This is a genomic window from Streptomyces sp. NBC_01296, from assembly GCF_035984415.1.
In the GTDB taxonomy this organism is placed as follows: Bacteria; Actinomycetota; Actinomycetes; order Streptomycetales; family Streptomycetaceae; genus Streptomyces.
This window is the reverse complement of sequence record NZ_CP130720.1, coordinates 5,575,349-5,803,771: the sequence shown is the minus strand read 5'-3', so window position 1 is coordinate 5,803,771 and position 228,423 is coordinate 5,575,349. Positions and strand designations below refer to the sequence as shown.

At 72.0% G+C, this 228,423-nt stretch carries 195 protein-coding genes, 5 tRNA genes and 3 pseudogenes (2 of these 203 only partly in view); 72 read left to right on the top strand and 131 right to left on the bottom strand.

Annotation, left to right across the window (positions count from 1 at the left end; translation table 11 throughout):
* Together OG299_RS26360 and OG299_RS26355 are read right to left on the bottom strand one after the other, a co-directional pair.
* Positions 1-712 carry the 5' portion of a sulfite exporter TauE/SafE family protein gene (locus tag OG299_RS26360; RefSeq protein WP_266629445.1) on the bottom strand. The gene continues 65 nt to the left of window position 1, outside the view, so 712 of the gene's 777 nt are visible here — the first part of the coding sequence; the start codon lies at positions 710-712; the stop codon falls past the left edge of the window.
* A gap of 37 nt (positions 713-749) precedes the next feature.
* Positions 750-2,378 (bottom strand): ferric reductase-like transmembrane domain-containing protein, encoded by a 1,629-nt coding sequence (locus OG299_RS26355; protein WP_327362819.1) that lies wholly within the window; start codon positions 2,376-2,378, stop codon positions 750-752.
* A 168-nt stretch (positions 2,379-2,546) separates the two neighbouring features.
* Here OG299_RS26355 and OG299_RS26350 point away from each other — a divergent pair, with 168 nt between their 5' ends.
* The 3 genes from OG299_RS26350 to nirD are packed head-to-tail and all read left to right on the top strand — an operon-like array spanning position 2,547 to position 6,738.
* Positions 2,547-3,842: an NAD(P)/FAD-dependent oxidoreductase gene (locus OG299_RS26350; RefSeq protein ID WP_327362818.1), complete on the top strand. Its 1,296-nt coding sequence runs from the start codon at positions 2,547-2,549 to the stop codon at positions 3,840-3,842.
* Between the two features lie 2 nt (positions 3,843-3,844).
* Positions 3,845-6,397 (top strand): nitrite reductase large subunit NirB, encoded by a 2,553-nt coding sequence (gene nirB / locus OG299_RS26345; RefSeq protein WP_266629436.1) that lies wholly within the window; start codon positions 3,845-3,847, stop codon positions 6,395-6,397.
* Positions 6,394-6,738 carry a nitrite reductase small subunit NirD gene (gene nirD, locus OG299_RS26340; RefSeq protein ID WP_266629434.1) on the top strand — a complete coding sequence of 115 codons (345 nt, stop codon included), beginning with the start codon at positions 6,394-6,396 and terminating at the stop codon, positions 6,736-6,738. The genes nirB and nirD overlap by 4 nt, the downstream gene beginning before the upstream one ends.
* A gap of 38 nt (positions 6,739-6,776) precedes the next feature.
* Here the strand turns inward: nirD and OG299_RS26335 are convergent, their stop codons facing one another.
* The 5 genes from OG299_RS26335 to dusB all read right to left on the bottom strand — a co-directional run bounded on the left by OG299_RS26335 (position 6,777) and on the right by dusB (position 13,582).
* Complete coding sequence (locus OG299_RS26335; RefSeq protein WP_266629432.1) at positions 6,777-7,181, bottom strand: VOC family protein; 405 nt, start codon at positions 7,179-7,181, stop codon at positions 6,777-6,779.
* A 130-nt stretch (positions 7,182-7,311) separates the two neighbouring features.
* A complete protein-coding gene (locus OG299_RS26330; RefSeq protein WP_327362817.1) occupies positions 7,312-7,776 on the bottom strand; it encodes a group III truncated hemoglobin in 465 nt (154 codons plus the stop codon).
* A 136-nt stretch (positions 7,777-7,912) separates the two neighbouring features.
* Positions 7,913-8,965, bottom strand: coding sequence for an ArsR/SmtB family transcription factor (locus OG299_RS26325; protein WP_266629428.1), 1,053 nt, complete (start codon positions 8,963-8,965; stop codon positions 7,913-7,915).
* Between the two features lie 389 nt (positions 8,966-9,354).
* Entirely contained in the window at positions 9,355-12,063 is a 2,709-nt protein-coding gene (gene ppdK, locus OG299_RS26320) for a pyruvate, phosphate dikinase (RefSeq protein WP_266629426.1), read from the bottom strand.
* A 376-nt stretch (positions 12,064-12,439) separates the two neighbouring features.
* A complete protein-coding gene (gene dusB, locus OG299_RS26315) occupies positions 12,440-13,582 on the bottom strand; it encodes a tRNA dihydrouridine synthase DusB (RefSeq protein ID WP_327362816.1) in 1,143 nt (380 codons plus the stop codon).
* Between the two features lie 64 nt (positions 13,583-13,646).
* Between dusB and OG299_RS26310 the strand changes: the two genes are divergently transcribed.
* Positions 13,647-15,101, top strand: coding sequence for an MFS transporter (locus OG299_RS26310; RefSeq protein ID WP_327362815.1), 1,455 nt, complete (start codon positions 13,647-13,649; stop codon positions 15,099-15,101).
* 54 nt (positions 15,102-15,155) lie between these two features.
* Here the strand turns inward: OG299_RS26310 and OG299_RS26305 are convergent, their stop codons facing one another.
* A complete protein-coding gene (locus OG299_RS26305; protein WP_327362814.1) occupies positions 15,156-15,611 on the bottom strand; it encodes a MarR family winged helix-turn-helix transcriptional regulator in 456 nt (151 codons plus the stop codon).
* A 91-nt stretch (positions 15,612-15,702) separates the two neighbouring features.
* Between OG299_RS26305 and OG299_RS26300 the strand changes: the two genes are divergently transcribed.
* The 4 genes from OG299_RS26300 to OG299_RS26285 all read left to right on the top strand — a co-directional run bounded on the left by OG299_RS26300 (position 15,703) and on the right by OG299_RS26285 (position 18,616).
* Complete coding sequence (locus OG299_RS26300; protein ID WP_266629419.1) at positions 15,703-16,047, top strand: DoxX family protein; 345 nt, start codon at positions 15,703-15,705, stop codon at positions 16,045-16,047.
* A gap of 57 nt (positions 16,048-16,104) precedes the next feature.
* Positions 16,105-17,133 carry an aldo/keto reductase gene (locus tag OG299_RS26295; protein WP_327362813.1) on the top strand — a complete coding sequence of 343 codons (1,029 nt, stop codon included), beginning with the start codon at positions 16,105-16,107 and terminating at the stop codon, positions 17,131-17,133.
* Positions 17,134-17,154: 21 nt separating this feature from the next.
* Positions 17,155-17,748 (top strand): TetR/AcrR family transcriptional regulator, encoded by a 594-nt coding sequence (locus tag OG299_RS26290; protein WP_327362812.1) that lies wholly within the window; start codon positions 17,155-17,157, stop codon positions 17,746-17,748.
* Between the two features lie 175 nt (positions 17,749-17,923).
* Complete coding sequence (locus tag OG299_RS26285) at positions 17,924-18,616, top strand: VC0807 family protein (RefSeq protein ID WP_266629413.1); 693 nt, start codon at positions 17,924-17,926, stop codon at positions 18,614-18,616.
* 99 nt (positions 18,617-18,715) lie between these two features.
* On the opposite strand, the gene OG299_RS26280 is transcribed toward OG299_RS26285, so the two are convergent.
* A complete protein-coding gene (locus OG299_RS26280; RefSeq protein WP_266629411.1) occupies positions 18,716-20,098 on the bottom strand; it encodes a glycine--tRNA ligase in 1,383 nt (460 codons plus the stop codon).
* A 155-nt stretch (positions 20,099-20,253) separates the two neighbouring features.
* Between OG299_RS26280 and OG299_RS26275 the strand changes: the two genes are divergently transcribed.
* The 4 genes from OG299_RS26275 to OG299_RS26260 are packed head-to-tail and all read left to right on the top strand — an operon-like array spanning position 20,254 to position 23,398.
* Positions 20,254-21,219, top strand: a complete 966-nt coding sequence (locus OG299_RS26275) for a metal ABC transporter substrate-binding protein (RefSeq protein WP_327362811.1) — start codon at positions 20,254-20,256, stop codon at positions 21,217-21,219.
* Positions 21,220-21,242: 23 nt separating this feature from the next.
* Entirely contained in the window at positions 21,243-22,034 is a 792-nt protein-coding gene (locus OG299_RS26270; protein ID WP_266667197.1) for a metal ABC transporter ATP-binding protein, read from the top strand.
* Positions 22,034-22,900, top strand: a complete 867-nt coding sequence (locus tag OG299_RS26265) for a metal ABC transporter permease (protein WP_266629405.1) — start codon at positions 22,034-22,036, stop codon at positions 22,898-22,900. Before OG299_RS26270 ends, OG299_RS26265 begins: the two co-directional genes overlap by 1 nt.
* A 51-nt stretch (positions 22,901-22,951) precedes the next feature.
* Positions 22,952-23,398 (top strand): Fur family transcriptional regulator, encoded by a 447-nt coding sequence (locus OG299_RS26260; RefSeq protein ID WP_323179073.1) that lies wholly within the window; start codon positions 22,952-22,954, stop codon positions 23,396-23,398.
* Here OG299_RS26260 and OG299_RS26255 read toward each other — a convergent pair.
* From OG299_RS26255 to OG299_RS26235, 5 genes are all read right to left on the bottom strand, one after another.
* Entirely contained in the window at positions 23,395-23,925 is a 531-nt protein-coding gene (locus OG299_RS26255) for a YcxB family protein (RefSeq protein ID WP_266629403.1), read from the bottom strand. The genes OG299_RS26260 and OG299_RS26255 overlap by 4 nt on opposite strands.
* 70 nt (positions 23,926-23,995) lie before the next feature.
* A complete protein-coding gene (locus tag OG299_RS26250; RefSeq protein ID WP_266629401.1) occupies positions 23,996-24,817 on the bottom strand; it encodes an isoprenyl transferase in 822 nt (273 codons plus the stop codon).
* 11 nt (positions 24,818-24,828) lie between these two features.
* Positions 24,829-25,575, bottom strand: a complete 747-nt coding sequence (recO, locus tag OG299_RS26245; protein WP_266629399.1) for a DNA repair protein RecO — start codon at positions 25,573-25,575, stop codon at positions 24,829-24,831.
* Between the two features lie 86 nt (positions 25,576-25,661).
* The gene (locus tag OG299_RS26240; RefSeq protein ID WP_327362810.1) at positions 25,662-27,206 is read right to left on the bottom strand and encodes a nucleobase:cation symporter-2 family protein; all 1,545 of its coding nucleotides are present in this window, start codon (positions 27,204-27,206) and stop codon (positions 25,662-25,664) included.
* A gap of 475 nt (positions 27,207-27,681) precedes the next feature.
* Positions 27,682-28,377: a TerB family tellurite resistance protein gene (locus OG299_RS26235; RefSeq protein WP_327362809.1), complete on the bottom strand. Its 696-nt coding sequence runs from the start codon at positions 28,375-28,377 to the stop codon at positions 27,682-27,684.
* Positions 28,378-28,580: 203 nt separating this feature from the next.
* Between OG299_RS26235 and OG299_RS26230 the strand changes: the two genes are divergently transcribed.
* Positions 28,581-29,339 carry an SDR family NAD(P)-dependent oxidoreductase gene (locus OG299_RS26230; protein WP_266629395.1) on the top strand — a complete coding sequence of 253 codons (759 nt, stop codon included), beginning with the start codon at positions 28,581-28,583 and terminating at the stop codon, positions 29,337-29,339.
* Positions 29,340-29,399: 60 nt separating this feature from the next.
* Here OG299_RS26230 and leuA read toward each other — a convergent pair whose 3' ends face one another.
* Positions 29,400-31,163, bottom strand: a complete 1,764-nt coding sequence (leuA, locus tag OG299_RS26225) for a 2-isopropylmalate synthase (protein ID WP_266629394.1) — start codon at positions 31,161-31,163, stop codon at positions 29,400-29,402.
* A gap of 365 nt (positions 31,164-31,528) precedes the next feature.
* On the opposite strand from leuA, the gene OG299_RS26220 reads away from it, so the two are divergent.
* The 3 genes from OG299_RS26220 to OG299_RS26210 all read left to right on the top strand — a co-directional run bounded on the left by OG299_RS26220 (position 31,529) and on the right by OG299_RS26210 (position 33,718).
* Positions 31,529-32,593, top strand: a complete 1,065-nt coding sequence (locus OG299_RS26220; protein WP_327362808.1) for a M4 family metallopeptidase — start codon at positions 31,529-31,531, stop codon at positions 32,591-32,593.
* A gap of 28 nt (positions 32,594-32,621) precedes the next feature.
* Positions 32,622-32,891, top strand: a complete 270-nt coding sequence (locus OG299_RS26215; RefSeq protein ID WP_266629392.1) for a protealysin inhibitor emfourin — start codon at positions 32,622-32,624, stop codon at positions 32,889-32,891.
* A gap of 155 nt (positions 32,892-33,046) precedes the next feature.
* Positions 33,047-33,718, top strand: coding sequence for a class I SAM-dependent methyltransferase (locus OG299_RS26210; RefSeq protein WP_327362807.1), 672 nt, complete (start codon positions 33,047-33,049; stop codon positions 33,716-33,718).
* 91 nt (positions 33,719-33,809) lie between these two features.
* Here OG299_RS26210 and era read toward each other — a convergent pair whose 3' ends face one another.
* From era to OG299_RS26195, 3 genes are all read right to left on the bottom strand, one after another.
* Entirely contained in the window at positions 33,810-34,760 is a 951-nt protein-coding gene (gene era / locus OG299_RS26205) for a GTPase Era (protein ID WP_266629388.1), read from the bottom strand.
* A 309-nt stretch (positions 34,761-35,069) separates the two neighbouring features.
* The gene (locus OG299_RS26200) at positions 35,070-36,347 is read right to left on the bottom strand and encodes a WxL domain-containing protein (RefSeq protein WP_327364596.1); all 1,278 of its coding nucleotides are present in this window, start codon (positions 36,345-36,347) and stop codon (positions 35,070-35,072) included.
* A 142-nt stretch (positions 36,348-36,489) separates the two neighbouring features.
* The gene (locus OG299_RS26195; RefSeq protein WP_327362806.1) at positions 36,490-37,482 is read right to left on the bottom strand and encodes a GlxA family transcriptional regulator; all 993 of its coding nucleotides are present in this window, start codon (positions 37,480-37,482) and stop codon (positions 36,490-36,492) included.
* A 71-nt stretch (positions 37,483-37,553) separates the two neighbouring features.
* Between OG299_RS26195 and OG299_RS26190 the strand changes: the two genes are divergently transcribed.
* A complete protein-coding gene (locus OG299_RS26190; protein WP_327362805.1) occupies positions 37,554-38,855 on the top strand; it encodes an MFS transporter in 1,302 nt (433 codons plus the stop codon).
* Positions 38,852-39,508: a class I SAM-dependent methyltransferase gene (locus OG299_RS26185; RefSeq protein WP_327362804.1), complete on the top strand. Its 657-nt coding sequence runs from the start codon at positions 38,852-38,854 to the stop codon at positions 39,506-39,508. The genes OG299_RS26190 and OG299_RS26185 overlap by 4 nt, the downstream gene beginning before the upstream one ends.
* 18 nt (positions 39,509-39,526) lie before the next feature.
* On the opposite strand, the gene OG299_RS26180 is transcribed toward OG299_RS26185, so the two are convergent.
* The 6 genes from OG299_RS26180 to OG299_RS26155 all read right to left on the bottom strand — a co-directional run bounded on the left by OG299_RS26180 (position 39,527) and on the right by OG299_RS26155 (position 44,485).
* The gene (locus tag OG299_RS26180) at positions 39,527-39,883 is read right to left on the bottom strand and encodes a cytidine deaminase-like protein (RefSeq protein WP_327362802.1); all 357 of its coding nucleotides are present in this window, start codon (positions 39,881-39,883) and stop codon (positions 39,527-39,529) included.
* A 102-nt stretch (positions 39,884-39,985) separates the two neighbouring features.
* Positions 39,986-40,339, bottom strand: coding sequence for an MmcQ/YjbR family DNA-binding protein (locus tag OG299_RS26175; RefSeq protein ID WP_266629378.1), 354 nt, complete (start codon positions 40,337-40,339; stop codon positions 39,986-39,988).
* The gene (locus OG299_RS26170) at positions 40,336-41,640 is read right to left on the bottom strand and encodes a hemolysin family protein (protein WP_266629376.1); all 1,305 of its coding nucleotides are present in this window, start codon (positions 41,638-41,640) and stop codon (positions 40,336-40,338) included. Before OG299_RS26170 ends, OG299_RS26175 begins: the two co-directional genes overlap by 4 nt.
* The gene (gene ybeY, locus OG299_RS26165) at positions 41,637-42,134 is read right to left on the bottom strand and encodes an rRNA maturation RNase YbeY (protein ID WP_327362801.1); all 498 of its coding nucleotides are present in this window, start codon (positions 42,132-42,134) and stop codon (positions 41,637-41,639) included. Before ybeY ends, OG299_RS26170 begins: the two co-directional genes overlap by 4 nt.
* A gap of 13 nt (positions 42,135-42,147) precedes the next feature.
* Complete coding sequence (locus tag OG299_RS26160; protein WP_266629372.1) at positions 42,148-43,194, bottom strand: PhoH family protein; 1,047 nt, start codon at positions 43,192-43,194, stop codon at positions 42,148-42,150.
* Positions 43,195-43,348: 154 nt separating this feature from the next.
* A complete protein-coding gene (locus OG299_RS26155) occupies positions 43,349-44,485 on the bottom strand; it encodes a carbohydrate kinase family protein (RefSeq protein WP_266629370.1) in 1,137 nt (378 codons plus the stop codon).
* Between the two features lie 172 nt (positions 44,486-44,657).
* Here OG299_RS26155 and OG299_RS26150 point away from each other — a divergent pair, with 172 nt between their 5' ends.
* The gene (locus tag OG299_RS26150) at positions 44,658-45,995 is read left to right on the top strand and encodes an MFS transporter (protein ID WP_327362800.1); all 1,338 of its coding nucleotides are present in this window, start codon (positions 44,658-44,660) and stop codon (positions 45,993-45,995) included.
* On the opposite strand, the gene OG299_RS26145 is transcribed toward OG299_RS26150, so the two are convergent.
* From OG299_RS26145 to hrcA, 6 genes are all read right to left on the bottom strand, one after another.
* The gene (locus OG299_RS26145) at positions 45,992-46,897 is read right to left on the bottom strand and encodes a ribonuclease Z (protein WP_327362799.1); all 906 of its coding nucleotides are present in this window, start codon (positions 46,895-46,897) and stop codon (positions 45,992-45,994) included. The two genes, OG299_RS26150 and OG299_RS26145, sit on opposite strands and share 4 nt — an antisense overlap.
* A 3-nt stretch (positions 46,898-46,900) precedes the next feature.
* Positions 46,901-47,260, bottom strand: coding sequence for a histidine triad nucleotide-binding protein (locus OG299_RS26140; protein WP_266629364.1), 360 nt, complete (start codon positions 47,258-47,260; stop codon positions 46,901-46,903).
* 100 nt (positions 47,261-47,360) lie between these two features.
* Positions 47,361-48,107: a 16S rRNA (uracil(1498)-N(3))-methyltransferase gene (locus OG299_RS26135; protein ID WP_266629362.1), complete on the bottom strand. Its 747-nt coding sequence runs from the start codon at positions 48,105-48,107 to the stop codon at positions 47,361-47,363.
* A complete protein-coding gene (locus OG299_RS26130) occupies positions 48,104-49,195 on the bottom strand; it encodes a nitronate monooxygenase (protein ID WP_266629360.1) in 1,092 nt (363 codons plus the stop codon). Before OG299_RS26130 ends, OG299_RS26135 begins: the two co-directional genes overlap by 4 nt.
* 157 nt (positions 49,196-49,352) lie before the next feature.
* Complete coding sequence (gene dnaJ, locus OG299_RS26125) at positions 49,353-50,489, bottom strand: molecular chaperone DnaJ (RefSeq protein ID WP_266629358.1); 1,137 nt, start codon at positions 50,487-50,489, stop codon at positions 49,353-49,355.
* On the bottom strand, positions 50,490-51,506 hold the full coding sequence (hrcA, locus tag OG299_RS26120; RefSeq protein WP_266633556.1) for a heat-inducible transcriptional repressor HrcA: 1,017 nt from the start codon (positions 51,504-51,506) through the stop codon (positions 50,490-50,492).
* Between the two features lie 155 nt (positions 51,507-51,661).
* On the opposite strand from hrcA, the gene OG299_RS26115 reads away from it, so the two are divergent.
* Positions 51,662-52,387 (top strand): MBL fold metallo-hydrolase, encoded by a 726-nt coding sequence (locus tag OG299_RS26115; protein ID WP_327362798.1) that lies wholly within the window; start codon positions 51,662-51,664, stop codon positions 52,385-52,387.
* A 28-nt stretch (positions 52,388-52,415) separates the two neighbouring features.
* Positions 52,416-53,219, top strand: a complete 804-nt coding sequence (locus OG299_RS26110; protein WP_327362797.1) for a DUF3097 domain-containing protein — start codon at positions 52,416-52,418, stop codon at positions 53,217-53,219.
* Between the two features lies 1 nt (position 53,220).
* On the opposite strand, the gene OG299_RS26105 is transcribed toward OG299_RS26110, so the two are convergent.
* From OG299_RS26105 to lepA, 4 genes are all read right to left on the bottom strand, one after another.
* Positions 53,221-53,751, bottom strand: a complete 531-nt coding sequence (locus OG299_RS26105; protein ID WP_327362796.1) for a Uma2 family endonuclease — start codon at positions 53,749-53,751, stop codon at positions 53,221-53,223.
* Positions 53,752-53,875: 124 nt separating this feature from the next.
* The gene (hemW, locus tag OG299_RS26100) at positions 53,876-55,108 is read right to left on the bottom strand and encodes a radical SAM family heme chaperone HemW (RefSeq protein ID WP_266629352.1); all 1,233 of its coding nucleotides are present in this window, start codon (positions 55,106-55,108) and stop codon (positions 53,876-53,878) included.
* 91 nt (positions 55,109-55,199) lie between these two features.
* A complete protein-coding gene (locus OG299_RS26095) occupies positions 55,200-57,089 on the bottom strand; it encodes an AMP-dependent synthetase/ligase (protein WP_266629350.1) in 1,890 nt (629 codons plus the stop codon).
* Between the two features lie 248 nt (positions 57,090-57,337).
* Positions 57,338-59,203, bottom strand: a complete 1,866-nt coding sequence (gene lepA / locus OG299_RS26090) for a translation elongation factor 4 (RefSeq protein ID WP_266629348.1) — start codon at positions 59,201-59,203, stop codon at positions 57,338-57,340.
* 211 nt (positions 59,204-59,414) lie between these two features.
* On the opposite strand from lepA, the gene rpsT reads away from it, so the two are divergent.
* On the top strand, positions 59,415-59,681 hold the full coding sequence (rpsT, locus tag OG299_RS26085) for a 30S ribosomal protein S20 (protein ID WP_030010251.1): 267 nt from the start codon (positions 59,415-59,417) through the stop codon (positions 59,679-59,681).
* A 376-nt stretch (positions 59,682-60,057) separates the two neighbouring features.
* Here rpsT and holA read toward each other — a convergent pair whose 3' ends face one another.
* Entirely contained in the window at positions 60,058-61,050 is a 993-nt protein-coding gene (gene holA, locus OG299_RS26080) for a DNA polymerase III subunit delta (protein ID WP_266629346.1), read from the bottom strand.
* 76 nt (positions 61,051-61,126) lie between these two features.
* Between holA and OG299_RS26075 the strand changes: the two genes are divergently transcribed.
* A complete protein-coding gene (locus tag OG299_RS26075; protein WP_266629344.1) occupies positions 61,127-61,369 on the top strand; it encodes a hypothetical protein in 243 nt (80 codons plus the stop codon).
* An 11-nt stretch (positions 61,370-61,380) separates the two neighbouring features.
* Here OG299_RS26075 and OG299_RS26070 read toward each other — a convergent pair whose 3' ends face one another.
* From OG299_RS26070 to OG299_RS26005, 14 genes and pseudogenes are all read right to left on the bottom strand, one after another.
* Entirely contained in the window at positions 61,381-62,262 is an 882-nt protein-coding gene (locus OG299_RS26070; protein ID WP_389865112.1) for a YceI family protein, read from the bottom strand.
* Positions 62,263-62,398: 136 nt separating this feature from the next.
* Positions 62,399-64,771, bottom strand: a pseudogene (locus tag OG299_RS26065) (ComEC/Rec2 family competence protein); the annotation flags it as partial.
* On the bottom strand, positions 64,768-65,763 hold the full coding sequence (locus tag OG299_RS26060; RefSeq protein WP_327362795.1) for a ComEA family DNA-binding protein: 996 nt from the start codon (positions 65,761-65,763) through the stop codon (positions 64,768-64,770). The pseudogene OG299_RS26065 and the gene OG299_RS26060, both read right to left, overlap by 4 nt.
* A 98-nt stretch (positions 65,764-65,861) precedes the next feature.
* Positions 65,862-66,707 (bottom strand): DegV family protein, encoded by an 846-nt coding sequence (locus tag OG299_RS26055; protein ID WP_266629340.1) that lies wholly within the window; start codon positions 66,705-66,707, stop codon positions 65,862-65,864.
* A 348-nt stretch (positions 66,708-67,055) separates the two neighbouring features.
* Positions 67,056-67,805, bottom strand: a complete 750-nt coding sequence (locus tag OG299_RS26050; protein WP_327362794.1) for a hypothetical protein — start codon at positions 67,803-67,805, stop codon at positions 67,056-67,058.
* A 159-nt stretch (positions 67,806-67,964) separates the two neighbouring features.
* Entirely contained in the window at positions 67,965-70,835 is a 2,871-nt protein-coding gene (gene leuS / locus OG299_RS26045) for a leucine--tRNA ligase (protein ID WP_327362793.1), read from the bottom strand.
* 248 nt (positions 70,836-71,083) lie between these two features.
* Positions 71,084-71,156 (bottom strand) — tRNA-Ala (locus OG299_RS26040).
* A gap of 185 nt (positions 71,157-71,341) precedes the next feature.
* Positions 71,342-71,575 carry a hypothetical protein gene (locus tag OG299_RS26035; RefSeq protein ID WP_008738908.1) on the bottom strand — a complete coding sequence of 78 codons (234 nt, stop codon included), beginning with the start codon at positions 71,573-71,575 and terminating at the stop codon, positions 71,342-71,344.
* A 144-nt stretch (positions 71,576-71,719) separates the two neighbouring features.
* Positions 71,720-71,792 (bottom strand) — tRNA-Ala (locus OG299_RS26030).
* A gap of 112 nt (positions 71,793-71,904) precedes the next feature.
* On the bottom strand, positions 71,905-72,561 hold the full coding sequence (locus tag OG299_RS26025) for a histidine phosphatase family protein (protein ID WP_266633552.1): 657 nt from the start codon (positions 72,559-72,561) through the stop codon (positions 71,905-71,907).
* The gene (gene rsfS / locus OG299_RS26020) at positions 72,558-73,004 is read right to left on the bottom strand and encodes a ribosome silencing factor (protein WP_053786810.1); all 447 of its coding nucleotides are present in this window, start codon (positions 73,002-73,004) and stop codon (positions 72,558-72,560) included. The genes OG299_RS26025 and rsfS overlap by 4 nt, the downstream gene beginning before the upstream one ends.
* 120 nt (positions 73,005-73,124) lie before the next feature.
* Entirely contained in the window at positions 73,125-74,798 is a 1,674-nt protein-coding gene (locus OG299_RS26015) for an LCP family protein (protein WP_327362792.1), read from the bottom strand.
* A 24-nt stretch (positions 74,799-74,822) separates the two neighbouring features.
* The gene (gene nadD, locus OG299_RS26010) at positions 74,823-75,440 is read right to left on the bottom strand and encodes a nicotinate-nucleotide adenylyltransferase (protein WP_030297205.1); all 618 of its coding nucleotides are present in this window, start codon (positions 75,438-75,440) and stop codon (positions 74,823-74,825) included.
* Positions 75,441-75,508: 68 nt separating this feature from the next.
* Positions 75,509-75,676, bottom strand: coding sequence for a hypothetical protein (locus tag OG299_RS26005; RefSeq protein ID WP_266629331.1), 168 nt, complete (start codon positions 75,674-75,676; stop codon positions 75,509-75,511).
* Between the two features lie 140 nt (positions 75,677-75,816).
* Between OG299_RS26005 and OG299_RS26000 the strand changes: the two genes are divergently transcribed.
* Positions 75,817-76,899 carry a M48 family metallopeptidase gene (locus OG299_RS26000; RefSeq protein WP_327362791.1) on the top strand — a complete coding sequence of 361 codons (1,083 nt, stop codon included), beginning with the start codon at positions 75,817-75,819 and terminating at the stop codon, positions 76,897-76,899.
* Here OG299_RS26000 and OG299_RS25995 read toward each other — a convergent pair.
* The 7 genes from OG299_RS25995 to OG299_RS25965 all read right to left on the bottom strand — a co-directional run bounded on the left by OG299_RS25995 (position 76,883) and on the right by OG299_RS25965 (position 83,741).
* A complete protein-coding gene (locus tag OG299_RS25995; protein ID WP_327362790.1) occupies positions 76,883-78,031 on the bottom strand; it encodes an SCO2583 family membrane protein in 1,149 nt (382 codons plus the stop codon). The two genes, OG299_RS26000 and OG299_RS25995, sit on opposite strands and share 17 nt — an antisense overlap.
* 68 nt (positions 78,032-78,099) lie before the next feature.
* Entirely contained in the window at positions 78,100-78,648 is a 549-nt protein-coding gene (locus tag OG299_RS25990) for an SCO2584 family spore wall biosynthesis protein (protein ID WP_327362789.1), read from the bottom strand.
* Positions 78,649-78,725: 77 nt separating this feature from the next.
* Positions 78,726-80,003, bottom strand: coding sequence for a glutamate-5-semialdehyde dehydrogenase (locus tag OG299_RS25985; RefSeq protein ID WP_266629323.1), 1,278 nt, complete (start codon positions 80,001-80,003; stop codon positions 78,726-78,728).
* Between the two features lie 585 nt (positions 80,004-80,588).
* Positions 80,589-81,008, bottom strand: coding sequence for a DUF8830 family protein (locus OG299_RS25980; RefSeq protein WP_078613336.1), 420 nt, complete (start codon positions 81,006-81,008; stop codon positions 80,589-80,591).
* Positions 81,009-81,069: 61 nt separating this feature from the next.
* Positions 81,070-82,197 (bottom strand): glutamate 5-kinase, encoded by a 1,128-nt coding sequence (gene proB / locus OG299_RS25975; protein WP_053786815.1) that lies wholly within the window; start codon positions 82,195-82,197, stop codon positions 81,070-81,072.
* Positions 82,198-82,286: 89 nt separating this feature from the next.
* Positions 82,287-82,709 (bottom strand): GtrA family protein, encoded by a 423-nt coding sequence (locus OG299_RS25970; RefSeq protein ID WP_266629317.1) that lies wholly within the window; start codon positions 82,707-82,709, stop codon positions 82,287-82,289.
* Between the two features lie 3 nt (positions 82,710-82,712).
* Positions 82,713-83,741, bottom strand: a complete 1,029-nt coding sequence (locus tag OG299_RS25965; RefSeq protein WP_266629315.1) for a glycosyltransferase family 2 protein — start codon at positions 83,739-83,741, stop codon at positions 82,713-82,715.
* Positions 83,742-83,899: 158 nt separating this feature from the next.
* Here OG299_RS25965 and OG299_RS25960 point away from each other — a divergent pair, with 158 nt between their 5' ends.
* Together OG299_RS25960 and OG299_RS25955 are read left to right on the top strand one after the other, a co-directional pair.
* Positions 83,900-86,788, top strand: coding sequence for a bifunctional glycosyltransferase/CDP-glycerol:glycerophosphate glycerophosphotransferase (locus OG299_RS25960; protein ID WP_266629313.1), 2,889 nt, complete (start codon positions 83,900-83,902; stop codon positions 86,786-86,788).
* The gene (locus OG299_RS25955; RefSeq protein WP_327362788.1) at positions 86,785-87,978 is read left to right on the top strand and encodes a glycosyltransferase; all 1,194 of its coding nucleotides are present in this window, start codon (positions 86,785-86,787) and stop codon (positions 87,976-87,978) included. Before OG299_RS25960 ends, OG299_RS25955 begins: the two co-directional genes overlap by 4 nt.
* A gap of 98 nt (positions 87,979-88,076) precedes the next feature.
* Here the strand turns inward: OG299_RS25955 and galE are convergent, their stop codons facing one another.
* The 18 genes from galE to folC form a co-directional block, all read right to left on the bottom strand.
* Positions 88,077-89,078 (bottom strand): UDP-glucose 4-epimerase GalE, encoded by a 1,002-nt coding sequence (galE, locus tag OG299_RS25950; protein ID WP_266629309.1) that lies wholly within the window; start codon positions 89,076-89,078, stop codon positions 88,077-88,079.
* Between the two features lie 79 nt (positions 89,079-89,157).
* Entirely contained in the window at positions 89,158-90,777 is a 1,620-nt protein-coding gene (locus OG299_RS25945) for a glycosyltransferase family 2 protein (RefSeq protein ID WP_327362787.1), read from the bottom strand.
* A gap of 77 nt (positions 90,778-90,854) precedes the next feature.
* Complete coding sequence (gene obgE / locus OG299_RS25940; protein WP_327362786.1) at positions 90,855-92,300, bottom strand: GTPase ObgE; 1,446 nt, start codon at positions 92,298-92,300, stop codon at positions 90,855-90,857.
* 177 nt (positions 92,301-92,477) lie between these two features.
* On the bottom strand, positions 92,478-92,732 hold the full coding sequence (gene rpmA / locus OG299_RS25935; protein WP_030027134.1) for a 50S ribosomal protein L27: 255 nt from the start codon (positions 92,730-92,732) through the stop codon (positions 92,478-92,480).
* A gap of 13 nt (positions 92,733-92,745) precedes the next feature.
* The gene (rplU, locus tag OG299_RS25930) at positions 92,746-93,066 is read right to left on the bottom strand and encodes a 50S ribosomal protein L21 (RefSeq protein WP_030159347.1); all 321 of its coding nucleotides are present in this window, start codon (positions 93,064-93,066) and stop codon (positions 92,746-92,748) included.
* 267 nt (positions 93,067-93,333) lie between these two features.
* Positions 93,334-97,335: an Rne/Rng family ribonuclease gene (locus OG299_RS25925; RefSeq protein WP_327362785.1), complete on the bottom strand. Its 4,002-nt coding sequence runs from the start codon at positions 97,333-97,335 to the stop codon at positions 93,334-93,336.
* 234 nt (positions 97,336-97,569) lie between these two features.
* Complete coding sequence (locus OG299_RS25920) at positions 97,570-98,349, bottom strand: TIGR03936 family radical SAM-associated protein (protein ID WP_266633550.1); 780 nt, start codon at positions 98,347-98,349, stop codon at positions 97,570-97,572.
* A 127-nt stretch (positions 98,350-98,476) separates the two neighbouring features.
* Positions 98,477-99,457: a hypothetical protein gene (locus OG299_RS25915; protein WP_327362784.1), complete on the bottom strand. Its 981-nt coding sequence runs from the start codon at positions 99,455-99,457 to the stop codon at positions 98,477-98,479.
* A 125-nt stretch (positions 99,458-99,582) separates the two neighbouring features.
* A complete protein-coding gene (locus OG299_RS25910; RefSeq protein WP_327362783.1) occupies positions 99,583-101,526 on the bottom strand; it encodes a TIGR03960 family B12-binding radical SAM protein in 1,944 nt (647 codons plus the stop codon).
* Positions 101,527-101,606: 80 nt separating this feature from the next.
* Positions 101,607-103,130, bottom strand: a complete 1,524-nt coding sequence (locus OG299_RS25905; RefSeq protein ID WP_327362782.1) for a CYTH and CHAD domain-containing protein — start codon at positions 103,128-103,130, stop codon at positions 101,607-101,609.
* Between the two features lie 83 nt (positions 103,131-103,213).
* A complete protein-coding gene (gene rodA, locus OG299_RS25900) occupies positions 103,214-104,413 on the bottom strand; it encodes a rod shape-determining protein RodA (RefSeq protein WP_266629299.1) in 1,200 nt (399 codons plus the stop codon).
* A gap of 6 nt (positions 104,414-104,419) precedes the next feature.
* On the bottom strand, positions 104,420-106,594 hold the full coding sequence (gene mrdA, locus OG299_RS25895; RefSeq protein WP_266629297.1) for a penicillin-binding protein 2: 2,175 nt from the start codon (positions 106,592-106,594) through the stop codon (positions 104,420-104,422).
* Between the two features lie 13 nt (positions 106,595-106,607).
* On the bottom strand, positions 106,608-107,312 hold the full coding sequence (gene mreD / locus OG299_RS25890; protein WP_327362781.1) for a rod shape-determining protein MreD: 705 nt from the start codon (positions 107,310-107,312) through the stop codon (positions 106,608-106,610).
* A 15-nt stretch (positions 107,313-107,327) separates the two neighbouring features.
* On the bottom strand, positions 107,328-108,272 hold the full coding sequence (mreC, locus tag OG299_RS25885) for a rod shape-determining protein MreC (RefSeq protein ID WP_266629293.1): 945 nt from the start codon (positions 108,270-108,272) through the stop codon (positions 107,328-107,330).
* A gap of 127 nt (positions 108,273-108,399) precedes the next feature.
* Positions 108,400-109,419, bottom strand: a complete 1,020-nt coding sequence (locus OG299_RS25880; protein WP_008738981.1) for a rod shape-determining protein — start codon at positions 109,417-109,419, stop codon at positions 108,400-108,402.
* A gap of 293 nt (positions 109,420-109,712) precedes the next feature.
* The gene (ndk, locus tag OG299_RS25875; RefSeq protein ID WP_327362780.1) at positions 109,713-110,126 is read right to left on the bottom strand and encodes a nucleoside-diphosphate kinase; all 414 of its coding nucleotides are present in this window, start codon (positions 110,124-110,126) and stop codon (positions 109,713-109,715) included.
* A gap of 75 nt (positions 110,127-110,201) precedes the next feature.
* A complete protein-coding gene (locus tag OG299_RS25870) occupies positions 110,202-110,546 on the bottom strand; it encodes a DUF4233 domain-containing protein (RefSeq protein WP_266629289.1) in 345 nt (114 codons plus the stop codon).
* A 3-nt stretch (positions 110,547-110,549) separates the two neighbouring features.
* Complete coding sequence (gene folC, locus OG299_RS25865) at positions 110,550-112,079, bottom strand: bifunctional tetrahydrofolate synthase/dihydrofolate synthase (protein WP_266629287.1); 1,530 nt, start codon at positions 112,077-112,079, stop codon at positions 110,550-110,552.
* A 117-nt stretch (positions 112,080-112,196) separates the two neighbouring features.
* On the opposite strand from folC, the gene OG299_RS25860 reads away from it, so the two are divergent.
* The gene (locus OG299_RS25860) at positions 112,197-113,246 is read left to right on the top strand and encodes a rod shape-determining protein (protein ID WP_327362779.1); all 1,050 of its coding nucleotides are present in this window, start codon (positions 112,197-112,199) and stop codon (positions 113,244-113,246) included.
* A gap of 16 nt (positions 113,247-113,262) precedes the next feature.
* Here OG299_RS25860 and OG299_RS25855 read toward each other — a convergent pair whose 3' ends face one another.
* From OG299_RS25855 to OG299_RS25830, 6 genes are all read right to left on the bottom strand, one after another.
* Positions 113,263-114,411, bottom strand: a complete 1,149-nt coding sequence (locus OG299_RS25855; RefSeq protein WP_327362778.1) for a sensor histidine kinase — start codon at positions 114,409-114,411, stop codon at positions 113,263-113,265.
* A gap of 96 nt (positions 114,412-114,507) precedes the next feature.
* On the bottom strand, positions 114,508-115,806 hold the full coding sequence (locus tag OG299_RS25850) for a glycoside hydrolase family 113 (protein WP_327362777.1): 1,299 nt from the start codon (positions 115,804-115,806) through the stop codon (positions 114,508-114,510).
* The gene (locus OG299_RS25845; RefSeq protein WP_327362776.1) at positions 115,803-117,251 is read right to left on the bottom strand and encodes a glycosyltransferase family 2 protein; all 1,449 of its coding nucleotides are present in this window, start codon (positions 117,249-117,251) and stop codon (positions 115,803-115,805) included. Before OG299_RS25845 ends, OG299_RS25850 begins: the two co-directional genes overlap by 4 nt.
* Before the next feature lie 24 nt (positions 117,252-117,275).
* The gene (locus OG299_RS25840) at positions 117,276-118,064 is read right to left on the bottom strand and encodes a hypothetical protein (protein WP_327362775.1); all 789 of its coding nucleotides are present in this window, start codon (positions 118,062-118,064) and stop codon (positions 117,276-117,278) included.
* An 8-nt stretch (positions 118,065-118,072) separates the two neighbouring features.
* Positions 118,073-119,482, bottom strand: coding sequence for a glycoside hydrolase family 26 protein (locus OG299_RS25835; RefSeq protein ID WP_327362774.1), 1,410 nt, complete (start codon positions 119,480-119,482; stop codon positions 118,073-118,075).
* A gap of 156 nt (positions 119,483-119,638) precedes the next feature.
* A complete protein-coding gene (locus OG299_RS25830; protein WP_266629273.1) occupies positions 119,639-122,260 on the bottom strand; it encodes a valine--tRNA ligase in 2,622 nt (873 codons plus the stop codon).
* Positions 122,261-122,388: 128 nt separating this feature from the next.
* Here OG299_RS25830 and OG299_RS25825 point away from each other — a divergent pair, with 128 nt between their 5' ends.
* Positions 122,389-123,318 (top strand): hypothetical protein, encoded by a 930-nt coding sequence (locus tag OG299_RS25825; RefSeq protein ID WP_266629271.1) that lies wholly within the window; start codon positions 122,389-122,391, stop codon positions 123,316-123,318.
* A 55-nt stretch (positions 123,319-123,373) separates the two neighbouring features.
* On the opposite strand, the gene OG299_RS25820 is transcribed toward OG299_RS25825, so the two are convergent.
* The 6 genes from OG299_RS25820 to OG299_RS25795 form a co-directional block, all read right to left on the bottom strand.
* Positions 123,374-123,586 (bottom strand): hypothetical protein, encoded by a 213-nt coding sequence (locus OG299_RS25820; protein WP_327362773.1) that lies wholly within the window; start codon positions 123,584-123,586, stop codon positions 123,374-123,376.
* Between the two features lie 113 nt (positions 123,587-123,699).
* Positions 123,700-124,986, bottom strand: coding sequence for an ATP-dependent Clp protease ATP-binding subunit ClpX (clpX, locus tag OG299_RS25815; RefSeq protein ID WP_030159377.1), 1,287 nt, complete (start codon positions 124,984-124,986; stop codon positions 123,700-123,702).
* 153 nt (positions 124,987-125,139) lie between these two features.
* Positions 125,140-125,811, bottom strand: a complete 672-nt coding sequence (locus OG299_RS25810) for an ATP-dependent Clp protease proteolytic subunit (RefSeq protein ID WP_323179072.1) — start codon at positions 125,809-125,811, stop codon at positions 125,140-125,142.
* Between the two features lie 86 nt (positions 125,812-125,897).
* Positions 125,898-126,515 (bottom strand): ATP-dependent Clp protease proteolytic subunit, encoded by a 618-nt coding sequence (locus OG299_RS25805; RefSeq protein ID WP_266629264.1) that lies wholly within the window; start codon positions 126,513-126,515, stop codon positions 125,898-125,900.
* A 323-nt stretch (positions 126,516-126,838) separates the two neighbouring features.
* On the bottom strand, positions 126,839-128,242 hold the full coding sequence (tig, locus tag OG299_RS25800) for a trigger factor (RefSeq protein ID WP_266629262.1): 1,404 nt from the start codon (positions 128,240-128,242) through the stop codon (positions 126,839-126,841).
* A gap of 163 nt (positions 128,243-128,405) precedes the next feature.
* Positions 128,406-128,482, bottom strand: a tRNA-Pro gene (locus tag OG299_RS25795).
* A 169-nt stretch (positions 128,483-128,651) separates the two neighbouring features.
* On the opposite strand from OG299_RS25795, the gene OG299_RS25790 reads away from it, so the two are divergent.
* A tRNA-Gly gene (locus OG299_RS25790) sits at positions 128,652-128,722 on the top strand.
* A 69-nt stretch (positions 128,723-128,791) separates the two neighbouring features.
* Here OG299_RS25790 and OG299_RS25785 read toward each other — a convergent pair.
* The 3 genes and pseudogenes from OG299_RS25785 to repSA form a co-directional block, all read right to left on the bottom strand.
* Entirely contained in the window at positions 128,792-129,796 is a 1,005-nt protein-coding gene (locus OG299_RS25785; RefSeq protein ID WP_327362772.1) for a tyrosine-type recombinase/integrase, read from the bottom strand.
* A 158-nt stretch (positions 129,797-129,954) separates the two neighbouring features.
* Positions 129,955-130,155, bottom strand: a complete 201-nt coding sequence (locus tag OG299_RS25780) for an excisionase family DNA-binding protein (RefSeq protein ID WP_327362771.1) — start codon at positions 130,153-130,155, stop codon at positions 129,955-129,957.
* A pseudogene (gene repSA / locus OG299_RS25775) lies at positions 130,148-131,370 on the bottom strand (replication initiator protein RepSA). Before repSA ends, OG299_RS25780 begins: the two are co-directional and overlap by 8 nt.
* Positions 131,371-131,544: 174 nt before the next feature.
* Here repSA and OG299_RS25770 point away from each other — a divergent pair.
* Positions 131,545-131,745, top strand: coding sequence for a dehydrogenase (locus OG299_RS25770; protein WP_327362770.1), 201 nt, complete (start codon positions 131,545-131,547; stop codon positions 131,743-131,745).
* Positions 131,746-132,023: 278 nt separating this feature from the next.
* Here the strand turns inward: OG299_RS25770 and OG299_RS25765 are convergent, their stop codons facing one another.
* The 3 genes from OG299_RS25765 to OG299_RS25755 are packed head-to-tail and all read right to left on the bottom strand — an operon-like array spanning position 132,024 to position 133,272.
* On the bottom strand, positions 132,024-132,344 hold the full coding sequence (locus tag OG299_RS25765) for a hypothetical protein (RefSeq protein WP_327362769.1): 321 nt from the start codon (positions 132,342-132,344) through the stop codon (positions 132,024-132,026).
* Positions 132,341-133,045 (bottom strand): GntR family transcriptional regulator, encoded by a 705-nt coding sequence (locus tag OG299_RS25760; RefSeq protein ID WP_327362768.1) that lies wholly within the window; start codon positions 133,043-133,045, stop codon positions 132,341-132,343. The genes OG299_RS25765 and OG299_RS25760 overlap by 4 nt, the downstream gene beginning before the upstream one ends.
* 8 nt (positions 133,046-133,053) lie before the next feature.
* Positions 133,054-133,272: a hypothetical protein gene (locus OG299_RS25755; RefSeq protein WP_327362767.1), complete on the bottom strand. Its 219-nt coding sequence runs from the start codon at positions 133,270-133,272 to the stop codon at positions 133,054-133,056.
* Positions 133,273-133,783: 511 nt separating this feature from the next.
* Between OG299_RS25755 and OG299_RS25750 the strand changes: the two genes are divergently transcribed.
* The 3 genes from OG299_RS25750 to OG299_RS25740 all read left to right on the top strand — a co-directional run bounded on the left by OG299_RS25750 (position 133,784) and on the right by OG299_RS25740 (position 136,139).
* Positions 133,784-134,539, top strand: coding sequence for a GntR family transcriptional regulator (locus tag OG299_RS25750; RefSeq protein ID WP_327362766.1), 756 nt, complete (start codon positions 133,784-133,786; stop codon positions 134,537-134,539).
* A gap of 32 nt (positions 134,540-134,571) precedes the next feature.
* On the top strand, positions 134,572-134,841 hold the full coding sequence (locus OG299_RS25745) for a hypothetical protein (protein ID WP_327362765.1): 270 nt from the start codon (positions 134,572-134,574) through the stop codon (positions 134,839-134,841).
* A 347-nt stretch (positions 134,842-135,188) separates the two neighbouring features.
* Positions 135,189-136,139, top strand: a complete 951-nt coding sequence (locus tag OG299_RS25740) for a right-handed parallel beta-helix repeat-containing protein (protein ID WP_266629258.1) — start codon at positions 135,189-135,191, stop codon at positions 136,137-136,139.
* Between the two features lie 350 nt (positions 136,140-136,489).
* Here OG299_RS25740 and OG299_RS25735 read toward each other — a convergent pair whose 3' ends face one another.
* A complete protein-coding gene (locus tag OG299_RS25735) occupies positions 136,490-136,771 on the bottom strand; it encodes a hypothetical protein (RefSeq protein ID WP_327362764.1) in 282 nt (93 codons plus the stop codon).
* A 241-nt stretch (positions 136,772-137,012) separates the two neighbouring features.
* On the opposite strand from OG299_RS25735, the gene OG299_RS25730 reads away from it, so the two are divergent.
* A complete protein-coding gene (locus tag OG299_RS25730) occupies positions 137,013-137,489 on the top strand; it encodes a DUF4231 domain-containing protein (protein ID WP_327362763.1) in 477 nt (158 codons plus the stop codon).
* Between the two features lie 7 nt (positions 137,490-137,496).
* Here OG299_RS25730 and OG299_RS25725 read toward each other — a convergent pair whose 3' ends face one another.
* The 3 genes from OG299_RS25725 to OG299_RS25715 form a co-directional block, all read right to left on the bottom strand.
* Positions 137,497-137,691, bottom strand: a complete 195-nt coding sequence (locus OG299_RS25725) for a hypothetical protein (protein ID WP_030297273.1) — start codon at positions 137,689-137,691, stop codon at positions 137,497-137,499.
* Between the two features lie 176 nt (positions 137,692-137,867).
* Positions 137,868-138,332 carry an HD domain-containing protein gene (locus OG299_RS25720; RefSeq protein WP_133898045.1) on the bottom strand — a complete coding sequence of 155 codons (465 nt, stop codon included), beginning with the start codon at positions 138,330-138,332 and terminating at the stop codon, positions 137,868-137,870.
* A complete protein-coding gene (locus tag OG299_RS25715) occupies positions 138,329-139,717 on the bottom strand; it encodes a pyridoxal phosphate-dependent decarboxylase family protein (RefSeq protein ID WP_327362762.1) in 1,389 nt (462 codons plus the stop codon). The genes OG299_RS25720 and OG299_RS25715 overlap by 4 nt, the downstream gene beginning before the upstream one ends.
* Before the next feature lie 219 nt (positions 139,718-139,936).
* Here OG299_RS25715 and OG299_RS25710 point away from each other — a divergent pair, with 219 nt between their 5' ends.
* Positions 139,937-140,542 (top strand): DUF4232 domain-containing protein, encoded by a 606-nt coding sequence (locus OG299_RS25710; RefSeq protein ID WP_327362761.1) that lies wholly within the window; start codon positions 139,937-139,939, stop codon positions 140,540-140,542.
* A 302-nt stretch (positions 140,543-140,844) separates the two neighbouring features.
* On the opposite strand, the gene OG299_RS25700 is transcribed toward OG299_RS25710, so the two are convergent.
* The 3 genes from OG299_RS25700 to OG299_RS25690 form a co-directional block, all read right to left on the bottom strand.
* Entirely contained in the window at positions 140,845-143,226 is a 2,382-nt protein-coding gene (locus OG299_RS25700) for an FtsX-like permease family protein (RefSeq protein ID WP_327362760.1), read from the bottom strand.
* Positions 143,226-144,104, bottom strand: a complete 879-nt coding sequence (locus OG299_RS25695; protein WP_327362759.1) for an ABC transporter ATP-binding protein — start codon at positions 144,102-144,104, stop codon at positions 143,226-143,228. The genes OG299_RS25700 and OG299_RS25695 overlap by 1 nt, the downstream gene beginning before the upstream one ends.
* Positions 144,105-144,229: 125 nt before the next feature.
* Positions 144,230-145,345, bottom strand: a complete 1,116-nt coding sequence (locus OG299_RS25690; protein ID WP_399849316.1) for a PP2C family protein-serine/threonine phosphatase — start codon at positions 145,343-145,345, stop codon at positions 144,230-144,232.
* A gap of 144 nt (positions 145,346-145,489) precedes the next feature.
* On the opposite strand from OG299_RS25690, the gene OG299_RS25685 reads away from it, so the two are divergent.
* Complete coding sequence (locus OG299_RS25685) at positions 145,490-146,725, top strand: GNAT family N-acetyltransferase (RefSeq protein WP_327362757.1); 1,236 nt, start codon at positions 145,490-145,492, stop codon at positions 146,723-146,725.
* On the opposite strand, the gene OG299_RS25680 is transcribed toward OG299_RS25685, so the two are convergent.
* Entirely contained in the window at positions 146,726-147,532 is an 807-nt protein-coding gene (locus tag OG299_RS25680) for an Fpg/Nei family DNA glycosylase (RefSeq protein ID WP_327362756.1), read from the bottom strand. It lies immediately after the preceding gene.
* Between the two features lie 87 nt (positions 147,533-147,619).
* Positions 147,620-148,105: a ribose-5-phosphate isomerase gene (locus tag OG299_RS25675; RefSeq protein WP_266629240.1), complete on the bottom strand. Its 486-nt coding sequence runs from the start codon at positions 148,103-148,105 to the stop codon at positions 147,620-147,622.
* A gap of 221 nt (positions 148,106-148,326) precedes the next feature.
* Here OG299_RS25675 and OG299_RS25670 point away from each other — a divergent pair, with 221 nt between their 5' ends.
* On the top strand, positions 148,327-149,760 hold the full coding sequence (locus OG299_RS25670; protein ID WP_266629238.1) for an amino acid permease: 1,434 nt from the start codon (positions 148,327-148,329) through the stop codon (positions 149,758-149,760).
* 84 nt (positions 149,761-149,844) lie between these two features.
* Here the strand turns inward: OG299_RS25670 and OG299_RS25665 are convergent, their stop codons facing one another.
* Positions 149,845-150,426, bottom strand: a complete 582-nt coding sequence (locus OG299_RS25665) for a biotin transporter BioY (RefSeq protein WP_266629236.1) — start codon at positions 150,424-150,426, stop codon at positions 149,845-149,847.
* Positions 150,427-150,710: 284 nt separating this feature from the next.
* Here OG299_RS25665 and OG299_RS25660 point away from each other — a divergent pair, with 284 nt between their 5' ends.
* Positions 150,711-152,144 carry an amino acid permease gene (locus OG299_RS25660; protein WP_327362755.1) on the top strand — a complete coding sequence of 478 codons (1,434 nt, stop codon included), beginning with the start codon at positions 150,711-150,713 and terminating at the stop codon, positions 152,142-152,144.
* A 99-nt stretch (positions 152,145-152,243) separates the two neighbouring features.
* Here OG299_RS25660 and OG299_RS25655 read toward each other — a convergent pair whose 3' ends face one another.
* Complete coding sequence (locus OG299_RS25655) at positions 152,244-153,026, bottom strand: SDR family NAD(P)-dependent oxidoreductase (RefSeq protein WP_327362754.1); 783 nt, start codon at positions 153,024-153,026, stop codon at positions 152,244-152,246.
* 167 nt (positions 153,027-153,193) lie between these two features.
* Between OG299_RS25655 and OG299_RS25650 the strand changes: the two genes are divergently transcribed.
* Positions 153,194-154,603, top strand: a complete 1,410-nt coding sequence (locus OG299_RS25650; RefSeq protein ID WP_327362753.1) for an amino acid permease — start codon at positions 153,194-153,196, stop codon at positions 154,601-154,603.
* 185 nt (positions 154,604-154,788) lie between these two features.
* A complete protein-coding gene (locus OG299_RS25645) occupies positions 154,789-155,445 on the top strand; it encodes a superoxide dismutase (protein ID WP_266629228.1) in 657 nt (218 codons plus the stop codon).
* 130 nt (positions 155,446-155,575) lie between these two features.
* Here OG299_RS25645 and OG299_RS25640 read toward each other — a convergent pair whose 3' ends face one another.
* Complete coding sequence (locus tag OG299_RS25640; RefSeq protein ID WP_266629226.1) at positions 155,576-156,223, bottom strand: mycothiol-dependent nitroreductase Rv2466c family protein; 648 nt, start codon at positions 156,221-156,223, stop codon at positions 155,576-155,578.
* Between the two features lie 124 nt (positions 156,224-156,347).
* Between OG299_RS25640 and pepN (OG299_RS25635) the strand changes: the two genes are divergently transcribed.
* From pepN (OG299_RS25635) to OG299_RS25620, 4 genes and pseudogenes are all read left to right on the top strand, one after another.
* Positions 156,348-158,906 (top strand): aminopeptidase N, encoded by a 2,559-nt coding sequence (pepN, locus tag OG299_RS25635; protein WP_327362752.1) that lies wholly within the window; start codon positions 156,348-156,350, stop codon positions 158,904-158,906.
* 158 nt (positions 158,907-159,064) lie between these two features.
* A complete protein-coding gene (locus OG299_RS25630) occupies positions 159,065-160,024 on the top strand; it encodes a hypothetical protein (RefSeq protein ID WP_327362751.1) in 960 nt (319 codons plus the stop codon).
* A 68-nt stretch (positions 160,025-160,092) separates the two neighbouring features.
* Positions 160,093-160,524 (top strand): annotated as a pseudogene (locus OG299_RS25625) (ABATE domain-containing protein); the annotation flags it as partial.
* Positions 160,525-160,827: 303 nt separating this feature from the next.
* Positions 160,828-164,157 (top strand): S8 family serine peptidase, encoded by a 3,330-nt coding sequence (locus tag OG299_RS25620; RefSeq protein ID WP_327362750.1) that lies wholly within the window; start codon positions 160,828-160,830, stop codon positions 164,155-164,157.
* Positions 164,158-164,247: 90 nt separating this feature from the next.
* Here OG299_RS25620 and OG299_RS25615 read toward each other — a convergent pair whose 3' ends face one another.
* Positions 164,248-165,729, bottom strand: coding sequence for a M28 family metallopeptidase (locus OG299_RS25615; protein ID WP_327362749.1), 1,482 nt, complete (start codon positions 165,727-165,729; stop codon positions 164,248-164,250).
* Between the two features lie 260 nt (positions 165,730-165,989).
* On the opposite strand from OG299_RS25615, the gene OG299_RS25610 reads away from it, so the two are divergent.
* Positions 165,990-167,018: an aspartate-semialdehyde dehydrogenase gene (locus OG299_RS25610; protein ID WP_266629216.1), complete on the top strand. Its 1,029-nt coding sequence runs from the start codon at positions 165,990-165,992 to the stop codon at positions 167,016-167,018.
* 64 nt (positions 167,019-167,082) lie between these two features.
* On the opposite strand, the gene OG299_RS25605 is transcribed toward OG299_RS25610, so the two are convergent.
* Entirely contained in the window at positions 167,083-167,604 is a 522-nt protein-coding gene (locus tag OG299_RS25605; protein ID WP_327362748.1) for a DUF1203 domain-containing protein, read from the bottom strand.
* Positions 167,605-167,745: 141 nt separating this feature from the next.
* On the opposite strand from OG299_RS25605, the gene pepN (OG299_RS25600) reads away from it, so the two are divergent.
* On the top strand, positions 167,746-170,325 hold the full coding sequence (pepN, locus tag OG299_RS25600; RefSeq protein WP_327362747.1) for an aminopeptidase N: 2,580 nt from the start codon (positions 167,746-167,748) through the stop codon (positions 170,323-170,325).
* A 106-nt stretch (positions 170,326-170,431) separates the two neighbouring features.
* On the opposite strand, the gene OG299_RS25595 is transcribed toward pepN (OG299_RS25600), so the two are convergent.
* The 4 genes from OG299_RS25595 to OG299_RS25580 all read right to left on the bottom strand — a co-directional run bounded on the left by OG299_RS25595 (position 170,432) and on the right by OG299_RS25580 (position 174,693).
* Positions 170,432-171,331 (bottom strand): LysR family transcriptional regulator, encoded by a 900-nt coding sequence (locus tag OG299_RS25595; protein ID WP_327362746.1) that lies wholly within the window; start codon positions 171,329-171,331, stop codon positions 170,432-170,434.
* Positions 171,332-171,341: 10 nt separating this feature from the next.
* Entirely contained in the window at positions 171,342-172,292 is a 951-nt protein-coding gene (locus OG299_RS25590; RefSeq protein WP_266633548.1) for a DMT family transporter, read from the bottom strand.
* Positions 172,293-172,354: 62 nt separating this feature from the next.
* On the bottom strand, positions 172,355-173,305 hold the full coding sequence (locus tag OG299_RS25585; protein ID WP_266629208.1) for an EamA family transporter: 951 nt from the start codon (positions 173,303-173,305) through the stop codon (positions 172,355-172,357).
* 92 nt (positions 173,306-173,397) lie between these two features.
* The gene (locus tag OG299_RS25580; protein WP_327362745.1) at positions 173,398-174,693 is read right to left on the bottom strand and encodes an MFS transporter; all 1,296 of its coding nucleotides are present in this window, start codon (positions 174,691-174,693) and stop codon (positions 173,398-173,400) included.
* 105 nt (positions 174,694-174,798) lie between these two features.
* Between OG299_RS25580 and OG299_RS25575 the strand changes: the two genes are divergently transcribed.
* Positions 174,799-175,302 (top strand): MarR family winged helix-turn-helix transcriptional regulator, encoded by a 504-nt coding sequence (locus OG299_RS25575; RefSeq protein WP_266629204.1) that lies wholly within the window; start codon positions 174,799-174,801, stop codon positions 175,300-175,302.
* 147 nt (positions 175,303-175,449) lie between these two features.
* Here the strand turns inward: OG299_RS25575 and OG299_RS25570 are convergent, their stop codons facing one another.
* From OG299_RS25570 to OG299_RS25560, 3 genes are read right to left on the bottom strand one after another with little or no spacing between them, the layout of a single operon-like run.
* A complete protein-coding gene (locus OG299_RS25570; protein ID WP_266629202.1) occupies positions 175,450-175,689 on the bottom strand; it encodes a hypothetical protein in 240 nt (79 codons plus the stop codon).
* A 20-nt stretch (positions 175,690-175,709) separates the two neighbouring features.
* Positions 175,710-177,704, bottom strand: a complete 1,995-nt coding sequence (locus OG299_RS25565; RefSeq protein WP_266629200.1) for a 4-alpha-glucanotransferase — start codon at positions 177,702-177,704, stop codon at positions 175,710-175,712.
* A 22-nt stretch (positions 177,705-177,726) separates the two neighbouring features.
* A complete protein-coding gene (locus OG299_RS25560) occupies positions 177,727-177,954 on the bottom strand; it encodes a hypothetical protein (protein ID WP_266629198.1) in 228 nt (75 codons plus the stop codon).
* Positions 177,955-178,165: 211 nt separating this feature from the next.
* On the opposite strand from OG299_RS25560, the gene OG299_RS25555 reads away from it, so the two are divergent.
* A complete protein-coding gene (locus OG299_RS25555) occupies positions 178,166-181,258 on the top strand; it encodes a beta-N-acetylglucosaminidase domain-containing protein (RefSeq protein ID WP_327362744.1) in 3,093 nt (1,030 codons plus the stop codon).
* 33 nt (positions 181,259-181,291) lie between these two features.
* Here OG299_RS25555 and OG299_RS25550 read toward each other — a convergent pair whose 3' ends face one another.
* Positions 181,292-181,828, bottom strand: a complete 537-nt coding sequence (locus OG299_RS25550; RefSeq protein ID WP_030297339.1) for an HNH endonuclease — start codon at positions 181,826-181,828, stop codon at positions 181,292-181,294.
* Positions 181,829-182,125: 297 nt separating this feature from the next.
* Between OG299_RS25550 and OG299_RS25545 the strand changes: the two genes are divergently transcribed.
* The 14 genes from OG299_RS25545 (at position 182,126) to OG299_RS25480 (ending at position 200,963) form a co-directional block, all read left to right on the top strand.
* Positions 182,126-183,217, top strand: coding sequence for a mechanosensitive ion channel family protein (locus OG299_RS25545; protein WP_266629192.1), 1,092 nt, complete (start codon positions 182,126-182,128; stop codon positions 183,215-183,217).
* 142 nt (positions 183,218-183,359) lie between these two features.
* On the top strand, positions 183,360-184,562 hold the full coding sequence (locus OG299_RS25540; protein ID WP_266629190.1) for an ROK family transcriptional regulator: 1,203 nt from the start codon (positions 183,360-183,362) through the stop codon (positions 184,560-184,562).
* Between the two features lie 147 nt (positions 184,563-184,709).
* Positions 184,710-186,044, top strand: a complete 1,335-nt coding sequence (locus OG299_RS25535; protein ID WP_327362743.1) for an ABC transporter substrate-binding protein — start codon at positions 184,710-184,712, stop codon at positions 186,042-186,044.
* A 6-nt stretch (positions 186,045-186,050) separates the two neighbouring features.
* Positions 186,051-187,025 (top strand): carbohydrate ABC transporter permease, encoded by a 975-nt coding sequence (locus OG299_RS25530; protein WP_266629186.1) that lies wholly within the window; start codon positions 186,051-186,053, stop codon positions 187,023-187,025.
* Between the two features lie 2 nt (positions 187,026-187,027).
* Entirely contained in the window at positions 187,028-187,864 is an 837-nt protein-coding gene (locus OG299_RS25525; RefSeq protein WP_266629184.1) for a carbohydrate ABC transporter permease, read from the top strand.
* Positions 187,865-187,869: 5 nt separating this feature from the next.
* Positions 187,870-189,144, top strand: coding sequence for a 6-phospho-beta-glucosidase (locus OG299_RS25520; protein ID WP_266629182.1), 1,275 nt, complete (start codon positions 187,870-187,872; stop codon positions 189,142-189,144).
* Positions 189,135-190,154 carry an N-acetylglucosamine kinase gene (locus OG299_RS25515; RefSeq protein ID WP_327362742.1) on the top strand — a complete coding sequence of 340 codons (1,020 nt, stop codon included), beginning with the start codon at positions 189,135-189,137 and terminating at the stop codon, positions 190,152-190,154. The genes OG299_RS25520 and OG299_RS25515 overlap by 10 nt, the downstream gene beginning before the upstream one ends.
* A 177-nt stretch (positions 190,155-190,331) precedes the next feature.
* A complete protein-coding gene (locus OG299_RS25510; protein WP_405702895.1) occupies positions 190,332-191,729 on the top strand; it encodes a GlnX family signal transduction membrane protein in 1,398 nt (465 codons plus the stop codon).
* Positions 191,730-191,857: 128 nt separating this feature from the next.
* Complete coding sequence (locus OG299_RS25505; RefSeq protein ID WP_266633544.1) at positions 191,858-192,802, top strand: glutamate ABC transporter substrate-binding protein; 945 nt, start codon at positions 191,858-191,860, stop codon at positions 192,800-192,802.
* Between the two features lie 71 nt (positions 192,803-192,873).
* Positions 192,874-194,139, top strand: coding sequence for a hypothetical protein (locus OG299_RS25500; RefSeq protein ID WP_266629178.1), 1,266 nt, complete (start codon positions 192,874-192,876; stop codon positions 194,137-194,139).
* Positions 194,136-196,907, top strand: coding sequence for a serine/threonine-protein kinase (locus OG299_RS25495; protein WP_327362741.1), 2,772 nt, complete (start codon positions 194,136-194,138; stop codon positions 196,905-196,907). Before OG299_RS25500 ends, OG299_RS25495 begins: the two co-directional genes overlap by 4 nt.
* 3 nt (positions 196,908-196,910) lie before the next feature.
* On the top strand, positions 196,911-198,524 hold the full coding sequence (locus tag OG299_RS25490; protein ID WP_327362740.1) for a protein phosphatase 2C domain-containing protein: 1,614 nt from the start codon (positions 196,911-196,913) through the stop codon (positions 198,522-198,524).
* Between the two features lie 43 nt (positions 198,525-198,567).
* Positions 198,568-199,893: a vWA domain-containing protein gene (locus OG299_RS25485; RefSeq protein WP_327362739.1), complete on the top strand. Its 1,326-nt coding sequence runs from the start codon at positions 198,568-198,570 to the stop codon at positions 199,891-199,893.
* Positions 199,894-199,946: 53 nt separating this feature from the next.
* Positions 199,947-200,963 carry an FHA domain-containing protein gene (locus OG299_RS25480; protein WP_327362738.1) on the top strand — a complete coding sequence of 339 codons (1,017 nt, stop codon included), beginning with the start codon at positions 199,947-199,949 and terminating at the stop codon, positions 200,961-200,963.
* Between the two features lie 15 nt (positions 200,964-200,978).
* Here the strand turns inward: OG299_RS25480 and OG299_RS25475 are convergent, their stop codons facing one another.
* Positions 200,979-201,986: a methyltransferase domain-containing protein gene (locus tag OG299_RS25475; protein ID WP_327362737.1), complete on the bottom strand. Its 1,008-nt coding sequence runs from the start codon at positions 201,984-201,986 to the stop codon at positions 200,979-200,981.
* A gap of 153 nt (positions 201,987-202,139) precedes the next feature.
* On the opposite strand from OG299_RS25475, the gene OG299_RS25470 reads away from it, so the two are divergent.
* Positions 202,140-202,544 (top strand): globin, encoded by a 405-nt coding sequence (locus OG299_RS25470; protein WP_266629170.1) that lies wholly within the window; start codon positions 202,140-202,142, stop codon positions 202,542-202,544.
* 69 nt (positions 202,545-202,613) lie between these two features.
* Here the strand turns inward: OG299_RS25470 and OG299_RS25465 are convergent, their stop codons facing one another.
* From OG299_RS25465 to OG299_RS25425, 9 genes are all read right to left on the bottom strand, one after another.
* Complete coding sequence (locus tag OG299_RS25465; protein ID WP_327362736.1) at positions 202,614-203,333, bottom strand: DUF8010 domain-containing protein; 720 nt, start codon at positions 203,331-203,333, stop codon at positions 202,614-202,616.
* Positions 203,330-203,809 carry an acyl-CoA thioesterase gene (locus OG299_RS25460; protein WP_266629167.1) on the bottom strand — a complete coding sequence of 160 codons (480 nt, stop codon included), beginning with the start codon at positions 203,807-203,809 and terminating at the stop codon, positions 203,330-203,332. The genes OG299_RS25465 and OG299_RS25460 overlap by 4 nt, the downstream gene beginning before the upstream one ends.
* A 10-nt stretch (positions 203,810-203,819) precedes the next feature.
* Positions 203,820-205,484 carry an energy-dependent translational throttle protein EttA gene (ettA, locus tag OG299_RS25455; RefSeq protein ID WP_266629165.1) on the bottom strand — a complete coding sequence of 555 codons (1,665 nt, stop codon included), beginning with the start codon at positions 205,482-205,484 and terminating at the stop codon, positions 203,820-203,822.
* A 130-nt stretch (positions 205,485-205,614) separates the two neighbouring features.
* Positions 205,615-206,001: a barstar family protein gene (locus OG299_RS25450; protein WP_327362735.1), complete on the bottom strand. Its 387-nt coding sequence runs from the start codon at positions 205,999-206,001 to the stop codon at positions 205,615-205,617.
* Between the two features lie 95 nt (positions 206,002-206,096).
* The gene (locus tag OG299_RS25445) at positions 206,097-207,581 is read right to left on the bottom strand and encodes a bifunctional phosphatase PAP2/diacylglycerol kinase family protein (RefSeq protein ID WP_327362734.1); all 1,485 of its coding nucleotides are present in this window, start codon (positions 207,579-207,581) and stop codon (positions 206,097-206,099) included.
* Positions 207,582-208,028: 447 nt separating this feature from the next.
* The gene (locus OG299_RS25440; protein ID WP_327362733.1) at positions 208,029-209,171 is read right to left on the bottom strand and encodes a thioester domain-containing protein; all 1,143 of its coding nucleotides are present in this window, start codon (positions 209,169-209,171) and stop codon (positions 208,029-208,031) included.
* Between the two features lie 218 nt (positions 209,172-209,389).
* The gene (locus OG299_RS25435; protein ID WP_053785592.1) at positions 209,390-209,797 is read right to left on the bottom strand and encodes a single-stranded DNA-binding protein; all 408 of its coding nucleotides are present in this window, start codon (positions 209,795-209,797) and stop codon (positions 209,390-209,392) included.
* Between the two features lie 186 nt (positions 209,798-209,983).
* On the bottom strand, positions 209,984-211,834 hold the full coding sequence (locus OG299_RS25430) for a GTPase (protein WP_327362732.1): 1,851 nt from the start codon (positions 211,832-211,834) through the stop codon (positions 209,984-209,986).
* A gap of 4 nt (positions 211,835-211,838) precedes the next feature.
* The gene (locus OG299_RS25425) at positions 211,839-213,452 is read right to left on the bottom strand and encodes a GTPase domain-containing protein (RefSeq protein WP_327362731.1); all 1,614 of its coding nucleotides are present in this window, start codon (positions 213,450-213,452) and stop codon (positions 211,839-211,841) included.
* Between the two features lie 332 nt (positions 213,453-213,784).
* Between OG299_RS25425 and OG299_RS25420 the strand changes: the two genes are divergently transcribed.
* Positions 213,785-213,857 (top strand) — tRNA-Arg (locus OG299_RS25420).
* Between the two features lie 428 nt (positions 213,858-214,285).
* On the opposite strand, the gene OG299_RS25415 is transcribed toward OG299_RS25420, so the two are convergent.
* Positions 214,286-214,519, bottom strand: coding sequence for a hypothetical protein (locus OG299_RS25415; protein ID WP_266629151.1), 234 nt, complete (start codon positions 214,517-214,519; stop codon positions 214,286-214,288).
* Between the two features lie 51 nt (positions 214,520-214,570).
* Here OG299_RS25415 and OG299_RS25410 point away from each other — a divergent pair, with 51 nt between their 5' ends.
* The gene (locus OG299_RS25410) at positions 214,571-215,332 is read left to right on the top strand and encodes a class I SAM-dependent methyltransferase (protein ID WP_327362730.1); all 762 of its coding nucleotides are present in this window, start codon (positions 214,571-214,573) and stop codon (positions 215,330-215,332) included.
* Here the strand turns inward: OG299_RS25410 and OG299_RS25405 are convergent.
* Together OG299_RS25405 and OG299_RS25400 are read right to left on the bottom strand one after the other, a co-directional pair.
* Positions 215,308-215,568: an ATP-binding cassette domain-containing protein gene (locus tag OG299_RS25405; RefSeq protein ID WP_405702869.1), complete on the bottom strand. Its 261-nt coding sequence runs from the start codon at positions 215,566-215,568 to the stop codon at positions 215,308-215,310. The two genes, OG299_RS25410 and OG299_RS25405, sit on opposite strands and share 25 nt — an antisense overlap.
* A 121-nt stretch (positions 215,569-215,689) precedes the next feature.
* Positions 215,690-216,175 carry a phospholipase gene (locus OG299_RS25400; protein WP_327362729.1) on the bottom strand — a complete coding sequence of 162 codons (486 nt, stop codon included), beginning with the start codon at positions 216,173-216,175 and terminating at the stop codon, positions 215,690-215,692.
* A 292-nt stretch (positions 216,176-216,467) separates the two neighbouring features.
* On the opposite strand from OG299_RS25400, the gene OG299_RS25395 reads away from it, so the two are divergent.
* On the top strand, positions 216,468-216,992 hold the full coding sequence (locus OG299_RS25395; protein ID WP_327362728.1) for a hypothetical protein: 525 nt from the start codon (positions 216,468-216,470) through the stop codon (positions 216,990-216,992).
* Here OG299_RS25395 and OG299_RS25390 read toward each other — a convergent pair.
* The gene (locus OG299_RS25390; RefSeq protein WP_327362727.1) at positions 216,989-217,783 is read right to left on the bottom strand and encodes an alpha/beta fold hydrolase; all 795 of its coding nucleotides are present in this window, start codon (positions 217,781-217,783) and stop codon (positions 216,989-216,991) included. The two genes, OG299_RS25395 and OG299_RS25390, sit on opposite strands and share 4 nt — an antisense overlap.
* A gap of 87 nt (positions 217,784-217,870) precedes the next feature.
* Here OG299_RS25390 and OG299_RS25385 point away from each other — a divergent pair, with 87 nt between their 5' ends.
* From OG299_RS25385 to OG299_RS25360, 6 genes are all read left to right on the top strand, one after another.
* On the top strand, positions 217,871-218,569 hold the full coding sequence (locus OG299_RS25385; RefSeq protein ID WP_327362726.1) for a 4'-phosphopantetheinyl transferase family protein: 699 nt from the start codon (positions 217,871-217,873) through the stop codon (positions 218,567-218,569).
* 231 nt (positions 218,570-218,800) lie between these two features.
* A complete protein-coding gene (locus tag OG299_RS25380) occupies positions 218,801-219,214 on the top strand; it encodes a GNAT family N-acetyltransferase (RefSeq protein WP_266629139.1) in 414 nt (137 codons plus the stop codon).
* 190 nt (positions 219,215-219,404) lie between these two features.
* Positions 219,405-220,595 carry a S8 family peptidase gene (locus OG299_RS25375; protein ID WP_266629137.1) on the top strand — a complete coding sequence of 397 codons (1,191 nt, stop codon included), beginning with the start codon at positions 219,405-219,407 and terminating at the stop codon, positions 220,593-220,595.
* A 299-nt stretch (positions 220,596-220,894) separates the two neighbouring features.
* Entirely contained in the window at positions 220,895-222,187 is a 1,293-nt protein-coding gene (locus OG299_RS25370; protein WP_266629136.1) for a hypothetical protein, read from the top strand.
* A gap of 118 nt (positions 222,188-222,305) precedes the next feature.
* Positions 222,306-223,340, top strand: a complete 1,035-nt coding sequence (locus OG299_RS25365) for a WxL protein peptidoglycan domain-containing protein (protein ID WP_327362725.1) — start codon at positions 222,306-222,308, stop codon at positions 223,338-223,340.
* 61 nt (positions 223,341-223,401) lie between these two features.
* The gene (locus tag OG299_RS25360) at positions 223,402-224,565 is read left to right on the top strand and encodes a hypothetical protein (protein ID WP_327362724.1); all 1,164 of its coding nucleotides are present in this window, start codon (positions 223,402-223,404) and stop codon (positions 224,563-224,565) included.
* Positions 224,566-224,637: 72 nt separating this feature from the next.
* Here the strand turns inward: OG299_RS25360 and OG299_RS25355 are convergent, their stop codons facing one another.
* The 3 genes in view from OG299_RS25355 to iolB are tightly spaced (at most 12 nt apart) and all read right to left on the bottom strand, a layout consistent with a single transcriptional unit that may run on beyond the window.
* Positions 224,638-226,137, bottom strand: coding sequence for a CoA-acylating methylmalonate-semialdehyde dehydrogenase (locus tag OG299_RS25355; RefSeq protein WP_327362723.1), 1,500 nt, complete (start codon positions 226,135-226,137; stop codon positions 224,638-224,640).
* 12 nt (positions 226,138-226,149) lie between these two features.
* On the bottom strand, positions 226,150-228,018 hold the full coding sequence (iolD, locus tag OG299_RS25350) for a 3D-(3,5/4)-trihydroxycyclohexane-1,2-dione acylhydrolase (decyclizing) (RefSeq protein WP_327362722.1): 1,869 nt from the start codon (positions 228,016-228,018) through the stop codon (positions 226,150-226,152).
* Positions 228,015-228,423, bottom strand: the final stretch of a protein-coding gene (gene iolB, locus OG299_RS25345; protein WP_266633542.1) for a 5-deoxy-glucuronate isomerase. Its footprint extends 425 nt past the window's final position; 409 of the gene's 834 nt are visible here — the last part of the coding sequence; the start codon falls outside the window, past its right edge; its stop codon occupies positions 228,015-228,017. Before iolB ends, iolD begins: the two co-directional genes overlap by 4 nt.

Genomic DNA, 228,423 nt, shown 5'->3' with positions numbered 1-228,423 from the left:
GGACGAACCCGCTCCCCTTCTTCAGCGCCATCCGGGCCCCGATCATGCCGCCGGCCAGGTTGAACACCGCCATCAGCGCGGCCAGCTGCCACAGCACCATGCCCTGGTACGCGAACATCGCGAGCGCCCCGGCGTTCGTACAGCAGTTGACGATCTTGGCGGTGGCGGAGGCGGTGACCAGGTCGAGGTGGAGCAGCGCGGTGAGGGCGAGCACCAGGAAGGTGCCGGTGCCGGGCCCGATGAGCCCGTCGTAGAAGCCGATGCCGAGGCCGGCGAGCCCGATGGCGAGGAGCACCCGCTGCCGGCTGACGGGCGCGGCCGAGGGTGCGGTTCCGAAGCCCGGCTTGAAGATCACGACGCCCGCGACGATCACGAGCACTCCCATGATCAGCGGGCGGAGGGCGTCCTTGCTGATCCCGCCGGCCAGCGCGGCGCCGCCCATGGAGCCGGCGAGCGCGGCCAGGCCGATCCGGACGGCGAGCTTCACGTCCACCGGGGCCTTGCGTACGTACGTCACCGCCGCGCCCGTGGTGCCGACGATGGCCACGGCCTTGTTGGTGCCGAGCACGGCGGCGGGGTGGGCGTTCGGCAGGCCGAGGAGCAGGGCGGGCAGGAGCAGCAGCCCGCCGCCGCCCACCACCGCGTCGATCCAGCCGGCCGCGGCTGCGGCCACGCACAGCACGATGATCATCGTCATTGATATGTCAGGCACGCCCACGACCCTATGAAGCCGATCGGTGCAGGACCCATCAATCCCCGGAAACTTGCGCAAAGGTTGAGCTTTCCCGGGCCGGTACCCGGTCCGGAGCCACCGGAGCCGCCGGGTCCACCGTCGCCGTCAGCACGGTCGCGGCCAGCACACCGGCCAGCCCCAGCCCGGCCGCGAGCCGGCGCGGCTTGCGGCGGCGGGCCTGCGCCCTGCGGGCCGGCGGAACGGGAGCGGGAACGAGAGCGGGAGCGGGAGCGGGAGCGGCGAATGCAACGGCCCCGACCGGTACGGACAGGGGAACGTGCAGCGGATGGCGCATGGCGCGGCGGCCTCTCGGATGCAGGTCGGGGTCAGAAGCTGAAGCACTCGGAATGGATGCGTGCGGCCGGCACCCCGGCCCGCAGCAGCGCGCTCTGCGTGACCTCGGCCATCCCCGGCGGCCCGCAGAGGTACACGTCGTGCCCGGCCAGGTCCGGCACCAGCGCGAGCAGCGCCTGCGGGGCCAGCGGATCTCCCCCAGCTTCCGCTGGGAGGTGCCCCAGGCGTCCGAGGGCCCGAGCAGGTAGTGCAGCCCGGCCTGCCGCTCGGCGGCGATGGCCTCCAGCTCGGACCGCAGTACGAGGTGCTCCTCGGCCCCGGCCCGGTAGAGCAGGGTGATCTCCCCCGGCCCGCCGGGCAGCGTCTCGAACAGCGCCCGCATCGGGGTGATGCCGACCCCGCCCGCGATCAGCAGCACCTTGGGCCGGGTCCGCCGGGCGGCTGTGAGCGCACCGAACGGCCCGGTGGCGATGACCCTGGTCCCGGGCCGCAGCCGGCGGATCCGGCGGGAGTGCCCGCCGAGCGCCTTCACGGTGATCCGCAGGGCGCGGCCCTGGACCGGCGCGGACAGCGAGAACGGCAGGGCGGTGTGCCACAGGCGGCGCTGCAGGAACCGCCAGCGCAGGAACTGGCCCGGCTCCGCGCGCAGTTCCGCCAGGTGCTCCCCGTACACGACGACGGAGACCACCCCGGGCCCCTCGACCCGCACCTCGCCCACCCGCAGCGCATGCCGCAGGGCCTGCCGTACGGGGACCACGGCCCGGTACCAGAGCAGCAGGACGGCGACGGTGGCGTGGGCGAGGGCCCAGAACCAGCCGGCCAGGGCGAGATCGGGCCCGGCGAGCTGGTGGCCGAAGGCCAGGGAGGCGGCGAGATGGACGAGGAGGTGGACCCCGCGCCAGGTTTCGTGGCTGACCCGGCGGCGTACGGCCCGGGCGGAGCTCACCCCGACGGCGGCCAGCAGGGCCGTCCCGGCGAAAGCGGCGGCCACCGCGGGGTAGCCGAACAGCTCCCGGACGGCGGAGACCACGTCGACGCCCTGGTGGGCGGCGTATCCGCACAGGGCGAAGAGCGCGTGCCCGAAGCAGAACAGCAACACGTGCCGGCCGCCCAGGGCGTGCCAGCGGGCGAGCCGGTCGGCGCCGACCCCGTGCTCGACGGCGGGCACCCGGGCCATCAGGAAGAGCAGCACCAGCACCCCGTACCCGGCGAGCAGGCCGGTCAGGTGGGCGGCGGTCGCGAACAGCGCGTCGAGCCGGGCGGAGGGACGCACCTGGGCCGCCCAGAGCAGCGCCACCACCCCCGCCCCGCCCAGCATCCCGCCCCTGACCCCCATCGCCGCATCTCGCATGCGGATCACGCTGAGGGCCGCCCGAGGGCCGCTGACCTGCCCGAACCGATCCTTAAACCGCCCTTGAGGGACGCCTCACCGACCCTTAACCCGGGCGCTGAGGTGCGCGTTCCGTCCGGGTAACAACGGCGATGCGGCGGGGAAACAGCGGCCGCGCACGCTCATGCCATGACATCGGAGCAGCAGCGTGTGGTGGTGATCGGCGGCGGCCTCGCGGGCCTGCGGCTCGCTGCGCGGCTGGGCGCGGGCGCAGGCACAAGCGCAGGTGCCGGTGGCGGTACGGATGTGACGGTCCTCGGCGAGGAGTCGCACGTCCCGTACAACCGGGTCCTGCTGGCGGACGTGCTCGCGGGCCGGTACGCACCGGAGGTGACCGCCCTCCCGGCTCCCGGGCGGGCGCTGCGGCGCGGTGTCCGGGCGGTTCGCATCGACCGCGCCGACCGGACGGTCCGCTGCGACGACGGCAGCACGGAGCGGTACGACACGCTGGTCCTGGCCACGGGCTCCAACGCGGTCCTCCCGCCGCTGCGCGGGCTGTTCGAACCGGAGGGCCGGGAACTGCCCGACGGGGTCCACGCGTTCCGCACCATGGACGACTGCCTGGCCCTGTCGGCCGCCGTGGCCGTACGGGAGGGCGTGCGCGCGGTGGTGATCGGCGGCGGCCTCCTCGGCGTCTCGGCGGCCCGCGCCCTGGCCGAACGCGGCGCCCAGGTGGTCCTGGCCCAGCAGGGCGAACGGCTGATGGAACGCCAGCTGGACGCGGACGCCTCGGCGCTGCTGCACACCCACCTGACCGCCCTCGGCATCGAGATCCACACGGAATGCCGGGTCCGCGGCCTGACGACCACGCAGGACACCGGCCGACGGCAGGTCACCGGGGTGGAGTTCGCCGACGGGTACCGGCTCGATGCCGATGTCGTCGTGCTCGCCTGCGGCGTGCGGCCCCGGACCGGGCTCGCGCTCGCCGCCGGGCTCGAGGTCCGCACCGGGATCGTCGTGGACGACCGGCTGCGGACCGGCGACCCCCGCATCCACGCCATCGGCGACTGCGCCGAGCACGCCGGCCGGGTGTACGGCCTCGCGGGCCCCGCGCTGGAGCAGGCCGACGCCCTCGCCGCGCAGCTCACCGGCGCCACGGGCACCACCGCCGCCGCCCCCGCTTACACCGGAACCCGCGCCCTCACCCGCCTCACCCTCACCACCCCCGGGGGCGCCGGAGCCGGCACCGGGCCCCTCGATCTCGCCGCCTTCGGCGAGACCACCCCGCTCCCCGGCGACGACGTGGTCCGCCTCGCCGACGCCACCCGCCGGACCTACCGGAAGGTCGTCGTCCGCGGCGACCGCCTCGTCGGCGGCGTCCTCCTCGGCGAACTCTCCAGTGTGGGCGCCCTCGCCCGCAGCTGGGAGGACGCGGAGGACCTGACCGACCTGTTCCACCTGCTCACCGACGACGGAGGCTCCTGATCATGGCCGCAGCCACGCCCACGCCCACTCCCGCCATCGTGCTCATCGGCCACGGCATGGTCGGCCAGCGCTACCTCGAGGCACTCGCCGAGCGCGGGGCCACGGCCACGCACCGGATCACCGTGCTCTGTGAGGAGCCCCGGCCGGCCTACGACCGGGTGCACCTCACCTCGTACTTCTCCGGAAGCACCCCCGAGGACCTCTCCCTCACCCCCGCCGGCTTCATGGAGCAGCACGGGATCGAGCTGCACCTCGGCGACCCCGCCGAGTCCATCGACCGCGACGCCCGTACCGTCACCTCCCGCTCCGGGCAGGTGTTCCCGTACGACGTACTCGTCCTGGCGACCGGCAGCTACCCCTTCGTGCCGCCCGTCCCCGGCAAGGACGCCCCCGGCTGCTTCGTCTACCGCACCATCGAGGACCTGTTCGCGATCGAGGAGTACGCGAAGACCCGGACCCGCGGCGCGGTCGTCGGCGGCGGGCTCCTCGGGCTGGAGGCGGCCGGCGCCCTCAAGGGTCTCGGCCTCGCCACCCGCGTCGTGGAGTTCGCCCCGCGCCTGATGCCTGTCCAGGTCGACGACGGCGGCGGCGCGGCGCTGCTGCGCACCATCGAGTCGATGGGGCTGACGGTCCACACCGGCGTCGGCACCCAGGAGGTCGTCATCGGCGAGGACGGCCACGTCAGCGGGATGCGGCTCTCCGACGGCTCCACCGTCGACACCGACCTCGTCGTCTTCTCCGCCGGGGTCCGCCCCCGCGACCAGCTCGCCCGCGACGCGGGCCTGACCGTCGGCGAGCGCGGCGGCATCGGCGTCGACGCCCGCTGCCGCACCTCCGACCCGCGCGTCTACGCCATCGGCGAGTGCGCGCTGGCCACCGACGGCCGCGTCTACGGACTGGTCGCCCCCGGCTACGAGATGGCCGAAACCGCCGCCGAGGACCTCCTGGGCCGCGACAAGGAGTTCACCGGCGCCGACCTCTCCACCAAGCTGAAGCTGCTCGGTGTGGACGTGGCCTCCTTCGGCGACGCCCACGGCGCCACCGAGGGCAGCCTCGACGTCGTCTACTCCGACTCCCGCTCCGGCGTCTACAAGAAGCTGGTCGTCTCCCCCGACGGGGTGCTGCTCGGCGGGGTCCTGGTCGGCGACGCCGACTCGTACGGCCTGCTGCGCCCGCTCACCGGCAGCGTCCCGCCCGTCAGCCCCGACCAGCTGGTCCTGCCCGCCGGCCTCGGCGCGCCCGTGGCGCTCGGCCCCTCCGCGCTCCCCGACTCCGCGGTGATCTGCTCCTGCCACAACGTCACCAAGAAGGCGATCACCGCCTGCGCCACGCTCCCCGAGGTCAAGCAGTGCACGAAGGCGGGCACCGGCTGCGGCAGCTGCCTCAAGGTGATCGGCCAGCTGCTGCCCGCGCCCACGGACAAAGGGCTGTGCGACTGCTTCCCCTTCACCCGCGCGGAGCTCTACGAGATCGTCCGTACCCGTCGGCTGACCTCGTACGAGCAGCTCCTCGACGGCCACGGCCGGGAGGCGGCCCGCGGCGGAGACGGCTGCGAGGTCTGCAAGCCGACCGTCGGCTCGATCATCGCCTCGCTCGCCCCCACCCTCGGCGCGAGCGGATACGTCCTCGACGGGGAGCAGGCCGCCCTCCAGGACACCAACGACCACTTCCTCGCGAACCTGCAGCGCAACGGCTCGTACTCGGTCGTCCCGCGCATCCCCGGCGGCGAGATCACCCCCGACAAGCTCATCGTGATCGGCGAGGTCGCCCGCGACTTCGGGCTCTACACGAAGATCACCGGCGGCCAGCGCATCGACCTCTTCGGCGCCAGCGTCGACCAGCTCCCGCGGATCTGGGCCCGGCTCGTCGAGGCCGGGTTCGAGTCCGGCCACGCGTACGGGAAGGCGCTGCGCACGGTGAAGTCCTGCGTCGGCCAGACCTGGTGCCGGTACGGGGTCCAGGACAGCGTGCGGATGGCCATCGACCTGGAGCTGCGCTACCGGGGCCTGCGCGCCCCGCACAAGCTCAAGTCGGCGGTGTCCGGCTGTGCGCGCGAGTGCGCGGAGGCTCAGAGCAAGGACTTCGGGGTGATCGCGACGGCTACCGGCTGGAACCTGTACGTCGGCGGGAACGGCGGGGCCACCCCGCGCCACGCGGACCTGCTGGCCCAGGACCTGTCCGACGCCGAACTGGTCCGGCTCATCGACCGGTTCCTGATGTTCTACATCCGCACGGCGGACCGGCTGGAGCGCACCTCGACCTGGCTGGACCGGCTGGAGGGCGGCCTGGACCACCTGCGGGACGTGGTCGTGCACGACTCCCTCGGGCTGTGCGCGGAGCTGGAGTCTCTGATGGCCGACCACGTGTCGCACTACCGCGACGAATGGGCCGAGACGCTGCAGGACCCGGAGCGGCTGCGCCGGTTCGTGTCCTTCGTCAACGCGCCGGGCGCCCCCGACCCGACGGTGAAGTTCGTCCCCGAACGCGACCAGGTCAAGCCCGACCTGACCATTCTCAACATCCGGCCGCTCGAGGCCGTGGGAGGCACGCGATGACCGTGGAACTGCACGTGGCCGAAGGCTGGCTGACGGTGTGCGAGCTGTCCGACCTGACCCCCGGGCGGGGGGTGGCGGTCCTGTTGCCCGACGGGAGCCAGGCCGCGGTGTTCATCGGCCGCTCGGGCGGGATGTACGCCATCGACAACCAGGACCCGTTCACCGGGGCGGCCGTGCTCTCGCGGGGGCTGGTCGGGTGCATCGACGGCAAGCCGTTCGTGGCCTCGCCGCTGCTGAAGCAGCGCTTCGACCTCGCCACGGGGCGCTGCCTGGACGACGAGGAGGCGGCGGTCCGGACCTATCCGGTGCGGACCGCCGTGACCTCCGCCGCGGTGGCGTAGCGAGGGAGCGACGGGCTCGGCGGGGGCGCGGCGGGGCGTCAGCCCTGGACGGCCGCCGGGTCCATCCAGACGTACTCCCAGACGTGGCCCTCCAGGTCCTCGAAGGCGCGGCCGTACATGAAGCCGAGGTCCTGGGCCGGGCGGGGCTCGGTGCCGCCCGCCGCGAGGGCGGCGTCGACCACCTCGTCGACCTTCTCCCGGCTGTCCGCGCTCAGGGCGAGCATGACCTCGGTGCTCTTGGTGGCGTCCGCCACCTCCTTGGTGGCGAAGTCCTTGAACCGGGCCTCGGTCATCAGCATCGCGAAGATCGTGTCGCTGATGACGAGGCAGCCGGTCGACTCGTCGCTGAACTGGGGGTTGAAGGAGTAGCCGAGCTTGCCCCAGAACGCCTTGGCGGCATCGATGTCCTTGACCGGCAGGTTGACGAAGATCATGGTGGGCATCTCGGTTCCTCTTCTCTCGTGCGGTGTGCTTTCGAGAGGTAGACCAGGGGTGCCGGGAAAACTCATCGCTCCCGCGAAAACTTTTCCGAAGATCTCCGCGGGGCCGCAGGGCGAGGCCCGTCGTAGCAGGTCAGGCCGTGGAGCGGAGCTCCAGCGCGGCCAGCGGTACGAACCCGCAGGCGTCCTGCCTCCGGAGCAGCGCGGGGTCCGGCCCGGCCAGCCGCCGGTGCAGGGCCAGCGCGATCCGCTCGCCGGTCTCCTTCGCCCGCTCCGCGGTCGGCCCCCGGTGCAGGCCGTCGACGGTGGCGTGCCACAGCTGCACCCAGCGCCCGAAGTCCTCGGCGGTCAGCGCCCGCGCCGCGTGCAGGGCGGCGTGCGGGGCGAAGGCGTCGCGCCGGTAGTCGGCCGTGCGGAACAGGGCCCGCTCCCAGAAGTCGGTGATCCGGGACAGGTGGACCTCGAGGTCCGTCCCGGCGATCTCGGTGAAGAACGGACCGATGCGCCGGTCGGCGAAGGCGGCGGTGTAGAAGCGGCGCAGCACGACGGCGAGGTCGGCGCGGCCGGAGATGTCGTTGTCCGCGGCGAACTGGTTCATTGCTTCACCATCCTCGCCGAAGCGGCGTCTCTCCAGGGCGGAAAGTCCCGCGGTTCGTCACTTCGTGCATGATCACCCCGACGGCGGCGCTCGCACGGGCCCCGGACCGCGATGCGCGGTCCGGGGCCCGTGCGGGCTACGAGGCCACCGCGCCGCCCTTGAGGAGCGCGGCCCCCAGCGGGGTGACCGTGTGCAGGACGGCGTTGCCCCGGCGCAGGGTGGTGACCAGGCCCGCCTCGCGCATCACGCAGGCGTGCTGGCTCGCGGAGGCCAGCGAGACCCCGGCCCGGCGGGCCAGCTCGCTGGTGGTGGCACCGTCGCCTATGGCCCGCAGCACCACCGAGCGGGTGTGCCCGACGAGCTTGCCCAGCGTGCGCTGGCGCTGCTCCTCCAGGGGCCGAATCGATTCGCCTCCGGTGGGCGCAGAGGCCAGCTGCGCGGCGGCCGGGTAGACCAGCACCGGGGGCAGCTCCGGGTCGTGCAGGGTCACGGCGGTCTTCCGGCAGAAGAACGACGGCTGGAGCAGCAGCCCGCGCCCCCGCAGCCGTACGTCGCGGTCCACGGGGTAGTCGCACTCCAGGACCGGAGCCCGCCAGCGCAGCATCGGCGGCAGCGAGGCCAGCAGCTCGTCGGCGCCGCCGTCGAGCAGGGCCCGGCCGCGCGCCGCCCGCTCGGCCTCGATCTGGGCCTGGATGTGCGTCCAGTACGGTTCCACGGCCGCCCGGTGGTAGCCGCGCAGCTCGCCCAGCAGCCGCGGCAGGTGCTTGGTGCCGCCGTCCATGAAGTCCCGCAGCCGCCGCGGGACCAAGGCGTCGGCGCCTCCGCTCACGGCCGAGGGCATGCCGAACGCGGCTCCCACGCCCGTGCCCGCGCCCAGCAGCGTCAGCTCGCGCCGCATCCGCTCGGGGCGGATCCCGCGCAGGGCGTCGAGTCCCACGTCCCACCCGTACTGCCCCTCCACAGGGGTCAGGAAATCGGGAAAATACCCGCGACTCGGTATGAGCGCACCGAGCAAACGTGTTTCACTATTCAACCTGCTCCGGGTTTCCGTACGCCATTCACCGAAGAGCCGGGCATCGCGCCGGTCTCTTAAGCGGTGAAAACTCAGAATCGTTTCCCACAACGCATCGGGACGCCCTGCCATCCGTACGCGTGCCAGGTCCACTCCAGTGAAATGGATACGCAGCACCGAACCCCCACCTGTGCAACCGCAATCCCCCCGCCCCATGAGTATGCATGCCGTCACACGACGTCACCACGCCCTTTCGGCCACAGTTGAAACCCCTTTCGGCGGGGGCGTGACAACCGAAATCCTGTACTCCGCCAGGCACACTCCGGTGCGACCGAAACGCTCCGTGAAGGCCGTGGGGGGCTTTGCGGGGCCTGGCGGTCGGTCGCACCGGGAAGCGCCGACGTGCCTGGCAGATTGCCGGCAGGCGGTGGACGGGTGGGGATCCGTCCACCGCCTGCTGGCGTAAAGATTTGTTGAACAACAAAAATGGGCGCGTCCGCCCTCGGGGGTCAGGGAACCCGGGGGCGGACGCGCAGTCAGCGGGCCCTGTCAGGGCCGTGGAGGGGTCAGCGGCTGTCGCTGCCCTTCGCCTCGGCGGCGGCGCGGCCGGCCTCCAGGCGCGCCACCGGAATCCGGAACGGCGAGCAGGAGACGTAGTCGAGACCGACCTCGTGGAAGAAGTGGACGGACTCCGGGTCGCCGCCGTGCTCGCCGCAGACGCCGAGCTTGAGGTCGGGGCGGGTCTCCCGGCCGGCCTGGACCGCGCTGCGGACCAGCGCGCCGACACCGTCCTTGTCGATGGTCTCGAACGGCGAGACCCCGAAGATGCCCTTCTCCAGGTACGCGGTGAAGAAGCTGGCCTCGACGTCGTCGCGGGAGAAGCCCCACACCGTCTGGGTCAGGTCGTTCGTGCCGAAGGAGAAGAACTGCGCGGCCTCGGCGATCTGCCCGGCCGTGAGGGCGGCACGGGGCAGCTCGATCATCGTGCCGATGGTCAGCTTGAGGCTGGTGCCGGTCGCGGCCTCGACCTCGGCGATGACCGCGTCGGCCTCCTCGCGGACGATCTCCAGCTCCTGGACGGTGCCCACGAGCGGGACCATGATCTCGGCGCGCGGGTCGCCCTTGGCGTTCTTGCGCTCGGCGGCGGCCTCGGCGATCGCCCGGACCTGCATGGCGAACAGACCGGGGATGACCAGGCCGAGGCGGACACCGCGCAGACCCAGCATCGGGTTCTGCTCGTGCAGCTTGTGCACGGCCTGGAGCAGGCGCAGGTCGTTCTCGTTGGCGTCCTTGCGGGCCTCGGCGAGGGCGACGCGCACCGACAGCTCGGTGATGTCGGGCAGGAACTCGTGCAGCGGCGGGTCGAGGAGGCGGACGGTGACGGGCAGGCCGTCCATCGCCTCGAACAGCTCGACGAAGTCCTTCTTCTGCAGCGGCAGGAGGGCACTCAGTGCCTCCTCGCGCTCCTTGTCGGTGTCCGCGAGGATCAGGTGCTCGACCAGCTCGCGGCGCTCACCGAGGAACATGTGCTCGGTGCGGCACAGGCCGATGCCCTGCGCGCCGAAGCGGCGGGCGCGCAGCGCGTCCTCGGCGTTGTCGGCGTTGGCACGCACCCGCAGCCGGCGGACGCGGTCCGCGTACGCCATGATCCGGTGCACGGCGGCGACCAGTTCGTCGGCGTCGTCGGCGCCGGCGTGCATGCGGCCCTCGAAGTACTCGACGACCGGGGAGGGTACGACGGGTACCTCGCCGAGGTAGACCTTGCCGGTGGAGCCGTCGATGGAGACGACGTCGCCCTCTTCGACGACCGTTCCGCCGACCGTCATCCGGCGGCGCTTGGTGTCGACCTCGAGGTCCTCGGCGCCGCAGACGCAGGTCTTGCCCATGCCGCGGGCGACAACGGCGGCGTGGGAGGTCTTGCCGCCGCGCGAGGTCAGGATGCCCTCGGAGGCGATCATGCCGTCCAGGTCGTCCGGGTTGGTCTCGCGGCGGATCAGGATGACCTTCTCGCCGGAGCGGGACCACTTGACGGCCGTGTACGAGTCGAAGACGGCCTTGCCGACGGCCGCGCCCGGGGAGGCGGCGATGCCGCGGCCGAGCAGGGTGGTCGTGGCGGTCTCGTCGAAGCGCGGGAACATCAGCTGCGCGAGCTGGGCGCCGTTGACGCGCTGCAGCGCCTCGGCCTCGTCGATCAGGCCCTGGTCGACGAGCTGGGTGGCGATGCGGAAGGCGGCGCCGGCGGTGCGCTTGCCGACGCGGGTCTGCAGCATCCACAGCTGGCCGCGCTCGATGGTGAACTCGATGTCGCAGAGATCCTTGTAGTGGGTCTCCAGCGTCGTCATGATCGTCATGAGCTGGTCGTACGAGGCCTTGTCGATCGCCTCGAGGTCCGCCAGCGGGACGGTGTTGCGGATGCCCGCGACGACGTCCTCGCCCTGGGCGTTCTGCAGGTAGTCGCCGTAGACGCCCGCGTGGCCGCTGGCCGGGTCGCGGGTGAAGGCGACGCCGGTGCCGGAGTCGGGGCCGAGGTTGCCGAAGACCATGGAGCAGATGTTGACCGCGGTGCCCAGGTCGCTCGGGATGCGCTCCTGGCGGCGGTAGAGCTTGGCGCGGTCGGTGTTCCACGAGTTGAAGACCGCCTCGACGGCGAGGTCCAGCTGCTCGCGGGCGTCCTGCGGGAACTCGCGGCCGGCCTGCTTGGCGACGATCTTCTTGAAGCGGGTGACCAGCTTCTTCAGGTCGGCGGCGTCGAGGTCGGTGTCGACGGTGACCTTCTTGGCGGCCTTGGCCTCGTCGAGGGCTTCCTCGAAGAGCTCGCCCTCGACCCCGAGGACGGTCTTGCCGAACATCTGGATGAGGCGGCGGTACGAGTCCCACGCGAAGCGCTCGTTGCCGGCCTGGGAGGCGAGGCCGACGACGGACTCGTCGGAGAGGCCGATGTTGAGGACCGTGTCCATCATGCCGGGCATGGAGAACTTGGCACCGGAGCGCACGGAGACCAGCAGCGGGTCGTCCGACTGGCCGAGCTTCTTGCCCATCTTCGCCTCGAGGGCGGCCAGGTGGGCGCTGACCTCGTCGCGCAGCGCGGCCGGGGCCTCACCGCTGGCGAGGTAGACCTTGCAGGCCTCGGTGGTGATGGTGAAGCCGGGAGGGACCGGCAGACCCAGGTTGGTCATCTCGGCGAGGTTGGCCCCCTTGCCGCCGAGAAGGTCCTTGAGGTCGCGGTTTCCCTCGGTGAAGTCGTAGACGAACTTCTGATCTTTGTTTTCCGACACGGGTCTCGACTCCTCGAGGACTCGGTGGCTGCCCTGACGGCCAGGAACATACCCAGATCGAAGGCTTCTGGGTACGTCCACTTGGTCGTCATACGGCCGTAACCACTCGTGCGCCAGCAGATCGAAAGTAACCGACGAGTAGCCAGAACCTACGAAGAGCGTTCACCTCCCGAAGGATCAAGGGCCTCCTGAGGCTTGTTTCCGCTCGGATGAGCGATCATCGATACATTTGCGTTCAAGTCTTGAACAAACAAAGGGTGGCACCCAGTGCCACCCTTTGGAAGTCTTACCCGTGATTTTCGCGCTCATGTGAGCGCAACCCCACCCATGCGTGGCGTATGTCACGCCGCTGGTGGCATAATTTGTCAGCTGTTTCTCAGCCTCCGGACGTGTCCAGTTCGGCGTCCTCACTGACCCCGGCACAGTCGTACGGATCCTTCAGCCAGCCGTCCGGCAGGACAACCCGGTTGTTTCCGGACGTCCGGCCGCGCGGGCCGTCCGCGCTGTCGGGCCACGGCTGGTCCAGGTCGAGCTCGCTCAGATGAGCATCCAGCTCGGCCAGGGACGAGGTGATCGCCAGCTTCTTCCGCATCTCGGAACCCACCGAGAAGCCCTTGAGGTACCAGGCCACGTGCTTACGGAAGTCGATCACCCCGCGCGCCTCGTCGCCGATCCATTCACCCAGCAGCTCGGCGTGCCGGTGCATGGTGGCCGCGACCTCGCGCAGCGTGGGCTTGTGGAAGTCTTCGGGGCGCCCCTCGAAGGCCGCCACCAGGTCGTTGAACAGCCACGGGCGGCCCAGGCAGCCGCGTCCGACGACCACGCCGTCGCAGCCGGTCTCGCGGACCATGCGCAGCGCGTCCTCGGCGCACCAGATGTCGCCGTTGCCGAGCACGGGGATCTCCGGCACGTGCTCCTTGAGCCGCGCGATGGCGTCCCAGTCGGCGGTGCCGCCGTAGTGCTGGGCCGTGGTGCGCCCGTGCAGGGCGATGGCGGTGACGCCCTCCTCGACGGCGATCCGGCCGGCGTCCAGGTAGGTGAGGTGGTCGTCGTTGATGCCCTTGCGCATCTTCATGGTGACCGGCAGGTCGCCGGCGCCCGCGACGGCCTCGCGCAGGATCGCGCGCAGCAGGTTCCGCTTGTACGGGAGCGCGGAGCCGCCGCCCTTGCGGGTCACCTTGGGGACCGGGCAGCCGAAGTTCAGGTCGATGTGGTCGGCCCGGTCCTCTTCGACGATCATGCGGACCGCCTTGCCGACCGTCGCCGGGTCGACTCCGTACAGCTGGATCGAACGAGGCTTCTCGGTCTCGTCGAAGTGGATCAGCTGCATGGTCTTCTCGTTGCGCTCGACCAGGGCGCGGGTCGTGATCATCTCGCTCACGAACAGCCCCTTGCCGCCGCTGAACTCGCGGCAGAGGGTACGGAACGGGGCATTGGTGATGCCGGCCATGGGGGCGAGCACCACGGGGGGCTGCACGGTGTGCGGGCCGATCGCGAGCGGCGGGGGGAGCGTGGTCATCCCCCCATTGTCGCCCAGCCGAACCGCAGCACGCATTTCTTTAGTTAGGCGTACTATCGTAAGCATGTCGGAGTCGAGTCACCGCCAGAGGCTGCTGGTCCTGGCGATCTGCTGCATGAGCCTGCTCATCGTCAGCCTCGACGTGACCGTCCTCAACGTCGCCCTGCCCTCGATGCGCCGCGAGCTGGACGCCTCCGTCGCCGGTATGCAGTGGACGATCGACGCGTACACGCTGGTCCTGGCCTCGCTGCTGATGCTGGCGGGCTCCACGGCGGATCGGATCGGGCGCCGCAAGGTCTTCGCCGCGGGCCTCGTCGTCTTCACGGCGGGTTCGCTGCTCTGCTCGCTCGCGCCGACCCTGGAGTGGCTGATCGCCTTCCGGATGGTCCAGGCCGTGGGTGGCTCGATGCTCAACCCGGTCGCCATGTCGATCATCACCAACACCTTCACCGCGCCGCGCGAACGGGCCCGCGCCATCGGCGTCTGGGGCGCGGTGGTCGGCATCTCCATGGCCGTGGGCCCGCTGATCGGCGGACTGCTCGTGGATTCGGTCGGCTGGCGCTCCATCTTCTGGATCAACCTCCCGGTCGGGCTGCTGGCCCTGGCACTGGCCCTGCGGTTCGTCCCGGAGTCGCGGGCCGGGCGTCCGCGCCGCCCGGACCCGGTGGGCCAGCTGCTGGTCATGGCCCTGCTGGGGTCCGTGACGTACGGGATCATCGAGGCGCCGGCCGCCGGCTGGAACTCGCCGGTCGTCCTCGGGTGCACGGCCCTGGCCGTCGCCTCGCTGGCGGGGCTGCTGTTCCACGAGCCGCGGCGGGCGGAGCCGCTGATCGACCCGCGGTTCTTCCGGAGCGCTCCGTTCAGCGGCGCGACGGTGATAGCGATCAGCGCCTTCGCCGCGCTGTCCGGGTTCCTCTTCCTGAACACCCTGTACCTGCAGGACGTACGGGGGCTCAGCGCGCTCGACGCCGGGCTCTACATGCTGCCGATGGCGCTGCTCACCTTCCTCTGCGCACCGCTGTCGGGCCGACTGGTCGGCAATCGGGGGCCGCGGCCGTCGCTGCTGATAGCGGGGACGGCGATGGCGGCGAGCGGGGTGCTGTTCGCGGCCTTCTCGGCGCAGACCTCGACGCCGCTGCTGTTCACCGCGTACGTGCTGTTCGGGCTGGGCTTCGGCATGGTGAACGCGCCCATCACCAACACCGCGGTCTCCGGGATGCCCCGGGCCCAGGCGGGGGTCGCGGCCGCGGTGGCCTCCACGAGCAGGCAGACCGGCGGGACGCTGGGCGTGGCCGTGATCGGCGCGGTCCTGGCGGCCGGGACGGCGAGCGGCGCCGATTTCATCGAGGCGACCCGGCCGGCCTGGTGGATCATCACGGGCTGCGGGCTGCTCGCACTCGTCGTGGGCGCCGTGACCAGTGGCCCGTGGGCCATGGGGACCGCGGCGCGGACCGCCCGGAAGCTGGAGCAGACGGCCACGGCATCCTCGCGGACGGCCGGAGCTCCGCCGCGCGGCTGACGGCCGGGCGGGCGCGCGGCCGACGACCGGGCGGCCGACGGCCGGGCGGGCCGCCTATTCGCCGCAGTTGAAGTCGTCGGCGTTCGAGTCGATGCGGGCCAGCAGGCCGCGCAGTGCGTCCCGGTCCTGCTGCGAGAGCGCGGCGAACAGGGAGAGCTCGACCTCGTCGAGGGCGGAGTTCGTCTTGGCGAGCGCGGCCGATCCGGCCTCGGTGATGGCCACGTTGTGGCGGCGGCGGTCGGCCGGATCCCGGCGGCGCAGGGCGAGCCCCTCGCCCTCCAGATCGTTGAGGATGCCGACCAGCACGCTCGGGTCCACCTCGAGCTGTTCGGCGAGTGTCCGCTGGCTGACGGGGCCGCCCTCCAGACGCATCAGCGTCATCGCGTGCCGCGGGGTGAGCCCGGCCGCGCTGAGCGCCTTCTTCATACGGGTCTCGGTGATCGAGCCGTGCCAGGCCAGCAGCAGGCCCAGCCGCTGCGGTGGGTGCGGAGACTCCTGAGCTGCCGTCATATCAGACATCGTAACAACCGGGGAATGGTTGCGGAGATTGGATCGTTGATGCTATTCAATGATTTAACACCCCCGATCGTTGGAGCACCTCATGTTCATTGCGTACGCCGTCACCGCCGGCCTGCTCGCACTCGTCCTGGTCGCGTCCGCCACGCTCACGCTCCAGCGCAACGACGCGATCGTGGCGAGCATGCAGAAGGTCCGGGTCCCGGACGCCTGGCTGCCCCGGCTGGCCACCCTGAAGGCGGCCGGGGCGATAGGCCTGGTCGCAGGCCTTTGGGTGACTCCGCTCGGCGTGGCCGCGGCCGTCGGCGTGACCCTCTACTTCATCGGTGCGGTCATCAGCCACCTGCGCGTGAAGGACTTCGAACTGGCCCCGGCGGCCACCCTCGCCCTGGTCGCGGCGGCGGCGCTCGCCCTGCGGGTGGCGGCGTAGCCACCCTGACGGGTGACAGATATTGAAATCTGTCACCCGTCATGCCATGGTTGTTCCATGACCAAGAACGAGAACACCCGCACCCTCGGCTCGACCGGCCCCTCCGTCTTCCCCCTGGGACTGGGCTGCATGGGCATGTCCGCCCTGTACGGGGAGGCCGACCGCACCGAGTCGATCGCGACCCTCCACGCCTACCTGGACTCCGTCCCCGACGGCGCGGGTGCGCTGCTCGACACCGGCGACTTCTACGGCATGGGGCACAACGAGATGCTCATCGGCGAGGCCCTGCGCGCCGCCCCCGCCGCGGCCCGCGAGCAGGCTCTGGTCAGCGTGAAGTTCGGCGCCCTGCGCACCGTCGAGGGCGGTTTCACCGGCTACGACGGCCGCCCCGAGGCCGTCAAGAACTTCCTGGCCTACTCGCTCCAGCGCCTCGGCCGGGACCACATCGACATCTACCGGATCGCCCGTGTCGACCCGGAGGTCCCGATCGAGGAGACCGTCAGCGCCATCGCCGAGGCCGTCGAAGCGGGGCACGTGCGGCACATCGGCCTCTCCGAGGTCGGCGCGGACACGCTGCGCAGAGCCGCGGCCGTGGCCCCGATCGCCGACCTCCAGATCGAGTACTCGCTGATCTCCCGCGGCATCGAGGAGGAGATCTTGCCGACCGCCCGCGAGCTGGGCATCGGTGTCACGGCGTACGGGGTGCTGAGCCGCGGTCTGATCAGCGGGCACTTCAGCCGCGACCGGGAGCTGGCGCCGGGCGACTTCCGCGGGATGAGCCCCCGCTTCCAGGGCGAGAACCTGCAGCGCAACCTCGACCTGGTCGACGCCCTGCGCAAGGTCGCGGAGGGCAAGGGGGTCAGCGTCGCCCAGACCGCCATCGCCTGGGTGCTCTCGCGCGGCGAGGACATCGTGCCGCTGGTGGGCGCCCGCCGCCGGGACCGGCTGTCCGAGGCACTGGGTGCCATGGACGTGGAGCTGACCCCTGAAGACCTGGCGGCCATCGAGGAGGCGGTCCCGGCGGGAGCCGCGGCCGGCGAGCGCTACCCGGCAGCGCAGATGGCCCACCTCGACAGCGAGCACTGAGCGGGCGGTACGGTCGTACTCATGCCCCCCGCTGCTGCCGCGCCCCTGACACCTGAGCGCATCCTCGAGACCACCGAGGAGGTGCTGCGCCGCTACGGCCCCACCAAGGCCACCGTGGTGGACGTGGCCCGCGCCCTGGGCGTCAGCCACGGCAGCGTGTACCGGCACTTCCCGTCGAAGGCGGCGCTGCGCGAGGCCGTCACGGACCGCTGGCTCGCCAAGAGCGTCGTCCGCCTGGAGGAGATCGCCTCCGCCCCCGGCGCGGCCGCGCCCTCCAAGCTGGAGACATGGCTGGAGGCGCTCTTCGAGGCCAAGCGGCACAAGGCGGGTGACGACCCGGAGCTGTTCGCGACGTACACGGTGCTGCTCTCCGAGAACAGCGGCGTCGTGGACCACCACCTGAGCCAGCTGATCGACCAGTTGGGCCGGATCATCTCCGAGGGCGTCGAGGCGGGCTCGCTCAGTGCGCCCGACGTGCCGGCCGCCGCCCGGGCGGTGTTCGACGCCACCGGCCGTTTCCACGATCCGCAGTACGCGGCCGACTGGCTCTCGCCCACGATCATCACGGAGTTCGAGGCCGTCACCGCCCTCGTGATCCGGGGCCTGCGCGCCTGATCGGGATCGGGGCGGCCACGCACGACACCGTCCGGAACCAGACACTCCGGACAGCTTGATGATCATTTTGGGCGAGGCGGCTTGTCCGTGCCCCGTCAAATTCCATACGGTCCCCTTACCGCACTTCATCAGGCACGTTTCAGGGGGAACCTTGTCCGCTCAACTTACTCAGGCAGTGCAGCCCGGACCTCCGGCCCGTTCGGGTGGCACCGCCGCCCTCGGCTGGATTCTGACCATCGGCCTCGACGTGGCCGCGCCGATCATCACGTACAACCAGCTGCGCGACCACGGCTGGAGCGAGTTCTCCGCGATGCTGGTCAGCGGCGCCTGGCCCGTGCTCGACACCGCCATCAGCGTGGCCTGGCGCCGCAAGGTCGACGAGTTCGCCATCATCACCCTGGTGTTCGTGGCGATCACTGCCACCGTCTCGCTGATCGGCGCCCACTCCGCCCGGGCCCTGCTGATCAAGGACTCCGGGGTGACCGGGCTGTTCGGGGCGCTCTGCCTGGCGACCCTGCTCGCCCCGCGTCCGCTGATGTTCTACTTCAGCCGGAAGTTCGCCACCGACGGCACGCCCGAGAGCACCGCCTGGTGGAACGGCCTGTGGCAGTACGAGGGCTTCCGCCGGACGATGACCGTCATGACCACGGTGTGGGGCGTGACGTACCTCGCCGAGGCCGGGCTGCGGATCGCCCTGGCGTACGCGCTGCCCACCGACACGATGGTGATCATCAGCCCGATCATGATCTACGCGGTGCTCGGCATGCTGGGCGCGTGGACCGCGTTCTACGGCAAGCGCTCGAAGGCCGAGGGTGAGCGGCGCGCCGCCGCAGCGGCCGAGGCCGAGGCCCAGACCCAGGCCGCCTGAGCGGAGGCGGAGAAAACGACGGTGGCCCGGTACGCATGATGCGCACCGGGCCACCGGCCGTTTCAGCCCGGCCGTTTCAGCCCGGCCGGGGCAGAAGGCCTAGCAGCCGAGCAGGCGGCTGCCGAGGTAGCTCTGGATCTGGTCCAGGGAGACGCGCTCCTGCTTCATCGTGTCGCGCTCGCGCACGGTCACCGCGTTGTCGTCCAGGGTGTCGAAGTCGACGGTGACGCAGAACGGCGTACCGATCTCGTCCTGGCGGCGGTAGCGGCGGCCGATGGCGCCCGCGTCGTCGAACTCGATGTTCCAGAACTTGCGCAGGTCGGCGGCGAGGCCCTTGGCCTTCGGCGACAGCTGCGCGTTGCGGGACAGCGGCAGCACGGCGACCTTGACCGGGGCCAGGCGCGGGTCGAAGCGCATCACGGTGCGCTTCTCCATGACGCCCTTGGCGTTCGGGGCCTCGTCCTCGTTGAACGCGTCGAGCATGAAGGCGAGCATGGCGCGGTTGACACCGGCCGCCGGCTCGATGACGTACGGGGTGTACTTCTCCTTGGTCTCCTGGTCGAAGTAGACCAGGTCCTGGCCGGAGGCGGCGGAGTGGGCCTTGAGGTCGAAGTCGGTGCGGTTGGCCACGCCTTCGAGCTCGGAGAACTCACTGCCACCGAAGTTGAAGCGGTACTCGATGTCGGCGGTGCGCTTCGAGTAGTGGGACAGCTTCTCCTTCGGGTGGTCGTACCAGCGGATGTTCTCCTCGCGGATGCCGAGGTCGCGGTACCAGTTCCACCGCTCCTGCATCCAGTACTCCTGCCACTGCTCGTCCTCGCCCGGCTTGACGAAGAACTCCATCTCCATCTGCTCGAACTCGCGGGTGCGGAAGATGAAGTTGCCGGGGGTGATCTCGTTGCGGAAGGACTTGCCCATCTGCGCGATGCCGAACGGGGGCTTCTTGCGCGAGGCGGTCTGCACCTGGGCGAAGTTGGTGAAGATGCCCTGGGCGGTCTCGGGGCGCAGGTACGCCTTGGAGCCGGTGTCCTGGGTCGGGCCGAGGTGGGTCTCCAGCATGCCGGAGAACTGCTTCGGCTCGGTGAACTGGCCCTTCACACCGCAGTTGGGGCAGTTGATGTCGGCGAGACCGTTGGCGGGCAGGCGGCCGTGCTTGGCCTCGTACGCCTCTTCCAGGTGGTCTGCGCGGTGGCGCTTGTGGCAGGAGGTGCACTCGGTCAGCGGGTCCGAGAAGGTCGCGACATGGCCGGAGGCCACCCAGACCTCGGGGGCCAGGATCACGGAGGAGTCGATGCCGACGATGTCCTCACGCCCGGTGACCATCGCCTTCCACCACTGGCGCTTGATGTTCTCCTTGAGCTCGACACCGAGCGGGCCGTAGTCCCAGGCGGCCTTGGTGCCGCCGTAGATCTCACTGCACGGGAAAACGAAGCCACGGCGCTTGCTCAGGCTGACGATGGTTTCGATCTTGTCGGCGGCCACGGTGCTCTCTTCATTACGAGGACGAACGGCGAAGACTCAAGGTTACCGGCGCCCGCACCCCCCCTTTCAAATCGGGACCCCTTCCGCGGCCCGGCCCCCGGGCTCCCCACCAGGGTTTTTGACAACCGTTTCCATTTTTGATGAAAATGGATGTCATGAACGTACGACGCCTCATACCCGCAGCCGCCCTCGCCGGAGCCGTCGCCCTCGGCGCCACGGCCCTCACCGCCTGCTCCGGAGCCTCGGCCGCCGGGGGCGGCAAGGACGGCAAGCTCGGCGTCATGGCGTCGTTCTACCCGATGCAGTTCCTGGCCGAACAGATCGGCAAGGACCACGTGAAGGCCGCCACCCTGACCAAGCCGGGCGTGGAACCGCACGACCTGGAGATCACCCCGAAGCAGACCGGGCAGCTCGGCGAGTCCGACGTGGTCCTCTACCTCAAGGGCCTGCAGCCCGCCGTCGACAAGGCCGTCGCCCAGTCCGGCGTGAAGCACATAGTCGACGCCGCCGCCCTCACGAAGCTCGAGGTCCACGGCTCCTCCGGCCACGACCACGCCCACGAGGGCGAGGGCGAGGAGGGCCACGGCCACGGCGAGGCCGGCGAGGACCCGCACATCTGGCTCGACCCGGTGAAGTACGCCGAGGTCGCCAAGGGCGTCGGCGCGGCCCTGGAGAAGGCCGACCCCGACCACGCGGCCGACTACCGCAAGAACACCGACGAGCTGGTCGGCAAGCTGACCGCGCTCGATGCGGAGTTCAAGGACGGCCTGAAGAACACCGCGTCCAAGACCTTCATCACCACGCACTCCGCCTTCGGCTACCTCGCCGAGCGCTACGGCCTCGACCAGGAGGGCATCTCCGGCGTCGACCCCGAGTCCGAGCCGAGCCCGGCCCGGATGAAGGAACTCCAGGCCGTCGCGAAGAAGGACAATGTCTCGACGGTGTTCTTCGAGAGCCTGGCCAGCGACAAGACGGCCAAGACGCTCGCCGCGGACACGGGCCTGAAGACCGACGTCCTCGACCCGCTCGAGGGAATCACCGACAAGTCCCAGGGCGCTGACTACCTCGAGGTCATGCGGTCCAATCTGAAGAACCTGCAGAAGGCGCTCGGTAGCAAGTAATGGCAGTAACGGAGGCGCGTGCCATGGAGTCCCAGCCCGCCGAGGCAGCGGACCAGCCCGTCATATCCCTGCGCGGGGCCACCGCCTCGCTCGGCTCGCGCCCCGTGCTGCGCGGGGTCGACCTCACCGTCCGGCGCGGCGAGGTCGTCGCCCTGCTCGGCGCCAACGGCTCCGGCAAGTCCACGGCCGTGCGCGCCGTCGTCGGCCAGGTCCCGCTGTCCGACGGCGAGCTGGCGTTGTTCGGCACCGACTTCAAGCGCTTCCGCGCCTGGTCGCGCATCGGGTACGTCCCGCAGCGCACCACCGCCGCCAGCGGCGTCCCGGCCACCGTCCGCGAGGTCGTCTCCTCCGGCCGGCTCGCCCGCTCCCGCTTCGGCATCCTCCGTAAAGCCGACAAGGCGGCCGTCGAGCGGGCCCTGGCCCTCGTCGACATGGGCCCGTACGCCGACGCCTCCGTCAACGCCCTCTCCGGCGGCCAGCACCAGCGCGTGCTGATCGCGCGGGCGCTCGCCGTGGAACCCGAACTGCTGATCATGGACGAGCCGATGGCCGGCGTGGACCTCGCCAACCAGGAGGTCCTCGCGAACGCCCTGCGCGAGCAGGTCGCCGCCGGCACGACCGTCCTGCTCGTCCTGCACGAGCTGGGCCCGCTGGAGCCGCTGATCGACCGCGCCGTCGTCCTGCGCGACGGCTGCGTCGTCCACGACGGCGCGCCCCCGGAGGCCGTGGGCCAGCACGCCCTGCCCGGCCACGACCACGTACACCCCCACGCGGCGCACGACGCCGAGCCGCTCCGGACGGGACTGCTGAGCTGATGGACCTCCTCACCTACGCCTTCATGCAGCGGGCCCTCCTCGCGGCCGTCCTGGTCGGCGTCACCGCCCCGGCGATCGGCACGTACCTCGTGCAGCGCCGCCAGGCCGTCATGGGCGACGGCATCGGACACGTGGCCATGACCGGTGTCGCGCTCGGCTTCCTGCTCAACACGAGCCCGGTGTGGATGGCGACCCTGGTCGCGGTCATCGGCGCGGTCGGCATGGAGCTGATCCGCTCCCGCGGCAAAACCAGCGGCGACATCGCGCTCGCCATGCTGTTCTACGGCGGCCTGGCCGGCGGCGTGATGATCATCAACCTGGCGCCGGGCGGTTCCACGGCCAATCTGACCAGCTACCTCTTCGGCTCGATCACCACGGTCTCCGCCGAGGACGTCACCGCGGTCGTGATCCTCGCGGCGTTCGTGATCGCCGTCACCCTCGGCCTGCGCCGCCAGCTGTTCGCCGTCTGCCAGGACGAGGAGTTCGCCCGGGTCACCGGCCTGCCGGTGCGCTTCCTGAACCTGCTGATCGCGGTCACCGCCGCCGTCACCGTCACCGTGGCCATGCGGATCGTCGGCCTGCTGCTGGTCAGCGCCATGATGGTGATCCCGGTCGCGGCGGCGCAGCGCGTCACCCGCGGGTTCACCGCCACCCTGTCGGTGGCCATGGTGATCGGCGTGCTGGTCTCGCTCTCCGGCACGGTCGCGACGTACTACATCGACGCCCCCTCCGGCGGCACCATCGTGCTGCTCGCCATCGGCGTCTTCATGGTGATGACCGCACTGTCCACCCCGCTGGCCCGGCGCCGGGCGAATGCGGCCCGCGCCGCCGAAGAGGTCTGCACGCGCGATGATGTGAAGGTCTGAGAGAGTCGGCCGCCTGGCACAATGGGCCGAGGCCGATACGAGGAGGAACCGGTGGCGACTGCGCCTGGCGAGATGAATACCGCGCCAGTACGAGGACGATCCACCCGGCAGCGGGCAGCCGTGGCGGCGGCGCTGGACCAGGTGGACGAGTTCCGCAGCGCCCAGGAGCTGCACGACATGCTCAAGCACCGCGGTGACTCCGTCGGCCTGACGACCGTGTACCGCACCCTCCAGTCGCTCGCCGACGCCGGCGAGGTCGACGTGCTGCGCACCAGCGACGGCGAGTCGGTCTACCGGCGCTGCTCCACCGGGGACCACCACCATCACCTGGTCTGCCGCAAGTGCGGCAAGGCCGTCGAGGTGGAGGGTCCTGCGGTGGAGAAGTGGGCGGAGTCGATCGCGGCGGAGCACGGCTTCGTGAACGTCGCCCACACCGTGGAGATCTTCGGCACCTGCGCCGACTGCGCAGCCGCGGCCGCCGGCCAGGCCCCCGCCTAGAGCCTCTGCAGGTTGCGGTCGAGGACCGCCCGGAGGCGGTCGATGTCCGCCGGGTCCGCGGCCCCGCGCTTGGGCAGGATCGTCATCGCCACCGCCCGCTTGGCGACGCTGAGCGTGACGAAGGTGTCGGCCGTCTCCGTGTACAGCGGCTGCGCGGCCCAGTTGATGCGCGTCTGCGTGTCGGCGGTGCTCACCTGCAGGCCGGTGGCGTCCACCACCGCCGTGGTCTCGCCCGCCTTCGCCAGCAGCCCCGCGAAGGCCCGCGCCGTGAGCTGCGGGCCGAGCAGCGCGAGTACGAGCATCAGGAGCCCGGCCCCGGCCGTGACCAGCGGCTTGACGAGGGGGCCGTCGCCCATCAGCGCCAGCCCCCCGAAGCCCAGCAGCAGCGCCCCGAAGCCGACCGTCAGCGTCCGCTTGCGGCGCCCCGCGGGCACCCGGGCGTCACGCGCCCGGAGCGCCTGCGCGACGTCCGCCGTGGTGATCCGGTAGACGAGCCGTACCGGCACCTGTTCCCCGTCCATGTCCATGACAGCGGACCCTATAGCCGCGGCACATCCCCCGCGACGGTCTTTCGCACGGGGCCGACCGCACCCGCGGTCAGGACCGGCCCGGCTCCGCCTGGTTCGGGACGGCGCCGCCGAAGCGGCGGTCGCGCTGGGCGTACTCCAGGCAGGCCGCCCACAGGTTGCGGCGGTCGAAGTCCGGCCACAGCACGTCCTGGAAGACCATCTCGGCGTACGCGCTCTGCCAGAGCAGGTAGTTGGAGGTGCGCTGCTCGCCGCTCGGCCGCAGGAACAGGTCCACGTCCGGCATGTCCGGGTAGTACATGTACTTCGCGAAGGTCTTCTCGTTGACCTTCGACGGGTCCAGCCGGCCCGCGGCCACGTCCCGCGCGATCGCCTGCGCCGCGTCCGCGATCTCCGCACGGCCGCCGTAGTTCACGCAGAAGTACAAGGTCATCGCGTCGTTGTCGACGGTCTGCTCCTGGGCGACCTGGAGCTCCTGGACGACCGACTTCCACATCTTCGGCATGCGGCCGACCCAGCGGATGCGGATGCCCAGCTCGTTCATCTCGTCGCGGCGGCGCCGGATGACGTCGCGGTTGAAGTTCATCAGGAAGCGGACCTCGTCGGGCGAGCGCTTCCAGTTCTCCGTCGAGAAGGCGTACAGGGAGAGGTTCTTGACGCCCATCTCCAGGCAGCCCTTGAGCACGTCGAGTACGACGCCCTCGCCGACCTTGTGGCCCTCGGTGCGCGGCAGGCCGCGCTCCTTGGCCCAGCGGCCGTTGCCGTCCATGACCACCGCGACGTGGTTCGGGACGAGCTCGCCGGGGATCTTCGGCGGGCGCTCACCGGACGGGTGCGGCTCGGGAACCTTGTACTCCCGGCGAGAGCGTCCCAGAATCCCGCGTCGTGCCATGTGCCCAGCTCCTATTTCTCGACGTATCGCAGGGAGCGTAGCCCGCGCTCCAGATGCCAGTGCAAATAGGCGGAGACCAGCCCGCTGCCCTCCCGCACGTACCGCGCCTCGCAGGCGTCCGCATGCCCCCAGTCGCCCGTCAGCAGCGCACTGAGCAGGGCGATGGACTCAGACGAGGGTACGACGCTGCCGGCCACCCGGCAGTCCCCGCAGACGACCCCGCCCGCGGCGACGGAGAAGTGCCGGTTGGGGCCGTGGATCCCGCACTTCGCGCAGTCCGTGAAGCTGGGCGCGTAGCCGTTGACGGCGAGCGAGCGCAGCAGGAACGCGTCGAGGATGAGGTTCGGCTCGTGCTCCCCGCGCGAGAGCGTGCGCAGGGCGCCGATCAGCAGCAGGTACTGCTGTACGGCGGGCTCGCCCTCGTTCTCGGTGAACCGCTCGGCGGTCTCCAGCATCGCGGTGCCGGCGGTGTAGCGGCCGTAGTCGATGACGATGCCGTTGCCGTACGGAGCGATGATCTCGGTCTGGGTGCACAGTGGGAGGCTGCGGCCGATCAGCTCGCTGCCCCGGGCGAAGAACTGCACGTCGGCGTGGGAGAAAGGTTCCAGCCCGGCGCCGAACTTGGACTTCGTCCGGCGCACCCCGCGGGCCACGGCCCGCACCCGTCCGTGGCCCCGGGTCAGCAGCGTGATGATGCGGTCCGCCTCACCCAGCTTCTGGGTGCGCAGCACGATGCCGTCGTCGCGGAACAGACTCATGCGCCCATTGTCGCCTGTGCCGGGACGGCGGAAGGCCCTCCGTCCGGACCCGGGTCCGGACGGAGGGCCTTCCGCCCTTGGGAGGGTCAGGAGGCGGGCGCGGCCTCGTCGTCCGCGTCCGCCTTCGGTGCTCCGGCGGCGACGGCGGTCACGGCGGCGCCGACCGTGGCCTCGGCCACCGTCTCGGCCTCACCCGCCGCCTTCGCCTCGGGCGCCGCATCCGGTGCGGCCGCCGCCTGGGCGGGCAGCTCGGCCTGGGGGGTCTGGTGCGCATCGTCCTTGGCCAGGCCGTTGAAGATCAGGTTGAGCACGATCGCGGCCGTGGCACCGAGCGTCACACCGCTGTTGAGCAGCGAGGACAGGTCCGCGTTCATGTGGTCCTTGAAGAGCACCGGGACGGTCGCGGGGAGCAGCGCGAAGGCCAGGGAGACACCCACGACCAGCGCGTTCTTCTCCTCCTTGAGGTCGACCTTGGCCAGGGTCTGGATGCCCGCAAGGGCCACCATCGCGAACATCACCGTCGCCGCGCCGCCGAGCACCCCGTGCGGGACCGCGGCCACGATCGCGGCGGCCTTCGGGATCAGCCCGAGCACGATCATGAAGACGCCCGCGGCGACCACGACGAACCGGCTCTTGACCTTGGTCATGCGGACCAGGCCGACGTTCTCGGCGAAGGCCACGTACGGGAAGGAGTTGAGGACACCGCCGAGGGCGGTCGCGGCGCCGTCGGCGCGCAGCGCGCGGGCCACGGTCTCGCTGTCGATCTCCTTGCCGACGATGTCGCCGACGGCGTAGGTGTCACCGGTGGTCTCGACCATGGTGATCAGCATGACGATGAGCATCAGCAGGATCGGGAACCAGGCGAACTTCGGTGCTCCGTAGTGGAACGGGGTGGTGATGCCGATCCAGTTCGAGTTGCTCACGTCGCCGAACTTGGCGTCGCCGAGCAGGAAGGCGACGGCGGTGCCGCCGACCAGGCCGAGCAGGATGGAGATGCTCGAGAGGAAGGGCTTGCCGAGCTTCATCAGGACGAGGATGAAGAGCATCGTGCCGCCGGCGTACGCGAAGTTCTTCGGGTCGCCGAAGCCGGGGCTGCCGACGCCGCCCGCGGCGTCGTTGAGGCCGACGGGGATCAGCACGATGCCGAGGACGGTGATCACCGTGCCGGTGACGACCGGCGGGAAGAGCCGCATGACCGTACGGAAGGCCTTGGGGGGCAGCCAGGCGAAGGCGAAGGTGGCGATGCCGGCCGTGATGACCGCGCCGTAGATGACCAGCAGGCCAGCCGTCCCGCCGCCGGCTCCGAGCCCGATGGCGATCATCGGGGAGACCGCGGTGAAGGTGACGCCCTGGATGAGCGGCAGGCGCGCGCCGATCCGGCCGACGCCGAACGCCTGGATGATCGAGGCGATACCGCAGGTGAACAGGTCGGCGTTGATCAGGTAGACCAACTGCTCGGTGGTCAGGCCGAGGGCACCGCCCACGATGATCGGGACGATCACCGCACCGGCGTAGAACGCGAGTACGTGCTGGAAGCCGTACAGCGCGAGCTTGGGGAGGGGGAGCACCTCGTCGACCGGGTGCGTGCTGGGCTCTCCGCTTTCGGTGAGCCGGGCGGCGACACGTGCCATCTCTGCCTTGCCCTTCAAGAGGTAGGTAAACGAGAGGAATCTGGTTATCCCTGGGCGAAGTGGGTCGGTATCCCGTTGATCCGCCAGGGTTGTCAGTGCGTTCACGTGAATCGAAGCCCCGCTGTGTTACTGGCGGCGTCTCGTCGTGTGACCGGAATTGAACGCCTGTGGGGGTGCTCACAGATATCGTGGACTTCCACAAAGTGTTGACGCCTGGGGATGTCAGATCTGTAGGTATCTCCAGTGGCGGATGTCTCCGCAAGGGCGTAAAGCCGGTGGCCTCGAAGCCCGTCCGTGCAGGTCACAGGTCCGTACGGGTGTCCAATGGGCGGACGGCCGGGGCCGGAACGCACGAATCCCCCCTTCACGCAGCGTGTGAAGGGGGGCGGTTTCAGTCGCACGAGGCCGGATCGTTACCCCGGCGAAGGCGTTCCGAGGCCGTTCCGAGGCCGTACCGAGGCCGTTTCGGTCACGTTCACGGCGCCCGGACCGCCGACAGCAGCCGGGTCACGTCGTCGGAAGCCATTCGCAGCGCGGCGCCCACCGTGGCGAGCACCTCGCGCTCGGCGGGGGTGTACGGGCCGTCCGCGAGGGCGATCCGGGCGCCCTGCAGCAGGATCGATTCGCGCCCGGGCGCGGCCAGGTGCGGAGCCAGCGGTTCCAGCGCCTCGTGGAGCTCTATCGCCAGCGCGGCGCCGCAGCATTCGGGGCCGTCGTACAGACCGAGCCGGCCCTCGTCGGTGGCGAGCGCCTCCACCAGGGACTCCAGCTGCTCCTCCGTGCAGTCCTGGAAGCCCGCCGCCCGTACGGCCGACACGGCGGCCTCCAGAGCGCCGCGCGAGGCGGTTCCGCCCGCCGCGAGGACGGCGAGCGTCACGGTGTGCGCGGCGTCGCGCAGGAGCGCCGAGAAGCGGGTGGTGGTCAGGTGGTCGAGGACCTCGGTCTCGAAGCGCTCGCGGCAGCCCTGGCACTCGATGACGGGCCCGGCCGCTCCGCGCGGCAGCAGCGGGACGCCGAGGACCGTGAACCGGCGGCGCCCGGTGCGCCTGCGGTAGTTGCGGTCGCCACCGCAGTCGGGGCAGAAGAACTCCCCGTCGCCCACGGTGCTCCAGGTGGTACGGATGCCCCAGACCGTCAGCTTCCGGCCGTCCCCACCCCGAACTGGCAGCACGTCGCACCTCCGTCACTCCCCCGTGGCCCTGCGGGCACGGGCGGGAACCCCAGGCAGCTTCGCCGGGTTGGCGTGATGTTAGCCACATCGGTGAGGATGCGTCAGTCGTGTGACAAGACAACATGTCCCGCCGCCCGCAGTTGGCCGGTCTGCATCCCTGCCGCTGCGCCCGCGGACGTCGCGTTTTGCCTACGCTCGCCCGCGTGAACAACAAATCCTGTCTGGTCACGGGCGCGGCGAGCGGGATCGGCCGGGCCACCGCCCGGCTGCTGGCCCGCTCCGGCGCCCTCGTGACCGCGGCTGACATCAATGGCCCCGGCGTCGGGGAACTGCGTACGGAACTGGCCGCCGAGGGGTACGACATCACGACCGTGGCCGGTGACGTCGCCGATCCGGAGGCCAACCGCGCGATGGTCGAGGCCGCGCTCGGGGCGTACGGACGGCTCGACGTCGCCGTGGCGAACGCCGGAGTGCTCCCTCTTTCGGATGTACGGGAGACCGGCCCGGACGACTGGGACCGGGTCATGGCGATCGACGGTCGGGGGATGTTCCTGACCTGCAAGTACGCCATCGAGGCGATGCTGGCGCAGCCGGACCCCGGCGGGGCGCTGGTCTGCGTGTCCTCGGTGTCGGGGGTGGCCGGGCAGGCCCGGCAGGCGGCGTACGGGCCGGCGAAGTTCGTGGCGTCGGGGCTGACCAAGCACCTGGCGGTGGAGTGGGCGGCGCACGGGATCCGGGTCAACGCGGTGGCCCCCGGCACCATCCGTACGGAGCGGGTGCTGGCGCTCAAGGACGAGCCGGGCGGCCCCGAGTACCTGGCGGAGGTCTCCGCGGCCCATCCGATGGGCCGGCTCGGCGAGCCGGAGGAGGTGGCCCGGGTCATCGCCTTCCTGGCCTCCGACGCGGCCTCGTTCGTGACGGGCGCGATCCTGCCGGTGGACGGCGGCTACCTGGCCCGCTGAATCCGGGAACGACGCAACCCCGCCCCTCCGCAGGGAGGGGCGGGGTTCACGTGCGAACGGTCAGCGGCCCGCGCGGTTGACGGCGGAGATGACCGCCTTCAGGGAGGCGCGGGTGGTGTTGGCGTCGATGCCGATGCCCCACAGGACGCGGCCGTCGATCACGCACTCGATGTACGAGGCGGCCACGGCGGAGGCGCCCTCGCTCATCGTGTGCTCGGTGTAGTCCAGCAGGCGGGCGTCGACGCCGATGCCGGCCAGGGCGTCGAAGAAGGCCGAGATCGGGCCGTTGCCGGTGCCGGTCAGGACCGCTTCCACGCCGTCCACGACCGCCTCGACGGTCAGTGTGTCCGTACCGTCCTTGTCGGTGGCCGTCGAGCCCGAGCGCAGCTGGATGCGGCCCCACGGGTTCTCGGGGTTGGGCAGGTACTCGTCGGCGAACACGTCCCAGATCGCCTTCGGCGTGACCTCGCCGCCCTCGGCGTCGGTCTTGGCCTGGATGATCCGCGAGAACTCGATCTGCATGCGGCGCGGCAGGTCCAGCTTGTGGTCGTTCTTCAGGACGTACGCGATGCCGCCCTTGCCGGACTGCGAGTTGACGCGGATGACCGCCTCGTAGGAGCGGCCGACGTCCTTCGGGTCGATCGGCAGGTACGGGACCGCCCACTCGATGTCGTCGACGGTCTTGCCGGCGGCGGCCGCGTCGGCCTCCATGGCGTCGAAGCCCTTCTTGATGGCGTCCTGGTGGGAGCCGGAGAAGGCGGTGTAGACCAGGTCGCCCGCGTAGGGGTGGCGCGGGTGGACCTCCATCTGGTTGCAGTACTCGCTGGTGCGGCGGATCTCGTCGATCTGCGAGAAGTCGATCTGCGGGTCGATGCCCTGGGAGAACAGGTTCATGCCCAGCGTGATCAGGTCGACGTTGCCGGTGCGCTCGCCCTGCCCGAACAGGCAGCCCTCGATGCGGTCGGCGCCGGCCATCAGGGCCAGCTCGGCGGCGGCGACGGCGGTGCCGCGGTCGTTGTGCGGGTGCACGGAGATGCAGATGTGCTCGCGGCGGGTCAGGTTGCGGGCCATCCACTCGAAGCGGTCCGCGTGGGTGGAGGGCGTCGAACGCTCCACGGTGGCGGGCAGGTTCAGGATGATCTCGCGGCCCTCGGACGGCTGCCACACGTCGCAGACGGCCTCGCAGACCTCCAGGGCGAAGTCCAGCTCGGTGTCCGTGAAGATCTCCGGGCTGTACTGGTATCCGAAGGTGGTCTCCGGGCCCAGCAGCTTGTCGGCGTACTCCATGACCAGGCGGGTGCCGTCGACGGCGATCTGCTTGATCTGCTCCTTGGAGCCGCGGAAGACGACCCGGCGGAAGGTGGGCGCGGTCGCGTTGTACAGGTGCACGGTGGCGCGCTTGGCGCCGATCAGCGACTCGACGGTCCGCTCGATCAGGTCCTCGCGGGCCTGGGTCAGGACGGAGATGGTGACGTCGTCCGGGATCGCGCCCTCTTCGATGATGGAGCGTACGAAGGCGAAGTCGGTCTCGCCGGAGGACGGGAAGCCGACCTCGATCTCCTTGTAGCCCATGCGCACCAGCAGGTCGAACATCTCGCGCTTGCGGGCGGGGGTCATCGGGTCGATCAGCGACTGGTTGCCGTCGCGCAGGTCGGTGGAGAGCCAGCGGGGGGCCTCGGTGACGCGGGCGTCCGGCCAGGTGCGGTCCGCGATGTCGACCTGCTCGTACCGGCCGTACTTGTGGATCGGCATCCCGGAGGTCTTCTGGGTGTGGGTCGCGTTCGTGATGGGCGTGGGGCGACCGACAAAAGGCTGCTGGCTCATGGCGTTGGGCTCCTCGCGTGTCCGCGTGTAGTTCGCTGGGACGGCCGACGGCGGTCGTAAGAACCGCAACACCAAACTCCGCGGGGAGGGGGTCGGCCTACGACTACAGGCCCTCGCCGCGGCAGCTAAGGAGAAGCAGCCCGAAACGCATGATGGGCCGAGCCTAACCGAGGCGCCCCGTAACGCGAGGGCCTGTTTCAGTATGCAAGACCCCGGTGTCCGATTTATACCGAATGTGGGGTCCGTCTCGTTCCTCCGCTACAGGTCCGGTCGAACCGTCAACGCGGCGCGACGGCTTTCAGACAACTGAATGAATCATGGTTGCAGGTAGTGACACCGCGATGACCCGCTGCCACATTGCCGGGATGGATGCCTCCCACGCTCACCGCCACCCCGTCTTCTGCACGGTGGTCCCGCCCCACCTGCTCGACAAGATCGCCCAGTCCGAGGACACCCGGCGCGCCGACGCCGCCCAGCGCACCCTCGAGCAGGACTCCCTCCTGCGCACCCGGCGCCGGGTCACCACCGTCCGCGGGATCGCTCCTGCGCTGGGGACGCCCGTCTCCGACGAGCCCCGCCGGACGATCTACGACACCCAGCACCGCACCCGGCTGCCCGGGAAGAAGGTGCGCGGCGAGGGCGACGCGGCGTCCAAGGACGCCACCGTCAACCGCGCGTACGCGGGGCTCGGCGCCACGTACGAGCTGTTCCTGAAGGGCTTCGGCCGACACTCGATCGACGATTCCGGGCTGGCGCTGGACGCGAGCGTCCATTACGGCGTGGACTACAACAACGCCTTCTGGGACGGGCAGCAGATGGTCTTCGGCGACGGGGACGGGGACCTCTTCCTCGACTTCACCGTGTCGGTGGACGTCATCGGCCACGAACTCACGCACGGGGTCACCCAGTACACGGCGAACCTGGAGTACCACGGCCAGTCGGGCGCGCTGAACGAGTCGATGTCCGACGTCTTCGGCTCGCTGATCAAGCAGTACTGCCTCGACCAGACGGCCGAGGACGCGGACTGGCTGATCGGCGCCGGACTGCTCGGCCCGAACGTCGGCGGGGTCGCGCTGCGCTCGATGAAGGCGCCGGGCACGGCGTACGACGACGACGAGCTCGGCAAGGACCCGCAGCCGGCGACGATGGACGACTACGTGGACACCGCGCGGGACAACGGCGGGGTGCACATCAACTCCGGGATCCCGAACCACGCGTTCTACCTCGTGGCCACCGAACTCGGCGGCAAGGCGTGGGAGCGGGCCGGGCGGATCTGGTACGACACGCTGACGGGCGGCGAGCTGGCCTCGGACGCGGACTTCAAGGACTTCGCCCGGCTGTCGGTGGCCGCCGCGGTGGCCCGGTACGGGGACGGCGGCGCGGAGCACCAGGCGCTGCAGAAGGCGTGGTCGACGGTCGGGCTCGGCTAGCCGGCCCTCGCGGGGTAGAAAGGCGGGCATGCGGATTCTGGTGGTGCGGACGGGCGGCTTCGCGGGCATCGAGCGCCGGGCCGAGGTGGACACCTCGGGCCGGCCCGACGAGGACGAATGGCGGGCCCTGGCCCAGCTGGCGCTGCGGCCCGTCCCGGCCGCGCCCGGGTCGGACCGGATCCGGGACGGGTTCTCGTACCGGATCACCGTCGACGGACGGACGGTCTCCTGCCAGGAGCCGAACCTGTCGGAGGCGCAGCGGACGCTGATCTCCCGGCTGCTGAAGGAAGGCGCCTGAGCCGGGCGCCTTCGCCTTCGGACGGATGGCCGAAACCAGCCCCCGGCCGTCACGGGCGCCCCGCCCGGTTTGCCGGATCGGCAACAAGGTTTGCCCGGCGGGCGTGGGCGGGCGCAGCATCGGTCGCATCGGCACCCGTACCGGAAGAGGAAGCCATGACCGAGCACGCGCACGCGCACACGCACCCCCACCACTCCCCCGCAGCCGGGGCCTCGGCGGGCGAGGAGTTCTGGGACGGCCGCTACGGCGAGAGCGACCGCATCTGGAGCGGCGAGGCCAACGCCATGCTGGTGCACGAGGTGTCCGGGCTCGCCCCCGGGCGGGCCCTGGACCTGGGCTGCGGGGAGGGCGCCGACGCCGTCTGGCTGGCCCGCCGCGGATGGGCCGTCACCGGGACCGACATCTCCGGGGTCGCCCTCGGCCGGGCCGCCGAGCACGCGGCGGACGCCGGGGTCGCGGACCGCGCCACCTGGGCGCGGCACGACCTGACCGAGTCGTTCCCGGAGGGGGAGTTCGACCTCGTCTCGGCCTGCTTCCTGCACAACTACGGGGACTTCCCCCGCGACCGCGTCCTGCGCAGCGCCGCCGCGGCCGTGGCCCCCGGCGGCACCCTGCTGGTCGTCGGGCACGCGGGCTGGGCGCCGTGGCAGGAGGACCGCGAGGAGGCCCACTTCCCGACGCCGCAGGAGGTCCTCGCGCAGCTGGAGCCGGTCACGGCGGGCTGGGAGGTCCTGCGGGCCGAGGAGACCGAACGGATCCAGAACCAGCCCGACGGCACGCCCGGGACCCGCACGGACAACGTGGTGCGGCTGCGCCGGCCCGCGTAAACGGGCCGGCCCGGCCCCCTGCCGGGGTGCCGGGCCGAGCCGCCGGACGAGGTCTCCCCCGGCTACCGCCGGACGGAGCGCGTGAAGAGGATCAGAAGCCGAGCTTGCGCAGCTGCTTGGGGTCGCGCTGCCAGTCCTTCGCGACCTTCACGTGCAGGTCGAGGAAGACCGGGGTGCCGAGCAGCGCCTCGATGTGCTTGCGCGACTTCATCCCGACCTCCTTCAGCCGGGAGCCCTTCGGGCCGATGATGATGCCCTTCTGGCTCGGCCGCTCGATGTAGACGTTCGCGTGGATGTCCAGCAGCGGGCGGTCCGCCGGGCGGTTCTCCCGCGGGATCATCTCCTCGACGACCACGGCGATGGAGTGCGGGAGCTCGTCCCGTACGCCCTCCAGCGCGGCCTCCCGGATCAGCTCCGCGACCATCACCATCTCGGGCTCGTCGGTGAGGTCGCCCTCCGGGTACAGCGGCGGGCTCTCGGGCAGCAGCGGCGCGATCAGGTCGGCCAGCAGCTGGACCTGGGTGTCGCCGACCGCCGAGACGGGGACGATCTCGGCCCACTCGAAGCCGAGCTCCGCGCTGAGCTGGTGGACGGCGAGGAGCTGCTCGGCCAGCTGCTTGGACTCGACGAGGTCGGTCTTCGTGATGATGGCGATCTTGGGGGTCTTCTTGATCCCCGCGAGCTCCTTCGCGATGAACTTGTCGCCGGGGCCGAGCTTCTGGTCGGCGGGCAGGCAGAAGCCGATGACGTCGACCTCGGCCCAGGTGGTCCGTACGACGTCGTTCAGCCGCTCGCCGAGGAGGGTCCGCGGCTTGTGCAGACCGGGCGTGTCGACCAGTACGAGCTGGGCGTCGGGGCGGTGCACGATGCCGCGGACGGTGTGGCGGGTGGTCTGCGGCCGGTTGGAGGTGATCGCGACCTTGGTGCCCACGAGTGCGTTGGTCAGGGTCGACTTCCCCGCGTTGGGGCGGCCGACGAAGCAGGCGAAGCCCGCACGGTGCGGGCTGGTGGACTCGGGGGAACGATCGCTCATACGGGCCATTCTCCCCGATGCGGGTCCCAGCGCCGACCAGGCTGCCGCGACGAGGGCCGGGGCGCCCGCGAGGACGGCCGCCGGCGGGGGCCGGGGCGCCCGCGAGGACGGCCGTCGGCGGGGGCCGGGCGGAGTAGGACGTGGCGGCCCGGGCGCGGCTCCCGCGGCCTCGGCGCGCACCGTGACCTCGGCCCGTTCGACGGCGGGCGGGTGCTCCCACCTCGTGCTCAGCCGGACTTCCTGGCCGGGCAGCAGCCCGGCGGGGAGAAGGCCCCGCGCAGCGGGACCTGCGGAGCGGGACCCGCGGAGCGGGGCGGCTCACGAGAAGGTCAGGGTCAGGACCGCCCGGTACGCGCCCGGCGGGGTGTACGGGGGGAGCGTCAGGGCGACCGTCGCGTCGATCGTGAACGTCCCGCCGACCGGCTCCGCGTCCGGCGCGGACGCGAGCACCGCGCCCTCCGGCCCGACCACCCCCGCCCTGCCCGCCACGCACCGGCTCGGGCTGCCCTCCGCGGCCGTGCACGACGGGGTCCAGCTCAGCGAGGCCCCCGGGATCACGGCCCCGCCCGGGCCGGTGAAGTCCGTGACCTTGCCGGTCAGCGTCCACCCCGCCGGTCCGCCCCGCGCGTCCTTGACCGTGACCGTGCCGATCCGGCCGGGGGCCGCGCCGCCTTCCCCGTACGGGACCGCACCCAGCGCGATCGACGCGCCCGCCTGGGTCATCGACAGCGCGCCGGGCTCGACCACCGCCGTCACCTTCTGCGCGCCCGCAGGCGCAGCCGCGAGCACCGTGTACGCCGTCGGCCCCGAGCCCTCCTGCGCCGACCACGCCGTGCCCTCGTACGCGACCACCGCCGTCGTCGCCCTGTCCGTGACCGCAAGCTCCGCCAGGACCTCGCCCCGCTCGTCCGCCGTGACGGCCACCCGGTCCACGGTCTCGGCGGCGCCCGCCCGGCCGGTCACCGTCACGGCCGCGCCCGGGGCGAAGCCGACGCCGGTGACCTTGACCTTGGCTCCCGGCTTCCCGTAGGCCGTGCCCAGCGCGACCGACCGCAGGTTGGCCCGGGGCAGCGGGGTCGCGGTGAGCCGTTCGGACACCGGCGCACCGGTGACGGCGCAGGCGGTGTCCAGGTCCAGCAGGTGGCCGGTGTGCAGCATGTAGCCGCCCGGGGCCAGGGTGATCCCGCCGGGCGCGGTGACGGTGAACGTGCCGGTCATGGTGACGGCGGGCAGGCCTGCACCCGCCTGGACAGGATCGTTCCGCTTCGCCCCCACGACGGTGACCTCACCGCTCTGCGCACCCCCCAGCAGGATCCGCCCGGTCGGGGTCAGCACATCGGCCGGGAGTTCGGCGCCGAGCGGGTTCACGGCGGGCGTCCGGGCCACCTGGTACGTCACGGTGACCGTGTCGCCGACCTTCGGCGCCGGGTCGTCGACGGTGATCCGGGCCGTGGTCGGCCCGTCGGCGGGCGGGAGTCCGGCCTCCTGCGGCGGCAGGCAGTGCGTCGGGAACTCCACCTGCCCGGACGGCGTCTCCCCTTCCGCCGCGGCAGGCGCGCTCAGTGCACCCCCGGCCGTGGCCGCGAGCACCGCCATGCCGACGGCCACCGACCATCTCCTGCTGCCCGCCCGTGTTCGCACGGCCCGCCCCCTGGGTTCCCTCGCGCCGACAGGGGGCCATTCACGAGCGGGCGGCGGGAGAAGTCAATGCACGGACCCGGCATCAACTGATGGCCCATCAGGAGATGGCAGGCTCCCCCTGCCCACCGGCCGCGCGGAACGTGCGCCGGTACGCCGTCGGGCTCACCCCCAGCGCCGCCTGCACGTGCTTGCGCAGCGACTGCGCCGTCCCGAACCCGGTCTCCCGCGCGACCTGTTCCATCGGCAGATCCGTCCGCTCCAGCAGCCACCGGGCCCGTTCCACCCGCTGGCCGACGATCCACTCGCCGGGGCTGACCCCGGACTCCTCCCGGAACCGGCGCGTGAACGTCCGTACCGACATGGCCTCCTGGCGGGCCAGGTCGACCAGCCGCACCGGCTCGTGCAGCCGGTCCAGCACCCACGCGCGGGCGGCCGCGGTGCTGGCCTGCTGCGGCTGCGGCACCGGGCGGTCGATGAACTGGGCCTGCCCGCCGTCCCGGTGGGGCGGTACGACGGTCCGCCGGGCCACGTCGTTCGCGACGGCCGCGCCGTGGTCGCGGCGCACGATGTGCAGGCACAGGTCGATGCCGGCGGCGACCCCGGCCGAGGTCAGCACGTCCCCGTCGTCGGTGTAGAGCACGCCGGCGTCCACCCGTACGGCCGGGAAGAGCCGCTGGAAGTGCTCGGCGTGGGCCCAGTGCGTGGTGGCGGGGCGGCCGTCCAGGAATCCGGCCGCGGCCAGGACGTACCCGCCCGTGCAGATGGAGACGAGCCGCGTGCCGGGCCGGATGTGCCCGAGCGCCGCGGCGAGCTCGTCGCTCAGCCTGCCCTCCTCGTACACCGGCCCCAGCTCGTACGAGGCGGGCACCACCACGGTGTCGGCCGTGGCCAGCAGCTCGGGGCCGTGCTCGACCTGGACCGCGAAATCGGCGTCGGTGCGCACCGGCCCGGGGGCGAGGGCGCAGGTGAGGATCTCGTACAGCGGCTGCCCGGCAGGACCCTTGGCGCGGCCGAAGATCCGGTGCGGGATGCCCAGCTCGAAGGGCAGCAGCCCGGTGAGCGCGAGGACGACGACACGGTGAGGGGCCATGGCCCAATCATATCGAAGGGTGTCAGTCAGGCCACTGTCGTACGGGGCCCTGCAGGCCGGAAGCTTTCTGCGTGACGCAGACAGCCCCCAACCCCGCCCCCGCCCCCACCGGCCCGGCCCCGACCGCCCCCGGACGCATCCACCGCGCCTGGTTCGTCGCGGCCGTCGCCTTCGTGACGATCATCGGCGCCGCCGCCTTCGCCTCCCTGCCCGGACTGCTCATCGAGCCGCTGCACGAGGAGTTCGACTGGTCGCGCGGCACGATCGGCTTCGCCGTCTCGGTGAACCTCGCGCTGTACGGACTCACCGCACCCTTCGCCGCCGCCCTGATGGACCGCTTCGGCATCCGCAAGGTGGTGGCCCTGGCCCTGCTGGTCATATCCGGCGGCACCGTCGCCACCTTGTGGATGACGGCGTCCTGGCAGCTGGTGCTGTTCTGGGGCGTGCTGGTGGGCCTGGGCAGCGGCTCCATGGCCCTGGCCTTCGCGGCGACCGTGACCAACCGCTGGTTCACCGCCCGGCGCGGGCTCGTCACCGGCATCCTGACCGCGGCCGGGGCCTCCGGTCAGCTGATCTTCCTGCCGCTGCTGTCCTGGCTGGTGGAGCACCACGGCTGGCGTCCGGCGGCGGTGACGGTCTCACTGGCGGCCCTGGCCGTCGTCCCGTTCGTGTGGCTGCTGCTGCGCGACCACCCGGCGGACATGGGACTCGCGCCGTACGGGGGCACGTACGCGCAGCGACCCGCCCCGGTGACGGGCGCGGCGCGGCGGACGGTGGCGGTGCTGTTCAAGGCGGCCCGCACCGGCCCGTTCTGGCTGCTGGCGGGCACCTTCGCGATCTGCGGGGCCTCGACGAACGGGCTGGTCAAGACCCACTTCGTACCGGCGGCCCACGATCACGGCATGCCGGTGACGGCGGCCGCGGGACTGCTCGCGGTGGTCGGCGTCTTCGACGTGATCGGCACCGTCGCCTCCGGCTGGTTCACGGACCGCTTCGAGGCGCGCCGCCTGCTGGCGGTGTACTACGCCCTGCGCGGGATCTCGCTGCTGTTCCTGCCGATGCTGCTGGCGCCGTCCGTGCACCCGCCGATGGTCTTCTTCATCGTCTTCTACGGGCTGGACTGGGTCGCGACCGTCCCGCCGACCATCGCGCTGTGCCGCGAGCACTACGGCGAGGACAGCGCGATCGTCTTCGGCTGGGTCCTGGCCTCGCACCAGGTGGGCGCGGCGTTGGTGGCCTTCCTGGGCGGCCTGGCCCGCGACGCCTTCGGCTCGTACGACCTGGTCTGGTACGCCTCGGGCGCGCTGTGCGCGATGGCCGCGCTGATGGCCATGGTGATCCGCCGCCGCGCCCATGATCCACTCACTGCGTGACGACACTGACGCAGCGCGCCTTCGAGGCGATCGGCCGGTTCAACGAAGCTCACCCGTGGGACCACAACGCCCACTACCACCGTTGGATACTGCGGCAGCTGCCCGGGCGGTTCGACAGGGCGCTCGACGTGGGCTCGGGCAGCGGGGACCTGGCCCGGCTCCTGGCCGGCCGGGCCGGGGCGGTGGACGCCGTCGACGCCGATGCGGCGATCGTCGCCCGGGCCCGACAGCTGACCGCGCAGGACGCCCCGGTGGCGTTCTCCGTGGGGGACGCGCTGACGGAGCCCCCGCCGGGGCCGTACGACGTCATCACCTGTCTCGCCACGATCCACCACCTGCCGTTCGGCGAGGCCCTGCGGCTCTTCCGCCGCCACCTGGCACCGGGCGGAACCCTGGTCGTCGTCGGTCTCGCGCAGGCCCAGACCCCGGGCGACCACCTGCTCGGCGCGGCCGCGATCCCGCTCAACGCCGCACTGGGCTGGATCAAGAACAAGGGGCGTACGGCTCCCCGGCCGCCGTCCATGACCGCACCGACCCGCCCGGCGGGCATGGGCTTCCGGGCCGTCGTCCGCGAGGCCGGGGCCGTACTGCCGGGCGCGCGGCTGCGCCGGAGGCTGTTCTGGCGCTACACCCTGGTCTGGCGCGCAGTCTGACCGGCAGGCCCCGCCGGGTCAGGCGCCTGCCGGGGTGGCGGACTTGAGGGTGCCGTCCGGGCCGGCCAGCAGGACCGGGGTGTCCGGGCCGCCGAGGTCGCGGACCGCCGCGCGGTCGGCGTCGGCCACCACATCCGCCGAGCTGACCACGGCCGCTGCCTCCAGGGACTCGGCCCCGCTCGCCACCGCCATCGCGACCGCCGTCTGCAGCGCGCTCAGCTTCAGGGACTCGAGCTCCACCGTCCCGGCGACGTACGTACGGCCCGTCTCGTCCCGCACCGCCGCACCCTCGGGCACCCCGTTGCGGGCCCGGGCGCTGCGCGCCAGCGTGATGATCTTGCTGTCCTCGGGGTTGGTCCCGGTGGTGTCGGTCATGGACGAAAGCATAGGGAGCGTCTCGGCGGGGCCGCACAACCGCCCCTGCCCTGACACTCCCCATGCCGCCCCCGCGTCCCCGCGTCCCCGCGGGATCCGCCCTCACGGTCGGTCGAGCCGCAGCCGCTCCGCCCTCGGCAGGCCCGCGACCACCAGGTCGTACGAGTCCTCGATCAGCTCCCGCACCAGCGCCTCGGGCAGAGCGCCGACCGTCACCGTGTTCCAGTGCCGCTTGTTCATGTGCCAGCCCGGCACGATCGCCTCGTGCTCCGCCCGCAGCCGCACCGCCAGCTCCGGTTCGCACTTGAGGTTGACCTTCAGCGGGTCGCCGTCCAGCGCGGTCAGCGCGAACATCTTCCCCAGCACCTTGAACACCGAGGTCTCGGGCGTGAAGGGGAACTCCTCCACCGCCGCGTTGAAACCCAGACAGAACGCGCGCAGCTCCGCCGGCGTCATTCGCCCTCCTCGCCCTCGCCCGCCGCCGGGGCCAGCGGCTCCACCAGTACCGTCACGATCTTGTTCCGCCGGCCCGCCGGGGACTCGGCCGTCAGCCGCAGCGGCCGCCCGTCCGGCAGTTCCACGAGCGCCGAGGCGCCCGCGATCGGCACCCGGCCGAGCGCCTTCGCCAGCAGCCCGCCGACCGTCTCCACGTCCTCGTCGTCGTAGTCCTCGACCTTGAACAGCTCACCGAGGTCGGTGATGTCGAGCCGCGCCGTCACCCGGTAGCGGTCCTCGCCCAGGTCCTCGACGGGCGCGAGTTCGCGGTCGTACTCGTCGGTGATCTCGCCGACGATCTCCTCGAGGATGTCCTCGATGGTGACGATGCCCGCCGTGCCGCCGTACTCGTCGATGACCACGGCCACGTGGTTGCGCACCTGCTGCATCTCCCGCAGCAGATCGCCCGCGTTCTTGGTGTCCGGGACGAACACCGCCGGCCGCATCGCCGTCGTGACCAGGTCGGCCTCCGCCTCACGGCTGATGTGCGTCTTGCGGACCAGGTCCTTCAGGTACACGATGCCGACGATGTCGTCCTCGTTCTCCCCGGTCACCGGGATGCGCGAGAAGCCCGACCGCAGCGCCAGCGTCGTCGCCTGACGGACCGTCTTGTACCGCTCGATGCAGACCAGGTCGGTGCGCGGCACCATCACCTCGCGCACGAGGGTGTCGCCGAGCTCGAAGACCTGGTGCACCATCCGGCGCTCCTCGTCCTCGATCAGCGACTCCTTCTCCGCGAGGTCGACCATCGCGCGCAGCTCGGCCTCGGAGGCGAACGGCCCCTTGCGGAAGCCCTTTCCGGGCGTGAGCGCGTTGCCGATGAGGATCAGCAGCTGCGGGATGGGCCCCATGACGCGGGCGAGCGGGACCAGGACGTACGAGGCCGCCGTCGCCGTGTTGAGGGGGTGCTGGCGGCCGATGGTGCGCGGGGAGACGCCGACGGCCACGAAGGACACGAGCACCATCACCGCGATCGCGATGAGCAGCGCCTTCCAGTTGTCGCCGAACTCGTCGAGGCAGACGTACGTGACGAGCACGCCGGCCGCCATCTCGCAGGTGACCCGCACGAGCAGCGCCACGTTGAGGTAGCGGGTCGGGTCGGCGGCGACCTGCGCGAGCTTCGCGCTGCCGCGCCGGCCCTCCCGTACGGCCTGCTCGGCGCGGAAGCTCGAGATCCGGGCGATCCCGGACTCGGCGCACGCCGCGAACCAGGCCACCACCACCAGCAGCACCGCGCCGGTGATCAGCTGCGGGGCGGTCACGAGACGGTCGGGGCCGGGGACGGACCGGTCATGCCGCGCTCACCGCGCCAGCCGTCGACGATGGCCGCCTGGAGGCCGAACATCTCGGCCTTCTCGTCCGGCTCCTCGTGGTCGTACCCGAGCAGGTGCAGCACCCCGTGGACGGTCAGGAGCTGGAGCTCCTCGTCCATGGAGTGCTGCGTCGGGGCGTCCTCGCCCTGCTTCTTCGCCACCTCGGGGCAGAGCACGATGTCACCGAGGAGCCCCTGCGGGGGCTCCTCGTCGTCCTTCGTCGGCGGACGGAGCTCGTCCATCGGGAAGGACATGACGTCGGTGGGTCCGGGCAGGTCCATCCACTGGATGTGGAGCTGCTCCATTGCGTCCTCGTCGATGACGATGACGGAGAGCTCGGACAGCGGGTGGATCCGCATCCGGGTGAGTGCGTAGCGGGCGATGTCGAGGATCGCCCGCTCGTCGACCTCGGTTCCGGACTCGTTGTTGACGTCGATCGACATGGTGCGCTGGGTTCTACTTCCGCTGGTAGCCGTTCCGGGACTGCTGGGCGTCCTGGCTGTCGTCGTACTTCTCGTACGCATCGACGATACGGCCGACCAGCTTGTGCCGGACGACATCCTCGGACGTGAGCCGCGAGAAGTGGATGTCGGGAACCCCTTCGAGGATCGTCTGGACCTGGCGCAGGCCCGACTTGGTGCCGCCGGGAAGGTCGACCTGCGTGACGTCACCGGTGATGACGATCTTCGAATCGAAGCCGAGCCGGGTCAGGAACATCTTCATCTGTTCCGGGCTCGTGTTCTGCGCCTCGTCGAGGACGACGAACGCCTCGTTGAGCGTGCGGCCGCGCATGTACGCCAGCGGGGCCACCTCGATGGTCCCGGCGGCCATGAGCCGCGGGATCGAGTCCGGGTCGATCATGTCGTGCAGCGCGTCGTACAGCGGGCGCAGGTACGGGTCGATCTTGTCGAAGAGCGTGCCGGGCAGGAAGCCGAGCCGCTCTCCGGCCTCGACGGCGGGGCGGGTCAGGATGATCCGGCTGACCTGCTTGGACTGCAGGGCCTGGACCGCCTTGGCCATGGCGAGGTAGGTCTTGCCGGTACCGGCGGGGCCGATGCCGAACACGATCGTGTTCTTGTCGATCGCGTCGACGTACCGCTTCTGGTTGAGGGTCTTGGGCCGGATGGTGCGGCCTCGGCTGGAGAGGATGTTCTGCGTGAGCACCTCTGCGGGCGTCTCGTCCGGGCCGTTGCCGTTGCCGCTCGCCTTGAGCATGGCGATCGAGCGTTCCACTGCGTCCTCCGTCATCGGCTGCCCGGTGCGGAGCACCAGCATCATCTCGTCGAACAGGCGCTGGATCAGGGCGACTTCCGTCGCATCGCCGACCGCGCTGACCTGATTGCCCCGAACATGGATGTCGGCCTTCGGGAAGGCCTTCTCGATCACGCGCAACAGGGCGTCACCAGAGCCGAGCACCGCAACCATAGGGTGCCTGGCCGGAACGGTGAAGTGGGCTCGCGCCTGCCCCGGCGCCGGTGTCTGGGCTGTGGGTGTCTGAGTCATGGGCCGGCACTGTGGCCTGCACATACCTCCCGCTGAGGGGCCTCGCCGATCGACGACCTCCGGAGTACCAAGGGTACGACTCCGCCGCGCCATCCCCGAGGGGTTTTCCGGCGCCCTCGCAGCCCCTCCCGAAGCCCCGCCCGCCGGACACCGCCTACACCGAGTGGCGGAAGCCGATGGTCGGGACGGCTCTGCGGCGGGAGGCCGGCTCGGTGCCCGGCGGGACCAGCGCGTCCAGGAAGCCGTAGCGCGGCCGCAGGGCCTCGGGGGCCGCGCGCCACCAGTGGGCCACCTCCGGCCAGCCCGGGGCCGACAGCGAGCCGCCGAACTCCTGGACCGACAGGGCCGCCGTCAGGCCCGCGAAGGCCAGCCGGTCCGCCAGCGGCCACCCCGCCAGGGCTCCGGTGACGAAGCCCGCGACGAAGACGTCCCCCGCCCCCGTCGGGTCCAGCGCGTCCACCGTGATCCCGGGGACCTCCGCCTCCTCGGCGGTCCGCCCGTCCACCGCGTACGCGCCTTCCGGGCCCATCGTCACCACCGCGAGCGGCACCTTCTGCGCCAGCGCCCGCGCCGCCGCCCTCGGACAGTCGGTCCGCGTGTACCGCATGGCCTCCCCCGCGTTCGGCAGGAAGGCCTCGCAGTGCTCCAGGTCCGGCAGGTCCCCCAGGTCCCAGCGCCCGCTCTCGTCCCACCCCACGTCCGCGAAGATCCGCGATCCGCGCCGCGCCGCCTCCGCGATCCACGGGTCCGTCCGCCCCGGGCCCAGCGAGGCCACGGCCGCCCGGGTGCGCGGCGGGCACTGCGGGAACGGCCCGGGGGCCGCCGGGGGCGGGGCCTCGTGGCCGTGCGAGACCATCGTGCGCTCGCCCTCGTACGCCATCGAGACCGTGACCGGGCTGTGCCAGCCGGGGATGGTCCGCGACATCGACAGGTCGATGCCCTCGCCCTGCTCGAGCGCGTCCCAGCAGTACTCGCCGTAGTGGTCGTCGCCGAACGCCGCGGCCAGCGAGGTCCGCAGGCCGAGCCGGGCCAGCGCGGTGGCCATGTTGGCCACTCCCCCGGGGCTGGAGCCCATGCCGCGCGCCCAGGACTCCGTACCGCGGACCGGGGCCGAGTCGAGGCCGGTGAAAATGATGTCGAGGAAGACCGTGCCGGTCAGGAACACGTCGCACCACGGTTCCTGGGGGTCCCGCAGCGGACCGAGCGGGTCCACGGCCGGGGTGAGACTGGTGCTGCTGTCCCGACTGGTCACGGTGTACTCCCCGGTTGATGCGAAGGGTCGTTTCTGCATGCGGGCATGCGGTGGAAAGCTGCCAACCCTGCCCTCCCCCGGCAGGCCCAAACACAGTGTGTCGCAGATCACGATCGGGTCGCTCTTCTCCGCATCGTGAACCACTTGATAGACAAAGGCGCCGCGGCTCCGCGGATCCTCTCGCCGCACCTGCGCACCACCGGGAACAGCCGTGTCCGACAACACCTCCGCGCCGCCCGCCGCCTGGCCCCTGGTGGCCCTCTTCACGGCCGGCTACCTCGCCCCCTACCTGCTTCCCACCGTCGTCGGACGGCTCGACGCCCATCTCCCGCTGAGTCCCGCGCAGGCGGGGCTCGTCGGCACGGCCCTGCTGCTCGGCTCCGCCACGGCCGGACTCGCCCTGGCCTCCCGCATCCCCCGCCACGGGCAGCGCCCGCTGGCCCGGCTCGGACTGCTGCTCGCCGCCCTCGGCTACGGCACGGCGGCCGCGACCACGCTGCTCCCGCTGGTGGTCGCGGGCGTGGTGGTCGGCGGCTTCGGCTCCGGCACCGCGACCGCCGTGGCCGCCTCCGGGATCGCCGGGCAGCGCGATCCGCACCGCACCTCATCCCTCGGGCTGCTGTCGGTCTCGGCGACCGCGGGGGCCCTGTACCTGACCCTGCCGCGCCTCGGCGGCGGGCACGCACTGCCGTTCGCGGCCATCGCCCTGGTCGCGGCCCTGGCCTGGCCGGCGACCGGCCGCCTCGGCGGGCCCACCCGCCCGGGTCCCGCCGTACGGGGCGCCGGGCGGCTGCCGTACCCGCGCGCCGGGGCGGTGCTGGCCGGCTGCCTGCTGCTCTGGTCGCTGACCCAGGAGGCCCTGTGGGGCGTCAGCGGCCGGATCGGCGCCGAGCAGGCGGGCCTGCCCGAGGCCACGCTCGGCGTCGTCTTCGCGGTGGCGCTGGGGGCGGGCCTGCTCGGGGTCACGGCCGCCTCCGCGTTCGGGGCCCGGCTGGGGCGGGCGGTCCCGATCGGCGCGGGCACGGCGGCCATCGCCGGCTGCGTGGTGCTGACCGCCTCCGCGGACGGGCTCGCCGGGTTCGCCGCCGGGGAGATCCTGTGGAACGCGGTCTACCCGGTCGTCCTCTCGTACGTGATCGGCCTCGCGGCGGCCCTGGACACGCGCGGCCGCTGGGCGGTGCTCGCCGGCTCCGCCTCCTCGCTGGGCACGGCCTGCGGGCCCGTGGCCGGCAGCCTGCTCGCCGAGGGGTTCGGCTTCCGGGGCATGGGGCTCGTACTGGGCGCGCTGCTGCTGGTGATTGCCGGACCGATGACCGCGGTCGCGCTGCGCGCCGGCGGGCGCGGACCGGTCCCGGCCGAGGAGCCGGTCCGCCGCGGCGGCGCCCCGGCCACGGCGGTCCGGCCCGACCCCGCGCCCGGACCGCCCGTCCGCGTACGCCGCACCCCGCGCCGGGTGCTGCTGCTCTCCCCGGCGGCCCGCCGCTCCCGGAACCAGGAACGGGCCGAGGTCCCGGAGACCTCCGGGACCTCTGGGACCTCCGGGACCTAGCCGCGCTTCGGCAGGGGGACCCGTACGAGGTCGGCGGCGATCGTCAGTTCGCCCTCGAAGCCGGCCGCGCGGGCCTGGCGTTCGAACTCCTGCGGGTCCGTGTAGCGCTGCGAGAAGTGCGTCAGCACCAGGTGCCGTACGCCCGCGTCGCGCGCGACCCGGGCCGCCTGGCCTGCGGTGAGGTGCCCGTGGTCGGTGGCCAGCGCCTCGTCCTCGTCGAGGAACGTGGACTCGATCACCAGCATGTCGCAGCCCGCGGCGAGCGCGTCCACGCCGGGGCACAGCCGGGTGTCCATGACGAAGGCGAAGCTCTGCCCGGGCCTGGGCTCGCTGACCTCGTCCAGGGTGACGCCGTAGAGCTGCCCCTCGCGCTGGATCCGGCCCACGTCGGGTCCCTTGATCCCGTGGTGCGCGAGCCACTCCGGCACCATCCGGCGTCCGTCGGGCTCGGTGAGCCGGTAGCCGAAGGACTCGACCGGGTGCGAGAGCAGGCGGGCCTCGAGGGTGTACGAGGGCCCCTGGGCCAGCGTCCCGTCCTCGGCCACGGGTTCCTCGCGGAGCGGGACGGTCTCCCGGTAGGCGGTGGCGTACCGCAGCCGTTCGAAGAACTTCTGCCCGGAGGCCGGGTAGTGCGCGGTGACGGGGTGCGGGACCCGGTCCAGGTTGATGCGCTGGATCACCCCGGCGAGGCCGAGGCTGTGGTCACCGTGGAAGTGGGTGATGCAGATCCGGTTGATGTCGTGCGCGGCCACCCCGGCGCGGAGCATCTGGCGCTGGGTGCCCTCGCCCGGGTCGAAGAGGATGCCCTCGCCGTCCCAGCGCAGGAGGTAGCCGTTGTGGTTGCGGTGGCGGGTGGGCACCTGACTGGCGGTACCCAGCACCACGAACTCTCGTACGGACACGGTCTATCCGGGGGGCCACTGGAGGCCGCGCCCGCCGAGGACGTGCGCGTGCGCGTGGAACACCGTCTGGCCGGCGCCGGCGCCGGTGTTGAACACGATCCGGTAGCCGTGCCCGTCGATCTTCTCCTCGGCGGCGATCTCGCCGGCCACGCGCAGCACGTCGGCGGCGACGGCCGGTTCGGCGGCGGCGAGCGAGGCGGCGTCCGCGTAGTGCACGCGCGGGATCACGAGGACGTGCGTGGGCGCCTGCGGGTTGATGTCCCGGAAGGCGAACGTCGTCTCGGTCTCCCGGACCACGGTCGCCGGGATGTTCCCCGCGACGATCTTGCAGAACAGGCAGTCCGCCTGCGGTTCCCCGGCCATTGCTCCGCCTTCCGTGACAGTGGCGTTGACGGGCCGTCGACGCCGACGTTGATCAGCTCCGGCATCGTAACCGGCGCCGTCGGCGGCCTCGTACGCGTTTTCAGGACCAGCGGCCGGTGCGCGCCAGCAGGACCGCCGTCGCCGCGGTGCCGGCGGTCGAGGTGCGCAGGACCGAGGAGCCCAGGCGGTAGGGGTGGGCGCCGGCTTCCGCGAAGACGGCCAGCTCCTCCGGGGAGACCCCGCCCTCCGGTCCGACGACCAGGACGACGGAGCCCCCGGCCGGGAGCTCGGCCGTGGCCAGGGCCCCCGAGGGCGCGTCCCGGTCCTCGTGGAGGACCATCGCCAGATCGGCGCCGGCCAGCAGCGCCGCGACCTGCTTCGTGGACATGGCCTCCGCCACCTCCGGGAAGCGGACCCGGCGGGACTGCTTGCCCGCCTCCCGGGCCGTGGCCCGCCACTTGGCCAGGGACTTGGCTCCGCGGTCGCCGCGCCACTGCGTGATGCAGCGCGAGGCCTGCCAGGGGACGATCGCGTCCACGCCGGTCTCGGTCATGGTCTCGACGGCGAGCTCGCCGCGGTCCCCCTTGGGCAGGGCCTGGACGACGGTGATCCGGACGGCCGGCTCCGGCTCCTCCTCGATGGCGTGCAGGTCCGTGACGACCAGCCGGTCCTTGCCCTCGGCGGCCTTGACCACGCCCTCCGTCCAGTGGCCGCGCCCGTCGGTGAGGACCACGCCCTCGCCCGGGTTCAGCCGTTTCACGGAGACCGCGTGCCGGCCCTCCGGGCCGTCGAGCACGAACTCCGGCCCCGCGGGGACCTCTTCGACCACGAACACGGGGGCGGTCATGACGTACTCCTCTTCTGCATTGCCTTCAACGCGCTCTGGGCCTCGGCCAGTTCGGCCGCCAGCACCTCCACCAGCTCCCCCGCGGGCAGCGCCCGCGCCAGCCGGTGCCCCTGGCCCGCCCACAGGGCCATGCCCTGCGGGTCCCCGGCCGCGGCGGCGGCCTTGCGCAGCCCGGAGGTCATGTGGTGGATCTGCGGGTACGCGGCCGGGGCGTACGGCCCGTGCTCCCGCATGAACCGGTTCACCAGGCCCCGGGCCGGCCGCCCCGAAAATGCCCTGGTCAGCTCCGTATGGGCGAACAGGGGGTCCGTCAGCGCCTTCTTGTGCAGCGGGTGCGCGCCCGATTCGGGGCAGGCCAGGAACGCGGTGCCGAGCTGCGCCGCCTCCGCGCCCGCCGCCAGCAGCGCGGCGATCTGCGAGCCGCGCATCAGGCCGCCGGCCGCGATGATCGGGAGGGCCACGGCCTCCCGTACCTGCGCCACCAGCGCGAGCAGGCCCACACCCGCCGTGCCGTCGGCCTGCGGGTCGTCGCGGTACGTGCCCTGGTGGCCGCCGGCCTCCACGCCCTGGACGCAGACGGAGTCGGCGCCCGCGGCCTGGGCGGCGCGGGCCTCGTCGACCGAGGTGACGGTGACGATCGAGTACGTGCCCGCCTTGCGCAAGGCGGCGAGGACCACGGGCGCGGGGCAGCCGAAGGTGAACGAGACCACGGGAACGGGGTCTTCGAGGAGGATCGCGAGCTTGGCGTCGTAGCCGTCGTCGCTGGTGCCGATGATGTCCTCGTCGGCCAGGGAGATCTCGTACCAGCTGGCCTCGCCGGCCAGCTGCCCGCGGTACGCCTCCACCGCGGCCGGGTCCACGTACCCCGTCTGCGGCATGAAGAGGTTCACGCCGAACGGGCGCCGGGTGAGCGCGCGCAGCCGTTTGATCTCCTGGTACATCCCGTCGGCGGTCTTGTAGCCGCCGGCCAGGAAGCCCAGCCCGCCCGCCTCGCACACGGCGGCGGCGAGCGGCGGACAGGAGGCGCCGCCCGCCATGGGAGCCTGCACGATCGGGTACGGGGAGAGACCGTTCGGTGCGGAGGACATGCACTGCATCGTGCCATGTCCCGCTCACCGGGCCGAATCACGGCATTCGCCTGGCATAGTCCGCTTCAGCGGGCGCGTCCGGATCAATGCGGCGAGCCCGGTCCGGGGCATCCCCGGACCGGGCTTCGTCACGTGCTCCGACAAGGGAGGTGTCCGGTCAGCGGCCGTTGAAGGCGTCCTTCAGGCGGCTGAACAGGCCCTGCTGACCCGGCGCGAACTGGCCCATGGGCCGCTCCTCGCCGCGCAGCTTGGCGAGCTGGCGCAGCAGCTCCTCCTGCTGGGGGTCCAGCTTGCCCGGGGTGGTGACCTCGACGTGGACGATCAGGTCGCCGCGGCCGCCGCCGCGCAGGTGCGTGACGCCGCGCCCGTGCAGCGGGATCGACTGGCCCGACCCGGTGCCGGGGCGGATGTCGATCTCCTCCATGCCGTCCAGCGTCTCCAGCGGGCACTTGGTGCCGAGGGCCGCGGCCGTCATGGGGATGGTCACCGTGCAGTGCAGGTCGTCCCCGCGCCGCTGGAAGGTCGGGTGCGACAGCTCGTGGATCTCCACGTACAGGTCGCCGGCGGGGCCGCCGCCGGGGCCGACCTCGCCCTCGCCCGCGAGCTGGATCCGGGTGCCGTTCTCGACGCCCGCCGGGATCTTGACCGTGAGGCTGCGGCGGGAGCGGACCCGGCCGTCGCCCGCGCACTCGGGGCACGGGGTCGGGACCACGGTGCCGAAGCCCTGGCACTGGGGGCAGGGGCGCGAGGTCATGACCTGGCCCAGGAAGGACCGGGTGACCTGCGACACCTCACCGCGGCCGCGGCACATGTCACACGTCTGCGCCGAGGTGCCGGGGGCGGCACCCTCTCCGGAGCAGGTGGTGCAGACGACGGCCGTGTCGACCTGGATGTCCTTGGTCGTGCCGAAGGCGGCCTCGTCCAGCTCCAGGTCGAGGCGGATCATGGCGTCCTGGCCGCGGCGGGTCCGCGAGCGCGGTCCGCGCTGCGAGGCCTGGCCGAAGAAGGCGTCCATGATGTCGGAGAAGTTGCCGAAGCCGCCCGCTCCGAAGCCGCCCGCGCCGCCGCCGCCCGAGGAGGACAGCGGGTCGCCGCCGAGGTCGTAGACCTGCTTCTTCTGCGGGTCCGAGAGCACCTCGTAGGCCGCGTTGATCTCCTTGAAGCGCTCCTGCGTCTTCGGGTCCGGATTCACGTCCGGGTGGAGTTCGCGCGCCAGGCGACGGAAGGCCTTCTTGATCTCGTCCTGCGATGCGTCGCGGCGCACGCCGAGAACGGCGTAGTAGTCCGTGGCCACTTACGACTCCGCCAGGATCTGTCCGACGTAACGTGCCACTGCGCGTACCGCTCCCATCGTTCCGGGGTAGTCCATGCGGGTCGGTCCGACCACGCCGAGTTTGGCGACTGCTTCGCCGCCCGAACCGTAGCCGACCGAGACGACGGACGTGGAGTTCAGTCCCTCGTATGCATTCTCATGCCCGATCCGTACGGCCATTCCCGACTCACTGGCCTCACCGAGCAGCTTGAGGAGCACGACCTGCTCCTCCAGCGCCTCGAGCACCGGCCTGATCGTCAGGGGAAAATCGTGTCCGAAGCGCGTGAGATTGGCGGTTCCGCCGATCATCAACCGCTCCTCGGCCTCCTCGACCAGCGTCTCCAGCAGGGTCGCGAGCACGGTCGACACCGTGCTGCGGTCATCCGGCTCGAACGACTCCGGCAGGTCCTGCACGAGCTGCGGCACGTCCGTGAACCGGCGGCCGACGACCCGGCTGTTGAGCCGCGCCCGCAGATCTGCGAGCGAGGTCTCGCCGAACGGAGTCTGGCAGTCCACGAGCCGCTGCTCGACCCGTCCTGTATCGGTGATCAGCACGAGCATGAGCCGGGCCGGAGCGAGCGACAGCAGCTCGACGTGCCGGACCGTCGACCGGGTCAGGCTCGGGTACTGGACGACGGCGACCTGCCGGGTGAGCTGCGCGAGCAGGCGCACCGTACGGCCGACCACGTCGTCGAGGTCGACGGCCCCGTCGAGGAAGTTCTGGATGGCCCGGCGCTCGGGCGTCGACAGCGGCTTGACCCCCGCCAGCTTGTCGACGAAGAGCCGGTAGCCCTTGTCCGTGGGGATCCGGCCGGCGCTGGTGTGGGGCTGCGCGATGTAGCCCTCCTCCTCCAGCACGGCCATGTCGTTGCGCACGGTGGCGGGCGAGACGCCGAGCCGGTGCCGCTCGGTGAGCGCCTTGGAGCCGACCGGCTCCTCCGTCCCGACGTAGTCCTGGACGATGGCGCGCAGCACCTCGAGTCTGCGTTCGCTGAGCATCGCGCACACCTCCAGCTGGTCGTCGTCGCTCGTCGTGGTCGGTTTCATCTGCTTCGTTGGCACTCCGGGCGTTCGAGTGCCAGAGATCCCCCGGCCAGTGTACGGCCGGGTAGTCAGGCCCTGGCAAGGGCGGCCCGCCAGGGTAGCGTCGCGGCATGGACGTGCGTTGGGAAGAGGCGGGCTGGGAGCGGCTGACCGGACGGACCGGACGGCGACGACTCCCGGTGTGGGACTGCACGGTGGGACTGGTGGTGGGGGACGAGTCGGTACTCCTGATCGATCCGGGCTCGTGCGTGCGCGAAGGCGCGCAGCTGCGGGCCGAGGCGGAGCGGCTGACCGGCCGGCGCGTGACGCATATCGCATTCACGCACGGCCATTTCGATCACGTACTGGGCGTGGCCGCGTTCGCCGGGGCCGAGGTGTACGGGGCGGTCGGGCTGGACTCGGAGCTGTCGACGGGCCGGGAGGAGCTGCGCGGCGACGCGGTCCGGCAGGGGCTGTCGGAGGCCGAGGCCGCCGAGGCGGTGGGCCTGCTGGCGGTGCCGAGGCATTCCGTCTCGGGCGAATGGACCCTGGAGCTGGGCGGGCTGCAGGTGCTGCTGGCCAACGTCGGGCCCGGGCACACCCGGTACGACCTTGCGGTGTTCGTGCCGGGCGAGCGCGAGACGGTGTTCTGCGGGGACCTCGTCGAGGAGTCGGGGGAACCCCAGGCGGGCAGTGACGCGGTGCCGTCGCAGTGGCCGGCGGCGCTGGACCGGCTGCTGTCGCTGGGCGGGGACGACGCACTGTACGTACCGGGTCACGGAGCGGTGGTCGACGCGGACTTCGTGCGTGCGCAACGCGCCACACTGGCCGCCCGTTTCGGCGTGTCGGAGGCGTGAGCGGCGCGCCTCTCCTAGTGTCGGCCGGATGCGCGAGTACTCCCCCGACCTGACCCCGCAGTGGAAGCGCCCCAAGGCCGTACCGGAGGTGGCGGCGGAGCCGGACCTGGTGGTCGAGGTGGCCGGTACGGACTTCTGCGGAGCGGTGGTGGCCTGCGAGGCGGGCACGGTGACCCTGGAGGACCGCTTCGGCAAGCGGCGGGTGTTCCCGCTGGATCCGCGGGGGTTCCTGCTGGAGGGCGCCGTGGTGACCCTGACCCGCCCCTCACGGGCCCCTGCGGCGCCTTTGCGCACCGCGTCGGGCTCGGTGGCCGTCCCGGGGGCGCGCGCCCGTGTGGCGCGCGCCGGGCGGATCTACGTCGAGGGCCGGCACGACGCGGAGCTGGTGGAGCGGGTCTGGGGCGACGACCTGCGGATCGAGGGCGTGGTGGTGGAGTACCTGGAGGGCATCGACGACCTCCCCGCGGTGGTCGCGGACTTCGCCCCGACGGCCGACGCCCGCCTGGGCGTCCTGGTGGACCACCTGGTCCCGGGTTCGAAGGAGTCCCGTATCGCGGCGTCGGTGACCTCGTCGGACGTCCTGATCGTCGGCCACCCGTACGTGGACGTCTGGCAGGCGGTGAAGCCGTCCGCGCTGGGCATCGCCGCGTGGCCGGTGATCCCGCCGGGCCAGGACTGGAAGACAGGCGTCTGCAGGGCGCTGGGCTGGTCGGAGAACACCGGCGCCGCCTGGCAGCACATCCTGTCCCGCGTGAGGTCCTACAAGGACCTGGAGCCGGTCCTGCTGGGCCGCGTGGAGGAACTGATCGACTTCGTCACGGCACCGGCTTGAGCTACCGCAAGGTGCCGAACTCCTCGGTGTCGAGGGTGAGGCCGAGGACATCGAGCGGGACCGGTTCACCGAACTTGCTGGTCCGCTCGGTTCGGTAGTCGGCCTCCTCCCCCGCACCAAAGGGTTCGGTGAGCACGACGCACTTGGCCTGGAACGGATCAATGATCAAGTACGTGGGGATGCCGCCCGCGGCGTAGATGGAACGCTTCGTCACGTAGTCGCGCAGCTTGCTGGTCTTGGAGACGACCTCCACCGCCATCGCCAGGGCTGAGGCGGGCACAAGACGGCCTGACTCCGGCGCTGCCTCGACCGGCAGGACCACGAGGTCCGGCTGCGGCTCGGACGGCTCTGCGGGAAGGCCCACGTCCTGCGTCTGGAGTGGATACCAGCGTTCCACGGGGATCTGCCGCTGAACGAACATGACGATCAGGTTGTGGACGACGTCCGGCCCCGCCATCATCACGATTTCCCCCCGGAGGAGCTCGACCTTGACCCCCTCGGGAGCCTCGAAGCTCTCGAAGTACTCGGCCATCCGGCGATCGTCCACAGCGGTCATCTCCGTGCCCTCCACTTCTGTCGCCGGTCCTGCGACAGAAGACTATGAACAGGCTAGGCCGCACCTGCCCGCATGCGCAGCGATTCACTCCGTGGAGTGATCAATCCACCAGATCGCGTACCACCGCGTCCGCCAGGAGGCGCCCGCGCAGGGTCAGGACGGCGCGGCCGGCCTCGTACGGGGCCGGGGCCAGGAGCCCGTCGGACAGGGCGCGGCGGGAGGCCGCGAGGCCGGCCGGGGCCAGCAGGGACAGCGGGACGCCGTCCACCAGGCGCAGCTCCAGCAGGATCCGCTCCACCCGGCGGTCCTCCTCGGAGAGGAGCTCGCGGCCCGCGCCCGGGGAGCGGCCCTCGGCCAGCGCCGCCGCGTACGCACCCGGGTGCTTCACGTTCCACCAGCGGACCCCGCCCACGTGCGAGTGGGCCCCGGGGCCCGCGCCCCACCAGTCGGCCCCGCGCCAGTACAGCTCGTTGTGCAGGCAGCGCCCGGCCTCGGAGGTGGCCCAGTTCGAGACCTCGTACCAGTCGTACCCGGCCTGCGCCATGACCTCGTCGGCGATCAGGTACCGGTCGGCGTGCACGTCGTCGTCCGTCATCGGGACCTCGCCCCGCCGGATCCGGCGCGCCAGCTGCGTGCCCTCCTCCACGATCAGCGCGTACGCGCTGATGTGGTCCGGGCCGGCCCCGAGCGCGGCGGCCAGCGATGCGCGCCAGTCCTCGTCGGTCTCCCCCGGGGTGCCGTAGATCAGGTCGAGGTTCACGTGCTCGAAGCCCGCCGCCCGCGCCTCCGCGACGCACGCCTCCGGCCGGCCCGGGGTGTGCGTGCGGTCGAGCACCTTCAGGACGTGCTGCTTCGCGCTCTGCATGCCGAAGGAGACCCGGTTGAAGCCCCCGGCCCGCAGCTCCGCCAGGTACTCCGGGTTCACCGACTCCGGATTGGCCTCCGTGGTGACCTCGGCGTCCTCGGCCAGCCCGAACTCGTCCCGGATCGCCGCGAGCATCCGTACGAGGTCGCCGGCGGGCAGCAGCGTCGGCGTACCGCCGCCGACGAACACCGTCCGTACGGCCCGCGGGTCGTCGCCGAGCACCTTGCGGGCGAGGCGGACCTCGTCGATCAGGGTGTCGGCGTAGTTCTCCCGGGAGGCGAGCACGCCGCCGGTGCCGCGCAGCTCGGTCGCGGTGTACGTGTTGAAGTCGCAGTACCCGCACCGCGTGGCGCAGTACGGGACGTGCAGGTAGAACCCGAGCGGCCGGTCTCCGCCGCCCGCCAGGGCATGCGACGGCAGCGAGCCGTCTTCGGGCATGGGTTCACCGTCGGGCAGTGCGGAAGGCATGCCCCCATTGTCCCGCACCTGCCGCCGCGCCCGCCCCGGCTCGCGTCACGCGAGACCGCGGCGGGCGCATCGGCGGGCGCCGCGCCCGGTGCTACGCCTCGCGCGAGCCCTCGTACATCTCGTCGATCAGGTGCTTGAACTCACGCTCGACGGCCGGCCGCTTCAGCTTCAGGCTGGGCGTGAGGTCGCCGTGCTCCACGTCGAGGTCGCGGGGCAGGATCCGGAACTTCTTGACCGTCTGCCAGCGCTGCAGGCCCTCGTTCAGGGTCTGGATGTACGTCTCGATCAGCCGGTTCGTCTCCGCCGCGGCCAGGACCTCGGCGTACGTCTTGCCCTCGAGCCCGTTCTCGGCGGCCCAGCCCATGATCGACGGCTCGTCGAGCGCGACCAGGGCGGCGCAGAAGTTCCGGTCCGCGCCGTGCACCACGATGCTCGACACGTACGGGCAGATCGCCTTGAACCGGCCCTCGATCTCGGCGGGCGCGACGTACTTGCCGTTCGAGGTCTTGATCAGGTCCTTCTTGCGGTCCGTGATGCGCAGGTAGCCGTCGGGCGAGAGCTCGCCGATGTCGCCCGTGTGCAGCCAGCCGTCCTCCTCCAGCACCTCGGCGGTCTTCTCCGGCTGCAGGTGGTAGCCCTGCATGATGCCGGGGCCGCGCAGCAGGATCTCGCCGTCGTCGGCGATGCGGACCTCGGTGCCGGGGAGCGGCTTGCCGACGGTGCCGGTGCGGTAGGCCTCGCCGGGGTTGACGAAGGAGGCGGCGCTGGACTCGGTGAGGCCGTAGCCCTCGAGGATGTGGATGCCGGCGCCGGCGAAGAAGTAGCCGATCTCGGGGGCCAGCGCGGAGGCGCCGGAGACGGCGGCGCGCAGCCGGCCGCCGAAGGCCTCGCGGAGCTTGGAGTAGACGAGCGCGTCGGCGATCTTGTGCTTGGTGGCGAGGCCGAAGGGGGCCACGGCGCTGCCGGTGCGCCGGTAGTTGTCCTGGGTGACCTTGGCGTACTCGCGGGCCACGCCGACCGACCACTGGAAGATCTTGTACTTGGCGCCGCCGCCGGCCCGGGCCTTGGCCGCGACCCCGTTGTAGACCTTCTCGAAGATGCGCGGGACGGCTGCCATGTAGGTGGGCTGGACGATCGGCAGGTTCTCGATGATCTTGTCGATCCGGCCGTCGACGGCGGTGACGTGGCCGACCTCGATCTGGCCGGAGGTCAGGACCTTGCCGAAGACGTGCGCGAGCGGCAGCCACAGGTACTGGACGTCGTCGCTGGAGATCATGCCGGTGGCGACGGTGGCCTTGGCCATGTACGACCAGTTGTCGTGCGGGAGCCGTACGCCCTTGGGGCGGCCGGTGGTGCCGGAGGTGTAGATCAGCGTGGCGAGCTGGTCGGCGGTGATGGCCGCGATCCGCTCCTTGATCGCCTCGGGGTGCTTGGCGAGGTACTCCTTGCCGCGCGCCTCCAGGTCGGCGAGGGAGAGCACCCAGCCCTCCGGGTCGCCCTCGGCCGGTACGGCGTCGGCGGACTCCAGGACCACCACGTGGGCGAGCTCGGGCAGGTCGGCGCGGCGCTCGCGTGCCTTGGCCAGCTGAGCGCCGTCCTCGGCGATCAGCACGCGGCTGGCCGAGTCGGCGAGGATGAACGCCGACTCCTCGGCGTTGGTGCTCGGGTAGATCGTGGTCACGGCACCGCCGGCGCACATGACGCCCAGGTCGGAGAGGATCCACTCGACGCGGGTGTTGGAGGCGAGCGCGACCCGCTCCTCGGACTGCAGACCGAGGTCCAGCAGGCCCGCGGCGATACCGAAGACCCGCTCGGCCGCCTGGCCCCAGCTCAGCGACTTCCAGTCGTCGGGGCCTCTGCCGCCGGCCGCCGGCACCGGGAACCGGTAGGCCTCGGCGTTCGGCGTGGCGGCGACACGCTCAAGGAAGAGTGCCGCCACGGTGGGCGGGCGGTTCTCGATCAAGGTCTGTGTGTCGCTCACGGACGTCCTCCGGACCACGCGGCAGGGCCAGTCATCCAAGGCGGTGAATGACGGCTTCCAACAGGGCTTGCAACCAGCGCTTGTAACTGGCGAGTAACCAACGGGCAGTGATCAGACTAGGGGCCCTCCGCCTGGCGCGTAAGAGCCCTTGAGACGCCGATTCATAACGAAACAGGCCCCCGCGCTGCTGCACGGGGGCCTGTTCCGTATACGGATCAAGGCGCTTCACGGCCGTTCACGGCCGCGGGCTACTTCTTCTTGCCGCCGGACTCGTCGCTGGAGAGGACGGCGATGAAGGCCTCCTGGGGCACCTCCACCGAGCCGACCATCTTCATGCGCTTCTTGCCTTCCTTCTGCTTCTCCAGCAGCTTCCGCTTACGGGAGATGTCACCGCCGTAGCACTTGGCGAGGACGTCCTTGCGGATGGCGCGGATGGTCTCGCGGGCGATGACCCGGGAGCCGATCGCGGCCTGGATCGGGATCTCGAAGGCCTGCCGCGGGATGAGCTCGCGCAGCTTGGCGACGAGGCGCACGCCGTAGGCGTAGGCGGCGTCCTTGTGCGTGACGGCGGAGAAGGCGTCGACCTTGTCGCCGTGCAGCAGGATGTCGACCTTGACCAGGCCGGAGGCCTGCTCGCCGGTGGGCTCGTAGTCCAGGGAGGCGTAACCGCGCGTCTTGGACTTCAGCTGGTCGAAGAAGTCGAAGACGATCTCGGCGAGCGGAAGGGTGTAGCGGATCTCGACGCGGTCCTCGGAGAGGTAGTCCATCCCGAGGAGGGTGCCGCGGCGCTGCTGGCAGAGTTCCATGATCGCGCCGATGAACTCGGAAGGTGCGAGCAGGGTGGCCCGTACGACCGGCTCGAAGACGTCCGAGATCTTGCCCTCGGGGAACTCGCTCGGGTTGGTGACGGTGACTTCCTTGCCGTCCTCCATGACGACGCGGTAGACCACGTTCGGCGCGGTGGCGATCAGGTCGAGGCCGAACTCGCGCTCCAGGCGCTCGCGGACCACGTCCAGGTGCAGCAGGCCCAGGAAGCCGACGCGGAAGCCGAAGCCCAGCGCCGCCGAGGTCTCCGGCTCGTAGACGAGCGCGGCGTCGTTGAGCTGGAGCTTGTCCAGGGCCTCGCGCAGGTCCGGGTACTCGGAGCCGTCGAGCGGGTAGAGGCCCGAGAAGACCATCGGCTTCGGGTCCTTGTAGCCGCCGAGGGCCTCCGTCGCGCCGTTGTGCAGGCTGGTGATGGTGTCACCGACCTTGGACTGACGGACGTCCTTCACGCCGGTGATGATGTAGCCCACCTCGCCGACGCCGATGCCGTCGGACGGGGTCATCTCCGGGGAGGAGACACCGATCTCCAGCAGCTCGTGAGTGGCGCCCGTCGACATCATCCGGATGCGCTCGCGCTTGTTGAGCTGGCCGTCGACCACACGGACGTACGTCACGACACCGCGGTACGAGTCGTAGACCGAGTCGAAGATCATCGCGCGGGCCGGGGCATCCTTGACGCCGATCGGGGCCGGGACGGTGGCGACGATCCTGTCGAGCAGGGCGTCCACGCCGACACCTGTCTTCGCGGAGACGCGCAGCACGTCCTCGGGCTGGCAGCCGACCAGGTTCGCGAGCTCCTCGGCGAACTTCTCCGGCTGGGCGGCCGGCAGGTCGATCTTGTTCAGGACCGGGACGATCGCGAGGTCCTTTTCCATCGCCAGGTACAGGTTGGCGAGGGTCTGGGCCTCGATGCCCTGGGCGGCGTCCACGAGGAGGACCGTGCCCTCGCAGGCGGCGAGGGAGCGCGAGACCTCGTACGTGAAGTCGACGTGCCCGGGGGTGTCGATCATGTTGAGGATGTGCGTCTTGCCCTGACCCTCACCCACGGTGGGCGCCCAGGGCAGTCGGACCGCCTGGGACTTGATGGTGATGCCGCGCTCACGCTCGATGTCCATGCGGTCGAGGTACTGGGCGCGCATCTGCCGCTGGTCGACGACGCCGGTGAGCTGGAGCATCCGGTCGGCGAGCGTCGACTTGCCGTGGTCGATGTGCGCGATGATGCAGAAATTGCGGATCAGCGCCGGGTCGGTACGGCTCGGCTCGGGCACGTGGCTGGGGATCGCGGGCACGCAGTGTCCTGATTCTCGGGTCGCAGTCGGAAGCGTTTCCGGCTCTCGTCGGATCTGTACGCAGGTTCCCATGGTCCCATGGACGGGGCGATGCGCTCGGTTTGGGCCGGTCGGAGCGTGCCTGGTAGCCTGGGCAGCTGTGTCTCGTATGCCCTCTCAGCTGTCGGGACACAATCCGAAGATCAAACTCTGAACCTGAAAAGGCTCTTTCGTGGCGAACATCAAGTCCCAGATCAAGCGGAACAAGACGAACGAGAAGGCGCGCCTGCGCAACAAGGCCGTCAAGTCTTCGCTCAAGACCGCGATCCGCAAGGCCCGCGAGGCCGTCCTCGCCGGTGACGTCGAGAAGGCCACCGTGGCTTCTCGCGCCGCCGCGCGTGCGCTCGACAAGGCTGTCTCGAAGGGTGTCATCCACAAGAACGCCGCCGCCAACAAGAAGTCGGCGCTGGCCACCAAGGTTGCCTCCCTCCAGGGCTGAGCTCTGATGTGATCGCCGGAACGGATCCAGCGGGCCCTCTCTCCCGCTCCTGACCGGCTCCCCGCGCCGCACACGAAGCGTTCGCCACGCGGGTGCGGCGCAACAAGAAGTACCGAAGGCCCCGGCGCCTCCCTTCCCCAGGGCGGCCCCGGGGCCTTCGCTTTCCCCAACCAAAACCCAGCACCACGGGCCAATCAGCCCCACGGACCAGCCCGGCCCCGCCGGCGTTTGAGGCGCGGGGGTTCGGGGGCGGCGCCCCCGACAGCGGTGCGGCACCCGAACGGGGTCCGGGACGGAGCCCCTGGGGGCACCTCCCAGCGGTAGCCGGGGGAGGAACGGGCGAAGGGCGGGGAACCCAGGCCGGTGGGGCCGGAGGCTAGCGACGCTGGGGCCGCGCCGCCCTGGCCACCGCCACGACCGCCTTCTCGAGCGCGTACTCGGGATCATCGCCGCCGCCCTTGACCCCGGCATCGGCCGCGGCCACGGCCCGCAGGGCCTCCGAGACCCCGTCCGCCGACCAGCCCCGCATCTGCTGACGCACCCGGTCGATCTTCCACGGCGGCATGCCCAGATCCCGTGCCAGGTCCCCCGGCCGGGCCCCCCGCGGCGCGGAGGCGAGCTTGCCGATCGCCCGGACCGCCTGCGCGAGCGCACTGGTGATCAGGACGGGCGCCACCCCGGTGGACAGCGACCACCGCAGGGCTTCGAGGGCCTCCGCCGCGCGACCCTCGACCGCCCGGTCGGCGACCGTGAAGCTGGAGGCCTCGGCCCGGCCGGTGTAGTAGCGGCCGACCACGGCCTCGTCGATCGTGCCCTCGACGTCCGCGCACAGCTGCGCTGCCGCACTCGCCAGCTCCCGCAGATCACTCCCGATCGCGTCGACCAGCGTCTGGCACGCCTCCGGGGTCGCCGACCGGCCCAGCGTGCGGAACTCGCCCCGCACGAACGCCAGCCGGTCCGCCGCCTTCGTCATCTTCGGGCAGGCGATCTCCCTGGCCCCGGCCTTGCGGGCCGCGTCCAGCAGCCCCTTGCCCTTGACGCCGCCCGCGTGCAGGAGCACGACGACGATCTCCTCGAACGGCGCCGCGAGGTACGCCTTGACCTCCTTGACCGTGTCTGCGGACAGGTCCTGCGCATTGCGTACGACCAGCACCTTGCGCTCGGAGAAGAGCGACGGGCTGGTCAGCTCGGCGAGCGTGCCGGGCTGGAGCTGCTCGGGGGCGAGGTCCCGCACGTCCGTGTCGGCGTCGACGGCCCGGGCGGCCGTCACCACCTCCCGTACGACGCGGTCGAGCAGCAGGTCCTCCTGCCCCACCGCCAGGGTGAGCGGGGCGAGCGGATCGTCGGTGGGGTTCTTCCTGGTGGCCATCGCGTCCAGCATCCCATGCCGCACTGACAGCCCCCCGCACCGCGGACCCCCTCGCCGCATACCCGAGAATGGCCGCGTGAACGTGCGACATGTACTGGTGCTGCCCGACCGCGACGCCGCCGAGGAGGTGGCTCAGGAGGCCGTCGACCGCTTCGGCCTCCCGGAGGAGCCGCAGCTGGTCCGCGACTCGCTGGCCGGCGAGGACGACGCCGAGGACGCCCAGTGGCTGGTGGTCGTCGAGGACCCGCAGGAACGGCTCGATGCCACGGTGCTGGACGGCCTCGCCGCCGAGTACGAGGGCTGGTTGGAGACCCCGTAACGCCCCGCGGACTAAGCCTTGTGCACGATCTGGATGTCCAGCGTCACTTCCACGCTCGAGCCGATCGCCGCGATCCCCTGCGCCAGCACGGACTGCCAGTTCAGGGTGAAGTCCTCGCGGTGCAGCTCGGTGGTGGCCCGGCAGGCCGCGCGCGGTTCGCCCTCCAACCCGGTGCCGAGGCCCAGGTACTCGGTGTCCAGGGTCACCGAGCGGCTGACCCCGTGCAGGGTCAGGGCGCCCGCGACGGTCCAGCGGCTGCCGCTGCGGTGGATGAACCGCTCGCTGTAGAACTCGACCGTCGAATGCCGTGCCGCGTCCAGGAAGTCGCCGGACCGCAGGTGGTCGTCCCGCAACCGCAGGCCGGTGTCGATGCTCGCCGCGTCGATGATCACGTGCATGGAGGAGTCCTCCATGCGGTCGGCTATCCGTACCGCCCCGGCGAACGTGTTGAACCGGCCGCGGATCCGGGCGAAGCCGATGTGCTGGGCCGTGAAGCCGATGGACGAATGCGTGGGGTCGAGTTCCCAGTGGCCGGGCGCCGGAAGCAGCGGCGGCTCCACGGCGTCGAGGACGATCTCCCCGGTGCCGGGCTGCTCCGGGTCCCCCACCAGCGTCGCCCCGTGGAAGGGGGCGTAGCCCTCGGCGGTGACGGAAAGCCGGTACTCGCCCTCCGGAACGGCCGCGGTGAACCCGCCGTACGGGTCGGTCTCGCCGCTGACGATGCGCCGGCCGATCGGGTCGGTCACCTCGAACTTCGCCTGTCTGACCGGCTGGTGGACGGTGTCCAGGACACGACAGCTGAGCAGCCGCGCCGTATGAGGCAGCGTCAGTGTCGCGGATGTGTGGGGACCGGCGCTTCCTGCCGTCTCCATCCCTCTTCGGCGACCGAACATGGTTGGTGCACCCCCGTGCTGTGTGGACTTGTACCGCTCTGGCGAAGACGCATTCGATCATGCTGTCGGGTTGTGGGCAAACAGAAAGCAGCTGTCCGGTATGCCCGTGTCGGCGCCGCCTCCGGCGGGAGGGGAAGGCCTGTATCCGCGGGCCGCTCCCGGCGACGGCGATCGAGCCGTCGGTATCGGTGCGCAGCACGGTCGCGCCCAGGCTCCGCAGGTGCGCGAGCGTACCCGGCGCCGGGTGCCCGTAGCGGTTGCCCGCACCGACCGGGACGATCGCGAGCCGGGGCCGGACCTTCGCCTGCAGACCGGGGTCCTGGTGTGCGGAACCGTGGTGGGCGACCTTGAGGACGTCGACCGGCCCCAGTTCCGGATGGGCCGTCAGAAGTGCCTGCTGCGAGGGCGGTTCGAGATCGCCGAGCAGGAGCAGGGTCAGGCCCGCGCCGCGGACCAGCAGGGCGACGCTGGCGTCATTGGGCCCCTCCGGCCGCGGGCCGTCGGGCGAGGGCCACAGCACCTGCCATTCCAGGGGTCCGGCCCGGCGCCGCTCCCCTGCCGCGGCCGCCACGACGGGTACGCGGGCGGTCGCCGCGGTCCGTCGCACGAACTCGGCCTGAGCGGCGGGCTCTTCCAGCGTGGTGGTCTGAATCACACCCACGGCCCGTCCCCGCAGCACCCCGGACAGGCCGCCGACGTGGTCGGCGTGAAAGTGCGTCAGCAGGAGCAGCGGCACCCGGTTCACCCCCAGGGCGCGCAGGCACGCGTCCACCGGGCCCGGTTCGGGACCGGCGTCCACCACCACGGCCGTGCCCGGGCCTGCGGCCAGTACGGCGGCGTCGCCCTGGCCCACCGCGCACTGAACGTAGCTCCAGTCGGGCGGCGGCCAGCGGGTGAGCGTACGGGTCAGCTGCGGCGGCCGCAGCACGGCCAGGAGCAGCAGCACGGCCAGGGCGGAGCACACCCACGGCCGGTGCCGGATCCGTGCGCCGACCGCCACGACGGCCAGGGTGGCGACGGCCAGCAGCAGTCCCCCGGTGAGCCCGCCCGGCCAGGCCAGCTCCGCCCCCGGCAGCCCCGCCCCGGCCCGCGCCACGGCGGCGATCCACCCGGCCGGCAACCCCGCGCAGCGGGCGAGCTGCTCCGCGACGGGCAGGGACAGCGGCGCCGTCGCGAGCGCCGCGAAGCCGAGCACGGTCGCCGGACCCGCCGCGAGCTCGGCGAGCAGATTGCAGGGCACCGCCACCAGGCTCACCCGGGCCGAGAGCACGACGACCACCGGCGCGCAGACCGCTTGCGCGGCCGCGGCTGCACCCAGCGCCTCGGCGAACCGGGGCCGCATCCCGCGCCGCTGCAGGGCCTCGCTCCAGCGCGGGCCGAGCGTGAGCAGGGACCCGGTGGCCAGGACCGAGAGCAGGAAGCCGGGGCTGCGGGCCAGCCACGGGTCGTGGAGCACGAGCAGCAGGGCGGCGGCCGCCAGGGCGGGGATCAGGGATCTGCGCCGCCCGGTGGCGATGGCCAGCAGGGTGACCGTCCCGCAGGCCGCGGCCCGCAGCACGCTCGGCTCCGGCCGGCACACCACCACGAAAGCCAGCGTCAGCGCCGTACCGCACAGGGCCGTCGCCCGCAGGGACAGCCCGAGGCGGGGTGCGAGCCCGCCCCGCTCGGCGCGCTGCGCGGCGGCGGGCGGGCCGATGAGCAGGAACAGCACGACGGTCAGGTTGGCCCCGGACACCGCCAGCAGGTGCAGCAGGTCGGTGGACCGGAACGCCGCCTCCAGGTCGGGCGGCACCCGGGAGGTGTCCCCGACCACCAGACCCGGCAGCAGGGCCCGGGCGTCCGGGGCGAGCCCCTCGGTGGCCTTGCGCAGCCCGGCCCGCAGCCTCCCGGCGAGCCGCTGGACGGTGTCGGGGCCGCCGGTCACCCGGGGCGGGGTGTCCCCGGCGGGCCGCAGCAGCGCCACGGCCCGCTCCCCGCCCCGGCCCGGCGCCAGCCGGGCGACGACCTCCACCCGGGTGGAGGGCTGCAGCCGGGCCCACTGCGGATGCCCGGCCAGTACCCGTACGGGGGTTTCGACGCGGGTCTGCTTCCCGTCGGGTCCGGTCACCCGGGTCGCCACCGCATCCAGGACGACCACGGGCGGGCCGCTCCCGCTGCGTGCGGTCCGCGGGTCGGAACCGACGGTGAGCTCGGCGAGGACCCGGGCGTGCTCCCCGGCCAGGCCCACGACCGGCCCGGCCCGCGCCTCGGCCCGCTGGAGGCCCGCCACCCCGGCCCCGGCGGCCGCGCAGAGCAGGACGGCGGCCGCGGCCGTGCCGACCCGCCACAGCGACTCCGGACGCCGGCACCCGGCCAGGAGCAGCAGCCCCGCGCCGAGGACCGCGAGCCCGGCCCCGGCGGCGGCCCAGCCGGGCGGTGCGTCGAGGGCGAGGGCGGCCGCCGCCCAGGCGGCCAGCGCCGGTACCGCAAGGCGCAGATCCAGCGGGCCCGCGCCCTCGGGGCGGTTCACGGCCGGACCAGCTTGCGCAGGTCGGCGAAGCGGCGCTCGCCGATGCCGTCGACCTGCCGGAGCTCCTCCACCGAGCGGAAGCCGCCGCGGGCGGTCCGGAACTCCACGATGTGCTGCGCCAGGACCGGGCCGACCCCGGGCAGGCCGTCCAGCTGCTCCACCGTGGCCGCGGCGAGGCTCAGCGGGCCGGCAGCGGAGCCGGGTCCGGCACCGGAACCCGGCCCGCCCGCAGCGGGCTGCGCCGGGGCGCCCACCACCACCTGCTCGCCGTCGAGCAGGACCCGGGCCCGGTTGAGCCCGGTGGTGTCCGTACCGGGCCGCACTCCCCCGGCGGCGGCCAGCGCGTCCTCGACCCGCGAGCCGGCGGGCAGCCGCCGTACACCGGGGTCGCGGACCTTGCCGCTGACGTCCACCACGATCCGCGTCCCGGCGCCCCCGGCGGCGACGGGAGGTCCGGGGCTCGGCGCCGGCGCCGGTGGTGTCGCCGGGGTGACCACCGAGGGCGCGGTCACGGGCTCCGGCTGGGCCGCCCAGTACTGCCGGGCGCCGAAGGCGACCGCGGCGACCAGCACCACCGCGACGGCGGCCACCGTGCGCGGCTCCACCCCGCACCGGGCCTGCAGCCACACCGGCAGCCGCTCCCGGACGGCGAGCCGGAGCGCGGCTCCGCCGGACAGCGGGGTCTCCTCGGGCGGCGGATCGGCCACGGACCGGATCCCGGACCCCGGACTCGACACCGCTTCCGGAGGCGGTGCCTCCGCTGGCGGCGCCTCTCGTAGCCGCACCTTTGGCGGCGGGGCCTCGGGCGGCGGGGCCTGCGGCGGCCCGCTGCCGCCGAGCAGGGCCTCGGCCCGGCGGCGCACCGCCGCGGGCTCGGGGTGGGGCGGGCGGGCGCGGCCCCGGCGGTGGCGCAGCCGCCCGTCGGAGAAACGGGAACGGCCGGGTCCGCTGGTGGCTCCGGAAGGATGCGGGATACGTGTGCGAAGAGTCATGACACGACGGTAGGGACGAATCCCGGCCTCGGTCCGGATTTATCAATTCCGGTGGATATCCCGATCGTTGTGGATAACCGAGCCACCCGTTCCGGTGATCAGCGGGGCGAGACGACCGCCGCGAGCAGCCCCGGCCCCGTGTGCGCGCCGATCACCGCGCCGACCTCGCTGACGTGCAGCTCGACCAGGCCGGGGATGCGCTCACGAAGCCGTTGCGCGAGCTTCTCGGCCCGCTCCGGCGCCGCGAGGTGGTGCACGGCCACGTCGACGCTGCCCGCCCCGGCCCGCTCGACGGCCAGCTCCTCGAGGCGGGCGATGGCCTTGGAGGCCGTACGGACCTTCTCCAGCATCTCGATCCGCCCGCCCTCCAGCGTGAGCAGCGGCTTGACGGCGAGGGCCGAGCCCAGGAGGGCCTGGGCGGCCCCGATGCGGCCTCCGCGGCGCAGGTAGTCGAGGGTGTCCACGTAGAAGTACGCCGACATGTCCGCGGCCCGCTTCTCGGCGGCGGCCACGGCCTCGTCCACGGAACCGCCGGCTTCGGCCGCCTCTGCGGCGGCGAGGGCGCAGAACCCGAGGGCCATGGCGACCATGCCGGTGTCGACGACGCGGACGGGGACCGGGGCGGTCTTGGCGGCGACCACGGCGGCGTCGTAGGTGCCGGAGAACTCGGCGGACAGGTGCAGGCTGACGATGCCGGTCGCGCCGGCCTCTGCGGCCGCCCTGTAGGCCCGTACGAACTCCTCCGGGCTGGGGCGGGAGGTGGTGACCGACCGCCGCTTCTGCAGCGCCAGGGCAAGGCTGCGCGCCGAGATCTCGGTGCCCTCCTCGAGGGCCTCGTCGCCGAGCACCACGGTCAGCGGGACGGAGGTGATTCCGTGCCGCGACATGGCCGGTTGGGGCAGGTAGGCCGTGGAATCGGTGACGATCGCGACATGGCGGGACATGAGCCGGAGGTTACCGCCAGTGGGGGTGGGACGGCAGCCCAGCCCCTGGCCGGGGGTGCACGGGGCGGCTGCTGCGCCGCCGCTCCGGCCCCGCGCGGCGCGCGGGCGGCATCCCACTCGCCCACCCGTTCGAGGAGCGCATGGGGGCAGCTCCGTAGCCGCCCCAGCGCCGTCGGCGTCCGCACCACCGCGCATCCGGCCGACCGCAGCTCAGCGCCCGCCCGGGTCGGCGCGGCCCGCAGCCCACGCGGGCGCCCGCCGGGTCCGCCGGGTCCGCCGCGCCCGCCCGGAAGCGGCCCGCCCCGGGGCGGCCAACACCCCCGCACTCGCCCGCTCAGGGCCCGTGGCTCAGGTCGTCGCCTCAGGCCGCGGCGTCTTCTGCCACGGGTGGCGGGTCGGCGGGGCCGACGGGTTCAGGGCCGCCGGCTGCGGGTCCTGGGGGCGCCCGGGGCGCCCGGCCGGGGCCTCCGGGGCCCGCCCGGACCCCGTCGGCGCCTGCTGGGCGTCCCACGCCGCTGCCGCCGCCGCGAGGTCGTCCACCGATTCGCGGGACCAGTCCCGCAGCGCCCCCGATTCGACCTCGATCTGCTCCGACAGCGTCGACAGGTCGTCCTCCGCGAAGCGCCGAGCCCGGTCGCGGGCCGCCCACCGCAGCGAGTCCGCGGCCTGCGTGATCTTGGCCGTCCGCTCCTTCAGCTCCGGCAGCATCCCGCCGATCCGCCCCCGGTCCGGCTCCTGCTCCAGCCGCTTCAGCTCGTCGTCCAGCTCGTGCCCGTGCGCGCTCAGCCGCTCGAACAGGCCGATCGACTCCTTCAGCGAGGCATCCGTCTGAACCCCCTGGTACAGCGCCTGCTGCGTGGCCCGCATCGACGTCCGCAGCTCCAGCCGCAGCTGCGCCAGCGCCCCGGCCACGCCCACCTGCCCGAAGCTCTTCGCCTTCAGCGCGGTGTCCTCCACGGTCCGGCGGGCCTGCGTGAGGGTGCGGTCCACGCCGCGCTTCGCCGCGCCGACCACCTTCACCGTGGCCCAAGCGCCCAGCCCCAGGAAGGCGAACAGCACCAACAGGGCAAAGATGATGATCAACGCGCCCGCCTCCATGAGAGGCTCCCTTCCCCTGCCGATACCGTCCCCTCCACGGTAAACGCCACGGGCAGGCCAGGGGTTCCAAACGAACCCCCAACCTGCCCGTACGGGAACACCCCTAGATCAACCGGATCGACCGGATCGGCTCAGCCCGACCGGATCAGGGGCGGCGCCTCAGACGACGATGTTCACCAGCTTCGGCGCGCGCACGATCACCTTGCGGATCTCGGCCCCGCCCAGCGCCGCCACGACCGCCTCGTCGGCCAGCGCCAGCTGCTCCAGGTCACCCTCGGAGATCGTCGGCGGCACCTCCAGGCGGGCCTTGACCTTGCCCTTGATCTGGACCACGCAGGTCACGCTCTCGTCCACGACGTACGCCGGGTCCGCGACCGGGAAGTCCCGGTGGACCACCGAGTCGCTGTGGCCCAGGCGGTGCCACAGCTCCTCCGCGATGTGCGGGGCCAGCGGGGCGATCAGCAGGACCAGCCGCTCCGCGACCGAGCGCTCCAGCGGGCGCCCCGCCTTGGTCAGCGCGTTGTTCAGCTCGGTGATCTTCGCGATGGCGGTGTTGAAGCGCAGCCCCGCCATGTCGGCGCCGGCCCCGTCGATCGCCTTGTGCAGCGCGCGCAGGGTGGCCTCGCCCGGCTCGCCGTCCACGACGGTGACCGCGCCGGACTCCTCGTCCACGATGTTGCGCCACAGGCGCTGCAGCAGCCGGTACTGGCCCACCACGGCCCGGGTGTCCCACGGACGCGAGACGTCCAGCGGGCCCATCGCCATCTCGTACAGGCGCAGGGTGTCCGCGCCGTACTCCTCGCAGATCTCGTCCGGCGTGACGGCGTTCTTCAGGGACTTGCCCATCTTGCCGTGCTCGCGCTTGACCGGCTCGCCCTGGAAGAAGTACCCGCCGTCGCGCTCCTCGACCTCGGCCGCCGGGACGTACACACCGCGCGCGTCGGTGTAGGCGTACGCCTGGATCATGCCCTGGTTGAACAGCTTGTGGAACGGCTCGGCCGAGGAGACGTGCCCCAGGTCGAACAGGACCTTCGACCAGAAGCGCGCGTACAGCAGGTGCAGCACCGCGTGCTCGGCGCCGCCGACGTACAGGTCGACACCACCGTGCGGCGCGCCCTCGCGCGGCCCCATCCAGTACTGCTCGACCTCCGGGTCGACCAGCGCGGACCCGTTGTGCGGGTCCAGGTAGCGCAGCTCGTACCAGCAGGAACCGGCCCAGTTGGGCATGGTGTTGGTCTCGCGGCGGTACGGGCGCACGCCGCGCCCGTCGCCCAGGTCCAGCTCGACGTTGACCCACTCTTCGTTCCGGGACAGCGGGGTCTCCGGCTTGGAGGTGGCGTCGTCCGGCTCGAACGTGCGCGGCGAGTAGTCCTCGACCTCGGGCAGTTCCAGCGGCAGCATCGACTCGGGCAGCGCGTGCGCGACGCCGTCCTCGTCGTAGACGATCGGGAAGGGCTCGCCCCAGTAGCGCTGGCGGCTGAACAGCCAGTCGCGCAGGCGGAAGTTGACGGTGCCCTCGCCGATGCCCTGCTCGGCCAGCCACGCGGTGATGGCGGCCTTCGCCTCGACGACGCCCAGGCCGTCCAGGGAGACGCCCTCGCCCGTCGAGTTCACGATGGTGCCGTCGTACGAGGAGAACGCGTCGTCCCACTCGGCCGGGTCGGCGTCGCGGTCGTCCGAGGGCTCCACGACGCAGCGCATCGGCAGCTCGAAGGCGCGCGCGAACTCGAAGTCGCGGCCGTCGTGCGCCGGGACGGCCATGATCGCGCCGGTGCCGTAGCCCATCAGCACGTAGTCCGCGATGAAGACGGGGACCTGGTCGCCGCTGACCGGGTTGACCGCGTACGCGCCGGTGAAGACACCGGTCTTGTCCTTGGCCTCGGCCTGGCGCTCGACGTCCGACTTCCCGGCGGCCTGCTTGCGGTACGCGTCGACGGCCTCGCCGGGGGTCGCGGCGCCGCCGGTCCACACCTGGCGCGTGCCCTCGGGCCACTCGGCGGGGACGATCTTCTCGACCAGCTCGTGCTCGGGCGCCAGCACCATGTAGGTGGCGCCGAACAGGGTGTCGGGACGCGTGGTGAACACCGTGACGGCGTCGTCGCCGACCGCGAAGTCGACGCGCGCGCCCTCGCTGCGGCCGATCCAGTTCCGCTGCTGCAGCTTGATGGCCTCGGGCCAGTCCAGGGCGTCCAGGTCGTCCAGCAGCCGGTCGGCGTACGCGGTGATCCGCATGTTCCACTGGCTCAGCTTGGCCTTGAAGACCGGGAAGTTGCCGCGCTCGGAGCGGCCGTCCGCGGTGACCTCCTCGTTGGCCAGTACGGTGCCCAGCCCGGGGCACCAGTTCACGGGCGCGTCCGAGGCGTACGCCAGCCGGTACTCGTTCAGCACGCCGGCGCGCTCGCCCGCGGTCAGGTCGGCCCAGGCGCGGCCCCCGGGGACCTCACGGGAGCCGTCCTCGAAGGCGGCGACCAGCTCGGCGATCGGGCGGGCCTTGGCCGCGTCCGCGTCGTACCAGGAGTTGTAGACCTGCAGGAAGATCCACTGGGTCCACTTGTAGTAGTCCGGGTCGATCGTCGCGAACGAGCGGCGCTTGTCGTGGCCCAGGCCCAGCCGGCGCAGCTGGACCTTCATGTTCTCGATGTTCGCCTCGGTGGAGACGCGCGGGTGCGTGCCGGTCTGCACGGCGTACTGCTCCGCCGGCAGGCCGAAGGCGTCGAATCCCAGGGTGTGCAGGACGTTGTGGCCGGTCATCCGCTGGTGGCGGGCGAAGACGTCGGTGGCGATGTACCCCAGCGGGTGACCGACGTGCAGGCCAGCACCGGACGGGTACGGGAACATGTCCATGATGAACTTCTTGGGCCGCGCGACGACCGTCGCGTCCCCGGCCAGGTCACCGGTCGGGTTCGGCGCCTCGTAGGTGCCCTGCGCGTCCCATACGTCCTGCCAGCGTGCCTCGATGTCGGCGGCCATGGCAGCCGTGTAACGGTGCGCCTCGGCCGCCTCGGGGGCCGGGGTGTTCGTCTCGCTCATGATTTCTGAAGCTCCATCGATCGTCTCTGCCGTCTCTGCCTGCCCAAACGAAAAAACCCCTCGCACAGGAGGGGGCGCCGCGCCGATGCCGACCGTCTCGAAGGGTCGGCACTGATCAGCGCGGCTCGGTAAGCAGAAGGCGTACGGCACGCATGGCGCCAGGGTACCGCAGCGGGTCCGGCGGCCGCTCGACCGTTCCGCACAACGAGAAGCGGGCCACCCGATCCGGGTGGCCCGCTTCTCTTGTGTGGAGCTAAGGAGAATTGAACTCCTGACCTCCTGCATGCCATGCAGGCGCTCTACCAACTGAGCTATAGCCCCTTGTTTCTCTGCCGCCGGGCCCCTGCTCGGTTTCCCTGGCCGGTTCCCCCTGGCGACATCGAGAACATTACACGGTCATGGCCCAGGTCCAAAAATCGATTTCCGGGCGTTCGGCTTCGCCCGGTTCATCCCGTTCCGGACGCTGTTCCAGACCCTGCTCCTCATCCCTGTTCCGCGCCGCGGTCCTAGGCTCTGGCGAACTGGTAGAACCGCTTGAGCGTGCAGTGCTCGTCGAGCAGCCGACCGTAGATCGGCTCCCCCTCCAGCTCGCGGTACGTCTCGATCGGGTCGCCTTTTATGATCAGCGCCCGCGCGCATTCCTCGCACCAGTACTGGTAGTCGGGGTTGACCGGGTCCATGTCCCGCACGATCGGCGTGCCGTTGTTGCACCAGTCGCACCGCCGCCGGTGTGCACCCATCCGTCAGCGACTCCCTCCCGCATCGGGCCGTCGACTCCCCCCTCCGGCGGTCCGATTCTGCCACGCGGGTACGGGGCAGGTCAGCAGGCGCCGAAGGAACAAACGGAAGGATCCCGCCCCCTGTTGGGGACGGGATCCTGATTGTGGAGCTAAGGAGAATTGAACTCCTGACCTCCTGCATGCCATGCAGGCGCTCTACCAACTGAGCTATAGCCCCGCTCTCCGCCGCGCTCCCCCCGTTTCCGGTGTTCTGCGCTGCGAACAAGAAGAACTCTAGCCTGCGACCAGCCGGAAAGTGAAATCCGGGTGGGAGCCGCCCTGAGGCGGGCTCAGTCGTCGTCGCCGAGCACCGGTTCCGGCAGCGTGCCGGCGTTGTGCTCCATCAGACGCCAGCCGCGCGCGCCCTCGCCGAGGACGGACCAGCAGCAGTTGGAGAGCCCGCCCAGGCTCTCCCAGTCGTACGCCTCCAGGCCCAGCAGACGGCCGATGGTCGTACGGATGGTCCCGCCGTGGCTGACCACGACGAGCGTGCCGCCCTCCGGCAGCCGGCCGGCGTGCTCGAGCACCACCGGCGCCGCCCGGTCGGCGACCTCGGTCTCCAGTTCGCCTCCGCCGCGGCGGACGGGCTCGCCGCGCTTCCACGCCGCGTACTGCTCGCCGTACTTCTCGATGATCTCGTCGTGCGTGAGGCCCTGCCACTCACCGGCGTACGTCTCGCGCAGCGCGGGGTCGCGGGTCACGGCCAGGCCCGTGACGGCGGCCAGCTCACCGGCCGTGGCGGCGGCCCGCTTCAGGTCGGAGGCCACGATGGCGTCCGGCTGCAGCGAGGCGAGCAGCCGGGCGGCGCGGCGCGCCTGCGCCACACCCGTCTCGGTCAGCTCGATGTCCGTGGAGCCCTGGAAGCGGCGCTCCAGGTTCCACGAGGTCTGGCCGTGTCGCCACAGGACGATCTTCCGGCCGGTCTTCCCGGTGGCGGTCGCGCTCAGAACAGATCACCGTCCAGGTCGTCGTCGCCCGCCGCCTCGCGCAGCTTGGCGTGCTCCTCCGCCTTGCCCTTGGTGAGCTTGGCGTCCTCGGGCAGCTCGATCTCGGGGCAGTCCTTCCACAGGCGCTCCAGCGCGTAGAAGACCCGCTCCTCGCTGTGCTGCACGTGGACGACGATGTCGATGTAGTCGAGCAGGATCCAGCGGGCGTCGCGGTCGCCCTCGCGGCGCACCGGCTTGGCGCCGAGCTCCTTGAGGAGGCGCTCCTCGATCTCGTCGACGATCGACTTGACCTGGCGGTCGTTGGGCGCCGAGGCGAGCAGGAAGGCATCGGTGATCGACAGCACGTCGCTGACGTCGTACGCGATGATGTCGTGCGCGAGCCGGTCGGCCGCGGCCTGGGCGGCGGCGGTGATGAGCTCGATGGAGCGGTCCGTGGCGGTCACTGGCCATGCTTTCGGGTTGGCGGGCAGATCCTTACAAGGGTCTCATGTACCGCCGACCCCGCCCGCGCGCAGCGTCCCGCGCGGGCCGGGGCACCGCCCGGGGGCCTGGTCAGGCCCGGGTCAGGACGGTTTGTAGTCCTTGCCCAGGATCACCACGACGTCGGCGTTCACGACGTTCTCGCCCTTCTTCACGACGGTCTCCGGCAGGCCCAGCGTCTTGGCGACCTCGACCGCCTTGGCCCGCTGCGCGTCGTCCTGGTACGTGATCTGCGTGGCGGGCTGGGTCTTGTCGGCCTTGCCGCCGTCCACGAAGGTGTAGCCGCCGTTCAGCAGGGCCGCCTTCGCCGCGACCTGCGTCTTGTCGTCGCCGGTGGCGTCCTTGAGCCCGACGCGCGGCGCGGTGCCGGCCTGGGCCGCCGTGAAGCTGCCGCCGAGCACGTCCTTGACGACGTTCTTGTTGGCGTCGTCGGTGAGCGTGCCGTCCGGCTTCACCGCGAGGACGTCCGTGCGGTAGCCGTCGGTGCCCTCCTTGGCGTGCTCGCCGAGCCTGGCCAGCAGGGCGCCGAGGGCCTGGGCGTTCAGGGAGGGGTCGAGGATCTGGCCCATGCTCTCGACGGTGACGGTCGCCGACTTCGGGTCGCCGGGGATCTTGCGCAGGACGCCGTAGAGGACCTTGCCGAGGCGGTCCAGCTGCTTGGCCTCGGGCTCGCCCTGGGCGCGGTGGGTGGCGTAGGCGACGGCCATCGCACCGCTGAGGTGCTGCTTCTGTCCCTGGGCCACGGCCGGGGTCTTGGCGGCGTCGTCGGCGGGGACCGCGGTGTCGGTGTCGGTCTCGATGCCGCCGACCAGCTCGACCAGGTTCTCCAGGAAGGGGGTGTCCAGGCGCCAGGTGCCGCCGATGTGGGTGCCGAGCACCGAGTCGAGGGAGTCCCGTACGCCCACGCCGCCGTCCTCGACCGCCTTGCCGAGGCCCACGGCGGTGCCGTCGTCCTTGGGGACGCCCAGCGTGTTCGGCAGCAGGACGGTGGCGCCCTTCTTGGTGGTGACGTTGTCGACGAGCAGCGCCGTGGAGGTGCCGCCCTTCTTGGTGTTGTGCAGGTGGACGACGATCATGTCGCGCTTCTGCGGTCCGGCGGCCGCCGCGGAGTCCTTCTTCTGCCCGGGGCCGTCGAGGAACGGCAGCTTGCCCGCGTACCAGAGGTAGCCGACGCCGCCGACGACGAAGAGGGCGAGGACGACGATCAGGGCGACCACCCGGTTGCGGCCTCGGCGGCGGGCCTCCTCGCGGCGCTCGGTCCGGCTCTCGGTGAACTTGAGCCAGTCGATGACGTCCTCGGAGTCCTCGTCCGGCTGGTCGATGAACGCGAACTGTTCGGTGCGGTAGTCGGGGGCTTCCTGCCCGTCCTCCTCGGCCCGGCGCGGTTCGGGGACCTGGGCGGGGCGCGGGGGCTGCGGCGCGGCCGCGGGGGCCGGGGCGGGGGGCTCGGGGGCGGCCTGCTGCGGGATCCACTGCTGGGGCTGCTGCGTGTCGTACCCGTAGGCGGGCGCCTGGGTGTACTCCTGCTGCCCGTAGTCCGGGGAGGCCGGCTGCTGCTGCGGCTGCTGGTAGTACGCCTGTCCGCCGTAGCCCTGGCGGTCGTAGCCGTACTGCTGTTCGTACGCCTGCTCGTACTGGGCGGGCTGCGCGGGCACCTGGCCGTACACCGGCCGCCCGTACGCGTCGTAGCCGATGAGCTGCTGCTCCTGTGCTGCGCCCGAATCGTACCGGTCGTACGGATCCTGTCGGTCGTTCACCGCGGGGCCCCTCTCTCCGGAAGCTCAGGCTCCCCGGTACAGCTCACGCTTGTCGATGTAGCGCACCACACCGTCGGGCACCAAATACCAGACAGGATCCCCCTGGGCGACCCGTGCGCGGCAGTCCGTGGAGGAAATCGCCAGCGCGGGCACCTGCACCAGCGAGACGCCGTCCTCGGGGAGCCCGTCGTCGGTGAGCACGTGGCCCGGCCGGGTCACTCCGATGAAGTGGGCGAGCGAGAAGAGCTCGTCGGCGTTGCGCCAGGTCAGGATCTGGGCGAGGGCGTCGGCGCCGGTGATGAAGAACAGGTCGGCGTCTTCGTTGAGCGCGCTCAGGTCCCGCAGGGTGTCGATCGTGTACGTCGGCCCGCCGCGGTCGATGTCGATGCGGCTCACCGAGAACTGGGGGTTCGAGGCCGTCGCGATGACCGTCATCAGATAGCGGTCCTCGGCGGGGGACACGGCGCGCTGCGACTTCTGCCACGGCTGGCCGGTCGGTACGAACACCACCTCGTCGAGGTGGAACAGGGCGGCCACTTCACTGGCGGCCACCAGGTGTCCGTGGTGGATCGGGTCGAATGTCCCGCCCATCACGCCGAGCCGGCGCTTGACCGGGCCGGTAGGCATCTCCTGCTCTCCCATGAGCGCAGAGCCTACTGGCCCGGCGGAGCGGTGCGGACCCGCATTCGAGCGTGTGCGCGAGCGCGGGTTCAGCGGTCGCGGTTCAGGCGCGTGGTCACCCAGAGCATCAGCAGCAGGATGCCCAGCGCCGCGCCACCGGTCAGGAACGGGTTCAGGCTGTCGTGGTTGCCGCCGTGCTGCTCGGCGCCCTCCGACGCGAGAACGACCAGGTTGTGGGCGGTGGTGGAGAGGCTCATCAGGCAGATACCTATCGAGTCGGGGAGCGAGCGGAGACTTCGCTCACATCGTATGCGGGGGCCTGGGGCACGCTCACGCCGACTCAGGCGTTGGAGAGGATAGACGCAGAAGCGACAGGCCGATCAAGGGGGAGGGCGTTATGACGGAGACCGGGTTCGAGAAGGTGCCGGCGCGGGACCGCAGGAGGTTTCCCGGCATTTCCTCGCGCGCGTACGAGCACCCGGCGGACCGCTCGGCGCTGGTGGCGCTGCGCAAGCTGAGCGGGTTCGACACCGTGTTCAAGGCCCTGAGCGGGCTGCTTCCGGAGCGGAGCCTGCGCCTGCTCTTCCTGTCGGAGTCCGTCCGGGTGGGCGAGACGCAGTTCCCGCACTTGTACGAGATGCTGCGCGACGCCTGTTACATCCTGGACCTGGAGAGGGTCCCGCAGATGTACGTGCAGCAGGACCCGAAGCCGAACGCCATGTGCATCGGGCTGGACGAGCCGATCATCGTGGTGACGACGGGCCTGGTCGAGCTGCTCGACGAGGAGGAGATGCGGGCGGTCGTGGGCCACGAGGTGGGCCATGCCCTGTCGGGACACGCGGTGTACCGCACGATCCTGCTGTTCCTCACAGGTCTGGCGATGAAGGTGGCGTGGATCCCGCTGGGCAATGTGGCGATCATGGCGATCGTGACCGCGCTGCGGGAGTGGTTCCGCAAGTCGGAGCTGTCGGCGGACCGGGCCGGACTGCTGGTCGGGCAGGACGTGAACGCGTCGATGCGGGGCCTGATGAAGATCGCGGGCGGCAACCACCTCCACGAGATGAACGTGGACTCCTTCCTGGCCCAGGCCGAGGAGTACGAGTCGAGCGGCGATCTGCGCGACTCCGTGCTGAAGATCCTCAACGTGCTGCCGCGGACGCATCCCTTCACCACCGTGCGGGCGGCCGAGCTGAAGAAGTGGTCGCAGAACCGGGACTACCAGCGGATCATGGACGGCCACTACCCGAGGCGGGACGAGGACAAGGACACCTCGGTCACGGACTCCTTCCGGGAGTCGGCCTCGCACTACGCGGACGCGGTGCGCAGCAGCAAGGACCCGCTGTTCAAGCTGGTCGGCGACATCGCGGGCGGCGCGGCCGACGTCGGCGGCAAGCTGCGCGACAAGTTCACGGGCGCGGCCGGCGGCGGTCCGGGCTCGGGCACCGAGAACAAGGGCGGCCCTGCTACGGAGCAGGGCTGACGGGGGCGGCCTCGGCGGCCGTGGGCGGCGCCAGTACCCCGCACAGCCCGGCGGTGCGCCGCGGGGTGCCGCTGGCGTACGGGTCGCTCGCGGCCGGGCCGACCGTGGTGGGTCCCGCCCCGGCCAGGACCGGGCGGAAGCCTTCGGCGGGATCGGTGGAGCAGTCCTGCGGACCGGCCATCACGTAGGCCGAGACCAGTTCCGCCCGCCGGGCCGCGAGGTCTTCCCGGTCGAAGCGCAGCCGCAGCTCGCGCCGGACGGTGAAGAGCGAGGCGCCGTCGGCCGCGGCCGGGGATCCGGTGGCGGGGCGCACGGCGTACACGAAGGCGTGGTCGGTGGTCACCTCGAGCACGTCCGCGGAGACCTCCTCGAAGGCGAGGGTCCCGCTCACCCGGACCCGGGTGTCGGCCACGGCGGCCGTGGCCGGGTCGAAGCGGACCAGCCAGCCGGTGGAGGCGTGCCGGCCGTCGCCGGAGGGCGAGGTCATGCTGCGGTCGAACTGCGCCAGCTGGTCGGGGTCGAGCAGGACGCGCACGGGCCGGGTGGCGGCGCCGGCCAGTACGTCGGGGTCCAGCGAGGACTGCACCAGGTAGTCCTTGGCGATGGACAGGGCGGTGACGACCTGCCCTTCGGTGAAATGGTGGGTGCGGCGCACGGCCGGCAGGGTGATCCCGGCCGCCCCGACGCGGTACTCGGCCGCCGGGCTCTTCGCGTACAGGTCGACGGGCCGTCCTCCGGGCACGGCGGTGCTCGGCGCGAGGGGCACGACCGTACTGCTCAGCGGATCGGTCCGGCGGGTGGACGGAGGTACGGCCGGGTTGCTCAGGCCCATGTAGACGGCCGCGGCGAAGGCCACGGCGATGAGCAGTACCAGCAGCATGCCCTGGCGGGCTCCCCGGCCGGGCGTGCTGGTCCGGGACCGGGAGGAGCCGCCGCCGGACCAGATGGACCGACTGCGGACGGCCCGCGCATGCTCGCCCATCCGCTCCTGGGCGGAGAACTCCTGCAGCCGGGCAGCCCGGACGAAGTCCTCGTCGAACACGACCGATCGGTACTCGTCCGACCGGAACTCCTCGTCGCCCCCGCCGATGCCCTCGGGGGTGCCGTCGGGTGGATCTCCTGGCACGGCCATTGCTTCTCCCCGCTGTCCCCGCTTCAGAGAAGCCCCCAGCTCCGGCGAACGCGAGTGGGGTCGTACCTTCAGGGTTGGCGGCCGACGGGGTACATAAACGCTCCGGCGCCGCTGACTTCCGTCAGCGGGGTGCTGGCGGGCGCGGGAGCGTGGTCCGCGTCGCTCGAGGCGCCGCGGTAGACGGCGCTGAAGGCGAGGGCGACCATGCCGAGGCCCATCACGAAGGCGAGCACCCAGGCGACCGGGCGCAGCCAGGGCGAGCGGCCCCGGTAGGGGCGCAGGGCGCCGCCGTAGGCCCCGTACGGGCCCTCCGCGTAGCCGGGGCCGTATTCCCAGCCGGGTTCGTCGATGCCGTACCCGTCGGGGCGGCCGTAGCCGTAGCCGTCGTAGTCGTCGTCGGAGGTCCAGCCGCCGGCGACGGCGCGGGCGGCTTCCGCCTCCGCGCGCGCCCGGTCTGCGGCCCGCTGGCGCTCTGCGGCGCTCGGTTCATGGATCTCGGCGTTCCGGACGAAGTCCTCGTCGAACACCACGGAGGCGAAGTCCTGATCCGCGCCTCCGCGGTCGTCGTTGTCGGGCTCCCCGTCGTCCGGGATCTTGCCCCCCACGTCGTCCGGCACAGCAACAGCCTAGACCTGGGGGGCTGCTTTGGGCAGGGTGTCCGCCGAAATCCGGCCACCCGGTGTTCGGGGTCCGACTACCGAACGTGACCGTCGCCGGTGACGATGTACTTGGTGGAGGTGAGCTCCGGGAGGCCCATCGGGCCGCGGGCGTGCAGTTTCTGCGTGGAGATCCCGATCTCGGCGCCGAAGCCGAACTGACCACCGTCGGTGAACCGGGTGGAGGCATTTACGGCGACCGTGGTCGAGTCGACCAGCTGGGTGAAGCGGCGGGCGGCGGCCTGCGAGGTGGTGACGATCGCCTCGGTGTGGCCGGAGGTCCAGCGGCGGATGTGGGCGACGGCGTCGTCGAGGGAGTCCACGACGCCGGCGGCGATGTCGTAGGAGAGGTACTCGGCGGCCCAGTCCTCGTCGGTGGCGGGGAGCGCGGTGGCCTTGGAGTTCTCGGCGGCCGCGAGGACCCGGGCGTCGCCGTGGACGGTGACGCCGGCGTCGGCGAGGGCGTCGAGGGCGCGCGGCAGGAAGGCGTCGGCGATGTCGCGGTGGACGAGGAGCGTCTCGGCGGAGTTGCAGACGGAGGGCCGCTGCGCCTTGGAGTTGACGAGGATGTCCACGGCCATGTCGAGGTCGGCCTGGGCGTCCACGTAGACGTGGCAGTTGCCGGTACCGGTCTCGATGACCGGGACGATGGACTCCTCGACGACGGTCTTGATGAGGGAGGCGCCGCCGCGCGGGATGAGGACGTCGACGAGGCCGCGGGCGCGCATCAGCTCGCGGACGGAGTCGCGGGACTCGCCGGGGACCAGCTGGATCGCGTCGGCGGGCAGGCCCGTGCTCTCGACGGCGTCGCGGAGGATGGCGACGAGGGCCGTGTTGGAGGCGTAGGCGGAGGAGCTGCCGCGCAGCAGGACCGCGTTGCCGGACTTGAGGCAGAGGGCGGCGGCGTCGACGGTGACGTTGGGGCGGGCCTCGTAGATGATGCCGACGACGCCGAGCGGGACGCGGATCTGACGCAGGTCGATCCCGTTGGGGAGGGTCGAGCCGCGGACGACCTCGCCGACGGGGTCGGGGAGGGCCGCGACGTCGCGCACGTCGGAGGCGATGGCCGCGATGCGGTCCGGGGTGAGGGTGAGGCGGTCGATGACGGTCTCGCTGGTGCCGGCGGCGCGGGCCTTGTCGGTGTCGACGGCGTTGGCGGCGACGATCTCGGCCGTACGGGCCTCCAGGGCGTCCGCGATGGCCAGCAGCGCGGTGTCCTTGGCGGACCGCGGGAGGGGGGCGATGGCCGCGGCGGCGGTGCGGGCGGCTTGCGCGGTGGCGATCACGGGCGAGACGGGGGCGTCGAGCGAGGTCATGCCGCCCAGGGTAATCCCCGGCCCGGCCGGGACCGACGGGGTTCCACCCCGCGAGACGCCCGGGGGCGCGGGCTCGCGGCGCCTGCGCCTGCGCCTGCGCCTGCGCCTGCGCCGAGCCTTCGGTCCGCTGGGCCGGGCTCCGTCCGGCGGGCCTGAGCCGTGGGCGCCTCCGCCGAGGCCTCCGGCCGGTGGGCCGGACCTCCACCCCGGGGCGCCTCCGCGAGGCTTCGGGCCCGTGCGCCGGGGCAACGCCCGGCGGCGGCCGGGCAGACTCCGTCCGGCGGGGCTGGGCGGTGGGCCCGCCGCCGTCGGCCCGGCACTGGCCGCGGGTGCAGGTGGTCGGCCCTGTGGGGCTTGTCCCCTACCCGCCCTTCCACCGTTCTTCGGGCTCCGCCCGGACCCGAAAGACCCGGGGCTCCGCCCCGGACCCCGGGCCTCAAACGCCGGCGGGGCCGGGTTGGGGCCGAAGCCGCCCCTGGTCCCGCCCGGCCATCGCCGGACGGAGTTCGGCGCAGCAACCCGAAGCCGGGGAGGCCCGCCAGGGCCGAGCCGTGCGAGGGGTGCGTCGAGACGGCGAGGGGCGCATCAATAGGGGTGGACGCCTACGGGGTGCGCCGGGGGTGGGCCGTAGCCTTCCGCCACGCGGAGGTGGTACGTCGCGCGGTCGATGACCTCCAGGCCGACGATCTCCCACGGCGGGAGCTGCGCCGAGGAGCGGTGTTCGCCCCACAGGCGCAGGGCGACGGCCGCGGCGTCGTGGAGGTCGCGGGCCTCCTCCCAGTACCGGATCTCCGCATGGTCGTCGGCGTACCGGCTGGTCAGGAGGAAGGGGTGGTCGTGGGCCAGCTGTTCCAGCCCGCGTCGGACCTCCGACAGCGGCGCCGGCTTGCCCGAGACGCTCAGGGTGACGTGCCAGAGGCGGGAGGCTTCGTCCTGCTCGCCGTCCCCGCCGCCGCTGATGCTGGTCAGCGCTCGTCTCACCAGCCCGCCTCCTGTCTGCGCCATGCCTGTCCGCCCCTCACAGTTGACCAGTCCCCGGCCCGCCGCGCGGCGGTTTTACCTAACCTCAGCCCTGCAGCAGGACCAGATCGTCGCGGTGTACGACCTCGCGCTCGTACTCCGGGCCGAGTTCCTTCGCAAGCTCCCGGGTGGAGCGGCCGAGGAGCTGCGGGAGTTCCTTGGCGTCGAAGTTGACCAGCCCGCGGGCCACGGCGCGGCCGTCGGGCGCGCGCAGTTCCACGGGGTCGCCGGCGACGAACTCTCCCTCGACGGCGGCGATCCCGGCGGGCAGCAGGGAGCTGCCGCGCTCGGTCACCGCGCGTACGGCGCCCTCGTCCAGGACCAAGTGCCCCTGCGGGGTCGAGGCGTGCTGCAGCCATAGCAGCCGGTCCGCCGAGCGCCGGCCGGTGGCGTGGAAGTGCGTACCGGTCGGCCGCCCGGCCAGGGCGTCCGCGGCCTGGCTCGCCGAGGTGAGGACGACCGGGATGCCGGCCGCCGCCGCGATCCGCGCCGCCTCGACCTTGGTGACCATGCCGCCGGTGCCCACGCCGGCCTTGCCGGCGCTGCCGATCGAGACGTGCGCGATGTCCTCGGGGCCGCGCACCTCGTCGATGCGGGTGGTACCGGGGAGCGACGGGTCGCCGTCGTACAGGCCGTCCACATCGGACAGGAGAACGAGGAGGTCGGCGCGGACCAGGTGGGCGACGAGGGCCGCGAGCCGGTCGTTGTCGCCGAAGCGGATCTCGTCCGTGGCGACGGTGTCGTTCTCGTTGACCACGGGCAGGGCGCCCATGGCCAGGAGCTGGTCCAGGGTCCGGTACGCGTTGCGGTAGTGGGCGCGCCGGCTGGTGTCGTCGCTGGTCAGCAGTACCTGGCCGACGCGGACCCCGTACCGGGCGAAGGAGGCGGTGTACCGGGCGACCAGCAGCCCCTGCCCGACGCTGGCGGCGGCCTGCTGCCGGGCCAGGTCCGTGGGGCGGCGGCGCAGTCCGAGCGGGGAGAGTCCGGCGGCGATGGCCCCGCTGGAGACGAGGACGATCTCCTTCTCCCCGCCGCTGCGGGCCTTGGCCAGTACGTCGACCAGGGCGTCCACCCGATCGGCGTCGAGTCCGCCGGCCGCGGTGGTCAAAGAGGAGGATCCGACCTTGACCACGATCCTGCGGGCGTCCACGACACCTTGCCTAGCCGCTGACACGTCTGTCCCCTTGCCCCTTGCCGGTACGTCTGCCACCTCAATCTACGGGGTGCCCCCGAGCGGCCGCTCAGGGGTTTCAGACGGTGGACTCAGCCCGCGGACCCGCTGCGGGCCGGCTCCGGGTTCTCCGTCTGTGCGGCGGCGCCCGGGACCAGGATCTTGCGGGACAGCAGGTAGGTGAACGGGATGGCCACGACGGCGGCGACGAGCGGGGCGATCCGGGTGTCGAGCCCGGCCCAGGTCACCAGGGCGTAGAGCCCGGCGGACTGGATCACGTAGTTCGTGACGTTCGTCAGGGGGAAGAGGAGGAACTTCTTCCAGGTGGGCTTGGTCCGGTAGGTGAAGTAGGTGTTCATGAAGAACGAGCCGACCATCGCCAGCAGGAAGGCGAGGGTGTAGGCGAGGAAGTACGGCATCCACGGGTGCAGCAGCAGGTAGATGGCGAAGAAGGTGCCGGTGTTGACCGCGCCGACGAGGCCGAAGCGGAAGATCTGGCCCAGCTGGGTGCGCATGGTTCAGCGCACCTCGCGCTCGGCGGAGACCGTCAGGCGCGAGGCGGACAGGCCGCCGCGTTCGCGTTCCGGCTGGACCCGGGTGGTGTCGGGCCGGGCCTGCGCGTCCGCGCCGTGCGCCTCCTTGACCAGGAAGTGCGGGCGGCGCTTGGTCTCGTAGTAGATGCGGCCGATGTACTCGCCGATCAGACCCAGCATGATCATCTGAACGCCGCCGATGCCGGTGATGATCGCGACGAGGGTGACGTAACCGGGCGAGTCGATGCCGTTGGTCATCGCGCTGACGGCGACGTAGACGGCGTACAGGACGGTCAGCGCCACCAGGGACACGCCCGCCCAGATGCCGATGCGCAGCGGCCGGTTGTTGAAGGAGATCAGCCCGTCCATGGCGTAGTTCAGCAGGGAGCCGAACTTCCACTTCGTCTCGCCGGCCTCGCGCTGGGCGTTGCGGTAGTCGAAGTGGACGGTGTCGAAGCCGATCCAGGAGAAGAGGCCCTTGGAGAAGCGGTTGTACTCCGGCAGCGACAGCAGCGCGTCCACGGCTGGCCGGGACAGCAGGCGGAAGTCGCCGACGCCGTCGGTGAGCTCCACGTCGACCCAGCGGTTGACGCCCCGGTAGTAGAGGCGGCTGAGCGCGGAACGGACCTTCTTGTCGCCCTCGCGGGTGCGGCGGGCGATGATCTGGTCGTGGCCCTGCCGGTAGTAGTCGAGCATGGTGGCGATCAGCTCCGGCGGGTGCTGGAGATCGGCGTCCATGATCACGACGGCGTCGCCGGTGGCCTCGCGCAGACCGGCGAGCATGCCGGCCTCCTTGCCGAAGTTGCGGCTGAAGGAGACGTACCGGGTACGGTCACCGTGTTCGGCGGCGATCTTGCGGAGCTTGGCGAGGGTCCCGTCGCGGCTGCCGTCGTCGACGTAGCAGACCTCGTACTCGACGGGCAGGGAGTCCAGGACCCTGCGGATCTCCACGTCGAAGCTGTCGATCACGGCTTCTTCGTTGTAGCAAGGGACGACTACGGACAGCTTCGTCATGAACACTTCCTGCTGGGTCCGAACGGGTGATTGTCGGCGACCGGACCCGCCACACACCTCTTCCTTAGAAGTATGCACGCCGAGGGTCGGCCTGCCGGATCCGAGCGCGGCACACGGTAGCTTTGACGGGTTAAGCGGAATGGAACGAAGGGATCGAGGTGCACGTGCCTGACGTCTCCGTGGTCGTCATCGTCTACAACGACGCAGAGCGTCTGCCGACAGCAGTCCAGTCGGTTTTGGACCAGACCCTGCACGGGGTCGAAGTCGTGATCGTCGACGACTGCAGCAAGGACCGGTCGTACGCGATCGCCCAGGAGCTCGAAGTTGCGCACCCGGGCAGAGTGCGCGCCTTCCGGCTGCCCGAGAACAGCGGCGGCTGCGGCGCCCCGCGCAACCACGGCATCCAGCAGGCCACCGGCACGTACGTCATGTTCCTGGACAGCGACGACGTGCTGGAACGAAACGCCTGCCGGAACATGCTGGCCGCGGCCGAGCGGACCGGCTCAGACCTGGTCTCCGGCATGTGCGTGCGCGTGCACCTGGACAACCGGTGGGGCAAGACCACCGAGTGGTACCCGTGGATCTACTCCCGCACCCGCACGCTGGAGTCGATCACCGAGGACCCCGACCTGCTGGTCTACGACACCCTCTCCACGAACAAGTGCTACCGGCGCGCGTTCCTGCTGGAGCAGGGCCTGGAGTTCCCGGTCGGCATCCACTACGAGGACCTGCTGTTCTCGGCGCAGGCCTATGTCGCCGCCCGCCGCATCACGCTGATCCCGAACCACGTCTACTACTGGAACGTGGTCGAGAAGGCCGCGGCGAAGTCGATCAGCAACCGGCGCCACGAGATCGCGAACTTCGTCCACCGGATGGAGATCCACCGCCGCGTCGACGAGCTGCTCGCCGCCAAGGGCTACACGGACATCAAGTCCGCGAAGGACGCCAAGTTCCTCAAGCACGACCTGGTGCTGCACCTGCGCGACCTGCCCCTGCTGGGCGATGCGTACCGCCAGGAGTTCGCCCGCCTCGCCAACGGCTACCTGGCCGGCATCGACCCGGCCGCGTACGAGCACGTCACGTACCTCCAGGCGATCTGCGCCTACCTGCTGGGCAAGGAGGACTGGGACAACCTGCTCCCGGCCGCCGACGCCATGACCAACAAGGGCCGGCTGTCCTCGCCGCTCGCTGAGCGCGACGGGCGCATCTACTGGTGCGCGCAGCACATCGACGACCCCGACGGCGCCGAGGCCGCCGAGGCCCGCCGGATACTGGACGTCACCGAGCAGGGCTTCCACACCACCCCGCTCACCTCCCTCGCGCTGGGCAACCGGCTCACCTCGTACGAGGACGACGGGCGCGGCACCGTCACGCTCTCGGGCTCCGTGGTGAACCCGCTGGGCCGGATCAGCCCGGAAGCGGAACTGGGCGCCACGCTGGAGTTCCGGGCCCGCCGGCAGATCGGCGTGCGCTCCTTCAGCTTCCCGGTGGCAACCGTGCGCCATGCCGGTGACACGATCGAGTGGACCGCCACGGCCGACATCGCCGGCACCGTCCGCCCCCTCGGCATCATCGACGCCGTCTGGGACGTCCGCCTGAAGCTGACCGCCGGCGGCGAGCGCCTGACCACCCGCGTCTCCGTCGGCGCGGTCGACCTGGAGTCGGCGGCCCGCCTGCGCGTGCGCCCGCGGCTGACCCGGCTGGTCTCGGACCGCTTCGAGCCGGAGGTGACCAAGAAGGGGAACCTCTCCTACGTCCTGACGGCCGAGGGCGCCGCCGCCGTCCGCACCCAGACGCTCATCAGCAGCGCGATGCACGGCAAGGCCGCCGGCGTGGTCAAGCGGGGCCTGCGCAAGGCCCTGCGGGCCCGCCGCAACCTCGGCTCGGGCGAGCAGAAGGTGAAGGTCTACCACGAGGTCTTCTCGAAGCTGCCGATCAAGAAGGGCACGGTCGTCTTCGAGAGCCACATGGGCAAGCAGTACAGCGACAGCCCGAAGGCGATCTACGAGGAGATGGTCCGCCAGGGCGTCCCGTTCGAGGCGATCTGGTCGTACGCGGGCGGCAAGCCGACCGGCTTCCCCAAGGAAGCCACCCTGGTGCGCCGCTGGAGCTGGCCCTACCTGCGCGCGCTGGCGCAGGCCGAGTTCTGGGTCGACAACCAGGGCTTCCCCCTGGCCCTGACCAAGCGCGAGGGAACCACGTACATCCAGACCTGGCACGGCTCCGCGCTCAAGCGCATGGGCTTCCACGAGCCCCGCACCAAGGCGCAGGGCAAGGCCGGCCAGGACAAGTTCCAGGCGGCCGTCAACCGCTTCGACCACTTCCTGATCCGCTCCGAGCACGACGCCCGCACCCTCGCCAAGGGCTTCCGGCTGCGCGACGAGGTGCTGCTGCGCACCGGCTACCCGCGCAACGACGCCCTGGTCGAGGCGCACCGCGCCGAGACGCAGAGCGGGGAGCGCGTGCGCGGGCCGCTCGCGGCCGAGCTGGGCATCGACCCGGAGAAGAAGGTGCTCCTGTACGCGCCGACCTTCCGGGCGAGCGCGGACGGCGCGGTGGAGGGCTTCGAGTTCCCCTTCGACGTGGAGGAGTTCGCGGAGCGGCTCGGCGACCGCTTCACGCTGCTGGTGCGCACGCACTACCTCAACAGCGTCTCGCTGCCGCCGTCGGTCGAGGGCCGGGTCGTCGACGTGTCCCGGCACCACGACATCACCCCGCTGCTGGCCCTCGCCGACGGTCTGATCACCGACTACTCGTCCGTGATGTTCGACTACTCGGTGCTGGACCGGCCGATGCTGTTCTTCGCGTACGACTACGAGAAGTACGCGACCGACATCCGCGGCACGTACTTCGACCTGAAGGAGAAGGCCCCCGGCCCGGTGGTGGCCACGGCCGACGAACTCCTCCAGGCGCTCGCCGCCTTCGACGAGGCGGACGCCAAGTACGCGGAGGCGCGGCAGCGCTTCCTCACCGAGTTCGGCGAGTACGACCGCGGGGACGCGGCCCGCCAGATCGTCGAGAAGTTCTTCACCAGGAGCGGCAAGTGAGCCAGCAGACCGCCGAGTCCGGCGCGCGCGACGAACAGCCTGGCGGCCGTGACGTCTTCATCGTCTCCAACAGCGTCGACGAGCTCGGCGGCGTGACGACCTGGTCGCACCAGATGGCCCGGCTGTTCACCGACCGCGGGCACCGCGTGCACATCGTCGGCATCGCCCCGGTCGCCGAGGAGATCCGGCAGAAGCTGCCGCAGGACCTGCCGTACGCGATGACCACCCTGTACGACGCCCACCCGCCGAAGGCCCGCCGCCTGCGCGGGATCAAGGGCCGGCTGAACGCCCCCGAGCGGCGCCGCCAGGCGGCCCGGCGGGCGAAGATGCGGGCCAAGGCGGAGACGCTGAACGAGCTGTTCCGTGCGGCCCGCCCCGGGGCCGTCGTGATCGTCACTCAGGTCTGGGCGATGGAGTGGGTGGCGCTCGCCGACACCAAGGGGCTCGGCGTCATCGGCATGAGCCACGAGTCGTTCGAGGCCAGCCAGAAGTCCACCCGCGGCGAGCGGGTCCGCCGGTACTACCCCGAGGTCGACCGGCTGCTGGTGCTGACCCCCGAGGACGCGGACCTGTGGATCCGGGCCGGCATGGAGAACGTGGGCAGCATGCCGAACCCGCTGCCGTTCATGCCGGACTCCCCCGCCCCGCGCACGGAGAAGGTCGTCACCAGCGTCGGCCGCCTCGCCTTCGAAAAGGGCATGGACCTGCTGCTCGACGCGTGGGCGGAAGCCTCCCCGCAGCACCCCGACTGGGTCCTGCGGATCTACGGGGCGGGCGTGGAGGAGCCGGCGCTGCGGGCGCACGCGGCCGCACTGGGGCTGGACGCCTCCGTGGAGTGGAGGGGCAGCACCGACGACGTGCTGGGCGCGCTGCGCGGGGCCTCGGTCTTCGCACAGGCCTCACGGGCCGAGGGCTTCCCGATCACCCTGCTCGAGGCGATGGCGGCGGGCCTGCCGGTGGCCGCCTTCGACTGCGCGCCGGGCGTACGGGAGATCGTCGAGCACGGCGAGGACGGGCTGCTGGCCCGGCTGGGCAACACGATGGAGCTGGCCGGGCACCTCGACGTGCTGATGTCGGACCGCGAGCTGCGCGACCGGCTCGGCGACAACGCCTTCCGCAGCGTGCAGCGCTACTCCAGCGCCGAGATCACCGACCGCTGGGAAGAGCTCTTCACGTTTTTGGAACGCTGAGCCTTGGAGCGCTGAGCCCGCGTACGCAGCAAGAAGCCGCCCGCCCCGGAACGCATCCGGGGCGGGCGGCTTCGTACTGTTCGCTGCGGCGCTGGGGCTCAGCGCTCGACGTGCGGCAGTTCGCCCTTGCGGTTGGCCTCCCAGCCCGCCCAGGCCGAGGTGATCATCTCGCGGACGTCGTGCTTGGCCTTCCAGCCCAGCTCCGCGGCGATCTTGTCGGCCGAGGCCACGACCTTCGCCGGGTCGCCGGGGCGCCGCGGGACGACGACGGGCTCGTGGGTGTGCCCGGTGCCCTCGTTCAGCAGCTCCGCCATCTCCCGTACGGAGACGCCCTCGCCGCGGCCGATGTTGACGGTGAGGTCCTTGTAGTCCCCGGTCGCGCCCCACTCGACGAGCTTGCGGGCCGCCACCACGTGGGCCTCGGCGAGGTCCTCGACGTGGATGTAGTCGCGGATGCAGGTGCCGTCCGGCGTCGCGTAGTCGTCGCCGAAGATACGGGCGCCCTCACCCTTGTCGAAGCGCTCGAAGACCATCGGGACCAGGTTGTAGACCCCGGTGTCCGCGAGCTCGGGGGCGGCCGCGCCCGCCACGTTGAAGTAGCGCAGGCAGGCGGTGGAGATGCCGTGCGCCTTGCCGGCGGCGCGGACCAGCCACTCGCCGGCCAGCTTCGTCTCGCCGTACGGGCTCAGCGGCGCGCACGGGGTCTCCTCGGTGACGAGCTCCACGTCGGGCATGCCGTACACGGAGGCGGAGGAGGAGAACAGGAAGTTGCGGACGCCGGCCTCGGCCACCGCGCCCAGCAGGACCTGCAGGCCCTCCACGTTCTCGTGGTAGTAGAACAGCGGCTTCTCGACGGACTCGCCGACCTGCTTCTTGCCCGCCAGGTGCACCACACCGGTGATCTTGTAGCGCCGGATGGTCTCGTCCAGGTTCAGCCGGTCCAGGACCGAGCCGATCACCAGCGGGACGCCCTCCGGGACGCGGTCCTCGTTGCCCGTGGAGAGGTCGTCGAAGACGACGACCTTCTCACCTGCGGCGAGCATCGCGCGGACGACGTGGGAGCCGATGTAGCCGGCGCCACCAGTGATCAGAAAAGTCATGCGTATCTCCCTGAGGTCCCCGGACCGGGTCCGGGGTCCTGTCCGAAATCTCGGGCGACCTTGCGATCGCCGCCTGTCTTCACTCCGATCCGCGGCCTGCCCGGGCCCGGTGGAGACGGTTGCGTACGAGGCTCAGCGCGCCCGCGGCACCCGGCGCGAGCCGCAAGGCCAGCGACCCTCCGCCCGTGCGGAACGGCTGCGCCAGCAGAACACCGTACCTGCTGCTGGGCAGCGCCCGGCGGTGCAGGAGGTCGTCGAGGGGGCGCGGGGAGGTGACCAGGGAGCTCCCGTCGGCGAACTCCACGCCCACCTGGACCCCCCAGGCCTGCATGCCGCGGCGGCCCTGGCGGCGCCCGGCGGCGGCCACGCCGGTGAGCCGGAACGGCAGCGCGGCGGTCCAGCCGTCACTGTCGGCGGCGGGGCGCAGCTCCACCGGCCGGTCGAGGACGGGTTCCCCGCCCGAGCGGGGTACGAAGCGCAGCCGGGCGGTGCGGGGTCCGGCCTCGGCGAGGCGCCCGTACAGGTCGCGCACCCGGATCCGGAGCCGGCCGGCGCCGACCGGTTCGGCGTCGATGCTGACGGGCAGGTCGGCGACCGCCAGTGCGGCCAGCCCGTCCAGGACCACCGGGAGCTCCTCGCTCCACACGGGCAGCCCGCCCGGGCCGGTCGCGTACGGGGGCAGCAGCCGCGGCGGCTCGGCGGCGAAGCGGGTGAGCCGCTCGACGTCGGCGGGCGGGGCCGGGGTCGCCCGCAGCAGCCGGACGATCCAGCGGGCGTGCGCCCCGGCGGCCTCGATCGCGGCCTCGTCGAACCCGGCGAGGTAGTCGCGGGTCAGCGTCCACCAGGCGGCCTGGTACTCGGGGTCCTTGCCGAGCTCGCGCAGGTACATGCGCAGGTCGTACTCCAGGAACTTCACCTGGCAGGCGAGGCCCAGCTGCGGGGAGGAGTCGGTGATGATCCGGCAGGCCGTGCGGTGGGCCTCGATCCGCGAGCGCCAGTTGCCGACGTCCTTGCGGTCCAGGGAGATCGACACCTGGGCGGCACTGCGGCGCACGTGCCAGACGTAGACGAGGTCGCCGATGACGGCGATGCGGGGCGCGGCGGCCAGCACGCGCGCGGTGAAGACGAAGTCCTCGTAGACGAAGCGGCCGTCGGGAAAGCGGATCGCGTGCTTTTCCAGGAAGGACCGGTCGTACAGCTTGTTGACGCAGAGGGTGTCGCGGACGAGCTCGGGCCGCTCCGCGGGCCGCTCGATCACATCGCCCGCGGTGTACAGCCCGGGCATCCAGGGCACGTCGTGGTACTGCGGCAGCTCACGGCGTACGCACGCGCCGACGGTCACCGGCGCGCGGTGCTCCTCGGCGGCGCGCACGAGGGCGTCGGCCGCCCCCGGGGGCAGGACGTCGTCGCTGTCGAGGAAGAGGACGTACGGCGAGGTCGCACGCGCGATCCCGTCGTTGCGCGGGGTACCGCATCCGCCGCTGTTCTCCGTGCGGTGCACGACCTTGAGGCGGGGATGGACGGCGGCCAGCTCGTCCAGCGCCCGTGCGGTGCCGTCGGACGAGGCGTCGTTCACGGCGATCACCTCGGCGACGACCGGGCCCTGGGCGAGAGCCGAGGCCACGGCCTCGCCCACGAGCACGGCGTCGTTGTACGCGATCACCACGACGGAAACGCTGGGAGTGTTGGTGCTGCTCACCCACTGGATCCTAGGCGACCGGGGTAAACATCACTTCAACTCCGCCCTCCGGGGTACGAAAACGGCAAAGCAGCAGATCAGAAGGGCCGGAATTCGTCGTACTCCTGCTGCGCCGAGTCCCCGCGCTTGGCTTCCTTGTCCTTGCGGCGGGTGGTGGCCGGACGCGGAGCCTCCAGGCGGTGGTCCTCGCCGCGGCGGCCCAGCATCTCGGCGCCGGCCATCATGGTCGGCTCCCAGTCGAAGACGACGGAGTTCTCGTCGGAGCCGATGGCCACGCCGTCGCCGGCGCGGGCGCCGGCCTTCTTGAGCGCCTCCTCGACACCGAGGCGGTTGAGACGGTCCGCGAGGTAGCCGACGGCCTCGTCGTTGTTGAAGTCGGTCTGGCGGACCCAGCGCTCGGGCTTCTCGCCGCGCACGAGGTAGACGTCCTCGACCTCGTCGTAGGTGACGGTGAAGCCGGAGTCGTCGACGGCCTTCGGGCGGATGACGATACGGGTCGCCTCCTCCTTCGGCTTGCGGGCGCGGGCCTTGGCGATGCCCTCGGCGAGGAAGTAGGAGAGCTCCTTCAGACCGGTACGGGCGACCGCGGAGACCTCGAAGACCTTGTAGCCGCGGGCCTCCAGGTCCGGGCGGACCATGTCGGCGAGCACCTGGCCGTCCGGGATGTCGACCTTGTTGAGGACGACGAGGCGCGGACGCTTCTCCAGGCCGCCGCCGTAGAGCCTGAGCTCCTCCTCGATGAGGTCGAGGTCGGCGATCGGGTCGCGGTCGGACTCCAGCGTGGCGGTGTCCAGGACGTGCACCAGCACCGAGCAGCGCTCGACGTGGCGCAGGAACTCCAGGCCGAGGCCACGGCCCTGGCTGGCGCCGGGGATCAGGCCCGGGACGTCGGCGATCGTGTAGACGGTCGAGCCGGCGGTGACGACGCCCAGGTTCGGGACGAGGGTGGTGAAGGGGTAGTCCGCGATCTTCGGCTTGGCCGAGGACAGCACCGAGATCAGCGAGGACTTGCCGGCGCTCGGGAAGCCGACCAGCGCCACGTCGGCGACGGTCTTGAGCTCCAGGACGATGTCGCCGGTGGTGCCGGGGACGCCGAGGAGCGCGAAGCCGGGGGCCTTGCGGCGGGCCGAGGAGAGCGCGGCGTTGCCGAGGCCGCCGCGGCCGCCCTCGCCGGCGACGTAGGTGGTGCCCTGGCCGACGAGGTCGGCGAGGACGTTGCCCTCCTTGTCGAGGACGACGGTGCCGTCCGGCACGGGCAGGATCAGGTCCTGACCGTCCTTGCCGGAGCGGTTGTCGCCGGCGCCGGGCTGGCCGTTGGTGGCCTTGCGGTGGGGGCTGTGGTGGTAGTCCAGCAGGGTGGTGATCGCTTGCTCCACCACCAGGATGACGTCGCCGCCACGGCCGCCGTTTCCGCCGTCGGGGCCGCCCAGCGGCTTGAACTTCTCCCGGTGAACGGAGGCGCAGCCGTGGCCCCCGTTACCCGCGGCGACATGCAGCTCGACGCGGTCCACGAAGGTGGTCATGGTTGTTCCTCCAGATACATACGGGAATGTCCCGGGCAGGCCTTGCTGCCCATTAAACGTGCCTAAGCGTTCCTATGTGCCAACGCGCCGAGGGCGGACCTCTCTTCCCGGCTTGCGCCGGAAAGAGCTGAGATCCGCCCTCGGGAAGTTACGTACCGCTGATCAGCAGGAGCTGGATCAGGCAGCCGGAACGATGTTGACGACCTTGCGGCCACGGTGCGTGCCGAACTGCACGGCACCGGCCTGCAGCGCGAACAGCGTGTCGTCGCCACCACGGCCGACACCCGAACCCGGGTGGAAGTGGGTGCCGCGCTGGCGGACGAGGATCTCACCAGCGGAAACGACCTGACCGCCGAAGCGCTTCACGCCGAGCCGCTGAGCGTTGGAATCGCGCCCGTTCCGGGTGGACGATGCGCCCTTCTTGTGTGCCATGTCTCAGTCCCTCTTACTTCGCAGCCGTGGGGATACCGGTGACCTTGATCGCCGTGTACTGCTGGCGGTGACCCTGGCGACGGCGGTAGCCGGTCTTGTTCTTGTAGCGCAGGATGTCGATCTTGGCGCCCTTGTGGTGGTCCACGATCTCGGCCTGGACCTTGATCCCGGCCAGCACCCACGGGTCGCTGGTCACGGCGTCGCCGTCGACAACGAGCAGGGTCGAGAGCTCGACCGTGTCGCCAACCTTGGCAGTGGAAATCTTGTCAACCTCAACGATGTCACCAACAGCAACCTTGTGCTGGCGACCACCGCTGCGCACGATGGCGTACACGCGGATCTCTCTCTCACTCGGGACGGATGCTCCTGAAGCCAGCCGCTCAGACGGGCCTGGGGCCCGTACGGATCCGGATTGGACGAGCGGCCTCTCCTGCGGGCGGTGCCCGGCCGGAGGAAGGTGCTCAGGAGCGCGACGCGCACTAGACGCAATCATCTAGGACATGCCGACGGTCTAGGTTACGGGGCCGGTTCCGGAGGGTCAAACCGGGCCCCGCACGGCCGTGGGCCCCGCCTCTCGGCGGGGCCCACGGCGTGCAGCGGATCAGGCTTCGGTCGGAGCCGAGACGGACGGCTGCGACTGCTGCTCGGCAGCCGCGGTCTTCTTCGTCGCCCGCTTCGCCACGGTCTTCTTGGCCGTCGCCTTCTTCGCGACGGTCTTCTTGGCGGCCGTCGCCTTCTTGGCGGCGGTGGCCTTCTTCGCCGGGGCCTTCTTGGCGGCCGTCTTGCGGACCGCCTTCTTGGCCGCCGGGGCGGCCTCCTCGGCCTCTGCGGCCTCCGCTGCCTCGGCCGGGGCCGGGGCGGCCTCGGGCTCGGCGGCGGCGGTCTCGACGACCAGGACGGCAGCCTCCGCCGCGCCTGCCGGGGAACCGGCGGGTGCGGTGGCCTTGCGGGTGGCACGCCGACGCGGACGGGCCGGTGCGGCCTCCGCCACGGGGGCCTGCGCGGCCGGCGCCTCGGCGACCGGCTCGGGCTCCGCCTCCACGACGGGCTCGGGGGCGGCCGGGACGACCGGCTCGGGCTCCGGGGCGGCCTCGGCCGCAGCCGGGGCACCCGCCGGGGCCGTGGCCTTGCGGGTGGCACGGCGACGGGTACGGCCCTTGGGCGCGGCCTCGACCGTCTCGGCGGCCTCCACGGCCTCCGCGACGACCTCGGCGGCCGGCTCCAGCACCGTGTCGGCCGGCTCGGTCACCGGAGCGGCCTCGACGACCGGCTCCACGACGTCCTCGACCACGGGCTCGGCCACGGGGGCCGGCGCCGGGGCGGCCGCACCGCGCGGGGCACCCGCCGGAGCGGTCGCCTTGCGGGTGGCACGACGACGGTTGCGACGGCCGCTCAGGCCGGCCGCGGCCTCCGCCTCCGCCGGGCTGCCGTAGAGCTCCTCGTCCGCGACGAACGCCGGCTCGGGCAGCGCCACCGGCGCTGCGAGCTCGGCGGCCACCTCGGCCTCGGTCTCGGCTTCGAGGACCTCGACGGTCTCGACACCCTCGATCTCGTGGTCGTGCTCGTGACCGCGGCCGCCGCGACGCTTGGCGCGCTTGCCGTTGCCACCGCCGCCGACCGCGGTCGGAATCTCCATGTGCACGATCACACCGCGCCCGTTGCAGTGGACACAGGTCTCGGAGAAGGACTCCAGCAGGCCCTGGCCCACCCGCTTGCGGGTCATCTGGACCAGGCCCAGCGAGGTCACCTCGGCGACCTGGTGCTTCGTACGGTCACGGCCCAGGCACTCCAGCATCCGCCGCAGGACCAGGTCGCGGTTGGACTCCAGGACCATGTCGATGAAGTCGATGACGACGATGCCGCCGAGGTCACGCAGCCGCAGCTGGCGCACGATCTCCTCGGCCGCCTCCAGGTTGTTCCTGGTGACGGTCTCTTCGAGGTTGCCGCCCTGACCGGTGAACTTGCCGGTGTTGACGTCGATGACGATCATCGCCTCGGTCTTGTCGATCACGAGGGAACCGCCCGAGGGCAGCCACACCTTGCGGTCGAGCGCCTTGGCGAGCTGCTCGTCGATCCGGTACGTCGCGAAGACGTCGACCTCGGAGGTCCAGCGCGACAGCCGGTCGGCCAGGTCCGGGGCCACGTGGTTCACGTAGCCGTGGATGGTCTCCCAGGCGGTGTCACCGCTGACGATGACCTTCGAGAAGTCCTCGTTGAAGATGTCGCGCACGACGCGGACGGTCATGTCCGGCTCGCCGTACAGCAGGCTCGGCGAAGAGGTCGAGATCTGCTTCGACTTCTTCTGGATGTCCTCCCACTGGGCCTGCAGGCGCTCGACGTCGCGGCGCAGCTCGTCCTCGCTCGCGCCCTCGGCGGCGGTGCGCACGATGACGCCCGCGTCCTCGGGGACGATCTTCTTGAGGATGGTCTTCAGGCGCGCGCGCTCGGTGTCGGGCAGCTTGCGGCTGATACCGGTCATCGAGCCCTCGGGCACGTAGACCAGGTAGCGGCCGGGCAGCGAGACCTGGCTGGTCAGGCGGGCGCCCTTGTGGCCGATCGGGTCCTTGGTGACCTGCACCAGGACCGACTGGCCGGACTTGAGGGCGGACTCGATGCGGCGCGGCCCGTTGGCCATGCCGAGCGCCTCGAAGTTGACCTCGCCGGCGTACAGGACGGCGTTGCGGCCCTTGCCGATGTCGATGAAGGCGGCCTCCATCGACGGCAGCACGTTCTGGACCTTGCCCAGGTAGACGTTGCCGACGTACGAGGTGGCTTCTTCCTTGTTGACGTAGTGCTCGACGAGCACGTTGTCCTCGAGGACGCCGATCTGGGTGCGCTCGCCGGCCTGGCGGACGACCATGACGCGCTCGACGGCCTCACGGCGGGCCAGGAACTCGGCCTCGGTGATGATCGGCACGCGGCGGCGGCCCTGCTCGCGGCCCTCGCGGCGGCGCTGCTTCTTCGCCTCCAGACGGGTCGAGCCCTTGATGGACTGCACCTCGTCGGACGGCTCGGCCTTCTCGCGCGCCGGGCGCGGCTCGCGGACCTTGACGACGGTGCGTACGCCGTCGTCCTCGCCCGCTTCGCCCTCGGCCGTGGCATCGGCGGGCTCACCGCTGCGGCGGCGACGGCGACGGCGACGACGGCTGGAGCTGGAGCCCAGGGCGCCGCTCTCCTCGTCGTCCTCCTCGGTGGAGTCCTCTTCCTCGCCCGTCTCCTGCTCGGCGGCCTCCGCCTCGGCCTCGTCCTCGGCAGACTCGTCCAGGTCGGCGGCCTCGCCGCGGCGACGGCGGCGGCCGCCACGACGGCGGCGGCGGGAGGGGCGCTCGCCGCTCTCGTCACCCTCTTCGAACTCGGCAGCCTCTTCGTCGAGCTCGGCGGCCTCGGCCTCGTCCTCGATGCGCTCCACGTCGGCCAGGGACACCGGCGCGGACTCGGCGGCCGGGGCGGCCTCGACCGCACCGCGGCCACGGCGCCGGCGACGGCCGGTCGGCTGCGGGGCGGGGGCCTGGACGGTCTCGGCTTCGGCCTCGAGTTCGTCCTCCTCCTCGACCTCTTCCGCCTCGACGGCTGCGGCGGCGGCCGCGGCGGCCATGGCGGCGGTCTCCGGGGTCTGGAACATCGGCTCGGTGAAGACCGGGGCCTGGAACACGGCCACGGCGGGGCGCGCGGCGCGACGGCCACGAGCCGGGGCGGCGGGCTCCTCCTCGGCGGCGGGCTCGACCGGGGCGGCCTGGGTGGCCGGAGCGGCGGAGGCCGCGGAGCGGGTGGCGCGGCGGCGGCCGCCGCGCTTCGGGGAGTCCACGGCGTCGGCGACGGTGACGGTGGCCTTGGGAGCGGCCTCCTCCACGACGGGCTCGGCGGCGGGCGCCTCGGGGGCGGCGACGGCGCGGGTGGCACGGCGGCGGGCACGCGGCGCGGGAGCCACAGCCTCCTCGACCACCGGAGCAGCCGGAGCAGCAGCCTCGACGACGACCTCGGCGGCAGCCGGAGCCTCAGGAGCGGCCACGGCACGGGTGGCACGACGACGGGCACGCGGCGCGGGAGCCACAGCCTCCTCGACCACCGGAGCAGCCGGAGCAGCAGCCTCGACGACGACCTCAGCGGCAGCCGGAGCCTCAGGAGCGGCCACGGCACGGGTGGCACGACGACGGGCACGCGGCGCGGGAGCCACAGCCTCCTCGGCGGCCGGGGCGACGGCCGGGGCGACCTCGGCGGCAGGGGCCTCGGCGGCGGCCGGAGCCTCAGGAGCGGCCACGGCACGGGTGGCACGACGACGGGCACGCGGCGCGGGAGCCACAGCCTCCTCGGCGGCCGGGGCGACGGCCGGGGCGACCTCGGCGGCAGGGGCCTCGGCGGCGGCCGCGGCGCGGGTCGCGCGGCGGCGGGTACGGGCCGGGGCGGCGGCCGGAGCGGCCTCCTCGACGGCGGCGGCGGGGGCGGCCGGAGCGGCCTCGGTCACCTCGGCGGCCGGGGTGGCGGCCTCGCCGGGCGGGCCGGCGGGCCGCGACGCTGCACGGCGACGCCTGCGCGGAGGCAGGTTGTCGCTCGGGCTGCCACTGTCGGCGCCACCGGTGGTGTTGTTGGTTTCGTTGTTGAGCATGCGGGCGGTTCTCCCGTCACGCTCCCGGGCGCCGCGGCTGACTTCCGGTCCGGCACGGCCCCGCGCGATCAGCGCGGAACCGGCCTCCGGGGCGCGTTCGCCACACGGGAGCTGTAGTCCATGGCCGCCGGTTCCGTACGTGTTGTCCGTACGGCCTGGCGGAAGTCTTCAGGTCATTGCGCGGCCCGACCCAGGTGGCTCCCGAGTGCCAGGGCTGCGCGACGACGACGATCCCTACGCGGCGGGACCTTCCGGCGCCTTCGCGTCGGCGGCTACGGCGGCCGTGGGTGGGGCGGCCGTGACAGCCTCGCGGTCGGGCGCGAGCGGGTCGGTCACCGTGCCGGACTCCTCGTCGAAGAGCCCCTGCGCCAGCCTGGTCACCGCTGCGGGGACCGGCGGCGCCAGGTCGGCCACAGCTCGGAGACCGGACAGGACGTCGTCGGGTCGCACGGCAGGTGTCAGATGCCGAACAACCAGCCGCAGTATCGCACAGGCATTGTCCAGCGGCCTATCAGCCGGGGCAGGAACCGCCTCGAGGCTCACTACGGCTCCGCGGGTGTCGAAGCTGCGCATGCCGTTCTTGGTGCGGCGCTGCACCTCGACCTCCTCGGCGGCGAGGAAGGCCTCGACGGCGCGCTCGGCGTCGGCGACCTCCACGCCCTCCAGCCGCAGCTCCCACACGGAGGCCGTCAGCCGGTCGGCGAGCCCGGAGGTACGGGCCTCGACGGCTTCGATGATGTCGAGGCCGAGCGGCATCGACTCGTCGAGCAGCTCGCGGAGCTTGTCGGGGTCGCGGGGCTCGGCGAGAGCGATCTCGAGGTACTCGGCCTCGCTGCCGGTGCCGGTCGGCGCGGCGTTCGCGTACGAGACGCGGGGGTGCGGGGTGAAGCCCGCCGAGTACGCCATGGGCACCTCGGCGCGGCGCAGGGCCCGCTCGAACGCGCGCTGGAAGTCTCGGTGGCTGGTGAACCGGAGGCGCCCGCGCTTGGTGTAGCGCAGTCGGATGCGCTGCACCACCGGTGCGGGGGGTGGGCCTTCGGGCTGTCGCTTGCCCAGTGGTTCTTCTCCTTGTGCGGGGCTCCGCGGCTCGCGCGTCGCCCTGAGGTCTGGTGAGCCGGCCGGCCACACCGTGCCCTCCGGCTCACCCCTGCTTCTGTTCGTGCAGGGAGATCTCGGGGGCGGGCGCGTTTGTGCCTGCGGCTGTCGTACTACCCAGAGTACGCGCCCGTGACCTCGCCGGTTCCCGGCCGGGGACCCCGAACAGCACCTTTCGCACGTCGGCCCGGACCTCGCGGACGGTGGCGCGGACGGTGCGCCACACCTCCCGTACGACATGTCCGACCGGCTTCAGCACGTGCCGGTACACCTGCGACACGGGCCGGCCCACGAGCACCCACCCGACCAGCCGGACCCCGCGCCACACGGCCCGCACGATCCGCCCGGCGACGTGCCAGGCCCAGACGAGCGCCTGCCCGAGGGGCACGAGCACGTACGCGTACACCCCGACCCCTACGGGCCGCAGCAGATACCGGTAGACCACGGAGCCGAGGACGGCCAGTCCCTGCCCGACCGGGGTGAGCACGTACCGGTGGAAAACCGCAGCCACCCAAGCGAGCCCCCGCCCGACGGGTGCGAGCACGTACCGCCACAGCCCCACCCAGGGCCAGACGAACAGGGTCATGCAGAGTGCCCATGCGAGCCACATCACGCCCTTGGCCAGCGGGGCGAGCAGATACCGCATCCCGCCGCGCCCGATCCAGGACAGCGCCTCACCGAGCGGGCGCAGGAGGTACGCGTACAGGGCCCGCCCGACGGGAGCGACGAGATGCTCGTACACCGGCCGGAGCACATACCGCCCCAACCCGACCCAGGGCCAGACGAACACCAGCTTGAGCAGCACGGTCAGCACCCAGCCGATCCCGCGCAGCACCGGCTGGAGGACGTACACGGAGAAGGGACCCAGCACATGCCGCTGAACGGCCTGCCCGAACGCGACGAGCAGATCCCAAACCACCCGTACGGGCAGTACGACGATCAACGCCACGATCTTGACGGGCACCCGGACGACCCCCACGAGGCAGCCCTCGCCACTCCCCCCGTCCCGCGGCTTCTCAAGTTCCATACCCGTAAGGACACCCGGAGCCCCCCAACCGTTGCGACGGGAAGCCTCCGGTCGGTCGGCGACCGCCCGCACCGCAGAAACGCCGATGTCCCCCCGTCTTGCGACAGGGGGACATCCGCACCGACTCACGCCTTCTGGGGACCGCCGCCCACCACGCTCAGCGGGAGCAGCTTCTGGCCCGTCGGGCCGATCTGGATGTGCGTGTCCATCTGCGGGCACACGCCGCAGTCGAAGCACGGGGTCCAGCGGCAGTCCTCGACCTCGGTTTCGTCGAGGGCGTCCTGCCAGTCCTCCCAGAGCCAGTCCTTGTCGAGACCGGAGTCCAGGTGGTCCCAGGGGAGGACCTCCTCATACGTGCGCTCGCGCGTCGTGTACCAGGCCACGTCCACGCCGTGGGCCGGCAGCGTCTTCTCCGCGGCCTCCATCCAGCGGTCGTACGAGAAGTGCTCGCGCCAGCCGTCGAAGCGGCCGCCCGACTCGTACACGGCGCGGATCACGTCGCCGATGCGGCGGTCGCCGCGCGAGAGGAGTCCCTCGACGATGCCCGGCTTGCCGTCGTGGTAGCGGAAGCCGATCGAGCGGCCGTACTTCTTGTCGCCGCGGAGCTTGTCCCGGAGCTTGCCCAGGCGGGCGTCCGTCTCCTCGGCCGACAGCTGCGGCGCCCACTGGAACGGGGTGTGCGGCTTCGGCACGAACCCGCCGATCGACACCGTGCAGCGGATGTCGTTCTGGCCGGAGACCTCGCGGCCCTTGGCGATGACGTTGACCGCCATGTCGCCGATCTGGAGCACGTCCTCGTCGGTCTCGGTCGGCAGGCCGACCATGAAGTAGAGCTTCACCTGGCGCCAGCCGTTGCCGTACGCGGTGGCCACCGTCCGGATCAGGTCCTCTTCCGAGACCATCTTGTTGATGACCTTGCGCATGCGCTCGGAGCCGCCCTCGGGGGCGAAGGTCAGACCGGAGCGGCGACCGTTGCGGGTCAGCTCGTTCGCCAGGTCCACGTTGAACGCGTCCACGCGGGTCGACGGCAGGGACAGGCCCACCTTGTCGTCCGTGTAGCGGTCCGCGAGGCCCTTGGCGATCTCGGCGATCTCGGTGTGGTCCGCGGAGGACAGCGAGAGGAGGCCGACCTCCTCGAAGCCGGTGGCCTTCAGGCCCTTCTCGACCATCTCGCCGATGCCGGTGATGCTTCGCTCCCGCACGGGGCGCGTGATCATGCCGGCCTGGCAGAAACGGCAGCCGCGGGTGCAGCCGCGGAAGATCTCGACGGACATCCGCTCGTGGACGGTCTCGGCGAGCGGGACCAGCGGCTGCTTGGGGTACGGCCACTCGTCGAGGTCCATGACCGTGTGCTTGGACACGCGGTACGGGACGCCCGACTTGTTCGGCGCGACGCGCGCGATGCGCCCGTCGGGCAGGTAGTCGACGTCGTAGAAGCCCGGCACGTAGACCTGGCCGGTCTTGGCGAGGCGGAAGAGGACCTCTTCGCGCCCGCCCGGACGGCCCTCGGCCTTCCACGTGCGGATGATCTCGGTCATGTCGAGAACGGCCTGCTCGCCGTCGCCGATGACCGCGCAGTCGATGAACTCCGCGATCGGCTCGGGGTTGAAGGCCGCGTGCCCGCCCGCGAGGACGATGGGGTGGTCGACCGTACGGTTCCTGGCCTCCAGCGGGATGCCCGCCAGGTCCAGGGCCGTCAGCATGTTCGTGTAGCCCAGCTCCGTGGAGAAGGACAGGCCGAACACGTCGAAGGCACCCACGGGGCGGTGGCTGTCCACGGTGAACTGCGGCACCTTGTGCTCGCGCATCAGCTCTTCGAGGTCGGGCCACACGCTGTACGTGCGCTCCGCCAGCACGCCTTCGCGCTCGTTCAGCACCTCGTACAGGATCATGACGCCCTGGTTGGGCAGCCCGACCTCGTACGCGTCCGGGTACATGAGCGCCCAGCGGACGTCACACGAATCCCACGGCTTGACGGTGGAGTTGAGCTCACCGCCGACGTACTGGATGGGCTTCTGCACATGCGGGAGCAGAGCTTCGAGCTGTGGGAAGACCGACTCGGACATCACGCGACTTTCGTGAAGCGGGCAGGGGGCGACTCTCAAGCGTAACCCGAGGCGCAGCCGCCCCCTGCCGCCAAGATCACCGCCTAGGTGGCGAGGTCCGCCCGGAGCGCGGGATCGCAGGCCTGCGCCCATACGTCCGGAAGTTCCCGCTCGCGCCGCTCGGCCAGGGCTTCCTCGCGGGCGTAGAGCACGCCCCAGGTGAAGGCGGACTCTCCCGCTCCGGCGGCTTGTACGCCGAGGCCGTGCAGGGCCTCGCGGGCGACGACGCTGTCCTGGTGGTCGCCGAGCAGGGTCTGGACCGACTTCATGGCCTTGGCCAGCTGTTTTGCCGGTCTGCCGAGCGCGGGTGCGGCCGCCTCCGCCGCGTAGCGGGCGCGTTTGGCGGCCTTGCGGGCTTCGTGGAGGGCCAGGTCGCGCTCGTGGCCCGGTTCCAGGTCGAGGGCGCCCGCGACGCGGGTGGCGAGCCGCCCGTAGTCGCGCAGGGCGGACGTGGGCAGGGCCCGGGCGGCGGGCTTGGCCGCGCCGGGGAGCAGGGGCGGGTCGGCCAGCAGGGCGTCGAGGGCGTCGAGCAGGGCGGCGTACCGCTTGCCGTCGAGGGCGGCGAGGGCGCGGCGCCGGGTTCCCGAGCGGCGGGCGTTGTTCCAGACCCGCAGGCGGCCGCGGACGGGTCCGAGCAGGAGGGTGCGGGGGAGCTCCGCGATGTGGGTCTGGATGCGCTCGGACAGGACTTCCTGGTCGCGGTCGAGGCCGAGCTCGGCGGCCAGCCAGCGCAGCTCTTCGCCGAGGGGGTCGGTGGCGGTGCGGTCGAGGACCTTGCGGTGGGTCTTGAAGGCGCTGCGCATGCGGCGGCAGGCGACCCGCATCTGGTGGACGGAGTCGGGCAGGTTGCGGCGGACGGCGGGGTCCTGGGCTACGAGGGCGTCGCGCTGTTCGCGCAGGTACGAGAGGACGTGCGCGCCCGCGGTGTCCTCGGCGGGGGCGGGCTCGGGCCGGGGCGGCGGTGCGGTGCCGGTCTCGGTGAGGGCGCGGGCGAGTTTGGAGGGGGCGTCGGAGACGTGGAGTCCGGCTTTGCGGAACTTCTTCTCGACGGCGTCGAGGAGGGCGGGGTCGACGCCGTCGGCGAGTTCGACCTCGACCTCGGTCCACGCTGCGGCGGCCTCGTCGCGCTCGGCGCGGACGTCGTCGGTGGAGAGTTCGGCGAGGAGGGTGCCGTCGGCGTCGAGGAGGTGGGTGATGCGGCGCGAGGAGAGCAGCCGGACCTGGGGTTCCAGGGGGGTGTCGCGGACGCGGGAGCGGACGAGGGCGGCGAGGGAGCGGGGGACGGTGTCGCTGAGGGGGGCGGCGACCTCGTCGCGGACGCCCGGGGAGACGGGCAGTTTGAGGTGCCAGCCGGCGTCGGCGCCGCCGGTACGGCGTCTGAGGGTGAGGCCGTCGGCGGCGAGCCGCTGGTCGGGGGTGTCGTAGTAGACCGCGTCGAGGTCGACGGTGCCCCGGTCGGCAACGGCCGCGATCGCGGCCGTGCCGGTCAGGTCCGGGACTCCGCGGCGCGCGGCCTTGCTCGTCGTGAACTCGAATTTGCGCTCGATCTCGCGTTTCGTGTCCGCCATGGATCGAATTTAGTCCTGAACGGATCACGACGGCAGGGTGAACGGCGAATCGGTTGCGGAATGCGGCCGAAGATCGGCCCCCGCTAGGCCGACATCGGCCGTTGCACCCTGATCGACTGCAGCAGTCCGACCGCCACCCACACCGCGAACATGGACGAGCCTCCGTAGGAGACGAACGGCAGCGGCAGCCCCGCCACCGGCATGATCCCGAGCGTCATCCCGATGTTCTCGAACGCCTGGAAGGAGAACCAGGCGATGATCCCGGCGCACACGATCGTCCCGTACAGCTCGGTGGTCTCGCGGGCGATCATGCAGGCCCGCCAGAGGATGATGCCGAGCAGGACCAGGATCAGCCCGGCGCCGAGGAAGCCCAGCTCCTCCCCCGCCACCGTGAAGACGAAGTCGGTCTGCTGCTCGGGCACGAACTGGCCGGTGGTCTGGGAGCCCTTGAAGAGCCCGGAGCCGGTCAGCCCGCCGGAGCCGATCGCGATGCGCGCCTGGTTGGTGTTGTAGCCGACGCCGGCGGGGTCGAGGTCGGGGTTGGCGAAGGCCGCGAAACGGTTGATCTGGTACTCGTCGAGCACGCCGAGCTGCCAGATCAGGACAGCCCCGGCCGCACCGGAGCCCATCAGCCCCAGCACCCAGCGGTTGGAGGCCCCGGAGGCGAGCAGGACGCCGAGCACGATGATGACCATGACCATGACGGAGCCGAGGTCGGGCATCAGCATGACGATGCCCATCGGCGCGGCGGCCAGGCACAGCGCCTTGACCACGGTGCGGTGGTCGGGGTGGGTGAGGTCGCCCGCGTCCACCCGGGTGGCCAGCAGCATGGCCATGACCAGGATGATCGTGATCTTCACGAACTCGGAGGGCTGCAGCGAGAAGCCGCCGCCGATCACGATCCACGCGTGGGCGCCGTTGATGGTGGCGCCGAGCGGGGTGAGCACGGCGAGGATGAGCACCAGGGAGAGCCCGTACAGGACCGGCACGGCGCCGCGCAGGGTGCGGTGGCCGAGCCAGATGGTGCCGATCATCAGGACGAGCCCGATGCCGGTGTTCAGGGCGTGCCGGACCAGGAAGTAGTACGGGTCGCCCTGGTTGAGCTGGGTGCGGTTGCGGGTCGCCGACCACACCAGCAGGGCGCCGATGAAGGACAGCGCGAGCGCCGACAGGAGTATCGGCCAGTCGAGCCGGCGCAGCACCGAGTCGCGCGAGGTCAGCTTGGCCATCGCGCCGCGCTCGGGCGCGTACCGGGATACGGAGAACTTGTTGGCGGTCTGCATCGGGTCTCAGTCCTGCCGCGCGACGGGCGGGGCGGGGGGACCGGCGAGCGCGGGCACCGGTTCCTCCGGGGACGGGGGCACGTACGGCTTGATGTCGGGGGCGACGATGGAGCCGTCGGGCTGGATCGTGGGCAGCTTGGCCTCCGGCTTGAGCAGAAAGGCCTTGTTGACGTCCTGTTTGCCGGCCATGTCGAGACCGTAGATGGCGTTGTAGACGTTGCGGACGGCGGGGCCGGAAGCACCGGAACCGGTACCGCCCTGGGAGATCGTCATCACGATCGTGAAGTCCTCGGTGTACGTGGCGAACCACGAGGTGGTCTGCTTGCCGTAGACCTCGGCGGTACCGGTCTTGGCGTGCATGGGGATCTGCTTCTGCGGCCAGCCGCCGAAGCGCCAGGCGGCGGTGCCGCGGGTGGCGACGCCCTCCAGGGCGGCGCCGATCTTGCGGCGGGTGACCTCGGTCATGGGCAGCTTGCCGTGGGCCTGCGGCGGGATCGGCTCGGTGTGCTTGCCGTCGGCGCTGATGACGGCCTTGCCGATGGTCGGGTTCCACATGGTGCCGCCGTTGGAGATGGCGGCGTAGATGGTGGCCATCTGGATCGGGGTGACCAGGGTGTCGCCCTGGCCGATGGAGTAGTTGATGGCGTCACCGGCGCGCATGAGGTTGCCCTCGAGGCAGTTCTCGTAGGACAGCAGCTCGACGTAGGTGCCGCCCTTCTTCCCGGTCTTGCACCACATGTCCTTGTTGGCTTCCCAGAACTTCTGCTTCCACCGGCGGTCGGGGACCCGGCCCTTCTCCTCGCCCGGCAGGTCCACATGGGTCTCGGCGCCGAGGCCGAACTGGTGGGCGGTCTTGTAGAAGATCTCGGCCGGGGTCTTCTTCGGGTGGAGCCCGCCGTCCTTGATCCACTGCTGGTGGCCGAGGGCGTAGAACACGGTGTCGCAGGAGACTTCGAGGGCCCGGCCGAGGGTGATGGAGCCGTGGCCCTGGGACTCGAAGTTCTTGAAGACCTGGCCGCCGATCGCGTAGGAGCTCGGGCAGGGGTAGTTCCCGTCGAAGTCGTACCCGGCGTTGACCGCGGCCGCGGTGGGGATGACCTTGAAGATGGAGCCCGGGGCGGCCTGGCCCTGGATCGCCCGGTTCATCAGCGGGACGTTGGACTCCTTGGCGGTGAGCCGCGCGTAGTCCTTGCCGGAGATGCCGCCGACCCAGATGTTCGGGTCGTACGTCGGGTTGGAGGCCATGGCCACGACGCGGCCCGTCTTGGACTCGAGGACGACGATGGCGCCGGCGTCGGCCTTGTACGGGACGCCGGTGTTGCGGTCGATCTGCTTGCGGGCCTCGATCATGGCCGCGTTCAGCTCGAACTCGGCGACGCCCTGGACACGGGCGTCGAGGCTGGTCACGAGGTGGGCGCCGGGGATGGACGGGTCGTTCTTGGCCTGGCCCATGACGCGGCCGAGGTTGTCGACCTCGTAGCGGGTGACGCCGGACTTGCCGCGCAGGGTCCTGTCGTACGTGCGTTCCAGGCCGAAGCGGCCGACCTGGTCGGAGCGCAGCAGGGGCGAGTTGGTGTTCTTGGCCTTCTGGATCTCGTCGTCGGTGACCGGGGAGAGGTAGCCGAGCACCTGGCCGGTGTTGGCGCCGCCGGGCGCGGGGTAGCGGCGTACGGCGGTCGGCTCGGCGGTGATGCCGGGGAACTCCTCGGGGCGCTCGCGGATCTGCAGGGCCTGCTGGGTGGTGGCCTCGGTGGTGACCGGGATGGGCTGGTAGGGGGATCCGTTCCAGCAGGGCTTGGGCGTCTGGGAGTCGCAGACGCGGACCTTGTTCATGACGTCCTGCGGCTTCATGTCCAGTACGTCGGAGAGCCGGGTCAGGACGTCCTTGCCCTTGTCCTTCATCTTCATCAGCGCCGTGCGGCTGGCGGAGACGACCAGGCGGGTCTCGTTGTCGGCGAGGGGGACGCCGCGGGCGTCCAGGATCGAGCCGCGGACGGCCGGCTGGACGACCTGCTGGACGTGGTTGCTCTTGGCCTCGTGGTAGTACTCGGCGCCGTTGCGGACCTGGAGATACCACAGGCGCCCGCCGAGGGTGAAGAGGAAGGAGAGGACGAGCACCTGGAGGATGACGAGCCGGATCTGCACCCGGGAGGTGCGGCCGGTCTCGGGAACGTTGGTCACGGGAGCTCCCCCCTCACAGCTTCTTGATGCTCTTCACACTCTTGATTCCCTTGACGCCCTTTATCCGGCCGGCCTTGTTGGCGCGGCTGCGCGCGGTCTTGAGGCGCAGGCCGCCGCGCTGGCTGCCGATGCGCAGGCCGGTGCCGCCGGAGAGCCAGCCGGAGGACACGTCGGCGGCCTTGGCCTGTCCGCCGTTCGCCTCGACGGCCATCGGGTCGCTCTCGGCGCGCCGGGCCAGCGCCATGATGAACGGCACGGTGAACGGGGCGAGCAGCAGGTCGTAGAGGGTGGCGGTGAACAGCAGCCCGGTGAGCCCGACGTGGCGCGCCGCGGTGTCGCCGACGAGGGCGCCCACGCCGGCGTAGAGCAGCGTGGAGCCGATGGCGGCGGCGACGACGGTCATCATCGGGCCCCAGGCGGAGCGGAACCGCCCGGAGTCGGGGCGGGCCAGGCCGGCGGCGTACCCGATGACGCAGAGCACGAGCGCGTACCGCCCGGCGGCGTGGTCGGCGGGCGGGGCCAGGTCGGCGAGGAGGCCCGCGGCGAAGCCGATGAGCGCGCCGCTGAGGTGCCCGTAGACGAGGGCGAGGGCGACGACGGTGAGCAGGACCAGGTCGGGTACGGCGCCGGGCAGTTGCAGCCGGCCCAGGACCGAGACCTGGACGACGAGGGCGACCACGATGAGCGTGGCCGAGAGCAGGATCCGGTTGAAGCGCATGGGGGCAGTCAGCTCCTACTCGTCGGCCGGCTTGCCGGGCACACTGGCGGACGGGGACGGGGTGACCGTGACGGTGACCGTCGGGGTGGGCTTCACCTCGGGCTTGGGGGGCAGCACGGCGTCGCGCGGGTCCTCGCGGGGCGGCATGACGACGACGCCGACGATGTCCAGGCGCGAGAAGCCGACGAACGGGCGGACCCAGATGGTGCGGGTCAGGTCGCCGCGCGAGGGGTCGACCTTGACCACCTCGCCGATCGGGACGCCGGGCACGAACGGCTTGTTGCCGCGGGAGCCGAACGTGACGAGCCGGTCGCCGGGGTTGACCTTGGCCTTGCCGTTGAGCATCTGCACGGACAGGGCGCGGTCGCCCTGCCCGGTGGCGAAGCCGAGCTCGCCGGTCTTCTCCAGGCGGGTTCCCACCGTGAAGTCGGGGTCGTTGGCGAGGACGACGGTGGCGGTGTCGGGGCCGACGGTGGCGACCCGGCCGACGAGCCCTTCCCCGTTGAGGACGGTCATGTCGCGTTCGATGCCGTCCTTGCTGCCGGCGTCGATGGTGACGGTCCAGGAGAAGCCCTGGGCCGCTCCTATGGCGATGACTTCGGCGCCCTTGATGCCGTACTGACCGGCGCCGGCCCGCTTGAGCATCTCGTCGAGCTCGCGGATGCGGCTGCGGGTCTGGTCGTCGCTGCCCAGCTTGGCCTTCAGCGCCGCGTTCTCGCGCTCCAGCGTGGCGATGCGGTTGTGGCGCTCGCCGGAGTCCCGTACCGCCCCTATGGCGTTGGCGACCGGATCGACCGCGGTCGCCACGCCTTCCTCGACCGGGCCGAAGACCGCTGCGGCGGCCTGCCGGGCGCCGTCGACCGGTGACTCCTCGCCTGCCCTGATGTCCACCGTGATCAATGCGAACGCGATGGCGATCATGAGCACCAGGAGCAGCCGGCTTTCTCGTGTGTCCCTCACGTGCGGCGGCCGTGCCTTCCTCGTCGGATTCTTCTTCGTCTGTATATCAACGATCCGCCGCACGGGCGCGGCAGCACCCGTACGGCGGATCCTTGTGTTCCGCATGGCCCCCGGACGGGGGTCTGTATCAGCGCCGGGGCTGGGCGTCCAGGACCTGCTGGAGCGCCTCGAACTCCTCCACGCACTTGCCGGAGCCGAGCGCCACGGAGTCGAGCGGGTCCTCGGCGATGTGGATCGGCATGCCCGTCTCACGGCGCAGCCGCTCGTCGAGCCCGCGCAGCAGGGCGCCGCCGCCGGTCAGGACGATGCCGCGGTCCATGATGTCGCCGGAGAGCTCCGGCGGGCACTTGTCGAGGGTCGTCTTGACCGCGTCGACGATGGCGTTGACCGGCTCCTCGATGGCCTTGCGGACCTCGGCCGCGGAGATCACGACCGTCTTGGGCAGGCCCGAGACCAGGTCCCGGCCGCGGATCTCGGTGTGCTCGTCCTTGTCGAGGTCGTAGGCCGACCCGATGGTGATCTTGATCTGCTCGGCGGTCCGCTCACCGAGGAGGAGCGAGTACTCCTTCTTGATGTGCTGGATGATCGCGTTGTCGAGCTCGTCGCCGGCCACCCGGATGGACTGCGCCGTGACGATTCCGCCGAGGGAGATGACGGCGACCTCGGTGGTACCGCCGCCGATGTCCACGACCATGTTGCCGGTGGCCTCGTGGACGGGCAGGCCCGAGCCGATGGCGGCGGCCATGGGCTCCTCGATGATGTGCACCTGGCGGGCGCCGGCCTGCGTGGACGCCTCGATGACGGCGCGCCGCTCCACTCCCGTGATGCCGGAGGGTACGCAGACCACGACGCGCGGACGGGCCAGGTAGCGGCGCTTGTGGATCTTGAGGATGAAGTACCGGAGCATACGCTCGGTGATCTCGAAGTCGGCGATGACGCCGTCCTTGAGGGGCCTTACGGCGACGATGTTGCCGGGCGTCCGGCCGATCATCTTCTTCGCCTCGGAGCCGACCGCCAGGATGCCGCCGGTGTTCGTGTTGATGGCGACCACGGACGGCTCGTTCAGGACGATCCCCCGGCCCCTCACGTACACCAGCGTGTTGGCGGTCCCGAGGTCGATCGCCATGTCACGGCCGATGAACGACATGTTGTTCCCCTTGTTCCCCATGAGGAGCGTCTGGCCTTCCAGTTGATAGCGGCTGCTGTCAGGTCGGCGAGGTGGGTGTGTGGGTGGAGGCCCCATCGTAGTGCCGCAAGTATGAACACCGCGCGACGGGACTCCGGCAATCCCGCCGGAACGGAAACCCGCCCCCTATGTGGTGACGACGTGTCCTGCCCATGCGTTCCCGCAAGTGCCCGGCAATACCGAAGGGCGACCGAAATTACTTCGGTCGCCCCAGGTCATGAGCGCTATTCGGCTGATGTTACGTCAGGAAGGACTCATCCGAGGGTGGGGAAGAACAGCTTCAGCTCACGCTCGGCGGACTCCTCGGAGTCCGAGGCGTGGATGAGGTTCTCCCGGGTGATCGTGCCGAAGTCCCCCCGGATGGAGCCGGGCGCCGCGGCGATCGGGTCGGTCGGTCCGGCCAACTGGCGGACACCCTCGATCACGCGTTCCCCTTCCACCACGAGGGCCACGATCGGGCCGCTCGCCATGAAGCCCATGAGGGGCTCGTAGAACGGGCGCCCCACGTGCTCGGCGTAGTGCTGCTCCAGGATGCCCCGGTCGAGCGTACGCAGCTCCAGCGCCGGGATGCTCCAGCCGGCCTTGCGCTCGATGCGGCCGATGATCTCGCCCACCAGGCCACGCCTGACCGCGTCCGGCTTGAGCAGGACGAGCGTGCGCTGGGTCATGTTGTAACTCCTTGCGGCAAACGGGTGCGGTCACCCGAGGCTACAGGGGCGGGACCCGCCCGGCGCACGGGCCCGTCAGGCCTGCGCCTCGCTCTGTGCGGCCCACCGGGCCTTGATCGCGTCGATCTTGCCGCCGTAGTGCACCGAGCACCACCACAGCCCCGCGAACACCGCACCGAGGAAGAACATCATCGGCACGAAGACCCCGCTCAGGATCAGGCCGATCTGCAGGGCCCAGCCGATCTGCACCGCGCCGGGACGCGACAGCATCCCGCACAGCAGCACCGACAGCAGCATGGCGACCCCGCAGACCGTCCAGACCGTGGCCTGGGTCAGATCCGGGTTCTTCATGGCGACCAGCCCCGCGAAGCCGATCACGAAGAACTCGCCGATCAGCGTCGAAGCACACAGCGTGCGCATCCCTCAGCCCCTCTTCAGCAGCAGGCGGGCCTGGCCCACCGTGATCACGGACCCGGTCACCAGGACCCCGGCCCCTCCGTACTCCGCCTCTTCCTCCGCGAGGGTGATCGCCGCCTCCAGGGCGTCGTCCAGCCGCGGCTCCACCTGCACCCGGTCCGGCCCGAAGACCTCGACCGCGACCGCCGCCAGCTCGTCCGCGGACATCGCCCGGTGGCTCGAGTTCTCCGTGACGACGACCTCCGCGAAGATCGGCTCGAAGGCCTCCAGGACCCCCTTCACGTCCTTGCCCTCGCTCGCGGCCACGACCCCGATCAGCCGGCTGAAGCCGAACGCCTCGGTCACCGCCTCCGCCGTGACCTGCGCGCCGGCCGGGTTGTGCGCCGCGTCCAGGACCACCGTCGGGCTGCGCCGCACGACCTCCATCCGGCCCGGCGAGGTCACCGAGGCGAAGGCCCTGCGCACGGTCTCCAGGTCCAGCTCCCGCGACTGCTGCGCGCCGACGCCGAAGAAGGCCTCGACCGCCGCCAGCGCGACCGCCGCGTTGTGCGCCATGTGGGCCCCGTACAGCGGCAGGAAGATGCCGTCGTACTCGCCGCCCACGCCGCGCAGCGTCAGCATCTGCCCGCCGACCGCCACCTCGCGCGCGACGACGCCGAACTCCATGCCCTCGCGGGCCACCGTCGCATCGACCTCGACGGCCTTCTTCAGCAGCACCTGCGCCGCGTCCACCGGCTGCTGCGCCAGGATCACGGTGGCGTCCTGCTTGATGACGCCGCCCTTCTCCTGGGCGATCTCGCCGGGGGTGGCGCCGAGGCGGTCGGTGTGGTCCAGGCTGATCGGGGTGATCACCGCGACCGAGCCGTCGATCACGTTGGTCGCGTCCCAGGTGCCGCCCATGCCGACCTCGACGACGGCCGCGTCGACCGGGGCGTCCGCGAAGGCCGCGTACGCCATACCGGTGAGCACCTCGAAGAAGGACAGCCGGAACTCCTCGGCGGCGTCGACCATCTCCACGTACGGCTTGATGTCGTAGTACGTCTCGATGAAGCGCTCGGCGCTGATCGGCGCGCCGTCCAGGCTGATCCGCTCGGTGACCGACTGCACGTGCGGGCTGGTGTAGCGGCCGGTGCGCAGCTCGAAGGCGTTCAGCAGCGCCTCGATCATGCGGGCGGTGCTGGTCTTGCCGTTGGTGCCGGTGACGTGGATGGACGGGTACGCGCGCTGCGGTTCGCCGAGGACGTCCATCAAGGCGGCGATCCGGGTGACGGACGGCTCCAGCTTGGTCTCGCCCCAGCGGGTGGCGAGCTCCTGCTCCACCTCCTGCAGCGCCCTCGTCACCTCCGGGTCGAGGGGGTGCGCGGGCACCGGGTCTCCCTGGGGCGGTCCGGCCTGGGCGCGCAGGGTGCGGCTGCCGGCCTCGATCACCGCCAGGTCGGGGTCGCGGTCGGACTCTTCGGCCACGATCCGGTCGAAGACCTCGAGGGTCTCGTCGCGGTCGTCGGGTCCGTTGCTCTCGGGCTGCTGCTCACTCACGGGGCCAGTCTACGGACGGGGGGCCCGGGGACTTTCGACCCGGCCGTTTCAGGACGTTCGGCGCCCGTTGCGACCGGATCGTTATGCAAGCCTTGCGGGCAGGAGATAGGGGAACAAATGCCGCAGGCCAGCAGTAAGACGTCCGCTTCCAGCCGCGACATAGGGATCGATCTGGGGACCGCCAACACCCTGGTCTACGCCCGGGGGCACGGAATCGTCCTCAATGAGCCGTCCGTGGTCGCCGTGAAGGCGGGCACCACCACCGCGCTGGCCGTCGGGACCGAGGCCAAGGAGACCATCGGCCGCACTCCCGGCTCCATCACCGCGATCCGCCCCCTGAAGGACGGGGTCATCTGCGACTACGAGGCGGCCGAGGAGATGATCCGGCACTTCGTCCGCAAGGCCGTGCCCGGGCGGCGACCGCGCACCCGGATGGTCGTCTGCGTGCCCTCCGGGGTCACCCCGGTCGAACGGCGGGCCATCGTCCACGCCTCGACCCGGGCCGGGGCCAGGGCCGTCCACCTGATCGAGGAGCCGATGGCGGCGGCGATCGGCGCGGGCCTGCCGGTGGCCGAGCCGCGCGGCTCGATGGTGGTGGACATCGGCGGCGGCACCACCGAGGTCGCCGTCATCTCGCTCGGCGGGATCGTCACGTCCCGGTCGCTGCGGGTCGGCGGGGACCGGCTGGATGCCTCGATCATGGACTACGTACGCAAGGAGCACGGACTGCTCATCGGCGAGCGCAGCGCCGAGGACGTCAAGGTCGGCATCGGCTCCGCCTGGCCGGTGCCGGACCGGCCGGAGCTGGAGACCCGCACCTTCACGGTGCGCGGCCGCGAGCGGGTCGGCGGCATGCCGAAGACGCTCTCGCTGGGCGCGGCCGACGTACGGGCCGCGCTCGGCGAGCCGGTCGAGGCGATCATCGCCGCGGTGCGCAGCACCCTGGAGGAGTGCCCGCCCGAGCTGTCCGGCGACGTGATGGAGCACGGCATCGTCCTGACCGGCGGCGGCGCACTGCTGCCCGGCCTGGACCTGCGGACGGCCTCCGCGACCGGGATCCCGGTCTTCGTCGCCGACGCCCCGCTCGACTGCGTGGCCCTGGGCTCCGGCAGGTGCGTGGAGGACCTGGACACCCTGAACGGCCTGCTGGTCCCGGCGAAGGCCTGACCGCGGCCGTCCCCGGCTATCCGCGCGGGAGGGTGGCCACCACCGTGTACGAGTCCTCCGTGCGCGTCGCCGTCAGGGTTCCGCCCAGGCTGCGCACGCGCTCGGACATGCTCGCCGTGCCCGAGCCGGCCGAGACGGGGGCGCGCGTGGGCGTACGGGCGGGCAGGCCGTTGCTGACCGCGATCCGCAGCTGCGGGCCGTCCGCCGCGATCGACACGTCGATGGTCTCCCCACAGGCGTGCTTGGCCGCATTGGTCAGGCACTCCTGCACCACCCGGTAGACCGCGGCCTGCCGCAGCGGCGACAGCCCGTGCACCTGCGGATCCAGGGCCAGCCGCACGGGCGAACCGGCCCGCCCGCTCTCCTCCGCGAGGGCCGGCAGCCCCTCCACCCCCGGGGTCGCGGCCCGTTCCCCGCGCTGCACGATGATCTCGTTGAGCACCAGATGGGCCCGGCGCGCGGTGTCGGCCAGCTCCTCGAAGTCCTTGGCGTGCGCCGACTTGCGCGCCCGCACCGACAGCACCTCGGAGCGCACCGTCAGCAGCGTCAGCTCCCGGCCGACGAAGTCGTGGACGTCGCGGGCGACCGAGGTGCGCTCCTGCTGGACCGCCTGCAGGACGGCCGATTCGGCCCGCCGGGCGGCCAGCTCGCGCACCAGGTCGTGCCGGTAGGCGGCGATGCCGACGGCCGAGGCGAGCACCCCGATGGGCACGACCAGGCTCAGGAACGCGCTGAGGGTCCGGGCCTGCGGTTCGGGCCAGCCCGGGACGCTGAAGACGATCAGCGCGAAGGCGATGTACCCGAGGGTGGCGAGGACCGCGGGCCGGCGCCCCCGGAAGCGGCCGACCGAGTAGAGCGCGAACTGGATCAGCGTCAGCTCGTGCAGCCAGCCGATGAAGAGCAGTGCGATGAGGTACGAGACCCAGGGCACCCGGCGGCGCACCACCAGGCTCGAGCACCCGGCGGCGAGCACGACGGCCGCCATCGGGCCGCTGAGCGAGTTGTCCGCGGCGGCCAGGCCCGGCAGGTCCAGTGCCATCAGGCCGAGGCAGCTGAGTGCGGTGAGCACGTCAAGCGCCCGTGGAGACCCGGTCCAGCTCTCGGCGAGCCGGCGGCCGGTGGCCGCGGCCCGGCGGAGCACCGGGGCGACGGGCGGGACGTGCATGCCCTCCATCATCCGTGCTCGGCGAGGGGGATCGGATCGGCCAAGCGGGCCGAAAACGTGATGTCCGACACTCCGGACAACTCGGGACACAACCCGTCAGGGCGCGGGATCGGTGCCCGGGCCCGCGTAATCGGAGCCGAAACAGGACCGGATCTCCCGCTCGGAGTCCGGGCGCCCCGCGAAGTTGAGCCGGGAGTCCTCCTCCTTGGGCGCGGCCTTGGGGTCGGCATCGAAGGAGACCGACCACCAGTAGACGCCCGTCATCTTCCGCTCCCGGACGACCTGGCAGACCGCCTTGTACCAGTTGGCCTGCACTGCGGGGTTCAGCTTGCGCCGCGCATAGAAGTCGCCGGGGGCGTGGTACGCCCCGTCCATGGCGCTGATGCCCGCCTCGGCGAGCACGATCCGCGGCAGCGGGCCCTTGGTCTTCTTGTCGAGCCAGGTGTTCCAGCCGTCGACGAGCTGGTCGACGGGGGCGTCGTCGGCGACCTTGACGGGGAAGTACGCGTCGACGCCGAGCCGCTTGACCGGTACGTCGATGTGGCCGCCCACGTAGTTGTCCCAGTTGGCGTCGTAGGACACCTCGCCCTGGAACCGCTTCTCGGCCGCCGTGATCAGGCCCTTCCAGCCCGGGTGGCCCTCCATCGAGTTCAGCTCGGTGCCGATCACGAACGTGGCCGCCTGCTGCTGCTGTGCCACGTCCAGGTACGGGCCGAGCAGGGCCTCGTACGCATCGAACCAGGCCTCCTTGTCGGTCGGCTTGATGTTGCCGCGCCAGCCCGCCGGAGGAACGAGCACCGCCTCGTCCAGCGTCGGGCGGACGGTGGTGCGCAGTCCGGCCTCGTGGAAGACGCGCAGCACCGTCTCGAGGTGCTCGGGCGTCGGGGTGCTCTTGCCCGCCGCGAGCTTCGTCGAGGTGCGGCCCTCCGTGTAGAAGGGGAAGGAGACGGACACGGCGTTGGCCTTCAGCCCGACGAGGTAGTCGGCCTGCCGGCGCGCCTGCTTCTCGACGTACGCGTCGCTGTGTTCCTTCTCGTCCTCCCAGAAGATCTGGACGCCCCACTCGGGCATGCCTGCCTTCCAGGGCTTGTCCACCTTCAGCGCGGGCCCGACGGGCTCGGCCGCCTTGGGCTCCTCGGCCGCGTCGCCCGCGCCGGCGGCGGCGGGGGCGTCGCCGCCCTTGGCGCGGGTGGAGTCGTGCAGGACCAGGACCGGCTTCACGGAGCCCGACCGCCAGCGCAGCGGGTGGTCCCCGACCACGAACGGGAGGCCGATGACCAGGCAGGTCACGGTCACCGGGAGGATCGCGAGCAGGGGGACCTTGGAGCGCTTCTTCTTCTCGTCCTGGTTCTTCTGGTTCTTCTCGTTGTTCACGAGGGACTCTCGTTTTCTCACGCGGGCTTGGCTATGACGACGAACTTGTTCTCTTCGCGCTTGATGAACTTGATCAGCCCGCGCAGGCCGCCGAGCCCTTCCATGACGGAGAACACCGGGATGAGGGCGAGCACGACGATCGGCTCCCACCAGCGCCGCCTGCCGTTCGCCGAGACCAGGGCGTTGAGCCGCAGCCCCTCCCAGTACGTCCAGATGACGTACGCGAAGTTGAGCGCCCACATGATCACGACGGACTGGGCCACGGGCGAGGTGTTGAAGTCGCCGATGAGCCAGGCCACGAAGACCACGGTCGCGATGTGCTGGAGCGGGCCGAAGACCCAGGTGGCCACGCAGAGCAGCAGGAACCAGCGGTACCGGAACGGCACCGTGCGGTTGAAGCACAGCGCGACCAGGCCCCACGCCCAGCGCTCGCGCTGCTTGATGAAGTCCCTGGTGGTGGCCGGGGAGGCGCCGTAGCAGCGGCCGTTGAACCAGTCGCTGCGGCCGGGGTACTCGCGGCAGAACGCCAGGGCCAGCTGCGCGTCCTCGACGATGGCCTTCGGGCCGAAGTCCCAGCCGATGGTCGCCTCGATGGAGGCGCGGAGCAGCAACAGCTCGCCGTGCACGCCGGCGACGGGGGTGCCGAGGCCGGTGAGGGCACGGAACCGGGCGATGTCGTCGGCGGGGCGGACCGCGTCGGCGAGCCAGGTGAAGCGGTTCACGGCGTTCTCGCGCGGGTAGGCGAGGATGCCCTGCGCCATGTGCTTGCCCTCGTCGCCGTCCCGCCGCTGGCGGTTGACGAACTGGGCCATGGACGCGGCGGTGTCGGGGCCGACCCCGGTGTCGTCGTCCATGTGCAGCACCCAGATGTCGTCGAGGGCCTCGCCCTCGTCGATCCGCAGCTCGTGCGCGTAGTGGTTGGCGCGGGCCTTGAAACGCGTTCCGTTCTCCGTCTGGTACGCCTTGGGCACCGTGACCACGCGGATCAGGGGGTTCATCGCGGCCAGGCCGTCGATCTGCTCGGTCGCCTCGCAGCCCTCCTCCGTGAGCACGTCGACCCGCATCCAGGGGAAGTACGCAGGCAGGTGCTCCACGTAGCTGAGGACCGAGCGCTCCAGCGCCGGGTACGTGTCGTGGCGGCCGATGGTCGGCACGAGCACGATGAGGAAGTCCTCCTCCACCGGCGTCGGCGGGACCATCTCGTGCGACTTGCGCAGCCGGCGGCGGATCAGCACGGCGCCCTGGAGGCCGACCATGACGCCTATGCCGGGCAGCGACCAGACGACCGACAGCGTCCAGCCCAGCGGGGTCGGATTCGGCTTGAACGACCACAGGCCGAAGCCGGCGAGGAGCAGGAAGGGCAGCACGAAGGCCGCCATGCCTGGCTTCCAGTCGGCAAGGCGCTGCACCAGCTTCGCATCGCGCCGCGACGTGGGCGCGACCTCTTGTACGGGGGCGAGGGTCATGGAAGAGGTCCTTCGGGATTCCTACTACTGCTGTTGCTGCGGCGGCGACTGCCGGGGCTGCTGGGGCTGCTGGGGCCAGGCGGGCTGACTGCCGTACGGGCCGGGCCCGTAACCGGGCTGCGGCTGCCGGGGCGGGTAGGGCTGGGGCTGCTGCGGCTGCGGCTGCGGCTGCGGCTGCGGCTGCGGCTGCGGCTGCGGCTGCGGCTGCCCATAGCCCGTCTGCGGCAACTGCGGCCCGGGCTGCGCCGGGTAGGCCGGAGGGGCCCCGAACCCGTGGGACGGCTGCGGCGATTGCTGCTGGGGCACCTGCTGCGCCTGCCGGGCCTCGTTGGCCTGCTGGGTCCACGGGTTCACCGGCGGCTGCCACGCTTCGTACACCGCGAAGTCCCGCAGCAGCAGCACGATGAGCGTGCCGGTCACCAGGACACCGGCGGCGAAGGTCGCCAGCTTCAGCCCGCCCTGGACGGTCGTGGTGAAGTACTCGGCCTGCTTCTCGTCGAAGAGCGCACCCGACAGACTGCGCACCCGGTTGTAGCCCTCGATGGCGGCGCCGCCGATGACGATGCCCCGCCCGAGGGTGTTCCCCCGCAGGACCAACAGCCCGCCCGCCACATAGACGACACCCCAGTTGAGGTTGAACGTCTCTGCAGTTCCGGAGCCGTCGCCCGTGCCGTAGTACACGATGCCCTGCAGGAAGTCGGCGACGCCGACCTGCCAGAAGCAGTTGTACAAGGCCCAGAGGAGCAGGATGCCTGCCCAGCCCATGGCCACGAAGGCGGCCACACGGTGGGCGCGTGGCGTTGACGCGCTCAACTTCACTCCTATTCGGATGTTCCGTCGTGCAAGGCGAGCCATTGCACGCCCGCGGGCCCGGATTCCCGGCCGCCGGTGATCGTTTTGGGGTCGTCGTACGTCTGCTGCACATCGGCGTTCGGGTTCTTCGCCGTGAGTCCGTCGCCCCACACGGTCCACAGCACCCAGGGGGCCTTGTCGAGCGTCGTGCGCTGCGCCGCGCCCAGCGGCACGTGGAAGGACTCCGCGAGGATCCGCGGCTTGCCGTAGTCCTCGAGGCCGCGGTGCCACGTCGATGTCCAGGCGGCCGGGTCGAAGGGGTTGTCCGGCGTTCCGCTGTAGTCGTCGACCCCGACCACGTCCACGTACTCGGCGCCCGGGTAGAAGTCCCAGGGTTCGCTGCCGTGGATGCCGTCCCAGGCGGTGGGGGCCCATACGAAGATCAGGTTGTGCAGTCCGCGGGAGCCCACCAGGTAGTGGTAGAGCAACTCCCAGAGGGCGGTGTACTGCTGGGGCTTCAGCCCCGCCCACCAAAAGCTCTGCTCCCCGCCGAGCGAGTTCATCTCGTGGTACGGGCGCAGCAGTACGGGTACGTCGTACGCGGCCAGGTAGCCGAGGTGGTCCGCGAGGAACGACAGGTCCAGCAGGAGCGCCCCGTGCTCGGCGGAACCGGGGGTGAGCACCCGGTCGATCCAGCCCGGGTCCTTCGCCGAGGGCGCGCTGCGGCGCAGTGTCTGGTCGTAGCTCTTGACCGGGCTGCCCGGCCACGGCTGGTGGAACGACATCCCGACCAGGCCCGCGGGCGCTCCCCCGTTGGCCGGCAGCACGGTCTTGGTGCCGTTCCAGAGGCGTTCGGTGCCGGTCGGGTTGTACGAGCCGTCGTCCTTGCGGGGCAGGCCGTGCCAGACGGCCATGGCGAGGTCGACGACGTCGTTGGTGTAGGTCCAGAACTCGCGGCGGGCGGGCCAGGCGGCGCGCGAGTAGTCCCGGGCCTCGCCCACGCCCCAGCTTTCCTGCTGGTAGCCGGGGCCCAGGTCCAGTTCGAGGAAGGCCGGCAGCTTCCCGGTGATGTCCTGGGGCTTGCGGTAGTAGTAGCCGGGCGGTTTGGGACCGCTGTGGTCGCCGTACTCCGGGTTGTACCGCTCGTTGTGCACCTCGGCGTGCTGGCCCATGAGGGTGCCGCGGCGCCGTCCTGCCCGGGCGTCCGCCTCCAGCCCGGCCAATAACCGGTACACGGACCGGGCCCCTTTGGAGGCCTTGGGGTCCCGCGACAGCAGGTCCTTCTGGAGTGCGGCGGCGGGCGCGCGCGAAGTGCTGAAGGCCGCGACTCCGGCGAGGGCGCCGCCGGTGGCCGCGGTGGCCGCCGCGCCCAGGAGGAGATTGCGGCGCTTCAGCTCGCGGCGTAAGACCGGGCGGCCCGGCACGTCACGACCCAACACTCCGAGACCCCCCTCGGTCGACAGCCGGCCGACGATGGCCCCTGCCGATTGCACGGAACCCCCGGGGCCGCTGTCACCCTACGCGTCGGCCCCCGAGCGATGCACTCGGGGGCCGAAGGTTCACCGTATGTACGTGTGGTTCACCGTTTGTACGTGTTACGCCGCGGGCAGCGTCTCGAGCTGGGCCTGGATCCGGGCGATGTCCGCCTCGGCCTTGGCCAGCCGGCCCTTGATCTTGTCCACGACGTTGTCGGGGGCCTTGGCCAGGAAGGCCTCGTTCCCGAGCTTCGCCTCGGCCTGCTGCTTCTCCTTCTCCGCGGCCGCGAGGTCCTTGGAGAGGCGCCCCCGCTCGGCGGCGACGTCGATCGTGCCCGACAGGTCGAGTGCGACGGTGGCGCCGGCGACCGGCAGGGTGGCGGTGGCGGTGAAGCCCTCGCCCTCCGGCTGGAGGCGCAGCAGCTGGCGCACGGCCGCCTCGTGCGCGGCCAGCGCCGTACCGGTCAGGTCCAGGCGGGCCGGGACCTTCTGGCCGTCCTGGAGGCCCTGCTCCTTGCGGAACCGGCGGACCTCGGTGACGACGGCCTGGACGCGCTCGATCTCCGCCTCGGCGGCCTCGTCGCGGAAGCCGCTGTCCTTGGGCCACTCGGCGATGACGAGCGACTCGCGGCCGGTCAGCGTGGTCCACAGCGTCTCGGTGACGAAGGGGACGACCGGGTGCAGCAGCCGCAGCATGACGTCGATGACCTCGCCGAGCACGCGGCCGGAGACCTTGGCCTGCTCGCCGCCCGCGAAGAACGTCGTCTTCGACAGCTCGACGTACCAGTCGAAGACCTCGTCCCACGCGAAGTGGTACAGCGCCTCGCTGAGCTTCGAGAACTGGAAGTCCTCGTAGTACGCGTCGACCTGCGCGACCGTCTTGTTCAGGCGGGACAGGATCCAGCGGTCCGTCGCGGACAGCTGCTCGACCGGCGGCAGGTCGCCCTCGATCGTGGCGCCGTTCATCAGCGCGAAGCGCGTGGCGTTCCAGATCTTGTTGGCGAACTTGCTGGAGGCCTGGACCCAGTCCTCGCCGATCGGCACGTCGGTGCCCGGGTTGGCGCCCTTGGCCAGGGTGAAGCGGACGGCGTCGGAGCCGTACTTGTCCATCCAGTCCAGCGGGTCGACGACGTTGCCGAAGGACTTCGACATCTTCTTGCCGCGCTCGTCGCGGACCAGGCCGGTCAGCGCGATGGTCTTGAAGGGCGCCTCGCCGTCCATGGCGTACAGGCCGAACATCATCATCCGGGCGACCCAGAAGAAGATGATGTCGTGGCCGGTCACCAGGACGTCGGTGGAGTAGAACTTCGCCAGGTCCGGGGTCTTCTCCGGCCAGCCGAGCGTGGAGAACGGCCACAGGCCGGAGGAGAACCAGGTGTCGAGGACGTCCGTGTCCTGGCGCCAGCCCTCGCCGGTGGGCGCCTCGTCGTCCGGGCCGACGCAGACGATCTCGCCGTCCGGGCCGTACCAGACCGGGATCCGGTGGCCCCACCACAGCTGGCGCGAGATGCACCAGTCGTTGAGGTTGTCGACCCAGTCGAAGTAGCGCTTCGACATCTCCTCGGGGTGGATCGAGACGCGGCCGTCGCGGACGGCGTCGCCGGCGGCCTTGGCCAGCGTCTCGACCTTGACCCACCACTGCAGCGACAGGCGCGGCTCGACGGTGGTGCGGCAGCGGGAGCAGTGCCCGACGGAGTGCAGGTACGGGCGCTTCTCGGCGACGATCCGGCCCTGCTCGCGCAGCGCCCCGACGACCGCGGAGCGGGCCTCGAAGCGGTCCAGGCCGAGGAAGGGGCCGTGGACGGTGATGATGCCGTGCTCGTCCATGATCGTCATGGAGGGCAGGTCGTGGCGCTGGCCGATCGCGAAGTCGTTCGGGTCGTGCGCCGGGGTCACCTTGACGGCGCCGGTGCCGAACTCCGGGTCGACGTGCGTGTCGGCGACGACCGGGATGGTCCGGTCGGTCAGCGGCAGCTTGATCCGCTTGCCGATGAGGTGCGCGTACCGCTCGTCGTCCGGGTGGACGGCCACGGCGGTGTCACCGAGCATCGTCTCGGCGCGGGTGGTGGCGACGACGAGGGTGTCCTCGCCCTCGCCGTACTTGATCGAGACGAGCTCGCCCGCGTCCTCCTGGTACTCCACCTCGATGTCGGAGATGGCCGTGAGGCAGCGGGGGCACCAGTTGATGATGCGCTCGGCGCGGTAGATCAGCTCGTCGTCGTAGAGCTTCTTGAAGATCGTCTGGACGGCCTTGGAGAGGCCCTCGTCCATGGTGAACCGCTCGCGCGACCAGTCGACGCCGTCGCCGAGGCGGCGCATCTGGCCGAGGATCTTGCCGCCGTACTCTTCCTTCCACTGCCAGACGCGCTCGACGAACTCCTCGCGGCCCAGGTCGTGGCGGGACTTGCCCTCTTCCGCGAGCTGCTGCTCGACCTTGTTCTGGGTGGCGATACCGGCGTGGTCCATGCCGGGCAGCCACAGGGACTCGTAGCCCTGCATGCGCTTGCGGCGGGTCAGGGCGTCCATGAGCGTGTGCTGGAAGGCGTGCCCCAGGTGCAGGGAGCCGGTGACGTTCGGCGGCGGGATGACGATGGTGTACGCGGGCTTCTCGCTCGCGGGATCGGCCGTGAAGTACCCACGCTCCACCCAGCGCTCGTAGAGCTTCCCCTCTACCTCGGCCGGAGCGTACGCGGTCGGCAGTTCGGAGTTGGGGCTGCTGGGTGTCTGCGTGTTCTCGGTCACGAGGCACAGTTTAGAGCCGTAACAGTCCAGTCATGAAACCGGTAATCAGGGGGCCCGGCGCCCTGTGGGCGATGGGCTTCCGACAGGATGTCTGAAACGCATAAGGATTCCTGAAGGGGGACGCGGGCATGAGCTACAACCAGCCGGGACCGTATGGAGGCCAGCCGCCGCAGCAGCCGGGACCCTACGGAGGCCCCCCGCAGCAGCCGGGACCGTACGGGCAGCCCGCCCCGCAGCCCGGCTACGGCTACCCCCAGCAGCCCCCGCCGGGCGTGCCTCCGCAGGGCTACCCCCAGCAGCCGCCGCAGCAGCAGCCGGGCTACGGCTACCCGCAGCAGCCCCCGTACGGCGGGATAGCCCCGCAGCAGCCGAAGAAGTCCAAGGGCGGCGTGATCGTCGCCGTCGTCGTCGCGGTGGCGGTCATCGCGGGCGCCGGCTGGTACTTCACGAAGGGCGGCGGCGCCTCGGGCTCGGTCTCGTCCGCCACCAAGGGCTACAAGCTGGTCGCCCCGGAGACGGTGAACGACTTCAAGAAGGACCCGAAGTACAAGGACACGCCCCTCAGCGACAAGGACAAGACCGAAGCCGAGGCCATGGGGATCAAGAACCCCACCAAGGTGGCCCAGCAGTACCAGGCCGGCGACCCGAGCAACCCTCTGTCGGCCAAGGCCCTGAACTTCTCGGGTCTGTACGGCGACATCGCGGACCCGGAGAAGGCTGTGGACGCGTACTTCGCCACGGCCAAGCTCAACGCCGGCAAGGACAAGTCCATGTCGGTGGACCTGATCGGGAGCCCCCAAGCAGTGACTCCGTCGGGGTTCAGCGGCGCGGTGATGAAGTGCCAGGAGATGAAGTTCACCTCCACGAGCACGAGCACCACGGCCAAGGGGCCGAAGGAGTTCACGCTGCCGGTCTGCATCTGGGGTGACTACAGCACCCTGAGCGTGGTCAGCGCGACCGACCTGGCCTCTGTCCTGGCCGGCAAGACGGGCTACACCCTGGAGCAGACCTCCGAACTTGCGGCCAAGCTCTACAACACCGCCCGCGTCAAGGCCTGACCGGACGGACGGACGGCGTGGGGGCATACGCCCCGCGCCGACCTGCCCCACACGGTCAGGCCAGCCGGTAGCAAGCCGTGGAGGCGTCGTTGACCTTCACTCCGAGGTTCACCAAGGACACGTAACAGGCGTGACGGTTCAGTCCGCTCATGTCCCATGCGGCGCCGGCATTGCATGAATTCTCGACCTGCGGGCCCACGTTGTAGCCCACGTTGCGCAGGTAGACCTGGCAGTCGGCCGACGAGGCCGACGCAGGCGAAGCCGCCATGATCGGGAGGTCGGCTGCGGCGAACGTCGCGGCCAGGACGCCGACTGCACGCTTCGAAGCGCAGAGGGGCGCCCGGCCGGTGGCCGGGCGCCCCTTCGCGTGCGTCGTGACGGCTACGCCGACTTCTCCTGCGGGCCCTGGTCCTTCGGGACGATGCGGGGGACCAGCGTCGGGTTGACGTTCGAGCGGACGACGTCCGAGGTGATGACCACGCGGGCCACGTCCTTGCGGGACGGGACCTCGTACATCACCGACATCAGGACCTCTTCCATGATGGCGCGCAGGCCGCGCGCGCCCGTCTGGCGGAGGATCGCCTGGTCCGCGATGGCCTCCAGCGCCTCGCGCTCGAAGTCCAGCTCGACGCCGTCGAGTTCGAACAGCCGCTGGTACTGCTTCACCAGCGCGTTCCGCGGCTCCACCAGGATCTGCAGCAGCGCCTCGCGGTCCAGGTTGTGGACCGAGGTGATCACGGGCAGACGGCCGATGAACTCCGGGATCATCCCGAACTTCACCAGGTCCTCCGGCATGACCTCCTGGAACTGGTCGCTCGCCTCGATCTCGCGCTTCGAGCGGATCGTCGCCCCGAAGCCGATGCCCTTGGCGCCCGCACGCGACTCGATGATCTTCTCGAGGCCGGCGAAGGCGCCGCCCACGATGAAGAGCACGTTCGTCGTGTCGATCTGGATGAACTCCTGGTGCGGGTGCTTGCGGCCGCCCTGCGGCGGGACCGAGGCCGTCGTGCCCTCGAGGATCTTCAGCAGGGCCTGCTGCACGCCCTCGCCGCTCACGTCGCGCGTGATCGACGGGTTCTCGCTCTTGCGGGCGACCTTGTCGATCTCGTCGATGTAGATGATCCCGGTCTCGGCCTTCTTGACGTCGTAGTCGGCCGCCTGGATCAGCTTGAGCAGGATGTTCTCGACGTCCTCGCCGACGTACCCGGCCTCCGTCAGCGCCGTCGCGTCGGCGATGGCGAACGGGACGTTCAGCATGCGCGCGAGCGTCTGGGCGAGGAGCGTCTTGCCCGAGCCCGTCGGGCCCAGCAGCAGGATGTTGGACTTCGCGAGCTCGATCGCGTCGTCCCGGCCCTGCGCGCCGCCGTTCTCGCCGGCCTGGACCCGCTTGTAGTGGTTGTACACCGCCACCGAGAGGGCCTTCTTCGCCGGCTCCTGGCCGACGACGTAGCTCTCCAGGAACTCGTAGATCTCACGAGGCTTGGGGAGTTCCTCCCACCGGACCTCGGAGGTCTCGGCGAGCTCCTCCTCGATGATCTCGTTGCAGAGGTCGATGCACTCGTCGCAGATGTACACACCGGGTCCTGCGATGAGCTTCTTCACCTGCTTCTGGCTCTTTCCGCAGAACGAGCACTTGAGCAGGTCGCCGCCGTCACCGATGCGTGCCACGAGGTGCTTCCCCTTCGCCTGGGAGACGCTTGGTTCAGCGCTCCTGGTGCCTCATATCCGACGGTACCTTGCCGGGGGCCCCGTACGGGGCCCCCTTGACGTGGTTCACATCGCCGAATGTGACGACGTGCCCACGCCAACTGGCGGCAAGGATCAGTGGGAGTTCTTGCGGGTCGAGACGATCTGGTCGATCAGGCCGTACGCGAGCGCGTCCTCGGCCGTCAGGATCTTGTCGCGCTCGATGTCCTCGCGGATCTTCTCGATCGGCGTGGTCGAGTGCTTGGCCAGCATGGTCTCCAGCTGGTCACGCATGCGCAGGATCTCCCTGGCCGCGATCTCCAGGTCGGAGAGCTGCTCGCGGCCGGTGCCGCCCGACGGCTGGTGGATCAGCACACGGGCGTTCGGCAGCGCCATGCGCTTGCCGGGGGTGCCGGCGGCCAGCAGGACCGCGGCGGCGGAGGCCGCCTGGCCCATGCAGACCGTCTGGATGTCCGGCTTCACGAACTGCATCGTGTCGTAGATGGCCGTCAGCGCGGTGAAGGAGCCGCCGGGGCTGTTGATGTAGATCGAGATGTCGCGGTCCGGGTCCATCGACTCCAGGCACAGCAGCTGCGCCATGACGTCGTTGGCGGAGGCGTCGTCGATCTGCACGCCGAGGAAGATCACGCGCTCCTCGAAGAGCTTCGCGTACGGGTCGTACTCGCGCACGCCCTGCGAGGTGCGCTCGACGAAGCGCGGGACGACGTAGCGGTTGTCCACCGGTGCGCCGGTGTAGAGGCCGCTCGCGGGAGAGAGGTTGTTCATGTGCATCTGGGTGTTCACCATCCTGGTGGCGTTCTGCGGGCTGGGGCTTGCCGGGTGCGAGCGGGCGTACGGGGCCTCGTACGAGGCCCCGCGCGCCGGGGCCGGGATCAGGCCCCGGTGCCGCCGCCGCCCGGGACCAGCGACGCGGCGGAGATGATCTCGTCGATGAGGCCGTACCCCTTGGCCTCCTCCGCGGTGAACCAGCGGTCGCGGTCGCCGTCGCGGATGATCGCCTCCACGGTCTGGCCGGAGTGGTGGGCGGTGATCTCTGCCATGCGCTGCTTCGTGCGCAGCAGGTACTCGGCCTGGATCTTGATGTCCGAGGCGGTGCCACCGATGCCGGCGGAACCCTGGTGCATCAGGATGTCGGTGTTCGGGAGCGCGAAGCGCTTGCCCTGGGCGCCGCCGGTGAGCAGGAACTGGCCCATGGAGGCCGCCATGCCCATGCCGATGGTGACGACGTCGTTCGGGATGTACTGCATGGTGTCGTAGACCGCCATGCCCGCCGTCACCGAGCCGCCGGGGCTGTTGATGTACAGGTAGATGTCCTTATCCGGCTCCGCGGCCAGGAGGAGGAGCTGCGCCGTGATCTTGTTGGCGATGTCGTCGTCGACCTGCTGGCCGAGGAAGATGATGCGCTCGCCGAGCAGCCGGTTGTAGACATGGTCGCCGAGGCCGCCACCGATGGACGGCTCACCCGCGGCGTAAGGCTTCAGATTCGTCACGTATCCACCTGCTCGTCTCCGACGGCCACATGCCGTCTCAGCGTCTCGTTCTGGGGCGCGGACCGATCGGGGCGGCGGTGGCCGCCTGCTTCCGGGTACTCCCGTGCCCTCGTATTCATGGACCCTAACGCGCAGGTCGGACAACGCCATCCCGCTTCCCGAACTGTTCGCTCGGAGCGCAAGGTCCGCGGGCCCTTCGGGGACCGGGCGCAGGCCCTGTGGACGGCGCCGTGCACGGAGTGTGCGAAGGGCCCGTACACGGCTGCGTACGGGCCCTTCGGGGTGCTGCTCAGCGGGCGCCGCGCGGGGCGGCGCCCAGGGTGTTACTTGGCCTCGTCGGCCTGCGCCTCGGCGGCGTCGGCGTCACCGTCGACGACGGCCTCGACGGTCTCGGCGGCGGCCTCGACCTCGTCGTCCTCGTCGGAGAGGTCGACGACCTCACCGTTGGTGTCGACGACCTTGGCGGCCTCGACGACGACCGCGAGGGCCTTGCCGCGGGCGACCTCGCCGACGAGCATCGGCACCTGGCCACCCTCGACGACGGCCTGGGCGAACTGGTCGGGGGACATGCCGGAAGAAGCGGCACGGCGCATGAGGTGCTCGGTGAGCTCCTCCTGGTCGACGCCCAGCTTCTCCTTGTTGACCAGCGCGTCGAGGACGAACTGGGTCTTGATGCCCTTGATCGCCTGCTCGGAGGTCTCGGCGTCGAACTCCTCGACCGTCTTGCCCTGGAACTCCAGGTACTTCTCGATGGTCAGACCCATCTGGCCGAGCTGGTGGTGCTCCAGGTTGTGCTTGCGGGTCTGGACCTCGTCCGCGAGGAGCTTCTCGGGGATCGGCACCTCGACGAGCTCCAGCAGCTTCTCCAGGACGCGCTCCTGGGCCTGCGTGGCCTGGTCGTACTGCTTCATGTTCTCGAGGCGCTTGCGACTGTCCGCCTTGAGGTCCTCGAGGGTGTCGAACTCGCTCGCCATCTGCGCGAACTCGTCGTCCAGCTCCGGGAGCTCCTTGGCGGAGACCTTGGTGACCTTGACGGTGACCTCGGCGTCCTTGCCCTCGGCGGAGCCGCCCTTCAGCTGGGAGGTGAAGGTGGCCTCGCCACCGGCCTCCAGGCCCTTGACGGCGTCGTCGATGCCCTCGAGGAGCTCGCCCGAGCCGATGGTGTAGGAGACGTCGGAGGCGACGCCGTCCGGCAGCACCTCGCCGTCGACCTTGGCCTCGAGGTCGATGGTGACGACGTCGCCGTCCTCGGCCGCGCGCTCGACGTCCTTGGTGGACGCGAAGCGGCCGCGCAGCTGCTCGACCGACTTCTCGATGTCCTCGTCGGAAACCTCGACCGCGTCGACCTCGACCTCGATGCCGGAGTAGTCCGGGATCTCGATCTCGGGGCGGACGTCGACCTCGGCGGTGAAGGCCAGCAGCTCGCCGTCCTTCAGCTCCGTGATGTCGACCTCAGGCTGGCCCAGCGGGTTCAGGTCGGCCTCGTTGACGGCCTCGGTGTAGAACTTCGGGAGGGCGTCGTTGACGGCCTCCTCCAGCACCGCACCGCGACCGAAGCGCTGGTCGATGACCCGGGCGGGGATCTTGCCCTTGCGGAAGCCCTTCACCGTGACCTGCTGGTTGATCTTCTTGTACGCCGCGTCGAGGCTGTCCTTGAGCTCCTCGAAGGGCACCTCAACAGTGAGCCGAACCCGAGTCGGGTTCAGGGTCTCCACGGCGCTCTTCACGGTTCGGTCTCCTTGTGGCTGACTGCTTGGGGTTCTGCGTCCGCGCTGCGATTCAGCGGTTCGGCGGATTCGGCCCGGTACATCAGACACACGGGCACGCAGCTTGCATAGTAACCGCAAGCGGCAATCAGCCCACAACGCGATCTTGTGATGGCGATGCCGGTGGTCGGGGTGGCCGGATTCGAACCGACGACCTTCCGCTCCCAAAGCGGACGCGCTACCAAGCTGCGCCACACCCCGTCGGTGCGACACGTAGGGTACATGCCCGGAGACCCTCCGATGCGCGGGGTTTTGAGCGAACGTTTCCGGACGCCGCACCGCGGGCGCGTAATGCGGTGTGCACTCCCCCGGCCCGACCCGCTAGGATGCTGTCCGTGCCGCGGTCCCCCGGACCTGCGGCGCACGTGTTGCGGGCGTAGCTCAATGGTAGAGCCCTAGTCTTCCAAACTAGCTACGCGGGTTCGATTCCCGTCGCCCGCTCTGAAGCACGAAGGGCCAGGTCAGAGGAAGTTTCCTCCGCCTGGCCCTTCGTCGTTCCCGGACCCCCGATCAGCTCGGCGTGCCCCCTGCGTGCCCCTTGCGCTGTGGATCTTCTTTCGTGCCCTTGGCGGCCTTGCGGCCCTTCTTCACGAGCCCGCTCAGCGCGTCGGCGATCAACCGGTCCCGGTCGGCGCTGGCGTGCTGATAGATCAGCGCGGCGCGGGCGGTGCTGTGGCCCATGCGCGTCATCAACTCCCGCGTGCTGGCCCCCGTTGACGCGGCGAGCGTGTTGCCTGTGTGCCGAAGATCATGGAAGTGCAGCCCCTTGATCCCCGCCTCACGGCAGGCCTTCTGCCACAGCCGGCTGAAATGATTCCGGCGCGGCGTCGCCCCCTTGGCCCCGATGAAGACGCGCCCGTCGACGCCGGCCTCGGCGTACAGCTTCAGGTGCTCGCGAATATCCGGAAGGATCACGCCGGGGATGGAGACGGTCCTCTTACCTGCGGCACTCTTCGGCGCCTTGATCTCCCGCTGCCCGTTGCCCAGCTCGGCGACGGCCCGCCGCACGCGCACGGTGCCGTGCTCCACATCGATGTCCCGCCGATGCAGCCCGATCAACTCGCCCCAGCGCAGTCCGAGGAATCCCGCCATGAGCACGAGGGCCCGAAAGCGCGGCTGAACCGCATCGGCCAGGTCGTAGACCTCCTTGACCGTGGCGGTCGGCCGCTCAGGAGTGTGGACGCTGCTGGCTCCCTTGACCTGACAGGGGTTCCGCCGGATCAGCTCGTCGGACACGGCAGTCCCCAGGATGGCCCGGAGCAGGGCGTAGGCCTTGGCCACGGTGGTGGGGCCGGTGCCGGCGGCCAGCTTGTCGGCACGCCAGCTCCGTACGAGCGGCGGCGAGATCTCCGCCAGGTTGACGGCGCCGAGGACCGGCTCCAGGTGGTGCTTGAGGAGCGAGCCGTAGAGCTGCCGCGTGGTGCTGGTCAGCTCGCGCTCTTTGATCCACGCGACGGCGTACGGCCCGAAGGCAACCTTCCCGGCGGCCGGATCCTGCCAGTCGCCACGGCGCATCTCGGTCTGCTTGTCGGCGAGCCAGTCGTCAGCGTCCCTTTTCGTACGGAACGTCTCGGGTGCGGGACGGAGCTGTCCGTCCGGGCCGAGGTACCGAGCCTGGTACCGGCCGGAAGGCAGCTTGCGGACCCGTCCGAACTGGCGGCGCTTTCCGGCCATCAGGCAGCCACCAGCCCACGTCGACGCGGCTCGAAGGTATTGGCGGCGATGAACGCGTACACGGCGCTCTCGGGTATCCGGACGTGCCGCCCGACCTTCACATAGGTGATCCGCCGCTCCTCGACCAGCCTGCGAGGAAACCTCACGGTGGTCCCGAGGAGCTCGGCGACCTGGACGACGGACAGGTACCGCTCATTCATGCTGCTCCCCCTTCAGAGCATCGCGGGCGGTCTCCCGGTTGAGCTGGATGTCGCGGGCGATGGTGGCGGCCAGGACCGACTCCCCCGGGCTGTGTCCGTGGCCGGCGTACTGCCATGAGGCGAGGACAAGCACGCTGTCCGGCTCGAAGTCGTCCAGGCCGCGCGCCTCTCGTTCCTGGGCGGCGCGGTAATCGGCGCGGGTCTGGCGTAAGGCCCCGAGGGTGGTCGAGTAGGCGCGCGACTTCGTGGAGAAGTGGCCGCGGAAGCCGAGCATGTGCGACCAGGCGGCGAGGCGCCGGTCCGGGTAGAGCGGGTCAAGGTCGAGGCAGGCCCCGATCAGGCGTGCGGTGTGGTCCGGCACGTCGAGGAGGACCAGGGCTTCTCGATTCCCGACGCGCCTATCGAGCGTCCCGGTGTTCTCGGCAGCCTTGGTCGCGTACTTGGCGACGTACGAGGCCACAGCCTGCTCGGTGATGTCGGAGCCGTCCCCGAACGCCTTGATCGGCCGAACGTCGAGCTGCGTACCCCAACGGAAGGTCCGGGCGGGCTGGTCTCCTGCCGCCGGCACGCTGACAGATGTGTACGAGTGAGCGGCGGCAGCATGGATCGAGGCAGTCAGAAGTTCCGTCGTGGCCCAGGCAGGCGGCGGACTGTCCGGCCCGGCGGGACCGTCGATCCGTACGACGGCGTGGAAGTGGATCGCCCCGCGCTTCTGGAACTCGGCGACCTTCCCGTACGAGAGCCGGGCCACCTCCTTGAGCTCCCGTTGGGTCAGCCCGGCGTACGCGGCGATCTCGCGTCGCAGTCGGGTGGTGAACCGCTGCCAGAGCTGTCCGGCGTGGTTGTTGAAGAGGACAGCGCCCGCGTGGTCGTACGTGCCCGGGTCGAGCGCGGTACCGAGCTCGGCGGCGTCTTCCTCATGGCGCTTGCCGCAGCGGCAGGCACGGCGGGCCGGTTGTGGACCGGGCCGAAGGACGGGGCGGTGAGGGTGGCGAAGACCCGGGGGTGTTCGCGGACGGTGGCGGGGATGTCCCGGCGTTCGTCGCCCGCGAGACCGGCCCGGATCAGGTGGTACGTGTCTCCGGCGTACGTCCAGGCACAAGCGGGACAGCGGGAGGCACGGCGGTTGCCGCAGGCGATCCGCAGTCGGCCGCCGGGCTCGTTCTGAGTGGAGTAGCGGTGCAAGGTCTCGCCGGGGCGGCTTGGCGGCCGCATGCCAGTCGCGTGCCAGATAGGGGGGCAACAAGCAGTCAACGGCGGGTCCCGCAAGGAGCCCTACGGGTCTCGCCGACACCCGTTTCCCCTGGCTGGAGCGGCACAAGAGGCTCGAAGATCGGTGATTCCCAAGCTCGTAGCGCCACGGCCTTGCCTGCCGCTAGGGTCCGCAGCATGACCAACGGCGGCGCGGCCTGCCCAGAGTGCAGCCAGACCATGAACTTCGGTGGCTTCGTGCTGTCCAAGCGGGCAGGTGACGGCCAGCGGGTCTGCCGGTCGTTGTGGAAGTGCGCCGGGCGGCATGTGTGGTGGCGCTGGGCCGATCGGCCAGACGAAGCGCTGGAGGCCTGCCCGGTACCGGAGCTATTCCGCTGACGTTCCGCGGGAGTTGAGGCACACGTGCCCTCCGCGTGTCCGATAGGACGGCAACCGGCGGGGAACCGCAGTCACGTCCGGTGCGTGGACCGAGCGCGCAAGCAGCAAGTTGGGCAGGCTCGCGGCCTATGCGTGGACTGAAGGATTCCAAGGGCACGTCCCCTCTCGCTGACCGGCAGATACCGGTGGGATGCACAGGGCCTCCGGAGCCGTGTGCGTCATATGAGAGCGGCCCCAGATTGAGTCTGGGGCCGCTTCGTTGGCTCCTGCGAGTTCTGCTAGCTGAGGTGCGCTGGGAGTCCTTCGGGGTGGTCTGGGTGGAGGAGGCGGTCGCCGCGGCTAGTAGCTACGCGGAGCGTGTCTCGGAGGGCTTCGGTCAGATCTGTTGCCAGGAGGCGGAGTTCCTGTGGGTCTGAGTCCGCGTCGGCGAGGACTTCGCGAGCGTGATCCAAGAGCTCGACCCCCAGTTCGAGCTGTATGTCTTCGGCATGGTCGGCAAGGCGGGACAGGTAGCCGGCGGTGTCGTCGGTGCTCAGGTAGCAGGGCTTGTCGTCGGGGCCCGTCCAGGGGAGGAGGCGCAGACCGTTGCTCGGCGTCATTCCGTTGGGGTCCCCTCGTCGGGCATGAGGCGGGTGGTGAAGAGGGCGTCCGCTCTGTCGCCGGGGAGGACTATGAGGGCCGCCTCGACCACGCGGCCGGCAGTGTCGATCGCCACGCGGGTGAGTGAGAGGACCGGCAGGGACGTGCTGATCCGGAGGGTCGTTGACTCTTCTTGGGTTGGGAGGCGGGCACTGAGTCGCTCTTGGATTTCGGACAGCGGTGGGCGGAGGTCTGCCATGCGCGCTCGCATCTGCTCGGGCGAGGGACAGTCGGCTGGCGCCAGGTCTCGGGGGACGTAGATGCGGGCCAGGCTGTGAGGCGCCTTCCCGTCGTGGGTCACGTAGAGGAGCTCGGTCAGCGGGCTGAGGGGCGGGACGTTCAGGAGGGCGGGCAGGTCGCCGTGCGCTTCGAGGTTCGTGGTGCGGACAGTTGCTCGGAGGGATGGGATTGGTGATGTGCCGACGCCTCCGACGTACGTGAATCTGCGGAGGGGACGGCGGACGTAGTTGCCGCTGCCGTGGATCTTCTCCACCAGGCCTTCGCCTTGGAGCAGTGCGAGGGCACTGCGCAGGGTTGGTGTGCTGACCGTGTAGCGGGTGGCGAGTTGGGCCTCGGAGGGGAGGCGTTCGCCGGCTTTGAAGTGGCCCGATGAGATCTGGTGGCGGAGGTCGTCGGCGATGGCGTGACGACGGGAAGGCATGGACCGGCTCACCACTTCCTCATCATTCGGAGGGCAATGAGTCGGCTCCTCGCGTGCATCGTCAGCGCCTCTCCCGTCTCGAAGAACAGCCGCTTTGCTCCGGCCGGGAGTTGGACGAGGTCGGATACGCGGCACGGTTGGCCGCCGATCTGGATGACGTCGCCGCGCTGGACGCTGTCTGAGGTGATCTCGATGTTCGTGGCGAGCGCGCCGCTGGGGGCCCTCACTCTTTCGCCTGCCGCGGTTCCGACGGTTCGTTCGGAGTGTGGCAGGAGCAGGCGCAGGCCTCGTAGATCACGGGGACGCCGACGGGCGACGTGGAAGGGGACGACTGGGCGCATTCGGAGTGGATGCCGATCGCGCACGCGCTCGAGTGGTAGCTCAGCCTCGCGTGCGTGGCATAGGAGAGTGCGGGGAGGTGCGGCCCACTGGCGTAGGCGTTGATGGGGCCCGTACGGTTGTGCACGCTGATCAGCTCCTATCGCTGACGGCCAGGTCCCCGGACATCGCCCGTCGCGGGGACCGCTTTGTTTACGGCGGCCCAGAGGGTGCGGCCGGTCAAGCTGCTGGCAACGAGCCCGAATCGGTCGGCCTGCGCCACCACTTCCAAGACCTCCCGCCACACTTCGGCGGGCAGCGCCCTTGCTTCTGAAGCGGGCACACAGGCCTCCGTCGCCGAATGATCATGTTGAGTGAAGCTAGTTAACTAGATTAGAGCTAGTGGACTAGATTTTCCACATGCCTGAGCAGCCGCCTTATCTCCGCATCGCCGACGTCCTGCGGCAGCGGATCGCGGAGCACGTGTGGACGGCCGGAGATCGGCTGCCGTCACGTGCCCAGATCGCAGAGGAGTGCGGTGTCGGCGAGAACGTGGTCCGCCGGGCACAGGAGCTCCTGATCTCCCAGGGCGTGCTGGAGGGGCGTGCGGGGTCCGGGACGTACGTGGCCGAGCCTCGGCAGCGTGTGCGGGTGGTCCGGTCCTCGGCGAGGGAGCAGCCGGACGGCTCACCGTTCCGATCGGACATGCGGGCGCTGGGCAAGCAAGGGAACTGGGAAAGCCGGACCGAGGCGAAGGTGCCGGCTCCGGCCGAGATCGCGGCGCGGCTTGGTATCGCCGAGGGTGACCTGTGCGTGCGTACGGTCTACGAGTTCCTTGGTGATGGTCGGCCGGTGCAGTTGTCGACGAGTTGGGAGCCGTACGAGCTGATCGGCGGGACGCTCGTCGTACTGCCGGAGGGCGGGCCGCATGCAGGGGTCGGCGTCGTGAACCGGATGGCCGCGATCGGGATCACCGTCAGCCACGCCGTCGAGCAGCCGGAGCCGCGGCAGGCGACTGCCGAGGAGGCATCGCTCCTCGGGATCCAGAAGGCCGCTCTGGTCACGCACATCCGGCGGACGTACTACAGCGACCAGGGGCAGCCCGTGGAGACAGCTGACATCGTCATCCCCGCCGCGCTGTGCGAGATCGTCTACGAGATCCCTGTCGGTCGCTAGAGCGGTCGGCGGAGGAGGGGCGGGGTACCGCCGTGGACGCGGAGCGAGAGGCTCGCATAGCCGAGGTAGCGGCGAGAGCGCGGCCCGTGTGGGCGGAGAACCACGACGGCGAGGCTCTACAGGAATTCCTGAAGGAGATCGGCTGTGGCGGCGTCGACGCGGTCATGGTGACCAGGCAGGTGGTCGGATGCAGCCTCGGCGAGGCTCAGGAGATCTTCCTCACCGCGCGCTGCCGGGCCGCAGAGCTCGCCTTCCACAATGCGTTCATGGAGGCCCTTGAGCGCTCTCAGGGCGACGCCTGACCCGCCGATCACCGTTGATCCGCCGTTCAGCGGTCAGTTTTCACCCGTCGCCGAGACACGCAGCATTTCGGCAGAGAGATCGTCCGCCGAGACCGAACGTTCCTGGGCGTGCCGAAGATCAGTTCGCGTTGGATCCTCTGAAGGTTCCTCGAGCCCGAACAGTCCGCGTAGTCCGATCAGGCAGGTTTGTCGGACTATTCGAGGGACAAGTCGATCGCACCCGACGCTGCGCTGCCCGGCCGGGGCACCACATGTCCGATCACGGGGTGCTCGCGCCGCGCTGAGAGAACGACGTTAGGGCGTACCTCTTTCCCGCATATGCGTACTGAAAGGCCAGGAGAAGCCAGATGCTCATCGAAGTAAGCAGGTTCCTACGGCGCCGCTGGCTGCCACAGGCGACAGTTGCGGTAGCGGCAGGGGCAGCCGGCCTGGCCGGAGTGGTACCAGCCGCGGCTGCCCAGGTGACCACGGTGAGCTGCAGCGCCAACCCCAACGCCCTGCAGCCCGCCATTACCGCCGCTTCGCCCGGCGACACCCTGCTGGTGAGAGGGACCTGTACCGGCCCCTTCACCATCGACAAGGACCTGACCCTGAGGGGCGTCGGTGGGGCGGTGCTCGACGGTAACCAGGCAGGCTCCACCGTCACGGTCGGCAGCGGAGCCCGGGTTCTCCTGGACCACGTGATCCTCACCCATGGCAGCGCTGCGTCCTCCGGCGGCGGCGTCGACAACGAGGGCACGTTGACGGTGAGCCACTCCACGGTGAGAGACAACACGGCGCCCTCAGGCGCGGGTGGAGGCATCCACAACCTGGGCACGCTGACGGTGGTCAGCTCCACGGTGAGGGACAACTACTCAATCGGCGCCGGCGGCGGAATCAACAACAACGGGTCCCTCACGGTGCGTGACTCCAGTGTGTTCGGCAATTCCGGAGACAATGGCGGAGGCATCTTCAATTACCTCGCCGGCCAAACAGTCACGCTGATCCGCTCGTCGGTGCACCACAACACCGCGAGAGTGAGTGACGGCGGCGGCATCCTCAACTACATGGGCGAGATGACGGTCTCCGGCTCCACGGTGTACAGCAACACTGCCCCCTTCGGCGGCGGCATCTGGAACCAAGGAACACTGACGGTGACCCGCTCCACGGTGCAACGCAATACCGCGACGGGCGGCCCCGGCAGTGGCGGCGGCATCTACAAGGCCGGCGGCTCCTTGACCCTCGACCGGTCCGTGGTTCGTAACAACACCCCGGACAACTGCGCTCCGCCCGGAAGTGTCCTGGGCTGCACAGGCTGAACACCGCCGTGCAGCCCTGGAGGCACCGCCACCCACCCGCTCCGCCGACCTTCGGACCCTGTCCACGGGGCACGCATCCGGGGTGAACGCGCCTACGGATCAGATGCTGCCCGTGCCCTAGCCGACGTGCCCCCCGCGTGCCTGGTGGGATGGCTCCGCATGGGGAGTCTCGGGGAACTGCGGGGAGGCCGGTGGGAACGTGCAGGTCAGTGGGGTGGCTGCTAGGGCAGGAGGTGCGTACGCGATCTTCCAAACTAGCTATGCGGGTTCGATTCCCGTCGCCCGCTCTGAACGACGAAGGGCCAGGTCAGAGGATGTTTCCTCTGCCTGGCCCTCTTTCGTTGCGGGTCTCAGTGGTTGACCATCGCGCAGGTGACCGTGGTCTTGCCGTCGGCCGTCTTGACGACGTACTTGCCGCCGCTCAGACCGCCGAGGTCGAACCTTCCCGACTTGTCGATGGGGACCGAGCCCGAGGTCGAGCCGGAGTAGGTCACCGTCGTGGCGGCGGGGAATCCCGTACCCCACACGTGGTACTTGCCCGCCGAATCCACCTCGACGTTGCACTTCGCGGCCGCGGGGGCCGCGGCGTGTGCGGCAACGGCGGGGCCCAGTGCGAGGGCGGGGGCAACCAACAGTGTGAGTGCTGCAAGACGACGTGTCCGGTTCATCATTCAACCTGCCTTGGACGCTGGGGGTGCGGCCGGTGAGGCGTGACGGCTCCGATACCCGCGGCAGCGGCCGCGCGGGGCGCCGAGGAGGAAGATTCGCTCCGTTACGCCGTATTAATGCCGCTTCAAGCCTATCGTCCGGCGTGCCGCACGGCATCTCGCGGATGGTCTTGACGGCGGTGTGGGGAGGTTGTGTACTCCCCGCATGTCGGGGGTGGCGGCGCAGGGGTACGTCGAGACGCGGCTGTGTCAGTACCAGGCGTGGTACGACCGCAAGGCCGTACGGAGCAAGGCCGTGCACGTGCGGATGCGGACCCTGTCGGTCGTCGCCGGGGCGCTCGTGCCCGTGCTGGTCAATCTCGACGTGCCGTTCTCCCGGGTCGCCGCCACCGTGCTCAGCCTGCTCGTGGTCGTCTCCGTGTCACTCGAGAGCGTGTACCACCACCGGGAGCAGTGGAAGAACTACCGGTCGACCGAGCAGCTGCTGGGGCACGAGCGGATCTACTTCGAGACCGGGGTCGGTCCGTACGCCGGGCTGTCCGAGGCCGATGCGTTCACGGTGCTCGTGTCCCGGGTGGAGAGGGCGATCGCCAACGAGAATTCGGCCACCCTCAACGTCATGACGCTGAGCGGCCAGGTGAACGCGGACCTGGAGTACCGGCGGGCGGCCGGCACTCCCTGAGATTCCCCTAGAGCTTGATGCCCGCGATGGTGTCGGCGAGGGAGTTGAGGAAACGGTTGACGTCCGGGGCGATCGAGCTGGACGCCAGGAAGAAGCCGAAGAGGACCGCGACGATCGCGGGGCCGGCCTTGATGTGGTTCCCGCGGACGAGCACCACCAGGATGACCGCCAACAGAACCACCACTGACAGCGAAATGGCCACTACTGATCACACCTTCGGTCGTCCCCTGGTCGGCCTGGGGCGCACGGCCGCGCGCGCCCCCACATGGACCATCCTCCCACCAACGGGCCCCGGCTATCCGCCCCGTGGCGAATCGGCGTCAGCGCTTTCCCGCCAACCGCCCGTGCGCCGGACATATTTCGGGCACGGGGCCGGGGTCATGGCGCGGTGAGGCCGAGAAGCGAGCGGACATATGCGTACTTCGCGGACAGCCGTTCCCGGGTGGGGCCGTCCAGTACGGAGAGCCGTACGGGGTCCGCGTTGTGCGCCAGGTCGGCCTCCTTCACCAGGAGGGCGCCCGGGGTGGCGAGGATCCGGGCCGCATACTCCTCCACCGGCTCGCCGGGTCGCTTGGTGACCGCCAGGACCATGTCCTTCACCGGCTGGGGCAGAGAGGCGGAATCGAGCCACTCCCGGCTGAGCGCGTCGTCCTCGACGGCGTCGTGCAGCCAGGCCGCCGCCTGCTGCTCCGCACTGCCGCCGCGGGTGCGGACTCCCTCCGCGACCGCCGCGAGGTGCTCGGCGTACGGCCGGCCGGCCTTGTCGGTCTGGCCCTCGTGCGCGGAGCGCGCCAGGGCCTCGACCTCGAGCAGGGTCAGTGGTTGCTGCTGCCGTTGCGTCATACCGTCCCCTTCTCCGCCGTACGCAGGGCCTGTGCGGCCCGGCGTACATCCGCTTGCGTGGTGCGCCAGTTGGAGAACGCTGCGCGCAGGGCAGGTGTTCCCGCGTAGACGGTGGGGGTGACGAAGACCTCCTCCTGCACCGCCTCCCGGAGGGCCGTCAGGCGGGCCGGGGTGGGGTCCTCGGCGAGGGTGAAGCAGACGACGTTCAGGCGGACCGGGGCGAGGAGGCGGAAGGCCGGGTCCTGCTCGAGTGCGGCGCCGAGGGCCCGGGCGCAGGCGATGTCCCGCTCGACGATCTCGCGGTGGCCTTCGCGGCCGTACGCGCGGAGGGTGAACCAGGCGGCGAGGGCGCGCAGCCGGTGCGAGTTCTCGGGGGTGAGGTGGACGAGGTCGGGGCGCTCGCCCAGGGGGCCGAGGTAGGCGGCGGCGTTCTGGAAGACGCGGGCCTGGAGGTCTTGGCGGCGGGTGAACTGGACGGCGCTGTCGTAGGGGACGTTCAGCCACTTGTGCAGGTCGATGCAGAGGGAGTCGGAGGCGTCGAGGCCGGCGGCGAGGTGGGCGTGCTCCGGGGAGAGGGCGGCGAAGGCGCCGAAGGCGGCGTCGGTGTGGAGCCAGAACGCGTGGCGTTCGCGGAGGGCGGCGATGGCGCGGAGGTCGTCGAAGTCCACGGTGTTGACGGTGCCGGCGTTGGCGACGACGACGGCCGGGCCGGGGGTGTCGGCGAGGGCCCGGTCGAGGGCGGCGGGGTCGACGGCCTCGCGGCCGGGGAGGGTGGGGACGGCGACGAGGGAGCTGCGGCCGAGGCCGAGGACGGAGAGGGCCTTGGCGATGGAGGAGTGCGGGGCTCCGGACAGGACGCGGACGGGGCCGAGGGCTGCCGCGCCGTCCTCGGAGGGGGAGACGCCGAGGCGTTCGCCGAGCCACTCGCGGGCGATGGCGAGGCCGGTGGTGTTGGACAGGGTGGCGCCGCTGACGAAGGTGCCGGTGTGGGCGGCGGTGAGGCCGAAGAGCGCGCGGAGCCAGGTGATCGTTTCGCGTTCGAGGTCCTGGCCGGCGCCGTCCAGGGCGGAGTTGGAGTTCTGGTCGTGGACGGCGGTCAGCCAGTCCCCGGCGAGGGCGGCGGGGGTGGCGCCGCCGGTGACGAAGCCGAGGTAGCGGGGGCCGGCGGAGGCGGAGAGGCGGGGTGCCCAGCGCTCCGCGAAGGCGGTGAGGGCCGATTCCGTGCCGGCCGCGTGCTCCGGCAGGGGCTCGGGGTCCCGCGGGGGCCCGGCGGGCGGTACGACGGGACGGGCGTCCAGGGCTCCGAGGGCGTCGGCGGCGGTACGGCGGGTGGCCTCCAGGAGGTCGGGGAGGCGGGCGAGGTCGGCGGCCAGCATGCGGTTCATGGGGGCACGGTAGGGATCCGCCGGGCGCGGCGGACCGGCCAATCGGGGGTGATTGGCCCGGCCGGGTCCCGGGGCCCGCCCCCGGGGCCCCGCGTGGTGTGCGGCGCCGCTGCGCGAGCGGCCCCGGGCTGCGCCCGGGCTTTCCGGGGCTCCGCCCCGGACCCCGCGCCTCAAACGCCGGCGAGGCTGAAGTTGCGGGTGGGGTCGTAGGGTCGGGGAATGGTGAGCTTGCGGTGGGTGGCGGGGGTTGTCGGGGGCGCCGTCTTGGCGGGGGTGGTCGTGGGGTGCGATACGCCGCCCGCGCCCGAGGCTGCGCCGGGGCCCACGTGGGCGGGGGCTGCGCCGTCCGTCCGTCCCACCCCGTCGGGGGCAGGGGCGCAGGCGGACTGTCCCGAGGGCGGGGTGCGGTTGTCCGAGGGGAACGGGGATGCAGCGATGGGGCTTCGGGTGGCGGACATCCAGCTGGTCAACTGCGGCACGCAGCCGTACGTGCTCGAGGGCTATCCGGAGATCCGGCTGCTGGACAAGAAGCGGGCCCCGGTGGAAGTCGCGGTCGTGCACGGGTCGGAGGAGATCACGTCGGCGCCGACCGGTGTGGAGGGTGCCCCGCAGAGGGTGGAGCTCCGGCCCGGCCAGGCGGCCACCCTCGCCATGGTGTGGCGGAACCTGGTGACCGACTCCACGGTGCCCGCCGCCGAGGGGTGGGTGCTGGACGTGACCCCGCAGCCCGGTGCGCCCCGCCTCCAGCTGGAGCTCCGCCACTCCGTCGATCTCGGGAACACCGGGAAGCTCGGGATCAGCCCCTGGAAGGCGGCGGCCCGGTGATCATCTGAGTCAACGGCCCCTTCGGGGGCGGGAAGACTCAGACCGCGTACGCACGGTGCGGGGACTTCCTGGACCTGTCGGCGTGGCGGCAGGGCGTGTTCGCGCTGCCGGCCGAGTGGCGGACCGTACTGCGCCGGGCTCCGTGAGTGCGGGCTCGGGCGCGGGCGGAAGCGGGAGAGCTTCGCGGTGGCTCGGCTCGACGGGTGTCCGGAGGCGCTGCGCGGGCTGGAGCTCGCCGACCACCTGGCCACCGACCACCCTCACGGTGTCCGGCACATCCGGTTCGACCCGGGGCGACCGGCCTACCTTCCTGGGCGGAGGGCCCAGCGGGCCGGGAGGGTGGTGGCGGTCAGGCCCAGGGTCAGGGCCGCCGCCGCGAAGGAGGCGTAGAGCACCGGCGGGATGTGCGGCGGCGCCCCGGTGAGGGCCTTGGCCAGCGGGAACAGCGTGGCCAGGGCGATCGCGCTGCCGAGGGTGACGCCCGCGCCGCCGATCAGGAGGGCCTCCCAGCGCAGCATCCGGAACACCTGGCGGCGCGTGGAGCCGACGAGGCGCAGCATCTGCAGCTCGCGGCGGCGGTCGAGGACGGTCATCACGAGGGTGTTGGCGGCCGCGACGGCCGCGAAGCCGCCGAGTACGGCCGCCATGGTGGTGTTGGCCCAGGCGTTGAGCTCGCGGTCCAGGTCCTGGGCCGTGGTCCAGCCCGACGCGGTCACCGCCGGGCCGAGGCCCGCCGGCACCGGGCCTCGGATCAGCAGCTCGGTGGCCCGCCCGGCCGTGGTGTGGCCGGTCAGGTCGGCCGCGGGGAGGGTGACCTGGCCGAGGCCCAGGCCGCGGGTGTAGACCGCCACGATCTCGGGAGTCGCCGCAGCCCCGTCCGGGAGGCGGAGTTCGATGCGGTCGCCGACGGCGGCGTGCGCGGAGTCGGCGAGGCTGCGGTCCACGGCCACCGTGCCGGGTCGGAGCGCGGCGAGGCTGCCCTCGCGTACGCCCAGGTCCTGGACGGTGGTGACATCGCCCGCCACGCCCTGGGCCGATGCGGACTGCAGTCGGCGTTCGCCGCCGCTGCCGGCCATCACGAGGACCGAGGTACGGGTGATCGCGACGCCGGCGCGGGCGTCGGAGGGCGGGTCGGTGATCACGTGGTCGGCGAGCAGTCCGGCCTCCTGCTGCTGCCGGGCGGCCCGTTCCTGGCTGGTCTGGAGGAAGACCAGGGTCGAGGAGAAGGCCATGGCGAGCACGATCGGAGTGATCGCGGAGGCGAGCCGGCGGGCGTGGGCCCGGGAGTTGGCGGCGGCCAGCGAGCCGGACGCCCCGCCGGCGGCGCGCAGCGGGAGGCCGAGTACGGCGGCGCAGGCGCGGGCGATCAGCGGGCCGAGCAGGGCCACGGCCAGCATGAAGAGCATGACGACGCCGAGGGCTGCGTTGGCGGCGTCCTCGCCGGAGCCGCCGGCGGCCAGACCCGCGCACACGGTCCCGCCGGCCACGGCCGCGAGGCCGAGCGGCGTACGGATCCACCCCGGGCGGAGGCGTTCGACGGCGGCCTCGGCCAGCGCCTGGCCGGGGCGGATCCGGGCGGGCCGGCGGGCGGCGGCCCAGCCGGCGAGCAGGGCGGCGACGAGGCCGATGCCGACGGCCGAGGCCAGGGGGATCCAGGAGACGGCGAGGTCGACCCCGGCCGGGATCGCGCCCTTGGCCTGGAGCTGCCCGAACCACCAGGCGGCGAGGCCGATTCCGGGTACGCAGCCCAGCGCGCCCGCGACCGGTGCGACGAGCAGGGCTTCGGTGGCGACGGTGCGGCGGATCTGCCGCGGGGTGGCTCCGACCGCGCGCAGCAGGGCGTACTCGCGGGAACGCTGCCCGACGGAGAGCGTGACCGTCCCGGCGGCGGTGAAGACGGCGACGAGGGTGGCGGTGCCGCCGAAGGAGCCGCCGAGGCCGATCAGCAACTCCTTGGCGCCCGCGAGCTGCGGGTCCACGGCGCGGGCGGCGCCGGTCAGCACCTGGGCGCGGCCGTCGACGGCGGCGCGGACCCGGGCCGGGTCGGCGTCGAACAGGACGACGGCGTCGAGTGCGCCGGGGTGCCCGCAGAGGGCGCGGGCCTCGGCGTCGGAGAACCAGACTCCGGTGCCGTCGGCGTGCCCCACGACGCGGAACTCCCGCTTCCCGACCGGGGTGTCGAGCGACACCCGGTCACCTGCGGACCCCGCGCCCGCACCCGTAGCCGTGGCCGCACCGAGCACGACCTCGTCCGCGGCCACCGGGGCCCGGCCCCGGCCGAGCCGTGCGCCGGTGAAGGCCGACGCCCCCCAACCCGAAGCCTCCACGGCAGGGCCCGCGTTCCCCCGTACGGGGAAGACCACGTCGGGGACGGCCCGCCCGAGCGGAGCCAGCCGCTCCAGCAGGGCGGCGTCGACCCGGGCCCGCTCCGGTACCCGCACGGATTCCTCGTACGAGCCTTCGCCGCTGCCCACCTGCCGGCGGATCTGCTGGTCGGCGGCCACGACGACGGGGGCCTGGGCGTACCGGGTGGGCGGGAGGCTCGCCCGAGCTCCGCTCTCCAGCAGGATGCCGCAGGCGGAGACGATGGCGACGGTCATGAGCAGGGCGATGAAGGTGCCGGCGAAGGCGGCGGGGCGGAAGCGGACCGCAGCCCGGGCCAGGCCGTTGGGGCGGAGCAGCATCAGGCGGCCGCTCCCGAGTACGCCGGGGCGGTGAGGGCGGTCATCCGGTCGGCGATGGTCGCGGCGGAGCTGTGCGGCAGCCGGTCCGCGATCAGCCCGTCGGCGAGGAAGAGCACCTGGTCGGCGTGGGCGGCGGCGGCCGGGTCGTGGGTGACCATGACGATGGTGGCGCCCATGGAGTCCACGGCGGCCCGGAGCAGCCCGAGGACCTCGGCGGCGGTGGTGGTGTCGAGGGCGCCGGTGGGCTCGTCGGCGAAGACGACGTCGGGCCGGGTGACCAGGGCCCGCGCGATGGCGACGCGCTGCTGCTGGCCGCCGGAGAGCTCGGCGGGTCGGCGCCGGCCCTTGCCCTCGAGGCCGACGCGGGCGAGCAGGTCGGCGGCCCGGGCCCGGTCCTGGCGGCCGCCGGCGAGCCGCATCGGGAGCAGCACGTTCTGCTCCACGGTGAGGGAAGGCAGCAGATTGAAGGCCTGGAAGACGAAGCCGAGGCGGCTGCGGCGCAGCTCGGTGAGCTCGTTCTCGTTCATGCCGGTGATCTCGGTGCCGCCGAGGCGGACGGATCCCGCGGTGGGCAGGTCGAGCCCGGCCGCGCACTGCAGGAAGGTGGACTTGCCGGAGCCGGAGGGCCCCATCACGGCGGTGAAGCTGCCGCGCGGCAGGCCGAGGTCGATCCCGCGCAGGGCGTGCACGGTGGCGGCCCCCCGCCCGTACTCGCGCCGTACGCCGCGCAGCTCGACGGCGGCGGTGGTGTCGTACTCCGTACCGGACCCCGTTCCGGACCCCGTGTCGTACGCCGTGCCGGACGCCGTGCCGTGCCCCGTGCCGCCGTACGCCGTCTGCCCCGTCTCGCGCTGCCGCCTGCTCCGCCGGAGCCCCATGGTGTGCCGCCTTCCGTGTCCGTCGATGACCGTGGTCTCGACGCTACGGACGGAGGTACGGGGGCGGACATGGCGCAGCCAGGCGGATCACTGGTGGGGAAAACCCCACCCCGAGCGGTCCGCGCTCAGGGCGAGCGGCGGATCAGGAGCAGCGCGCGGTCGTCGTTGACGTCCTTGGCGACCTTTTCGATCAGGTGCCAGGCCGCGCCGTCCCAGCCGGCGGCGACGTAGCGGTCGGCTTCGCCGGTGAGGCGGTCGATGCCCTCGCTGATGTCGCGGTCGGCGGTCTCGACGAGGCCGTCCGTGAAGAGCATGAGGACGTCGCCGCGGCGCAGGTTGCCGCGGGCGGGTTCGAACTCTGCGCCGTCGTAGACGCCGAGCAGCGGTCCCTCGCCGGACTTCTCCTGCCAGCGGCCGGTGCCCGCGGAGAGCTGGAGGGCCGGCAGGTGGCCGGCGGAGAGGAGTTCGTAGTCGCCGGTCTCCAGGTCCAGGACGAGGTGGATGGAGGTGGCGAAGCCCTCGTCCCAGTCCTGGCGGAGCAGGTAGCCGTTGGCGGCCGGCAGGAAGCCGTGCGGGGGCAGGGCGCCGAGCAGGCCGCCGAACGCGCCGGACAGGAGCAGGGCGCGGGAGCCGGCCTCCATGCCCTTGCCGGAGACGTCGGTCAGGACGACCTCGAGGGTCCGGCCGCCGTTCGTGCGGGCGGCGACGACGAAGTCGCCGGAGAAGGACTGGCCGCCGGCCGGGCGCAGGGCCATCTCGCGGTGCCAGCCGCGCGGCAGGGCGGGCAGCTTGCTCTGGACCCGGATGCGTTCGCGCAGGTCGAAGAGCATGGTGCCGCCGCGCCGCCAGGGCACGCCGACGCGGCTGCGGAACTGGGCGATGACCAGTCCGAAGAATCCGCAGGCGGCCACGACCAGGACCGTGCCGGGGGTGACCCGGGCGGGGCCGAGGGTGTACGGGCCGAGGACCAGGGCCTCGACGATGAGGGCCGCCGCGGAGGCCGCGTACAGCGCGAGCAGGCTCGCCGGGCGCAGCAGCAGGCCGCCCGCGACGATCGGCAGGACGAGGGCGGAGGGCGAGAACCAGACCGGCAGCATGATCGTGCCGCAGGCGATGGCGGGGACGGTCAGGAGCAGCCCGACGAAGGCGAGCCAGTCGGAGGCGTCGCCGCGGAAGTAGTCGACGGCGGATTTGCGCAGGGCGGTGCGAGCCCGGTGCGACAGCATGCGCGTCCGGGCCATGAGCGTCTCCATGCGTGCTCCGGCCATTGCTTCGGGACCCTATCCATCCTGACTGTGCACGCGCAGGGGGACCCCCGGACCCGGGGGCTCCGGCCGGTCGAAAACCCTTCGACTGTGACGGAATGCCCTGGTAAGGATGGCCGTATGGCTCTTGAGATGCGCGTATTGCAGGCTGATGAGTGGGATGTCTGGTATGACCACCTGGAACTGGCGTTCGGCGGGGTGCCGGAGTCTCCCCAGGAGCGGGAACTCTACAAGTCCCTGACCGAGGTCGGGCGCTCGCTGGGCGTCTGGGACGGCGGGACCTGCGTCGGCTCGGCCAGTGCCTTCTCGTTCCGCCTGTCGGTGCCGGGCGGCGCGGTGGTGCCGGCGGCCGGGGTGACGATGGTGGGTGTCGCGCCGACGCACCGCCGCCGGGGCATCCTCACGTCGCTGATGCGTCGCCAACTGGACGACGTCCGGGCGGGTGGCGAGCCGCTCGCCGTGCTGACGGCCTCGGAGGCGGCGATCTACGGGCGCTTCGGCTACGGCATCGCGTCGTACGCGCTGTCCCTGGCCATCGACAGCACCCGCGTACGGCTCTCGGTGCCGCCGGGGACGGACGAGGTGCGGCTGCGGCTCGTCGATCCGGAGAAGGCGCTGTCGGACTGCGAGCAGGTGTACGCGGAGCTGGTCGCGCGGCGGCCCGGCATGCCGGCGCGGCAGCCCGGCTGGGAGCGGCTGGCGCTCATGGATCCGGAGGTGATGCGCGAGGGCGCCTCGCCGCTGAAGTGCGTGGTGGCGGAGCGGGCGGACGGCGAGGTGGCCGGGTACGCCCGCTACCGGGTCAGGGCGGACTGGGAGCCGCAGGGCCCGGAGGGCAAGGTCGAGGTGGCCGATCTCGATGCGCTGGACCCGGCGGCGACGGCCGCGCTGTGGCGCTACCTCTTCGAGATCGACCTGACCTCCACCGTACGGGCCGGCAGGCGGCCGGTGGACGACCCGGTGCTCCACCTGGTCAGCGACGTCCGGCGGTCACGGCCGAGCCTGCGGGACTCGCTGCACCTGCGGCTGGTGGACCTGCCGGCGGCCCTGGAGGCGCGGACGTACGGAGCCCCGCTGGACGTGGTGATCGAGGTCGAGGACGCGTTCTGCCCGTGGAACGAGGGGCGGTGGCGGATGGTCTGCGACGCGGAGGGCGCCGCCCGCGTCACGCGCACCGCGGACCCGGCGGACCTGGAGCTGTCGGCCCGGGAGCTCGGCTCGGCGTACCTGGGCGGGATCACCTTGACCTCGCTGGGCGCGGCGGGGCTGGTGCGGGAACTGCGTCCGGGCATGTTGGTGCGGACGTCGCGCGCCTTTGCGGGCGACGTGGCTCCCTGGCTGTCGCACGGGTTCTAGTCAGCGCTGTTGGCAGCCCGGGCACCAGAAGAGGTTCCGCGCCGCCAGGTCGGCGGTGCGGACCTCGGCCGCGCAGATGTGGCAGGGCATGTTCGCCCTGCGGTAGACGTACACCTCGCCGCCGTGGTCGTCCATGCGCGGCGGGCGGCCCATGGCCTCGGGCAGGTGCTCGTCGCGGACGGTGTCGATCCGGTTGTTCCGTACGCCCTCGCGCATCAGCGCCGCCAGGTCCGCCCACATGGCGTCCCACTCACCGCGCGTGAGGTCCTTGCCCAGCCGGTACGGGTCGATGCCGTGCCGGAAGAGGACCTCGGCGCGGTAGACGTTGCCGACGCCCGCGATCACTTTCTGGTCCATGAGCAGGGCGGCGACGGTGGTGCGGGAGCGGGAGATCCGCTTCCATGCGCGGTCCGGGTCGTCGGCCGGGCGCAGCGGGTCGGGGCCGAGCCGCTCGTGTATCGCCTTCTTCTCGGCCTCGCCGATCAGTGCGCAGGCGGTGGGGCCGCGCAGATCGGCCCAGTGCTCCGCATTGAGCAGCCGCAGCCGGACCGTGTCGGTGGCCGGCGGCGCCGGGGCGGGGCCGAAGCCGAGCTTGCCGAACAGGCCGAGGTGGATGTGGATCCAGGCGTCGCCGAGTTCCAGGAACAGGTGCTTGCCGTGTGCCTCGGCGCTCTCCAGGTCCCGCCCGTTGAGCAGGGCGGCGCTCTCGGCGAAGCGGCCCTGCGGGCTGCTCACCCGGACCGGCCGCCCGGCGAAGCGCTCGGTGTGGTCCTGGGCGAGGCGGTGGATCGTATGCCCCTCGGGCACGGCTGTGCTCCTCGTTGTTTCTCGATGGGTCTCGGAAACGAAATCGCCGTGCCGCCGGATGCTCCGGCGGCACGGCGAAGCGGAAGATCAGCCCTGCGGGTGGTGGGCCGGGATCGGAGGGAGCTCACCGGTGGTCTCGTACGCGGAGAGCATCTCGATGCGGCGGGTGTGGCGCTCCTCGTCGGAGTACGGGGTCGCCAGGAAGGCCTCGATGAAGCTGACGGCCTCGTCCTGGGTGTGCATGCGGCCGCCGACGGAGATCACGTTGGCGTTGTTGTGCTCGCGGCCGAGCTTCGCGGTCTCGACGCTCCAGGCCAGGATGGCGCGGACGCCCTTGACCTTGTTCGCGGCGATCTGCTCGCCGTTGCCGGAGCCGCCGATCACGATGCCGAGGCTGTCGGCGTCCGCGGCGGTCTTCTCCGCGGCGCGCAGGCAGAACGGCGGGTAGTCGTCCACCGCGTCGTAGATGTGGGGCCCGCAGTCGACGGGCTCGTGGCCGTTGTTCTTGAGCCAGTCCACCAGGTGGTTCTTGAGCTCAAAGCCGGCATGGTCGGATCCGAGGTACACGCGCATGCGACGAGTGTGGCACGAGCGGCCCGGAAGACCCGCGGAGGGGTGTCGCGTAAGTCACTTCTAAAGCTCAAGTAAACCCAAAGAACGCAGATGGGACAGGGCGGGACCCAGGTCCTGGACTTTCATCCCAAGGCAACGATCCGGACTGAGGTCTTCCGTCCTGCGTTCATCTCAGGTTTGAATGCCGGGGCCTCGCAACCCGAGAACCTAAGGATCCGTCCATGAGCTCCACGACGACCCTTCAGAAGGAAGGCGACCCCACCGGAAACTCCGGTGAGGGCCTGCCCTCCGACGGTCTGAAGGCCGGTCTCAAGAACCGCCACCTTTCCATGATCGCCATTGGCGGCGTCATCGGCGCCGGTCTCTTCGTCGGTTCTGGTGGCGGTATCGCCAAGGCCGGCCCCGCCATCCTGATCTCGTACCTCCTCGTCGGCGCGATGGTCGTCTTCGTGATGCGGATGCTCGGCGAGATGGCCGCCGCCAGCCCGAACTCGGGCTCCTTCTCGGCGTACGCCGACCGCGCGCTCGGCCGCTGGGCCGGCTTCTCCATCGGCTGGCTGTACTGGTTCTTCTGGGTCGTCGTGCTCGCCGTGGAGGCGACCGCCGGTGCGAAGATCCTCGAAGGCTGGGTCCCGGCCGTCCCGCAGTGGGGCTGGGCCCTGATCGTGATGTTCGTCCTGACGGTCACCAACCTCGGCTCGGTCGCCTCCTACGGCGAGTTCGAGTTCTGGTTCGCCGGCATCAAGGTCGTCGCCATCGGCGCCTTCGTGATCGTCGGCATGCTCGCCGTGTTCGGCGTGCTGCCGGGTTCGGACAACCCGGGTGCGGGCTTCGCCCACCTCACCGACGCCGGCGGATTCATGCCGAACGGCTGGGGCTCCATCCTCACCGGTGTGCTGATGGTCGTCTTCTCCTTCATGGGCAGCGAGATCGTCACCCTGGCGGCCGGCGAGTCCGAGGACCCGCGCCGCGCGGTCACCAAGGCCACCAACTCGGTGATCTGGCGCATCGGCGTCTTCTACCTGGGCTCGATCTTCATCGTCCTCACCCTGCTGCCGTGGAACGACAAGTCGATCGTCGACAAGGGTTCGTACGTCGCCGCCCTGGACTCCATCGGCATCGCGCACGCCGGCCAGATCATGAACGTGATCGTCCTGACGGCCGTGCTGTCCTGCCTGAACTCGGGCATGTACACCGCCTCCCGCATGGCGTTCTCGCTGGGCGAGCGCGGTGACGCGCCCAAGATCTTCGCCAAGGTCAACAAGCGGGGCGTCCCCATGGCCGCGATCCTGGGCTCGGTGGTCTTCGGCTTCGCCGCGGTCTACTTCAACTACAGCTCCCCGGACACGGTCTTCAGCTTCCTGCTGAACTCCTCGGGTGCGATCGCGCTCTTCGTGTGGCTGGTCATCTGCCTGACCCAGCTGCGGATGCGCAAGATCCTGGTCCGCGAGGCGCCGGAGAAGCTCACGGTCAAGATGTGGCTCTTCCCGTACCTGACCTGGGCCACCGCCGGAATGATCACCTTCGTCCTGGCCTACATGGTCTACGACAAGGACAACCGCGAGACGGTCATGCTGTCGCTGCTGGTCGCCGCCGTCGTGCTGGTCATCGGCGTGGTGCGCGACATGCGCCGCAAGGCTGCCGAGCGCGTCTAGGCAGGTATGCAACCGAGCACGGCAGCCCCGGACCACGCGAAGTGGTCCGGGGCTGCCGTGCTTGCCGCGCTTGCCGTACGGGGACTACTTGCGGCCGACCAGCTTCCAGGCGGCGGGCAGCAGACCCATGGCCAGCGCCGCCTTGAGCGCGTCGCCGATCAGGAACGGGGTCAGACCCGCCGCGACGGCAGCGCCGAACGACATCCCGGTGGACAGCGCCAGGTACGGCACGCCCACCGCGTAGATCAGGGCGGAGCCCAGCGCCATCGTGGCGGCCGTACGGAGCACCGAGCGGTCGGCGCCGCGGCGGGCCAGGGCGCCCACGACGGTGGCGGCGAGCAGCATGCCGAGCACGTAGCCGAAGGAGGCGCCGCCCGCGCCGGAGGTGCCTCCCGCGAACCACGGCACGCCCGCCATGCCGACGAGTGCGTAGAGGGCGAGCGAGAGGAAGCCGCGGCGGGCACCGAAGGCGGTGCCCACCAGCAGGGCCGCGAAGGTCTGGCCGGTGACCGGGACCGGGGAGCCGGGGACGGGCACGGAGAGCTGCGCGGCGAGGCCGGTGAGCGCGGCTCCGCCGACGACGAGCGCGATGTCGCGGACGCGGCTCGCGGGCAGCAGGTCGGCGAGGACGGCGCCGGGGCGGAAGGAGACGGAAGCAGTGCTCATCAAAGGCTCCGCGGAGTGAGGGTGACGGGACGATCACCGACGCTAATGCGCGGCAGGGCGCCTCCCCACCGCCGGCCGGGACAAAGCCCTACTCGCCGGTTTGGTGGGGAGTGCACAAAGAGACCGGTTCACACCTGCGGGGCAGTGATCCGCGTCACGAGCCAGATTCAGACAACACGTCCGTTTTGCACGGAGGGGCGCCGTCCGGCGAGACTGTAGGTTCCCGCCAATCCTCTGCGGAGCCCCACCGCCGCTGCCGAGCACGAGAGTACGAGCACCCACTCATGCGCGACCGCTTGCCCACCGCACCGCCTGCCGGGCCCATCCCTCCCTCCGGGACCGAGACCCCGGCGGAACCCCTCAGCCACAGCCTCAAGCAGCGCCACCTGACCATGCTGGGTCTGGGCGGCGTGATCGGCGCCGGGCTGTTCGTCGGATCCGGCGCCGGCATCGGCATCGCCGGCCCCGCGATCATCTGCTCGTACCTGCTGGCGGGCGCCCTCGCCATGCTGGTGATGCGCGCGCTCGGCGAGATGTCGGCGGCGATGCCCGCCTCCGGCTCGTTCTCCGTGTACGCGGAGCGGGCGCTGGGCCGCTGGGCCGGTTTCTCCGCGGGCTGGCTCTACTGGTTCCTGCTGGTCGTGGTGCTGGCCGTGGAGGCCACCGGCGCGGCGAAGATCGCGAACGGCTGGCTGCCCTCGGTCGACCAGTGGGTCTGGGTGCTGATCTTCATGGTGGTCTTCACCGTCAGCAATCTGGCCGCCGTGAAGAACTTCGGCGAGTTCGAGTTCTGGTTCGCGGCCCTCAAGGTCGGCGCGATCGTGCTGTTCCTGATCCTCGGCACCCTCGCGGTCTTCGGCCTGCTGCCGGCTGCGTCCCATTACTCTGGCGACCCCATCGGCATGGCCAACCTGACCGGCCGGGGAGGCTTCTTCCCCGAGGGCTTCGGCGGAGTGGTGGCCGGCATGCTCGCCGTCATCTTCGCGTTCGGCGGCCTGGAGGTCGTCACCATCGCGGCAGCCGAGTCCGACGACCCGGCCAAGTCCGTGGCCCGCGCCGTGCGCAGCGCCGTGTGGCGCATCCTCTTCTTCTACGTCGGCTCGATGGTGGTCATCGTCACGCTGCTGCCGTGGGACTCGCTGAAGCCGGGCGAGAGCCCGTACGTCGCGGTGCTGGACTCCATCGGGATCCCGGCGGCCGGCCAGATCATGAACATCGTGGTGTTCGTGGCGCTGCTCTCCGCGCTCAACGCCAACCTGTACGGCTCCTCCCGCATGGTGTTCTCGCTGGCCGAGCGCGGCGAGGCGCCCACGGCGCTGCTGAAGGTGTCCGGCGGCGGAGTGCCGCGCCGGGCCGTGTTCGCCTCGGTGGCCTTCGGGTTCGTGTCGGTGGTGCTGAACCTGCTGTGGCCGGACACGGTCTTCCTCTACATGCTCAACGCGGTCGGCGCGGTGCTGCTGTTCGTGTGGGCGCTGATCGCGGTCTCGCAGCTGAAGCTGCGCCGCGCGCTGGAGCGGGACATGCCGGAGCGCCTCACGCTGCGGATGTGGTGCTTCCCGTACCTGACGTGGGCGGCGCTGCTCGGTATGGCGGCGGTGCTGGTGCTGATGCTGTTCGACGACTCGGCGCGGCCGCAGCTGCTGTGGTCCACGGGTGCGGCCGCGGCCGTCCTGGTGGTGGCGTGGGTGCGGGAGATCCGGGCGCGCAAGGCCGCCTGATCCCGTACCCGCCCGTGCGGGCCCCCGCGCCGTCCGACGGCGCGGGGGCCCTGTGCGTACCGGGCCGTCGGCGGGGTGCCGGGTACGGGGGCGCGGGCGTCAGGTGCGCAGGTACGAGGCGCCGTTGACGTCGAGGACGGTGCCCGAGCTCCAGGCCGCCGCGGGCGAGGCGAGGTGGAGGACCGCGGCGGCGACCTCCTCGGGGGTGCCGACCCGGCCGAAGGGGCTCTGGGCGCGGATGCGTTCGCCCTCCTCGCCGTCGAGCCGGCCGGCGACGCGCTCGGTGGCCACGAAGCCGGGCGCGACGGCCGAGACCGCGATGCCGTGCGGGGCCAGGGAGACGGCGAGGGACTGGCCGAGGGCGTGCAGGGCCGCCTTGGTGGCACCGTAGGCCGGATGGTCGGGCTCGCCCCGGAAGGCGCCGCGCGAGCCGATGTTGACGATGCGGCCCGCGCGTTGGCCGTCGATCATGCGGCGGGCGACGCAGTGCATGAGGTTGGCAGCGCCGAACAGGTTGACCGCGGCGGTGTGCTGCCAGGCCTCCTGCCAGTCGGCGTACGAGGTGGTGGGCAGCGGGTGCGGGACCATGACGGCGGCGTTGTTGACGAGTACGTCCACACCGTCGAGCGCCTCCTCGGCAGCGGCGGCCAGGTCCGCCACCTGCGCGGGGTCGGCGAGGTCGCCGGTGAGCAGGACGTGGCCGTCCCCGGGCAGCTCGGCGAGGGTCCGTTCGGCGTCCGCCCGGCGGGCGGTGCAGTGCACGGCGACCCGGTCGCCCTGCCGGGCGAAGGCGGTGGCGACGGCCCGCCCGATGCCCCGGGAGGCTCCGGTGACCAGTACGCCGCGGCCCGTCGCCGCCAATTCCCGTATGTCGTGGCCCATTCGGCCTCCTGTCCCCGTGTCCGGCGCCCTCTCTCGAGCGTACGGGGATGATCACCGGCGGTCATCCTGCTGTCCGAATAGCGGACACCTAGCGTCCGATGATCGGACACGGGTGAGACTGGGGCACTTCCTCCCGTCCACCCGCACACCGGACAGGCAACACCTCCATGAGCCAGACATCCACCGCGCCCCGCGCCCAGGACGCGCCGCCCTCGGGCGGCGCCGGATCCCCCCTCGGCAACGGCCTCAAGCAGCGCCACCTCTCGATGATCGCCCTCGGCGGTGTCATCGGCGCCGGCCTCTTCGTCGGCTCGGGCGCCGGCATCGCCGCCGCGGGTCCCTCGATCGTGATCGCGTACGCCGCGTCCGGGCTGCTCGTGATGTTCGTGATGCGGATGCTCGGCGAGATGTCCGCCGCGAATCCCGCCTCCGGCTCGTTCTCCGTGCACGCGGACCGGGCGATCGGCCCGTGGGCCGGGTTCACGGCCGGCTGGATGTTCTGGACGCTGCTGTGCGTGGGCGTGGCCATCGAGGCGATCGGCGCGGCGCACATCATGACCGGCTGGTTCCCCGGCACTCCGTCATGGATGTGGGTGCTGGCCTTCATGGCCCTGTTCTGCGGCACCAACCTGGCCGCCGTCTCCCACTTCGGCGAGTTCGAGTTCTGGTTCGCCGCCCTCAAGATCGGTGCGATCGCGCTGTTCCTGGGCCTGGGCGTGCTGGCCGTCCTCGGCCTGTTGCCCGGCACCTCCTCCCCCGGCGCCGCCAACCTGCTGCACGACGGCGGGTTCCTGCCGAACGGCATGGACGGCCTGCTGGTCGGACTGCTGGCCTCGGTCGTCGCGTACGGCGGCCTGGAGACGGTGACCATCGCGGCCGCCGAGTCCGACGACCCCGTCAAGGGCGTGGCCCGGGCGGTGAAGACCACCATGTGGCGGATCGCGATCGTCTACGTCGGCTCCATGCTGGTCATCGTCACGCTGCTGCCGTGGAACGACCCGGCGGTGACCGGGGAGGGCCCGTACGCGGCCACCCTGGACCACCTGGGCATCCCGGCCGCCGGCGAGATCATGAACGTGGTCATCCTGATCGCCCTGCTGTCGGCGATGAACGCCAACATCTACGGCTCCTCGCGGATGGCCCACTCGCTCGTCTCCCGCGGCCAGGGCCCCAAGGCGCTGGGCAAGGTCAGCGGCCGGGTGCCGCGCCGCGCGGTGCTCGTCTCCTGCGGGTTCGGCTTCGTCACCGTGCTGCTCTCGTACTGGTACCCGGACACCCTGTTCGCCTGGCTGCTGAACATGGTCGGCGGGGTCATCCTCGTCGTCTGGGGCTTCATCGCCGTCTCGCAGTTCGTGCTGCGGCGCCGGCTGGAGCGGGAGGCCCCCGAGAAGCTGGTCGTGAAGATGTGGGGCTTCCCGTACCTGACCTGGGTGGCGCTGGCCGGGGTGGCCGGGGTCCTGGTGCTGATGGTCATGGGCGAGGACACCCGGGTCCAGGTGGTGTTCACCGGCGGCCTCACCCTCGCCCTCGCGGCGACCGGCTACCTGATGCAGCGCCGGGCCGCGGCCCGGGCCTGACCGGCCCTCGTACGACGAAGGCGCTCTCCTTGCCACCGGGCACGGGGAGCGCCTTCGTCGTACCCGGGGCCCACCCGACGAGGTCAGGCAACCCTTACGTGATCACCGGAATAGATACTGCTAGCGTGCAGTTGCGCATTGATTGCAATAAGCAGTTGGCACGCCGAGGGGACCGGATAACACGCATGGCCATCTACACGCTTCCTGAGCTTCCGTACGACTACGCGGCGCTCGAGCCGGTGATCAACCCGCAGATCATCGAGCTGCACCACGACAAGCACCACGCGGCCTACGTCGCCGGCGCCAACACCACGCTGGAGCAGCTGGAGGAGGCGCGCGACAAGGAGAACTGGGGCGCGCTGAACGGCCTGGAGAAGAACCTGGCCTTCCACCTCTCCGGCCACATCCTGCACAGCATCTACTGGCACAACATGGCCAGCCCGAAGACCGGTGAGGGCGGCGGCGAGCCCGCCGCCGCGGACGGCATCGGCGAGCTCGCGGACGCCATCACCGAGTCCTTCGGCTCCTTCGCGAAGTTCAGGAAGCAGCTGACGTTCGCGTCCTCCGCCACGCAGGGCTCCGGCTGGGGCGTGCTCGCGTACGAGCCGGTCAGCGGCCGCCTGCTCGTCGAGCAGATCTACGACCACCAGGGCAACGTCGGCCAGGCCTCGGTGCCGATCCTGGTCTTCGACGCCTGGGAGCACGCCTTCTACCTGCAGTACAAGAACCAGAAGGTGGACTTCATCGAGGCCATGTGGAACGTGGTCAACTGGCAGGACGTGGCCAAGCGCTACGCCGACGCCAAGGCGAACACCCCGCTGCTGATCCCCGCCAAGGGCTGATCACGGCCCCACCGAGCCCGCCCGCCTCGTGATCGTCTTCTCAGCCTTCGCGTGCGGGCGTGTCCAGCGGAAGACCCCCGCAAGGACGTGACTTGCGGGGGTCTTCCGTACTTTCTGCGTCCCGGGAGGCCTACTCGAAGATCGGGCCCTTGGTACGGGTGCGCTTGATCTCGTAGAAGCCGGGGGTGGAGGCGACCAACAGGGTGCCGTCCCACAGCCGGGCCGCGGCCTCGCCGCGCGGGGTCGGGGTGACGACCGGCCCGAAGAAGGCCACCTCGTCGCCCTCGGCGCCGGGCACGGAGATGACCGGGGTGCCGACCTCCTGGCCGACGCGCTCGATGCCGTTGTTGTGGGAGTCGCGCAGCACCTGGTCGTACTCGTCGGAGTCGGCGTAGGCGAGCAGCTCGGCCGGCAGGCCGACCTCCTCCAGCGCCTCGGCGATGACCTCGCGGGTCGCACCCTTGTCCTCGTTGTGGATCCGGGTGCCGAGCGCGGTGTAGAGCTTGCCGGTGATCTCGTCACCGTGCTTCTGCTGGGCCGCGATGACCACACGGACCGGCGCCCAGCCCTTGGGGCCGAGGATTTCGCGGTAGCGCTCGGGCAGTTCGTCGAGCTTGTTCTCGTTGAGGACGGCGAGGCTCATCACGTGCCAGCGCACCTCGACGTCGCGGACCTTCTCGACCTCCAGCATCCAGCGGGACGTCATCCAGGCCCAGGGGCAGAGCGGGTCGAACCAGAAGTCGACCGGGGTCTTCTCTCGCACCTGGGTGTCGGCCATGTCTCTCCTCGTGTCGCTTGGGTACCGCGCGTCCTGTTCCCCCTCGCCAACCAGGCCAGGACCTTCCGCATTCCCCCGTGGGAGGATTCGATCAGGTATCGCGATCACGCACGAAGGAGTGCACGTGCCCGGAGAGAATCTGTCCCGTGACGAGGCCCGCGAGCGGGCCGAGCTGCTGTCCGTCGACGGGTACGAGGTGGTCCTCGACCTGAGTTCCGCCGTGGACGAGGCCGAACCGGCCGAAGGCCCCCGGACCTTCCGCTCGGTGACCACGATCCGCTTCCGGGCCGCGGCCCCGGGCTCGGCCTCCTTCGCGGACCTCGTCGCCCCGTCGGTGAACTCCGTCACACTCAACGGGCGCGCACTGGACCCGGCCGCCGTCTTCGACGGGGCGCGGATCACCCTGGCCGGGCTGGCCTCCGAGAACGTTCTCGTGGTGGACGCGAACTGCGCGTACAGCCGGACGGGCGAGGGCATGCACCGCTTCGTGGACCCGGAGGACGGCGAGGTCTACCTCTACACGCAGTACGAGCCGGCCGACGCCCGGCGGGTGTACGCGAACTTCGAGCAGCCCGACCTGAAGGCGCCCTACCGCTTCGAGGTGACCGCGCCGGAGGGCTGGCAGGTCTGGAGCAACGGCGCGGAGGAGTCCCGCGAGGGCCGGACGCGGCGGTTCGCCGAGACCGCGCCGATCTCCACGTACATCACGTGCGTGGTGGCGGGCCCGTACCACTACGTGACGGACACCTACACGCGCGGAGACCTGACGATCCCGCTGGGCGCGATGTGCCGCAAGGGGCTGGCGAAGCACTTCGACGCGGACGACGTCTTCCTGGTCACCAAGCAGGGCTTCGACTTCTTCCACGAGCACTTCGACTACCCGTACCCCTTCGGGAAGTACGACCAGGCCTTCGTGCCCGAGTACAACCTGGGCGCGATGGAGAACCCGGGGATGGTGACCTTCCGCGAGGAGTACATCTTCCGCGGCAAGGTGACGCGGGCCGCGTACGAGCGCCGCTGCAACACGATCCTGCACGAGATGGCCCACATGTGGTTCGGCGACCTCGTCACCATGAAGTGGTGGGACGACCTGTGGCTGAAGGAGTCCTTCGCGGACTTCATGGGCTCCTTCTCGCAGGTGGAGGCGACCCGCTTCGACCAGGCGTGGGTGACCTTCGCCAACAGCCGCAAGGCGTGGGCGTACCGGGCCGACCAGCTGCCCTCCACGCACCCGATCACGGCCGACATCCGTGACCTGGAGGACGCGAAGCTCAACTTCGACGGCATCACGTACGCCAAGGGCGCGGCGGTGCTCAAGCAGCTGGTGGCGTACGTGGGGCGGGACGCGTTCCTCGAGGGCGCGCGGCGCTACTTCAAGGCCAACGCGTACGGGAACACCACGCTGGACGACCTGCTGGCGGTGCTCGGGGAGGTCTCCGGGCGGGACATGGCCGAGTGGTCGCGGGCGTGGCTGCAGACGGCCGGCGTGAACGTGCTGACGCCGGTGGTGACGTACGACGCGGGCGGCCGGGTGACCGAGCTGGCGGTGGTCCAGGAGGGCCAGGAGCTTCGCCCCCACCGGGTCGCGGTCGGCCTGTACCGGCTGGAGGACGTCGCGCTGGTGCGCTACGCGCAGGCCGAGGCGGACGTGGCGGGGGCCTCGACGGTGGTGGCGGAGCTGGCCGGGCAGGAGCGGCCCGACCTGGTGCTCGTCAACGACGAGGACCTCACCTACTGCAAGATGCGCTTCGACGAGGGCTCGCTGGAGACCCTGCGGGTGCGGCTGGGGGACGTGGCGGATCCGCTGGCGCGGGCGCTGTGCTGGTCGGCGCTGTGGAACCTGACGCGGGACGGGCTGATGCCGGCGCGCGACTTCGTCTCGCTGGTGCTGGCCCACGCAGGCCGCGAGAGCGACGTCGGCGTGCTGCAGATGGTGCACGCGCAGGCGCTGACCGCGGTCACGCACTACGCGGCGGCCGACTGGCGCGAGCAGGGCGGCCGGATGCTGTCGGCGGTCGCGCTGCAGGAGCTGCGGCTGGCGGAGCCGGCGTCGGAGCACCAGCTGACCTGGGCCCGCTTCTTCGCGGCGAGCGCGGCGACGGAGGGCGACTTCCAGCTGCTGCTGGGGCTGCTGGACGGGTCGGCGCGGATCGACGGGCTGGACGTGGACCAGGAGCTGCGGTGGGACTTCCTGCTGCCGCTGGCCGCGCACGGCGCCGTGGACGAGGCCGCGCTGGCGGCGGAACTGGTGCGGGACGACACCGCGTCGGGCAAGCGGCACCAGGTGCGGTGCCTGGCGGCGCGGCCCTCCGAGGCGGTCAAGGACCAGGCGTGGGCGGTGGTGGTCGAATCCGACGCGCTGTCGAACGCGCTCGTGGAGGCGACGATCGCCGGTATGCAGCAGCCTTCGCAGCGGGCGCTGCTGGCGCCTTACGCGGAGCGCTACTTCGAGGTGATCGAACGGATCTGGGCGGAGCGTTCGATCCAGATCGGCATGCACGTGGTGAAGGGGCTGTACCCGTCGCTGGAGGACTCGCCGGCCACGCTGGCCGCGACGGACGCCTGGCTGTCGGCCCACGCGTCGGCTCCGCCGGCGCTGCGCCGCCTGGTGCTGGAAGCCCGTGACGACCTGGCCCGGGCCCTGCGCGCGCAGGCCTGCGACGCGGCGGCCGCTTCGGTGTAGCCGGTCCGTCGGCGGGGCCGGATCTCCGGCCCCGCCGACGGAAGCGAACGGCGGTATCGGCCTTCGAACGGCCGTACTTTAGTGCGGGCTTGTCCGGATTTGTCGACGGGAACGTAACAGGGGTTAGCGGGGCCGGGGCGAGCGGGAATCTCCGCCGCATGAACCACAACGCACCCCTCCCCCTGGCCCACCTCACCGGCACCCGCCCCCTCGTGCTGAGCCTGGCCCAGCTCCGCGAGCACGGCGTGAGCGCCTCCGACGCCGCCGCGCGGCCCTGGCGGGAGATCCTGCCGGGGGTGTTCCTGCTCCACCCGGGCGCCGCGACCAGCGAGGAGCGCCTGCACGCCGCCCTGCTGTACGCGAGCCGCCGCGGCGGCGAGGCCATGATCACCGGGCTGGCCGCCCTCGCGCTGTACGGCTTCGGCTCCGCCCCCGCACTGACGGCCCTCGCGCAGATCGACGTGCTGGTGCCCCACACCCGCCGGCTCCGCTCCGTCGCCGCCGTACGGATCGTGCGGTCGCACACCCCGCCCCGCGCGCAGCAGGTGACCGGTCTGCCCGTCGCGCCCGTGGCCCGGGCCTTGGCCGACGCCGTCGCCCAGCTCTCCGACGCGGGCACCGTACGCCGCCTGCTGAGCGAGGCCGTGCGCGCGGGGCACTGCGAACCCGCCGCCGTCGTACGGGAGCTGACGGTGGCCCGGCTGCTGAATCGCTCCCACGTGGTGGACGCCGTCGAGTCCCTGCTCGCCGAGGGCCGGGCCATCGCCGAGGACCGGCTGTACCAGCTCGTACGGGGCTACGAGCTGCCCGAGCCGGTCTGGAACGTGGAACTGCGCCTGCCCGGCGGGCCGCACCTGGGCGGGGTCGACGCGTTCTGGCCCGAGCAGGCCGTCGCCGTGGAGATCGACACCCGCGCGCCCCGGCAGGGCGAGGACGAGCAGTTCTCGGAGGCCGTCCGCAAGCGGGAGACCCTGGAGCGGCTCGGGGTGACCGTCCTGCACATCACCCCGCGCAAGCTCCGAGACTGGCCCGAGCAGCAGGCCGCGGTCGTCCGGACCGCGCTGACGGCCTCCGCCGACCGCGAGCCCGCCGCCTACCTGGTCGTACTCCCCCGGTGAGGGGCGACCGGCACGGGCCGGTCACGTACGCTCGGCGGATCTGCAGGCGGGCACGGAGGAGCGGCGGAATGGCGACAGAGGCGGCGGACCCCCGCCCGCTGACGGGCGGACCGATCGCCCTGGACCTGCTGAACACGCGCTGGACCCAGGACGGCGGCCCCGCCGACCTCTTCGCCGGGGCCTTCGGGCTGACCCGGGTCGAGGGGCTCGCGATCTGGCTGCGCACCACCGGTCTGGCCGACCGCTTCCGCGCCGACGCCGCGACCCTCGTCCACCTGCTGACCGCCCGCGAGGCGCTGGCCCGCGCCGTCGCGGACCCGGCCGACGCGAGTGCGCGCGCCCTGATCGACGCCGTCCTGGAGCACGGGCGGATCCGGATCACCCTGACCGCCGAGGGCCCGGGCGAGCGGGCCGAGTTCGACGACCCGACCTGGGGTCCGGCCTGGACGGCCGCCCGCGACTACCTGGACCTACTCGTCTCTGCGCCCGAGCGGATCCGCGAGCACTACGCGCGCACGCGCGAGCGCTGAGAAGCCGGAAGTTGTCACACCCGGTCTGAGACCGGATACCGACCCGCCTCCGCCAAGAGGTCGGGAAGTCGACAAAGCAACTCTCCAACCCCTGTGATTCGTACGAGTACGCCCCGGTACGGCCTTGATGGCACATCGCCTGAGCTGGCGGGAGTCCGCCATGGCAGGTCTCGGTCAAGACAACGCTCCCCAAAGAGCTGTCACTTGCGCAAAGCTGACCGGTCATCCGGCACCGAAATCCGGACCGTATCTTTCACTTATCCAGGGATGCTGATGACCCTCGAATCCCCCAGCTCCATATCCGGGGCCAGACGCGTTGCACGCGTCGCGGCCGCGGCCGGTCTGGTCGCCGCACTCGCGACCGCGGGCGCGATGCCCGTGTTCGCGGCCACCGGCCCCGCAGCCGGCACCCCGGGCACCGGCCCGGCCGTCAAGTCCGCCGACCAGAAGATGGGTTCGGCGGACGCCGAGCTGCTTCAGGACGCCAAGGCCAAGGGTGACGCGACCGTCACCGTCATGGTGGCCACCGCCCCCGGCCAGACCAAGCAGGTCGCGGACCAGCTCGGTGCGGTCCAGGGCGCCTCGGTCGGCCAGACGAACGACAAGCTCGGCTACGTGCGGGCCACGCTGCCCACCGGCAAGGCCGAGGCCGCGCTGAAGGCGGCCGCCAAGCTGTCCTCGGTGCACGCCATGGACCTCAAGCACGAGATCCAGCTGTCGGACCCCCGCCCGGACGGCGGCAAGGAATCGAGCTCGGCGAAGAAGACCGCCTCCGAGACCTACCCGGGGCCGGACAAGAACACCCCCGCGAAGAACCCGTACAACCCGTCCTTCGAGACCGGTGCGGTGGACTTCGTCGCCAAGAACCCGCAGGCCGACGGCCGCGGCGTGACCATCGGCATCCTGGACTCCGGCGTCGACCTCGGCCACCCGGCGCTCCAGAAGACCACCACGGGCGAGCGCAAGATCGTCGACTGGGTCACCGCGACCGACCCGATCACGGACAACGACGCCACCTGGCGCGCGCAGATCACCCCGGTCACGGCCGCGGGCGGCACCTTCAGCGCGGGCGGCCAGAGCTGGAAGGCTCCGGAGGGCTCGTACCAGTGGAGCCGGTTCAGCGAGTCGATCACCGCCACCGGTGACGCGAAGGGCGACGTCAACCGGGACGGGGACACCACCGACCGGTTCGGCATGCTCTACGACGCCGCCGCCGGCACCGTCCGCGTCGACACCGACCAGGACGGCGACTTCACGAACAACGAGCCGATGAAGCCGTACAAGGACGGCTACCAGATCGGCTACTTCGGCACGGACAACCCGGCGACCGACGTCGCCGAGCGCATCCCGTTCGTGATCCAGATCCGCAAGGACGTCCCGATGGACCCGCTCGGCGGGGACTGGGTCGGCAAGAAGGCCGACTTCGTCAACATCGGCATCATCGAGTCCGAGCACGGCACGCACGTCGCCGGCATCACCGCCGCCAACAGCCTCTTCGGCGGCAAGATGAACGGCGAGGCGCCCGGCGCGAAGATCGTCTCCTCCCGCGCCTGCTCCTGGTCCGGCGGCTGCACCAACGTCGCGCTGACCGAGGGCATGATCGACCTCGTCGTCAACCGCGGTGTGGACATCGTCAACATGTCCATCGGCGGCCTGCCGGCGCTGAACGACGGCAACAACGCCCGCGCCGAGCTCTACAAGAACCTCATCGACACCTACGGTGTCCAGCTCGTCATCTCGGCGGGCAACGAGGGCCCCGGTGTCAACACCATCGGCGACCCCGGTCTCGCGGACAAGGTCATCTCCGTGGGTGCCGCGGTCTCCAAGGAGACCTGGGCCGCCAACTACGGCTCCGGCGTGACCAAGAAGTACGACATGTTCCCGTTCTCCTCGCGCGGTCCGCGTGAGGACGGCGGCTTCACGCCGACCATCACCGCCCCCGGCGCGGCCATCAACACCACGCAGACCTGGCTGCCCGGCTCCCCGGTGAAGGAGGCCGGCTACAACCTCCCGGCCGGCTACTCGATGCTGCAGGGCACCTCGATGTCCTCGCCGCAGGCGACGGGCGCCAGCGCCCTGCTGCTCTCGGCCGCCAAGCAGCAGCACATGACGGTCACCCCGGCGAGCCTGCGCGTGGCGCTGACCAGCACCGCGAAGAAGATCGCCGACGTCCCGGCGCACGCCCAGGGCTCGGGCCTGATCAACATCGTCGACGCGTGGGAGTCCCTCCAGCGCGGCGCCAAGGCCAACGAGTTCACCGTCAAGGCCCCGGTCGACACCGCGATCGACCAGTTCCTGAAGACCCCGGGCTTCGGTACCGGCGTCTACGACCGCGAGGGCGGCCTCAAGGTCGGCCAGAAGAAGGTCTACGACGTCGTCGTCACCCGCACCACGGGCGTCAAGTACGGCACCCGGCACAACCTGACCTGGCGCAACAACGACGGCACGTTCAAGGTCGTCGGCGGCTACGACTACGTCACGCTGCCGCTGAACAAGCCGGTCACCATCAAGGTCGAGGCCAACGCGAAGTCGGCCGGCGTCCACAGCGGCATCCTGCAGCTGGACGACGAGACCACCGAGGGCATCGACAAGCAGATCCTGACCACGGTCGTCGCCTCCACGCCGCTGGCGAAGCCGTCGTTCACGATGTCGGACACCTCCTCGGTCCAGCGCAACAGCCACAAGTCGTACTTCGTGACCGTTCCGCAGGGTGCGAAGTCCCTCGAGGTCGCCCTCGGCGGTCTCGCGGCGGGCAGCCAGACGCGCTTCATCTCGATCCACCCGTACGGTGTGGGCGTCGAGGACAGCGCGACCACCATGTGCTACCCGAACTACGACAACCCGGCCAACAAGTGCCGCCCCGACCTGCGCTCGTACGAGAACCCGCAGCCGGGCGTCTGGGAGATCGAGGTCGAGTCGCGCCGTACGTCGCCGCTGCTCGACAACCCGTTCAAGCTGGACGTCAGCGTCCTCGGCGCGGCCTTCGACCCGGCGGTCAAGGTCCTGCCCGAGGTGAAGCAGGGGACCCCGGCCCCGGTCCAGTGGACCATCAAGAACGACGCCGCCGCCATCTCCGGCGGCAAGCTCCAGGGCGGCCCGCTCGGTTCCGCGAAGGTCGCCAAGCCGACCATCGCGAACGGCGAGACCCAGACGAGCACCGTCACCATCGGTGAGGGCGTCTCCCGCCTGGACGTGGCCATCGGCGGTGTCTCCGACACCGGTGCCGACCTCGACCTCACCGTCCTCAAGGACGGCGTGAAGGTCGGCTCCTCCGCCGACGGCGACTCCGAGGAGGCCGTGACCCTGCTCAACCCGGCCGCCGGCACCTACACCATCCAGGTGGACGGCTACGCCGTTCCGTCCGGGTCCACCACGTTCAACTACCGCGACGTGTACTTCTCGTCCGCCCTGGGCTCCGTCCAGGTCGACGAGGGCGCCGCGGTGAACCTCGCCAACGGTGCCTCGGCGTCCGTCACGGCGAACGTCCTCGCCTCCGCTCCGGCCCCCGAGGGCCGTCAGTTCTTCGGCGAGGTCAAGCTGCTCAACGCCCGCGGCACCGCCGCCAGCACCGGCAGCGTCCAGATCGAGAAGGTCACCCCGTAACGGATGACCGGCTGATCGCATGACGGAGGGGCGGGCGCCCGGATCGGGCGCCCGCCCCTTCGCCGTTCCCCCTTCGAGGCCGCCCGCCGGCTACTTGCCCAGCGAGCTCAGGTCCTGGGCGTACGTGCCGACCGCGTGGGCGATGACGTCCAGGTTGGTGTCGAAGGCCTTCAGGTCGAGGTTCTCCAGGGTGTCGCCCGCCCCGTGGTAGTTCGGGTCGTACGGGGCCCCGGCCGCGCCGCCGTAACGCCGGGCCTGCTCGGCGGTCTTGACGCCCTCGGCGCCGGTGAAGGTGCCGCCGGCCGGGATGCCGTTCGCGATGAACGGGCCGTAGTCCGAGCGGCCGTCGAAGTCGCTGCCCTCGTGGGGCTTGCCCTTCTTGTCGAGGAAGCCGTTGATGAGCGCCTCGATCTGCGCCGAGCCGGCCGGGCCGGCGCCCTCGCCGGTCTTGTCCGAGTCGTCGCCGTCGTAGACGAACTGGACCGGGTTGGGCGAGGCGATCATGTCGAAGTTCAGGTAGAGCGCGATGTCCTTCTTCTGCTTCTCGGACAGCTGCGCCACGTAGTGCTCGGAGCCCAGCAGACCCAGCTCCTCCGCCGACCACCAGGCGAAGCGCACCTTGTTGGCGGGCCCCTTGCCCTTCTTGTCGGCGTCCTCGTCGGCGAGCTTCAGGGCGACCTCCAGCAGACCGGCCGAGCCGGAGCCGTTGTCGTTGATGCCCGGGCCCTCGGGTACGGAGTCCAGGTGGGCGCCCAGGGTCACCACGCGGTCGGAGCGGCCGCCCCTGGTCTCGGCGATCACGTTGCGGGTGGTCTTCCTGACGTGCTCCTGGTCGAGGTCCAGGCGGACCCGCACCTCGCCCTTGGCGGCGGCCGCGGTCAGCGCCTCGCCGTCGGCCAGCGTGATGCCGGCGCTCGGGATGACCCCCTCGGCGGGCGAGGAGAACCCGCCGCGCACCGGGGTGGTGCCGCTGTGGTTGTAGACGATCACGCCGAGCGCGCCGGCCTCGGCGGCGGCCCGCTGCTTCTCCACGAAGGTGCACGCGCCCCTCTTGACCAGGGCGATCTTCCCGGCGAAGGCGCCCGCCGGGTAGTCGTCGGCGGTGCAGCCGGGGGTCTCGTCGACCCGGGCCAGGGCGAGCGGCGCGGCCAGGCCGCCGGCCGGGGTCGACGTGGTGAAGGTGAAGGCGGCGGTCGCCAGCTCGCGGGAGTCCTGGCCGAGGACGGTGGTCCGCTCCGCCTTCGTGTGCGCCTCGTAGACGTCGAAGTCCTGGTACGAGACCTGGTAGCCGGCCTTCTTCAGCGTGTCGTACACGTAGGCGGCGGAGGCGGCGTGGCCCGGCGTGCCGGCGGCGCGGTTGCCGCCGTTGGCGTCGGCGATCTGCTGGAACTTCTTCAGGTGGCGGGAGGCGCCCTTGGCGGTGACCTCCTCCACCAGTTCCTTGGCCAGCCGGCCCTCGCGCGGGTGGGCGGCCGCCGGAGTGGCGGTCAGCAGGACGGGTGCGGCGACGGCGGCGGCCGCGAGGGCGGCGAGCGCCGGTATGGACCGGCGGCGGTGGCGGATGGCGCGCACGGTGGATCTCCCCGAATCGGTGGTTCGTTCTGCGGTCGACCGTGTCCGGATAACGGTCACGACAGACCGGACGCTAACCGGCTCCGACCAGGCAAAACGGGTGTTCAGCCGCCGTGCAACACTCCCGCCACGAACTCGCCACGCGGGTTCACATCCGAGACACCGTCCGTTCCTCGGACAATGGATTGGACAAGCCTCGTGGGGTCGAACGCATGATGGCTTCACGCGCGCACGCGTCGTACGGAGCAAAAGGAGTCACCGTGAGGGTCGGAATCGTCGGAGCCACCGGTCAGGTCGGCGCAGTCATGCGCGGCATCCTCGCCGAGCGCAAGTTCCCGGTGGACGAGCTGCGGCTGTTCGCCTCGGCCCGTTCCGCGGGCTCGACCCTCGAGTGGGAGGGCAAGGAGATCACCATCGAGGACGCCTCCACGGCCGACTACTCCGGCCTGGACATCGTGCTCTTCTCCGCGGGCGGCGCCACCTCCAAGGCCCTCGCCGAGAAGGTCGCCTCCCAGGGCGCGGTCGTGATCGACAACTCCTCCGCCTGGCGCCGCGACCCCGACGTGCCGCTCGTCGTCTCCGAGGTCAACCCGCACGCGATCAAGAACCGCCCCAAGGGCATCATCGCGAACCCGAACTGCACCACCATGGCCGCGATGCCGGTGCTGCGCCCGCTGCACGACGAGGCCGGCCTGACCTCGATGGTCGCCACCACCTACCAGGCCGTCTCCGGCTCCGGCCTGGCGGGCGTGGCCGAGCTCAAGGGCCAGGCCTGTGCCGTCTCCGAGGCCGCCGACCAGCTGACCTTCGACGGCGGCGCCGTGGACTTCCCGGAGCCGGCCGTCTACAAGCGCCCCATCGCGTACAACGTGGTCCCGCTCGCGGGCAACCTCGTCGACGACGGCTCCTTCGAGACCGACGAGGAGCAGAAGCTCCGCAACGAGTCCCGCAAGATCCTGGAGATCCCGGAGCTCAAGGTCTCCGGCACCTGCGTGCGCGTGCCGGTCTTCTCCGGCCACTCCCTCCAGGTCAATGCCCGCTTCGCGAACCCGATCAGCGTGGAGCGCGCGTACGAGCTGCTGGGGGACGCCCCGGGCGTCGAGCTCTCGGAGATCCCGACCCCCCTGCAGGCGGCGGGCAAGGACGCCTCGTACGTCGGCCGCATCCGCGTCGACGAGACGGTCGAGAACGGCCTCGCGCTGTTCCTCTCGAACGACAACCTGCGCAAGGGCGCGGCGCTGAACGCGGTCCAGATCGCCGAGCTCGTCGCCGAGGAACTGCGCGGCTGAGCGTTCGACCACGCGTAGGGGGCGGCACCGGCTGGTGCCGCCCCTTACGCGTTCCCGCCGGCCGTCAGGGCCTGCGGGCCTCGAAGAGGAAGCAGCCGAACTCGGTGGCGCGGACGTGCACGAGGGCGACCTCAGGGTCGGCGAAGGCCTCCGCCAGGGCCTCCTCCAGCACCGCGTCCGGGTCCTCGCCGAGGGACAGGGAGCAGCCGCCGAGGATGCGGCCCCCGGCGCCGTAGCGGCGCGCCGTGCGCAAGGCGCCGCGGGAGGCGAAGGGGTAGCCGGGGGCCCCGGACGGGCCGCCGCAGTCGGCGGCGTGGATGAACACCGGGCCCTGCTCGTCGTACGCACCCGGGTCGGCGCCGGTCTCGGCGGCCCAGCGGCGCAGCGGCGCGTACGAGACGAGGGCGATCCGCTCCCCGGGGCTGCTGCGGCGCAGGCAGCAGCGCAGCGGGGCTCCGCCCTCGGGGTCCTCGTAGGGCAGGCAGGGCTGGCCCGCGTCGTCACGGACGCGCAGGCCGGCGAGGGCGGCGGGGGTGAGGGGGCGTACGGCGTGGAGCGCCGGTCGGGGCGCCGGATGCGTGGTCATGCCGTCCAGCGTGCACGCCCGGACCCGGCGAAGCTGGCGGAAATCGGACGCCGCGTTTCGCCCGTGGATTACTCCCGGGCGCTTGGTCTGCGCCACGTGGAAGGATGGCGGGGCAACGTCACCATCAAAGGAGATGAACGCGTGCCTGGCACGAATCTGACCCGTGAAGAGGCTCAGCAGCGGGCGAAGCTGCTCAGCGTCGACTCGTACGAGATCGACCTCGACCTGAGCGGGGCGCAGGAGGGCGGCACGTACCCCTCCGTGACCACCGTGCGCTTCGAGTCCGCCGAGGCGGGCGCGGAGACCTTCATCGACCTGGTCGCTCCGGCCGTGCACGAGGTCGTCCTGAACGGCAAGTCGCTGGACGTGGCCGAGGTCTTCCGGGACTCGCGCATCGCGCTGAACCACCTCGCGGCCGGGGCCAACGAGCTGAAGGTCGTCGCGGACTGCGCGTACACCAACACGGGCGAGGGCCTGCACCGCTTCGTCGACCCGGTCGACCAGCAGGCCTACCTGTACACCCAGTTCGAGGTGCCGGACGCGCGGCGCGTGTTCGCCAGCTTCGAGCAGCCCGACCTGAAGGCGACGTTCCGGTTCACCGTGACGGCCCCCGAGGGCTGGACGGTCATCTCGAACTCCCCGACGCCGGAGGCCGCGGACGTCAAGGACAACGTCTGGCGCTTCGAACCGACGCCGCGCATCTCCACGTACATCACGGCGCTGATCGTCGGCCCGTACCACGCGGTGCACAGCTCGTACGAGGGCCCGAACGGCCAGTCGGTGCCGCTCGGCATCTACTGCCGGCCGTCGCTCGCCGAGTTCCTGGACGCCGACGCGATCTTCGCCGTCACGCGTCAGGGCTTCGACTGGTTCCAGGAGAAGTTCGCGTACGACTACCCGTTCGCCAAGTACGACCAGCTCTTCGTCCCCGAGTTCAACGCGGGCGCGATGGAGAACGCGGGCGCGGTCACCATCCGCGACCAGTACGTCTTCCGCTCGAAGGTGACGGACGCGGCGTACGAGGGCCGCGCCGAGACGATCCTCCACGAGCTCGCGCACATGTGGTTCGGCGACCTGGTCACCATGGAGTGGTGGAACGACCTGTGGCTGAACGAGTCGTTCGCGACGTACACCTCGATCGCCTGCCAGGCGTACGCCGAGGGCACGAAGTGGCCGCACGCGTGGACGAGCTTCGCCAACTCGATGAAGACCTGGGCGTACCGGCAGGACCAGCTGCCGTCCACGCACCCGATCATGGCCGACATCCGTGACCTGGACGACGTCATGGTCAACTTCGACGGCATCACGTACGCCAAGGGCGCCTCGGTGCTCAAGCAGCTCGTCGCCTACGTGGGCACGGAGGCCTTCTTCAAGGGCGTGCAGGCGTATTTCAAGGCGCACGCGTTCGGGAACACGCGCCTGTCGGACCTGCTGGGCGCCCTCGAGGAGACCTCGGGCCGCGACCTGACCACCTGGTCGAAGGCATGGCTGGAGACGGCCGGCATCAACATCCTGCGCCCCGCGATCGAGACGGACGCGGCCGGGAACATCACCGCGTTCGCGGTCCGCCAGGAGGCCCCGGCGCTGCCCGTGGGCGCCAAGGGCGAGCCGACCCTGCGGCCGCACCGGATCGCGATCGGCCTGTACGACCTGGACGGCGGCAAGCTCGTCCGTACGGACCGGATCGAGCTGGACATCGACGGCGGGCTGACGGAGGTGCCGGAGCTGGTCGGCCGGGCCCGTCCGGCCGTGGTCCTGCTGAACGACGACGACCTGTCGTACGCCAAGGTCCGCCTGGACGAGGTCTCCCTCGCCAACGTCACCGCACACCTGGGCGACTTCACCGAGTCTCTGCCGCGGGCGCTGTGCTGGGCCTCGGCGTGGGACATGACCCGCGACGGCGAACTGGCCGCGCGCGACTACCTCGCCCTTGTCCTGTCGGGCATCGGCAAGGAGTCGGACATCGGCGTCGTCCAGTCGCTGCACCGGCAGGTGAAGCTGGCCGTCGACCTGTACGCCGACCCGGCGTGGCGGGAGCAGGGCCTGGCGACCTGGACCGAAGCGACGCTGGAGCACCTGCGCGGCGCCGAGCCGGGCAGCGACCACCAGCTGGCGTGGGCGCGCGCGTTCGCGGCCACGGCCCGCACCGAGGGGCAGCTGACCTACCTGTCCGCGCTGCTGGACGGTGCGGCGGAGATCGAGGGCCTGGTCGTCGACACCGAGCTGCGGTGGGCGTTCCTGGAGCGCCTGGTCGCCACGGGTGTGCTGGACGAGCCGGCCATCGCGGCGGAGCTGGAGCGCGACCGTACGGCGGCGGGCGAGCGCCACGCGGCCACCGCGCGGGCCGCGCGTCCGACGGCGGAGGCCAAGGCCGAGGCGTGGGCCTCGGTGGTGGACTCGGCGGACCTGCCGAACGCGGTGCAGGAGGCCGTGATCGGCGGCTTCGTCCAGACCGACCAGCGCGAGCTGCTGGCCCCGTACACCGAGAGGTACTTCGCGGTGATCAAGGGGATCTGGGAGAACCGCAGCCACGAGATCGCCCAGCAGATCGCGGTGGGCCTGTACCCGTCGCTGCAGGTCTCCCCGGAGACCCTGGCGGCGACGGACGCGTGGCTGGCCGCGGCGGAGCCGAACGCGGCCCTGCGCCGCCTGGTCTCGGAGTCCCGCTCGGGCGTGGAACGCGCCCTGAAGGCCCAGGCGGCAGACGCAGCCTCCGCCTGACCCCACCCCTGGCGGGCCCGGCCGAGCACATCCGGCCGGGCCCGCCGGGCACCGGGCTCCGCGCAGCGGGGGCGGCGCGGGTGAGGCAAGATCCGGAAGAGACGGCCTAGCGGTCCGCGGCGGCTTCGCGGAGTGCGGCCAGTGCATGCGCCACGGCCGGCGCGGACTCCGAGCCCCGGCGCGTGGCCGCGATGACGTGCCGGGTCGGGCGGTCGTGGGTCAGGACCCGCACCGTCACCCCCGAGGCCCGGCTCGACACCATGCGCGGGACCAGCGCCACGCCCATCCCGGCCTCCACCATCGCCAGGATCGCGGTCCAGCCGGATGCCGAGTGCGCCTGTTCCGGGACGAAGCCGGCCGCCTCGCAGGCGTTGCGGGCGATCTCCTGCCACGGCCCGCTGCCCCCGTAGATCCACGGATCGCCGGACAGGTCCGCCAGCCGCACGGCCGGGGCCTGCGCCAGCGGGTGGTCCGGCGGGAGGGCCACGTCCAGCGGGTCCTCCATCAGCGTCAGCCGGGTGAACCGCGGGTCCCGGGCGGTCGGGGCGTGCGCCGCCAGCGAGAGGGCCAGGTCGACCGCCCCGGCCGAGAGCAGCTCGTACGACTCCGCCGCCTCGGTCTCCCGTACCCGCACCTCCACCCCCGGGTGGCTCCGCCGCAGCGCCGCCACCGCCGGGACCACCAGCACCGGCACGGCCGTGGAGAACGCCCCGATCCGGACCTCCCCCGCGTCCCCGGCCAGGTACCCGGCCAGTTCGGCGTCCGCCCGCTCCAGCTGCGCGAACACCGCCTCCGCATGCCGCAGTACGAGCTGCGCCGCGTCCGTGAGCCGGACCCGGCGCCCCTGCGCCTCCAGCAGCGGCACCCCCAACTGCCGTGCGAGGTTGGTCAGCTGCTGCGAAACGGCCGAGGGCGTCATGTGCAGCGCCTCGGCCGTCGCGGTCACGGTCCCCCGGTCGGCCAGGGTACGCAGGATCCGCAGCTTCTTGATGTCCCACTCGGTCATGGGACCGAACCTACCGCCGCGCTCTCAGCGAGCCCGGCCTGACCGACACGGCACTCCCCAGGCTCACGCCGCCGAGGATCAGCGCCATGCAGAGCAGCTGGGCCGGGCCCGTCCGCTCTCCCAGCAGCAGGAGGCCGAGGCCGGCGACGCACACCGGCTGGAGGTAGTAGACGACGCCCGCCCGGGCCGCGCCGATGAGCGAGACGGCCTTGTTCCAGGCGAAGAAGGCGACCGCGGAGGACATGACGCCGACGTAGAGCAGCATGCCGCCGGTGCCCGCGGTGGCCTCGAAGCCGCCCTGGACGGTGACGGACACGGCGTAGGCGGGGGCCAGCATCAGCGCGCCGAGCACGAAGGTGGTGATCAGGAAGGCAAGTCCGCCGAGTTCGGCGGGCTTGCGCTTGAGCAGCGCGCTGTACGTGGCGAACGACAGGGCGGCGGCGAACATCCACAGGTCGCCGGCGCCGAAGTCGAAGCCGAGCGAGCCGTCCCCGACGAGCAGCAGCACGCCGAACGCGGCGAGCAGCAGCCCGAAGGTGCGCCGGGCGCCGAGGCGTTCGCCGCCGAGGCGGGCGTACAGCGCCATGACGACCGGCGAGGCGGCCATGATCATGCCCATATTGGAGGCGGAGGTGGTCAGTCCGGCCTGGTGCACGAGCGTGTTGTACAGGGCGACGCCGAACAGCGAGGCGAGGGCGATGAACCCGAGGTGCCGCCGGATCAGCTCCCGCTGCTGCCAGGCCTGCCGGGCCGCGAAGGGGGCGACGGCGAGGGTGGCGATGATCCAGCGCCAGAACACGGCCTGGACGGGCGGGACGGCGTCGGCCATCCCCCGGGTGGCGACGAAGCTGCCGGACCAGACGACCGTGGCGACCAGGGCGAGGAGTACGCCGAGTCCGGCGGAGCCCTTCTTCACCCGGATGCCCGGCTTGTGCTGCGCAACGGTACGGACCCGGTCCATGACGGCCACGGTGTATCTCCCCCTCGGGTGCTGGTCCGACGGTCTGTCCGTCCGACGCGGGTCTACCGTCGCACCGGGCCATCCGTCAGGTCCATCGAAATGTTTCGATCATTCTTTTCAGTAGAACTGAACGATTCGGCCGAGGCGGAAGCGGGGGCTGAGCCGGCCGCGAACAGCTGGCCCGCGACGGTGGCGCCGAAGGCGATCCCCATGCCCACCAGCTGCACGGGGGACAGCGCCTGCCCGAGGGCCGCCCAGCCGATCACGGCCGCGCTGAGCGGGGAGAGCGGGCCCAGCAGGGTGACCGAGGTGGCGGTGAGCCGGCCGATGCCGCGGAACCAGAGCCAGTACGCGATACCGGTGTTGATCAGCATCATGTAGCCGTAGCCGAGGAGGGCGTTGCCGTCGAGTGCGGGCGGCGCCCCCTCGATCAAGGCCGCGACGGGGATGATGACCAGCCCGCCCGCGGTGAGCTGCCAGCCGGCCACGGCCAGCGGGCCGACCCCGTCCGGGCGCCCCCAGCGCTTGGTCATGACCGTGCCCGCGGCCATGGAGGCGGAGGAGACGACACCGGCGACGATGCCGACGAGGTCCAGCCGGGCCTCGGCGGTCAGGACGACCATGCTCACGCCGAACGCCCCCACGACGGCGGCGAGGACGGTCCGCAGCCGCGCCCGCTCCCCCAGGACGAGGGCGGCGAGTCCGACGACGAACAGCGGGCCGGCGGAGCCGAGTACGGCCGCCACCCCACCCGGCAGCCGGTACGCGGAGAGGAACAGCAGCGGGAAGAAGGCGCCGATGTTGAGCGTGCCCAGGACGGCGGACTTCCACCACCACTGCCCGCTCGGGAGTCTGCGGGACAGGGCCGTGAGCAGCAGTCCGGCGGGCAGGGCCCGCATCACCGCGGTGAACAGGGGCCGGTCGGGCGGGAGCAGTTCGGTGGTCACGGCGTAGGTCGAGCCCCAGGAGACCGGGGCGAGTGCGGTCAGGGCGACGGTGGCGAGACGGTTCATGACGGGTGACTCCTCGGGCAGGTGAGGAACTCGGGACGGCGCGGAGCCGGACCACCGGCAGCCGGCTCGGGCAGGTGGCTCAGGCAGGCGGCTCAGGCAGCCGGGGCATGCGCCCGGGCGGCCCCGGTCCGCGCCCCGGCGGCGGCGACCACGACCGGCGGCTCCGCGTACACGGCCTCGATCGGCAGCCGCCGCTCGAGCCGGACCAGCGCCAGGGCGGCGCCGCCCGCGGCGGCCGCGAGGACGGCCCAGGGCAGGCGGCCGTCGACGGAGAGCAGGGCGGTGAAGAGGGACGGGGCCAGGGCGGTGGCCAGCGAGTACGACAGCTGGTAGGTGGCCAGGTAGCGGCCGCGTACGGCTGCCGGGGCTGCGGAGACCGACAGGGCCCCGCCGGACGGGCTGTGCACGAGCTCGCCGAGCGTGTAGACGACGACGATGACCAGCAGGGCGACCAGGGTCGCGGTCTGCCCGGGGCGCAGCGTGCCGAGCACGATCTGCCCGACGAAGGCGGCGGCGAAGAGCAGGGCGCCGAGGGCGGCCGAGCGGGTGCGGCGGGCCCTCGAGCGGCGGACCCGGCCCGCGACGAGCACGCCGATCCCGGCGCACAGGGCGGTGTTGACGGTGAACGCGGCTCCGGTGAGGGAGTCGGGCCCGTGCAGCCAGGTGGCGATGTAGAGCGGGAAGAGCACGGACAGGGCCGCGTAGCCCAGTGCGGTCAGGAAGTTGGCGGCGGTCAGCGCGAGGAAGGGCCGGTCGCGCAGGACCATCCGGTATCCGGCGGGCGGCCGCTCGGCGGCGGCGCCCTGACCGTCCCGCACCGGGCGGACCCGGCGCACGAGCAGTCCGGCGAGCGCGAAGGCCAGCGCGTTGCCCCAGGCCGTGTACGTGAAGGCGGCCGCCCCCCACAGCGCCAGCACTCCGGAGACGATCAGGGCCCCGGCGCCCATCCCGGCGTTCTGCAGGGCTCGCAGGGAGGCCTGGAGCCGGTCCCGGGCGGCGCCGCGCGCCACCTCCCCGATCAGCGACTGCTGGACGGCGGGGAAGGACCGGTCGGCCAGGGCGGTGACGAGCGCGACGGCGGCGAAGGCGGGCAGCGAGCCGGCGAACGGGTAGAGCGCGAAGCCGAGCGCCCGCAGCGCGTAGAGGACCAGGACGATCCGCCGGGCGCCGAACCGGTCGACGGCCGAGCCGGCCAGCGGCATGAACGCCAGTCCGGCCAGGCCCGTGGCGGTCATGACCACGCCGACGAGGGCGAAGGAGAGGCCGGTGACGTGGTGGAAGAAGACGAGCGAGAACGGGACGTACATGCCGATCCCGACCGCACTGACTCCGGCCGCGACGAGCAGGGACCGCTCCCCCGCCACCTTTGATTCCCCGGCCACGGCCATCGTTTCCTCCCCCAAGTAGGTTGCTGGAAAGTAGCTTACCTCTAAGCTACTTTCCGTCAAGCAACTTTCTTGCGAACGATCGGAGGAAGGCCGGATACTGCGCGTATGACCGAGGCCAACAAGGACGCCGTCGACGCGATCATCGACCAGTGGGCCGCAGTGCGGCCGGACCTGGAAACCGCCCCCATGGCCGTCTTCGGCCGCATCTACCGGGTCGCCCGGGCCATGGGTGATGCGATGGAGAAGGCCTACGCCGGCCACGGGATCTCGCGCGGCGAGTTCGACGTCGTCGGCACGCTGCGCCGCTCCGGCGCCCCGTACACGCTCTCGCCGCGCCAGCTGTCGGCCACGCTCATGCTCACGACGGGCGGCATGACCGGGCGCCTGGACAAGCTGGAGAAGGCCGGCCTGCTCTGCCGCAAGCCCGATCCGCACGACCGGCGGGGGCTGCAGGTGACGATCACCGACCGCGGGCTCGCCCTCGTCGACGAGGCCGTCGCCGCCGGCCTGGAGGTGCAGCGCGCCGCGCTCACCGGGCTCGGCGACGAGGAGGTCGCCGTCCTGACCGGCCTGCTCCGCAAGCTGATGTCCGGCGTCCCGGCGGCTTAGGAGGCATCGGAAAGCGCCCGGGCGGCGGCCGGCCGACGGCCGGAACGCACAACGGGGCGCCGGGGGTCCGCACCGACGCCGACACGGCATCGGCTTGCGGACCCCCGGCGCCCCGGAAGTCTCCGACGGGTACTACCCCCCGCGGGGTCAGCCCTGCGTCTGCGGCCTGTCCGACTTGTCGAGGACCATGACGAGGCCCGCGATGATCAGGAACAGCGCGATCGGCGTGGCCACGTACAGGCCCAGGGTCTGGGCAATGCTCAGGCCCGGACCCGGGTCGTCGCCGTCATCACGGGTCACCGCGAGCGCGGGAGACGTCATCAGCAGCATCATCAGCGTCGATCCGGCCGTGACGGCGCCGGCGCGCAGAGCGTTCTTCTTGTCCACGGTGCAAACGTAGCGAACACCTAAACGCAGCGCGCGCCCGGGGGTGCCGTACGGGCACGCGCTCCCTCCCGCACCGCGCCCAGCAGGGCGTTCGCCCGGGGCGAGGCGGTCAGCGCCTCCAGGGTCAGCGGCCGTCCCGCGGCGTCGGCGACCGGCAGCCGCCAATTGGGGTACTGGTCCCAGGTTCCCGGCAGGTTCTGCGGCCGCCGGTCCCCGACCGCGTCCGGCAGCCATACGCCGACCAGCCGGGCGGGGGTGCGCAGCAGGAAGCCGTACAGGGCCCGTACGGCGGCCTCCTCGCCCTTGGTGTCCAGGCCGAGCCCCTCCAGCACGTCCAGCCACTGGGCGGTGTCCGCGGCGTCCTGGGCCCGCTCCTGCTCCACCGCTTGGGTCAGCAGGCCGAGCCGGTCGCGCAGTTCCACATGGGCGCCGGCCAGCTTGGCGGCGGTGGGCGGCAGATCGTGGGTGGTGGCCGTCGCCAGGCAATCGGCCCGCCAGGCCACGGGGGCGAGCGGCTGCCCGTCGCCCGCCCAGTCCCGTTCGAACCAGAGCACGGAGGTGCCGAGCACCCCGCGCCGGGCCAGTGCCCGGCGGACCCCGGGCTCCACCGTCCCGAGGTCCTCGCCGATGACCAGGGCCCCGGCCCGGTGGGCCTCGAGCACCAGGACCGCGAGCATCGCCTCGCCGTCGTACGAGACGTACGCCCCGTCGGCGGGCGGGGCGCCCTCCGGGATCCACCAGAGCCGGAACAGGCCCATGACGTGGTCGATGCGCAGGGCGCCGGCGTAGCGGAACACCCCGCGCAGCAGGGCCCGCAGCGGCGCGTACCCGGTGGCCGCCAGCCGGTCGGGCCGCCACGGCGGCAGCCCCCAGTCCTGGCCGCGCGCGTTGAAGGCGTCCGGCGGGGCCCCGACGCACACGCCGTTCGCGTACAGGGGCGGGCCGGAGGTGTCCGAGCCGTTCGGGTGCACCCCGACGGCCAGGTCGTGCACGATGCCGACCGCCATCCCGGCCTCGCGGGCGGCGCTCTGGGCGGCGGCGAGCTGGGTGACCGTCAGCCAGACCAGCCAGCGGTGGAAGTCGGCCCCGCTTCCCGGGTCGTCGCCGGCGTGCCCGGCGCACCACGTGGCGTGCAGGTCCAGCTCCGCGCCCTGTTCAGAGCAGAACTCCCGGTAGGCGGATTCGCGTTCGGGCGTGCGCGGGACGGCGTACAGCAGTTCCAGGGCGGCGCGCTTGAGGGCCCAGACGGCGTCGCGGTCGATCAGCGCCCCCTTCTCCAGTACCTCGCGGCGCAGCTCGCCGCCCCGGGCGGCGAGTTCGGCGAGGGCGCCCGCATCGGAGCAGTCGGCGTACTCGGGGACGTCCTCGATCCGCAGGTGCACCGGGTCGGGGAAGCGCCGCGTGGAGGGCCGATACGGGGAGGGGTCGGTCGGGGTTCCCGGCACGGCCGCGTGCAGCGGGTTGACCTGGATGAACCCGACTCCGTGGGTGCGGCCGGCCCAGCGGGCGAGCGCGGCCAGGTCGCCGAGGTCCCCCATGCCCCAGGACTGCTCGGAGAGCAGGGAGTACAGCTGGACGAGCAGCCCGTGGGCCCGCTCGGGCGCGGCCGGGGCCCGCTCCGGGGCCACGATCAGGGTGGCGGCGCCGGTCCGGCCGTCGGGGGTCTCGGCGGTGAGCCGGTGGACGCCGAGCGGCAGTCCGGGGCCCCACGCGAGCTCCTCCCCGGTCTCCTCGGCGGCCACCCGCACCCGGGTGCCCGGCGGCAGCCCGGCGGGCTCCGGCGGTACGGGTTCCCCCTGCCAGAGCACCACCGTCCGCGGCAGCAGCCGCTCGGCCGCCTCCCGTACGGCGTCCTCGGCGCACACCCGGACGTCCTCGGCGTCGTCGGCGACGACCCCCAGCAGCCCGAGGAGTGCCCTGACGGTGGCCTCCGGGACCCGGACGGTGACGTCCTCGGCGGGCCGGTAGGTGGTGGCGATGCCGTGCAGGGCCGCGAGCCGGGCGAGGTCGTCCATGTGAATACCTGTGTCCCTGTGTCTAGTCGCCTGCGGCAGCGGCCGCGGCGGGTGGGGTCGGCTCGCTCGTCAGCGGGGCCTCGTCGGTGAGCGGGGGCTCGCTGGTCAGCGGCGCGTGGGCGGCACCGGCGAGCGGGGGCTCGCTGGTGAGGGGTCCTTCGGCGGGCCCGGCCTGCGCGGGCAGGTGGGCGAGCAGCGGGGTGCGGGGCGGGGCGGCGGGGCTGTGCGGGGTGCCGGTTGCGGTGTTCACGCGCGGTTGCTCCTTCGTCCGTACAGGGTGTGAGGGTGGGTCAGGAGTCATGGAACACCGCCGGGAACATCGCAGCCATACCCCGCGGGCAGCGCCGCAATTCCTGCGTATCCAGGTCAGAACGCCCGCCCGCATTGACACTCCGGCCGCGCGGGTGGTGGGCTCGGAGTCATTCGTACGGGCGGGTGACGACTCGGGACGGGGAGGCTCCGTGCAGCTCAGGGGCAGGAAGCGGGCGACGGCGGCGGCGGTGGCGGTCATCGGGACGCTGCTGGGCGGCGGGGTGTTCGCCGGTCCGCCCGCCGCGTTCGCGGCGCCGAGCGCGCCGGCCCTCCCGGGACCGGACCCCGCTGCCGGACCCGCCGGCGGGAACGCGGCCGGACATGCGAACGGGCCTGCCGGCGGACCTGCTGCCGGGCCCGCCGCGCCCGGATCCGACCCCGCGACGGGGCTGGCTCCTGGGCCCGCGTTCGATCCCGGCTCCGACGCTCCGCGAGCGGCCGCCGAGGGACCGGCCGTGTGGCCGCGGCCGCAGTCGATGACCGCCGACGCGGCGCGCGAGGTCCCGCTGGGCGCCGAGGCCGTGCTGGTGGCGGCGCCGGACGCCGATCCGTACGCGGTCGGGCTGGTCCGCACCGCCCTGCGCGCGGCGGGCGTACGGACCCTGCACGAACCGGCCCCCGGGGCGCCGCTGCCCGAACGGGGCACCGTCGTACGGCTGCAGGGCCCCGATGCGCAGGAGGCTCTGCGGGCGCTGGGCGCGGCCCCGGCGGCGGGGGCCGCGGAGCTGCCGAACGGGGGCTACCGGCTGGCCGTCGGCAAGGCCGCGGGCCGGGACACGGTCGCGCTGGCCGGCGTGGGGGAGGACGGGCTGTTCCACGCGGCGCAGACGCTGCGCCAGCTGCTGGCCCCGGTCGGGGCGGGCGGCGGGAAGGTGCCCGGGGTCGTGGTGCGGGACTGGCCGACCGCGCCGGTACGCGGGATCACCGAGGGGTTCTACGGGCAGCCGTGGACGCAGGACCAGCGGCTCGCACAGCTGGACTTCATGGGCCGGACCAAGCAGAACCGGCTGCTGCTCGCGCCCGGCGACGACCCGTACCGTACGACCGGCTGGCGCGAGGACTACCCGGCGGCGCAGCAGGCGGAGTTCCGGGCGCTGGCCGAGCGGGCCCGCGCCAACCGGGTGATGCTCGCCTGGGCGGTGGCCCCCGGGCAGTCGATGTGCCTGGCCTCGGCCGCCGACCGGGCGGCGCTGGCGCGCAAGCTGGACGCGATGTGGGACCTGGGCTTCCGGGCGTTCCAGGTGCAGTTCCAGGACGTCAGCTACACCGAGTGGGGCTGCCGGGCGGACCGGGTGCGGTACGGGACGGGCCCGGCGGCGGCCGCGAAGGCGCACGCGGAGGTCGCGGACGAGCTGGCGGCGCACCTCGCCGCGCGGCATCCGGGCTCGGCGCCGCTGTCGCTGATGCCGACGGAGTACCACCAGAAGGGCGCGACCGCGTACCGGACCGCCCTGGCGAGCCGGCTCGACGGGCGGGTGGAGGTCGCCTGGACGGGCGTGGGCGTGGTGCCGCGCTCGATCACCGGGAAGGAACTCGACGGGGCGCGCAGCGCCTTCGGGCAGCACCCGCTCGTCACCATGGACAACTACCCGGTCAACGACTGGGACCCGGGCCGGGTCTTCCTCGGCCCCTACACGGGCCGGGAGCCGGCGGTGGCGGGCGGCTCGGCGGCCCTGCTGGCCAATGCGATGCAGCAGGGCACCCTGGCGCGGATCCCGCTGTTCACGGCCGCCGACTTCGCGTGGAACGCGAACGGCTACCGGCCGGGCGCGTCCTGGGCGGCGGCGGTCTCCGACCTGGCCGGGCCGGACCAGGCCGCCCGCCGGTCCCTGGCCGCGCTGGCCGGGAACACGGCCTCCTCGGGCCTCGGGCACCAGGAGTCGGCGTACCTGCGCCCGCTGGTGGACGAGTTCTGGCGCAGCCGCGGCTCGGGCGACCCGGCCGCCGGCGACCGGCTGCGGGCGGCGTTCACGGCCCTGCGGGAGGCGCCCGCGCGGCTGCCCGGGCTGTCGGCCGAGGCCGGGCCGTGGCTGGCGCGGCTGTCGGCGTACGGAACGGCGGGCGAGCTGGCGGTGGATCTCCTGCGGGCCCAGTCCCGCGGGGACGGGGCGGCGGCGTGGAAGGCCTCGCAGGAACTGGCGGCGGCCCGCAAGGCACTGGCCGAGCCGGGCACCGCCCGGGTGGACCAGACCGTGCTGGACCCCTTCCTCGCGCAGGCGGCGGCGGAGGCGGACGCGTGGACGGGAGCGGCCCGCCGGCCGGGCACGGTCTCCCGGGAGCCGGACTCGTACACGGTCCGGCTGGACACGGTGCGGCCGGTGGCGGTGGTGACCGTGATGACGGATCCGCTGCCGGCGGGGGTCCGGGGCGCGGCGGTGGAGGCGCACGTGCCGGGCGAGGGCTGGCGCAAGGTCGCGGAGGCCTCGGCGTCGGGCTGGACGCAGGCGGACGTCGGCGGTCTGGGCGCGGACGCGGTGCGGCTGTCGTGGGCGGGTCCGGCTCCGGAGGTCCACCAGGTGGTGCCGTGGCTGGCTGACGGACCGTCGGCCGCGTTCGAGCTGCCGGAGACCGTGGAGGTCGAGATCGGCGGGGCCGCTCAGGTGGTGCCGGGCCGGCTGTCGGCGCTGAGCCCGGGCGGGGTCCGGGGACCGCTCTCGGCGGCGCCGCCGCAGGGGGTCGATGTGAAACTCCCTGCGGAGGCCGCTGCTCCGCGGGGCACGCAGGTCACGGTCCCGGTGTCGGTGACGGTCCCGGCGGGCACCCCGGCGGGCAGCTACCCGGTGCCGGTCACGTTCGCGGGGCAGACCCGGACGCTCACCGTCCGCGCGGTCCCGCGTACGGGCGGGCCGGACCTGTTGCGCTCGGCGCGGGCCTCGTCGTCGGGGGACGAGACCCCGGCGTTCCCGGCCTCGGCGGCGGTGGACGGCTCCCCGACCACGCGCTGGTCGTCCAAGCCGGTGGACGGCGCGTGGTGGCAGGCGGAGCTCCCGGCGGCGACCCGGATCGGCAAGCTGGTCCTGCACTGGCAGGAGGCGTACCCGTCGGCGTACCGGGTGGAGACCTCCCCGGACGGTGTCACGTGGTACCCGGCGGCGACGGTCCCGGCCTCCCGCGGCGGCCTGGAGACGGTCCGCCTGGACGCCCCGGCCCCGGCCCGCTTCGTCCGCGTCACCTGCGAGAAACGCGCGACCCGCTTCGGCTGCAGTCTCTTCGCGGCGGAGGCCTACGCGGTCACTCCGTAGCCCCGGCCCGGAGGCCGGGGCCCGGGCCCGGCGTCAGGAGGCTGCCGCGCCGATGCGGTCCAGGGCGTCCTCCGCGCCGTACGGCTGGAGGTACGGCATCCAGCGCGGGTCCCGGTGGCCCGTGCCGATGATCCGCCAGGCCAGCCCCGACGGCGGAGCCGGCTGGTGCCGCAGCCGCCAGCCCAGCTCCAGCAGGTGCCGGTCCGCCTTGACGTGGTTGCACCGCCGGCATGCGGCGACCACGTTGTCCCACACGTGCTGCCCGCCCCGGCTGCGCGGGATCACGTGGTCGACGCTCGTGGCGACCCCGCCGCAGTACATGCAGCGGCCGCCGTCCCGGGCGAACAGCGCGCGGCGGGTGAGTGGAACGGGCCCCCGGTAGGGGACCCGCACGAAGCGCTTGAGCCGGACCACGCTGGGCGCGGGGACGACTCTCGTCGCGCTGTGCAGAAAGGCGCCGGATTCCTCCAGGGAGACAGCTTTGTTCTCCAGTACGAGGACGAGCGCGCGGCGGAGCGGTACGACGCCGAGCGGCTCGTACGACGCATTGAGGACCAGGACGTGCGGCACGGACTGCCTCCTTGTACGCCGGCGGCGCGTGGCTCGCGCCGGGACGATCTGCTCTCCAGTCTCTCCTTACGGCTGGTCGAAGCGCCACCACGCGCCCGTAACGGGTCCGAGGTGTTTTCAACCACACCCGGTTCATCCCCAGGTGAGTCCGGTCTCTCCCTCGAACACGGCAACGGGGTCACACGAATGCCCCGTTAGTGTGGTTGGTCTGTCCCGCACACCCGCACGCCCTCCCCCGGACGGAGTCCGGGGGTACCCCGATCCGCGGGCAGACCGCTACACCTGGAGGTTCCCGTCGTGCCCTGGCATGCCGCCCTGCTGCCCCTGGCAGCCGACAACCCGGACCCGGCCGCTTCGGTCAAGGAAGCCCACGAGAGCGTCACGAACGCTGCCAGCTTCATCGAGGAGAACTGGGCCGGATGGCTGTACCTCAGCCTGAAGATCCTGCTGATCCTGGTGATCGCGGCAGCACTGCGCTCGCTCGTCCGCAAGTCGCTGACCAAGCTGATAACGCGGATGAACCGGGGCGCCGAGGCCGTTGAGGGCATGGCCCTGGGCGGGCTGCTCGTCAACGCGGAGCGCCGGCGGCAGCGCTCCGAGGCGATCGGTTCGGTCCTGCGTTCGGTCGCTTCGTTCCTGATCCTCGGCACGGCCGGGCTGATGGTGCTCGGCGCCCTGGGCATCAACCTCGGCCCGCTGCTCGCGAGTGCCGGTGTGGCCGGTGTGGCGATCGGTTTCGGCGCGCGGAACCTGGTGACGGACTTCCTGTCCGGCGTGTTCATGATCCTCGAGGACCAGTACGGCGTCGGCGACAAGATCGACGCGGGGGTCGCCTCCGGTGAGGTGGTCGAGGTCGGCCTGCGCGTCACCAAGCTGCGCGGGGACAACGGCGAGATCTGGTACGTCCGCAACGGCGAGATCAAGCGGATCGGCAACCTCAGCCAGGGCTGGGCCACCGCGGGCGTGACCGTCCAGGTCAAGCCGTCGGAGAGCCTCACCCGCGTCCGCGAGGTGGTCAAGCACGTCGCCGACGGCCTGGCGAAGGAGTCCCCGTGGGACGAGCGCCTGTGGGGCCCGGTGGAGGTGCTGGGCCTCGACGAGGTGCTGCTGGCGTCGATGACGGTGAAGATCTCCGCGAAGACGATGCCGGGCCAGCAGTTCGCCGTGGAGCGCGAGCTGCGCTGGCGGATCAAGGAGGCCTTCGACGACGCCGGCATCCGGATCATCGGCGGTCTGCCGGCCGCCGACGGCGAGGCGGACGAGGCCCCGGCCGACCCGTCGGCCGCCGTGGCGCCGCCCTCCGCGCTCGCCAATCCGGCCTCCCCGCAGTCCCTGGCCACCGCCCCGATCCCGGCGCCGGCCGCCGGCACCCCCCGGATCAGCAAGTAGCCCGCTCTCCCCTTCTCCCTCACCGCTGCCCCCGCAGGTTCATTTCTGCGGGGGCAGCGGCATTGACACGGCTCAAACACCGATAGGAAACTTACCTAACAGTTCCTGACCACGGCGTGAGCCGATGACGGAGAGAGCGCTCATGACCACGCCCGGAACGCCCAGCCTGCTGCGCGTCATGAACGACCGCGCGGCGCTGGACCTGCTGCTGGAGCACGGGCCCCTGTCCCGTACCCGGATCGGCCGGCTCACCGGGCTCTCCAAGCCCACCGCCTCCCAGCTGCTGGCCCGCCTCGAGGCCGCCGGGCTGGTCGTGGCCACCGGCACCGCCGGCGGCCGCCCCGGACCCAACGCCCAGCTGTACGGGGTCAACCCGCGCGCCGCCCACGTCGCCGGACTGGACGTCACCCCGAGCGGCATCGTCGCGGCCGTCGCCGATCTCACCGGCGAGGTGATCGGCAGCCACGAGCTCCCGTACGCCGAGGGCGCCGGGGCCGTCGACCGGGTCACCCGGGCCCTCGGCGGGGCCGTCAAGGACGCCGGGCTCGAGCGCTCCGCCCTCCACCGCGTCGTCATCGCCACCCCGGGATCCTTCGATCCCCACACCGGGGCGCTGCGCTACGCCGAGCACCTGCCCGGCTGGCACTCCCCCACCCTCCTCGAGGAGCTGGCGGCGGCCCTGCCGATGCCGGTCGGGTACGAGAACGACGTGAACCTCGCCGCGGTCGCCGAGCAGCGCCTCGGCGCGGCCCGCGGCCACGGGGACTTCGTCCTGCTGTGGAACGAGGAGGGCCTCGGCGCCGCCCTGGTGCTCGGCGGCCGGCTGCACCGCGGCTGGACCGGCGGCGCGGGCGAGGTCGGGTTCCTGCCCGTGCCGGGCCACCCCCTGGTCCGGCAGGTCACCCGGGTCAACTCCGGCGGCTACCAGGCACTGGCCGGCGCGGAGGCGGTGCCCGGGATGGCGGCCGCGCTGGGCATCGGGATGCCGCCCGGGACCGGGGCGGGCACGCCGGTCGGCGCGGCGGTCGCGCTGCTGGCGCAGGCCGCCGGACGTCCCGAGGGGGCGGACCTGCGGCTCCTGCAGCAGTACGCCACCGCGCTGGCCACCGGTCTCGCCGCGCTGGTCGCCGTACTGGACCCCGAGATCGTGGTCCTCTCCGGCGCGGTGACCGCCGCCGGCGGGGACGTGCTGCGCGAGCTCGTCGAGACCGAGCTCGCCGATCTCGCCCCCTCCCGGCCCCGCCTGGTGTCGGGCACGGTGCGCGAGCGGCCCGTACTGCGCGGCGCGCTGGAGAGCGCCCTCGCCGCCACCCGCGACGAGGTCTTCGACACCTCGCGCCGCTGACCGACCCCGCCCCCCGTACGTACGGCCGGCGCCTCCGGCCCCCACCGGCTCCCCCGGCATCACCGGCACCACCCGCGTCACCGAAGCGCGTCGTCGCATCCCCTGGCACACCTCCGGAAGTTCCTCCCCCAGAGAGCGAGCACCGCCATGCCCAGAAACCGCCGTCTGCCCATCGTGGCCACCGCCGTCGCCGCGATATCCGTCCTGGCCACCGCGTGTGCGGGCCAGAGCGGCAACGCGGCCGCCGACGACCCGGACAAGGAGGTCACGCTCAACTTCTGGCACGGCTGGTCCGCGCCGAGCGAGGCCAAGGCGATCGAGGAGAACATCGCCCGGTTCGAGAAGGCGCACCCGAACATCAAGGTCAAGGTCACGGGCAACATGACCGACGACAAGATCAACCAGGCGCTCCGGGCCGGCGGGGACAAGGCCCCCGACGTGGTCTCCTCCTTCACCACCGACAGCGTCGGCAAGTTCTGCAACTCCGGCGCCTTCGTCGACCTGAACCCCTTCCTCCGGAAGTCGGGCGTCGACAAGGCGAAGGTGTTCCCCAAGACCCTGCTGGAGTACACCCAGTTCAACGGCAACCAGTGCACGCTGCCGCTGCTGAACGACGCGTACGGCCTCGTCTACAACAAGGACGCCTTCAAGGCCGCGGGCATCACCGAACCGCCCAAGACCTGGAGCCGGTTCACCGAGGTCGCGCAGAAGCTGACCAAGCCCAGCGGGGACTCGTACGACCAGCTCGGCATCATGCCGACCTACCACGGCTACGAGACCACCCCCATGCGCCTGGCCGCGCAGTGGAGCCCGAAGTACTTCGGCGCCGACGGGAAGTCGAACCTGGCCAAGGACCCGGGCTTCGCGAGCATGCTGAACGCGCAGAAGGACCTGGTGGCCAAGCTCGGCGGCTACGAGAAGCTCGAGAAGTTCCGCAACACCTTCGGCGACGAGTGGAGCGCCGAGCACCCCTTCCACAAGGGCCAGGTCGCCATGCAGGTCGACGGCGAGTGGCGGGCCGCGATGGCCAAGGAGGCCGGGGTCACGTTCGAGATCGGGACCGCGCCGCTGCCGGTGCCGGACGACCAGGTCGCCGACTACGGCAAGGGCTACCTCTCCGGCACGATCATGGGCATCGCCTCGGGCAGCAAGAAGCAGAACGCCTCCTGGGAGCTGGTGAAGTACATGACCACCGACACCGAGGCGGTCGTGGCGTTCGCCAACGCCATCCACAACGTGCCCTCCACCCTGGCCGCCCTGGAGTCCCCGAACCTGCAGGTCACCCCGGAGTTCAAGACCTTCCTCGACATCGCCCGGCACCCGAAGTCGAACACCACCCCGGCCCAGGCCGACGGCGGCACCTACCAGCTGACCTTCCAGGACCTCGCGTTCGCGGTCGAGAAGGGCGACGTCGCCGACGTCCCGGCCGGCCTCGCCAAGACCGACCAGCAGATCGACACGGACATCGCGAAGGCGAAGTAGCCCCCGATGACCACCGCGATGCCGAGCACAGGCACCATCCCCACCGCACCCGCCCTGCGGGCGAAGCGCCGGCGGTCCGCCCTGCGGACCGCGGCCTTCATGTCGCCCTGGCTGATCGGGTTCGCCGTCTTCTTCGCGTACCCGCTCGTCTCCACCGTGTACTTCTCCTTCACGAAGTACGACGGCTTCCGCCCGCCCGCCTTCAACGGCGTGGACAACTGGACGTACGTCTTCACGGACTATCCGCTGTTCTGGCCGGCCATGCGCAACACCCTGTGGCTGGTCGTGGTGATGGTCGTCAGCCGGGTCGTCTTCGGCCTCGGCGTCGGCCTGCTCATCACGAAGATCAAGACGGGGGCGGGGATCTTCCGGACCCTGTTCTACCTGCCCTACCTGGCCCCGCCGGTGGCCGCGACGCTGGCCTTCGTCTTCCTGCTCAACCCCGGCACCGGCCCGGTCAACACCCTGCTCGAGGGGGTCGGCCTGCCCGCCCCCGGCTGGTTCACCGACGCCGACTGGTCCAAGCCCGCGCTGACCCTCCTCGCCCTGTGGGGGATCGGCGACCTGATGGTCATCTTCATGGCCGCGCTGCTCGACGTGCCGAAGGAGCAGTACGAGGCCGCCGAGCTGGACGGGGCCGGCGCCTGGCAGCGGTTCCGGCACATCACCCTGCCGAACATCTCGCCGATCATCCTGTTCGCGGTGGTCACCGGGGTCATCCAGGCCATGCAGTCCTACACGCAGCCCCTGGTGGCGGGGAAGGTCGCCGCGGGTGTCATCGGCGGCTCGGGCCAGCAGTTCGAGCCGGGCTACCCCGACAAGTCCACACTGACCCTCCCCCAGGTCGTCTACAACGTCGGATTCCAGCGCTTCGACTACGGCGCCGCGTGCGTCGTCGCGCTGGTCCTCTTCGCCCTCTCCATGGCCTTCACCGCACTCCTGATGCGCCGCCGTGGCGGGCTGATCGGAGCAGGTGACTGAGCATGCACCGAAACCGCAAGGCCGTCCTGCACTGGGTCGGGGTGCACGCCCTCGGCGTCGCGGCCGCCCTGTTCTTCGTCCTCCCGTTCGTCTTCCTCCTCCTGACCTCCCTGATGGGCGACCAGCAGGCGCTGACCCGCGACCTGGTGCCCGACACCTGGCAGTGGGGCAACTACGCCAAGGTCTGGCACACCCCCGGCTTCCTGACCTGGTGGCGCAACACCCTGCTGTACGCGGGGCTGGGCACGCTGCTGACCGTGGTCTCCTCGGTGCCCGTCGCGTACGCCCTCGCCAAGTTCCGCTTCCGCGGACGCCGGCTCTCGCTGCTGCTGGTGATCGCCATGATGATGCTGCCGCCGCAGGTGGTGGTCATCCCGATGTACCTCTTCTGGGCCAAGCAGCTGGACCTGTCCGGAACGCTGTGGCCGCTGATCATCCCGATGGCCTTCGGCGACGCGTTTTCCATCTTCCTGCTCCGCCAGTTCCTGCTGACCATCCCCGACGAGTACCTGGACGCGGCCAAGGTCGACGGCTGCGGCGAGGTCCGCACCCTGCTGCGCGTCGTCGTGCCGATGGCGAAGCCGGGCATCGCCGCCGTCGCGCTGTTCCAGTTCTTCTGCGCCTGGAACGACTACTTCGGCCCGCAGATCTACGCCTCGGACAACCCCGCCGCCTGGACCCTCAGTTACGGACTGGAGTCCTTCAAGGGGGCTCACCACACGAACTGGAATCTGACCATGGCCGCAACCGTGCTGGTCATGGCCCCCGTGATCGTCCTCTTCTTCTTCGCCCAGAAGGCGTTCGTCGAGGGCGTCACCCTGACCGGAGTGAAAGGCTGATGACCATGAAACTCGCAGTGGTGGGCGGCGGTTCCACCTACACCCCCGAGCTGATCGACGGATTCGCGCGGCTGCGCGACACCCTGCCGATCGGCGAGCTGGTGCTCATCGACCCCGCCACCGAGCGGCTGGAGCTGATCGGCGCGCTGGCCCGGCGGATCTTCGCCAGGCAGGGGCATCCGGGACGGATCACCACCACCGCCGATCTCGACGCGGGCGTCGAGGGCGCCGACGCGGTGCTGCTCCAGCTGCGCATCGGCGGGCAGGCGGCCCGGCTGCAGGACGAGACCTGGCCGCTGGAGTGCGGCTGCGTCGGGCAGGAGACCACCGGCGCGGGCGGGCTCGCCAAGGCGCTGCGGACGGTCCCGGTGGTGCTGGACATCGCCGAGCGGGTCCGGCGGGCCAGCCCGGACGCCTGGATCATCGACTTCACGAACCCGGTCGGGATCGTCACCCGCGCCCTGCTGCAGGCCGGGCACAAGGCGGTCGGGCTGTGCAACGTCGCCATCGGCTTCCAGCGGAAGTTCGCGGCGCTGCTGGACCTGGCCCCGGCCGACATCCACCTGGACCACGTGGGCCTCAACCACCTCACCTGGGAGCTGGGCGTGCGCAAGGGCGGCCCGGACGGCGAGGACCTGCTGCCGCGGCTGCTCGCCGAGCACGGGGAGGCCGTCGCCGCGGACCTGCGGCTGCCGCGCGCGGTACTGGACCGCCTCGGCGTCGTCCCCTCGTACTACCTGCGGTACTTCTACGCGCACGACGCGGTCGTGCGCGAGCTGGGCGGGAAGCCCTCGCGGGCCGCCGAGGTGGCCGCGATGGAGAAGGAGCTGCTCGCCCTTTACGCCGATCCGGCGCTGGACGAGAAGCCGGAACTGCTGGCCAAGCGGGGCGGGGCCTTCTACTCGGAGGCGGCCGTGGACCTGGCGGCGGCGCTGCTGGGCGACGGCGCCCCGGGCCCGGCGGCACTGCAGGTGGTCAACACGCGCAACGACGGGACGCTGCCGTTCCTCCCGGACGACGCGGTGATCGAGGTGCAGGCCCGGGTGGACCGGTCCGGCCCGGTGCCGCTGGCCGCGGCGCGGCTCGACCCGCTGTACGCCGGTCTGGTCGCGCACGTCACGGCGTACGAGGACCTGGCGCTGGACGCGGCCGTACGAGGCGGCCGCGAACGGGTCTTCAAGGCGCTGCTGGCCCACCCGCTGGTCGGCCAGTTCGAACGCGCCGAGGGGCTGACCGACCGGCTCCTCGCGCACAACAAGGAGCACCTGGCATGGGCGTGAACCCTCCCGCCCGCCCCACCCGCCCCGCCGTCCTCGCCGTCGACGCGGGCAACAGCAAGACGGACGCGGCCCTGATCGCCGCGGACGGCACGGTCCTCGGCACCGGGCGCTCCGGCGGCTTCCAGCCGCAGCGCACCGGTGTCGAGGCGGCGGTGGACGTACTGGCGCAGGCGGTCGCGGAGGCCGCCGAGGCGGCCGCGCTGCCGCTGCCGGGGCCCGGTGCGCCGTACGCCGGCCAGGTCTCGGCCTGTCTGGCCAATGCCGATCTCCCGGTGGAGGAGCGGCAGCTCGCGGCCGCGATCGGCGCGCGCGGCTGGGGCGCGGCGACCCGGGTGTTCAACGACACCTTCGCGATCCTGCGGGCCGGGCTCGCCGCGGGCGAGCCGCCGCGCGGGGTGGCGGTGGTGTGCGGGGCCGGCATCAACTGCGTGGGGATGCTCCCCGACGGGCGCACGGCCCGGTTCCCGGCGCTCGGGCAGATCTCCGGCGACTGGGGCGGCGGGGGCGGCCTGGCCGCGGAGGCCCTGTGGTGGGCGGCGCGGGCGGAGGACGGCCGCGGCGGGCCGACGGCGCTGGCGGCGGCGCTGCCGGAGCACTTCGGGCTCGCTTCGATGGCCCGGCTGATCGAGGCGCTGCACCTGGGGACCCTGGCGCAGCGGCGGACCCACGAGCTGGTGCCGGTGCTGTTCGCGGTGGCCGCGGCGGGCGATGCGGTGGCCTCGGCGATCGTGGAGCGGCAGGCGGACGAGGTGGTGGCGCTGGCGTCGGTGGCGCTGGACCGGCTGGACCTGCTGGACGAGGAGGCTCCGGTCCTGCTCGGCGGCGGGGTGCTCACGGCCGGTCACGAGCAGTTGGACGAGCGGATCGCGGCGGGGCTGGCGCGGCGGGCCCCGCGGGCCCGGGTGTCGGTGGTCGCGGCCCCGCCGGTGCTGGGCGCCGGGCTGCTGGGGCTGGACGCGCTCGGGGCGCTGCCCGAGGCCCATGGAAAACTCCGTGCCCATTTCGGGTGAACCTGCCCCGCCAGGCCCCGGTTCTGGAACCGTGGCGGCCACGGAGTCGTATTCACGGTGAAGGGGTGGGGTCGGCGCGCACAGGGGGTGGATCGCCAGGATCCGGCACCGGGTGCTGTGGTTGACCGCCACTACGGCCATACTGCTGCGGAGCAGAGGACCAAGGGGGAGGTCACGGTGGCCATCACATCACGCGCGCCCGCGCCCGGCGGCGGCGCCGTGGCGCCCGCGGGTCCGCCGCAGGCGCCTCCCCGGCCCGGCAGTACGGCCTGGGCCGAGGGTGTGGAGCGGCTGCGCGCGGCCGCGACGACCGAGCCCGGCCGACTGCGGATCATCGGCGCGGCCCTGGCCGCCCTGGTCCTGCTGTTCGGCGCGGTGACCGTCCTGGAGATCTCCGGCCGGGTCGGCGCCGCGGAGGACGTGGTGGGCCGCAGCCAGCCGCTGAGCGCGGACGCGGCGAGCATCTACCGCTCGCTCGCGGACGCCGACACGGCCTCCTCCAGCGGGTTCCTGGCCGGCGGCGACGAACCGCGGGAGGTCCGCCAGCGGTACGAGAAGGACATCTCCAACGCCTCGAAGCTGCTGGTGAGCGCGGCCGCCAACACCAGGGCGGACGAGGACTCCCGTCGGCAGATCGCGCTGCTGAGCGAGCAGCTGCCCCGCTACACGGGCCTGATCGAGCAGGCCCGGGCCACGAACAAGCAGGGCCTGCCGCTGGGCGGCGCCTATCTGCGGTACGCCAACGAGCAGATGAGCACCCAGCTGCTGCCCGCCGCGCAGCGGCTGTACGAGGCGGAGACGGGCCGGCTCTACACGGACTACGACGACGCCCGCTCGCTGCCGCTGGCCTCGCTCGGTGCGGGGCTGCTCGCGCTCGCCGCGCTGGCGTGGGCGCAGCGCCGCAACTACCGTCGGACGAACCGGGTCTTCAACCACGGTCTCGTGGCGGCGACGGCCGCCTCGCTGGTGGTGCTGATGTGGCTGGCCGTGGGGCACACGGTCGCCCGGTCGGAGCTGGCGGAGGCCAGATCGGACGGGCAGGAGTCGCTGAAGGTGCTGAACGACGCGCGGATCGCCTCGCTCCAGGCGCGCGCCAGTGAGAACCTGACGCTGATCGCGCGGGGCGCCGTACTGGCCGCGGACAACAAGTCCGACAAGTACGACGTCGACTTCACGACCGAGATGAAGGAGCTGGACGCCGGGCTGGCGACGGCGCTGAAGCTCGCCGACGACAGCAGCGGGCGGGAGCCGGTCGGCCGCGCCGCGGACGGTGTCAGGCAGTGGAAGCAGCGGCACGCGGCGGCCCGGGAGACCGACTTGCGCGGCGACTACCAGGACGCCTTGCCCCAGGTCATCGGGGACAAGGACCACAAGGACAGCAGCGGGGCCTCGTTCGACACGGTGGACGCGTCCCTGGAGCAGGCAGTGGCCCATGAGCAGAAGGAGTTCACCCGGGCGGCCCGGGGCGGGCTCGGCGCGCTGGGCGGTTTGGTGACGGGTTCGGCGGCCCTCGCGGTGGTCGGCGCCGCGGCGGCGCTGCTCGGCATCGGGCGCCGGCTTTCGGAGTACAGGTGACAGCGATGCGGATACGCGTGAAGTCCCACGGCGAGGGCCACGACGGGGGCCACGACGAGGGCCACGACGGCGGAACCGGCCTGCGCCGGCTCGCGGGGCGGCTGCGCGGCTGGGGCGGGGTGAGCGCCATGGCCGCCGCGTGCGCGGTGACGGCCGCGGCCGTCCTGCTGCCGCTGGCCCATGCCACCCCGGACACCGGCCGGGGGGTCGTGGTCCGCGAGCCCGCCTCGATGGCCGCCGCCCCGGCGCCGTGGTCGCTCACCGACACCTGCCAGGACCCGGAGGCCAGCCTGCGCCCGTCCGGCGTGGACGGTCCGGCCATCGAACGGATCCGCAAGGCGGGCAAACTCGTCGCGGGCGTGGACCAGAACAGCTTCAAATGGGGCTACCGCAACCCGGTCGACGGCCGCCTCGACGGGTTCGACATCGCCCTGGTCAAGGCCATCGCGAAGGACATCCTGGGCGACGAGAACGCGGTCATCTACCGGGCCATCCCCACCAGCCAGCGCGTCCCCGCCCTCCATGACGGCCGCGTCGACGTCGTCGTGCGGACCATGACGATCAACTGCAAGCGGCTGGAGGACGTCGCCTTCTCGACGGCGTACTTCGAGGCCGGGCAGCAGGTCCTCGCCCCCAAGGGCTCGCCGATCACCGGGTACGACGCCTCTTTGAAGGGCCGCCGGATCTGCACCGCGGCCGGCTCCACGGCCGAAGCGGCGCTCAAGGCCCAGCCGTACGGCTCGGTCCCGGTCAGCGTGCCCAACCAGCTCGACTGCCTGGTCCGGCTCCAGCTGGGCGAGGTGGACGGCATCATCACGGACAACGCGCTCGCGGCCGGCCAGGCCGCGCAGGACCCGTCGGTGCGCCTCGTCGGCTCCCCGTTCACCAAGGAGTTCTACGGGGTCGCCATGAACAAGGACGCCTCCGACCTGGTGCGCCGGGTCAACAAGGTGCTGGAGAACTACCGCGCCGGCGGTGACAACAGTCCCTGGATGCAGGCCTACGTGACGCACCTCAAGCCCGTCCTGCCCGGAGTGGCCGGACCGCCCGCGCCGAAGTACCGGGACGGCTGAGGCAGGTGGCAGAGTCGGAGCCCGATGTCAGGAAAGCGGAGGCGGGGTCTTTGGAAGCGCAGTCGGCAGTGATGGACCGGGACGACGTCGACCGCGCCCTGGCCCGGCTCGGCGCGGAGCACGAGGCCGTCGAGACCTCGCTGCTCGCCCTGCAGGACCACGCCGGGCGCCGGCTGCTGGAGGGGGCCGGGCTGACCGGCGTCACCAAGGAGCGGTGGGCGGAGGCCGACGCCGCCATCACCCGGCTGTGGACGTACTTCGACGCCTACAGCGGGGCGCTGGGCGCTGCCCGGGAGATCCGCGAGCGGCGCCGCTGGCCGGGCCGCGAGGAACTGATCGAGCTGACCGAGCGGCTGCGCGGGCCCGGGGTGCTGATCGCCGGGGCCGCGGCGGAGGGCGTGGCGCTGGCGGAGCGGCTCTCGCTCGCCGAGCTGGTGTCCCGGATGAACGAGCTGTACGCGAGCTCGCTGGACGTGGTGGTGGCCGCCGACTCCGTGTGGTCGGCGCTGCCCGCCCGCATCGACCTGCTCGCGGCCGAACTGCACCGCACCCGCTCGCTGGCCCACTCGGTGGGGGTCCGCCCCGGTGAACACCCCTCGGGCGACGACCTGGAGGACATCACCGCCGAGCTGACCGGGCTGCGGGCGCAGGTGATCGCTGATCCGCTGGCGTTCTGGCAGCCGGTGGCGGGGAGTTCCGCGCCCGGCGGGGGCCGTCCGGACACCACCCGATACGACCGGGCCGCGGTCGCGCTGGAGGACGTACGCCGGGAGATCGAGGCGGTCCTGGCCGTACGGCAGGACGCCGAGCAGCGGCTGATCAGCCTGCGGGACGTGCTCTCGCGGGCCGACCGGACCCTGTCCGAGGCGCGGACCGCGCGCGGCGAGGTGCTGGCGAAAATCGCGGCTTCGGAGGTTCCGGTGGTCAGCGGGCCGCCGACGGCGCTGCAGGAGCAACTGGCCGCGGCCGCCGAGTACCGGCGCCAGGCCCGGTGGCACCGGCTCTCGCCGCTGCTGGAATCGCTGGAGGAGCGGGCCGAGGAGGAACTGCGCCGGGCCCGCGAATCGTTGACGGCAGTGACGGCTCCCTTGGCGGTACGGGCCGAACTGCGCGGGCGGCTGGACGCGTACAAGGCGAAGGTGGCCCGGCACGGGATGGCGGAGGACCCGCTGCTGATCGAGCGGTACGACACGGCCCGGCGGATGCTGTGGAGCGCGCCCTGCGATCTGCGGGCCGCCGAGCAGGCCGTGCTGCGCTACCAACAGGCGACGGCCGAGTCACTGGCACCACCGCAGCCGCAGTACCGGCCCGCGGGGCCGGGGGAGGAGGACGCATGAGTCTGGTCGGAACCGCGTGCGTTCGCCCCGGCTGCCCGGGGTCGTACGAGGACATGGGCGACGGCGAGCTGTACTGCGACACCTGCGGCCTGGCGCCGGTCGGATCCGTCGCCGCGGGTGCGGAGGAGCTGGTCTCGCCGCCGACGGGGATGACGAGCGCGGCCCGGCACGGCGACTCTCAGGGTTCACAGGGCTCGCAGGGCTCTCACGGCTCGGCCCGGTCGGGCCGGTCCGGGTCGACGTCGGCCTCCGCACGCTCCTCGCGGTCCTCGTCCTCGCGGCGCTCGGTGTCGGGCCGGCTCTCGCGCTCCCTGTCGGGGGCCCGGTCCACCCGCTCGGTGTCGGTGCGCAGTTCGGGTTCGGCGGCCGGGCCCTCGGGGCGCAGCCGGCTGGGCGCCGGGCTGGTCAACGTCCCGGAGGTACCGCGTCCGGATCCTTCGGCGGCGGTGCTGGAGAACCCGGAGGTGCCGGAGCGCAAGCGGTTCTGCTCGCGCTCGGACTGCGGGGCTCCGGTGGGCCGGGCCCGCGGGGACCGGCCGGGCCGGACCGAGGGCTTCTGCACCAAGTGCGGGCACCCGTACTCCTTCGTGCCCAAGCTGCGCGCGGGAGAGGTGGTGCACGGCCAGTACGAGGTGGCCGGGTGTCTGGCGCACGGCGGCCTCGGCTGGGTGTACCTGGCGGTGGACCGGGCCGTGTCGGACCGGTGGGTGGTGCTCAAGGGCCTGCTGGACACCGGGGACCAGGACGCGATGGCCGCGGCGATCTCGGAGCGGCGCTTCCTCGCGGAGATCGAGCACTCCAACATCGTGCGGATCTACAACTTCGTGGAGCACCTGGACCAGCGGACGGGTTCGCTGGACGGGTACATCGTCATGGAGTACGTCGGCGGCAAGTCGCTGAAGGAGATAGCGAACGAGCGGCGGCGGCCGGACGGCCGGCGCGATCCGCTGCCGGTGGAGCAGGCCTGCGCGTACGGGATCGAGGCGCTGGAGGCGCTCGGACACCTGCACAGCAGGAACCTGCTGTACTGCGACTTCAAGGTCGACAACGCGATCCAGCAGCAGGACCAGCTGAAGCTGATCGACATGGGCGCGGTGCGCCGGATGGACGACGAGGAGTCGGCCATCTACGGCACGGTCGGCTACCAGGCGCCGGAGGTGGCCGAGCTCGGCCCCTCGGTCGCCTCCGACCTGTACACGGTGGCGCGGACGCTGGCCGTCCTGACCTTCGACTTCCAGGGCTACACGAACGTGTTCGTGGATTCGCTGCCGGATCCGGAGCACATCGAGGTGTTCGGGCGGTACGAGTCCTTCTACCGGCTGCTGGTCCGGGCGACCGACCCGGATCCGGACCGGCGGTTCTCGTCCGCGCAGGAGATGGCGGACCAGCTGACGGGCGTGCTGCGGGAGGTCGTCGCCCTGCAGACGGGCCACCCCCGGCCGCAGGTCTCCACGCTCTTCGGGCCGGAGCTCCGGGTGCTGGACACCCGGCTGTTCGCCGAGGCGGCCGGGGCCGAGGTGTCCCGGCTCGGGGCGCGGACGCTGCCGGCTCCCGCGGCGGGACGCAGGCTCGGGCGCAGGCCGGGGCCGTCGGCGCTGCCGCCCGCTCCGGCGGCTGCCGTGGCCGCGGCCCCTGCGGGGACGCCGGGGGCGGCAGCCCTGTCGGCGCCGCTCGGGACCACGGCGACCCACCGGGCCGGCGGCCCGGCGGCCGGAGCGGCGGGGCCGGGTACCGTCCCGGCTCCGCGCCAGGCCCAGGTGCCGGCCGGCCGGCACGCCCCGGGGGCGGGTCCGCAGGCGCCCGGACCCGTGGCGGTGCCCCCGCCGGCCGTACGCCCCGGCGAACTGGCCGCGCTGGACGCCCGGGGCATGGCGCTGGCCCTGCCGGTGCCGCTGGTGGACGCGGGCGACCCGAACTCCGGCTTCCTGGCCGGACTGTTGGCCTCCGCACCGGGCGACCTGCTGGGCGCCCTGCGCTCGGCGCCCGCCGAGTCGGCGGAGCTGCGGCTGCGCGAGCTGCGGGCCCGCCTGGAGCTGGGCGAACTCGCCGCGGCCGGCGGCGCCCTGACCGCCCTGGAAGCCCGGCACCCGGACGACTGGCGGGTGGTGTGGGCCCGCGGGATCGCCTCGCTGGCCACCGGCGAGGACGAGATAGCGGCGCTGTCCTTCGACGCCGTCTACGACGCGTTCCCTGGCGAGACCGCGCCGAAGCTGGCGCTGGGCCTGTGCGCGGAGGTCCTGGGCCAGTTGGACAACGCCGCCGAGTACTACCGGCTGGTCTGGATCACCGACCCGGGGTTCGTGAGCGCGGCCTTCGGGCTGGCCCGCGTCCAGCTCGCCGCGGGCGACCGGTCCGGTGCGGTGCGCACGCTGGAATCCGTGCCCGAGGCATCGATCCACTACACCGCCGCACGGGTGGCGGCGGTACGGGCACGCCTGCGCGACCGGTCTCCCGAGGAGGCCCTGCTGCCGGATCTGGCGGCTGCTGCCGCGCAGGTCGAGGCCCTGGAACGGTTCGGGCTGGACGCGGTGCGCCACGAACGGCTGTCGACGGAGGTTCTGGGCTCGGCCCTGGACTGGGTACTGTCGGGTAGCCGGGGTTCCGACCCCGGTCGGACCTCGCTGCTCGGCAGTCAACTGGACGAGCGGGGCCTGCGCTTCGGCCTGGAGCGCTCGTACCGCGTACTCGCGCGGCTGGCGCAGCGGGGCGAGGACAGGATCGAACTGGTGGAGCGGGCAAACCGTTTCCGTCCCCGGACGTGGGTGTGAGTGATGTCGATGCATCGGCCGTCTGGCTGCCCCAGCTGCGCGGAGCCCCTCGAGGAGGGTGACCGTTTCTGCGGCGTCTGCGGCTCCCCCGTGTCCGCCGCGCCCCCTCCCGTGTCCCGCGACAACCCGACCCTCCCGATCCCGCCGCTCCCGGCGGGCCCGGCCGGCGGGTACGCCCTCGCGGAGCCCGCGCCCGGGTGGGGCAGTGTCGCGGCCGGTGGGGCGCCCACGCTGGTCGGGGACACCGCCGGCTGGTCCGCACCGGCGGAGCCGGCCGCCGAGCCCGGCACGGAGCCGGGCGCACGGCCGGTCCCCGAAGCCGCCGCCGCGCGGCCGGTGGCGGAGCCCGTCGCCCCGCCGGTCGCCGCGCCCGCGCCCGCGGCCGCCCCCGTACCGCCGCAGGGGTCCTCGTACGGGGCGCCCGTGCCCGCGTACGGCAGCGTGGCCGATCCGGCAGCCGGCGGCGAGATCCGCCACGACCGGCCCGGCAGCGCCCCCACCCCTCCCGAAGGGACCCCCTGGGGTGCGGCCGAAGCCGCGTACGGCGCCGCCGGCCCCGGGCACGAGGACCCGTACGCCACCGCCGCCGCGCAGGGCAGCGCTCCCGCGGCCGCCGATGGCGGGAAGACCTGCGTGGCCTGCCGGGCCGGGCGGGTCGACACCGACGGGTACTGCGAGCACTGCGGGCACGCCCAGCCGCGGGAGCGGGACCACCTCGAGGAGGAGCTCGGCAGCGTCGCCGCCGTCAGCGACCGCGGGCTGCGCCACCACCGCAACGAGGACTCGTTCGCGGTCGCGGCCACCGCCCTGCCCGACGGCTCGGCCGCCACCGTGGCCATCGTCTGCGACGGCGTCTCCTCCGCCAGCCGCCCCGACGAGGCATCGGCCGCCGCGGCCGGCGCCGCCAACGAGGCCCTGCTCGAAGCCCTCCCCCGCGGCGCCCACCCCCAGGAGGCCATGCACGACGCCATCCTGGCCGCGGCCGCCGCCGTGAACGCCCTGGCCCCGGAGGTCCAGGGCGCGCAGAACGCCCCCGCCTGCACCCTGGTCGGCGCCGTCGTCAGCGGCGGCCTGCTGACCATCGGCTGGGTCGGCGACAGCCGCGCGTACTGGGTCCCCGACGACCGCGACGCGCTGCCGCGCCGCCTCACCGAGGACGACTCGTGGGCGGCCCAGATGGTCGCGGCCGGGCTGATGGGCGAGGCCGAGGCCTACGCCGACGTCCGCGCCCACGCCATCACGGGCTGGCTCGGGGCCGACGCGTACGACCTGGAGCCGCACACCGCCACCTTCAAGCCGGACCACGCGGGCGTCGTGGTCGTCTGCACCGACGGCCTGTGGAACTACGCCGAGTCCGCCCAGGACATGGCCCAGGTACTGCCCGCGGACGCCGCCGCCCGCCCCCTGCACAGTGCGCAGGTCCTGGTGGGGCACGCCCTCGACGGGGGCGGCCACGACAACGTCACGGTCGCCCTCGTCCCGTTCGCCGCGCCGACCGGGCCGGGAACGGCGGAGGCGGGCGCCGGGGCAGCGGCGGGTGCGCCCGGGCCGGAACAGCCCCAAGCGCAAGCGGAATCGGAAACGGAAGCGGAAGCGGAAGTACGCCCTCAGGGCTGATCCACCCGCCCCGTCCCCCGTCCCTCTCCTAGGAGTCCAACCGATGGCGAACTTCGCCAAGCCGAGCGCCCCGCGCTTCAGCGTGGAGGTGTACCAGAACGAGTTCCTCCCCGAGGGCGGGCGGGACGTCCACGCCATCGTCACGGTGACGTCCACCGGCGGCGCCGCCGCCACCCGCGCGGCGGCCGCCCACGGCTCGGCCGCTGTCGTGATCATGGTGGACTGCTCGGGGTCCATGGAGTACCCGCCGGACAAGATGCGCGGCGCCCGCGAGGCCACCGCCGCCGCGATCGACACCCTGCGCGACGGCACCGCGTTCGCCGTCGTCGCCGGGACGCACGTGGCCAAGGAGGTCTACCCCGGCCAGGGCCGCCTCGCCGTCGCCGACCCGGCCACCCGGGCCCAGGCCAAGGAGGCCCTGCGGTCCCTGAGTTCGGGCGGCGGCACCGCCATCGGCACCTGGCTGCGCCTGGCCGACGGCCTGCTGCGCCAGTCCTCGGCCGCCATACGGCACGGCATCCTGCTCACCGACGGCCGCAACGAGCACGAGGACCCGGCCGTGCTCCGCGCCACCCTCGACGCCTGCGCGGGCCGCTTCACCTGCGACGCCCGCGGGGTGGGGACCGACTGGGAGGTCAAGGAGGTCACCGGCATCGCGAGCGCCCTGCTCGGCTCGGCCGACATCGTGGCCGACCCGGCGCACCTCGCCGAGGACTTCACGCGCATGATGGAGAACGTCATGGGCAAGGAGGTCGCGGACGTCGCGCTGCGCCTGTGGACCCCGGTGGGCGTGGAGATCCAGTACGTCAAGCAGGTCGCGCCCACCGTCCAGGACCTCAGCGGCCGCCGCACCGATGCGGGCCCGCGCGCCGGCGACTACCCGACCGGGTCCTGGGGCGACGAGTCCCGCGAGTACCACGTGTGCGTCCGGGTCCCGGCCGCCTCCGTCGGGCAGGAGATGCTGGCCGCCCGGGCCACGCTCCTCCTGCCCGGCGCGCCGGGCGAGCCGCCGGCCACGCTCGCGCAGGGACTGGTCCGGGCGGTGTGGACGGACGATCTGGCCGCGTCCACCGCCATCAACCCGCAGGTCGCCCACTACACGGGACAGGCGGAGCTCGCGCAGGCTATCCAACAGGGCCTGGAAGCGCGCAAACTGGGCGATGTCGACGGCGCCACGGCCAAGCTCGGCCGTGCCGTGCAGCTGGCCAGTGCCTCCGGAAACGCAGACACGGCCAAACTGCTCGCGAAGGTGGTGGATGTCGTCGATGCCGCGGCGGGTACTGTGCGGCTGAAGGCGAAGGTCGCGGATGCCGACGAGATGACCCTCGAAACGCGTTCGATCCAGACCGTCCGAGTGAAGAAGACCTGAGAGACCTGAGAAGACCTGACGCGATGACGCAGGCTGAAGGGGGAAGAGCCGCCATGCCGACCTGCCCGAACGGGCACCAGTCCGCCTCCGACGACTGGTGCGAGGTCTGCGGCCACCGCATGGCTGCCGCCACGGGTGCGCCCGCGGCGCCCTCCTACGGCTACGGCTACCCTCCCACCGCCGGTGAGCCGACCGCCCAGGCGGAGCTCTGCCCGCAGTGCCGGACCCCGCGCGAGGCCATGGCCCCGTTCTGCGAGGAGTGCCGGTACAACTTCCTGACCCGCTCGGCGACCTCGTACGCGCCGCTCGGCACGGATGCCGGAGCCGTCGGCGGGACCGGCGCCGGGGCGACCCCGCCGCCTCCGCCTCCCGCGCCGCCGGCTCCTGCCCCGGCGCAGTTCTCCCAGGACCACTTCGAGTACCAGGGCTCCCGGCCGTCCCGGGTCAACCGGCCGGCGGAGCCGCTGCAGCGCGAGGACGACTGGCTGCTGCCGCCCCCGGCGCACGAGCAGCAGCAGGCCCAGCACCAGGCCCCGCCCCAGCAGCAGTACCGGCAGCAGCCCCCGCCGCAGCAGGAGTACCGGCAGCCGGAGTACCCGCCGCAGCACGAGTACCAGCCTCAGCAGCAGCCCCAGCCCCAGCAGCCGTTCCCGCCGCAGAGCACGGGCGCCTGGAGCGCGACGATCGGCCCCGACCGCTCGTACTTCATGGCGATGATGCAGCGCAGCGGCCCCGAGGCGGCCGGGCTCAACCTGCCCGCGTACTCCCCGGAGCAGCATCTTCCGCTCTCCGGCGGCCAGATCACCATCGGCCGCCGCCGCGCCTCGACGGGCGAGTCCCCGAACATCGACCTGTCGGTGCCCCCGGAGGACCCGGGCGTCTCCCACCAGCACGCGGTGCTCGTCCAGCAGCCCGACCTCAGCTGGGCGGTGGTGGACCAGAACTCCACCAACGGCACCACCATCAACGGCGGCGAGGAGCCGATCCAGCCCTACGTCCCGGTCCCCCTCACCGACGGCGACCGGGTCCACGTGGGCGCCTGGACCACCATCACCATCCGCCGGGGCTGATCCCGAGCCGCTGCACTACTCCCCCAGGGGCCATACGTACGGGCCCTGGGGGTCGTCGAGCCAGGACCACTGGCCCTCCGCGCCGACCGTCACCCCGAACCGCTCCCGGCCCGGCCTGCCCTCGCCGCGCCACAGGTCCAGGGCCTCGCGCGGGTGGAGCGCGCCCGCCGTCAGCAAGAGCATGAACTGGAAGCGCTCGTTCTCCACCAGCTCGTACGGGAGCCCGTACGGCAGCCCGGGCGCGGTCGGCGAGGCCTTGGCCCCGCGCAGCGGGACGAAGTACGCCGGGGTGTGCAGGAAGCGGCCCTCCGCGAGGCCGGCGTCGCGGACCGTGAGCGCGATCAGCCCGGTCGACAGCGGGGCCAGGATGCGCGCCCCGGGCCGGCACTGGCCGAGCCAGGCGTGCGGGATCAGCGGCAGCGTGCACGTCACCAGGATCCGGTCGAACGGAGCCCGGGAGGGACAGCCGCGCGCCCCGTCCCCGGTGACCACGGTCGGCCGGTAGCCGAGCCGGGCCAGGTGCGCCCGCGCGGACTCGGTGATCTCCTCGTCCAGGTCCACCGTGGTGACGTGCTCGTCGCCGAGCCGGTGGCACAGCAGCGCGGCGTTGTAACCGGTGCCCGCGCCGATCTCCAGCACGTCGTCCCCGTCGCGGACGTCCAGCGCCTGCAGCATCTTCGCCATCAGGGACGGCTGGCTGCTGGAGGAGACCAGTTCGCCGTCGCGCAGCCGGGTGGCGAGCGGTCCGTCCGTGTAGACCCCGCGCAGCCAGCGGGCGCGGTGGGCCGGGTCCGGGTCCTCGCCCCACAGCCGCTCGTGGCCGGCGCCGCGGCCGGTGAAGAAGTACGGGACGAAGACGTGCCGGGGCACCGCCGCGAAGGCCGAGCGCCAGGCGGGATCCTGCAGCACTCCGGCTGCGGTCAGCTCCCGCACCTGCGCGGCGTGGGCGGCGTCCCGCAGGTCCCGCGTCTCGGCGTGGGCGGCCGGCGCGGGGCGGGCGGAGTGTGCGGCGTGTGCACCCATGGCTCCACTGTCCTGCGGCCGGGCCCGGGAGGCGAGCGGTGGCCGCGGGAGCCCGGGCCGGCGCGGGAGCCGGCGGGCGGTGAACCCGGTGGTCGTGGGAGCCGGGGTCCTAAGTCCCCGGTCCTCCGTCCGGGCGTCTGAGACGATGGTCGGGTGAATGAGATTCCGCGGGGCACGCTTCAGGAGCAGACGTTTTACGAGCAGGTCGGCGGCGAGGAGACGTTCCGCCGCCTCGTGCGGCGCTTCTACCAGGGGGTCGCGGAGGACCCGCTGCTGCGCCCGATGTACCCGGAGGAGGACCTCGGCCCCGCCGAGGAGCGGTTCGCCCTGTTCCTGATGCAGTACTGGGGCGGCCCGAACACGTACAGCGAGAACCGCGGCCACCCGCGCCTGCGGATGCGGCACGCCCCGTTCCAGGTGGACGCGGCGGCGCACGACGCGTGGCTGGGGCACATGCGCGTGGCGGTGGACGAGCTGGGCCTGGCGCCGGAGCACGAGGCGCAGCTGTGGCGGTACCTGACGTACGCCGCCGCATCGATGATCAACACCGCGGGCTAGCCGTACGGGAGCCCGTACGAGCGCCCGTACGCGGGATGCGGAACCCCGGGCGGAGTGCCCGCCCGGAGGTCAGACCGGCCGGACCTGGAGGGCGCCCAGGCCGCCGTTGCCGCCGGGCCGGCGCATCGCGATCGAGCCGTACGGGGTACGCAGCCGGAGCCAGCTACCCGAGGCCAGCAGGGCCACCGGCTCGGGGGCGCCGGGTGCGGGGGCACCGCTCGGCACGGCCGACCGGATCGGCCGCAGGAAGCCCAGGGACTGCGCGGCATGCACGGCGCGCAGCGGGAGCTCGGTGCCGCCCAGCGTCCTGGACCAGATCTCACGGCCGATGCGGTCCCGCTCGGACCGGGTCCGGTGCTGCGGGGGCAGGGCCTCGTCACGGGCCCGGAACTCGGCGACGCAGGCCGCCACGGCGGCCCGTATCTCCTCGGGGCCGGGCAGCCCGGGCAGCTGCCGCCAGCCGCCGCGGGGCGGGAGCACCCCGGTCCAGGGCGGGCCGGTGACCGGCCCGGGGACGGCGGCGCTCGCGGTGGCCTCTTCGACGGATTCCAGCAGCTCGCCGGCGGACACCGTCACGTCCAGCGGCCGGGAGACGGGCACGGCGAGCCGCACCGTGCGGATGGCCAGCACCTCGAAGGACGCCGGCCGTCCGAAGACGGCGAGCGCGCCGCCGCCCGCCTGCGCTTGCAGGCGGACCGCGGCGGCGCGGTCGTAGTGCACCAGCCGGCCCAGGAAGGCGGCGAGGTCCGCCGCCTCCCCGGAGTCGGCGAAGCGCAGCTGCTCGCTCATGCCGCCAGGCGCCCTTCGGCGGCGGCCTTGGCCTTGCCGGCCGGCTTGGCCGGCTCGTCGAGGTACTTCTCGAGGAAGTGCTTCTCCTCGGCCGTGATGCGGCGGGGCCGCCCCTCGGCGAGGTTGTACGGCACGACCACGGTCTCGGCGCGCACGTACACCGTCTCGGGTGCGTCCTCGGTCGCCTCGTCCTTGACCTCGTAGCGGATGGTCAGGGACGCGGCGCCTATCCGGGTCACCCAGGATTCGATGAGGACCGGCTCGTGACGGTGCACGAGGGGCAGCTTGTAGTCGATCTCGTGGCGGGCCACGACGGAGCCGCCCGTGAAGGACTCGCTGCCCTCCCCCGGCGCGAGGCGGAACATGAAGTCGATCCGCGCCTCCTCCAGATAGCGGAGGAAGACGACGTTGTTGACGTGCCCGAAGGCATCCATGTCCGCCCAGCGCAGGGGGCACCGGTAGTGGTGTCTGGCCATGGTTCCGGCCTCAGCCTCGCGTGAGCTTCTTGTAGGTGGCACGGTGCGGACGGGCCGCGTCCGGGCCGAGACGCTCGATCTTGTTCTTCTCGTACGACTCGAAGTTGCCCTCGAACCAGTACCACTTGGACTCGCCCTCGTACGCCAGGATGTGCGTGGCGACCCGGTCGAGGAACCAGCGGTCGTGGGAGATGACCACGGCCGCACCCGGGAATTCGAGGAGCGCGTTCTCGAGCGAGGACAGGGTCTCGACGTCGAGGTCGTTGGTGGGCTCGTCGAGGAGCAGCAGGTTGCCGCCCTCCTTGAGCGTCAGCGCCAGGTTGAGGCGGTTGCGCTCACCACCGGACAGGACGCCGGCCGGCTTCTGCTGGTCCGGGCCCTTGAAGCCGAAGGCGCTGACGTACGCGCGGGACGGCATCTCGACCTGGCCGACGTTGATGTAGTCCAGCTCGTCCGACACGACCGCCCAGAGGGTCTTCTTGGGGTCGATGTTGGCGCGGGACTGGTCGACGTAGCTGATCTTGACGGTCTCGCCGACCTTGACGGAGCCGGAGTCCGGCGCCTCCAGGCCCTGGAGCATCTTGAAGAGCGTGGTCTTGCCGGCGCCGTTCGGGCCGATGATGCCGACGATGCCGTTGCGCGGCAGCGTGAACGACAGGTCGTCGATGAGGACCTTGTCACCGAACGCCTTGGAGAGGTTGTTGACCTCGACCACGATCGAGCCCAGACGCGGGCCCGGCGGGATCTGGATCTCCTCGAAGTCCAGCTTCCGCATCTTGTCCGCCTCGGCCGCCATCTCCTCGTAGCGGGCGAGACGGGCCTTGGACTTGGTCTGGCGGCCCTTGGCGTTGGAGCGGACCCACTCCAGCTCTTCCTTGAGGCGCTTCTGGCGCTTCTCGTCCTTGCGGCCCTCGACCTTGAGGCGGGTGGCCTTCTTCTCCAGGTAGGTGGAGTAGTTGCCCTCGTAGGGGTGCGCGCGGCCGCGGTCGAGCTCGAGGATCCACTCGGCGACGTTGTTCAGGAAGTACCGGTCGTGGGTGACGGCCACGACGGCGCCCGCGTACTGCGAGAGGTGCTGCTCCAGCCAGTTCACCGACTCGGCGTCGAGGTGGTTGGTGGGCTCGTCGAGGAGGAGCAGGTCCGGGGCCTCGATCAGCAGCTTGCAGAGCGCCACGCGGCGCTTCTCGCCACCGGAGAGGGTGGTGACGGCCCAGTCGCCGGGCGGGCAGCCCAGGGCGTCCATGGCCTGCTCCAGCTGGGCGTCGAGGTCCCAGGCGTTGGAGTGGTCCAGGTCCTCCTGGAGCTTGCCCATCTCGTCGAGGAGCGCGTCCGAGTAGTCGGTCGCCATCAGCTCGGCGACCTCGTTGAAGCGCTTGAGCTTCTTCATGATGTCCGCAGCGCCGTCCTGGACGTTCTCCAGGACCGTCTTGGACTCGTCGAGCTTGGGCTCCTGCATCAGGATGCCGACGGTGAAGCCGGGCGACAGGAAGGCGTCGCCGTTGGACGGCTGCTCCAGGCCAGCCATGATCTTCAGAACGGTGGACTTACCGGCACCGTTCGGGCCGACCACACCGATCTTCGCGCCGGGCAGGAAGTTCAAGGAGACGTCATCAAGAATCACCTTGTCGCCGTGCGCCTTGCGCGTCTTGCGCATGGTGTAGATGAACTCAGCCAAGAGAAACCGTCCGGCAGATCGATGGGTGGGCAGATACACCCCATCTTGCCGTACGTCCATCCCCCGGGGGAAACCCGTATGGGCCCGGGGACCCCGGCGGGGGCGGCCCCGCGGAGGGACTTCGGGCAGGTCAGCGAAGGCGGAGGACGCCCGGGACCTGCCCCTCGAAGATCTCCGTCAGGAAGTCGAACAGCGTGGGCCCCCGGCCGGTGCGCGCCCGTGCCAGGCCGTCGGCGACGCGCTCGCGGTTCGTCGGGTGACAGCGCGTGAGGACTCCTTCGAGGTGGCGGGCCGTCTCGGGGTGGCCGAGCGCCCGCCGGGACTCCTCGTGGTCGCGCCACTCGATCACGAAGTCGCCGTCGTCAGGGGTTCCGAAGCCGCCCCGAAGACAGTCGTTGAGGGAGTCCAGGTTCCGCCCGAAATACCCCCCGGTCCCGTTGACGGCTTCCCCCAACAACACCCAGAAGTCCTCGAGCCCCCCGATCCGGCGGCCGTCGAGCACGTAGATCCTCGTCACGACCGTGAGCCTAGACGGGGGGCGGGGAGGCAGGGGCGCGCAGACAGGGGCGCGCAGTCGCCGGGAGGCGGGGAGGCGGCGCCGTGGGGGTTCCGTCAGCGGGGGCGGTAGACCGTCAGGGCGTTCGGGAGGGCGTCGAGCACCAGCGCAGCGGGGGCGTGGGCGTACTCCCCGTCGTACGCCAGCGGGGTGCCGGCGGGGATCTCCGCGACGCGCAGGCTGCGCAGGCGGGTGGCCGTGTGGACGGGGGAACGGCTCAGGGGGCCCGTGAGCGCGGCGGCGAACAGGCGCGGGCCGGGGCGGCCGCCGCCGTGCACGAGGCGGACGTCGAGCAGGCCCTCACCGAGGCTGTCGCGGCGCCGCGGGGCCGGGCCGGTGCCGTGGTAGGTGCCGTTGCCCGCGAAGAGCAGCCAGACGCTCCGGGGCCGCCCGGCCAGCCGGAGCCGTACGGGGCGCTCCGCACGCAGCACCTTCCAGGCGGCCAGGAGCGCGGCGGGCCCGCCGCCGATCCGCGGCGCCCAGTGCAGGCGGTGCCGCAGCAGCTCCGGATACGCGCCGATGCTGAAGGTGTTCAGGAAGTGGCCGGAGCGGCCGTCCTCGGGGTCGGGACCCGGGGTGAAGCGGCCCACCGCGGCGTGGACCGCGTGGCCGGCGGCGAGGGCGCGGCAGGTGTCCTCGGCCCCGGCGAGGCCGAGGTCGAGGGCGAAGTGGTTGAGCGTGCCGCCGGGGAACACGGCGAGCGGCACCCCGGCCCGCAGCGCGGCGGTGGCGGCCGCGTTGACCGTACCGTCGCCGCCGCACACCCCGAGCACGGTGGCCCGGGCGGCCGCCGCCGCCAGTTCCGCGGCCAGCTCCGGGCCGGCGCACTCGACCACCTCGGCCTTGGGCAGCCGGGCGCGCAGGACGTCGAGCCCCGCGTCGGCGGCCGTGCCCGACCCGGTGTTGACCACCACCGTGAGCCCGGCCCCGTCCGGCAGCGCGGGCGCCTCGGCGGCCGTCCGCTCGTCGCCCGGCACGACCCGCGCCTCCTCGACGCCGCGCGCGAGGCGGCGTACGGCCAGGCCCGCGGCCACGCCCAGCGCCGCCCCCGCGACCACGTCGGACGGGTAGTGCACCCCCGTGTAGACGCGGGAGAACGCCACCGACACGGCCACCGGGGCCAGCGCGGCGCCCCAGCCGGGCGCCTCGAGCGCGAGCCCGGTGGTGAAGGCGAACGCGGACGCCGAGTGCCCGGACGGGAATGAGGTGGTCGTCGGCTGTTTCACGAGCTGCCGCACCTCGGGCACGCCCTCCAGCAGCGGCCGGGGCCGGCGTACGGACCATTTGCCGATGGTGTTGACGGTCGCCGAGGCCAGCGCCAGCGAGGCGGCTCCGCGCAGCGCCGCCTTACGGGCCCCGGTCGAGCCGATGACCGCGATGGCCGCGGCGGCGGCGCCCCACAGCACCCCGTGGTTCGCGGCCCGCCCCAGTCTCGGCAGCACCCGGTCGGCCGCGGGCCAGTGCCGGCGGGCCACCCCGTCGAACAGCATCCGGTCCCACCGCGCGGCGGAGCCCCGCCAGGTCAGCTCCTGATCGGCCATTGCCTGCGCTTACCCGAAACCTCCGCCTCGGAACCAACGCCTCCGCCAACCGGCCCTCCCCGGGCGCCCGCACTCCGCGCGCCGGAGCCACCCCACGGACAACATGCCGCTCCCCCAAGGCCCCCTCCCCACGCGCATCCCGCCGCCAGGACACCGCAGCGACATCCGGGGCGTGACGCCGCCACTGGCCCCTCGCCACGGGACTCCGGCCGCCGGAGCCATCTCACCGGCAACACGCCGCTACCCCCAGGCCCCGTCCCCATGAGCAATCCGAATGAGCACCCCGAATGAGCACCCCGACTCAGGGCACCCGAGCGGCGTCATGGGCACCGTGCCGCCGCCCCTGACCTCTCCCCACCGGCATCCCGTCGCCCGGATACCCGAGGGACGTCCTCGGCACCATGCCGCCGCCCCTCGGACCCGTACCCGGGGTATGTGGATGCCCCCTTACGCCTGGTCCTCCTCGTCCAGTGGGCGCTTGCGGAGCAGGAGGACCACCAGGCCGCCCAGTACCACCAGGCCCACCGCCAGCGAGGCGATGACCGGGGTGGCGGCGGAGCTGCCGCTGGTGGCGAGCCGCTCCTCGTCCGTGGTGGACTCCGACGAAACCGCAGCCGCAGCCGCGGCCGAGGCCTGCGTCACGGCGGGCCCGTCGCCGGTCGTGACGGCCTCGGCCACCACGGGCTGCGGCCAGACCGCGTGCGCCGAGGCCGCCGCCGCGGACTCGCTGGAGCCCGCCACGATCTGCGCCTGGGACGGCACCCCGCTGGTGAAGACCCGCCCGACCGGCACCTTCGTGGAGCCCTGGACCGTGACCGAGGCCGCGCCGTCCGGGGTGCCCGCCGGCACCTCGAAGTACAGCCGGCTCCCGTTGGCCGCGGTGGTGAGCGCTCGCCCCTCGGCGTCCACCACCCGCACCCCCATCGCCACGGCCGCCGCGTCCGGGGTGACCGTCACGCTCTGCGCCCCGGTCCGCACGGTGACCGGCCCGAGGCGGGTGCCCACGGGACCCGACACGTTCTCCGGGTCCAGCCCCAGCGAGGCCGGCGGCTCCGGGAGCTTGCCCGCCGACCGCTGGAGGTAGTCGGCCAGCTTCTCCGCCGCGGGGTCGGCGGCCTCCACCTGCGCCCCGTCCGCGAGCCGCCAGATCGCGACCTGGGTTCCGGCGGCCGCGCTCTGCGCGGTCAGGGCCCCGGCCCCGGCCGCCTTGGCCAGTCCGGCGAGATCGTTCAGCTGCGGGTAGGAGTGCTCGAGGACCCAGCGGATCCGGCCCGCCTCCCCGTTCCCCTCGAGCAGGGTGCCGCTCCAGCCGCTCTCCGTGTACCGGGCCTGCGGCTGGGCGTTGCCCGCCACGCCGACCCCGTAGGTCTGGAGCATCCCGCCTCCGTCGACCCGCATCTCGTACAGCCCGGCCGGAATCTGCCGGACCGACCCGTCCTTCGCGCGCAGGACCGCCTGACCGTACGTCTTCAGCCCGTCCAGCACGGCGCTCGCGCCCTCCGGCGTCCGGGGCGCAGGCGTCCCGGAGTCGGCGGCCGCCCGCGCGGCCGGGGCGGCGGCCAGGGCCGCAGCCAGCAGCGCAGCCGCCAACGGCCGCCGCGCGCAGGCCCGTACGGCCGCAACCGAGGCAACCGCAGTCGCCGCAGTAACCGAGGTGGCAGGTCTTGCGGAAGCGACAGCAGCAGACGGCGCAGAAGGAACGGAATCAGGAGCGGAGGATGCGGGAACGGCAATCGACACAGTCTTCCCCTTCGGGCCAATGACCCAGGTGCCCGTGAGTATCGGGGAATCCTAACCGCCTCGAACACTCAGACCACCGCCGCCTTCTGAGTGGCCATCAGCGGCGGGTCCGCCTTGACGACCCGCCGGAATGCCGCCGTCCCCCGGTTCAGATCGTGGCCGACGGCGGTCGCGTCGATCTCCGCAGAGAACCACCGGTTGCCCTCTCCGTCGGGTGGATCCTCCCGTACCCGCAGCCGCCCGTGCACCACCAGCGGCTCGCCCACCGCGACGGAGCCGGCCAGGTTCACCGCGAGCGTGCGCCGCGCCCACACGGTGTAGAAGCTGGTGGTCCCGTCCGTCCAGGCGTCCTTGCGCCGGTCGAAGTACCGCGGCGTCACGGCGAACCGGAACCGCGCAGACGGCCCGTTCACCGTCTCCTTGTAGTCGATCTGCGTGGCCACATGGCCGATCAGCGTCACCGTGGTGTCGTTCATCCCGGCAGCCCTCCCCCGCATCCGTACCCGCACGGACCGTCCGCACGACCTGCACGGACCGTCCTCATGACCTGCACGGACCATCCGCACGACGTGCACAGACCATCCGCACGACCCGCACGGACCATCCGCACGAGGTACGACCCATGCTGGCGCGGCCCCCCGATTCCCGCTCCGGCCTGTGGACTACTCGCGGGTTGTGGACAACTTCGTCCCCCCTGCGGCCACCGTCGCGTACTGCTCGCGCACCTCCCGGTAGCGCAGCAGCTCCGCCGCCACCGGCTCCAGCACCCGGGCCCGCCCGCAGCCGGCCGCCGCCTGCCGCAGCCGCCGCTCCGCGTCCTGCCCGTACCGCCGCGCCGGGCCCCGGGCCGCGATCGAGCAGGCCCACTCCACCAGCGGCCCGCCGACGATGCCCGCCACCATCAGCAGCACCGGCGGCATCAGCCGCGGCTCCAGGACCCCGGCGATCTGCCCGACCAGCCACAGCCCGCCGTAGATCTGCAGCAGCGTCATCGCCGCCTGCGCCAGCACCGCCGCAGGCCACCACGCCGGCCGCGGCGGCTTGGCGCTCGGCACCGTGACCGCCGACCCCAGCGTCACCGCGATCTCGTCCAGCGACTCCGGGAGCTGTTCGGCGCCCCGCACCGCGGTCTCCCGTACCGCCTGCGCCCAGGCGTCGGGCAGCCCGTCGGCCGCCGCGTCGGCGACCGTCCGTACGGCCTGTTCCACCCGCTGGCGCGCGGTCACCTCCTCCTCGACCGGCGTCTGCGCGGTCGCAGGTCCCCGGCCGCCGATCGCCGCCAGCGCGGCCAGCCCGGCCAGGGTGCGCGGGGCGCGCCGGCCCTCGTACCACCGCCACAGCCGCAGCCAAGGGGTGCCGCACGCCTTGCCCGCATTGCGCCGCCAGGCCCGCTCGGCGGCCAGCCCGGCCGCGTACGCCCCGACCGCCTCCGCGAGCCGGTCCTCGAACTCGGCGCGCGCCGCCTCCCCGATCTCCGGCCCCGGATGGCCGTCGGCCACGTACAGCGGACGCAGGCGCATGGCGGCCCGGTCGACATCGGCGGAGATCCGCCGGGTCGCGGCGCCCTTCTCCTGGGTGAACTGTGCGAGGAGGTCGCGGAGTTCCCCGACGCCCTCGCCGGTCAGCGCCGACAGCCCGAGGACGGTGGCGCCGGGCTCGTCGTGCTCGCCGAGGGCGATGCCGTCGTCGTCCAACAGCCGTCGCAGGTCGTCCAGTACGAGGTCCGCCGACTCGCCGGGCAGCCGGTCCACCTGGTTCAGCACGACGAACGTCACCTCGGCGTGCCCGGCCAGTGGCCGCAGGTACCGCTCGTGCAGCACCGCGTCGGCGTACTTCTCCGGGTCGACCACCCACACCACCGCGTCGACGAGGGCGAGCACCCGGTCCACGTGGTCGCGGTGGGCCCCGACCGCGGAGTCCAGGTCCGGCAGGTCCACCAGGACCATCCCGCGCAGCGCCCCGGTCTCCGAGGTCTCGCGCGGCCGGCGGCGCAGCCTGCCCGGGATCTCGAGGCGGTCGAGCAGCCCGGCCGCGCCGTCCGACCAGCTGCACGCGATGGGTGCGGCGGTCGTCGGCCTGCGCAGCCCCGTTTCGGAAATCTGCACTCCGGCGAGTGAATTGAAGAGCGTGGACTTGCCGCTTCCGGTGGCACCGGCGATCGCGACGACCGTGTGCTGCAGCGACAGCCCGCGCCGCGCGGCCGCCTCGTCGAGCACCCGGCCCGCCTCGGCGAGGGTCTTTCCGTCGAGCCGGGTCCGTGAGAGCCCGACCAGCTGGCGCAGCGCCTCGAGGCGCGTGCGCAGCGCCTGGCCTTCGGGGCTGAGCGGCGGCGAGGGCGCCTTGCCCCCGTCGCTGCCGGCGCCGGAGACGGCGCGGACGAGCGCGTCGTCGCCCTCGTCCCCGCCCGTGTCGTCATCGGGGTCGAGGTCGACGTCGATCCCGCCGACGCGGCGCGAGCGTGCGATGAATCCGTCGTCCCAGCGGTCGTCGGTGCGGTCGGTCAAAGCGGTCACCGCGTCACCTCTCCTTCTGCAGTAGGGACAGCGCGGCGATCAGCTCGGCCTGCGGTTCCGGCGTCACCTCGAGCGCCTCCAGCGGGGCCAGCCGGCGGTCCCGCTCGGCGCGCAGCACCTGCTCCAGGTGCTGCGCGACCAGTTCGCCGCCCCGGTCGCGCAGCCGTACGGCGGCCTGTACGCCGATCCGCTCGGCGAGCTTCTCCCCGGCGGGCCGGGCCCGTTTGCCGCCGAGGAGGGCCGCGACCAGCAGGGCGGCGATCCCGTCGGGGTCGGGCGCGGGCTGCTTGTCGAGCCGCGCGACCTCCTCCTCGGCAAGTTCCTCCAGTACGCGCCGCCAGTGCCGTACGGCCAGGCCGATGCGTTCCGCCGCCTCCCGGTCGGGCCCGGGCAGCTGCACCGCCCCGGCGGCCGGCTCGCGCCGCCAGGCCTGGGCGATCCGCTCGTCGGCGGCGGCCACCGCGCACTGGAGCAGTGCGGCGAGCGACTCGGCGAGCGAGTCGAGCAGTTCGTCGGCGCTGGTGTCGAGGGGGTAGCCGCGCCACCGGGTCAGCGCGTCCCCGGCCAGTACGCCGCCCTGGTCGAGCCGGTTGCGGACCCGCTTGCCCTCCCTCCGGTAGGCGTCCTCCACGGCCGAGGTCAGCCGTACGGAGGCGGCGTACTGGGCGGCGACGGCGGATGCCAGCTCCGGCATCCGGCGCCCGAGGGAGTCCAGCGCGCCGAGCGCGGTGCGCCCGACGGCGTACTGCCGGGCGGCCGGGTCCTGCGCGTGGTGGGCGAGCCACGCGAAGAGCGGGGCGACGGCGCTGGCGGGCAGCAGCCCGCCCCCGCCGGCCGATTCGGGCAGCTCGGGCACCGTGAACCGCGGTACGTCGCCCAGCCCGGCCCGGGTGAGCAGGGCCCCGTACTGCCGCGAGACCTCGGCGAGCACCTGGTGCGGGACCCGGTCGAGGACGATGCTCAGGGTCGCCTTGTACTGCTTGGCGGTGCGCAGCAGGTGCCAGGGCACGGCGTCGGCGTACCGCGAGGCGGTGGTGACCATGACCCAGATGTCGGCGGCGCAGATGAGCTCGGCGGCGAGTGTCCGGTTCTCGACGACGAGGGAGTCGATGTCGGGGGCGTCGAGGATGGCGAGCCCGCGCGGGAGGCCGGCGACGGTCTCGATCCGCAGCTCGCGGGTGGCGGCGGTGTTCCCGAATCCGCGGGGGGAGCCGCGGTGGGGGGCGGGGAGCGGGTCGTCCTCGCCGGGCGGGGCCCAGACCCGCATCAGGTCGGGGAGCACCCGCATCCCGGCGAACCAGTGATGGTCATCCGGATGGCAGACGAGCACCGGGGTCCGTGTCGTGGGCCGGAGTACGCCGGCTTCACTCACTTGGCGCCCCACGAGGGAGTTGACGAGAGTGGACTTACCGGCCCCGGTGGACCCGCCGACGACGGCGAGCAGCGGCGCGTCGGGCGCCTTCAGCCGGGGTACGAGGTAGTCGTCGAGCTGCGCGAGCAGCTCGGCTCTGGTCTGGCGGGCGCGCGGGGCGCCGGGCAGGGGCAGCGGCAGACGCACGGACGCGACCCGGTCGCGCAGGGCGGACAGGGCATCGAGCAGCTGAGGCCGAACATCCAAGGTCACCACATGCGAAGAATGCCCAATTTGGGACCATTTTTGAAGCTTATACGCCCTCTGCGCGCCGACCGCGACTCCAGCGGGACCTTTTGGACACAGCGGACGAGTGGGGCGCAGGCATAACGAGTGCACAACACCAGGGGCGCCGCGGCGCAAAAGCGGTGCGAGAATCGCACCTGCCTGCGATTATCGGGACCGCTTCACCGAACCTCCACATCGTGGCACGCGGGTGAAGCAACCGGGACAAGGCGGCCGGAGCCCTATCCTTGACCCGGTCCGGACGACAGTCCCACCCCCACCACGGGGCTCCAGGCCACCACGGCCACCTTCCGGCCCCCGTAGCTCAGTGGATAGAGCAGGTGCCTTCTAAGCACTTGGCCGCAGGTTCGAGTCCTGCCGGGGGCACTCTCCCTCTCCTTGCCTGACCAGCGGAGACGCTGGTCAGGGCGCCGTCGGCGGTGGCCCGGCTGTGCGCCGGCGGTCTGCTGCGGGAATGCACGCCGTTGGGCCGGGACGGGGCGGTTTCGTGGGTTCTGGATCACATGGAGACGCCCTCGACCCATACCCTTTTCAGTCCGACGCAGGCGCACGAGGCTGCCCTGACACGGTCCAGTGCAACGGCCACGCGAAGCGGATTGTCCTGAATGAGTCCGCGTCACGGAGCCCGGCCCGTCGGCGCTGCGCCTCGGAACTGGTGCAACGTAGAGGCCTGCTGACGGCCTGAAATTACCTCGGCCCTCGGCGTCGAATTCCTGCCCCGGGCACCTGTCTCGGCGTCCCCGCGGTTCGAACACCCCTCGGCCGAGGCCCGTCGTGGGTGACCGGCAGCGGGGTCAGCTGGCGCTCATGCCCCGGTCTGGCCAGTGGGTGGATCGGGAGTGGAGGGCGTTGATCTTGCGGGATGCCTTCAGGGACAGGTGGTCGAGTCGGCCGTCGTCCACTGCGGAGGTGCGGGTGGCCTTGTTCAGGGTCAGGGTGCGGGGGAGGTCTTCCGGGTCGGGGCCGAAGGCGTAGCGGACCGTTTCCGCGTCTTCGGAGATCTTTCGGAAGTAGACGAGAGCGGCCATGGCCCCAGTGTGCCCTGGTGTGGGAGGGGGGTGGTGCGGGAAGGTGGGCGGATGGCGGACGGATCTGTGGAGCGGGCGCGGTCGTTCGGGGTGGCTGCGCGGCGGTACGGGGACCATCGGCCCTCGTATCCCGACGCGCTGGCGGATGCCCTGGAGGAGGTCTCCGGGGTGGCGCTGCGCGGGGCGCGGGTTGCCGATGTGGGGGCCGGCACCGGGATCGCCACCGGGCTGTTGTGCGCCCGCGGGGCCAACGTGGTCGGCGTCGAGCCGGGGGCGGGGATGGCCGCGGAGTTCCGGCGGCGTCACCCGCGCGTTCCGCTCGTACGCGGGGATGGGGATCGGCTGCCCTTCGCGTCGGGGTCCCTTGACCTCCTTGCGTACGCGCAGTCCTGGCACTGGACCGATCCGGCCCACTCCGGACCGGAGGCCCTGCGCGTGCTGCGACCCGGCGGGGCGCTGGCCGTCTGGTCGAACGACCCGGACGTGGGCGTCGAGTGGATCGCCGACCAGCAGGCCCGGATCGAGGAGAGGTTCGGTCCCGGTTGGTACATCAACGAACATCCCAGGTCGCAGGGCGGCTTGGAGTTCACCACCCGGCTGCTGCCTTGGTCTCGAGAAATCACGATCGACGCCCATCTTGCCAAGTTGGCGACCCACTCCCTCTTCCTGGTCGGCCGACCCGGGAGCGGTGACTTCCTCAGCGCCGAGCGGGAGCGGCTCCGAGTCCTGTTCCCCGGTGGGACGGTGAAAGAGCACTACGTCGTCGACCTGCGGATCGCGCGCGTGGGTCAGCCGAAGCGGCCCTGGACGTAGTCCGACGTGCGGGGGTCCGACGGGGTGGAGAACATCGCCTCCGTGGGGCCGTGTTCGACGATGCGGCCCGGGGTGCCCTGTTCCGCGAGGAGGAAGGCGCACTGGTCGCAAACGCGGGCCGCCTGCTGCATGTTGTGCGTGACGATCACGATCGTCACCTCCTCGGCCAGCTCCCGGATCGTCTCCTCGATACGGCGCGTCGAGGTGGGGTCCAGCGCCGAGCAGGGCTCGTCCATCAGCAGGATCTGCGGGCGAGAAGGGGGCGCGCGAGGGAGCGCAGAACCCGACCGGTCCCGCCCGACGGGGGTGCGGGCGGGACCGGAGATCAAGGGGGAACCGGGTCGATCACGGGACGGCTCAGGCGGCGGGCGCGTCCTGCGGCGCGTCCTGCGGGGAGACGCCGAAGACCTTGACGGCCTGGTAGTAGGTCCACGCGGTGCTGTCGCAGGAGCCCTTCTTCACACCCGAGTACGCCGAGCAGACCCGCTTCAGGTCCGCGTAAAGGGCATCGTCCACCCGGGACTTGTTGGCCGGAAATGTACCTGCGGCCTTGTAGTTGCGGTAGCCGAAGTCGTGGCGGGCGCAGGACGTCTGGAAGGGGAAGCCGAACGGGTTGTCGGGCGAGGTCGAGCAGTAGTCCGTCGACCAGTCGAACCCGTACGCCGCCCACTTGCCCTGGTTGCCGCGCGCCGCGATCCAGGCGTCGTAGCTGGCGGCGCTGGTCTGCGTCCAGCCGCCGAGGACCTGCGGCTTGTCGGCCGGGGCCGCCGACGCGGGCGTCGCGACGACGAGTACGGCGGCCGCGGCCGCCGATACGAGGAGAGGAGCGGGACGACGGCGCATGGCATTCCTCCAGGACGGGGGTGGGGGCCGCCCGGGGTAACCCCCGGTACGGCGTCGGGTTCCACCCTCGGGGCACGTCCTATCGCCGCCCCTTAACGCCGCTATAACGCCGCTCGCCGTGCCCTGGTGTCGGGGTGACGGGGGGTCAGTGGCGCGTCCTGGCCTTGTCCCGCAGGAGGCGTCGCTGACCGACGCAGCTCTCAGGTAGGACACGGCATCAGACTTCCGGCAGACATCAGGTTCGTCCTGAGGAGGGACGCGCACGCGAGCGCCGCCGCCGAGACTGGATCACATGAACCGCCGTCCCCTCGTCATCGCCGCCGCCACCGTGGGAGCCGTCGCCACCGCCGCCTTCGCACTCCCCAACCTCCCGCCCAACCCGTTGACCGACTCCATCAACGACCAGGTCTTCAAGGAGAAGAGCAAGCACTTCGCGACCGCCGCCGACGCGTCCACCCGCGGCGAGAAGGCCTTCACGCTGCCGTCGTGGGTGCCCAAGGACGCCACCGACATACGCATACGCGTGCGCAGCGCCGGCGAGGCCAGGCTGATCCGCTTCACGCTCGGAGCGACCCCGCTGGACGGCCCGCAGTGCACCGCGGGCACGCCGAACGACCAGGGCGGGCGGAAGCTGAGCGCCAAGTGGTGGCCGCACGGCACCCGGGCCGAAGAGCGGCCCGAGTGCCGGGACTTCTACCAGTACCAGGTCGCGGTGCGCGGCAAGCGGGTCTACGCCTGGACCGACGGAACCCCTTCGCCGGGGTCGAAGACGCAGGACGGCACCCCGCCCACGGCCCACGCACGCAGCCGCGGCTAGACGGCCCAGTCCTGGCCCCCCTGGTCGCGGGCGAGTGCGGCTGCCGTGCTCCGGGCGAAGGCCTCCGGATTGTCGAGCATGATGTTGTGCCCGCAGTCCGGAACGGGGACCACGGACACCCCGGCGGCCTGAAGGGCCTCGGACCCGGCGAGGGGCCCGTCGGCCGCGGGCAGCAGGTAGGTGCGCGGGATCTTCAGCTCCAGCAGCAGCTCGCGCATGGTCGGCGTCGTGCCGGCCGCGAGGTGTACGGCGGTGCGGTGCAGGGCCGTACGGTCCGCCAGGCGCATGGTGGACCACCAGTGCGCGCCGATCCGGTCGCGCACCTCGGCCCAGCCTCCGGCCAGGAACTCCTCTTCGGTGTAGGAGGCGATGCCGCTGCTGCCGGCGGTGCGCGGGACGACCGGCACCGGGTCCAGATTGGCGTCGACCAGCACCAGCCGGGAGACGAGGCGGGGGTGCCGGTGGGCGAGCACGATGGCCACGGCGCCGCCCATGCTGTGGGCGATCAGCTCGACGCCGGTCGCACCGGCCGCGTCCAGGGCGGCGGCCAGGGTGTCGGCATGCGCCTCGAGGGTGTACGGGAAACCCTCGGGCCGGTCGCTGTGCCCGTGCCCCAGCAGGTCGACCAGCAGCGAGCGGCGGCCCGCGAGGAGCGGGTGCACGGCGCTCGCGGCGAAGTAGGCGGGCGAGGTCGATCCCAGCCCGTGCACGTACACCCGGGCGGGTTCCTCCCCGGGCAGCTCGACCCAGCGGATCCGGTCATCCTCCGGTGTGACGGCGGCACTTCGCATCAAGGCTCCTTTGATCGGCTGACCAACTGATCGGCGAGAGGAAGAGATTAACCAGGCCGCCTCGAACGTCTGGTCTACCCTCGTCGGGTGAGTACGTACGTGAACCGACTCGGCCAGGACCTGCCGCGGACCGGCGAGGTCCCGACGGGGGCGGCCGTGACGGTGTGGTCCCTGGACACCACCCTCGACGTGGTCGGCGGCCACCGGGTCGACGAGGCCCGGGCGCTCCTGGACGCGGACGAACGGGAGCGGGCCGGGCGGCTGCTGCGGGTCGAGGACCGGCACCGGTACCTCGCCTCCCACGTGGGGCTGCGGGTGCTGCTCGGCGGCTTCCTCGGGCTCGCCCCGCAGGACGTCACCCTGGTCCGGGAGGACTGCCCGTGCTGCGACGGCCCGCACGGGCGGCCGGCGGTGGCGGGAGGCGCGGTGCAGTTCTCGCTCTCGCACAGCGGCGACCTGGCGTACCTCGCGTTCGCGGGGGCACCGGTCGGGATCGACGTGGAGGCGACCCCGAGTGCCGCGGCGGTGGCGGACGTCCTGACCAGCCTGCATCCGGCGGAGACCGCGGAGCTCTCCGCGCTGCCCGCGGCGGAGCAGCCGGGGGCGCTGGCCCGCCTGTGGTCGCGCAAGGAGGCCTACTTCAAGGGCACGGGCACCGGCCTGGCCGCGGGCCTGGCCGACCCGTACGTCGGCTCGGGCCCCGACCCGGCCCCCGTCCCCGGCTGGCACGTGACGGACCTCCCGGCCCCGCCGGGCTACGCAGCGGCGCTGGCCCTGCGCAGCTGACCCCGCCCCCCGGCCCGGGAATCCGCCCGGCCCGGGTACTCCGCCCGGCCCGGGTACTCCGCCCGCCCACCGGGATCCCCCGCCCGGCGCCGCCGTTCCGCAGCGGAAACGGCATCAGGAGGCACGGCCCGCGCGGGAGGCCGCCATCCCGCGCGCCGCCTCCGGAGCGGTTCGCCACGCCGTGGGGAAATCAAGGTCGCCGCTCGTCACGCGCCCATTATCGTGACCGCCATGGACATCCGCCCCGCCCGTACCGTCGCCGAACTCCAGGCCGCGGAGGGGCTCTTCGACGGCCCCGCCCGACTCGACTGGTCCGAGCGCTTCCTCTCCTCTCCGGGACACCTGATGCTCATCGCCTACGTCGACGACATCCCCGCCGGCATGGTCTCCGGAGTCGAGATGAGCCACCCCGACAAGGGCACCGAGATGTGCCTGTACGAGCTCTCCGTGGACGAGGGCTACCGGCGCCGCGGCATCGGCCGCGCCCTGACCGCGGCCCTCGCCGACGAGGCCAAGGCCCGCGGCTGCTACGGCATGTGGGTGGGAGTCGACACCGACAACGAGGCCGCCCTCGCCACCTACGCCTCCGCCGGCTCCCGCGACGAGGGCGTCTTCGCCCTGCGCGGCTGGCCCTTGGCGGGGTAGCGACCGTTTCGGGTCCGGCTGCCGTGCGGCGGCCGGAAGAGACGGCCGGGGCCTTCGCCACCGGGGCGGCCGGCGGGCCGCGTCCGGCCGGGATCCGCCGGATGCCGCCTCATCCGTCCGGCGGCGTGTCGTGCGCCCACTCGGCGCACCCTCCGCGCGCCCGGCCCGCACCTCGCCGAGCATCGGCCGCATGACCGCACTCACCGCGCTGCTCCCGGCCGCCGCCCTGCTGGCGGCGGCCACCGCCCTGCCGCCGCACCCCGCACCCGCCGTCGCCGATCGCGCCGAAACCGCCACCGCCCCGTACGTCGTGGTCCTCAAGGACGCCGCCTCCCGCGCCCCGACCCGCGCCCTGGCCGCCGAGGCCGCAGGCGCCGGCGACCAGGTGGGGGCCGTCTACGACACCGTCCTCAGCGGCTTCGCCGTCCGCACCACCGCAGCCCGCGCCGCCGCCCTCGCCGCCGACCCCCGGGTGGCCTCGGTGGAGCCGGACGCCGAGTTCCGGATCAGCGACGCGCAGAACCCGGCGCCGTGGCCGCTGGACCGGATCGACCAGCGCGATCTCCCGCTCGACGGCTCGTACACGTACGCGACCACCGCGCAGGGCGTCACCGCGTACGTCGTGGACACCGGTATCAACACCGGCCACCAGGAGTTCGGGGGCCGGGCCCGGGTCGGCTACAACGGCGTGTTCCTGGAGGGCTCCAGCGACTGCAACGGCCACGGCACACACGTCGCGGGCACCCTGGGCGGGGCGACGTACGGGGTCGCGAAGGGGGTCTCCCTCGTCGGCGTCAAGGTCGCCGACTGCAAGGGGTCCGCGAGCCTGACCTCCATCCTGGGCGGCCTGGAGTGGATGGTGAAGGACGCCGCCAAGGCCCCCGGCACCCCCGCCGTGGCCAACATGAGCATGGGCGGCACCCGCAGCTACTCCCTGGACGCGGCGGTGACCCGGGCCGTCGCCGCCGGGATCACCTTCACCGTCGCCGCCGGCAACTCCGCCGACGACGCCTGCACCGGCTCCCCCGCCGCCGTCCCCGCGGCGATCACCGTCGGTGCGGCCGACGCCGCGGACCAGTGGGCCCCGTTCTCCAGCTACGGCAGCTGCGTGGACCTCGCCGCGCCGGGCGTCTCCGTCACCTCGGCCTGGAAGGGCGGGGCGACCGCCCTCGCCCGCGCCTCCGGCACCTCCATGGCGGCCCCGCACGCGGCGGGCGTCGCCGCGCTGATCCTCGCGGACGGCCTCGCCGCGGGCGGCAGGGCGAAGACCCCCGCCGAGGTCTCCGCCGCGCTGGTGCAGGGCGCCGTACCGGACCACCTCACCGGGGTCCCGGCCGGCACCGCAAACCTGCTGCTGCGCGCCCCGGCGGCCGCGGGCTGACGGGCCCGCGCGGGCGGCCCCGGGCCCGCGGCCCGGCCCGGCGGCGGCCGGGCCGGCAGCCCGGCCGCCGCCCGGGTCGGCGCCCACGTCAGCCCCCTGCCCGCACCCCACCCATCCCACCCGCACCGCACCCCCGGAGACCCGGCCTGATGGGACATCAATTTCTGTGTGCTTCGGGCGAAAGCAAGTCATTGACTTCTCATCACCGCGACGCGTCAATGTCGGCCACCGCACCGGCTCGGCCTCCCCCACACAGCGGGTGGGGGGAGGGGTTCGTCTGACGAAGGAGTCGCGACCCAGTGAGTACAACGTTCCGACGAAGAATTCTGGCCGGGGCGGGCGCCCTGTCCCTCGCGCTGACGGGCGGCGTGGTGGGCCTGACCGGCACCGCCCAGGCGGCGACCGTGACCACCCCCGTCTTCGAGAACTGCGACGCCCCGGCTCCGCAGCCGGACGGTTCGGGCAACCAGAACTACACGGTCACGGTGCCCGGCACGGCCAAGGCCGGCGACGTCGTACCGATCACGATCGATCCGGGTGCGAGCCCGCTGATCCCCGGCTTCTCCGTCACGACGGTGAACACCACCAAGATCACCCTCAAGGTGGGGACGACCACCCAGGTGGTCACCAGCCCGCCCGAGACCGTCAGCGTCGTCGCCGGCACCCCGCTCGACCCGAAGGCCTTCTCCGGAACGATCAAGATCCCGGACGGCAGCGAGGGCACCGCGGTCGACATCAAGCTCGACCTGGCGGTCACCGACGCCGACCTCAGCGGTTCGGTGTTCACCACGACCTGCACCCCGGCGCCCCGGCCGAGCGCCACGCTCGGCTCGGTCGCCGTCGAGGCCCTGCCCAAGGACCCGGTCACCACCAAGCTGACGCCCAACAGCGGCAAGGCCGGCACGGCCGTCGTCGTCAGCGGCGCCAACTTCGCGGCCGGGCCGGTCACCTGCTCCGCCCTCCTCGCGGGCGCGGCCACCGGTGACACCGGCACCGGTACGGCGGACGCGACCGGCGCCGCCACCTGCAACATCACCGTCACCAAGAAGGCCGACGCCCTGAAGATCGACGGCTCGGTCACCCCGTACAAGTCCTTCGTGTACCTGGAGGACCAGGCGGGCGTGAAGAACCCGGTCGACATCGAGGTCCTCCCCGGCCCGCTGGCGCTCGGCCCGAAGGACGGCCAGCCGGCCGTCGCCTTCCCCTCGGTCACCATCAACGGCAAGGCCCAGTCGGTGGTCGGTGTGTTCAATGCCGCGACCGTCCAGGACTTCCGCGGCGGCACGCTCGGCTGGGACGTGACGGCGACCCGTACGCCGTTCCTGAACCAGACGACCGGCCACTCGATGGCGAAGGCGCAGATCGGCATCCAGCCGTCCTGCACCGTGACCAACCCGGACAGCCCGAGCACCTGCACCGCGGGCACCCCCGGCGCGATCTCCGAGACCCCGATGAAGGTGGCCTCGCAGGCCGCCGGCGGGGACGAACTGACCGGCGGTGAGTTCGCCGTCGGCGGCGCCGGGATGATCCAGCTCCCGCCGTTCATGTTCGCCGACACCTACCAGACGGTCGTCACCTTCTCGATCGCCTGACCCGGCAGGAGCAGTGCACCCAGGGTGGTGCGGCGCCACGGCGCCGCACCACCCCTTCGCCTTCCGCCCCCGCCTCCCGCCCCACCCCCGCCTCCCCGCGCCGACTGGAGAACCGCCCATGCGCCCCCGCGTCCCTGTTTCGTACGGTCCGCTCCTCGCCCTGTTGCTGCTGGTCGCGGGCCTGCTGCTGCCCGCCGCGACGGCGACGGCCGCGGACAACGGCACCTGGGGGGTGTTCCCGACGCCCCCGGCCGGCGCCGCGATGACCGACCGCGCGTACTTCTTCCACCAGGGCGCGGCCGGGACCACGGTCAGCGACAGCGTGACGATCCTGAACTCCTCCGACAAGGAGCTGACCTTCCGGGTCTTCGCCACCGACGCGGTGAACACCCCGGCCGGCGGCGCCTTCGCGCTGCTGCCGGTGGAGCAGAAGCCCAAGGACGTGGGCACGTGGCTGGCGCTGCCGCCCGAGACGGCGACCACGGTGACCGTGCCGCCCAAGGGCCGCAAGGACATCCCGTTCACGGTGAAGGTCCCCGAGGACGCGACGCCCGGCGACCACGTCGGCGGGATCGTCGCCCTCAACACCGCCGTGGAGGGCATCCGGCAGGAGGGCAAGGTCCAGGTCGGGGTGAAGCGGCAGGTCGGCTCGCGGCTGTACTTCCGGGTGCCGGGGCCGGTGACGCCGGGGCTGAGCGTGGAGAACGTGAAGGTCAGCCGGTCCGCGCCGCTGCTGCCGTGGATCAAGAAGGCCCGCGCCACGGTCTCGTACACGCTGGTCAACCGGGGCAACGTGGTCGTCGAGCCCAAGGTGGCGGTGACCGCCGAGGGACTGCTGCGCCGCACGGTGCTCGACCGGCCGGCCCGCGAGCTGAAGCTGGTGCTGCTGCCCGGCCAGCGGATCGAGCTGACCGAACCGTGGGCGGACGCACCGCAGTCGGACTGGGTGACCGTACGGATCGCGGCCGGGGCGAGCGCCTATCCGGACCTCACCTCGGCATCCGAGGCGGAGTTCGTCGCCGTGCCGTGGCCCGCCTTCGGTGCGCTGCTGGTGCCGGCGGGCGCCGCCCTCACCCTCCTGGTCCTGCGGCGCCGCCGCCGGTCCCCCGCGGAACAGGCCGAGCCCGCACCGGACTTGGCCGCAACGCACTGACGGGCAAGGGTGTCCCCCGGTGACGGCGTCCGGTCGTCACCGGCGACGGGGGAGACGAGCGATGGAACGACAGCACACCGAGACCGGCGCGGGCCTGCTGGCGCGCATCGAGCGCGCACTGGGCACCGGCGACGCCACCCACCGCGCCGGCTCCGGCTCCGGCTCCGGCTGGACCCGCCTCACGGTGCGACTCTCCGGCAGCGGCCTCACGGTGGACGTGGTCGCGGACACGAGCCGGCCACCGCGCGGGATCGCGTACCTGCTGCCCGGCGGCGGACTGAACTTCGCCGCCGACTTCTTCACCCCGGGCGGCCCGGACGACCACCACCTCACCCACCACCTGTGCCGCCGGGGCCTGCTGGTCGTCGGGGTCACCCCGCGCGAGGACGCCTCGACCGCCGCCGAGATCACCGCCGAGCAGGGGCTCGCGGCGCACCGCCGGGATCTGGCGGGGGTGGTGGGCGCGCTGGACTGCGTACTGCGGCTGCCGTACCAGTACGCAGGGCACTCGGCCGGGGCCGCGCTCGCCCTGGACGCCGCCGGGCACGACGGCTCGCCGCGGCTGCGCCGGGTGGTCGTCCTGGACACGACCGGGCCGTACACCGGCGAACTGACGCTGCGGGCGGCCGCGACGCGGGACGTGTACGCCGGCCTGCTCGCGCAGGGCACGTACGCGACCGACCCGGGCCTGGCGGCCCTGATCGCAGAGGCCGTCGCCGACCCCGCGGCGCCCTCCCCGGCCCCCTGGCCCCCGAACCCCTCGCTCCGCTTCACCCGTGCCGGGCTCGCCCACTTCGCGCTGATTCGCACGGCCGCCCTTCCGGGACCGGCGAACTGGATCTACGCCCAGGGCCACAGTGCGGGCGAGTACGCCTTCGGCGCCACCCCGGCCGAGGACCGGTTCACCCTCGCCCACACCTCGCTCGCCACCTGGCGCGCGGCCACCGCAGCCCTGGGCAGCGGGCTGATCCCGACGGCCCTGATGCGGGACCTCGCCGCGGTCTGGGCGGGCGACGAGGCGACGTACCGGATCCCCTGGGACCGCATCCGGGCCGAGGTGGTGTGGGTCAACACCGCGCTGGGCCGCGGCGACCACCCGCGCGGCGCGGACCTGATCCGCGCGGGCGGCAACGACCGCGTCGGCTTCACCGTGGTCCCCGGCTACGGCCACGGCGACGCGGTCTGGGGCCGGACGGCGGCGGCCGACGTCTGGTCCCTGTTCTGAACGCGAACTCGCCTCCCGCGTGAGGGGTGCGGGAGGCGAGCCGGTCGTGAGGCCGATCAGTCGGCCAGCCGATCAGTGGTTGCGGGGGAAGCCCAGGTCCACGCCCACCGGGGCCTCGGACGGGTCCGGCCAGCGGGTCGTGACGACCTTGCCGCGGGTGTAGAAGTGGATGCCGTCGTTCCCGTAGATGTGGTGGTCGCCGAAGAGCGAGTCCTTCCAGCCACCGAAGGAGTGGTAGCCCACCGGCACCGGGATCGGCACGTTGACGCCGACCATGCCCGCCTCGATCTCCAGCTGGAAGCGGCGGGCCGCGCCGCCGTCGCGGGTGAAGATCGCCGTGCCGTTGCCGAACGGCGAGGCGTTGATGAGCGCCACGCCCTCCTCGTAGGTCTCGGCGCGCAGCACGCACAGCACCGGCCCGAAGATCTCGTCGCGGTAGGCGTCGGAGTCGGTCCTGACGTTGTCCAGCAGCGACAGGCCGATCCAGTGGCCCTTCTCGAAGCCGCCGACCGTGTAACCCGTACCGTCCAGGACCACGTCGGCGCCCTGGTCGGCCGCGCCCTTCACGTACGAGGCGACCTTGTCGCGGTGGGCGGCGGTGATCAGCGGACCCATCTCGGAGGTCGGGTCGTTGCCCGGGCCGATCTTGATCTTCTCGGCGCGCTCGCGGATCTTCTCGACCAGCTCGTCGCCGATGGAGCCGACCGCCACGACCGCCGAGATCGCCATGCAGCGCTCACCCGCCGAGCCGTACGCGGCCGAGACCGCCGCGTCGGCGGCCGCGTCCAGGTCGGCGTCCGGCAGCACCAGCATGTGGTTCTTGGCGCCGCCCAGGGCCTGGACCCGCTTGCCGTTCGCGGAGGCGGTGGTGTGGATGTGGCGCGCGATCGGCGTGGAGCCGACGAAGGAGACGGCCGCGATGCCCGGGTGGGCGAGCAGCGCGTCGACGGCGACCTTGTCGCCGTGGACGACGTTGAGCACACCGGCCGGCAGGCCGGCCTCGGTCGCCAGCTCGGCCAGCTTGACGGCGGCCGACGGGTCCTTCTCGCTCGGCTTGAGGATGAAGGTGTTTCCGCAGGCCACGGCCAGCGGGAACATCCACATCGGCACCATCGCCGGGAAGTTGAACGGGGTGATGCCCGCGACCACGCCGAGCGGCTGGCGGATCGAGGAGACGTCCACGCGGTTCGAGACGGACGTGGACAGCTCGCCCTTGAGCTGCGTGGTGATCCCGCAGGCCAGCTCGACGATCTCCAGGCCGCGCGCGACCTCGCCCAGCGCGTCCGAGTGCACCTTGCCGTGCTCGGCGGTGATCAGCTCGGCGATGGCGTCGCGGTTGGCGTCCAGCAGCGCACGGTAGGCGAACAGCACCTTGGTGCGGGCGGCCAGCGAGGACTGGCCCCAGGTCTGGAAGGCCTCCTGGGCGACCCGTACGGCCGCGTCGACCTCGTCGGCCGACGCGAGGGCGACCTGCGTGGTGACCTCGCCGGTGGCCGGGTCGGTGACCGGGCCGTAGTTGCCCGACGCGCCCTCGACGGTCTTGCCACCGATCCAGTGGTTGACGGTCTTCATTGCCTTGCTCCTTCACAGATGGCGACGTCGCTGCGCGGCTTGCCGGTCGTACTCTTCGCGGGCCGCGGTCGCGGACGCACGGGTCGCGGTCTCGGCCACAGGAACATCCCACCACGCCTGTGCCGGGGGCGGGCCCGACACAGTGTCGGGTGTTCGGGTCTGTGCGTAGACACATGTGGGACGGTCCGCCTCACGCGCTTCGGCGAGGGCTTTCCGCAGGTCACCGATGGTGCGGGTGCGGATCACGGCCATCCCGAGGGAGGCTGCGTTGGCCGCGAGGTCCACCGGCAGGGGCGCTGCGGTGTACGAACCGTCGTCCGCCCGGAAGCGGTACGCGGTCCCGAAGCCCTCCCCGCCCACGGCCCCGGAGAGGCCGCCGATGGAGGCATAGCCGTGGTTGTCGAGGATCACCACCTTGATCGGGATCCCCTCCTGCACGGCCGTGACGATCTCGGTCGGGTTCATCAGGTACGTCCCGTCGCCGACCAGCGCCCACACCGGGCGGCCGGGGGCGGCGAGCGCGGTGCCGATCGCCGCCGGGATCTCGTAGCCCATGCAGGAGTACCCGTACTCCACGTGGTACTGGTCGCCGGAGCGGGCCCGCCACAGCTTGTGCAGGTCCCCGGGCAGTGAGCCGGCGGCATTGATGAGGATGTCGGAGGCATCGACAACCGAGTCGAGCAGCCCGAGCACCTGGGCCTGCGTCGGGGCGGCGTCCTCGTCGGTGGCCGCGTAGGCCCGATCGACCAGCCGCTCCCAGCTCCTTTTCTTCTCTTTGTACGCCGTCTCGTACGCGGGGTCCACGCGGTACCCGGCAGCCGCGACCCGGAGGTCTTCCAGGCCCACCCGCGCATCGCAGACCAGCGGCCGGGCGGCGAGCTTGTGGGCGTCGTACGGGTCGAGGTTGAGCCCGAGGAAGCGGACGGCGGGGTTCTGGAAGAGGGTCGCCGAGGCGGTGGTGAAGTCGGTGAGCCGGGTCCCGGCGGCGATGACCAGGTCGGCGCCGCGGGCGAGCTCGTCGGCGGTGGCTGTCCCGGTGTGCCCGATCCCGCCGACATCGGCGGGGTGGTCGTACGGCAGCGCCCCCTTGCCCGCCTGCGTGCAGGCCACCGGGATCCCGGTGGCCTCGGCGAACTCCGCCAGCGCGGCCTGGGCCGCGCTGTGCCGGATCCCGCCGCCGGCGACGATCAGCGGGCGCGCGGAGCCCCGTACGGCCGCGGCGGCCCGGGCGAGCTCGTCCCGGTCGGGCCGGGGCCGGCGTACGCCCCACACGCGCTCGGCGAAGAACTCGGGCGGCCACTCGTACGCCTCGGCCTGGACGTCCTGGGGCAGCGCCAGGGTCACCGCGCCGGTCTGGACGGGGTCGGTGAGCACCCGCATGGCCTGGAGGGCGGCCGGGATCAGGGCCTCGGGGCGGGTGATCCGGTCGAAGTGGCGGGAGACGGGCCGCAGGGTGTCATTGACGGAGAGGTCGCCCGCGTACGGCACCTCGAGCTGTTGCAGCACGGGATCGGCGGGCCGGGTGGCGAAGGTGTCGCCGGGCAGGAGGAGGACGGGGATCCGGTTGATGGTGGCGAGGGCGGCCCCGGTGACGAGGTTGGTGGCGCCGGGCCCGATCGAGGTGGTGACGGCGTGGGCCGAGAGCCGCCCGCACTGGCGGGCGTACCCGACGGCGGCATGCACCATGGCCTGTTCGCTCCGCCCCTGGAGGAAGGGCATCTCCCGCGGGCCGCTCTCCAGGAGCGCCTGCCCGATGCCGGCGACGTTCCCGTGCCCGAAGATCCCCCAGGTGGCGGCGATCAGCCGGTGCCGGCGGCCGTCACGCTCGGTGTACTGGGCGGCCAGGAAGCGGACGAGGGCCTGCGCGACGGTGAGCCTCATCGGGTCTCGTCCTCCGCTCGGTAGAAGGGCAGCCGGGGGTCGGTGTCCTGGCCGGGCCAGGTGTCCCGGATCCAGTCGTGGTCGGGGTGGTCCCGGATCAGCCACTCCCGGGGCGGGCCCGGGGGCCCGGCCATGACGTTGAGGTAGTACATGTCGTGCCCGGGAGCGGCGATGGACGGGCCGTGCCAGCCGTCCGGGATGAGCACCGCGTCGCCGGTCCTCACCTCCGTGAGGATGTCGGTCTTCCCCGCCGGGGAGGGGGTGACACGCTGGTAGCCGAGGCCGGGGGTGTCCCCGTGCGGGGCGATCTCGAAGTAGTAGATCTCCTCGAGGCGGGACTCGTGGCCGGGGTGGAACTCGTCGTGCTTGTGGGGCGGGTACGAGGACCAGTTCCCGCCGGGGGTG

What these genes read in the sequence shown, in the direction of transcription:
- OG299_RS26355 (WP_327362819.1), bottom strand. Translation starts at nt 2,378, where the DNA reads ATGCGAGATGCGGCGATGGGGGTCAGGGGCGGGATGCTGGGCGGGGCG.
- OG299_RS26350 (WP_327362818.1), top strand. Translation starts at nt 2,547, where the DNA reads ATGACATCGGAGCAGCAGCGTGTGGTGGTGATCGGCGGCGGCCTCGCG.
- nirB (WP_266629436.1), top strand. Translation starts at nt 3,845, where the DNA reads ATGGCCGCAGCCACGCCCACGCCCACTCCCGCCATCGTGCTCATCGGC.
- nirD (WP_266629434.1), top strand. Translation starts at nt 6,394, where the DNA reads ATGACCGTGGAACTGCACGTGGCCGAAGGCTGGCTGACGGTGTGCGAG.
- OG299_RS26335 (WP_266629432.1), bottom strand. Translation starts at nt 7,181, where the DNA reads ATGCCCACCATGATCTTCGTCAACCTGCCGGTCAAGGACATCGATGCC.
- OG299_RS26330 (WP_327362817.1), bottom strand. Translation starts at nt 7,776, where the DNA reads ATGAACCAGTTCGCCGCGGACAACGACATCTCCGGCCGCGCCGACCTC.
- dusB (WP_327362816.1), bottom strand. Translation starts at nt 13,582, where the DNA reads ATGACCACGCTCCCCCCGCCGCTCGCGATCGGCCCGCACACCGTGCAG.
- OG299_RS26310 (WP_327362815.1), top strand. Translation starts at nt 13,647, where the DNA reads ATGTCGGAGTCGAGTCACCGCCAGAGGCTGCTGGTCCTGGCGATCTGC.
- OG299_RS26305 (WP_327362814.1), bottom strand. Translation starts at nt 15,611, where the DNA reads ATGACGGCAGCTCAGGAGTCTCCGCACCCACCGCAGCGGCTGGGCCTG.
- OG299_RS26300 (WP_266629419.1), top strand. Translation starts at nt 15,703, where the DNA reads ATGTTCATTGCGTACGCCGTCACCGCCGGCCTGCTCGCACTCGTCCTG.
- OG299_RS26295 (WP_327362813.1), top strand. Translation starts at nt 16,105, where the DNA reads ATGACCAAGAACGAGAACACCCGCACCCTCGGCTCGACCGGCCCCTCC.
- OG299_RS26290 (WP_327362812.1), top strand. Translation starts at nt 17,155, where the DNA reads ATGCCCCCCGCTGCTGCCGCGCCCCTGACACCTGAGCGCATCCTCGAG.
- OG299_RS26275 (WP_327362811.1), top strand. Translation starts at nt 20,254, where the DNA reads ATGAACGTACGACGCCTCATACCCGCAGCCGCCCTCGCCGGAGCCGTC.
- OG299_RS26270 (WP_266667197.1), top strand. Translation starts at nt 21,243, where the DNA reads ATGGAGTCCCAGCCCGCCGAGGCAGCGGACCAGCCCGTCATATCCCTG.
- OG299_RS26265 (WP_266629405.1), top strand. Translation starts at nt 22,034, where the DNA reads ATGGACCTCCTCACCTACGCCTTCATGCAGCGGGCCCTCCTCGCGGCC.
- OG299_RS26255 (WP_266629403.1), bottom strand. Translation starts at nt 23,925, where the DNA reads ATGGACATGGACGGGGAACAGGTGCCGGTACGGCTCGTCTACCGGATC.
- OG299_RS26250 (WP_266629401.1), bottom strand. Translation starts at nt 24,817, where the DNA reads ATGGCACGACGCGGGATTCTGGGACGCTCTCGCCGGGAGTACAAGGTT.
- recO (WP_266629399.1), bottom strand. Translation starts at nt 25,575, where the DNA reads ATGAGTCTGTTCCGCGACGACGGCATCGTGCTGCGCACCCAGAAGCTG.
- OG299_RS26240 (WP_327362810.1), bottom strand. Translation starts at nt 27,206, where the DNA reads ATGGCACGTGTCGCCGCCCGGCTCACCGAAAGCGGAGAGCCCAGCACG.
- leuA (WP_266629394.1), bottom strand. Translation starts at nt 31,163, where the DNA reads ATGAGCCAGCAGCCTTTTGTCGGTCGCCCCACGCCCATCACGAACGCG.
- OG299_RS26220 (WP_327362808.1), top strand. Translation starts at nt 31,529, where the DNA reads ATGGATGCCTCCCACGCTCACCGCCACCCCGTCTTCTGCACGGTGGTC.
- OG299_RS26215 (WP_266629392.1), top strand. Translation starts at nt 32,622, where the DNA reads ATGCGGATTCTGGTGGTGCGGACGGGCGGCTTCGCGGGCATCGAGCGC.
- OG299_RS26210 (WP_327362807.1), top strand. Translation starts at nt 33,047, where the DNA reads ATGACCGAGCACGCGCACGCGCACACGCACCCCCACCACTCCCCCGCA.
- era (WP_266629388.1), bottom strand. Translation starts at nt 34,760, where the DNA reads ATGGCCCGTATGAGCGATCGTTCCCCCGAGTCCACCAGCCCGCACCGT.
- OG299_RS26200 (WP_327364596.1), bottom strand. Translation starts at nt 36,347, where the DNA reads ATGGCGGTGCTCGCGGCCACGGCCGGGGGTGCACTGAGCGCGCCTGCC.
- OG299_RS26195 (WP_327362806.1), bottom strand. Translation starts at nt 37,482, where the DNA reads ATGGCCCCTCACCGTGTCGTCGTCCTCGCGCTCACCGGGCTGCTGCCC.
- OG299_RS26180 (WP_327362802.1), bottom strand. Translation starts at nt 39,883, where the DNA reads ATGACCGACACCACCGGGACCAACCCCGAGGACAGCAAGATCATCACG.
- OG299_RS26175 (WP_266629378.1), bottom strand. Translation starts at nt 40,339, where the DNA reads ATGACGCCGGCGGAGCTGCGCGCGTTCTGTCTGGGTTTCAACGCGGCG.
- ybeY (WP_327362801.1), bottom strand. Translation starts at nt 42,134, where the DNA reads ATGTCGATCGACGTCAACAACGAGTCCGGAACCGAGGTCGACGAGCGG.
- OG299_RS26160 (WP_266629372.1), bottom strand. Translation starts at nt 43,194, where the DNA reads ATGACTCAGACACCCACAGCCCAGACACCGGCGCCGGGGCAGGCGCGA.
- OG299_RS26155 (WP_266629370.1), bottom strand. Translation starts at nt 44,485, where the DNA reads ATGCAGAAACGACCCTTCGCATCAACCGGGGAGTACACCGTGACCAGT.
- OG299_RS26140 (WP_266629364.1), bottom strand. Translation starts at nt 47,260, where the DNA reads ATGGCCGGGGAACCGCAGGCGGACTGCCTGTTCTGCAAGATCGTCGCG.
- OG299_RS26135 (WP_266629362.1), bottom strand. Translation starts at nt 48,107, where the DNA reads ATGACCGCCCCCGTGTTCGTGGTCGAAGAGGTCCCCGCGGGGCCGGAG.
- OG299_RS26130 (WP_266629360.1), bottom strand. Translation starts at nt 49,195, where the DNA reads ATGTCCTCCGCACCGAACGGTCTCTCCCCGTACCCGATCGTGCAGGCT.
- hrcA (WP_266633556.1), bottom strand. Translation starts at nt 51,506, where the DNA reads ATGCTCAGCGAACGCAGACTCGAGGTGCTGCGCGCCATCGTCCAGGAC.
- OG299_RS26115 (WP_327362798.1), top strand. Translation starts at nt 51,662, where the DNA reads ATGGACGTGCGTTGGGAAGAGGCGGGCTGGGAGCGGCTGACCGGACGG.
- OG299_RS26110 (WP_327362797.1), top strand. Translation starts at nt 52,416, where the DNA reads ATGCGCGAGTACTCCCCCGACCTGACCCCGCAGTGGAAGCGCCCCAAG.
- OG299_RS26105 (WP_327362796.1), bottom strand. Translation starts at nt 53,751, where the DNA reads ATGGCCGAGTACTTCGAGAGCTTCGAGGCTCCCGAGGGGGTCAAGGTC.
- hemW (WP_266629352.1), bottom strand. Translation starts at nt 55,108, where the DNA reads ATGCCTTCCGCACTGCCCGACGGTGAACCCATGCCCGAAGACGGCTCG.
- holA (WP_266629346.1), bottom strand. Translation starts at nt 61,050, where the DNA reads ATGGCCACCAGGAAGAACCCCACCGACGATCCGCTCGCCCCGCTCACC.
- OG299_RS26070 (WP_389865112.1), bottom strand. Translation starts at nt 62,262, where the DNA reads ATGTTCGGTCGCCGAAGAGGGATGGAGACGGCAGGAAGCGCCGGTCCC.
- OG299_RS26060 (WP_327362795.1), bottom strand. Translation starts at nt 65,763, where the DNA reads ATGACTCTTCGCACACGTATCCCGCATCCTTCCGGAGCCACCAGCGGA.
- OG299_RS26055 (WP_266629340.1), bottom strand. Translation starts at nt 66,707, where the DNA reads ATGTCCCGCCATGTCGCGATCGTCACCGATTCCACGGCCTACCTGCCC.
- OG299_RS26050 (WP_327362794.1), bottom strand. Translation starts at nt 67,805, where the DNA reads ATGGAGGCGGGCGCGTTGATCATCATCTTTGCCCTGTTGGTGCTGTTC.
- leuS (WP_327362793.1), bottom strand. Translation starts at nt 70,835, where the DNA reads ATGAGCGAGACGAACACCCCGGCCCCCGAGGCGGCCGAGGCGCACCGT.
- OG299_RS26035 (WP_008738908.1), bottom strand. Translation starts at nt 71,575, where the DNA reads ATGGGTGCACACCGGCGGCGGTGCGACTGGTGCAACAACGGCACGCCG.
- nadD (WP_030297205.1), bottom strand. Translation starts at nt 75,440, where the DNA reads ATGGGAGAGCAGGAGATGCCTACCGGCCCGGTCAAGCGCCGGCTCGGC.
- OG299_RS26005 (WP_266629331.1), bottom strand. Translation starts at nt 75,676, where the DNA reads ATGAGCCTCTCCACCACCGCCCACAACCTGGTCGTTCTCGCGTCGGAG.
- OG299_RS26000 (WP_327362791.1), top strand. Translation starts at nt 75,817, where the DNA reads ATGACGGAGACCGGGTTCGAGAAGGTGCCGGCGCGGGACCGCAGGAGG.
- OG299_RS25995 (WP_327362790.1), bottom strand. Translation starts at nt 78,031, where the DNA reads ATGGCCGTGCCAGGAGATCCACCCGACGGCACCCCCGAGGGCATCGGC.
- OG299_RS25985 (WP_266629323.1), bottom strand. Translation starts at nt 80,003, where the DNA reads ATGACCTCGCTCGACGCCCCCGTCTCGCCCGTGATCGCCACCGCGCAA.
- OG299_RS25980 (WP_078613336.1), bottom strand. Translation starts at nt 81,008, where the DNA reads ATGGCGCAGACAGGAGGCGGGCTGGTGAGACGAGCGCTGACCAGCATC.
- OG299_RS25970 (WP_266629317.1), bottom strand. Translation starts at nt 82,709, where the DNA reads ATGCGCACCCAGCTGGGCCAGATCTTCCGCTTCGGCCTCGTCGGCGCG.
- OG299_RS25965 (WP_266629315.1), bottom strand. Translation starts at nt 83,741, where the DNA reads ATGACGAAGCTGTCCGTAGTCGTCCCTTGCTACAACGAAGAAGCCGTG.
- galE (WP_266629309.1), bottom strand. Translation starts at nt 89,078, where the DNA reads ATGACTTTTCTGATCACTGGTGGCGCCGGCTACATCGGCTCCCACGTC.
- obgE (WP_327362786.1), bottom strand. Translation starts at nt 92,300, where the DNA reads ATGACCACCTTCGTGGACCGCGTCGAGCTGCATGTCGCCGCGGGTAAC.
- rpmA (WP_030027134.1), bottom strand. Translation starts at nt 92,732, where the DNA reads ATGGCACACAAGAAGGGCGCATCGTCCACCCGGAACGGGCGCGATTCC.
- OG299_RS25925 (WP_327362785.1), bottom strand. Translation starts at nt 97,335, where the DNA reads ATGCTCAACAACGAAACCAACAACACCACCGGTGGCGCCGACAGTGGC.
- OG299_RS25915 (WP_327362784.1), bottom strand. Translation starts at nt 99,457, where the DNA reads ATGGAACTTGAGAAGCCGCGGGACGGGGGGAGTGGCGAGGGCTGCCTC.
- OG299_RS25905 (WP_327362782.1), bottom strand. Translation starts at nt 103,130, where the DNA reads ATGGCGGACACGAAACGCGAGATCGAGCGCAAATTCGAGTTCACGACG.
- rodA (WP_266629299.1), bottom strand. Translation starts at nt 104,413, where the DNA reads ATGCAGACCGCCAACAAGTTCTCCGTATCCCGGTACGCGCCCGAGCGC.
- mreD (WP_327362781.1), bottom strand. Translation starts at nt 107,312, where the DNA reads ATGCGCTTCAACCGGATCCTGCTCTCGGCCACGCTCATCGTGGTCGCC.
- OG299_RS25880 (WP_008738981.1), bottom strand. Translation starts at nt 109,419, where the DNA reads ATGTCGTTCATCGGCCGTGACATGGCGATCGACCTCGGGACCGCCAAC.
- ndk (WP_327362780.1), bottom strand. Translation starts at nt 110,126, where the DNA reads ATGACCCAGCGCACGCTCGTCCTGCTCAAGCCGGACGCGGTCAGGCGT.
- OG299_RS25870 (WP_266629289.1), bottom strand. Translation starts at nt 110,546, where the DNA reads ATGCGCACGCTGTGTGCTTCGACGCTGATCGGCGAGTTCTTCGTGATC.
- OG299_RS25860 (WP_327362779.1), top strand. Translation starts at nt 112,197, where the DNA reads ATGCCGCAGGCCAGCAGTAAGACGTCCGCTTCCAGCCGCGACATAGGG.
- OG299_RS25855 (WP_327362778.1), bottom strand. Translation starts at nt 114,411, where the DNA reads ATGCACGTCCCGCCCGTCGCCCCGGTGCTCCGCCGGGCCGCGGCCACC.
- OG299_RS25845 (WP_327362776.1), bottom strand. Translation starts at nt 117,251, where the DNA reads ATGACCCTCGCCCCCGTACAAGAGGTCGCGCCCACGTCGCGGCGCGAT.
- OG299_RS25825 (WP_266629271.1), top strand. Translation starts at nt 122,389, where the DNA reads ATGAGCTACAACCAGCCGGGACCGTATGGAGGCCAGCCGCCGCAGCAG.
- OG299_RS25820 (WP_327362773.1), bottom strand. Translation starts at nt 123,586, where the DNA reads ATGGCGGCTTCGCCTGCGTCGGCCTCGTCGGCCGACTGCCAGGTCTAC.
- OG299_RS25810 (WP_323179072.1), bottom strand. Translation starts at nt 125,811, where the DNA reads ATGGTGAACACCCAGATGCACATGAACAACCTCTCTCCCGCGAGCGGC.
- OG299_RS25785 (WP_327362772.1), bottom strand. Translation starts at nt 129,796, where the DNA reads ATGCGCCGTGGCGACTGGCAGGATCCGGCCGCCGGGAAGGTTGCCTTC.
- OG299_RS25780 (WP_327362771.1), bottom strand. Translation starts at nt 130,155, where the DNA reads ATGAATGAGCGGTACCTGTCCGTCGTCCAGGTCGCCGAGCTCCTCGGG.
- OG299_RS25770 (WP_327362770.1), top strand. Translation starts at nt 131,545, where the DNA reads ATGACCAACGGCGGCGCGGCCTGCCCAGAGTGCAGCCAGACCATGAAC.
- OG299_RS25765 (WP_327362769.1), bottom strand. Translation starts at nt 132,344, where the DNA reads ATGACGCCGAGCAACGGTCTGCGCCTCCTCCCCTGGACGGGCCCCGAC.
- OG299_RS25760 (WP_327362768.1), bottom strand. Translation starts at nt 133,045, where the DNA reads ATGCCTTCCCGTCGTCACGCCATCGCCGACGACCTCCGCCACCAGATC.
- OG299_RS25750 (WP_327362766.1), top strand. Translation starts at nt 133,784, where the DNA reads ATGCCTGAGCAGCCGCCTTATCTCCGCATCGCCGACGTCCTGCGGCAG.
- OG299_RS25740 (WP_266629258.1), top strand. Translation starts at nt 135,189, where the DNA reads ATGCTCATCGAAGTAAGCAGGTTCCTACGGCGCCGCTGGCTGCCACAG.
- OG299_RS25730 (WP_327362763.1), top strand. Translation starts at nt 137,013, where the DNA reads ATGTCGGGGGTGGCGGCGCAGGGGTACGTCGAGACGCGGCTGTGTCAG.
- OG299_RS25720 (WP_133898045.1), bottom strand. Translation starts at nt 138,332, where the DNA reads ATGACGCAACGGCAGCAGCAACCACTGACCCTGCTCGAGGTCGAGGCC.
- OG299_RS25715 (WP_327362762.1), bottom strand. Translation starts at nt 139,717, where the DNA reads ATGAACCGCATGCTGGCCGCCGACCTCGCCCGCCTCCCCGACCTCCTG.
- OG299_RS25710 (WP_327362761.1), top strand. Translation starts at nt 139,937, where the DNA reads ATGGTGAGCTTGCGGTGGGTGGCGGGGGTTGTCGGGGGCGCCGTCTTG.
- OG299_RS25700 (WP_327362760.1), bottom strand. Translation starts at nt 143,226, where the DNA reads ATGCTGCTCCGCCCCAACGGCCTGGCCCGGGCTGCGGTCCGCTTCCGC.
- OG299_RS25695 (WP_327362759.1), bottom strand. Translation starts at nt 144,104, where the DNA reads ATGGGGCTCCGGCGGAGCAGGCGGCAGCGCGAGACGGGGCAGACGGCG.
- OG299_RS25690 (WP_399849316.1), bottom strand. Translation starts at nt 145,345, where the DNA reads ATGGCCCGGACGCGCATGCTGTCGCACCGGGCTCGCACCGCCCTGCGC.
- OG299_RS25685 (WP_327362757.1), top strand. Translation starts at nt 145,490, where the DNA reads ATGGCTCTTGAGATGCGCGTATTGCAGGCTGATGAGTGGGATGTCTGG.
- OG299_RS25675 (WP_266629240.1), bottom strand. Translation starts at nt 148,105, where the DNA reads ATGCGCGTGTACCTCGGATCCGACCATGCCGGCTTTGAGCTCAAGAAC.
- OG299_RS25670 (WP_266629238.1), top strand. Translation starts at nt 148,327, where the DNA reads ATGAGCTCCACGACGACCCTTCAGAAGGAAGGCGACCCCACCGGAAAC.
- OG299_RS25665 (WP_266629236.1), bottom strand. Translation starts at nt 150,426, where the DNA reads ATGAGCACTGCTTCCGTCTCCTTCCGCCCCGGCGCCGTCCTCGCCGAC.
- OG299_RS25660 (WP_327362755.1), top strand. Translation starts at nt 150,711, where the DNA reads ATGCGCGACCGCTTGCCCACCGCACCGCCTGCCGGGCCCATCCCTCCC.
- OG299_RS25655 (WP_327362754.1), bottom strand. Translation starts at nt 153,026, where the DNA reads ATGGGCCACGACATACGGGAATTGGCGGCGACGGGCCGCGGCGTACTG.
- OG299_RS25650 (WP_327362753.1), top strand. Translation starts at nt 153,194, where the DNA reads ATGAGCCAGACATCCACCGCGCCCCGCGCCCAGGACGCGCCGCCCTCG.
- OG299_RS25645 (WP_266629228.1), top strand. Translation starts at nt 154,789, where the DNA reads ATGGCCATCTACACGCTTCCTGAGCTTCCGTACGACTACGCGGCGCTC.
- OG299_RS25640 (WP_266629226.1), bottom strand. Translation starts at nt 156,223, where the DNA reads ATGGCCGACACCCAGGTGCGAGAGAAGACCCCGGTCGACTTCTGGTTC.
- OG299_RS25630 (WP_327362751.1), top strand. Translation starts at nt 159,065, where the DNA reads ATGAACCACAACGCACCCCTCCCCCTGGCCCACCTCACCGGCACCCGC.
- OG299_RS25620 (WP_327362750.1), top strand. Translation starts at nt 160,828, where the DNA reads ATGACCCTCGAATCCCCCAGCTCCATATCCGGGGCCAGACGCGTTGCA.
- OG299_RS25605 (WP_327362748.1), bottom strand. Translation starts at nt 167,604, where the DNA reads ATGACCACGCATCCGGCGCCCCGACCGGCGCTCCACGCCGTACGCCCC.
- OG299_RS25595 (WP_327362746.1), bottom strand. Translation starts at nt 171,331, where the DNA reads ATGACCGAGTGGGACATCAAGAAGCTGCGGATCCTGCGTACCCTGGCC.
- OG299_RS25590 (WP_266633548.1), bottom strand. Translation starts at nt 172,292, where the DNA reads ATGGACCGGGTCCGTACCGTTGCGCAGCACAAGCCGGGCATCCGGGTG.
- OG299_RS25585 (WP_266629208.1), bottom strand. Translation starts at nt 173,305, where the DNA reads ATGAACCGTCTCGCCACCGTCGCCCTGACCGCACTCGCCCCGGTCTCC.
- OG299_RS25580 (WP_327362745.1), bottom strand. Translation starts at nt 174,693, where the DNA reads ATGGCCGTGGCCGGGGAATCAAAGGTGGCGGGGGAGCGGTCCCTGCTC.
- OG299_RS25575 (WP_266629204.1), top strand. Translation starts at nt 174,799, where the DNA reads ATGACCGAGGCCAACAAGGACGCCGTCGACGCGATCATCGACCAGTGG.
- OG299_RS25565 (WP_266629200.1), bottom strand. Translation starts at nt 177,704, where the DNA reads ATGGACGACCTCGCCCGGCTCGCGGCCCTGCACGGCATCGCCACCACC.
- OG299_RS25540 (WP_266629190.1), top strand. Translation starts at nt 183,360, where the DNA reads ATGACCACGCCCGGAACGCCCAGCCTGCTGCGCGTCATGAACGACCGC.
- OG299_RS25535 (WP_327362743.1), top strand. Translation starts at nt 184,710, where the DNA reads ATGCCCAGAAACCGCCGTCTGCCCATCGTGGCCACCGCCGTCGCCGCG.
- OG299_RS25530 (WP_266629186.1), top strand. Translation starts at nt 186,051, where the DNA reads ATGACCACCGCGATGCCGAGCACAGGCACCATCCCCACCGCACCCGCC.
- OG299_RS25525 (WP_266629184.1), top strand. Translation starts at nt 187,028, where the DNA reads ATGCACCGAAACCGCAAGGCCGTCCTGCACTGGGTCGGGGTGCACGCC.
- OG299_RS25520 (WP_266629182.1), top strand. Translation starts at nt 187,870, where the DNA reads ATGAAACTCGCAGTGGTGGGCGGCGGTTCCACCTACACCCCCGAGCTG.
- OG299_RS25515 (WP_327362742.1), top strand. Translation starts at nt 189,135, where the DNA reads ATGGGCGTGAACCCTCCCGCCCGCCCCACCCGCCCCGCCGTCCTCGCC.
- OG299_RS25505 (WP_266633544.1), top strand. Translation starts at nt 191,858, where the DNA reads ATGGCCGCCGCGTGCGCGGTGACGGCCGCGGCCGTCCTGCTGCCGCTG.
- OG299_RS25500 (WP_266629178.1), top strand. Translation starts at nt 192,874, where the DNA reads ATGGACCGGGACGACGTCGACCGCGCCCTGGCCCGGCTCGGCGCGGAG.
- OG299_RS25495 (WP_327362741.1), top strand. Translation starts at nt 194,136, where the DNA reads ATGAGTCTGGTCGGAACCGCGTGCGTTCGCCCCGGCTGCCCGGGGTCG.
- OG299_RS25490 (WP_327362740.1), top strand. Translation starts at nt 196,911, where the DNA reads ATGTCGATGCATCGGCCGTCTGGCTGCCCCAGCTGCGCGGAGCCCCTC.
- OG299_RS25485 (WP_327362739.1), top strand. Translation starts at nt 198,568, where the DNA reads ATGGCGAACTTCGCCAAGCCGAGCGCCCCGCGCTTCAGCGTGGAGGTG.
- OG299_RS25480 (WP_327362738.1), top strand. Translation starts at nt 199,947, where the DNA reads ATGCCGACCTGCCCGAACGGGCACCAGTCCGCCTCCGACGACTGGTGC.
- OG299_RS25475 (WP_327362737.1), bottom strand. Translation starts at nt 201,986, where the DNA reads ATGGGTGCACACGCCGCACACTCCGCCCGCCCCGCGCCGGCCGCCCAC.
- OG299_RS25465 (WP_327362736.1), bottom strand. Translation starts at nt 203,333, where the DNA reads ATGAGCGAGCAGCTGCGCTTCGCCGACTCCGGGGAGGCGGCGGACCTC.
- OG299_RS25460 (WP_266629167.1), bottom strand. Translation starts at nt 203,809, where the DNA reads ATGGCCAGACACCACTACCGGTGCCCCCTGCGCTGGGCGGACATGGAT.
- OG299_RS25445 (WP_327362734.1), bottom strand. Translation starts at nt 207,581, where the DNA reads ATGGCCGATCAGGAGCTGACCTGGCGGGGCTCCGCCGCGCGGTGGGAC.
- OG299_RS25435 (WP_053785592.1), bottom strand. Translation starts at nt 209,797, where the DNA reads ATGAACGACACCACGGTGACGCTGATCGGCCATGTGGCCACGCAGATC.
- OG299_RS25415 (WP_266629151.1), bottom strand. Translation starts at nt 214,519, where the DNA reads ATGGCCGCTCTCGTCTACTTCCGAAAGATCTCCGAAGACGCGGAAACG.
- OG299_RS25410 (WP_327362730.1), top strand. Translation starts at nt 214,571, where the DNA reads ATGGCGGACGGATCTGTGGAGCGGGCGCGGTCGTTCGGGGTGGCTGCG.
- OG299_RS25405 (WP_405702869.1), bottom strand. Translation starts at nt 215,568, where the DNA reads ATGGACGAGCCCTGCTCGGCGCTGGACCCCACCTCGACGCGCCGTATC.
- OG299_RS25400 (WP_327362729.1), bottom strand. Translation starts at nt 216,175, where the DNA reads ATGCGCCGTCGTCCCGCTCCTCTCCTCGTATCGGCGGCCGCGGCCGCC.
- OG299_RS25395 (WP_327362728.1), top strand. Translation starts at nt 216,468, where the DNA reads ATGAACCGCCGTCCCCTCGTCATCGCCGCCGCCACCGTGGGAGCCGTC.
- OG299_RS25390 (WP_327362727.1), bottom strand. Translation starts at nt 217,783, where the DNA reads ATGCGAAGTGCCGCCGTCACACCGGAGGATGACCGGATCCGCTGGGTC.
- OG299_RS25380 (WP_266629139.1), top strand. Translation starts at nt 218,801, where the DNA reads ATGGACATCCGCCCCGCCCGTACCGTCGCCGAACTCCAGGCCGCGGAG.
- OG299_RS25375 (WP_266629137.1), top strand. Translation starts at nt 219,405, where the DNA reads ATGACCGCACTCACCGCGCTGCTCCCGGCCGCCGCCCTGCTGGCGGCG.
- OG299_RS25365 (WP_327362725.1), top strand. Translation starts at nt 222,306, where the DNA reads ATGCGCCCCCGCGTCCCTGTTTCGTACGGTCCGCTCCTCGCCCTGTTG.
- OG299_RS25360 (WP_327362724.1), top strand. Translation starts at nt 223,402, where the DNA reads ATGGAACGACAGCACACCGAGACCGGCGCGGGCCTGCTGGCGCGCATC.
- OG299_RS25355 (WP_327362723.1), bottom strand. Translation starts at nt 226,137, where the DNA reads ATGAAGACCGTCAACCACTGGATCGGTGGCAAGACCGTCGAGGGCGCG.
- iolD (WP_327362722.1), bottom strand. Translation starts at nt 228,018, where the DNA reads ATGAGGCTCACCGTCGCGCAGGCCCTCGTCCGCTTCCTGGCCGCCCAG.